This is a genomic window from Anaerostipes caccae L1-92 (assembly GCF_014467075.1).
In the GTDB taxonomy this organism is placed as follows: domain Bacteria; phylum Bacillota; class Clostridia; order Lachnospirales; family Lachnospiraceae; genus Anaerostipes; species Anaerostipes caccae.
Genome location: NZ_AP023027.1, coordinates 2,059,559 through 2,290,244, shown reverse-complemented (window position 1 = coordinate 2,290,244; position 230,686 = coordinate 2,059,559). Strand labels below are relative to the sequence as shown.

Sequence of the window (230,686 nt, the reverse complement as noted above, 5' to 3'; positions counted from 1 at the left end):
TAAGGGTTACTGGCATAAAGAAAAGCTTTTGCTGTCTGAGGGCACAGAGGTGACAGCCGGATTTTTTGATGATACACCGGCAGTCACACGGAAGAAAAATAAAAAAGGAACGGCTGTATATGTTGCCACCCAGGCCGATGCAGGATACAGCGCCAGGGGTAATCAACTGTATAAAGAGCTGCTGCGAAGAGAATTACATGGGATTGCCCCGGACATCTCCATTGCTTATACAAATAAGCGGCATAAAGAGCTGGACGGACATATTTTGAAAGCCGGGAAGAAAGGAATGGTCATCATTGCAAATTATGTGGAAAAAGACCGTGAAGCAGGATTTTTCATACGTGGAAAGAAACATGCCAGGGTATGGCTGAACAAAAATCCGGGAGTGATAAAAAGTATATACACGCGTACTGGAAAAGAGATTTTATTTACGGAAGGCGCAGGCGGATATTATTTTTCTTATGAATTTACAAAAGGGCAGCCTGAGATCTTCCATCTTGTATATGAATCATGAGGAAAGGAAGATTCAGGGAGTTTATGTCTTTTGTTGCGGAAGATAAGAAAATTGTAGTACACTTATGTAAATGAAATATTCAGTCAAAAGAAGTGGAGAGAGGGAGCGGAATGATTTTTCTGACGCCGAGACAGGCAGAAATCCTTCAGTATTTAACGAAAACGGGGGAATATGCCAGATGGAAGGAACTGGCTTTGAAATTCCGGGTCAGTGAACGGTCTATCCGGAATGACAGTGTCTGTATCAGGGATTACTGCCGGGAGAAAGGATATCTGTTTGAAAGAAATTCAAAGAAAGGAATCCGCATCGTGGCCAGAGTGGATGAGGCGGATCAGATTTCCGGAGAGGCTGTGCTTTCACGGGAAGAGAGGATCTATACTATTTTGTTTGAATTGTTCTGGCAGCCGGGCTTTGTTACAATTGAGCAGCTGGCATCAAAGCTTGAGGTGAGTAAAAATACGGCGGTCAGTGACATTGCAGGTTTGGAGGAGATGCTGAAAAGATATTCTTTTGAGCTGTACCGGAAGCCTAATAAAGGGATAAAGCTTTTGGGAGAAGAGCATGATATCAGGAATGGTTTCTGGCACGTTTACTATGAAATTAATCAGTCACCGAGAAAAGAATGGTATCTGAAACCGCTGAGAAGGATCGGGGAAGAATATCAGGTCAGGAGGATACTTTGTCTGGCGGAGTCTTCTATGGGCATTACATATTCGGATGTTTCTCGGGAAGAGGCAGAGATCTGCCTTGCTTTCTGTCTGAAAAGAATCAGCCTTGGTTTCTGCATAGAGGGTGGAGACTTTCAGCAAGAAGGACCTGAGGAGAGGATCCTTAAGATGCTGTTTCCGGACCGGATGCAGATCGGAACACCGGATCTTTTTTATATGGGCAAGATTTTAAAAAGCGGGAAACTCTTGATGGATATTAACCATAATGATTTTGAAAATGTGGAGTTGGAATACCGGCTTTTTGCAGTTACCATTATACAGGAATGCGAAAATGAACTGAAGGTCCCGCTGTCCAAAGACGAATTCTTAATGAAGGGGCTGGCTGTGCATCTGAAAATAGCTATGTACCGGCTGAGAAATCAGCTTGTGATAGATAACCCTCTGATGGTTGATATTCAGTATCGTATTCCGTTTATTTATGAGATGGTAAAAAAAATTATTATAAAAAATCAGAGGAATTATCAGATTGTATTTCCGGAGAGTGAAATTGCATATTTAGCTGCCTATATCGGGGCGGCGTTTGAGAAATCCATGCAGGGGGCATTTGTCCCGGAAGTCATTGTTATATGCGGCTGGGGAACTGGCACATCGTCACTTTTAAAAGCAAGACTTTCCCTGCAGTTTCCTGAGATAAAGATCAAAGCAGTCATCGGAAAAAATCAGCTGGATTTTTATGATCTGGAGCAGGTGGATCTGATCATATCCACAATTCCTCTGAAAGAGAAAAAGATCAAGTCGGTCATTGTCAATCCGCTGCTGGACTTGAAAGATATGCAGAAGATCAAGGATAATATTTATCAGATCTCTTATGAAAAAGAGTGCAGATATCTGATGAGAAGGCTGCAGGATAAAAAACAGGAAGAAAGAGAGACCCTTGCCGGTTTTATTGGACAGGACCTGCTTTTCTTTGAAGAGGCGGCAGGAAAGGGATGGAGACAGATTATTAAAAAAATGGGAAAGCATCTTGAGTGCAGAGGCTGTATATCTGAACAATATACAGAAGATGCCATAGCTTCTGTGGATGAATGGGGCCCCTACATGGTTTTTATTCCAGGAATTGCTTTCGTCCATGCAGGACCGGAACATGTCCGTATACCAGGCGCGGCACTTACTGTGCTGGACCAGGAAATTCCTTTTGGGGAAGAGGGGAATACTTATGTAAAGTGTATTGTTATGTTTGCTGTGGAAGACGAGGGAAACCGTCTGCTCACTGATCTGGTATCTATTCTGGAGCGGGGAGACAATGTCAGAAAATTACTGGAAGCAGAGGCTGCAGATGATCTGCAGATGATTTACTAGGCAGGAAGCCCATGACCCGGGTTTCCTGCACTTTTTAATTTCTTTGTTATTTAGTTGACAAATTATCTGAATATAATACAATAGTAGGGAGAAAAAACAAAGGAAGATAAAAAAATGCGAGTGATTTCAGGAAAAGCCAGGAGTTTAAGGCTTAAAACAGTGGAAGGAATGGACACGAGACCGACGCAGGACCGCATTAAGGAAACGCTGTTTAATATGATCCAGCATGAAATTGCGGGAGCAGAGTTTCTGGACCTGTTCGCAGGCAGCGGAGCCATCGGAATCGAGGCTCTGAGCAGGGGATGTAAGCATGCTGTATTTGTGGAAAAAAACAAAAAAGCGGCTGCCTGTATTCGGGACAATCTGATACATACAAAACTTATAAACGACGCTCAGGTCCTGGAGACAGATGTCATAAGTGCATTGAGGAAGCTTGGATCAGAGAGCAGGAAGTTTGACTATATTTTTATGGACCCTCCTTATAACAAAGGAATGGAGAGAGCAGTGCTTGCCGAACTGGATCATTTGGATCTTTTAAAGGAGAACACCCTGGTCATTGCGGAATCCAGCTTACAGACAGAGATTCAGGATGAGTTGTTTGAGCATCTGAAGGTTCTGAAGATAAAGGAGTATAAAACCAACAAGCATACTTTTTTGCAGAAAGTGCAGGAGGGCTGAGAAATGAGCATTGCAGTGTATCCGGGAAGCTTTGACCCGGTAACTTATGGGCATTTGGATATTATTAAACGTTCTATCAGAGTTTTTGATAAACTGGTTATAGGGATTTTGCTGAACAGTGAAAAAAATCCTTTATTTTCAATGGAAGAAAGAGTGGAATTTCTCACGGAAGCCACAAAGGATATGGAGAATGTTGAAGTGAAATCTTTTTCCGGCCTGCTGGTGGACTTTGCACGTGAAAATAACGCGGATATTACGGTCCGCGGGCTCCGCGCTGTTACGGATTTCGAGTATGAACTGCAGATAGCCCAGATCAATAATAAGCTGGACTCCAATCTGGATACGATGTTTTTTACCACCAGTACGGAATACGCATACTTAAGCTCTACGATCGTGAGGGAGATCGCATCCTACCACGGAGATGTCAGTGAACTGGTGCCTCCGTATGTGGAACAGAAGCTGAAGCAAAAATTTAGAGAAAGAATAGAGGGAGAAGCATGAGTGAGAAATATTTGCATGAAATGATCGATGATATTGAAATTTTGATCGATGAGGCCAAGCCGGCAAGATTTAATCCGGGGAAGGTTGTCATCGACAGGGATGTGCTGATCACTGTCATTGAGGAATTGAGAAAACAGATTCCGGGAGAGGTTGAGCGCAGCCATAAGGTTATGATGAACAAAGACGCTATCCTGGAAGATGCCAGGATCAAGGCCCAGAATATCGTAGACCAGGCGGCCAGAGAAGCCGGAGAGCTGATCGATGAGAATGAGATCGTAGAGATGGCAAAAATGCGTGCAAAGGAGATGGAAGAAGCTGCTTTAAACCACGCAAATGATGTCATTCACAATGCCAATGAAGAGGCTGAACAGGTAAGATACGGCGCACTGCAGTACACATGCGATATTATGGAAGATGTCCAGGACTACATAACAAAAGTAAAAGAGGGTCAGCGAAGCCTTTTTGATCAGCTTTTATCAACCTTGGACAGTGATATAGAGTCAATCAGCACCAACTATGAGGAAATCCGGCAGCAGCTTGACGGGGCTTCCCGGACGAAGGTGAGAACAGCCGAAGATTTCGTTTCACAGGAAGAGGAATAGCATGCCGCTGCTTATGCATGCAAAGATCATCTTAAATATAAAATAGCTTTTCATAGACAGCTGTGATTTTTGGCAGACGCTCTTGACCTGTGCCAGGCTGCACAGGCCGCCGAAAGAGCTGACGGCAAGGATTGCGGCTGCTTTTTGTCTGAAGCCCAGGGACAGAAAACTCACATGGGAGATCCCTGTTGTGATCTCGAGCATTCCGATGACCGGTGCCGTGATATAGGAGGGCAGTATGCCGCTTTGAAGAAGAGAAGATACGATGGAAAATACCATGATAAAAATACCGATGGTAAAAATCGTCTTCAAACTGTCAAAAACAATCTCGTCAAAGGATTTGATCGCCGCAGTCCTCGGGTGTTCCTGATGCACGTGTAAAAATCCTGTGCCTCTGAATTTCCATAAGATGAAGATAAAGTACAGGAGATTGGGCATATAAAGACAGAAAAAATAAAGGGGTACACTAAGGGTCCCTTTTAAGATCAGGGTCAGCGTAAAGCCGATGGAAAACATCGGGCTTACATTGTTGCAGAGCACAAGAAGGGATTCCCCTTCTTTTTTTGTATAGGAACCTGAAAGCACCAGATCGCTGATGATCTTGCCGCCCAGAGGATAGCCGCACAGGAAGCCCATAAGGATTGTATATGCCAGATCCTTGTTCAGCCATGGAAATAGTTTAAACAGAGGATAAAACAGATAGGAAATATAGTGGACCGTCTGGTATTTCATCATAAGGTTTGTCAGAAGAAAAAACGGCAGGAGCGTGGGCACGATGGTTCCGGACCAGAGAAGCAGGCCGTTTTTGGCGCCTGCTACGCACTGTTCCGGAAATAAAAATAGAAGGAACGCAGTTAAAATCAAACAAAACTGATAAAAGTATTTACCCATAGAAAAACCCCCTGTCCTCTTAAGCCTATGAGGCGGACGGTTATATTATGATTTGTTCTTCTTTTACCTGGGTCTTAAACTTTGACCGGAGCATCATTTGATAGAGGGCATCTGCTTTTTGTTCTGTCTGAAGCATCTGTAACTGGACCTTGGTAAGCGGGTCGTCAAGCGGTCTTAAATGCCGGACCATCGGCCAGGTTTTTTTCTTTTTTATTTCCCGGATCAGAGAGGAAGCCTCTTTTTTAAAGCCGAGGATCTGAAAATACAGGGGCTGTTCTGAGCGGGTATAGCTGTCCTTCATCTCCTGCTTCATGCCGAGGAGGATGTGCAGGAGTCCCCGGCTGATACGGCTCCAGGTCAGGCTTTTATTTTTGACGGCTTCGATCTGACAGGAAAATGGCCGGCCCGGAACGGCCATACGGATCAGGCGGTCACTCAGATCCTTTGAAATGTCCCAATAGTCCTCAAAGGAATCTTCCATGCAGAGTTTATAAGACAGCAAATCAGAAAAATCATCAAGCAGGATGGGAAAACAGCGCCGGTAATCTTCCCGCAGAATCGGGTGCAGATTTTTCGGAATGCTCTCCAGACACTTGCTAAGGCCGTCAAAAACAGCCAGCTGTGACCGAATGGCGGAGGCAGAACTGATGCTGCCCGTCAGATCAAGACTCCGGTGGCTGCTCTGTTTCCTCGGGATACAGAACGGATGGATGCTGCTGTTTCTGCGTTTCAGCGCCATCAAATATTCGAGTCCCAGAAGGTTGTTTGGCTCTCTTAGGATATCGGCGTCACTCTTGGAACAGCCAAGTGAGAGAAACGCTTTTTCTCTCGCTTTAGGATAGGAAATGCCGGTCTTTAAATATAACTTAATCTGTTCCGTGAGGTCATCCTCTCTGTCCGACAGAAAGCTTCCGAGGGAGATCAGACGGCTCAGAGAACCGCATTCGCTCCCAAAAGAGAGAATGTCGATCACACCGAGACCTTCCAGGAGGGAGACACTGCCGTCTGCAAAATACGGGGCGCTGCCGGAGGAAAACCAGAGCGGCAGTTCCAGCACCAGGTCAGCTCCGTTCATGAGGGCCATTCTGGCTCTTGTTTTTTTTTCGATGACGGCCGGGCCGCCGCGCTGTACATAATTTCCGCTCATCAGTGCAATGATATAATCAGCCCCTAAAATGCGCTTTGTCTCTTCGATATGATAAAGATGTCCGTTGTGAAACGGGTTATACTCACAGATAATTGCCGCAGTTTTCATTGCTGCTCTCCTTTCTTTTGTGAAATCATTATAACAAAGAACTTAAAAAAGGTAAAATTGCACAAAAAAGAGGAAATAAAAGGCTGAAACTTGCTATTAAAAATAAAAGATAGTAAAATGAAAACATTATGAGATGAGATGTACTAGGAAAAGTACAACAAGGCATATTGTATACAACAAACGAATATTGTATAATTTCCATGAGAAGAATTCATCTTTGTAGAAAGTTGGAAGGAGCAACGTAATGAGTTTTATTGATGTGATTAAAGAACGAGCTAAAAGTGAGAAAAAAAAGATTGTTTTGCCTGAGACCGGAGATCCCCGTACTCTTGAGGCTGCAGACACAGTGCTGAGAGAAGGGATCGCCGACATTATTCTTGTGGGAAACGAGGAGGAAATTTTAAGCCGCGCAGAGGGACTGGATCTTTCCAAGGCCTGTTTTGTAGATCCTAACAACTGCGAAAGACTCAATACATACATTGAATCTTTGTGCGAAGCCAGAAAGAGCAAGGGACTGCTCCCGGAGGATGCAAAAGAAATCCTGCTTTCTAATCCGCTGTTTTTCGGAGCGACTATGGTGCGTGCCGGAGATGCGGACGGCATGGTTGCGGGGGCAGTGAATTCATCCGCCAACGTTCTGCGGTCTGCCCTTCAGGTTGTCAAGACGGCTCCGGGGACAAGGATCGTTTCTGCCTTCTTCCTGATGGTAGTGCCGGATTGTGAACTCGGCGCCAACGGTACTTTTGTATTTGCAGACTGCGGACTGAATCAGAATCCCAATTCAGAACAGCTGGCAGCCATTGCCGGAAGTTCTGCGCAGACATTTAAACAGCTGGTGGGAGAAGAACCAAGGGTTGCAATGCTTTCCCATTCCACAGTGGGAAGCGCAAAACACGACGATGTGACAAAGGTTGTGGAAGCAACGGCGATCGCAAAAAGAGATTATCCGGACACACTGATCTGCGGAGAACTGCAGCTGGATGCGGCGATCGTTCCTGAGGTGGCGGCATCGAAGGCACCCAGAAGTGAAGTGGCAGGAAAAGCCAATGTACTCGTCTTCCCGGATCTGGATGCAGGAAATATCGGATACAAATTAGTCCAGAGACTGGCAAAAGCGGAAGCCTACGGCCCGGTTACCCAGGGGATTGCAAAGCCGGTCAATGACTTGTCCCGCGGATGCAAGGCGGAAGATATCGTCGGAGTTGTGGCAATCACGGCAGTGCAGGCACAGCTTACGGAGAATAATTAGAGGTTAAAAGATTAGAATATATAGGAGAATGAAGATGAAAGTTTTAGTTATTAATTGCGGAAGTTCCTCCCTCAAATACCAGCTGATCGATTCGGACACAGAAGATGTACTGGCAAAAGGTCTCTGTGAGAGGATCGGGATCGACGGAGCCCTGACCCATGAGCCTGCCGGAAAAGACAAGATCAAGACCACTCCTGCCATGCCGGACCACAAGACGGCCATCGGCATTGTGCTTGAACAGCTGACAGACAAAGAAAACGGCGTGATCACATCTTTAGACGAAATCAGTGCCGTGGGACACAGAGTCGTACACGGAGGAGAGAAGTTCACAAAATCCTGCATTATCACAGAGGATGTGTTAAAAGAGATCGAGGCGTGCAACGTATTCGCACCGCTCCATAACCCTGCGGCTCTGATCGGAATTGAGGCCTGCAGGGAACTCATGAAGGACAAACCTATGGCTGCTGTATTTGATACCGCATTCCATCAGACGATGCCGGAAAAGGCATTTCTCTATGGAATCCCGAGAAAGTATTACGATGAAGACGGAATCCGCCGCTATGGATTCCACGGGACTTCCCATCAGTTTGTCTCCCGTGAGGCTGCCAAGATGCTTGGAAAAGACATCAAAGATATCAATATTATTGTGTGCCATTTAGGAAACGGTGCCAGCGTCACAGCAGTCAAAGGCGGAGAGTCTGTGGATACTTCGATGGGACTGACACCGCTGGAGGGCCTGATCATGGGTACCCGTTCCGGAGACCTGGACCCGGCGATTCTTGAGTTCATCGCGAACAAAGAAAATAAAACCGTGTCTGAAGTAGTCAATATCTTAAACAAAGAATCCGGAGTGCTCGGACTGTCCGGCGGTATTTCTTCCGATTTCAGAGATGTCAAAGCCGCAAGGGCAGAGGGCAACAAAGCGGCTGCGGCTGCGATGGACGCTTATGTATACCGTGTAGCGAAATATATCGGAGCCTACACTGTGGCTATGAACGGGGTGGATGCCATCGCTTTCACTGCGGGACTGGGAGAAAATGACGACGCCACGAGAGCAGCGATTGGAGAATATTTGGATTGTATCGGTGCAAAGATCGATGCTGAAAAGAACGATGTGCACGGAAAAGCAGCGGTCATTTCAACGGATGATTCCAGAGTCAAAGTGCTCTGCATTCCGACCAACGAGGAAGTGATGATCGCAAGGGATACGGTAGCCCTTGTAAAATAAAATTACTTGACAAACAAATATCGCGTTTGTATAATAGACAAGTATGAAATTTTAGGAGATAGTATGCTGATTCAGTTATCAAAATTGTTATCAATGCCGGATCATGAAGAGACGGTGGAATGTTCCCTGGATATGGAGAAGCTTGTCCTCAGAAGAGAAAGTTATCCGATCCTGGAGAAGCCTTCTTTTCCGGTCATTTTAAAAAATGAAGGGAAGAGGACGGTTTCGGTCTCATTTCAGACAAGCATCACAGTCGGGATGCCCTGCGGCCGGTGTCTCACCGAGGTTCCGGAAAAGATCAGGCTCAGTGTCTTACGGACATTGGATTTTGATGACATAGAAGAAACTTGTAAGGATCAAGTATCTTTCGTAGATGGAAGCAGCCTCAATGTGGATAAGCTTATTCTTGAAGAAGTGATTCCCCTGCTGCCAACAAAGGTGTTATGCAGTGAAGACTGCAGAGGACTTTGTCCAGTGTGCGGAACGAATCTGAACAAGGAAGAGTGTGGCTGTGACCGGGCGGTTAAAGATCCACGGATGGCAGCTATCCAGGATATTTTTAAGAATTTTAAGGAGGTGTAATACCAATGTCAATCTGTCCAAAGAATAAATCTTCAAAAGCGAGAAGAGATAAACGTAGAGCAAACTGGAAAATGACTGCACCAGCTTTAGTAAAGTGCAGCAAGTGCGGTGAATTAATGATGCCTCACAGAGTGTGCAAAGCCTGCGGATCTTATAATAAAAGAGAAATCGTAAATGCTCAGTAAGAGTTGACAACAGCAGCATATGTTGTCATGAATTGCCATGCGTTTAGACTTTATGAGTTTAAGCGGATGGCATTTCTTTTCATCTGGTGATTTTGTATCAAGGAGGTTGCAAATGGAAAAGATAGTTAAAGTAGCGCTGGATGCCATGGGAGGGGACAATGCTCCCGGAGAGATCGTAAAAGGCGCGGTGGATGCGGTCAACGAGAACAGCAATATTAAAGTTTACCTTGTAGGAAAATCCCCGAGGATCCACGAGGAATTAAAGAAATACCGCTATAAGAGCGAGCAGATCGAAGTGATCAATGCAGAAGAAGAAATTTCTTGTGATGAATCACCGGTAGAGGCGATTCGTAAGAAGAAAGATTCTTCCATGGTAGTCGGGATGAAGATGGTAAAAGACCAGACTGCAGATGCATTTGTATCGGCCGGAAGTTCAGGGGCGATCCTCGTGGGAGGACAGTTCGTGGTGGGCAGGATCAAAGGGGTGAAGCGTGCTCCTCTGGCCGCTTTGATGCCGACTACAAAAGGTGTTTCCCTGATCATTGACAGCGGAGCCAATATGGATGCAAAACCGGAATACCTTCTGGAATTTGCGAAGATGGGTTCTATTTATATGGAAGATGTGGTAGGCATTAAAAATCCGAAAGTTGCCATCGTAAATGTAGGTGTGGAAGAGGCAAAGGGAAATGCGCTTGTCAAAGATACATTTCCTCTTTTGAAGGAATGTGAGGAGATCAACTTTACCGGAAGCATCGAGGCCAGGGAAATTCATTCCGGTCAGGCAGATGTGGTTGTCTGCGATGCCTTTGTGGGAAATGTGATCCTGAAGTTATCAGAAGGCCTGTCCTCAACGCTGATGTCAATCGTAAAAGACGGCATGATGCAGAGTATGAGAGGAAAGATCGGAGGCCTGCTCGTGAAGCCGTCACTGAAAAAGACCCTGAAACGCTTTGACGCGTCGGAGCACGGCGGAGCTCCTCTTCTCGGTCTGAACGGCCTGGTCGTGAAGATGCACGGAAGTTCCAAGGCAAAAGAGACGAAGAACGCGATCATCCAGTGTATTGCTTTTTCAGAGGCCAAAATCAATGAAAAGATCAAAGAACAGATTGTAAAGGAAAAATAAAAGGTATGAATCAATCAAATCAGGAAGATTTTCAGAAAAAAATCAAGATTCGTTTTCATGACAAGAAATTGCTGACAACTGCACTGACCCACAGTTCCTATGCAAATGAGCGGAAACTTTCCCGGGGGAAAGACAATGAACGGCTGGAGTTTTTGGGAGACGCAGTGCTGGAACTGATCATGAGTGACTATTTGTTTCACACATACAAAGACGAACCGGAGGGAAAACTGACCAAAATGAGAGCCAGCCTTGTCTGCGAGCCTACTCTGGCATTCTGTGCCAAGGATCTCTCTCTGGGCGATTATCTGCTGCTGAGCAAAGGGGAAGACCTGACCGGAGGAAGGGAGAGAGATTCCATTTTATCGGATGCGTTTGAGGCAGTGATCGGAGCCGTATATCTGGATCAGGGATTCGAGGAAGCCAGAAAGTTTGTGGAAACATATCTGCTCCAGGATGTAGATGAAAAAGTATTGTTTTATGACGCCAAGACTTCGCTTCAGGAACTTGTACAGAGTTTTTCCAAGCAGCCGCTTACTTATGAACTGATAAAGGAAGACGGGCCGGACCACCAGAAGACTTTCACGGTGGAGGCCAGGCTCGGGGAAAAAGTCATTGGGACAGGAACCGGAAGAAGCAAGAAAAGTGCGGAGCAGACGGCAGCCTATGAGGCAATGAAGCATAAGGACGGGATATTGAGGTAGCTATGTATCTGAAAAGCATTGAAGTGAATGGATTTAAATCCTTCGCCAACAAAATGATTTTTAAATTTGACAGCGGCATTACGGGAATCGTTGGTCCCAACGGAAGCGGAAAGAGCAATGTGGCGGATGCGGTCCGGTGGGTGCTCGGAGAACAGAGCGCAAAACAGCTCCGGGGCGCCAAGATGGAAGACGTGATTTTTTCCGGCACGGAGATGAGAAAGCCGATGGGTTCTGCTTACGTTGCCATCACTATGGACAACAGTGATCACAGCCTGCCGATCGGGTTTGAAGAGGTCACAGTGGCCAGGAGAGTCTACCGTTCCGGTGAAAGCGAATATCTGATGAACGGCAGTCCGTGCAGGCGAAAAGATATCGTGGAATTGTTTTTTGATACAGGAATAGGCAAAGAGGGCTATTCTATTATCGGACAGGGACAGATCGACCAGATTTTGAGCGGTAAGCCGGAGGACCGGAGAGAGCTGTTTGATGAGGCTGCCGGCATCGTAAAATATAAAAAGAATAAACTTGAGACAGAAAAATCTCTGGAGGCAGAACGGGAGAATTTAAACCGGGTAACGGATATTCTTACGGAACTGGAACGGCAGGTCGGCCCGCTGAAGACACAGTCTGAGAAGGCAAGGGAATATCTCTCATACAGGGACCGGCTGAAGGAATATGACACATCCATGTTCCTCATGGAAAACGGCCGGCTGTCCGATGAGATTGAGAGTCTGGATGAGAAGATCCGGATCGCCCAGGGAGAAGTGGATGACGCGGACAGGCGCCTGGAACAGACGAAAGCCGAATATGAGAAACAGGACCGGTATTTAAACGAGCTGAAACACGAGATCGAGACCGGGACGGAAGAGCTTTCTATAGCCAAAGTAGACAAAGAGAAACAGGAAGGCCAGATCAAGGTCTTAAAAGAACAGATGAACACGGAGCGGATGAGAGAGACGCATCTGTCGTCTGATATCCGCCGGCTTACCGGAGAAAAAGAGGACAAGCGCTCACAGCTTTCTGAACTTCAAAAAGAGGGCAGGGAGATCGAAGAGGCGGTTTTGAAAGCCCGGGAAGATACTGTGGAAAGAGAAAGCCAAGTCGCATTTCTCCAGAAGGATATTCAGGATACGGAGAAAGAACTTGAGAAGCTTCGCAGAAATCAGCAGAGTTTTGCCAACAATCAGATGAATCTCTCCAACAGGCTGCAGCATGTGGAGACTGTGAGAGAGCAGCTGGATGTGCGGATTCGCCATTTGATCTCGCAGGCAGAAAACTCCGGGCACCACAGGGCAGAGCAGGAGAAGAGAAAAGAACAGGAAGAATTTAAGAGGCTTGAGCTGGCGGAAGAAAAAAAACAGATCCTTAAGGAGTTGGAGACAGAGCAGGAGTTCTGCGGCAGACTGGGAAATGAGAGAAGATCCGTCCAGGAGGAGCTCACCCTGAAAAAGGAAGGCTTTCACAGGAGCCAGTCCAGTTATGAGACGTTAAGGAACATGGCGGAGCGCTATGAGGGATATGGATTCGGCATCAAGAGGGTGATGGAGCAGAAAGGGAGATATCCGGGCATCATCGGTGCCGTAGCAGATATCATGAAAGTCAGGAAAAAATATGAGCTTGCTGTGGAGACTGCCCTCGGAGGAGCCATTCAGAATGTAGTCACCGATACCCAGCAGACAGCAAAAGAAATGATCGAATTTCTGAAAAAAAACCGATATGGCAGGGTGACATTCCTTCCGCTCAGCGCAGTCAAACAGAGGGGCGGATTTCCAAGGCCTGAGGCAGTGCATGAGAAGGGAGTGATCGGCACCTGTGACTGTCTCGCAAGCTATGAAGACAGATTTTCAGAATTGTTCCAGTCACTTCTCGGCCGTGTACTCGTCGTGGAATCCATCGACGACGGGATACGGATCGCAGCAAAATACAAACACTCTTTCCGCATTGTAACGCTTGACGGGGATGCACTGAACCCCGGAGGTTCTATGTCCGGAGGTGCCTATAAGAATAAGAGCAATCTTCTCGGAAGAAACCGTGAAATAAAAGAACTTGAGCAAAAGCTGTTAAAGGACAGAGATGAAATTCTGCGTATCTCCAAAGTGCTTGAAGAAAAGACAGAGCAGTACGGGCAGGCGGAAGAGAAGATCAGCCGTTTAAAAGGCAGGATTCAGGAAAATACACTTCGGGAAAACACCGTGGTGATGACAATGAAATCCATTGACAAACAAATTCACGAGGAAGCAGAGAGGGAGCAGGAATACTTAGATCAGGCCCAAGCCCTGCGCCGGGAATACCGGTCCATGGATGGGGATGTGACATCTTTATCTGACAAAAAACAGGTGCTGGAGGAAGCAAATCAGACGGAAGAACAAAAGATTCACAGTCTTTCCAGACATCTGGAGGAAGCCAGACGCACGGCGGAAGAAAAGGCCAGGGAAGTTTCCGAGGCACATATGAAAGCCGGCCAGCTGAAGCAGCGCCAGGATTTCATCATGAGCAGCGGAGAACGGCTTCGCCTGGAGCTTTCAAAGATCGAAGAGGATCTTGAGGCACTTGGCAGGCAGACCGGTACTGTCGATTCGTCCATCGGAGACATTGAGCGGCAGATAGAAATATGCAGAGAGGCAGTTCATTCAAAGAGTCTCTGGATCGAAGAAGAAAAAAAGAATCTCTCTCATAAGCAGAAGAAGCTTTCAGAGACTGAGGAAAAGTATAAGGAAAGTCTGAAAGTCAGAGAAGAACTTATGCAGAGAGTCAACGGCTTCGACAAAGAAGTGCTGAGGCTTACATCTGCAAGGGAGAAGCTGGAGGAAAAACAGCAGGAACTTTTGGAATACATGTGGGAGAACTATGAACTTACATATCATCAGGCAAAGTCGGCGGCAGGTGAGGAGCCTCGGGAAAGCCTTACAGAATTAAAGAAGAAAATTGCTGAGATCAAGACACAGATCAGGGAACTGGGGCCGGTGAATGTCAACGCAATAGAGGACTACAGGGATGTTTTGGAGAGATATGAATTTTTGAAAAAACAGCACGAAGATATCGTAAAGGCTGAGGCACATCTGGCAGGGCTGATTGATGAACTGGAAGCTGCCATGAGGAATCAGTTCAGAGAGAAGTTTAAAGATATTCAGGAAATGTTCCAGAAGGTGTTCCAGGAACTTTTCGGGGGAGGATATGCAAGGCTCGAACTCACCGACGACGATGTGCTGGAGTCAGGTATCCGGATCATTGCACAGCCGCCGGGGAAAAAACTGCAGAATATGATGCAGCTTTCCGGAGGAGAAAAAGCTCTGACAGCTATTTCCCTTCTGTTTGCGATTCAAAATCTGAAACCTTCGCCGTTTTGTCTGCTGGATGAAATAGAGGCTGCACTGGATGATTCCAATGTAGCAAGATTTGCACAATACCTGCATAAGCTTACAAAAGAAACACAATTTATTGTAATTACCCACAGACGTGGTACAATGACAGCAGCGGATATTTTATATGGGATCACCATGCAGGAGAAAGGTATCTCCACGCTGGTGTCCGTGAGTCTGATCGAAAACGATCTGGACGAATAAAGCTGAGATGGGAAGGAGATTTGAAATGGCAGAAAAGAAAGGATTCTTCAGCAGACTGGCTGCGGGACTTACAAAGACCAGAGATAATATCGCCTCAGGCTTTGACTCTATTTTTAAAGGGTTTTCCAGCATTGACGATGATTTTTATGAAGAATTGGAAGAGATCATGATCATGAGCGACATGGGAATTGATACGACCATGAGCATCATTGAAAATCTGAAAAAGAAAGTAAAAGAAGAGAAGATCAAAGAGCCGGAAGAGTGCCGGCAGGTTCTCATTGATTCCATTAAGGAGCAGATGAAGCTGGGTGAAGAGGCATATGATTTTAAAGATAAAAAGAGCGTTGTGCTGGTCATCGGCGTCAATGGTGTAGGCAAGACTACATCGGTGGGCAAAATGGCATCCCTGCTGAAAGGCGAGGGGAAGAAGGTCATGATGGCGGCGGCGGATACATTCCGCGCGGGTGCTATTGAACAGCTGAAAGAGTGGGCAGGACGCGCCGGTGTAGATATCATCAGCCAGGCAGAAGGGGCGGACCCGGCAGCCGTTGTATACGATGCGGTTTCCGCTGCGAAAGCCAGGAATGTCGATGTGCTTTTGTGTGACACGGCCGGAAGGCTTCACAATAAAAAGAACCTGATGGATGAACTTAAGAAGATCAACCGCATTGTTGAGCGGGAGTATCCGGAAGCGTATAAGGAGACACTCATCGTACTGGACGGCACGACAGGGCAGAATGCTCTTGCACAGGCAAAACAGTTTAAAGAGGCCACAGACATCTCCGGTATTATTCTGACAAAGCTGGATGGTACAGCAAAGGGAGGCATCGCCATAGCAATCCAGGCAGAACTGGGAATTCCGGTAAAATATATCGGAATCGGTGAACAGGTGGATGACCTTCAGCCGTTTGATCCGGATATGTTTGTAAACGCACTGTTTGATAGAGGAGATGAGTAGATGTTAACATTAAACAAATTCGAAAAAGCGTATGACAAAGTACAGGAGATTGTTCTGCCCACAAAACTGATCAAAAGCGATTATTTTTCTGAGCAGACAGGCAACTTCGTTTATTTGAAGCCGGAAAACATGCAGCTGACCGGTGCCTATAAGATCCGGGGGGCATATTACAAGATCAGCACACTGAATGAAGAAGAAAAATCAAAAGGGCTGATCACCGCATCTGCCGGAAACCACGCGCAGGGAGTGGCGCTGGCTGCAAAGAGACAGGGAGTGAAGGCTACCATCGTTATGCCGACCACGACTCCGCTTTTGAAAGTCAACCGCACGAAAGACTTAGGCGCAAAAGTGGTCCTTTGCGGAGATGTCTATGATGAAGCGTGTGAACATGCGCTGAAGCTTGCACAGGAGAAAGGATTTACATTTGTGCATCCTTTTGATGATCTGGCGGTTGCAACGGGGCAGGGCACCATCGCGATGGATATCTTCAAGGAACTGCCCACTGTGGATTATATTTTAGTTCCGATCGGCGGAGGCGGACTGGCTACCGGAGTTTCTACTCTGGCAAAGCTGTTAAATCCAAAGATCAAAGTCATCGGTGTTGAGCCTGCGGGGGCGGCCTGCATGAAGGCTTCACTGGAGGCCGGAAAAGTTGTATCCTGCGAACATGTAAATACCATCGCTGACGGTACGGCTGTTCAGACCCCGGGGAAAAAGATCTTTCCTTACATACAAAATAACATCGACGACATTATTACGGTAGAAGATGAAGAACTGATTCCGTGCTTTCTGGATCTTTTGGAAAACCATAAGATGCTTGCAGAGAACTCAGGCCTTCTGACCATTGCGGCGCTGAAGCATCTGAAAGCAGAAGGAAAGAAAGTGGTTCCGATCATCAGCGGCGGGAATATGGATGTTATCACAATTGCATCTTTAGTACAGCACGGTCTGATCATCAGGGACAGGATTTTTACGGTTTCCGTATTTCTTCCGGACAAGCCGGGAGAGCTCACAAGAGTTTCAAAAGTCATTTCTCAGGCTCAGGGCAACATTGTAAAATTGGAACACAACCAGTTTGTAAGTATTAATAGAAACAGTGCAGTGGAGCTTACGATCACGATGGAAGCTTTCGGCACGGAGCACAAGAACAAAATCATAAAAGCGCTTCAGGACACCGGTTACAAACCGGAGATCAGAAGCTCAAAAAGTGTATTTTAGCAGTTTTTACAAAGGAAAAAAGAAGTTATCAAAAAAACAGTTTTTGCAGAAGACAGAAACTGTTTTTTTTGCACTTTTTAGCGCATTACAGTGTAACAAAATGTGCAAAATTAAGGTTAACAAAATTAACAAAAAAAGGACGGAAAAAGTGTATTAAATTTTGTACAATTTGTTGTATAAAGTCCCCTTTTTATGTTATAATAGGTTTATGAAACAGATGTCAGCAATTTGATCTTGTAAAGGACAGCATCGGTTACGTTCTTAGCTATTCAGAATTTGATTTTACGTAGATTAGGAAGTGTGATTTTGACCATTTGCAAGGACAAAATGGTGAAATTTGCACTTTTTTTATTAGCTTGTACATATAATACTTAGTATGTATTTGAAGGAGGAGGATTTATCCCATGGAAACAAACATTAGCAAAGAGGACTTATATTTATTTCAGACGGGAAAAGCGCAGAAAGCATATTTAATGTTTGGATGCCATTACTTGAAAGAAGCGGATGCCCACGAGTTTGTGGTATGGGCACCAAATGCCAAGTCTGTCAGTCTGGTCGGAGACTTTAATCAGTGGAATCCGCTTTCACATCCGATGAAGCAGACAGAACCGGGGATTTACTCGATCCAGGTAGAAGGACTGGAAAAAGGGGATTTATATAAATACTACGTGGAAGGCATGGACGGCAAATGCAGATATAAGAGTGATCCATTCGCATTCTATTCAGAGATGAGACCGGATACGGCATCTGTTGTGTGGGATGAGCTGGACGGTTTCTCGTGGAGGGACAAGCGCTATTTAAGCCGCAGAAAGAAAAAACAGGATGTCAGCCAGCCGATGTCTGTTTACGAGATGCACCTGGGCACATGGAAGATGCCGAAAGAGGAAGAGAGGGAGTTTTATAATTACCGTGAGATTGCAGACATGCTTGTTCCGTATCTGCAGAAGATGGGGTATACCCATGTAGAACTGATGCCGGTGACAGAATACCCGTATGATCTTTCCTGGGGGTATCAGGTAACCGGATATTATTCAGTGACTTCCCGCTACGGCACACCGGAAGATTTTATGTATTTTATAGATAAGCTCCACCGGGCAGATATCGGTGTGATCTTAGACTGGGTGCCTGCACATTTTCCGAGGGATGAACACGGACTTGCACTGTTTGACGGGTCCCATATTTATGACCACGCAGATCCGAGAAAAGGAAGCCAGCCGGACTGGGGCACACTGCTGTTTAACTATGGAAAACCGGAAGTGCAGAGTTTCCTGATCTCCAGCGCCGTATTTTTTGCGGAGAAATATCACATCGACGGTATCCGGATCGATGCGGTCAGTGCCATGCTGTATCTGGATTTCGGCAAAAAGCCGGGAGAGTTTGTGCCAAATGAAGACGGCACCAATATCAATTACGAAGCCGTGGATTTCCTGAAAAATTTAAACCGCACGATGCGTTCTAACTTTGAAGGATTTATCACTGTGGCGGAAGAGTCTACCGCTTTTCCGAAAGTCACAAGCGCTGTTGACGATGAAGAAGGACTTGGATTTACATATAAGTGGAACATGGGATACATGCATGATTCCCTCTATTACATGGAACTGGATTCCCTGTTCCGGAAAGAAAACCATGGAGCCATTGTATTCTCTATGGACTATGCGTACAGTGAAAATTATATCCTGCCATACTCACACGATGAAGTTGTGCACGGTAAAGGTTCCATGATCAACAAAATGTTCGGAGAATACGAGCAGAAGTTTGGGTCACTGAAAACACTGTATGGATTTATGTTTGCTCATCCGGGAAAGAAACTGCTGTTCATGGGCGACGACTTTGCGCAGTTTGTAGAGTGGAGAGACAAGGAAGAGTTAGACTGGTTCCTGATCGATGAATATGAGACACATAAAACCATGAACGATTATGTGGCGAAGTTAAACGAACTTTACTGCAGCGAACCGGCTCTGTACGAACTGGACAACAAACCGGAAGGATTTGAATGGCTGCTGCAGAGAGATGCAGATCACAGCATTGTAGCATTCATCAGAAAATCTAAAAAGCGCAGAGGAAAACCTCAGGAGCAGATTGTATGTATCTTTAACTTTACTCCGGTAGAGTGGGATAAGTACCATATCCCGATGCCGAAAGACGGAAAGCTTACAAAGATTCTGGATACCGGGGAGAAGGCTTACGGAGGATCCGGAGAGGTCAGCCAGAAGTCGGCGAAAGTCCGGAAAAAGAAGATCAAAGGAAAGAGAAACGCCTACGAGCATTATGCGGTCATCACCTTAAAACCGCTCAGTGCTGTTATGTATAGATATACGCTGGAGGACACTCCGGCCAAGAAGAAGGCGGAACCAAAGAAGACAGCAGCAAAGAAGCCGTCACCGAAAGCAGCCGGGACTGCAAAAGCTGAAGCTGTAAAGACACCGGTGAAAAAAGAAGTTTCTGTAGTTACAGAACCGGCATCGGCAGCAGAGACAACCCTGAAGACAGCAGAAGTTCAGGCGAAAAAGGAGACTCCAAAAGCCGCCGGACCGGCAGCAGGGAAGAAAGCTGAAAAACCGGAAGCAAAAAAAGAACAGACAACAAAAGATATACAAAAACCTAAAAAGAAGGAGGCCGAAAAAGAAACAAAGCAGCAGACCGAAGATTCTACTAAAAAGAAAACAGCAGCGAAGAGTGCAGATAAAAAAGAAGAAACAAAATAGGCATTGTGAGAAGGAGGAAAACTATGATTACAAAAAAAGAGTGTGTAGCAATGTTGCTGGCAGGCGGCCAGGGAAGCCGATTATTCGCGTTGACCCAGAAGAAGGCGAAGCCTGCTGTTCCCTACGGCGGTAAATATAAGATTATAGATTTCCCGTTATCCAACTGTGCGAATTCAGGAATCGACACCGTGGGTGTCCTGACTCAGTATGAACCCCTGGAGCTTAATTCCTATATCGGAACCGGAGGGTTCTGGGATTTAGACAATATGAACGGAGGAGCCTTTGTTCTTCCGCCGTATGTGAGAGGCGAACAGGGAAACTGGTACCGCGGAACTGCCGATGCCATTTATCAGAATATCAATTTCATTGACAATTATGATCCGGACCACATCATTGTATTGTCCGGTGACCAGATCTGCTGTATGGATTATCAGAAGATGCTGAATTACCATAAGAAGAAAGGCGCTGACTGTACGATCTCTGTGCTGGAAGTTACACTGGAGGAAGCGAAGCGTTTTGGGATCATGAACACCGATGAGGACAACAGGATCGAGGAGTTCGAAGAAAAACCGGCTCACCCTAAGAGCACGAAAGCATCTATGGGTATTTACGTGTTCAAATGGAAACTGATCCGCCAGTACCTGATCGATGATGCAAATGATCCGGATTCAGAACACGATTTCGGCAAAAACATCATTCCGAGAATGCTGGAAGAAGGAAAGAAAATGTATGCATACAGCTTTGACGGATACTGGAGAGATGTGGGAACGATTTCAAGCCTGTGGGAGGCTAACATGGAGCTTCTGGAGGAGAATCCTCAGCTGAATTTAAACGATGACAAGCTGAAAGTCTACACGAGAACTTACGGACTTCCGCCTCATTACATAGCAGAAGGTGCCAGTGTGAAAAAGAGCATCATCGCAGACGGCTCTTTCATCGAGGGGACCGTGGAAAACTGTGTCATTCATTCCGGCGTAAAGATCGGAAAGGGAGCCGTGGTGAAGAACAGTGTCATTATGAAAGATTCCATCGTCCGGGAGAACAGTGAGATCAACAAGGCGATCATTGACGAGGAAGTTGTTGTGGAAGAGGGAAGCAAAGTCGGAGAAGGCAATGAAGTTACTGTCATCGGCTATCACAGTGTGGTGCTTGAGGATGCTGTCGTTGAGGATGGTGCAATGATCTATCCGGAATCTATTTTACACTAGGGAGGTAGAAACTATGGAAAATCAAATGCTTGGACTTATAAATGCAGGAGAAGAAAACAGAAGGCTTCAGGATTTGGTGCGCACCCGAAGCTTATCGGCACTCCCGGTAGGCGGAAGATACCGGACCATAGATTTCCTCCTGAGCAATATGGTCAACTCTGCCATTAAAAATGTCGGAATCATGACAAGATACAATTACAGCTCTCTGATGGATCATGTTGGTTCCGGGAAAGACTGGGGACTCAACAGGAAACGCGGAGGACTTTATACCTTCCCTCCGTATATTTCAGGAAGCGGAAGATCCGGAGAATATGCCAGTGTCATGGATGGGCTGAGGGGAACTTTGGGATTTTTAAAGAAGGCTTCCGAGCCGTATATTCTTCTTGGACGTTCTTATGTGATATTTAATTCTGATTTTAACGACATGCTGGAAAAACACATCGACAGCGGCGCGGATATCTCCATGATGTATTTTGACAACAGTGATGACGCCACGAACTGTGATTATGACGGTGTATACCTGAAACCGGATGAGTCCGGACGCATTACAGATATGTGCTATTCGGAGACAAAGCACCGCTACGGCAAGAAGAGCATGGATGTGTATATTATGAAACGGGAACTCCTGATCGACTTTATCCAGGAGGCAGTATCCCACAACAGAAAACATTTCTTCTTCGACGTACTTATTCCGAATTTTGACCGCCTGTATATTCAGGGATACGAATACAAAGGATATGTAGGCTGCATCACATCTGTGGAGGCTTACTACAATATCAATATGGACTTATTGAAACAAGATGTTCAAAAAGAACTGTTTTTTGGTAAGAATAAAGTGTATACTAGGACGAGTGACAGTGCGCCTGCCCGCTATGGCATCGAGGCGAATATCAGCAACAGTCTGATCAGCAGCGGCTGTGAAGTCGACGGAACCGTAGAAAATTCTATTATCTTCCGCGGATGCCAGATTGAGAAAGGCGCAGTGATCAGAAATTCCATCGTTATGGCGGAAGGATTTATAGGAAAGGGTGCGGACATCAATCATACGATTATGGACCGGCATGTAAAGATCTATTCTAACGCACATTTATCCGGATCCAGACAGCATCCGGTGTTCATACCGAAGGGAGCCAGCGTCAATGAATAAAAGGAATGAGTGTATGATGAACGTACTGATGGTTGCAGCGGAATGTGCTCCCTTTGTGAAGCTGGGCGGCCTTGCCGATGTCATCGGTACTCTGCCCAAGGAGCTCAACAAGCTTCATGCGGATACCAGAGTCATGATGCCGTTCCACCGCCAGATCAAGGATAAGTATGCTGCACAGACAAAGCATATGGCAGATTTTTATATACATTTTGCCGGAAGAGACGTATATGTAGGCGTTGAGGGCTTATTTTTCAACGATGTCACGTATTACTTTATTGACAATGAAGAGTACTTCGGCGATGCGGTTTACCGGGGCGGGGACGCAGAAGGAGAGCAGTACGCATATTTCTGCCGTGCTGTAATCGAAGCTGCCGGAAGGATCGGATTCCTTCCGGATGTGCTTCACTGCAATGACTGGCAGACCGGGCTGATCCCGCTTCTCCTGAAGACTCAGTACAGCCATTGGGAGATCGGGCGTGCCAGGACGATCTTTACAATTCACAACATGATGTATCAGGGTGAGTATGCCTTTGAGGCTTTTCACCACTGGCTGGGCATCGATCCGAGGTATGATACACCGGAATTTATGCATAACTATGAGTGTGCAAGCTTTATGAAAGCAGCCCTCGTATTCGCAGACCGGATCAGTACGGTAAGTCCCACTTATGCACAGGAGATCAAGACTCCTGAGTTTTCATACAGGCTGGAAGGTATTTTGAATGCCAGGGCCTGGGATACATGGGGAATCGTAAACGGCATCAATACAGAAGAATTCGATCCGGAGACAGACCCGTACCTGCAGTATCATTTTAATAAAGATGATCTGACAGGAAAGAAAAAGAATAAAGAAAAACTGATCAGTGATCTGGGACTGAGCATTTCTCCCGGCGTGCCGATCATCGGCATGGTCAGCCGCCTTACCGCACAGAAGGGACTTGATTTAGTCAAGTATATCCTGGATGAGCTGATGTGTACGGAAGATATTGCTTTCGTCGTATTGGGAACAGGCGACCATGATTATGAAGAATTTTTCCGCTTTATGGAGAATAAGTATAAGGGAAGAGTATGCTCATATATCGCATACAACAATGCGGTGGCTCATCAGATCTATGCTGCCAGCGACTTGTTCCTTATGCCTTCTAAATTTGAACCGTGCGGCATCTCACAGATGATCGCACTTCGATACGGAACTCTGCCGATCGTGCGGGAGACCGGAGGGCTTTGTGACACGGTCCAGAGCTACAATGAATTTGAAGAGACAGGAAACGGATTTTCTTTCAGAAATTACAATGCACACGAGATGCTTTCAGTCATTCGTTACGCATTGAATACGCTGCGCAGTCCAAAGCGCAGGAAAGGCTTGATCCAAAGGGCGATGGAGTCTGACAACAGTTTTGCGTCATCAGCCAAAAAATATCTAGAATTATACCAGAGCATTCTTTAGACAACTGGTGAAAGGAGCAACAGAGGATGAAAATTGTAAACAATAACAGTAAGGTGAAGGAGATCATCAGCAATGTTGAGAACAAGCTGAACAACAACTTCGGAACAACATTGGAGGAGGCAACCAGAGATGAGCTTTATAAGGCGGGAGCTGGCTGCATCCGGGATGATATCATGCATCTTTGGACCAAGAGCCGTAAAAAGACAGAGGATCTGGGACTGAAAAAATTATACTATATGTCTGCGGAATTCCTAATGGGAAGAGCATACAGCAACAACCTGATCAATTCCGGGGTTTTCAGGGACTATAAAGAGGCCTTCGAAAAAATGGGCATTGACTTTGACGATATTTTGGATGAAGAGAGCGATCCGGGGCTTGGTAACGGAGGACTTGGACGTCTGGCCGCATGCTTCCTGGATTCTTTGTCCACCTTAAATCTGCCGGCGATCGGATGCGGCATCCGTTATGAATACGGGCTGTTCCAGCAGAAGATCATCGACGGAAGTCAGGTAGAGGTAGAAGACGACTGGCTGAGAGACGGTTTCGTGTGGGAAGTAGAACGCCCGGAACTGACGATGGAAGTCCGCTTTAACGGAGAGATCAGGGAAAACTGGACAGAGGACGGCTTAAAGATCGAGCACTATAATTATCACACAGTGCTGGCAGTACCGTACGATGTGCCGGTTATGGGATATAAGACCAATGCCCCGGCTACATTGAGACTCTGGAGTGCAAAGAGCAAGCAGAACTTTGACCTTCATTCTTTTAATGAGGGAAGATATGAGAAGGCTTCTGCGGATTCAGAGTTTGCGGAAGTAATCTCAAAGGTTCTCTATCCTGCGGATGACCATATGCAGGGAAAACTGCTCAGATTAAAGCAGTTTTATTTCCTGACATCTGCCACTATGCAGCTTATGGTAAAACACCACAAGGGAAAAAGAGGAGATCTCCATACTCTTCCTGAGTATGCGGCTGTCCAGATCAACGATACTCACCCGACCCTTGCAATCCCTGAATTAATGAGAATTCTCATGGATGAAGAAGGCTTCGGATGGGAAGAAGCAGAGGACATCGTAAGCCAGATCTTTAACTATACGAACCATACGATCATGGCCGAGGCTTTGGAGTGCTGGGATGAAAACATGTTTAAGCTTCTTCTGCCGAGAATTTATCAGATCATCTGTGTTATGAACCAGAAGTACTGTGAGCGTCTGAGAACTTATTATCCGAATGATGAGGCCAAGATTGCTTATATGGCGATCATCGGAAATAACCAGATCCGCATGGCAAACCTTTGTGTTGCCGTCTGCCACAGGGTGAACGGAGTTTCCCAGCTTCACGGAGACATATTAAAGACGAATCTGTTCCACGATTCATACAATATTTATCCTCAAAAATTCCTTGCAATTACCAACGGCATTACACACAGAAGATGGCTTGCTCTGGCAAATCCGGAACTGTGTGATCTGATTCAGGATAATGTCAGGGGAGACCTGCTCGGTGACTACCGTCTGTTTGAAAAGATCATGCCGATGGCTGACGACGCGGAATTCTGCAGGAAATATGATGCTATTAAACAGCGCAATAAGAGAAGGCTTGCCAAGTATCTGAAACAGAAACAGGGAATAGAGATTAATCCGGATTCTCTGATCGATGTGCAGTGCAAACGGCTTCATGAGTACAAGAGACAGCTGCTAAAATGCCTGCATATTATTTATCTGTACAAACAGGTGAAGAAAAATCCTGATTTCTTAAGCAAGCCGATCACCTTTATTTTCGGGGCAAAAGCGGCTCCGGGATATCAGAGGGCAAAGGAGATCATCCGTCTGATCAACTCCATCGGAGACATGGTCAACAATGATCCTGCGACGAAGGATAAGATGCAGGTTGTATTTGTAGAAAACTACTCGGTGTCTGTGGCTGAAGTGCTGATACCGGCGGCTGACATCAGCGAACAGCTTTCAACGGCCGGACTGGAAGCATCAGGAACCGGAAACATGAAGTTTATGATGAACGGTGCGCTGACTCTTGGAACTATGGACGGAGCTAATGTGGAAATTTTTGAGCAGGTAGGCAAAGAAAATATCTTTATTTTTGGGGCCACTGTGGATGAGATCAATTCCATGAAACAGTACCGGACGTACAATCCGGGAACCATTTTTGAACAAAACCCAATGATCCGTGAGGTGTGCAACTGTCTGATCGCGGGAGAACTTCCGAGATACGGAAAGAGAAAATATTCTGATATTTATCAGTCTCTGCTGTTTGGAGAACATAATATTCCGGATCAGTATTTTGTCCTGTATGATCTGCCTTCTTATGTGGAAGAATTTGAGAAGGTATACGACATGTATATCAATCACCACGATGAATGGGTGAAGAAAGCGGTGATCAATACCGCTAAATCCGGATTTTTCTCTTCCGACAGAACGATTGAAGAGTACAATGAAAAAATCTGGAATTTACCAACATACAAATAGGCAAGGTGAGAGAACATGATCCATAATGCATCAATTGAGCAGTACAGAGAACCTGTTGGGGCTGTCACAAAAGGCGAAGAGGTAAAACTTCGCCTTTTTGCCTTGGAGGGAACAGCTGTCACTGTGGAACTGGTCTTATATTCGGAAGATTACCATAAGACCTTTTCAATGAGAGAGAAAAAGGGTTTCTATGAATGTATCATAGAGATGCCGGAAAAAGCGTGTATCCTGTGGTATTATTTCAGGATCACAGAGGGAAATTACACGTACTATTACGGAGCAAGGCCGGGACGGACCTGCGGGGAAGGGATTCGGGTAGAAGAAGATGTCCGGGGCTTTCAGATAACGGTTTACGAAAGAGGGTTTGAGACGCCTAGATGGCTTTCAAAAGGCATTATGTATCAGATATTCCCGGACCGGTTCTGCCGGGGAGACAGGCAGAATACCGTGCGGGGGGAAGCATACCACAGAAAAATGGGCCGTGATATTTATGTGCACAAAAGCTGGGAGGAACGCCCGCTTTTCGGACCTATGGAGGGAAAAGAATTCTATGATCCCTGTGATTTCTTCGGGGGAGATCTGGAAGGCATCAAGAAGCGGCTGGATGAACTGAAAAAGCTTGGGGTTACATGCATTTATCTGAATCCGATCGTCGAGTCAAGCTCCAATCACCGCTACAATACGGGAGATTATAAAAAGGTAGATCCGTTCCTTGGGGACAACGAAGACTTCAGAGAATTATGCGAGGTTGCCAGGAGAAAAGGAATCCATATTATTCTGGACGGGGTTTTCTCCCACACAGGAGCAGACAGCCTGTATTTCAATAAAAATGGGAATTACAAAAGTGTAGGCGCATACCAGAGCCAGGATTCACCGTATTATGACTGGTATTCTTTTGACAGCAGGGGCGATTACAAGAGCTGGTGGGGCTTTCGGAGTCTGCCGGAAGTCAATGAGCTGGATGAGCGCTTTCTGTCTTATATTATCACGGGAAGGAATTCTGTGTTAAAGCACTGGTTTAACCTGGGGGCATCGGGATTCCGGCTGGATGTGGCGGATGAGCTTCCGGATGAATTTATTTTCCTGATGCGTAAAACGATGAAAAAAATGTTTAAGAACTATGCCCTGATCGGGGAAGTGTGGGAAGATGTGACCACCAAGGAAAGTTACGGGGTCAAGAGAAAATATGCTCTCGGCAGGGGGCTTGACAGCACTATGAATTATCCGTTTAAGGTAAACTGTGTCAACTTTTTGCTTGGAAATGAAGATGCGTATGCTATGCAGCAGTTTTTGCTGGGGCAGCAGTGCAATTATCCAAAGCCGTTTTATTACAGCGTAATGAATCTGCTCTCGTCCCACGACATCCCAAGAATCCGGACGACACTGGCTTCAGGCATGAATGAAATGCTGCCGTCCAGGGAAAACCAGATCGACTATGTAGTCACATCAGAAAATGACCGCAGGGGAGCCGTGCTCTCCAGGCTGGCATTCGCGATTCAGTTTTTCATTCCGGGAATTCCTTCGATTTATTATGGGGATGAATATGGGATGAACGGCCTGATGGACCCGTTTAACCGGGGGCCTTATTTTAAACATGATACGAAAATTTATGAAGAATTGAAGACGGTTTCGGTGTTCAGGAGCAGGGAAAAAATCCTTCAGACAGGATACGCGCTGTATATCGGCGCATCAAAAAATGTTCTGGCTATCCTTCGCTTTGCCGCTGGGAATAAAGATATATTCGGAGAACCGTGCGGACAGGGGGCCTATCTTCTGCTTGTAAATCCGGGAGATGAGGAAGAAGAGATAGAATTTGACATCGCGGATCACAAGGAAGGGGTGCCTGAGGAAGAACACAGGCGTCTCATCAAGATGCTTGGCAACACCCGTGTCCACACAAAGATACAAAAATCAGACTATAAGATCATGCGTCTGTCATGATTCTGTCAGCAGCTCTTCGTCTGCATGATCCATGACAGAGAATGCAACATTTGTCCCGTGATCAGCGATCCGTTCAAGGGATGAAAGCATATCAGAAAATAACAGACCGGCCCGGGGCTCACAGATGCCCTGGGCCATTCTGTTCAGATGGCGTTTTTGATAGCGGCGTTCCATGGCGTCTATGGCCTGTTCATGTTTATAAAAGTCGGGGATCATCTCTTTTTTGTGCTCTTTAAAGATCACCACGGCGTCTTTCAGGAGGGCAGATACAGCGTTGTACATATTGACAAGCTCGCGCTTCGCATCTTTGCTCAGACGGGAATTGTGGTCAGCCGCTGAGCGGGCACTATCGGCGAAATTTTCGGCAAGGTCGCCGATGCGTTCGATGTCGCCGACGGCATAGAACATGCTGCCGAGGATCTCGCGGTCACCTACGGGCAGTTCCTGAAGATTGGAATTGACGAGAAAGTCGGTGATTTTCTGGCTCAGACTGTCGATCTCCTCCTCTCTCTGGTAAATCTCTCCCAAATGTTTTGTACTGCAGTTTAAAAATGCGTGGAAAGCCAGTTCCAGATTCTTGTTCGCAAGCTCTGCCATACGGGAAATTTCCTGCCGGACCTGAGGAATTGCGGAGATCGGAGATCGGTACTCACCGATGAAGTTAAGATCGGAGCGGGCAGGCTTTGCTTCGTCTCCGGGGACAATCTTTTCTGCCAGTTTGACAATCAGCCCTGTACTCGGAAACATGATCAGGACTTCGAAGATTTTGAAAAATGTATGAGCGTTGGCAACGCTGCGGCCTACATTGCCCCTTGATATATGTAAGATCGTCTCGGTGATCGGGCCGAGGAATAAGCTGAGCATTGTAAAAATTGCGGCGCTTCCGAAGACGTTAAATAAAAAGTGAATCACTGCCGCTCGTTTTGCGTTTTTCTTGCCGCTTAAACTGGCAAGGAGTGCAGATACACAGGAACCCATGTTACAGCCCAGAATGATGAAAAAACAGATGGAGAGTCCCAGCAGTCCCTGGGAGGCCATCAAAAGTACAATGCTGACCGTTACAGAAGAACTCTGGAGTACGGCGGTGATAACAAAGCCGATCAATACAGCAGCAAAATGGTTGTCCAGTCCGGAAAGGGCCTGCATGACAGCAGGTGAGTCCTTGAGGAATGACATTGTTGATGACATGGTGGTAAGGCCGGTGAAAAGCACACCGAATCCCAGGACAACTTCCCCTGCCTTTTTAATCCTAGGGTTTTGTACAAACATGACCATGATCACGCCGGACATTAAAAAAACAGGTGCTGCATCTGAGAGATTAAATGCTACCAGCTGGGAAGTCACAGTTGTTCCGATGTTGGCACCGAGAATCACGCCCGCTGCCTGTGACAGATTCATAAGGCCTGCGTTTACGAAGCTTACGACCATAACCGTGGAGGCACTGGACGACTGAATGATGGCTGTGAAGAAGATTCCTACCAGCATCCCCGAAAATCGGTTGGTCGTGAAAAACTCCAGGATCCCTCTCAGCCTGGCACCGGCGGCTTTCTCAAGACCGTCACTCATCAATTTCATTCCGTACAAAAATAGTCCCAGGCCGCCGGCCATCGGTAATAGAAAAGAACTCATTGCTGCCTCCTTGGTTTATATAAAATTTAACATAGATTTTACAAATACATTACTTCTATTTTACTTTAAAATAAGCAAAGAGACAAGAAAAACAGATTGTCATTTTTCATTGTACAAGGTATAATGAACCAAATATAAGGAGGAAGTTTATGAAGCATTATGATTATATTTTAGTGGGCGGAGGACTTTTTAACGGAGTCGTGGCCAGAGAAGCAGGAAAACAGGGGAAATCGTGTCTGGTTGTGGAAAAAAGAGACGCCCTGGGAGGAAATATCATGTGCAGAGATGTGGAAGGAATCCTGGTCCATGAGTATGGAGCACACATTTTCCACACGAGCAATGAGGAAGTATGGAAGTATGTGACCTCGCTGGCAGAATTCAACCATTATATCAACTGTCCGGTAGCCAACTATCACGGTGAGACATATAATCTTCCTTTTAATATGAATACCTTCAGCAAGATGTGGGGAATTACATTTCCCGCTGAGGCAAAAGAGATCATAGAATCCCAGAAACAGAAGGTGGAGGGAGAGCCTTCAAATCTGGAAGAACAGGCCATCAGTCTGGTGGGCACAGACATATATGAGAAACTCATCAAAGGGTATACGGAAAAACAGTGGGGAAGAGACTGTAAGGACCTGCCCGCATCGATCATCAAGAGAATTCCTGTCCGGTACATCTACGACAACAATTATTTTAATGATCCGCATCAGGGAATACCGAAAGAAGGATACAACAAGCTGATTGGGAAGCTGTATGAAGGCTGTGACGTGATGCTCTCCACAGATTATCTGGAAAAGAGAGAGGAACTGGAATGCATGGGGGACAAGGTCATCTACACCGGAACGATCGATTCTTACTATGGATATTGTTTTGGAAAACTGGCCTACCGCAGTCTCAGATTTGAACACGAACTGCTGGAAGAAGAAAATCATCAGGGCGTGGCAGTCATGAACTATACGGACCGGGAGACGCCGTACACGAGAAAGATCGAACACAAGCACTTTGCATTCGGAAAACAGGAAAAAACCGTAGTCACGAAAGAATATCCGGCAGAGTGGGAAGACGGGATGGAACCTTACTACCCGGTCAACGATGAGGAAAACAACCGGTTGTTTGAAAAATACCGCGAGCTGTCCAAAAAGGAAGAAAAAGTTTTGTTCGGAGGAAGACTCGGGGAGTACAAATACTACGATATGGATAAAGTCATCGAGTCTGCTCTGCGGTTTACGAAGGATACACTGCATCTGTGATACTTTTGTGTATATTCTGCCGGGATTAACAGAGAAAATTAAAAAAGGCCGTTTGGAATTTTTTTCAGAATTCTGAACGGTCATTTTTTTGTCCAAGGGGGTTTGCACGATTTTTTAAATCTTGTTATAATAAACTCTATATGCCATGAAATGAAAAAGAATGGAGAATACCAATGCAGATATATAATAACGAAGCACAGAAACAGTATTCCTACATGGAAGAAATGAAAGAGTGGGTAAAGGCACAGGAGGAACGCCTTGGAAGGCCTCTTACCTGTCATATCACCACCTTTGGCTGCCAGATGAATGAGAAAGATTCAGAAAAACTTCTGGGAGTGTTGGAGACCATCGGTTACCGGCAGACAGATACAGAATATGCGGACCTGGTGCTCTTTAATACGTGTACCGTGAGGGAGAATGCAAATACGAAACTTTACGGTCACCTGGGTCATGTAAAGAAAGCAAAAGAACAGAATCCTGAAATGATCATCGGCCTCTGCGGCTGTATGATGCAGGAAGAACAGGTCGTGGAAAAGATCAGGAAAAGCTATCCGTTTGTGGATCTTATATTCGGGACCCACAACATTTTTAAGCTGGCGGAGCTCCTGAAAGCAAGGGCAGATTCCGGAGGAATGATCGTGGATATCTGGAAGGACACGGATCAGATCGTCGAGGACCTCCCGAGCGACCGGAAGTTTTCTTTTAAATGCGGCGTCAATATCATGTTTGGGTGCAATAACTTCTGCAGTTACTGTATCGTCCCCTATGTGCGGGGCCGGGAGCGCAGCCGGAAGCCGGAGGACATCATAAGGGAGATTGAAGGCCTGGTACAGGAAGGAGTCCGGGAAGTGATGCTGCTCGGGCAAAATGTAAATTCCTACGGGAAAAATCTCGATGAGCCGGTGAGCTTTGCGCAGCTTTTACAGAAGATCGAGCAGATCGAAGGGCTTGCCCGCATCCGGTTTATGACGCCTCATCCCAAAGATCTCTCTGATGAACTGATCGAAGTGATGGCTTCTTCGAAGAAGATATGCCGTCACATGCATCTGCCGGTACAGTCCGGAAGCAGCAGAATCTTAAAGAAAATGAACCGGCATTACACAAAAGAAAGCTATCTTGCGCTGGCGGAGAAGATCAAAGAGAAAATTCCGGGGATCGCGATGACCACAGACATTATTGTAGGATTTCCCGGGGAGACGGAAGAAGACTTTGAAGAGACACTGGATGTGGTAAGGAAAGTGAAGTTTGACAGTGCTTATACGTTTGTCTATTCCAAGAGGACGGGGACACCGGCGGCCTCCATGGAAGATCAGGTGGAGCCGGAGGTGGTGAAAAAAAGGTTCAGCCGGCTTCTTGAGGTGATCAAAGAAAGCTCCAAGGACAACAGGAAGGACGGAATCGGGAAAGAGGAGGAGGTCCTTGTAGAAGAGAAAAATACCCACGAGGACGGCATGGTCACCGGCCGGCTTTCCAACAACATATTAGTACATTTTAAAGGGGACGAGAGCCTCATCGGACAGCTCGTCCGGGTAAAGATTACCGAAGAAAAAGGCTTTTATTATATGGGAGAACAGGTAAATGGCTAAATTAACTCCAATGATGGAACAATATATGGCGATCAAAGAACAGAATCAGGACTGCATTCTGTTTTACAGGCTGGGAGATTTTTATGAGATGTTCTTTGACGATGCACTGACGGCTTCCAGGGAACTGGAGATCACACTGACCGGAAAAAACTGCGGCATGGAAGAACGGGCCCCCATGTGCGGAGTCCCGTTCCATGCGGTGGATTCCTATCTCAATAAACTGGTGGAGAAGGGATATAAAGTTGCGATCTGTGAGCAGGTGGAGGACCCGAAACAGACGAAAGGGATCGTAAAGAGAGAGGTCATCAGGATCGTGACTCCGGGAACAAATATTTCCCAGCAGAGTCTGGAAGACGAGAAGAACAATTATCTCATGTGTATTTTCTGCAGCGACGACAGTTTCGGACTGTCTGTGGTGGATGTGACCACGGGAGATTTTCGTACCACATCCATGGATGAACTCCACAAAGTTGTGGATGAGATCTTTAAGTTCGCCCCTGCCGAGATCATATGCAATGACGCATTTATGATCAGCGGTGTGGACATAGAATTTATAAAAGATAAGCTGGGCGTCTCTGTTTCCAATATTGACCATTATTATTTTGACGAAGAACAGGGGGAGGCCGCCATCAAATCCCAGTTCCATGTGGGTAATTTAAACGGTCTGGGCCTTTCAGACCATCCTATGGGAAAGATTGCCACAGGAGCGCTTCTTTTATATCTGCATGAGACTCAGAAAAATGCGTTAAATCATCTGATGTCCGTCTCTCCGTATGAGACAAGTGAATATATGATCATCGACAGTTCCAGCCGGAGGAATCTGGAACTGTGCGAGACGCTGAGGGACAAAAAGAAGAAAGGTTCCCTTCTGGGCGTGCTGGATAAGACGAAAACGGCCATGGGAGCCAGGCTTCTGCGCAGTATGATCGAGCAGCCTCTGATCGACCGAGTAAAGATCGAGGAGAGGTATGATGCGCTGACGTCACTTACCAAACAGGCCATTGCCCGGGAAGAGATCAGGGAATACCTGAATCCGGTCTATGATCTGGAGCGTCTGATGACAAAGGTCAGCTATCAAACAATAAATCCAAGAGATATGATCGCCCTGAAAGTATCACTCCAGTGGCTTCCGCCGATTAAGACGATTCTTGAAGAATGCGGTGACAGCCTGCTGTCCGGCCTCAGAGAAGATTTGGATACGCTGGAGGACGTGGCAGGACTTTTGGAGGATGCCATACTGGAGGAGCCTCCGATCGCAGTCAAAGAAGGGGGCATTATCAAGGATGGTTTTTCTGAACAGATCGATCAGTTAAAGCGCGCCAAGACAGACGGCAAACAGTGGCTGATGCAGCTGGAAGAACGGGAGAGGCGCGCTACCGGAATCAAAACCCTGAAGGTCAAATTCAATAAGGTGTTCGGATATTATCTGGATGTGACCAATTCCTACAAAGACAAGGTGCCGGAACATTACATAAGGAAACAGACGCTCACCAACTCTGAGAGATATACAACGGAGGAGCTGAACAAGCTGGCAGACACGATTCTCGGGGCTGAGGACAGGCTGTGTGCGCTGGAATATGAGACCTTTGCGTCTATCAGGGAAACTCTGGCAGGAGAAATGGAGCGGATCAAGAAAACCGCGGGAGTCATCGCATATCTGGACGTACTCTGCTCCCTTGCCTGTGTGGCAGAACAGAACGGTTATGTGAGACCGAAACTGAACACAAAGGGCCTGATCGATATCAAAGAGGGCCGGCATCCTGTGGTAGAGCAGATGATGTCCAATGATATGTTTATTTCCAATGACACGTATCTGGACAGTAAACGGCACCGGGTTTCCATCATCACCGGGCCCAATATGGCAGGTAAATCGACTTACATGAGACAGTCGGCGCTGATCGTTCTCATGGCCCAGATAGGCTCCTTTGTGCCGGCCCAAAAAGCCAACATCGGCATTGTGGACAGGATCTTTACCCGGGTGGGTGCCTCTGACGATCTTGCCAGCGGACAGAGTACCTTTATGGTGGAGATGAGCGAGGTGGCGAATATTTTAAGGAATGCCACCAAGGACAGCCTGCTGATTTTGGATGAGATCGGCCGGGGCACCAGCACTTATGACGGTCTGAGCATTGCATGGGCCGTGGTGGAGTACATCAGCAATCCTAAGCTTTTAGGTGCCAAGACTCTGTTTGCCACCCATTACCATGAACTCACGGAGCTGGAGGGCAAAATCGGCAGTGTCAATAACTACTGCATCGCCGTAAAAGAACAGGGTGACAACATTGTATTTTTAAGAAAGATTGTGAAAGGCGGAGCAGATAAAAGCTACGGCATTCAGGTCGCCAAACTTGCAGGAGTGCCGGATATGGTCATTCAGAGGGCAAAAGAGATCGTGTCGGAGTTAAGCGACAGTGATATTGTTTCCCAGGCACAGAAAATTCAGGTGAGCAGTGAGCCCCAGCAGCTTTCCCTGTTTGCAAATGACAGTGAGCCGATGATGGAGCACCCGTTTATGGCGGAGATTCGGAAAAAGGATCTGTCTTCCATGACACCGCTGGAAGCGTTAAACTATTTGTATATTCTGCAGAACAGGCTTAGAGAAGAGGAATAGTTATGGCAGAAATTCAGTTATTGGATCAGAAGACAATCGACAATATTGCGGCCGGGGAAGTGATCGAGAGGCCGGCTTCCGTGGTCAAGGAGCTGGTGGAAAATGCCATCGATGCAAAAGCCACAGCGGTTACCGTTGAGATCAGAGACGGCGGCATGACTCTTATGAGGGTGACGGACAACGGGTGCGGTATTCCGAAAGAGGAAGTGAGGACAGCGTTTCTGCGCCACGCGACGAGCAAGATACGCACCGTGGAGGACCTGGTATCCGTCTCATCCCTGGGATTCCGCGGAGAGGCACTCTCAAGCATCAGCGCGGTCGGACAGGTGGAAGTCATCACCAAAACCGCGGGGGCTTTTTCCGGAGTTTCTTATAAGATTTTTGGCGGAGAAGAACAGGGACTTGATGAGATCGGCGCTCCGGACGGGACGACATTTCTTGTGCGCAATCTGTTTTACAATACGCCGGCCAGACGGAAATTTCTGAAAAGTCCGGTGACCGAGGCGGGATACGTAGAACAGATTATGGTGCATATGGCATTGAGCCACCCGGATATTGCGTTTAAATTTATTCATAACAGCAAGAATAAGATGTATACGTCGGGAAATGGAAATGTAAAAGATATCATTTACCATTTATATGGCAGAGATGTGGCGGGAGCTCTCCTGCCGATTTCGTTAAAGGGGCCGACGGTCAGTGTGGACGGGTATGTGGGAAAACCATTTATCTCCCGCGGGAACCGGAATTATGAGAGTTATTTTATAAACGGCAGGTATATTAAGAGCAAAATTATCTATAAAGCCATTGAGGATGGGTATAAAACGTTCACCATGGCCCACAAGTATCCGTTCGTATGCCTGAACATAGAAGTGGAGCCGGAACTTCTGGACGTCAATGTACATCCGACAAAGATGGAGATCCGTTTCCGCAACGAAAAAGAACTGTATGAGCTTTTGGCGTCGGGCATTAAGGAGACGCTGTCTCACAGAGAGATGATACCGAAAGCAGAGCTCGGAAAGCAGAAGAAAGAAGCAAAGCCTGTGCTTCCGGAAAAAATGCCGGAGCCCTTTGAACAGGTGAGAAGAGAAGAGCGTCACGAGGAGAAAGCAGCAGAATATACTGCTCCCGAAATTCCGGCCGGACCACAGGGGACTCTGAAGAAATATGCTGCGAAACCAGAGGCAAAGAAGTCTGTTTTTGCCGGAGTCAATTATAGAAACGATGACGGGAAAGAAGATTTACAGCAGATGACACTCAATGAAACCTCTCTTCTGGATGAGGAGGCAAAGCCGGACCGGAAAGTGATTGGACAGCTTTTTAAGACTTACTGGCTGATCGAGTACGAAGACCAGCTGTTTATCATGGACCAGCATGCGGCACATGAGAAAGTGAATTATGAAAAGCTCATGAAGAGCTTCAGAGAAAAAAAGATTTACAGCCAGGGAGTGGAGCCGCCCTACGTGGTAACGCTGTCTATGGCAGAGGCAAAAGTGCTCGAAGAGACAAAAGACATCTTTCAGGAACTCGGATTTACGATCGAGGCGTTCGGAGGCAATGAGTTCTGTATCCGGCAGGTGCCCGCAAATTTATACGGCCTGAAAGAGAAAGAACTGTTTATGGAGCTTTTGGACTCTCTCACCGCGGATGGGGTGAAAAAAGATCCGGAGATGATCACGGATAAGATCGCTTCCATGGCATGCAAAATGTCGGCGAAAGGAAACCAGAGAATGTCTCTTCCGGAGGTGAGAAATCTTTTAGACCTACTGATGGAGTGTGAAAATCCGTATACATGTCCCCATGGGCGGCCGACGATGATCAAGATGAGCAAGTATGAAATAGAGAAAAAATTCAAGAGAATAATATGAGTTTTTTATCACTATTGTTGGTTTGCAGGGAAAGGATGGGATTATGAACGATCAAGATTTGCTGGCTCTGGCGAAACGGGCCCGGGAGTTTGCTTATGCGCCCTATTCCGGGTTTTTGGTTGGCGCGGCTCTTTTGTGTAAGGACGGGACCGTCTTTACCGGGTGTAATGTGGAGAATGCCTCTTACGGCGCGGCGATTTGTGCGGAGCGCAATGCCGTGAGTACAGCCGTGGCTGCGGGATACAGGGAGTTTGAATCCATCGCCATTGCGGCAGAGGGAGACGGATGTGTTTATCCGTGCGGCATTTGTCTGCAGGTGCTGAACGAATTTTCGAAGGATCTGCGGGTGATCTGTCAGGACGGAGATGACTTCCGGAGTTTCCCACTGAAAGAACTTCTGCCGAAAGGATTTGACAGCCTATGAAGCCGATGATCATATTGACCGGGCCCACGGCAGCGGGGAAGACAGAGCTGTCCATCAAACTGGCAGAGGCAGTCGGCGGAGAGATCATTTCCGCCGATTCCATGCAGGTCTACAAAAAAATGAACATTGGGACTGCAAAGATCATGCCGGAGGAGATGGATGGAATCCCGCATTATCTGGTAGATGAATTGGAACCGGATGAGGAGTTTCATGTAGTCCGGTTTCAGCAGATGGCGAAACGGGCGGCAGAGAAGATTTATGAAAAAGGGAAGATTCCAATCGTCGTCGGCGGAACCGGTTTTTATATTCAGGCTCTTTTATATGATATAGATTTTTCAGAAGAGGATGCAGACCGGGGATACAGAGACAGACTGAAGAAGCTGGCAGAGGAAAAAGGAAATGGATATCTCCACCGGATGCTTGCGGAAGTTGACCCGGAATCCGCACAGGCTGTCCATGAAAATAACATAAAAAGGGTGATCCGGGCATTGGAGTTTTACGAAAAGACGGGAACCAAGATTTCCATGCACAATGAACAGGAGAGAACCAAGGAATCCCGTTATAATTTTGTCTATTTTGTCCTGACTCATGAGCGGAAGATTCTGTATGACAGAATCAACCAGCGGGTTGACCGGATGATAGAGGCAGGGCTGATCGATGAGGTCAGACAGCTTGCCTGTGAGGGGTATACAAAAGACATGGTATCCATGCAGGGGATCGGTTATAAAGAAGTTTTTGATTATCTGGAGGGGAAACAGGACCTTGCAGAGACCGCAGAGCGCATCAAAAAAGATACGAGGCACTTTGCAAAGCGGCAGCTCACGTGGTTTCGTCGGGAAAAGGAAGTCACGATGATCAACAGGCAGGATTACCGAATGGAAGATGAAATTCTGGCATTTATGCTGGAAAAAATCAGAGAGAAAGGCATATGGGATGGATCAGTTAAAAGAATACTATAAAGAACTAGGTGTGTCCGGAGAAGTATATGACTATGCAAAGAACATTGAGTCATCGCTTTCCGAGAGATTTGCAGAATTTGATGCAGTGGCAGAATTTAATCAGCTGAAAGTGCTGAAGGCTATGAAGAAGAACCGCATTTCAGAGGCACATCTCGGAGGAACCACGGGATACGGATATGATGATATCGGGAGAGAGGCGATCGAGGGAGTTTACGCGGATATCTTTCAAACTGAGGATGCCCTGGTACGCCCGCAGATTACCTGCGGCACCCACGCTTTAGGACTGGCACTGAGCGCAAATTTAAGACCGGGCGATGAAGTCATGTCTCCGGTCGGAAAGCCTTATGACACATTGGAAGAAGTGATCGGCATACGGCCTTCCAAAGGCTCTCTGGCTGAGTATGGAATCACCTATGCCCAGGCGGACCTGAAGCAGGACGGCTCTTTTGACTATGATGCCATAAAAAAAGCCATAAACGAAAGGACGAAACTGGTCACGATCCAGAGGTCCAAAGGCTATGCCACCCGGCCGACACTTTCTGTCGGGAGGATCGGGGAACTGATCTCATTCGTAAAGGATATAAAGCCGTCAGTCATTGTCATGGTGGACAACTGCTATGGAGAATTTGTCGAGGAGACAGAGCCGTCCCAGGCAGGAGCAGACTTAGTCGTTGGCTCGCTCATCAAAAATCCGGGAGGAGGGCTGGCACCGATCGGAGGTTATATCTGCGGAAAGAAGGAGTTGATCGAGCAGTGTGCATACAGACTGACGACACCCGGACTCGGAAAAGAAGTTGGGGCATCTCTGGGAGTCAACCGCCAGTTCCTGCAGGGATTGTTTCTCGCGCCCACAGTGGTGAACAGCGCCCTGAAAGGAGCCGTATTTGCGGCCAACCTGTATGAAAGTCTCGGGTTTAAAGTGGTCCCTGACGGAAAGGAGAGCCGTCACGACATCATTCAGGCGGTAGAGTTCAATGACCCTGAAAAGCTGAAAGCTTTCTGTCAGGGAATCCAGGCGGCTTCTCCGGTGGACAGCTATGTAACTCCGGAGCCGTGGGATATGCCGGGCTATGACAGCCAGGTCATTATGGCAGCAGGGGCATTTGTCTCAGGCTCCTCCATCGAACTCAGTGCAGACGGCCCGATGAAGCCTCCGTATGCAGCCTATTTCCAGGGGGGACTTACCTATCCCCATGCCAAGTACGGGATTACAATGTCTCTTCAGCGGATGGCGGAAAAAGGGCTTGTGCGGCTGTGATGTCGGATGCCGGTTTTTTGTGTCGGGGGAATAAGAAAAACTTAAGGAAACCGTCATAGTTCCTGGGTATACAAGAAAAAGATCTTATGGTAAGATTTATTAATGAGAAATGTTTTTTTGCGTATTCCTTTGAGGAAAGGAATCTATGGAAAAGAGACATTACACAATCAAAGAGCTTCCGGAGTCTGAGCGCCCTTATGAAAAATGCGAGCGGCTGGGACCGGAGGCGCTGACAGATGCGGAGCTTTTAGCTGCCGTTTTAAGAAGCGGTGCGAAGGACAAAAGAGCCACGGCTCTGGCTGTGGAGATCTTAGGCCTGCATCCATATTATGAGGGGCTTCTGGGTATCTGTCATGTTACAATGAATGAACTGATGAGGATCAGAGGCATCGGCAGGGTAAAGGCAGTACAGATTCTTTGTATTGCAGAGCTTTCCATGAGGCTGTCCTCTCAGAAAGTACATAAGAAGATCAGTTTTCATACTCCAAAGTCCATTGCGGATTATTATATGGAAAAAATGCGTCACTTGAACAGGGAAGAAATGATTTTAATTCTTTTTAATGGGAAGAATAAAGTCATCAAAGAACTGAAGGTATCCGTAGGTACGGTCAATCAGACAGTGGCGTCACCCAGGGAAGTATTCCTGGAAGCATTGAAGTATGAAGCGGTCTATTTAATTTTGCTGCACAATCACCCTTCCGGGGACCCCACTCCCAGCAGGCAGGATGTATCTGTCACGAAACGGATAAAAGAAGCAGGAGAACTGCTCGGCATTTATCTGTCCGACCATATCATCATCGGAGACCGTTCTTACGTAAGTTTTAAAGAACAACAATTACTATAGCCCGATGGGCGGTATGGAATGGAGTGCTTATGAAGAAGGGACTGATTGGAATCGAGCTGGGCTCTAAGAATCTGAGAATCTATTCGAAAGAAAAAGACCAGATTCTAAGGCTTAAAAATGTCATTGCCCTGACAGAAGATTCGGAGACAGCAGCGGTAGGAAACGAAGCGTTTTCAATGTATGAGAAAGAGCCGCATCAGATACAGATTATTACACCGATGGTCCACGGGGTGATCGGCGATTATACGAATATGCGCAGGCTTCTTGCCCAGATCCTCAGACGTTATCTGAGGAAGTTAAAAAAATATGAATTTTACATGGCTGTGCCGTCAGATATCACCGGTGTGGAACGCAGAGCATTTTATGATTTGATGCTTGAGTCATTCCGGTCGGTAAAAGAGGTCAGGCTATGTCCAAAACCGATGGCGGATGCAGTTGGACTGGGCATTGATGTAGGGGCTCCCTGCGGCAACATGGTGATCAATATGGGAGCCGATACGACCGAGATCTCTGTAATCTCCCTCGGGGGCATCGTGAGAAGCCGCCTGGTAAAGCAGGGAGGCAGTCAGATCGACCAGTGGATGATCTCAAAGCTAAAGAGAAACCACAATATTGAGATCGGGATGAAGAGCGCGGAGCGGTTAAAGCTTTTGTATGCCAGAAGGGAAGAAGAAGGGAAACCTGCCTATGTAAAAGGCAGAGACCTTGTCAGCGGGCTGCCAAAGAAGATCCAGGTTCCGGGAGATCTGGCTGAAGAAAAGGTAAGAAGTTATGTCAACGACATTATTATCGAAGCCAAAGCCATGCTGGAAGTGATTCCTCCGGAACTGGCATCGGATATCATGGTGGAGGGCATTTATCTGTCAGGGGGAAGTTCCTCCTTTCAAAAGATTCCGGAGTGGATGGAGGATGCCATCGGCATTCATATCCGCACCGGGGAACAGCCGGAGGAGAGTGTTGTCCGCGGCTTGAAGACGATGATGAACAAAGATTACAAATACCAGTGAGGAAAGTGAAATGAAATTTCAGAAGAAAAATATGCGTTCGAGGCATTACCTGTTCATTTTTGCAGGGGTGTGCTTTTTGTTAATCGGGATCAGTGTTTTTGCAGGGGGTGTGCTGTCTCCGGTCAAAGCATTGGCCACAGGAATTTTAAGTCCTATGCAGAAAGGGATTAATTCCATCGGGAACGGTATTTTTTCCTGGAATGAAAATATTAAAACCAAAGAACAGCTGAAAGAAGATAACAAAGTCCTTCAGGAGAAGATCGATTCCCTGAAGATGCAGAACCGGATTCTGTCTCAGGATCAGGTAGAGCTTGAGCGTCTTCAGGATCTTTTGAAGCTCAAAGCAAAATATAAAAAATACAGTACGGTCGGGGCCAGAGTCATCAGCAAGGGTTCCGGCAACTGGTTTGAAATCTTTGCCATCGACAAAGGCAGCAAAGACGGCATTAAGAAAAACATGAATGTGATTGCAGACAATGGGCTGGTAGGCATCGTATACGATGTGTCTGATCATTATGCAAAGGTGCGGACGATCATCAATGATACCAGCATGGTCAGCGCCATGTTTTTGAAGACAAAGGATTCCTGCATCGTCAGGGGAAGTCTGAGCACGATGTCTGACGGCTACCTGGAAGTCGTATATATTGATAAGAACGCAAAGGTCAAAGAAGGCGATGAGCTGGTGACCTCATATTTGAGTTCTAAATTTGTGGAAGGAATCTCCATTGGTAAAGTATCCGATATCAAGCTGGATTCCACAAAGCTTACAAAGACCGCAAAGGTCACACCGATCGTGGATTTCAAGCACTTAAAGGAAGTCCTTGTGATCACGGACCTGAAAGAAAATGTTAATCTGGATGAAAAGACAAAAGAATAGGCAGGTGGGATGATGAGACTGAAACGGACTTTATTTTATATTCTATCTGTAATCTTTTGTTTCCTTCTGCAGACATCGGTGTTTCAGTTTTTAAAACTTGCCGATGTCATGCCGAACGTTCTGCTGATCCTGACGGTGACCCTGGGACTGATCAGGGGAAAGAAAGCAGGGATCGGCATCGGATTTTCCTGCGGTCTGCTGATCGATATATTTTTCGGTGACGTTCTCGGGCAGTATGCCCTTCTTTATCTGCTCATCGGCTATATCAACGGATGTTTCAACTCTTTTTTTTATGAAGACGACGTCCTTCTGCCGTTCGGGCTTTTAGTCATCAATACCCTGGCTTACAGCTTTGCGATCTTTTTCTTTTTCTTTGCACTGAGAGGAAGATTTGCATTTTTCAGTTACTTAAAAGATATTATGATACCGGAAGCGGTCTATACGGGGCTGATCGCGCTGCCTCTGTATAAACTTCTTCTGTTCATCGACGTACGCATCAGTGATTCAGAAAAAAGGAGCATGTTCTAGTGTTTAGAAAGTTACAAAACCGGGTTGAAAAATTATTGGCAAACAGGCTTCTGGCAATGGCTGTTTTATTTGCAGTTCTCTTTCTTGTACTGGTCTGCCGGCTGTTTGTCATTCAGATCGTTCAGGGGCAGTCACATAAAGAAGACTTCACCTACAAAGTAGAAAAGACCGTCAAGACTTCCGGTACGAGAGGAAATATCTATGACTGCAACGGAAAACTTCTGGCATATAACAAAATGGTTTATACGGTCAATTTTCAGAATGACAATAAGTTTAAAACGCTGGCTCAGGAAAATAAGACTTCTGAGAACTATGAAAAAAATAAGGTGATTTATGAAGTGATCAAGATCCTGGAAAAAAACAAAGATTCCTTCAAGAGCGATATTCCGATCGAGATCACAGGAAACGGCACATTCCGCTTTACGGAGAAAGGCTCCAGACTGGAACGGTTCAAGAGGGAAGCATTCGGCATCGGGACAGATACGAAGGGGCTTTCCAAGGAACGTTTAAAGCTCCGTCAGCAGCAGCTGAATGCCAGTGCGGAGGAAGTGTTTGAGTACTTAAGAAACGGGACTATGGGAAGTCCCGGGGTCGGGAAAATGTTTGACATCGATGAGAAGTATTCAGACAAAGATGCTTTAAAGATCATGTCTGTCCGATACAGCGCCTACTTAAGCCGCTATTCTCAGTATATGAAGGTGACCTTTGCCACGGAGGTGAGCAGCAGGAGTATCGCGGAGATCGAAGAACGCTCCAATGAGCTTACGGGCATCGACGTGAGCACCAAGTCCATCCGGGTTTATAAAAACAGTGAAGCCATGTCTCATGTGATCGGTTATACCGGTACCATCAATACCGAGGAGCTTGATGACTATAATAAAGGAAAAAAGGAAAGCGACAAAGATTATTATGCGATGGACGATGCGGTCGGAAAGGCAGGCATTGAAAAAGAGCTGGAGTCTTATCTGCACGGCAGCAGCGGCAGCCAGAGCATGATCGTTAACAATATAGGAAAGATCGTAAAAACGACTAAGACAGAAAAGGCAGGAACAGGAAATAACGTAGTCCTGTCGATCGACAGCGATCTTCAGGAATATGCATATAACTTGCTGGAGAGAAGAATCACAGGCATCGTTCTGTCTAAACTCACCACCTCTGATTCCAAGGGTGACAGAAGCAATATAAGGATTCCGATCAAAGATGTCTACTATTCACTGATTGGAAACAGTATTGTAGACATCACGGACCTGAACGGAGAGCGTGCAAATTCTTACGAAAAGAGCATGTATAAAAAGATTCAGAGCCTCAAAAAGGACAGTATTAAAACGATTCGGAAGAATCTTACGGGCAGTACAAAGGCTTACAAAGACGAGAGTGAGGAAAAGCAGAATTATGCTGACTATGTGTATAAGATGCTTTCCAGGAAAAAAGTTCTCTTAACCGGCTCTATTGACACGAAGGACAAGACATATCTCAGATGGAAAGATGAAAAGATCGGCCTGGGTGAGTTCCTCAAATATGCCATCAATAAAGAATGGATCGATATTTCCATGCTGGATCTGCCGTCCAAATACAGTGATACAGAACAGATCTTTGACGCGCTTGTGTCCTATGTGGAAGAACAGCTTGAAAAGGATGATGAATTTGATCTGACGGTTTGCGAACAGAAGATCGGAACCGGTGAACTCAGCGGAAGGTCTGTTTGTCTACTTTTGTACGAGCAGGGGGTACTGAATAAGAAAAAAGACGCAGGGACCTATCAGAGCCTGAAGAGCGGTTCCCTGGATGCCTACTCCTTTATACGCCAGAAGCTTTCAAAAAGAGAGATTACACCGGCCCAGCTCGGACTGGATCCATGTTCCGGCTCCATTGTGATCACAGATCCCGACACGGGAAAAGTGAAAGCCATGGTCAGCTATCCGGGATATGACAGCAATAAGCTGTCCAACGGAATCGACAACGACTACTACCGGCAGCTGGCCAATTCCACGGCGACGCCTCTTTACAATCAGGTGCTGAACCACAGAACGGCTCCGGGGTCCACTTTCAAGCCTTTGTCTGCGATCACCGCCCTGAATGAGGGAACAATTTCCACTGGCACTCAGATACAGTGTACCGGCGTGTTTGACAAGATCAGTCCTGCGGCCCACTGCTGGATTTATCCCAACGGAAAGCACGGCTACAATAATGTGGCCGGGGCATTAGAAGTCTCTTGTAATTGCTTCTTTTATGAGGTAGGATATGACTTAGGCATGACAGGGTCATCATACAGCAGCAAGAAAGGCCTGGAGGCTTTGAAAAAATATGCGACCAAGGTAGGACTGAATAAAAAGTCCGGCATAGAGCTGAGCGAGATGGCTCCGCATATTTCAGATGAGACCTCTGTGCGTTCTGCCATCGGACAGGGAACAAACAGCTTCACGCCGAGCCAGATTTCCAACTACGTGACGACGCTGTCAAATAAGGGAACTGTCTACGACCTGAGTATCTTAGATAAAGTTACCACATCGGGCGGAAAGACAGTGAAAAAATACGGTGTCAAGAAGAAGAGCAAACTCACGCTGAATGATGACTCTTACTGGGATGCGGTCTGGTCCGGCATGCGCAGGGTTGTTTCCGGAAAGAAAGGCGCTGTGACCAGTATATTTAAAGGGCTCAATGTGAAAGTGGCGGGCAAGACAGGAACCGCCCAGGAAGATAAGAAACGGCCGAATCATGCGCTGTTCATATCTTTCGGTCCCTATGAGGATCCTGAGATCACGGTCACCGCGGTCATCCCTTATGGATATACGTCATCCAATGCGGCAGCCGCGGCGAAGGATGTCTATAAGTATTATTTTGCAAATGATAAAGAGAAGGCGAAATTAAGGAAGGACAAGAAAGTAATTTCTGCGGCCGGTTCAGTATCCGATTAAGAGAGGTGAATATATATGAAAGAACCAGTATTGTTAAAGGGAAACAATTTTGGTTTGACGATTGTCCTGGATGACAAGATAGAATTTGAAGAACTGCTTACCATTATTGCGAAAAAGTTTGTGGAGGCCGCAAAGTTCTTCAACACCAAGACCCAGGTTGTGTTAAAGATCGAAGGAAGGGTGTTGAGTGTGGAGGAAACCGAACGGGTTCTGGAGACAATCTCAGAAAACAGCTCCCTTTCTATTGCTTATGTAATGGAAGGGGACCAGGTTTTGGAAACGAAATTTAAAAAGGTGATCGAAGAACGGTCAATCAGGCTGAAAGAGTCCCAGAACGAATCCCGGTTAAAAAGCGGAGGAGTCTCCTTCGGACAATTTTATCAGGGGACTTTGAGATCCGGACAGAGTCTGGAATCCGATGCCAGTGTGGTAGTCATCGGGGATGTGAATCCCGGAGCCACCGTGAAGGCAAAAGGCAATATCGTCGTACTGGGATGTGTAAAAGGCTATGTGTTTGCAGGAGTGGACGGGAATGACAAAGCTTTCATCGCTGCCCTGGAGATGAAGCCGATGCAGATTCGGATCGGCAGTTATATTGCGAGATCATCCGATCAGGAATCTGCAAAGAAGCGGCTGTTTGGAAAAAAAGCAAAGCAGGGTGACGAGGAAGCCAAGATTGCATTTGTAGAGGATGAAAATATTTACATAGAACCTATATCAAAATCACTTCTGAATGAAATTACAGCTTAAAACAATGGAGGAAGAAAACAATGAGTGAAGTAATCGTAATCACATCAGGAAAAGGCGGCGTTGGGAAAACAACCACGACGGCCAACGTAGGAACCGGTCTGGCAAAAGAAGGGAAAAAGGTTGTACTGATCGACACGGACATCGGACTCAGGAATCTGGATGTGGTCATGGGGCTGGAAAACAGGATTGTCTATAATCTTGTCGATGTGGTAGAGGGAAACTGCAGGATCAAACAGGCGATGATCAAGGACAAAAAATATCCTGATCTTTATCTTCTGCCTTCTGCACAGACAAGGGATAAATCTTCTGTGAGTCCAGAGCAGATGAAAAAAGTTGTGGATGAGCTGAAAGAAGAGTTTGACTATATCCTTCTGGACTGCCCCGCAGGGATTGAACAGGGATTCCAGAATGCCATCGCAGGAGCAGACCGTGCACTGATCGTGACGACCCCGGAGGTATCTGCGATCCGTGATGCAGACCGGATTATAGGGCTTTTGGAGGCAAATGAGATACATAAGATCGACCTGGTCATCAACAGGATCCGTATGGATATGGTAAAAAGAGGGGACATGCTTTCCAAGGATGATGTGCTGGATATCCTGGCTATTGAGCTGATCGGAGTTGTGCCGGATGATGAGAACATTGTCGTCTCCACAAACCAGGGAGAACCTCTTGTGGGCAGTGACAGTATAGCAGGAAAGGCTTATACAAATATCTGTAAGAGAGTTATGGGACAAGAAGTACCGTTTTTGGATTTGGATACCAAATCATTCTTCGAGAAACTTGCCGGTATCTTCAAAAAATAGGGAAGGGGTAGAAGAATGGGTTTGTTTGACAGCTTTTTTAAAAAGAAAAATTCGGCGGATGAAGCCAAAGACCGGTTAAAGCTCCTGCTTGTTTCTGACCGTTCCAATTGCTCTCCGGAAACGATGGAACTGATTAAAAATGACATTATCAAAGTGATTTCAAAATATATGGAGATCGATGCCCAGGGACTGGACATCCAGATCACCCAAAACGACGAGGAACACACAGGACCGGCTCTGTTTGCGAATATCCCGATCCGGGAAATGAAAAAGAAAAAATAGACATGGAGTGATAAAATGCTTAGAAACTACCGACTGCAAAACTACAATATAAAGCTGGTTCTCAATGTATTGGTGCTGGCCACATTAGGAATTATTTTTATCCACAGCGCAAATCCGTCTTTTGTGATGAAACAGGGCTTGGGTCTGATCCTTTGTTTTGCTGTCATGGCAGTAGTTTCACTGATCGATTATCAGACGTGGCTTCGGAGTTCCAATCTGCTCTATATCATCAATCTTTTGCTGCTGATCGGCGTTAAGCTGTTCGGAAAAGACGTAAACGGGGCAAAGCGCTGGTTTTCACTGGGCCCCCTGGGTACGCTTCAGCCGTCAGAACTCAGCAAGATCGTGATGATCATAGTCATCGCAGATTTCGTAGTCCGCCATGAGGATGATCTGAACGAACCGAAAGTATTGGGCAAACTTGCGCTTTTATGTGCACCGCCGCTGTATCTGATTTTAAAACAGCCCAATCTGTCCACGACACTGGATATCGTTTTTATCATTCTTGCCATCGTCTTTGTGGGAGGATTAAGCTCAAAGCTGATCCTTAGAGTTTTGATCATAGGGATTCCCCTTTTTGCAGTGTTTATATGGTATGTCCAGACACCGGGACAGATTCTTTTAGAGTCTCATCAGGTAGCGCGGATTATGTCCTTTTTAAACCCGGCAGCCTATGCGGATTCTACGGCACTCCAGACAGCCAATTCTGTCATGGCCATCGGGTCCGGCGGTTTGTTCGGGAAGGGATTCGGGTCGAATACGATCTCGGATGTCTCCGCCAGCGATGTAAATCTGGTCTCAGAACGCCAGACAGACTTTATATTTTCTGTGGTGGGAGAAGAGTTCGGATTTTTAGGATGTCTTGTTGTGATCGGACTCCTGGTTCTTTTAGTAGCCCAGTGCCTGAATGTGGCCCGGAAAGCCGATAATGGAGCAGCCAAAATGGTAGCTGTGGGCGTGTCTGCCTATATGGGATTCCAGTCTTTTATCAACATTGGAGTCGCCACGGGAACTCTGCCCAATACAGGACTTCCGCTGCCGTTTATCAGCTATGGCCTGAGTTCACTCTTGTCGGCATCCATTGCCATCGGCCTGCTGCTGAATATCTATCTTCAACGCAAAAAATATTAGGAGGAACCTTTATGAATGTAGGATTAGTTGCGCACGATGCGAAAAAAATGCTGATGCAGAACCTCTGCATTGCTTATCAGGATATTTTGAGGCGGCATACGCTGTACGCCACAGCCACCACGGGAAAGGTGATTGAGGAAGTGACAAACTTAACGATTCACAAGCTTCAGGTGGGACATTTCGGCGGCATGCATCAGATCGGAGCGCTGATCGAAAACAATGAAATGGATCTTCTGATCTTTCTGCAGGATCCGGACAACAAGCAGAGGACACAGGGCTTCTATGACGTACTGAACCTTTGTGACAAACATAACATCCCATGTGCCACCAATCTGCCGACGGCAGAGGCTCTGATCATGGCCCTGGACCGGGGGGATCTGGACTGGAGAGAGATGTATACTCAATAGGCTGTCACATGGCAGTCTTTCTTTTCATTTCTCAGGGCATTTACTTGAAATCAGGAGGACAGAATGAAAAAACGAATTTTATGTATATGTATGACGGCAGTACTGCTCATTTCTCTGACCGGGTGCAGCGCGGCGGATACACTGACGCAGCTTTCCGTTACTTATGAAAAACATCTGGAGAAGAATCAGGATGAGCTTAGGACGGAGACTCTGGGGGATAACTGGAAGTCGAAAGGAGCCTATGTAGGCGTTATATCCAGGGAGGATGCCGATACAGAGCAGTATTCCGGAGTGAAAGAAGCGCTGCTCGTCAACAATACGACAAATCAGGTGGTCGCTGCGCAGAAGGTATTTGACAAGGCCTACCCTGCGAGTATTACAAAAATCATGACGGCCCTTCTGGTGTTGGAAAACTGCAGGCTCGACGATGTTGTAACCATTGATAAAGATATCACCTTCGATGACCCGGCAGCGGTGAGCCTGCATCTGAAAAAAGGTGACAAGATCACAGTAGAAGCCCTTTTAAACGGACTGATCGTCATGTCGGCCAATGATACTGCCATCGCTCTCGGAAGAAAGGTTGCAGGCAGTGACAAAAAGTTTGTGGCAATGATGAATAAACGGGCTCGTGAACTTGGAGCTACCAATACAAATTTTGAGAATCCAAACGGCCTGCATTTGAAGAATCATTATACGACTGCGTATGACCTGTACCTGATCTTCCAGGAACTGGTGAAACATAATGAATTTTTATCCATTGCAGGAAAGGCGAGCAGTTATATAGAATATACAAACCAAAAAAACAAACTCCAGGCATTTGATATGGCAGCGACCAATCAGTACCTGCTGGGCAATTATAATCTTCCTCACAAAGTGTTTATGCTGGGAGGAAAGACGGGGACGACAACAGAAGCAGGTTCCTGTCTGATCATTCTCACAAAAAACGAGGAGGGTGAAGAATTCATTTCTGTCATTTTAAAAGCTTCCAGCAAACAAACTCTATATCACACGATGACAGAAGTATTGAAAAAGGAAAATTAAGAAGATGGAACTCTACAACACTTACTCGGCACATTTGAAAAAGAGATTCGGGGAGAAAGTATATAAGCTCCCGGTCAATCTTCCTGTGACCTGTCCGAACCGGATGGAAGGCAGAGGCTGCAGTTTCTGTGCCGGAGTCGGGACCGGCTTTGAAGCCATGTCTGAAACAGTGCCTGTAAAGGATCAGCTGAACAGGACAAAAGCTTATATCGGCAAACGGTATGGGGCAAAAAAGTTTTTAGCCTATTTTCAGAATTACACGAATACATTTCTGCCTATTGGGGAATTTCGTAACTATGTGCTGGAAGCACTGGAGGAAGAAGATATTGTGGGAATTTCAATATCCACAAGACCTGACTGTATCCGAAAAGATTATCTGGAGTTTTTAAATGAGATACAACAGGAGCGGGGAGCCGCCGTGACCATAGAATTTGGACTTCAGACGGTCAATTACCATACATTGAAGAAAATGAACAGGGGCCATACTCTGGCAGAGTATTTAAATGCGGTTCTCCTCACGGCCCCCTTCGGGTTTGAGATCTGTACCCATGTCATTCTAAATCTGCCCGGAGACACAGTAGAAGATGCAGTGGAGACAGCCAGGGTGATTTCTGCCCTGCCCGTGTCTGTGGTCAAGGCCCATTCTCTTTATATTCCGAAGAACTCCGTATTGTATGAAGAATACAGGGATGGTAAAATATCATTATGCACAAAAGAAGAATATATCAACCGGCTGGCAGAGTTTGTGGCAGAACTTAGAAAAGATATTGTCATCGAGAGGCTTTTCAGCAGAGTACCCGAGGAAGATGCCGTATTTTCAAACTGGGGTGTCAGCTGGTGGAAATTAAAGGATCTGTTTGAGGAAACGATGAAACAAAAAGGATATGTCCAGGGATGCAGATGTAATTATTTAGACGGGGCAGCTTTGAGGCGCTGGAGGATATAGATGGCTAGGAAAAAATCGAGATGGAATATTGGGACTGTTGTTTTTCTTGTCCTGCTGATCTATGTTCTGATCAACGTAATGATCTTCATAGGCAAGGAAAAGCTGACAGTTTATAAAGTGACAGAAGATAAAATTTCATCGACATATTCCCTCACCGGAATCGCCCTGAGGAACGAGAAACTTTTGAAGGCCGAAGACGACGGTTATATTACATATTATACGGAAGAGGGGAAAAGGGTCAAAAAGTCCGGCATGCTTTATGTTTTGGACAAGAACGGAAAGGTCCAGAAAGAGTTTGCCAATCAGGTGGAAGAAATGAAGGGAAGAGGAGATATTCAGGAGAATACCAGGATCAAAAGCCGGCTTTCCGAGTTTAAATCTATCTACTCCGACAAAGATTTTGAAGATGTCTATGACTTGAAATATGATCTGAAAAATGCTGTGCTGGGCATCAATGAAAAATCTCTGAAGAAGGTCATGGAACAGGTCAAAGAACAGGTCGGGGATGCGTCGTTTTCTACCAGAAGGAGCAGTATCAGCGGCATTGCAAGCTTCTATTCGGACTCCTTCGACGGCAGGGAGGCAGGCCAGATAAAAGCGAGTGATTTTGAGAGAGAAAATTACAGGGTTACAAAACTGAATTCTACAGACAAAGTGAAAAAAGGGGACACCGTATGCAGGGTGACGAAGAGTGAAAAATGGACACTGGCGGTCCTTCTTGATAAGGAGCAGTATACCAGCCTAAAAGGCAGAAAGACTGTAACCGTGAAATTTGTGGATGATCAGATGAAAGCAGAGGCCGGCGTTGAGACCGAAAAAAAAGAAGACGGCTATTTTGCCTATCTGTCTCTGGATCAATATCTGATCCGCTACATCGGAGAACGGTATGTAGATATCGATCTGCTCCTGGATACGTATCAGGGACTTAAAATTCCGGATTCTGCGATCGTCTCAAAACAGTTTTATCAGGTTCCGGTCAAGTATATTACAAAAGGTAATAACGGAGCCGGCGAGGGGTTCAGTGTCAGAACCACGTCCAAGGACGGAAATGTCAAGGTGGAACAAAAAGAATTTAAGATTTATAAAAAGACAAAGAATTACTGTTATCTTGATCCGGAAGAGGTGGAGGAAGGCACTACCTTTGAGGCAATGGATGCCGGTGACCGCTTTACGGTAGGAGAAAAGAAGAGACTGAAAGGAGTCTACTGCACGAATCAGGGCTATGCTGATTTCCGTCCGGTACAGGTTATTGTAAATAAAGACGGCTATACCATAGTAGAGACAGATACGTTAAATGGCATCCGGCTGTATGATTTTGTCGTTCTCGACAGCAAAGCGATCAAAGAAAACCAAATCATATATTAAAGTTAGGAAGTGTGTGATATGTTAATCGACCAGTACAAATTAGTGAAAGAAAATGTAAAGGCTGCCTGTGAAAAGGCGGGGAGAGATCCAAAAGAGGTGACTGTGATCGCGGTCAGCAAGACAAAACCTCTGTCTATGATCGAGGAGCTGATGGACTGCGGGGTCATGGATTTCGGGGAAAACAAGGTCCAGGAAATCATGAAGAAATATGAGGAGATCAAGTCTCCGGTGCGCTGGCATATGATCGGCCATTTTCAGACAAATAAAGTAAAATATATAGTGGATAAGGTGGCGCTGGTCCACTCTGTGGATTCTGTAAAGCTGGCACGGCAGATCAGCAAAGAAGCCTTAAAGCATAAGATTCAGGTGCCGGTGCTGATCCAGGTGAACCTGGCAAGGGAAGAGACAAAATCCGGCTTTATGGAAGAAGAGCTCTTCGGTGCGCTGGAAGAAATTTCTAGGCTTCCGGGGGTTTTGGTGCAGGGACTCATGCAGATCGCACCATTCGTGGAAAATCCAGAAAATAACCGGGTATATTTCAGAAGGATGCGGCAATTATTTGTTGACATCAAAGAGAAAAACTTTGATAATATAGCTATGAACATCCTTTCCATGGGTATGACGAATGATTATCAGGTTGCGGTGGAAGAAGGCTCTACCATGGTGCGGGTAGGAACAGGTATTTTTGGGGAAAGAGACTACAACAAATAGTGGAGGATAAAGAGCATGGGTGCAGTGGATAAGCTGTTGAATTTTATGAAGCTTACGGAAGATGAAGAATATGATGAGTACGACGAATACGAAGAGGAGGAAGAAGAACCGGATACAGAACGGCGCTCATTCTTCCGGAAAAAAGATACGGTCAGAGAAGAGTCAAATGTGATTGAACCGATCACATACACGAGCAGAGAGACGAAAGATCCAAAACCCCGCCGCTTCGGCTCCGGGAAAGTGGTATCCATGAACGGTCACGGTGTAGAAGTTTACGTGATTAAGCCACAGGATTTTGCAGAGGCCCAGACGGCGGCAGATCTTCTGAAAGAAGGCAAGACAGTTGTCATCAATCTGGAAGGAGTTGAACTCACGGTTGCCCAGAGAAGCATCGACTTTGTGGGCGGAGCGACCTATGCGATTGACGGCTCCCTTCAGGCTGTTTCCAACAATATTTTTATTGCGGCACCGGACAGCATCGAGGTCAATGGAGATTTGAGAAGTGAGATCATGAATGAAAATATTATCTCACCTCAGTTAAAATAAGCCATGGACGAGCAGCTGTTTAAAAAGCGACTGGAGGAATTGGCTCAGACTGCATTTATGAATTCAGTGTATACCCATACACCGTTTCTGTCGGAGAGGGAACAGAGCCTCTTTCATGAGATGAGACAGGAACTTTCTTTTGCAGACGCATCACTTTATGGCGGCCATGAAGATTATGACCGCTGTATTGTTGTGTTCGGCTCAAAAGAGATGTTTGGATATGAAGGTGAGATTCCATTGGCGTGTGCCAAAATCTCGCCTCTTTTTAAGAAGTTTGCAGAAACGCTCACCCACAGGGATTACCTCGGTGCTCTCATGAATCTGGGGATCGAGAGAAACCAGATCGGCGATATTTTAATTTCGGACGGGGAGGCTTATGTTTTCTGTTTCAGACATATGGCTGAATTCCTGTGCCGGGAACTTACAAAGGTCAGGAATACACAGGTGGAAACCGTCGGTGTAGATTTTAAGGAAATTCATTACTGGCAGGAATATAGTACAAAAGATGGATTTGTGTCTTCACCAAGGCTGGATGCTCTTGTGGGGCTGGCTTTCGGGCTCTCGAGGAGCAAGGCTCTTTCTTTATTTCAGAGTCAGAAAGTATTCATCCGCGGGAAAATGGAGACAAGGAACAGTTACCAGGCAAAACCAGAAGACGTTATATCTGTCCGGGGATTCGGCAAATTCCGGTTTCAGGAACTGGGAAGAGAGACGAAGAAGGGCAGGTTTCACGTAAAGCTGCAAATTTATAAATAGGAGGATGCACATGATTACACCAATCGAGTTATTAGGTAAGGAACTGAAAAGAGGATTTGGCTATAAAGCTATTGAAGTCGATGAATTTCTGGAGGAAGTGGCCAGAGATTACGAGAAAGTCTACAAAGAAAATAACGAACTGAAAGAGAGAGTCTCAGCCCTTACAGAGAATCTCGACCATTACCGTGTCATCGAAGAGTCATTGAAAAAGGCACTGGTGCTTGCGGAGGAAACTTCCAAGGAGACGATCGCAAATGCCGATAAGGCGGCCAAAGCCATGGAAGAGCAGGCTGAGATGGAAGCCAGGGAGATCTTAGAAAAGGCCAGAAGAGAAGCCGAGGATTTTGCAAGGCAGGCGAGAGAGGCATTTGATAAAGAAAACCAGGAAAAGCTGGAAGAGATCGCTTCTCTGGAAAAACAGATCAACAAACTGACCGGGGATTATGTGTCATACAAATCCAGAATGATGCAGTTTATCAACGGGCAGCTGGATTATCTGAAAAATCCCGTATATGATCTGGAGATCACAAAGAAATCAAAAAAAGAAGAGACAGAGGCAGCGGCTGCTGAGGAGCCTGAATATGATGGAAGAGAGTAAGCTTAGCGTCAGGGAACAGGGGAAAAAAATATACGATATCTATTTCAGGGACTCTTTTGATGACCTGACAGAGGCACTCTCTGAGGCCGGACTGTTAAACAGAAAAGTGTGCATTGTGACAGAGAGCAATGTGGCGCCGCTCTATTTAAAAGAGTTGTATGACTTGCTAAACCCTGTCTGTACGAAAGTGACCACATTCAGCTTCAGTGCCGGAGAAGCCCACAAGCAGTTAAAGACCGTGGAACATTTATATGAGCAGCTGATCCGGAATCATTTTGACCGGAAGGACCTGATTGTGGCTCTGGGCGGCGGTGTGGCGGGAGACATGGCCGGGTTTGCCGCAGCGACTTATTTAAGAGGGATCGATTTCATTCAGATTCCGACGACTCTGCTTTCCCAGGTGGACAGCAGCATTGGCGGAAAGACCGGCGTGGATTTTATCCAGTATAAAAATATGATCGGAGCTTTTCACCAGCCGAAGCTTGTATATATTAATGTAAATACGCTGAAGAGTCTTCCGGACCGGGAGTATGTTTCCGGAATGGCAGAAGTGATCAAACATGGTCTGATCAAAGATCAGGCTTATTACTGCTGGATCAGAGACCATAAAGATCAGATCCTCTCGAAAGATCCGGATACAATGCTTGAGATGATCCGAAAAAGCTGTGATATCAAACGGCAGGTTGTGGAGGCAGATCCGAAAGAGCAGGGAGAGCGTGCTCTGTTAAACTTCGGACATACGCTGGGGCATGCAGTGGAGACACTGATGGATTTTTCACTGCTCCACGGAGAGTGTGTGGCGATCGGGTGCCGTCTCGCCCTGAAGATCTCCAGAAACCGCGGTATGATTTCTGAAAAAGAAACAGAGGAAATATGTGCGCTGTTTGATGCCTTTTCCCTGGATCAAAGGTTTGACAGGCTGACGCCGGAACGGATCATTGAGACAACAAAATCCGACAAGAAGATGGCAGGCGGACATATCCGTTTTATCCTTTTAAAAAGGATCGGGGAGGCCTGTATTGACCTCACGGTCAGCGACGAAGAAATGATGGAAGTATTAGAGGAAGAGCTGAGATGAAGCAGATAAAAGTGTTTGCCGCGATCGCAATTTTTCTGGCCGCAGACCAGATTTCAAAGGCAGCGGCGGTGATGTCCCTGAAAGGGAGAGAAGGAATTTCAATCCTGAAAGATATATTTGAACTTCAGTACGTGGAAAACAGGGGTGCGGCTTTTGGAATTCTTCAAAACCAGCAATGGCTGTTTTTTGTTATCACAGTGCTTGCTGTGGCACTGCTTACATTTGCTTATTCTAAGCTTCCGGATGAGAAAAAATACCGTCCGCTCCGCTTTTGCTATGTTTTTTTATGTGCCGGAGCCGTCGGCAATCTTATAGACAGAATTTTCAGGGGATATGTGGTGGACTTTTTCTACTTTAAGCCGATCAATTTCCCTGTGTTCAACGTAGCTGATATCTATGTGACAGTATCTATGGCAGTACTGTTTTTTCTCATTCTTGTTTATTATAAAGAAGACGATTTTGCATTTTTGGAAAAAAGGAAACAGGGCTGATGGAACAAGAGAGACAATTTACAGTTTCGCAGAAAGAGACCGGCAGCAGACTGGATGTCTGTCTGGCCGGAAGGTTCCCTGAATTTACAAGATCCTATTTACAGAAGCTTTGCAAAGATTCAGCGGTGCTGGTAGATGACGCTGAAAAAAAGAGCAATTATAAAGTCCGGGAAGGGGAACGGGTCATTTTGAAGGTTCCGAAGCCGACGGAGCTCTCCATTAAGCCTGAAAAAATGGATCTGGACATTGTCTATGAAGACCGGGACATTATTCTGATCAATAAACCCAAGAACATGGTCGTTCATCCGGCACCTGGCCACTATGAGGGCACTCTGGTCAACGGGCTGATGGAACACTGCAGGGATGAGCTGTCAGGGATCAACGGGGTACTGCGCCCCGGCATCGTCCACAGAATCGATAAGGATACCACAGGAATTCTCATCGTCTGCAAAAACGATATGGCCCACCAGTGTCTGGCAGAACAGCTGAAGGATCATACGATCACAAGGCGATATCACGCCATTGTCTGTCACAACATAAAAGAAGAATCAGGAACAGTGGATGCACCGATCGCAAGGAGCAGGAAAGACCGAAAAAAGATGGCCATAGACCGGGAGGCCGGCAGGAGAGCAGTCACTCATTACCGGGTGCTGGAACGCCTGAAAGAAGGTTTTACCTACATCGAATGCAGACTGGAGACGGGAAGGACCCATCAGATCCGGGTGCATATGGCATCCATCGGACATCCGCTTTTGGGTGATACCGTCTATGGTCCGAAAAAGTCTAAGTATTCCCTTGAAGGGCAGTGTCTTCACGCCAAAGTCCTCGGGTTTACCCATCCGAGGACGAAGGAATACATGGAGTTTGAGGTAGGGCTTCCTGCATACTTTGAAGAACTCTTAAAACGTTTAGGTTAAAGAAAGGAAATCAGCATGGAAATTGGATTTATCGGATGCGGAAACATGGCGAAGGCCATGATTTCGGGAATTCTTGCGGAAGGGACATTTACAAAAGACGAGATGATCGCTTCCGGGCCCTCTGAGGACAAAATGAATCAAATCTCAGAGCAGCTAGGCATAACAACAACGTCAGACAACATAAAAGCGGCGAAGAATTCAAGAATCATTGTTCTGTCCGTGAAACCGCAGATGTATGATAAGGTGATCCGGGAGATTCGGGACGAGGTCGGCAAAGACCAGATCGTTGTCACTATTGCGGCAGGACTTTCTATGGAGACTGTGGAGAGAAGCTTCGGAAAAGAAACAAAAATCATCCGCACCATGCCGAATACACCGGCTCTGGTAGGGGAAGGCATGACCGGCATGTGTATGAATCCATATGTTGAGGAGGAAGAAGCACGGGAAGTCCGGAAGATTTTTGAAAGTTTCGGGAAGGTAGAAATTGTGGATGAAAAGCTCATTGACGCGGTTGTCGGTGTCAGCGGAAGTTCACCGGCCTACGTCTATATGTTTATCGAGGCGCTGGCGGATGCTGCGGTGCTCGGAGGGATACCGAGAGAAAAAGCATATACCTTTGCTGCCCAGGCAGTGCTGGGCAGTGCAAAAATGGTTCTTGAGACAAAGGAACACCCCGGGAAATTAAAAGATGCGGTTTGTTCACCGGCGGGAACTACTATTGAGGCAGTCAGAGTACTGGAGCAAAAAGGACTCAGGAGCGCTGTCATAGAAGCAGCTAATGCAGCTGTGGAAGTGAGCAGAAATATGTAAATGATCCTTTACAGGGGATTTTTTCTGTGATATACTTATCAAGTTGACCGGTACTCAGATTTCGGACATCTCCGACCAAGTCTTAGTATCTGGCGGCTATTTCATATAATTTAAGGAGGAAACAAAATGATTTCATCAGAAAAGAAAAAACAGATCGTTGCAGAATTCGGAAGGGATGCCAATGACACCGGTTCACCGGAAGTGCAGATCGCGATCCTTACAGCAAGGATTGAAGAACTTCAGGAGCATTTTGATATGCACAAGAAGGATCACCATTCCAGAAGAGGTCTGTTAAAGATGGTAGGTAAGAGACGTAATCTTTTAGCATACTTAAAGAATAAGGATGTTGCTAGATACCGTGCGCTGATCGAGAGACTCGGACTGAGAAAATAGCAGAATTATGGGGACAGGAATTCAAATTCCTGTCTTCTTTTTTTCATTCAGTTGTGATACAATAAAAAAGTTGTGAAAGACGTATTCCGAGACTACTAAGGAGTCCACAGACTGTGCTGTGGACCGCTTAGTTGTTTCGGCGTCTTTTAAATATTGTTTTAAGGAGATTAAACATGGTAAAAAAATTTAGTATGGAACTTGCAGGCAGGACTTTGACCGTAGAAGTGGGGCGTGTGGCGGCACAGGCAAACGGTGCGGCATTTATGCACTACGGAGACACCGTTGTCCTCTCGACAGCTACGGCTTCCGATAAACCGAGAGACGGAATTGATTTCTTCCCGCTGAGTGTCGAATATGAAGAGAAACAGTATGCAGTGGGTAAAATTCCGGGAGGATTTTTAAAGAGAGAGGCAAGACCTTCTGAGAATGCGATTCTCACAGACCGTGTAATCGACCGTCCGATGCGTCCTCTGTTTCCGAAAGATTACAGAAACGACGTACTGCTGGACAACCTTGTTATGTCCGTAGACCCGGACTGCAGCCCGGAGCTTACCGCAATGCTCGGTTCAGCTATCGCGACATGCATTTCTGATATTCCTTTCGACGGACCTACCGCATCCACGATGGTCGGATTGATTGACGGAGAGTTTATCATCAATCCGACGGCGGCTCAGAAAGAAGTATCCGAGATGTCACTGACTGTGGCCTCTACGAGAGAAAAAGTTATCATGATTGAGGCTGGCGCCAATGAAGTGCCGGAAGATATAATGATTGAGGCGATCTTTAAAGCACATGAGGTAAATAAAGAGATTATTGCATTCATCGACACGATCGTTGCAGAATGCGGCAAAGAAAAGCATGAATATGAGCATCATGAAATCGATCAGGAGATGTATGAGGATATGGTTTCCTTTATTACACCGGAAGCCATGGAAGAAGCGGTCTTCACCGATGAAAAACAGGTGAGGGAAGAAAATATCCGCGGTATTGAAGATAAATTAGCAGAGCGCTATGCCGACAATGAAGAGTGGCTGTCTCAGATCGGGGAGGCTGTGTATACCTTCCAGAAGAAGACCGTGAGAAAAATGATCTTAAAAGATAAAAAGCGTCCGGACGGAAGGGATATCACGGAGATCCGTCATTTGGCGGCAGAGGTTGACTGTCTGCCGAGAGTCCACGGCTCTGCACTGTTCCAGAGAGGACAGACCCAGGTTATGACCGTGACCACTCTGGGCTCTCTTTCAGAAGCGCAGAGACTGGACGGCATGGATCAGGACGAGACGAGCAAGCGCTACATGCACCACTATAATTTTCCTTCCTATTCCGTAGGAGAGACCAGACCGAGCAGAGGTCCGGGACGAAGAGAGATCGGACATGGAGCGTTGGCAGAACGTGCACTGATACCGGTGCTTCCGACAGAAGAAGAGTTCCCGTATGCGATCCGTACCGTATCTGAGATCATGGAATCCAATGGTTCCACATCCCAGGGAAGCATCTGTGCATCTTCTCTGTCTCTGATGGCAGCAGGTGTGCCGGTCAAAGCGCCGGTAGCCGGTATTTCTGTAGGACTGGTGACAGGAGACAGCGACGATGATTATCTGATCCTCACCGACATCCAGGGTCTGGAAGACTTTTTCGGAGACATGGACTTTAAGGTGGCAGGAACCGATAAGGGAATCACAGCCATCCAGATGGATATCAAGATCCACGGACTTACAGACCAGATTATCCGTGAAGCGATCGCAAGGACAAAAGAAGCGAGAACCTATATTCTTCACGACGTTATGAATCCGGTCATCGGAGAAGCGAGAGACCATGTAGGAAAATATGCGCCTAAGATCTCCCAGTACACCATTGATCCTGAGAAGATTTCCGAAGTCATCGGCAAACAGGGCAAGACGATCAATGCTATTATTGATGAGACCGGCGTGAAAATTGATATTGATGAGTCCGGAAGAGTGGATATCTTAAGTGAAGATCAGGAAATGATTGATAAAGCGATTGGTATTATTAAATCTATCGTGGAACCGCTGAATGTGGGCGATATCTATGAGGGCGAGGTCGTGAGAATCATGCAGTTCGGTGCCTTTGTACAGGTTTCACCGAACAAAGACGGACTGATCCATATTTCCAAACTTGCAAAAGATCGCGTGGAGAAAGTGGAAGATGTGGTCAACATCGGGGACCGCGTAGCCGTCAAAGTACTGGAAATTGACAAGATGGGCAGAATCAACTTAAAACTGGAAGAAAAATTATCATAGGGAAGAATATGAGACGAAAAGCACAAGCGTTTGGCATCCTGGCAGTGTTTGCGACTGTGATGACTCTTACAGGATGTGCAGACAAAAAATCAGATAATGTAAAGCGGATCGGAATTCTGCAGCTGGTAGAACACGATGCGTTAAATGACGCCAGAAAAGGATTTGTTGACGGCCTGAAAGAAGACGGATACGTGGACGGCAAAAATATTGAGATTCAGTATAAAAACGCCCAGAATGATCAGTCCAACTGTCAGACCATCGCTTCCCAGTTTGTCGGGAACCGGAGTGATCTGGTGCTGGCCATTGCAACACCGGCTGCACAGGCCATGGCTACGGAGACGAAGGATATTCCGATCCTTGCCACGGCAGTGACAGACCACCAGGCTGCCAAGCTGGTAAAGGATAATAAAAAACCGGGTACAAATGTGTCGGGAACTTCTGACATGGCCCCGGTGAAAGAACAGATAGGGCTGATCAAAAAGCTGGTGCCGGAGGCAAAAAAGGCGGCGTTTCTCTATTGCTCTGCGGAAGCAAATTCTGTGCTTCAGGTAAAACAGGCCCGTTTGGCGGCTGAGGCACAGGGCTTTGAGACGATGGATGCCACAGTGTCGGAATCCAGTGAGATCCGGCAGGTTGTGGAGTCTTTAAAAGGCCGGGCAGACGTTATCTATGTGCCGACGGACAATATCATTTCCGCCAGCATGAATACTGTCAGCATGGTGGCCAATGAGGCTAAGATCCCGGTGATCGTTGGAGAGGAAGCTCTCTGTACAGGAGGCGGGCTTGCAACATACGGCATCAATTATTACCGGCTCGGAAAGCAGACCGCGAAACAGGCGGAAGAGATACTGGAAGGCAGGAAAAAGATTTCTGAACTGCCGGTAGGATATCAGGATCAGTATGATCTGATCATCAATGAAGACCAGGTGAAAAAACTGGGGATTCGGGTTCCGGATGAACTGAAAAAAACAGCCAAGTTCGTTAAAACACAGAATAAGAGCAAATAGAGAACTGCTCCGGGAGACCGGGGCAGTTTTTTGTTTCATAGGAAAGTTCTGCGACCTGCCCTATGAAACAAAAAACGCTCCGCGGGCTGTACACAGATGCGTAAGGAAATCATTTGACTGCATCAAATTGCATCTGGTACGCGAAGTTACCAAGCCCCTCAAAGATTGAGGGGTTGGAGAGTTCAAGCGGCTTGCCCACTTTGTTATCTGCTTGACAATGAGGAACGGCAGTGCTATAATTTAGCACATAAAAGCGTTGAAGTGATGACGCAACAACAAGGACGGAGGACAGAGTTATGAGATTAAAGAAGTTTATGGCAGTGGGGCTTGCAGCCGTGATGAGTGCAGCGGTACTCTCCGGATGCGGAGGAAGTGACAAGAAAGACGAGGCAAAAAAGGAACAAAAGAAGATCGGCGTTGTGCAGCTTACCGAGCACGCAGCTTTAGATGCGGCTTACAAAGGCTTTAAAGAAGGCCTTGAGGATGCCGGATATAAAGACGGAGATAAGATCAAGATTGAATATAAGAATGCTCAGAATGAGCAGTCAAATTGTCAGACCATCGCATCTCAGTTTGTCAATGACAAGTGTGATCTGGTTCTGGCGATTGCCACACCTGCGGCTCAGGCGATGGCGAATGAGTCAAAGGATATTCCGATTCTGGTGACAGCCGTAACAGATCCGGCTGCATCAAAACTTGTAAAGAGCAATGAGGAGCCAGGCAACAACGTTTCCGGAACTTCAGACCTGACACCAGTGAAAAAGCAGATGGAACTGTTAAAACAGATGCTTCCGAAAACAAAGAAAGTAGCTATGTTATACTGTTCAGCAGAAGCAAACTCAAAGATCCAGGTCGCTATGGCGAAGAAAGAAGCAAAGAAGTTAGGATTTGAGACCATGGATGCTACTGTATCCGAATCCAGCGAGATTCGTCAGGTAGTGGAATCCCTGAAAGGGAAAGCGGATGCCATCTATGCGCCGACAGACAATCTGATCGCAGCCGGAATGAATACCGTGTCTATGGTAGCCAACGAAGCCAAGATTCCTGTTATCGTGGGAGAAGAAGGTATGTGCACCGGCGGAGGCCTTGCTACATACGGAATCAACTACTACGAACTTGGAAAACAGACCGCTGCGCAGGCAGTCAAGATCTTAGAGGGCAAAGCAGAGACAAAGACAATGCCAATCGAATATCAGAGCAATGCTGACTTGATCATCAACAAAGATACCGTAAAGAAGCTGGGAATCAAGGTTCCGAAAGATTTAGAGAAAAAAGCCAAGATGGTGACAACGATCACAGAAAAGAAAAAATAAATCTACCGTAATAAATGATAGGTATATAAGCTGTCTTCTTTCATGGAGTGAAAGAAGACAGCTTTTTTCTTCCGGAGAATTAGTCCGCCTTTTAAGAAAGAAAATAGCAGTTATATACATGGACAGCTTTCTCAGAACTTCACTGGTGCAAAGTCTTAAATCGTGGTATAATAAATTCTCGTGGACAGTAAAGTAAGAAAAGGAGAAGAAGAATGGATTTAGCAGTAAACATGCAGAGTGCGATTGCCCAGGGTACACTGTGGGGAATCATGGCGCTTGGTGTCTATATTACATTCAGGATATTGGATATTCCGGATTTGTCCTGTGAAGGTACGTTTGCCCTTGGGGGATGCATCAGCGCAGTTATGATCGTAAAAGGAGTGAACCCTTTTGCATCTCTTGTCATCGCATTGGCGGCGGGAATGGCGGCAGGAGCAGTCACCGGATTTTTACATACGAAATTAAAAATCCCTGCGATTTTAGCCGGTATTCTGACAATGATCGCCCTGTATTCGGTCAATATCCGTATCATGGGACAGCCAAACACATCACTGCTGGGAGAGGATACCGTATTCACCCAGGCTATTGATGCACTGAAACTGGATCAGACGATGGCTACTCTGCTCGTTGGAGCAGTGATCAGTATTTTTGTGGTGCTGTGCATCTACTGGTTCTGCGGCACAGAGATCGGATGTGCCCTGAGGGCGACCGGAAACAATGAATATATGGTCAGGGCTTTGGGGGCTAATACGAATACATCAAAAGTCATCGGCCTTGTCATTTCCAACGGAATGATCTCCGTCTCAGGTGCTCTGGTCGGACAGAGCCAGGGATATGGTGATATTAAGATGGGGACCGGAGCCATTGTCATCGGTCTGGCATCCATCGTGATCGGAGAAGTAATCTTTGGAAAACGGTTTAATTTCATGTATATACTGGCTTCTGTCGTGTTTGGCTCTGTCATTTACCGCATGATCATTTCACTGGTGCTGTATATGGGACTCAGCACAGACGATATGAAGCTGTTTACGGCATTAGTCGTAGCGTTAGCTCTGGGTATCCCGGCGATCAAGTCCAGATACTCCCAGAAAAGAATTCCTGGAAAAGGAGGGAACACCGCATGTTAAACATCATCGATGTGCACAAGACATTTAATAAAGGCACGGTCAATGAAAAGAAGGCGCTGGACGGGATCGATCTTCACCTGAATCCGGGGGATTTTGTGACTGTGATCGGAGGCAACGGGGCAGGCAAGTCAACGATGCTGAACATGATCGCAGGCGTATATCCCATTGACCAGGGAACTATCCTTCTGGACGGCAAAGACATTTCGGACCTGCCGGAGCACAAACGGGCCTATATGCTTGGGCGTGTGTTCCAGGACCCTATGATGGGAACCGCAGCCGGCATGGAAATTCAGGAGAATATGGCCATGGCTCACCGCCGTGGGAAGAACCGCGGCCTGCGCTGGGGCATTACAAAGAGCGAGAAAAAGATGTATAAAGAAAAGCTGGCGATGCTGGACTTGGGACTGGAGGATCGTCTTACCTCAAAGGTAGGCCTTTTGTCCGGAGGACAGAGACAGGCCCTGACACTGCTAATGGCTACGCTGAACAAGCCGAGTCTTTTGCTCTTAGACGAGCACACGGCGGCTCTGGACCCGAAGACGGCGAAAAAGGTATTGGAACTTACGGAGAAGATCATCGCAAGAGACAGTCTGACCGCTATGATGGTAACTCATAACATGAAAGATGCCATACGCATCGGAAACCGTCTGATCATGATGAACAGCGGCAGGATCATCTATGATGTTTCAGGGGAAGAAAAGAAGAACCTGAAAGTCGCCGATCTTCTGCAGAAGTTTGAGGAAACCAGCGGAGAAGATTTTGCCAACGACAGAATGTTATTATCATAAGAGAAAGGAAGAACCATGAGCGATTACAAAATTGAGACAAAATGTATCCAATCCGGATGGGAGCCGAAAAAAGGGGAACCGAGGGTGGTGCCGGTCTATCAGAGCACTACATTTAAATATGACACAAGTGACCAGATGGGACGCCTTTTTGACCTGGAGGATGCGGGATATTTCTATACGAGACTCCAGAATCCTACCAACGACGCGGTGGCGGCAAAGATCTGTGATCTGGAAGGCGGAGTGGCGGCAATGCTCACTTCTTCCGGACAGGCGGCCAACTTTTATGCCATCATGAACATCGCGGAAGCGGGAGATCATATCATCTGTACAACGGCTCTGTATGGGGGGACCTATAATCTGTTTGCACATACCTTAAGGAAGATGGGTGTGGAAGCAACGTTTGTAGATCCGGAGGTCAGCGAAGAAGATTTAAATGCGGCGTTCAGAGACAATACAAAGGCCGTGTTCGGAGAGACGATCTCAAATCCTTCTTTAGTCGTTCTTGATTTTGAAAAGTTTGCAAAAGCGGCTCACGGACACGGAGTTCCACTGATTGTTGACAATACATTTGCGACACCGATCAACTGCCGCCCGTTTGAGTGGGGTGCCGATATCGTTACCCATTCCACAACAAAGTATATGGACGGCCATGCAGTATGTGTGGGAGGAGCCATCGTCGACAGCGGAAACTTTGACTGGGATGCACAGGGTGATAAGTTTGCATGCCTTACCCAGCCGGATGAAACGTACCATGGCGTGGTTTATACAGAAAAGTTTGGTAAAGGAGCCTATATTACAAAGGCAACGGTCCAGCTGATGCGGGATCTGGGTTCTATCCAGTCGCCTCAGAACGCATTTTACTTGAACATCGGTCTGGAGACTCTGCACTTAAGAGTGGCAAGGCACTGTGAGAATGCAAAGGCTGTTGCTGCATGGCTCAGGGACAACGATAAAGTCGCATGGGTACACTGTCCGATGCTGGAAGGTGATGAGGCTTATGAGAGAGCACAGAAATATATGCCAAACGGAGCCTGCGGAGTTATTACGTTTGGCCTGAAAGGCGGCCGTGAGGCATCCATCCAGATGATGGACAGCTTAAAGCTGGTAGCCATCGTAACACATGTGGCAGATTCCAGAAGCTGTGTGCTGCATCCTGCCAGTCATACCCACCGTCAGATGAATGACCAGGAACTTTTGGAGGCGGGAGTACAGCCGGACCTGATCCGTTTCAGCGTGGGAATCGAAAATGCTGAGGATATCATCGCAGACCTTGACCAGGCGCTGAGCCAGGTGAAATAAATACGAAATATATTATAGTGCCCGGAACTTTCTGAAAGGAATTTTCCGGGCATTATTTATATGTTTAATTTCTGAGAGACAGAAAGGCATACAGCATCTAAAAGTAATCGAAAGAACACATCAAAGAGACATAAATTTATTTGCCCGCATTGCCCAAAATAGATATGATATGCTTTCTTTGGACAAAGTAATAAGTTTTATTATAAAGGAGATTATATGGATATTTGGGCAAATACAGTATTGACAGATAAGGGGAGAGCATTACAGTTAAAACTTTTGCAGGGGCAGACATTGCAAATTAACAGAGCGGTAACAGGGGCGGGCAAGGTCCCGGAAGTGAATCTTCGCCAACAAACAAATGTTACAGAAGGGGGATATGAGATTAATTTGCAGCCTGTAAGAATAGAAGGGGAAAAATTAATTATTCCGGTGATGCTTGAAAATTTAGGACTGCAGCAAAGCTATAATTTGTGGCAGGTTGGATTCTATGCCGAAGATCCGGATGAAGGAGAAATTTTATTCTGTCTTGCTCAGGCATCTCATGAGAAATATATTCCTTCAGCGTTAGAAAGTCCCGGATTTTCTCTGTCATGGGATTTTTGTTTTCAGATTTCGGATACAACTCCAGTTGAAATATTATTGGATCCGAATGGTCTTGTGAATATTGAAGCTTATAGGATACATACAGCAGAAATCAATAAAATTACTGAAACTTTAAGTAATGTAGATTCTGTATTAGATCAAAAAGCAGACTGTACTGATATAGAGATCCAGGCAGAAAGGGTTGCTAATCTTGTATCTTTTGCTACGGCATGTCTTGAAGCTGATAAGATATTGACGCAGACGGCATCCAAGCTGAATTTAACAAGAGGCGCAGACAGATATGGAAATTTAGATTTTTATAATCAGGGAATCCGCTGTCTGAAAGACGGTTATATCATTGTTTCTGCACAAGTCCGCTGTAACAGTAACTTTAATGATGGGGATACAATCACAATAAGAGTGTATCGAAATGCAGTGGACAGCGGTTATTCTCAAAATCGGATGTCAGGTAACAGCTACAATGTAATTCATTTTTCTCCACTGGTTATTAAGGTTCTTGCAGGTGATACGATTTATCTCTATGCAGATAACGGATCGGGCAGCCGCGGCACTGTTTCCAATACTTTTACGAGGATGACAGTGCTGCATTTTTGTGTCTGATAAAAAAATAATAACAGGTATCAGATATTATGCAGTTGGGGATATTGAACTTATGGGGGTAAATATCAATGTGCGGACGTTTTTTTATTGATGAACAATCTATACGTAAGGCAGAAAATCTTGTAAAAATGATCGATCTGAGCCTGGCAGGCAGAAGAGAAATCTTTCCGTCACAAAAGGCGCCGGTTATCTTTAAACAGGGAGAAGAGTATGCAGAAGAACTTTTCAGCTGGGGATTTTCCCGCTTTGACAAAAAGGGGCTGATGATCAATGCACGGTCTGAGACCGCTTTGGAGCGGAAAATGTTCAGAAAAAGCCTGTTGGAGCGCCGATGCCTTATTCCGGCGGCAGGATTTTATGAATGGGACAGGGAGAAAAATAAAATTGCTTTTTTTAAAGAGACATCTCCGGTCATATTTATGGCCGGCTTTTACAAACCGGATCAAGACAGCAGCAGATTTGTCATATTGACAACCCAAGCAAACCGATCGGTCAGGGGGATACATGAACGGATGCCCATGATAATTGAAGAAAGACACATCGAGGATTGGTTCGGTAATGAGACGTTTGAACATCTGCTGCATATCGAACCTGAGAGCTTATCCCATGTAGCAGCGGAAGCAAAAAATTAGAAAATCCCAGGACACTGTTTGTCCTGGGATAAACTTTATTCTGAGATCTTAAGACCAGCTTTCTCGGCTAACTTCAGAACTGATTCCCTGGATACTTTCTTTCCTTTGTAATCAATGAGATCCTCCATCTCCCCGGTAAAGATGTCTGCCGGCTGATACTTCTTAAGCAGAATTGTATCCTCATCTACAAAAATCTCCAGGGGATCTTTATCTCCCACACCTAAATTTCTCCTCAGTTCGATTGGTAAGGTAATACGCCCCAATTCATCGAGTTTTCTCACAACACCTGTACATTTCATTTACGACTCCTCCTATGTATTTTGGTGCTTTTATTATAAAATATCTACGAAATATTTCCAATGGAAAATAATACAAGCAGGACAAAGGGCGGAAATACAGCAATAAATTATTGAAACTTCATAAATCAAAAAAACCGAAACACCGCATAAATACGATGTTCCGGCTGTATGACCCCAACGAGAATTGAACTCGTGATTCGACCTTGAGAGGGTCGCGTCTTAACCTCTTGACCATGGGGCCGTTTTGCTGTCACCTTTATCTATTATATAGGTTTTTTAGAAAAAGTAAAGACAAAATTTAAAATTCTTTGTATATTTTTTCAAACATAGAAGAATCGTAATGCTAAGGTGCTTTTTCCATTTTTAAATTTGTGCTATATTATACAGAAAGCAAAAGAAGAACAGACAGTATAGAAGAGGGTGCAGTGCGATGTTAAAAGAACAGCAGGCAATGCTGGAACTGGTTTTTAATTTAGTAAGAGGAAACACAGAACATATAAGCAAAGTAAATTTTATTCCGCAGAAGCCGTCATTTTACAGTATGCCTGAGTCAGGACAGAAGCTGCCCAGGTCGGTGCCTGAGGAGCAGGGGATCGATTCGGATCAGGTCAGGGGATTGATGGAAGACCTCTTGAGTCTTTCTAAAGTGGATATTCATCAGGTGATGATATTAAGACATGGATATGTAATCGGGGAATGTCATTACGCGCCGTATCCGGAAAATCTCTGGCATATTACCCATTCCCTGTGCAAGAGCATCACCGGAATGGCGATTGGCATGCTGATCGAAGAAGGCGGTTTAAGGCTTGATGATAAGATTCTGGGGATCTTCGACAAAAGTGTATTTTCTATCAGAGGATTTCAGCAGAGGAATCTTACAGTGGAACATCTGCTGACCATGACCAGCCGGGTGGCATTCAACGAAAAAGGTGCCGTGGCCTGTAATGACTGGGTACAGGGCTTTCTGGATTCGCCGGTAAACGGCCCGGCGGGCTTGGAATTTGAATATAACAGTATGAACACCTATATGCTGTCCGCTATTGTGACGGAAATAACCGGACAATCTCTGATGGAGTATTTGAAGCCCAGGCTGTTTGAACCCCTCGGCATAACCAGGATCTTTTGGGAGAGCTGTCCCAAAGGCATCACGAAAGGAGGATGGGGGTTATTTCTCTGTCCGGAAGATGCGGCAAAGATCGGACAGCTTTGTCTTCAAAAAGGAGTATGGAATGGGCGGCAGCTTATACCACGGAGATGGATTGATGAGGCGTCCACATGTCATGTGGAAACCCCGAAGCAGTTCGGGGAGTATGGCTACGGCTATCAAATGTGGATGGCAGGCCGTCCGGGGAGCTATGCCTTTAACGGCATGCTGGGACAGAATGTCATGGTATATCCTGATTTGGATATGGTCATTGTCACCAATGCGGGAAGCAATGAACTATTCCACACATCCCTGCTCCTAGACACAGTGGCCAAATATTTTGAAGGCGGGTTCACTCCCGGGGAAAAGTTAAAGAAAAACCGGCGGGCTTATGATAAACTCTTAAAATTTCAGAATAGGACAGGACTCTATGATACCAGATTTCCGGCGGTCTCTTACCGCGGGCTGAAAAAAATTCTCTGGAACGGAAGTGAATCCTATAAGAGAAGAAAACTGATTCTTGGAGTTAAAGGCAGGTTTTTTAAGCTGAAAAAGCAGCATGTAGGACTTTTTCCATTGATCATGCAGGTGTTTCACAACAACTATACGGACGGAATCAGCGAGGCAGGTTTTTTTACAAAAGACCGTAAATTTTATTTTTGTTTCCGGGAAGGAGAAAAACCTTATTGTCTGGAAGTGGGGTGGAAGGAAGCCAGGATCACGGAGATGGATATGCACGGAGAGTCTTATTTGGTAGCTGTAAAAGGACAGGCAGCTTTTGATGAGGACGGATATACCGTGCTGAAACTGAAAATTTCCTTTATCGAGGAGGCGTCGTCTCGTCTGCTTAAGATCCGCTTTATCGGTGAAAACATAGAAATGCTGTGGAATGAGTGTCCGGGAAAAGACCTTCTTATGACCGGACTTGATTCCGTAATGACCGGTGGGACCAGCAGTTTTCTCTTAGACAGTCTGATGGAAAAGGACACAATCGGTCTGATGGATCTTCTGATGGATCAGACGGTCTGCCCTAAAGTATTGGGAGAAGAAGACCATGAGGCAGGAGAGAGATTCCTTAGAGAGGTTCCAATTTCTTTTACTTTATAGTATGATAAAACATAATGTGTAATTTTTAAGAGGGAAAGAATCAGACTGACTGAAAAGAAGGAGTAAGATTTATGGAGTTTAAATTAGACGTGCATTCTCACACGATTGCCAGCGGACATGCATTTGGAACCGTCAGCGAGATGGCGGCTGCTGCAGCGGAGAGCGGTTTTGAACTGTTTGGGATCACGGAACATGCCAAAGGGATTCCGGGAACCTGTACAGACATTTATTTTAAAAACTTAAGAGTACTGCCGAGGCAGCTGTACGGCATCGAGATGATGTTTGGGTCAGAAATCAATATTATCGATTATAACGGAAGACTCAGCCTTGATAATGAATTGATGAAGGAATTTTTAGATATCAGAATTGCGGGAATCCATGAACTTTGTTATAAAATAGGAGATGAGGAACAGAATACTGCCGCATACTTAGGAGCTATGAAGCATCCTCTGGTGGATATCATAAGCCATCCCGACGACGGCAGGATTCCGATCAATTATGAAGCACTGGTTTTGGGTGCAAAAGAGACAAAAACACTGTTAGAGGTCAACAACAGTTCCCTTTGCCCCGAAAGCTTCCGGGTCAATGCCAGAGAAAACTATTTTGTGATGCTGGATCTGTGCAGGAAGCATAATGTTCCTGTGATTGTCAACAGCGATGCGCATACTCCATATGCGGTAGGTGACCTGAATGAAGCAAAAGCCCTGCTTTCAGAAGTTGATTTTCCGGAAGAACTGGTGGTGAACCGCTCTGTTAAGGCGTTTAAAGAAGCTCTGAGCAATAAAAGAAACTAAGAAGAAAACCCTGCGTAAATTTTTTTTGCGCAGGGTTTTTTATTTCATAAGAAAGTTCGTCCCATGGAATAAAAACGCTCTGCGGGTTGTACACAGATGCGTAAGGAAATCATTTGACAACTTTGTTCTTAGAAAAGTATTAATGCCAGAATGACCGTTATGATACCGGAAATCCCTATGGAGATGCCGCTCATGGCTCCTTCGATTTCACCCAGTTCCACTGCTTTGGAAGTTCCGACGGCATGGCTGCATGTTCCGATGGAGACACCGGCGGCAGCAGGATCTTTGACTTTAAACATTTTGATCAGCAGAGGGCTGATCACGGCTCCTAGAATTCCGGTGATAACAACTGCAGCCACCGTGATGGACGGAATGCCGGAAAGCTGACTGCTGATTTCTATGGCGATCGGGGTTGTGACGGATTTTGGAATCAGGGAGGCCGTCAGATGTTCATTGAAACCAAAGAGACGGCAGAGGACACAGACACTCAACATAGATGTCACAGAACCTACAAAACAGCTCACGAGGATTGGCAGCCAGTGCTTCTTCAGCAGATCAAATTCCCGGTAGATGGAGAGAGCTAATGATGCGGTGGCCGGAGCCAGGAACATGGAGATGACAGCACCTCCGCTGTTATAATCCTCAAGAGGTATGGAAAATATCTTCAAAAACAAAATGATGAATGCAATGGAGAGCAGAAGAGGATTCAGCGCAGAAACTTTTGTTTTTCTCTGCAGGATACGGAATCCTTCATAGACACAGAGAGAAAGCGCGATTGGAAACATTGGATTAGCAGTCAGTTCTTTCATAGTCATTTCCTTTCTTTTGCAGGGCGAAGATGAGCCTCATAGATAACGAAGTAGTAAAAAATGTGAGGACGGTTGTGACCAGGCAGATCAGGAGAAACGGTATGATCCGGCCCTGTAACAGCTGGTATTTTTCCATAATGCCGATTCCGGCGGGGAGAAAGAAAAAGGCCATGTGATGGAGAAGGAAATCGCAGATATCCTGGATCTGATGCTCTTTTACAATTTTTGAGAGCAGAAGGAGCAGGAGCAGGAACATGCTCATGATACTTCCCGGAAACGCAAACGGAAGCAGCTTAGCCAGCCCTTCCCCGGCCAGACAGACGAAGAAAAGGAAGCTCATTTGTAATAAGTGTCTCATGTTATTTATCCTTTCTAAGTAAGTAATATACGATATCTTTGCAGTACTGAAAGAGGTCACCGGGGTTGGAGCAGAAAGTCTCATCCGGACAAAACCTGGTATAACAGTTTTCCGGAACCGGCTTTAAAACTGCAGACCGGTCTACAAAGGCGGCCATGGATACAGGGATTACAATGTCTTCCAGAGGAAGATAACGGTAATCCTTTATATTTTTATGGTAGTGCTTCAGCTGGCCGTGTATCAGGGGACATTGAAGGTTTGCTTCTGCCCCGGAGATCTCAAGCCGATGTCCTGATTTCTTAAAAGAAAGTGGCACCGGAGTATTGAAAGGGAGAGAAAGGCGGACAGAAAAAGTATGTTCCGACAGGCTGTGTTCTTCCACTGAAAAATGGCCGCCGGCCAAAGGCTCAAAGATCAGCAGGGACTGGATCCGGGAAAGAGATAAGATGTCCTCTTTATTATGCTGCAAAATCATAGATTTTAATTCCGGATCCTTTGTTTTTATGTAGTCCTGATAAACTTTGATCAGCTGCCGTCCCGATATGCGGTCCGTTCTTTGAATCCCCAGGAATTCTTCCACTGATTTTTGTTTGAGATTTTTTAATGGGAGGAGGTGCCTGAAGGAACGGAGATTTTTATAAAGATCAATGCAGCGTTTGCTATCTAAGGAATATGGAAGACCAAACTCCTCACACTTTTTTTTCAAAAAGGGAAGATCAAAGGTCCCACCGTTATAAGTGACGATGACGTCATAAGAATCCGCACAGCTTAAAAATGAGGTGAGGATTTGTTTTTGTTCCAATCCGGATTCATTAAACCACTGCCTGGGCTCCCGGCCTTTCTCACAGCATCCGATGACGGAGAGGGCAGAAGTTTCCGGTGAAAGTCCCGTAGTCTCGATATCCAGATATAAAAGATTTTCTTTTGTTTCCATCGTCTCGTCTCCTTTCCAAAACTGCTGTCCTTCATTATAGTTCCTGTATGAATTTTTTTCAATCCCTAACCACAGGTGTGAGATTTATGTTATAATGACTTCAAAACGTCGCAAGGAGGATATGGAGTGATTTCATATATTAAGGGCATTTTAGTTTCCATGACGCCTGGGGGAGCGGTGGTAGAGAATAACGGCATAGGATATGATATCATGATGCCGGCCGGACAGGAGTTTCCGGGAGGCATCGGACAGGAAGTCAGGATCTATACCCACATGCATGTGAGGGAAGACGATATAAGCCTTTTCGGATTCCGGACAAAGGAGGAGCTGGAAGCGTTTGAACTTCTGATCGGAGTCAGCGGCATCGGTCCTAAGGTGGGACTATCCGTTTTGTCGACCCTGTCTGTCTATGAATTAAAGATTGCGGTGATGAGCGATGATTCCAAGACGATTTCAAAGACTCCGGGGCTTGGACCGAAGGGAGCCAAGAAACTGATTCTGGAACTCAGAGACAAACTGGACTTTGAAGAATTTGAGCAGGCTGAACCGATGGACTTTGCAGGAGATTTACCGGCAGAAGATTCTGTGGCTGTTACGGCACAGGGGCTTGTAAGCCTTGGCTACTCCAGGTCTGAAGCGATGATGGCCATTAAGAAAGTAGAAAATGCAGCAGAGTACAGCCCTGAGCAGTTACTGAAAAAGGCGCTGACAAAGCTGATATAGAGGAACATTATGTTGGATAGAATGATTTCCACGGAACTGGTGGAAGAAGACATTACAATAGAAAATAATCTAAGACCTCAGAACCTGGACGATTACATCGGACAGGAAAAGGTAAAGCAGAATCTGAGAATTTTCATCGAGGCGGCAAAGAGCAGAGGCGAGTCCCTGGACCATGTTCTTCTTTACGGACCGCCGGGACTTGGAAAGACTACGCTGGCGGGCATCGTCGCCAATGAGATGGAAGTACACTTAAAGGTCACAAGCGGACCTGCCATTGAAAAGCCCGGGGAAATAGCTGCGCTGCTTAACAATCTCCAGGAAGGGGACGTGCTGTTTATCGACGAGATCCACCGGCTGAACCGTCAGGTGGAAGAAGTGTTGTACCCTGCCATGGAAGATTTCGCCATCGATATCCTGGTGGGGAAAGGACAGGCCGCCAGGTCTATCCGGCTGGAACTTCCGAAATTTACTTTAGTGGGTGCCACGACCAGGGCAGGGATGCTGACGGCTCCGTTAAGAGACCGTTTTGGTGTCGTCAACCGGCTGAATTTTTATGAGACAGAGGAACTCATGACCATTGTCATTAATTCAGCGGCGGTGCTAGGCATTCCGATTGAAGAAGAAGGAGCGAGGGAGATTGCCAGAAGATCCAGGGGGACACCGAGGCTGGCCAACCGCCTTTTAAAGAGGGTCAGAGATTTCGCGGAAGTAAAGTACGATGGAGTCATTACAAAAGAAGTGGCGATGTCTGCCTTAAACCATTTGGAGGTAGATACCCTGGGACTCGACCAGATTGACCGGACTCTGCTCAAGACGATGATCGAGGTCTTTCACGGCAGTCCGGTAGGACTCGACACACTGGCTGCAGCCGTAGGTGAAGATTCCGGAACCATCGAGGATGTCTATGAGCCGTATTTGATTCAAAACGGACTGATCCAGAGGACGCCGAGAGGACGAATTGTCACCGGCGCTGCCTATCAGCATTTTGGACTGCCAATCCCGGAATAGGAGGGCTTACTTATGAAGAAAAACGTCGTAGAAGTAGTCATAGACGGAAAATTATATTATCTTGGCGGAGAAGAACCAGAAGAGTTTATGCACCAGATCGCATCTTATCTGAACGCAAAGATCCGCGACCTGAAAGCTTCGGAGCATTATCTGAAGCTGCCGCCGGACATGCAGAGTTTTCATCTGGCACTGAGTGTGGCCGATGAATATATGTGCATGAAAAATACACTGGAGAAAAGCCGGGAAGACATGGAATTACAGGATACGGAATTGTACCGTATGAAAAATGAACTGGTAGAACTCCAGATCAAGAATGAATCACTGGAAAAACAGCTGACAGAGTACCGGGAAAGGATTCGGGTACTGGAAGAGGCATCAGTTGCAAAAAAGGAACGGTAATCATATGAAGTCAACAGAAGTACTGGCCCCCGCAGGCTCTCCCGAGAGCCTGAAGGCTGCCGTCTTAAACGGAGCGGACGCCGTCTATCTGGGCGGGAGCTGCTATGGGGCGAGAGCTTATGCAGATAATTTTGATCAGAAACAGCTGTTGTGGGCTATAGATTATGCTCATCTTTTTGGCCGGAAGGTTTATCTGGCAGTCAATACCCTGATGAAGCAGGAGGAGATTTCGGGACTTGCAGGGTTTTTAGAACCTTATTATGAGAGGGGGCTGGACGCGGTCATTGTTCAGGACTTAGGAGCCGTGAGTGTAATCCGCCGCTGCTTTCCCGGCATGGAGATCCACGCCAGCACGCAGATGACCGTGACCGGCATCCATGGGGCGAGATTGGTAAAAGAGCTTGGAGGAAGCAGAGTCGTCCCTGCCAGAGAGCTTTCGCTTACAGAAATTCAAAAGATAAAAAAAGATACAGGGCTGGATATGGAGTGTTTTGTCCATGGAGCCCTTTGTTATTGTTATTCCGGACAATGCCTGATGAGCAGCTTGCTGGGAGGCAGGAGCGGCAACCGGGGACGCTGTGCCGGAACCTGCCGTCTGCCCTTTGATTTGTATGAGAACGGCACAAAGTTAAACCAAAGAGGACAGAATTACCTGCTCAGTCCAAAGGATCTCTGCACAATCAGGGAACTGCCTGAACTGATCGGACACGGCGTAGATTCACTGAAGATCGAGGGCAGGATGAAACAGCCGGAGTACGTGGGAACTGTCACGAGGATTTACAGAAAATATGTGGATCTGTATGAAAGCGGACAGCTGTATCAGGTAGATGAAGAAGATGAGAAGGAACTGCTGGAACTATTTAACCGGGGCGGATTTACGTCCGGCTACTATAAAAAGCATAACGGCAGGGATATGATGTCGTTATACAGGCCGAATCATCAGGGGATTTTCGTTGGGAAAGTCCAGTCTGTTCAGGGCCGGCATATTATGTTTCAGGCAGCAGAGGATCTGGGAAAAGGAGATGTGCTGGAGATTTCCCTGGAAAGAGGAGAAAAGGTGGAGCTTACCAGCCCGGATATCTGGAAAAAGGGGGACAAAGTCTGCTTAAACGGACAGAAGCTGAAACATTTGAAACCGGGCATGCGTATCTTCCGGACGAAGAACCAGTCCTTAAAGGACAGGGCGGCAGAGAGTCTGAAAAAGAAATCGAAAGAAAATATTAAGGGAAAAATTATAATTTCTCCTGGAAAGTGTGCTAAACTTTTGATAACTTCAGGAGAACTGGAAGTGGAGGTCCCGGGTGCCTTGGCAGAACCGGCCAGGAAACGTCCCCTCTCCAAAGAGGATATCATAAAGCAGATAACCAAAACCGGAGAGAGTGATTTTATCTTTACAGAGCTTGAGGCAGAAATCCATGGAGATATCTTTCTCCCGGTAGCGGCATTGAAGCAGCTGAGAAGAGATGCCTTTGAAAAACTTACAGAGGAGATCCTGAAAAAAAGCCGCAGGAAACCAGCCGCATATTTAATTCCTGATTTGCAGGTAAAACCAGAGATACATGGAATTGAAACTCCCGCTTTAACCGTTTCACTGGAAGACCGGTCGCTGCTTCCTGAAGTCCTCACATGGGACAGAGCAGAGAAGATCTATCTGTCTCTTTATGAAGCGGCGGAGGAACCGGAGATTTTATCACGGTGCAGAAGGGCAGGAAAGCAGGTCACGGTTATGCTGCCTCAGATTGTGAGGGAACCGGAGCTTCGGTTCTTGGAACAGTCCTGGGAGCTGCTGTCCGGTCCGGATGTGGATGAAATCTGCGTCCGCAGTTTAGAGGAACTCATATGGCTCAGAGAAAAGCAATGCAGGAAGAATGTACTGGCCGATTATATGGTCTATTGTTACAACCGGGAGGCATACCGGACGCTGAAACAGATATATGGACAGGATATCCGCATGACAATGCCTGCGGAACTGAATTTTGACGAACTGAGGGACCTGTCGTATACAGATGCAGATTTTCTGTTTTACGGACATCTGCCCCTCATGGTTTCGGCGCAGTGCCAGAGAAAAAACAGCACAGGCTGTGACCGGAAGAACTCCTGGATGACATTAAAAGACCGGTATGGAAAAGATTTTTATGTCAAAAATCAATGTAAAGGATGTTTTAATGAAATCTATAACGGAGAGCCTCTGTGGCTTGGATCTGAGATCCGAAAAGTCCGCAGGCTGGCCCCGGGGAATCTGCGCCTTCATTTCACGAAAGAGACAAGAGAGGAAGCTTCTGCAGTCTACAGGGCTTCCTGTGAAATACTTGAGGGAAAGCCGGCAGAGCTTCCATTCCCGAATTTTACAAAAGGACACTTTAAGAGAGGAATATTATAGGTGGTAATATGATTCAAATCATTGCAGTGGCTGCGAAATACCTGATACTGATCATGTGTCTGGTCTATACATTTTCTTGTTTTACCATGTTCCGGCCGAAAAATAAAAAACGGCAGGAGGCACTGCTTGACAATCAGGTCATTTATATGTTTATATTTTTGTTTCTGTGCAATCTGGTCTTGTTTTTAAAGACACTGGAACTGAAAGTTCTGATATTTTTTGCGGCACAGATCGTATTTTTTGAAATCGTCATGATCTTATATCCGAAAATTTATAAGAGGTCATCCAGGCTTCTGATCAACAATATGTGTTTTCTTTTGGGAACCGGATTTGTGATTCTCACAAGGCTTTCTTTTGAACTGGCCATGAAGCAGTTTGCCATTGTAGCCATCGGAGTGCTTGTCACAGGACTGATTCCCCTGATGATGCACAAACTGTCGTTCTGGAGTAAGCTGGGATGGGTCTATGCCATCGGCGGCTTTGCGCTGCTTTCCTCCGTATTTGTTTTCGGGGTCATGAAAAATGGTGCTTATAACTGGGTCCAGTTCGGAAGCCTGGCATTCCAGCCGTCTGAATTTGTCAAGATCATCTTTGTGTTTTTTGCTGCGGCTATGCTGAGCAAGGCAAAAGAATTCAGGGATCTGGTAAAGATCACGGTGATCGCAGGTCTCTATGTTCTGGTTCTTGTGGTGGAAAAGGATCTGGGAGGAGCGCTCCTCTATTTTATGATCTATCTGATGATGCTGTACGTTGCGACTGCCAAGCCGAGTTATCTTCTGGGCGGATTGGGGGCAGGAGCCTTTGCGGCAGTGATCGCCTATCATTTATTCTCTCATGTACAGGTCCGGGTAGCTGTTTGGCAGGACCCGTTTTCCATGATCGAGGGGAGAGGCGCACAGGTATGCCAGTCTCTGTTTGCCATCGGCACCGGCGGCTGGTTTGGGATGGGCCTTACCCAGGGAAGGCCGTTTGATATCCCGGTCCGGGAATCAGATTTTATTTTTTCCGTGATCAGTGAGGAATTCGGTGTGATCTTCGGGATCTGTCTGATCTTCGTACTGATCAGCTGTTTTATCTTGTTCATGGACATTTCCACCAGAAGCCGTACACTGTTCAACAAGCTGCTTTGTCTTGGCTTTGGTGTTTGTTTTATTTTTCAGGTGTTTTTAAGTATCGGCGGAGTGACCAAGTTCATACCGTCCACAGGTGTTACCATCCCTCTTGTAAGCTACGGGGGAACATCGGTGCTGAGTACTTTGATTATTTTAAGTGTCATTCAGGGACTGCACATGTTAGCAAATAGTGAGGAAGAAGAAAATGAGCTTATTCAAACGCAGAAAGAAAGCGGAAACGGAGATACCAAAGAAATCTCCCTCTCCAAAAACAGAACGAAGCGCGGGAAGAAAGAAAAAGCACGCCAATAGACAGATCCTTCAGATTACATATATCTTTGTGGGACTGTTTCTTGTGCTGATCGGTTATATCATACATTTTGTCGTCAGAGACAGTCAGAATGTAATCACCGATTCCCATAATTTAAGACTTCAGGAATTAGAGAAATATGTGGTGAGAGGAAAAATCATCAGTGCAAACGGAAAAGTCCTGGCCCAGACCGTCAGCGATGGAGACAGCGAGACAAGGGATTATCCGTATGGACGGATGTTCGCCCATGTGGTAGGGTACAACGCCAAAGGAAAATCCGGCCTGGAATCCAAATGTAATTTTGATCTGCTGAAATCCAATGCAAATCTTTTATCCCAGATCGAGAGTAATCTGAAAGGGGAAAAGAGCATCGGGGACAATGTTTACACTACGCTTGATACAAGGGTACAAAAGGCAGCGTATGATGCGCTGAGCGGAGAAAAAGGAGCGGTGGTGGCCATGGACCCGGAAACCGGAAAAGTCATCGCCATGGTTTCAAAACCGGATTTCCGTCCGGCTCTGGTAAAGGAAAACTGGAAAGAACTGAATACGGATGAAGATGCACTTTTGATCAACAGGGCCACACAGGGGCTGTATCCTCCGGGGTCTACCTTTAAGGTGATCACTGCCCTGGAGTTTATGAGAGAACACAAAGATTATAAAAACTTTACCTATCACTGTACCGGATCTACGACTATCAACAATGTAAAAATCCGCTGCTATGGGGGAACCGCCCATGGAACTGTGGATCTGGAAGGAGCAGTGGAAAAATCGTGCAATACCGCTTTTGTCCATATGGCTTCCCAGCTGAATAAAGGTAAATTTGCTTCCCTCGCAGAGGATATGATGTTTAACTCCAGAATTCCGATTAACCTGGCAGCGGTATCCAGCCGGTTTACATTTGACGGAAGTTCCAAAGACAGTCAGGTTCCCCAGATCGCAATAGGACAGGGAAGTACACTGATTACGCCGCTTCAGAATGCGGCAGTCATGAGTACTATCGCCAATGACGGAGTCATGATGGAGCCCTATCTTGTGGACAAGGTGAAAAATGTAAACGGAGGGGTGATCAAAGAGACGAAGGCGAAAGAGACCGCCAGCCCGCTCAGCGCCGAAGAGTGTAAAAAACTCAGAAAAATGCTCAGGAAAGTTGTGACAAACGGAACGGGTACATCAGCCTACTCTTCAAGATATAAAGTCTATGGAAAAACCGGCTCTGCCGAGTATAACGATGATAAGGATTCACACGCATGGTTTATCGGCTGTGCGGAGCATAACGGCAGAAAGATCGTCGTAAGCGTGATCGTGGAAGGCGGCGGATCCGGAGGCCGCGTGGCAGCTCCGATTGCAAAAAATGTCTTTGACGCTTATTTCAGGTAAGGAATGGGAAAGCAAAATCCAATGTTGAAATGCATATCCATTAACGTTATAATAATTTCTAGAGAGACCCAAAATAGCGTTGAGGCAGGATGATTGGAGGCCGCGATGACAGAGGCAACAAGCTGTGGAGGTGTCGTAATTTACAGAGGGAAGATATTGCTGTTGTACAAAAGTTATAAGAACAGATATGACGGCTGGGTACTTCCGAAAGGTACAGTTGAAAAAGGGGAAACGCACGAACAAACCGCTTTGCGTGAAGTAAAAGAAGAGACAGATGCCAATGCCCGAATTATCAAATATGTCGGAAAGAGCGAGTATTCCTTTTACTCTTTCCATGAGCAGATCGTAAAAAGCGTTCACTGGTATTTGATGGAGGCAGAAGGGTATCATTCAAAACCGCAGAAAGAAGAGTTTTTCGTTGACTCTGGGTACTACAAATTTCACGAAGCCTACCACTTGTTAAAGTTCCCGAATGAAAAAGAGATTTTAAAGGAAGCATACGAAGAATACAAAAAGCTAAAATCCAAAAATCAATGGGGAATCAGGCAAAGAAGATGAAAAAAGAATTGTAGATGGGTAAATCCATTTACAGTTCTTTTTTTTGTAATAAATCGGCTTGTTCCTTATTAAACTGTAACATAAGAGGTGAAAGGTTTATTTTATGAAAAAAGCAGCAATTTTTATTCTTTCGTTACTGTTATGCATTTCATCCGGAACCATGGTGTGTGCCACAGAACCGGAAACATTGCTTACAGTGGCTCAGGACGGAGAAGGGCTTGACTTGACTGCAAAATCTGCAGTTGTGATGGAGGCGGGGAGCGGCACCATACTGTATCAAAAGGACAAAGACATGAAACTGCCTCCGGCCAGTGTGACAAAAGTCATGTCTCTTCTTTTGATCTTTGAAGAACTGGACAAAGGAAATCTTAAGTATTCAGATAAAGTGACAGTCAGCGAGCACGCGGCTTCGATGGGAGGGTCCCAGGTGTTCTTAGAACCTGGAGAAAGCCAGACGGTGGACACGATGCTTAAATGTATCGTGATCTCCAGTGCCAACGATGCGGTTGTATCCATGGCGGAACATATCGCGGGAAGCGAGGGCGCTTTTGTAAAGCGGATGAATGAAAAGGCGAAGCAGCTTGGCATGAAAAATACCACATTTAAAAACAGCTGCGGACTGGATATCAAAGGACATGAGACTTCAGCCTATGATATTGCCCTGATGTCAAGAGAACTGACGACAAAACACCCGGATATTTTTAAATATACAAAAATATGGATGGACAAATTTACCCATGAGACGAAAAAGGGAACGAAGGAATTCGGTCTGAGCAATACAAATAAACTGTTAAAGCAGTATAACGGATGTACCGGCCTGAAGACAGGAAGCACCAGCACCGCAAAGTTCTGTCTGAGTGCCACGGCTACGAGAAACGGGGTCAGTCTGATTGCTGTTGTCATGGCCAGCGACGATTCCAAGACAAGGGTGAAAGATGCCAGTGCTTTGCTGGACTATGGATTTTCTCACTGCCAGGTCATGGAGGACCACACGAAAGCAAAGGATATCGGAAAGATTGCGGTGACAAAAGGAAAGAAAGAGACCGTCTCCTATCAAGAGGATATTCCTGCGAAGATTGTCCTGGTGAAGGGCAGTAAAAATGATGTGAAGAAGCAGATCCGTATCGGCCAGGTGAAAGCCCCTGTGAAAAAGGGTCAGGTATTGGGATATATTATATATAAAAGAGGAGATGAAGTCCTTCTGAAAAAACCGGTAAAAGCCACAGAGAGCGTAGAGAAAATGAACTTCCTTACCAGTCTGACACGATTGGCTGAGCGATATTTTTAAGTGAAAGTTAACAAAAATAGTAGATTATCATTTCTTGATAAGTTATAATAAAATACCTCAGATATAAACATTCTATAAACAAATCTGAATAATATATAAAGTATAATTTCCGTTTATTTCATAAATAAGACACTTCTTTTCATCGGCATGGAAAAAGACAGAATTAAATTTCTTCAGCATTGACTTTATAATGAAATCATCAAGTAAACAAGTCACATGTTAGGAGGATTATTTATGAGCGAATCATGGTTGGGCCTTGAAGGCAAGACAGTCATCGTAACCGGCGGGGCATCCGGAATCGGGAAAGCAGTTGCCCAGGAATTTTTAAATGTCGGGTGCAATGTGGTTGTTTCCGACATGGCGCCGGAAGCGCCGGAGTTTGACACTGCAGCCGGCAGGTTCCATTACGTGAAGACCGACGTAACCAGTGCAGAAGATGTGGATGCTATGGTAAAAGAAGTGGTGGACACATTCGGAACCGTAGATGTACTGGTGAACAACGCAGGGATCAATATTCCGAGACTCCTGGTAGACCCGAAAGAGCCGAAAGGACAGTATGAACTGGACGAAGCAGTCTGGGATAAAGTGTGCGGCGTCAACTTAAAGGGAGTGTTCTTCTGTGCACAGGCAGTGGGCAGAATCCTTGTGGAAAAAGGAGAAGGGGTCATCATCAACATGTCTTCAGAGAGCGGACTGGAAGGCTCCGAGGGACAGAGCGTGTACGCGGCGACAAAGAACGCAGTGAATTCCCTGACCAGAAGCTGGGCAAAAGAATTAGGGAAACAGGGAGTGCGCGTAGTAGGCGTGGCACCGGGCATCATGGAAGCGACAGGATTAAGAACGTTAGCGTATGAATCAGCGCTGGCGTATACAAGAGGGATCACAGTGGATGATTTAAGAGCGGGTTACAGCAAGACATCCACAACACCGCTCGGAAGATCTGGAAAACTCTCCGAAGTGGCAGATATGTGTGTCTATCTGGCAAGCCAGAGATCTTCTTATGTACATGGTGTGACCATCAATGTAGCCGGCGGAAAAACAAGAGGTTAGGCTCCATACGGAGAAAAGGTGGTATTAGGTAAGCTTATGAAACTTTTTAATGATGAAAACAGAATGGCTGCTCTGTTGAGGAACGTGGAGGTACAGGATTCCTCCGACGTAGAACGCATTGCGGCGAAGCTCAGCGTTTCCACAAAGACTGTGCGGAACGATGTAAAAGAGCTGAACTGCCTGATGGGCGGATATGCAGTCATCAGCAATAAAAAAGGACAGTATAAGCTTATTGTATTCGATCAGAAGGGTTATGAGGAGATTCGAGATAAGATCTACGAACAGGAAGAATATTTTAATTCCCCTCAGACAAGGATGGCGTATATTTTCTGGCAGCTGATGGATGCCAAAAAGCCGTATCTGATCGATGACCTGTCGGAGGAGATGAAGGTAGGGAGAACGACAACCGTCGGAGATTTAAATCGTATCCGGGAACAGATAAAAAAGTATGATCTGACAGTGGAAGGAAAGGCAAACACAGGGCTCTCCCTTTGCGGGGAAGAGATTAAGATCCGCCTGTTTCTTCTGGAAAATGTCTATGAGCAGATTTATCTCAACTATCCGCTGGGCAGCCGGTTAAGGCAGCTTTTGTATGATATGCAGACAGAATATTCTCTGGATGCCTTGGGATTCGGACAATTTTTCAGGGCATTTGTAGTCATGATCGACCGCCTTGGGAACGGACATACGATTGAATCTCTGGACCACAGGTATCTGGAGCTTTATGACAGCAAAGTATACGAGATTGCGGACGAATTTGCGGACAAAGTGGAAGAGGCTGTTCCGTTCAAAATACCAAAACCAGAGAGGATCTTCCTCTGTCTGCCTATTGCAGGGATGAGGACTCCTGTTAATACGGAAGGGATAGAGAACTATATCCAGATTTCAGAAGAGGCGGCAGATCTGATTATTGAGATTTTAGACCGCATCCGGGATGAGATCGGTGTTACAGTGATCGTAAATGAACTGTTTGATGATTTTGTCTATCATGTATTTTTTATGATCAACCGGCTGAAATATGGATTTCATATCCGGAATGCTTTGGTGGAAGAAGTAAAAGATGAATACTCCGTTGCCTACACGATGGCCGGCATAGCCAAAGATGTCATCGAAACGAGGACCGGAGTCGAGGTGACGAAGGACGAGCTGGGGTTTCTGGCAATGTATTTCGGCGTGTTTCTTTTAGAACAGGCGCCGGAACAGAAGCAGTACAGAATTGCCATTGTATGCGGCTCAGGAAAGATCATCGGAAGACTGATCGCCAGCCAGCTGAAAAATATTTTTGAGGTGGAACCGGCTATCGATTATTATTTTAATGGAGATTTTGAGGCGGAAAAAGAAGATTCCTACGACTTGATTATTACGACAACAAATTTAAAGACAAAAGGGCCGACACCGATTATTGATATTGATGAGGTGTTCGACAAGAATCTGCTGAAAAGTAAAGTAGAAAGTGTAAAAAATATGGCGGAGATGGGAATACCGATTCGCCGGGGAATTGATTCAGTGTTCCTGAACATGCTGGACGAGGAACGGTTCTTTGTGCTTAGGCCGGAACTTGGCTATGAAGAGAATGTGGACATGATGACCGAAGAACTGTATAAACAGGGACTTGTGGACGAAGGCTTTGAGGAGAGAATCCGCATTCGGGAACAGGAATCGACAATGATATTTGAAAAAAATATTGCTTTTCCTCATACGACGAATAAACTGCAGAAGCTGACCCTTGCCTTCGGTGTATTTCCGGAAGAAGAGAAGGCAAAGGGAGAGGACGAAGTTCAGCTGGTGTTTTTGCTGGCCATCCCGGAAGAAATGAAAAATGATTCCGTGCTGATTCAGCTCTATGACAACATGCTGGCGATCGCCCATGAGCCAGACGTGGTGAAGAAGCTTCGGCAGATGAAGAGTTACAGGGAATTACTTCTGTATTTTGTGGAAGAGAACAATATTTTTAAATAAGGTTAAGGAGGATGCGTATGTCATACTATTTATTGATTGCAGGAGCGCTGCTGACGGCATTTATACTGCAGTTTCTGTTTTCAATGGTTCAGATGAAGGGCTTTAACGTCCACTACGGAAGAATGAGAAAAATCGGAAGAGTGGCAATCGGAAAAAGCAAAGGCGGTTTTCATGCCGGAGCTATGGTGATGTTTGCAATTGATAAACGTGGCATGATCAAAGAAGGATGTTTCATGCGGGGATTTACAATCTTTGCACGATTTAAGAAGTTTGATGATTTCAACGGAAAGAATGTGGGACTGATTACGAAAGAAGACTGCAAAGGCATGGAATATTCTTTGAGACGATCCGTTTTGAATGCAGCCTCCAACTACAACACGATCATGGACGGAGGCGAAGTAGTGGAGACGCCGGGACTCTTGACGAGAATTGCGGACATGCTTCTCGGCAAATCCAGAAAAGCCTGCAAATAGGAAGGAGAAATATATATGAACGTTATTGTAAAATTTGCGTCAGGATTTATGGGATTATTTGACACTGGTGCCCAGACTTTTATCGGATGGGTGTCAGGAATTGTACCGAAAGTATTACTGTTACTTATTTTAATGAACACCATCATCGCATTGGTTGGACAGGACAGGATCAACAAATTTGCGAAGGTGTGCTCTAAAAATGTTATTTTGGCTTATGGGGTGCTGCCATTTATCGCGGCATTCATGTTAGGTAACCCAATGGCGTTTTCTATGGGTAAATTCCTGCCGGAACGCCAGAAACCAAGCTACTATGCATCAGCAGCTTATCACTGCCACACAAACAGCGGTATTTTCCCGCATATCAACCCGGGTGAAATCTTCATCTACATGGGAATTGCAGCTGGAATCCAGAAACTCGGCTTAAACGAAACAGACCTTGCACTTCGTTATCTGTTAGTCGGTCTTGTCATGAACTTCTTTGCCGGATGGGTAACTGACTTTACGACAAAGATCGTTATGAAACAGCAGGGAATCGAACTGAGCAACGAGATTAAGTTAGAGGATCAATAAAGAGAGAAAAGGAGGATTCATCATGGCAGAATACAGAGCAATTAAAATTGAAAAAGGAAGCGGCGGATTCGGCGGACCTTTAACCGTAAAACCGGAAGAAGGAAAAGACGTTTTATTATTCATCACCGGAGGAGGAGCAGAACCTGATATCGTTCAGAAGATCGTAGACCTCACCGGATGCCGTGCGGTAAACGGATTTAAGACAACTGTACCGGAAAAGGAAATTTTCCTAGTCATCATCGACTGTGGAGGAACTCTTCGCTGCGGTATCTATCCTCAGAAAAGAATTCCTACCATCAATGTAAACCCGGTCGGAAAATCCGGACCGATGGCGAAGTACATCACAGAAGACATCTATGTATCCGGTGTCGGCATGAACCAGATCAGCGCAGCAGACGGATCTGCGGCTCCGATCAGATCAGAGGCGCCTAAGACAGAAGAAAGAGAATTCAAATACAGTGCAGACAAGAAAGTTTCCGAGCAGATGGGCGGAAACGGCGGAAAGAAATCCAGCTTCATCCAGAAGATTGGTATGGGCGCAGGGAAAGTCGTAGCGACATTCAACGCGGCTGCGAAAGAATCCGTCAACACCGTATTACATACGATTCTCCCGTTCATGGGATTCGTGTCACTGCTGATCGGTATTATCCAGGGCTCCGGTTTCGGAAACTGGTTTGCACAGATGTTAAAACCACTCTGCGGAAATATCGTGGGACTTGTGATCTTAGGACTGATCTGTTCTATCCCGTTCCTGTCCTGTCTGTTAGGGCCTGGAGCCGTTATCGCTCAGATCATCGGTACTCTGATCGGTGTGGAAATCGGAAAAGGAAACATTGCTCCAGGACTTGCACTGCCGGCATTGTTTGCCATCAACACACAGTGTGCCTGTGACTTTATTCCGGTAGGTCTGGGACTTGCAGAAGCAGATCCGGAAACAGTTGAAGTCGGTGTGCCTTCTGTGCTATACTCAAGGTTCATCATAGGTGTGCCGCGTGTGCTTGTAGCATTCGTAGCAAGTATCGGATTATACAAATAATTCAGTTTTAGCAGGAAAGGAAGAAGAACATGATTTATCAGACAACAATCAAAGGAATGGGAGATCAGGTAGAAGCATTTGTCGGAGAGGGGATCTTCGTAACATTTGGGGACAACGCTCCGGATACTTTAAAAGATTTCTGCTACTCTGTAGAAGTGACTCCGGTTCAGGGAGAGATCAAGCCGGGCAGTAAGCTTGTGATCGACGGACAGGAATACAAGATTACCATGGTTGGAGATGTTGCCAGAGAAAACCTGAACAACTTAGGCCACGTAACATACTCATTCAACGGAAGCGGGGAATGCCTTCCGGGAAGCATCTGTGTAGAAAAAACAGATGTGCCGACATTAAAAGTGGGAAGCACAATTTCTATCACAGAATAAATATTATGTTTCATAACAATGGACAATGGGGGACGGAAGCCCGTATGCGGCATCCGTCCCTCTTGTTTTTTTTCAAATTATTTAGTAAAATAGGGAAAGGTGTACCCGGACTGTCAAGAAAGGTACGGGAATGGCCTTTAAAAGAAACAGGACTTCCAAATACCGGGAAAGTGAGAGAGTATGTTGTTTATAATTTTAACTGCAGCTGTAATATTGGGGGCGGCTGTATGTTTTGCGAGTATGAATGAAAATCAAAACTTGTCGTTGGAAGAATATACGGTTGTTTCTGCAAAACTGCCGGAGGAATTTGACGGCTTTAAAATCGTGTTCCTGACAGACCTCCACTGCAATGAATTTGATTACCAGAATAAGGCGCTGATCGACATGATCGACGGCTGCAGTCCCGATGCCGTTTTTGTGGGCGGGGATATGCTTGTGAGCAGGGTGGACTCGTCTTATGAAGTCGCGCTGGATTTGATGAGAGAACTCTCCCGGAGATACCGTATCTATTATGCGGACGGGAACCATGAAATGAGGCTCAAGAGAAATGAGGAAGTCTATGGAGTGGCCTATAAAGAATACGTTCACCAGCTCAAAGAATGCGGAGTCGTTCATCTGTCCAACGAGAGTATCATGGTCGACAGCGGTATTTCTGCCATCTGTCTGACGGCTTATGATATGGAAGAAAAACAGTACCGCAAGTTTCATCCTGCTCCGCCTTCGCTGGAGGAGATGTCGGATGCGCTCGGAGATGCAGATCCGGAATTTTTTCAGGTACTTCTGGCCCACAATCCAAATTATTTCAGGCAGTATTCCAAGTGGGGGTGTGATCTGGTCTTATCCGGGCATTTTCATGGAGGGATGGTCAGACTTCCGAAGATCGGCGGTGTGATATCGCCTCAGTTTCAGCTGTTTCCAAAGTATGATGCGGGAGAATATCAGATCGGTACATCGATCATGATCTTAAGCCGCGGTTTGGGAAATCATTCAATTAAGATCAGGCTGTTTAACAGGCCTGAGGTATCGTGTATTACATTAAAGAAAAAGTAGGACATTTTAATATGGCAGCGATTGATATAAAATTAAATGTTTTTGAGGGACCCTTGGATCTTTTGCTCCATCTGATTGAGAAAAATAAGGTGGATATCTATGACATTCCTATCTCTGAGATCACGGAACAGTATCTTGCCTATATCCGTGAGATGGAGGAGGAAGATCTGGATGTGATGAGTGATTTTCTTGTGATGGCGGCGACACTGCTCAGGATCAAAGCCAAAATGCTTCTTCCGGCCAAAGAAGATGATGAGGAAGAAGGCGATCCGAGGGAGGAATTGGTTTTAAGGCTCCTGGAGTACAAAATATACAAGTACGCGTCCAAAGAACTGAAAGCCAGAGAGTACGAGGCGGAGAAGATCTTTTTTAAAGAAAGGGCCGTGCCGGAAGAGGTGCTCAGATACCGCCGTCCGGTTGACGTCCGGGAGATCACAAGGGATGTCACCATGGAGGATCTGAACAGGATTTTCCAATTTGTCATGCGCAAAAGGGAAGATAAGATCGATCCCATCAGGAGCAAGTTTGGAGAGATCAAACAGGAGGAAGTCCGGCTGGAAGATAAGATGGAAGAAGTGGAATATCTGATCTCTTCCAGGAGACGCATGTCATTCAGACAGCTGCTGGAAGGACAGATGACCAAAGAAAAAGTCGTCGTCACATTTCTTTCAGTTTTGGAACTGATGAAGGTTGGAAAGATACGGGCTGTCCAGGAAAAGATCGGACAGGAAATTATAATAGAGGTGTTGGAGAGGCATGAGACAGAAACAGGCAGTGATTGAGGCAATTTTATTTTCCATGGGAGAGAGCGTCTCGAAGAAACAGCTGATGGCAGCTCTGGATATCCCGGAGGATTTATTTTTTTACTTAATTGATCAGCTGAAAAGAAAATACAACAGAAAAGACAGCGGAATCCGGCTTCTTGAGCTGGACGGTTCTTACCAGCTGTGCACCAGGCCGGAATACTATGATCAATTAATTAAAATTGTAAACCAGCCGAAAAAACCGAAGCTTACCGATGTCATGATGGAGACTTTATCGATCATCGCATATAAGCAGCCGGTGACAAAACAAGAGATAGAAGCCATCCGAGGGGTCAAATGCGACCATCCGGTCAATAAGTTATTAGAGTATAACTTAATCCGGGAGGCCGGGCGTTTAGACGCCGTCGGACGACCGATATTATTCAGAACGACGGAAGAATTCTTGCGCTGTTTTGGAGTGGGATCCATAAAAGAGCTTCCTGAAATTGAACAGGATAAGGTAGAGGACTTTAAACAAGAAGCTCAGGAGGAAGTAAAATATGCATTAGAGGAACTGGAACAAAATTAAGGGAGGACAGCATATGGGAAAAATTACAGGAAACCAGCTTTTGGTAAAGGCATTGAAAGAAGAAGGCGTAGATACCGTCTTTGGGTATCCGGGGGCCTGCGTCATCGATATTTTTGATGAGTTATACAAAGATGACACGATCGACGTGATCCTTCCGAGACACGAACAGGGACTGATCCATGCGGCAGACGGGTATGCAAGGTCTACCGGTAAAGTGGGGGTCTGTCTTGCGACCAGCGGGCCGGGGGCGACAAACCTGGTGACGGGAATCGCTACGGCGAATTATGACAGTGTACCGCTTGTGTGCTTCACCGGGCAGGTGGCGCTTCCGCTGATCGGAAATGATACGTTCCAGGAAGTTGATATTGTGGGCGTGACAAGAAATGTCGCCAAATTTGTGATCGTTGTAAGGGACAGGGCAGATCTGGGACGTATTATCAAAGAAGCCTTTTATATCGCAAGGACCGGGAAACCGGGGCCGGTGCTGATCGATCTGCCAAAAGACGTGATGGGCACCTTCGGCAGTGAGGAGTATCCGGACAGCGTAAATATCAGAGGATACAAACCGAACACAAAAGTACATCACGGACAGGTGATGAGAGCCATGAAAGCTCTTCACAAGTCTAAAAAACCACTGTTTTTGATCGGCGGAGGAACAAAGATTGCCGGAGCCCACAAAGAGATGACAAAGCTTGCGGAAATATTGAAGGTACCTGTGGTGTCTACGATTATGGGACGCGGAGTACTGCCAACGGACCATCCGCTCTACTTTGGCAACATCGGCATGCACGGAAACTTTGCGGCAAATGAAGCTATTGCAAACTGTGATGTCCTGTTTTCCATCGGGACGAGATTCAATGACCGGATCACGGGAAAACTTGGTACGTTTGCGTCCAAGGCAAAGATCATACATATTGATATCGACACGGCGGCCATTTCTAAAAATGTAACCGTGGATATTCCGATCGTTGCAGATGCAAAGGAAGCGATTTTAGATATTCTGGAATTGGCACAAAAAGAACCGGCTCTGAATGTGGAGCGCTGGATCTCCATGATGGAGAGCTGGCAGAAATCCCATCCGATCAAGATGGAGGATGCCGAGGGAAATCTGACTCCTCAGATGATCATAGAGGCCATCAACAAAGACTTTAAAGAACCGATCGTTGTCACAGACGTAGGGCAGAATCAGATGTGGGCGACACAGTATGTAGAACTCCATGGAAACCGCCAGCTGCTGACATCAGGAGGGCTGGGTACGATGGGATACGGATTCCCGGCGGCCTTGGGTGCATGTATCGGAAATCCCGGAAGGGAAGTCGTATGCATCAGCGGAGACGGCGGAGCCCAGATGAACATCCAGGAAATGGCGACAGCAGTCGTGCAGGAACTTCCTGTGGTATTCTGTATTTTCAACAACGGATATCTGGGCATGGTGAGGCAGTGGCAGGATCTCTTCTATAATAGAAGGTTTGCAAGCACATGTCTGAAATACAGAAAGAGCTGCAAAGGCAACTGTACGCCGGAGAACCATCCGTGCCCTCCGTATACACCGGATTTCGTGAAACTTGCGGAGAGCTATGGAGCTCAGGGTATCCGTGTGACCAGGCCGGAAGAGATTGATGCGGCATTTGAGAAGGCAAAAGAAAAGACTGACGGACCGACATTGATCGAATTCATTATTGACAGCGAGCAGCTGGTATTCCCGATGATGAAGACAGGCGGTTCCATCAACGAAATGATTATGGATCGATAGGAGGTTTTTCTATGGAAAAAAGATGGTTATCCTTATATGTTGAAAACCGTGTGGGAGTGCTGGCGAGGATTGCGGGTCTGTTCTCAGGAAAATCCTACAATCTGCAGAGTCTCACGGTGGGAACGACAGAAGATGAGACGGTGTCCAGAATGACAATAAGCGTAGAAAGCGATGACGCCACCTTTGAGCAGATCAAAAAGCAGCTGAACCGCAGCGTGGAAGTGATCAAAGTCATGGATTACACAAACATGTCGATCCGCATGAAAGAGATTATGTTTATCAAGGTGAAAGGCTGCACCCAGAAGGACAGAAATGAAGTGTTCCAGATGGCACAGGTTTTCAAATTCCGTGTGAAGGATATGGGGAAAGACAGTATTTTGATCGAATCTGTGCGGACAGAAGCAAAGAACAATTCGATATTAAAAGTTTTTAAGAAGAGATTTTCCAGCATTGAGGTTGTGCGGGGCGGAAGCGTCGCGATCGATTCTATTAGTATGCAGGACAGATAAGAAGACATTTTCTACATGATTTCCGTTCGGCTCTTAGAATGCCTCACTCCAATCATGCAGAAAATGGATACAATATCTGCCGGAAGAGGCAGCATTAAAGCATAAGGCATCATTTTGCGACGGAAATAAAAAAATTATACGATTCAAAGGCTCAGGGGCAGACAGGCTCCTGAGCCTTTGCTTGTTTACAGCATACCTTATCACGCGAAGAGTATGAAATACGGTGTGTCCTGTGGGCATTCTTATTTTGTGAAAAAACTGTGAACATTTATTTGATGAGTTGACAGACAGAAAAATAATTGTTATATTACATATAGAACAAATAAACAACATATAACAGTGCGGGATTCCCGCACAGAAGATAGAATAGGAGGAATGACTTATGTTGATGCCAAGTATTTTTGGAGAAAATCTTTTTGACGGATGGATGGACCGGGCGTTTAAAAATGCATTTCCTGCTGACCGTTTTGGCTTTGGAGATTTTGAACGCGGCATGAAGACAGATATTAAAGATACTGAAGACGGATATGAATTAAGTATGGAACTTCCCGGTTTCAGCAAGGAGGACATTTCCGCCCAGCTGAGAGACGGTTATCTGACTATCAGTGCGGCAAAGAACGAAGTAAAAGACGAGAAAGACAAAGAGGGAAACTATATACGGAAAGAGCGTTATTCCGGACAGTGCAGCAGAAGTTTCTATGTCGGAAAAGAACTGAAACAGGAAGATATCAGGGCAAAGTTTGACAACGGTGAACTGGTGCTGAGGTTTCCGAAAGCCGAGGAAAGAAAAGAAGTACCGTCAGAGGAGTTCATTTCAATAGAAGGATAACGCTGAAAGATTTGACCGGGGTGCTGAAAAGGCATCCCGGTATTGTTATTTCATAGGAAAGCTCTACGATCTTTCCTATAAAATAACGCTCCGCGGGTTGTACACAGCAATATCATACAAGAAATTTCTTGCCGTACAGGTTACAATAGAGCCTGTCAAAAAATCTGTTCACAAATGGAGGAATCAAATGGATATTGCGAATGAAAAATGTGTGGTTGTCATCGACGGGGAGCTTCCTGCCGGGATTGCGGTAAATACAGGGGTGATCCTTGGTATGACCATGGGGAAACATATGCCGGGGGCTATAGGCACGGATGTCATGGACAGCGGAGGAAACGAACATATGGGGATCATAACTTTTCCCGTTCCTGTTTTAAAAGGCAGCCGGAAAGTATTAAAAGAACTAAGAGAAAAAGTGAACCAGCCCGAATTCAGCGAACTCATCGCTGCAGATTTTTCGGATCTGGCACAGAGCTGTATGATTTATGACGAGTTCGCGGAAAAGATGTCAAAGACGCCGGGGGAACAGCTCAATTACCTTGGAGTGGCTCTTTGCGGACCTAAAAAGATGGTGAATAAATTAACCGGGAGTCTGCCTCTTTTAAGGTAAAAACAAAAGAAAAAAGGAAACGTACACAGATGTTTTGATAAGTCTTCCTATATAGTTCTCCAATTCATGGGAACTCCGGTTATAAGATGGTCTTTCAGCCCATCTTTTTTTAGTTTCCTGAGAAAAAAGACAGAACATATTGTTAAAATTGTGACGATATTAAGTTGATTTTAGGGGATACAATGTCTAAAAATATATAAAAGTTTTCTAAATAAAAAAACGAACATATGGCTGTATTTAAAAAAGTACAATCTATACTGCATACAAAAGACCGAAACAAACGGCTTAAATACGCAGTTTTTAAGATGATATGAAGCCTGTAGCAAGGCCTGAAACAAATTTGTAATTGAAATGAAAAAGTGATTGTGATACTATTAACATATCGGCGGGGAACTGCCAAACACTATATAACACAGAATTATTATGGAGGAATTGATATGTCAAGAAAAGTAGTTATTGCAAGTGCTTGTCGTACAGCAGTAGGTAAGATGGGCGGAGCATTGAGCACAACTCCGGCTGCTGACTTAGGATCAATCGTTATCAAAGAAGCTCTGAACAGAGCCAATGTTAAGCCAGAGCAGGTAGATGAAGTATACATGGGATGTGTTATCCAGGCTGGTTTAGGACAGAACGTTGCTCGTCAGGCATCCATCAAGGCAGGTCTTCCGATCGAAGTTCCGGCAACAACGATCAACGTTGTATGCGGTTCCGGACTGAAAGCGGTAAACATGGCTGCAGACATGATCAGAAGCGGTGACGCTGACGTTGTCGTAGCAGGCGGATGCGAGAACATGTCAATGGCTCCATATGTATTAGATCAGGCGCGTTTCGGATACCGTATGAACAACGGCGTGTTGAAAGATTCTATGGTCAATGATGCATTATGGTGTGCATTCAACGACTATCACATGGGTATGACAGCAGAGAACATCTGTGACCAGTGGGGACTTACCCGTGAAGAATTAGATGAGTTTGCAGCAGCAAGCCAGCAGAAGGCAGTTGCAGCTCAGGAAGCCGGAAAGTTCGACGAAGAGATCGTGCCGGTAGAAGTAAAGAAGAAAAAAGAAACCATCATCGTGAATAAAGACGAAGGACCTCGTCCTGGAACAACAGCAGAGGGCATCTCAGGATTAAGACCGGCATTCAAGAAAGACGGAATGGTAACTGCAGCGAACTCTTCAGGAATCAATGACGGTGCGGCAGCAGTTGTCGTTATGAGTGAAGAAAAAGCAAAAGAATTAGGTGTTACACCGATGGCTACATGGGTTGCCGGAGCACTCGGCGGTGTAGATCCTAAGATCATGGGTATCGGACCGGTCGCTTCCACAAGAAAAGTTATGGAAAGAACAGGAATGAGCATCGATGACTTCGATCTGATCGAGGCAAACGAAGCATTCGCAGCTCAGTCTGTGGCAGTAGGAAAAGACTTAGGATTCGACTTAAGCAAATTAAATGTAAACGGCGGGGCAATCGCGATCGGACATCCGGTTGGAGCTTCAGGATGCCGTATCTTCGTAACTCTGCTTCACGCAATGAAAGACAGGGGAGCTAAGAAAGGTCTTGCAACACTTTGCATCGGCGGCGGTATGGGATGCTCTACCATCGTTGAAATGGACTAATTTAATTTGAAAGGAGAATGAATCCATGGAATTCATCACATATGAAACAGAAGGTTTTGTAGGAATCCTCACTATTAACCGTCCAAAAGCATTAAACGCGCTGAACAGCCAGGTGCTCGGAGAGATTGACGAAGTTTTGGATGCTGTTGATCTCGAAAATACAAGAGCCTTAATACTTACCGGAGCAGGAGACAAATCTTTCGTAGCCGGAGCAGACATCGCAGAGATGAGTACATTGACAAAGGCAGAGGGAGAAGCGTTCGGTAAAAAAGGAAATGACGTATTCCGCAAGTTAGAGACATTTCCTATCCCGACCATCGCTGCAGTGAATGGATTTGCACTGGGCGGAGGATGCGAGATCTCTATGAGCTGTGACATCCGTCTCTGTGCAGAAAATGCAGTGTTCGGACAGCCGGAAGTAGGTCTTGGGATCACTCCTGGATTCGGCGGAACGCAGAGGCTTGCCCGTCTCGTAGGCGCTGGAAAAGCAAAAGAAATGATCTACACTGCATTCAACATCAAGGCAGATGAAGCATACAGAATCGGACTCGTCAATGCGGTATATCCGCAGGCAGAGCTCTTAGACGCAGCAAAGAAGATGGCTGCAAAGATCGCAAAGAACGCTCCGATCGCAGTCCGCGCTTCAAAGAAAGCCATCAATGAAGGTCTGGATGTGGACATGGATCAGGCTATCGTCGTGGAAGAAAAAGCATTCGGAAGCTGCTTTGAGAGTGAAGACCAGAGAGCAGGCATGGAAGCATTCTTAAACAAGACGAAAGTCGACGGATTCAAAAATAAATAATCATTGGCAGGCAACAATTAGAGTTTAAATACAGGAGGAATCATAATGAAAGTTGGAGTTATCGGTGCTGGAACAATGGGCAGCGGAATTGCCCAGGCATTTGCGCAGACAGAAGGTTATGAAGTTTGCCTTTGCGACATCAATGAAGAGTTCGCAGCAAACGGAAAAGCAAGAATCGCAAAAGGATTTGAAAAAAGAGTTGCAAAAGGCAAAATGGACCAGGAAAAAGCGGATGCCATTTTAGCAAAGATCACAACAGGCGTAAAAGATATCTGCACTGACTGTGACCTTGTTGTGGAAGCAGCAATCGAAAACATGGAGATCAAAAAGCAGACATTCAAAGAATTACAGGATATCTGCAAACCGGAAGCAATCTTCGCTACCAATACATCTTCCCTTTCTATTACTGAAATCGGAGCAGGACTTGACCGCCCGATGATCGGTATGCATTTCTTCAATCCGGCTCCGGTTATGAAGCTTGTTGAAGTAATCGCAGGAATCAATACTCCTCAGGAGACCGTTGACAAAATCATCGAGATCTCTAAAGAAATCGGAAAAACACCGGTTCAGGTAGAAGAAGCAGCTGGTTTCGTTGTAAACAGAATCCTCATCCCGATGATCAACGAAGCAATCGGAATCTATGCAGACGGAGTGGCATCTGTGGAAGGTATCGACACAGCGATGAAATTAGGAGCTAATCACCCGATGGGACCGTTGGCGTTAGGTGACCTGATCGGATTAGATGTTTGCCTTGCTATCATGGAAGTACTTTACAACGAGTTTGGAGATACCAAATATCGTCCTCACCCATTGCTGAGAAAAATGGTACGCGGCGGTATGTTAGGTCAGAAGACCGGTAAAGGATTCTACGATTATAGTAAATAATTAAATGGAGGAATAAGAAATGGATTTCGCATTAAGTAAGAAACACGAAATGGCAAGAACTCTGTTCAAAGAGTTCGCCGAAAATGAAGTAAAGCCTCTTGCACAGGACGTGGATGAAACAGAACAGTTCCCGAAAGAAACTGCTCAGAAGATGGCTAAGAACGGTTTTCTTGGTATCCCGATCCCGAAAGAGTACGGCGGACAGGGCTGTGATCCTCTTACATACGTTATGTGTGTGGAAGAATTAGCAAAAGTTTGCGGTACTACAAGTGTTATCGTATCTGCACATACCTCTCTGTGCTGTGATCCGATCATGACTTACGGAACAGAAGAACAGAAGAAAAAATATCTTCCGGACCTTGCATCCGGTAAAAAATTAGGTGCATTCGGTCTTACAGAGCCGGGAGCCGGTACAGACGCTCAGGGTCAGCAGACAAAAGCTGTCTTAGACGGAGACGAGTGGGTATTAAACGGTTCCAAATGCTTCATCACAAACGGTAAAGAAGCAGACGTTTATATCGTGATTGCTGTTACAGGCATCATCGAAAAACGCGGAAGAAAATTAAAAGAGATTTCCGCATTTATCGTTGATAAAGGAACACCAGGCTTCTCCTTTGGAACAAAGGAAAAGAAAATGGGTATCCGCGGATCTTCTACTTATGAGCTGATCTTCGAAGACTGCCGCATTCCGAAAGAAAACTTATTAGGAAAACAGGGCAAGGGATTCGGAATCGCTATGCACACTCTGGACGGCGGACGTATCGGTATCGCTTCCCAGGCTCTCGGACTGGCAGAAGGTGCGCTGGAAGCAACCGTTGAATACGTAAAAGAGAGAAAACAGTTCGGACGTACAATCGGACAGTTCCAGAATACACAGTTCCAGTTAGCTGATATGGCTACTAAGGTTGAAGCTGCAAAACTGTTGGTTTATAAAGCAGCGATGGCAAAAGCTACACAGAAAGTATACAGTGTGGAAGCAGCTATGGCGAAGTTATATGCAGCAGAAGTGGCAATGGAAGTAACAACAAAAGCTGTTCAGTTACACGGTGGATATGGATATATCAGAGAATACGATGTAGAACGTATGATGCGCGATGCTAAGATCACTGAGATCTACGAAGGAACATCAGAAGTTCAGCGCATGGTTATTTCTGGAAATCTGTTAAAATAAGGGAGGTACTTTACTGTGAAAATCGTTGTATGTGTAAAACAGGTACCAGATACTAAAGGCGGAGTTAAATTTAACCCGGATGGTACTTTGGATAGAGGTGCGATGCTGACTATCATGAATCCAGATGATAAAGCTGGATTGGAAGCAGCATTGAAATTAAAAGATGAATATGATGCAGAAGTGACAGTTCTTACAATGGGACTTCCGAAAGCGGACGAAGTTTTACGTGAGGCTATGGCAATGGGTGCAGATAAGGGAGTCCTTGTCACAGACAGAGTTCTCGGAGGAGCAGATACATGGGCTACTTCTACAACGCTTGCAGGTGCGATCCGAAATCTTGACTACGACCTGATCATCACAGGACGTCAGGCAATCGATGGAGATACCGCACAGGTAGGTCCTCAGATTTCAGAGCATCTGGATATTCCGGTTATTTCTTACGCTCAGGATATCAAGATTGACGGAGACAATGTTGTTGTTGAACGTCAGTATGAAGACAGATATCATGTTGTAAAGGCAAAAATGCCTTGCCTGATCACAGCACTTTCTGAATTAAACGAGCCGCGTTACATGACACCGGGCGGAATCTTCGATGCATACGATGCAGAAGTTACTGTTTGGGGAAGAAAAGACTTAAAAGATGTCGATGATGCAAACATCGGACTTGCCGGATCACCTACAAAGATCGCGAAAGCATCTGATAAGGTTCGTAAGGGTGCAGGAGAAAAGGTAACCTTAGATCCTGAAGAATCCGTAGCATATATCATGGACAAATTAAAAGAAAAACATGTAATCTAATTTAAAAAGGAAAAGTGGTGAATAAAATGGGTTTAGAAGAATATAAAGGAGTTTATGTCTTTGCACAGCAGGTAGACAATGAATTAAGCGGCATCGCTTTTGAATTACTTGGAAAAGCCAAAGACCTTGCAAAAGATTTAGATACTGATGTAACAGCTGTATTAATTGGATCTGAAGTGAAAGACCTTGCAGATGAACTTGCAGCTTACGGTGCGGACAAGGTAATCGTCGTTGATGATCCTGAACTGAAAGAATACAGAACAGAGCCTTATACTCATGCACTTGCATCTGTGATCAATGAATACAAACCGGAAATCATGCTGGTTGGTGCGACAGCAATCGGCAGAGACTTAGGACCTCGTGTGTCTGCGAGAGTTGCAACAGGTCTTACTGCTGACTGTACAGTCCTTGAAATCGGTGATTTCCCATTAGTTGCAATCCCTGGAAGAGAGCAGAAACACAATCAGTTACTGATGACACGTCCTGCATTCGGTGGAAACACGATCGCTACTATTGCCTGCCCGGACAACCGTCCTCAGATGGCTACGGTACGTCCTGGTGTTATGCAGGCGATCGATAAGATCGAAGGTGCAAAAGCCGAGGTCATCGAATTCAATCCTGGATTCACACCGGACAACAAATATGTTGAGATCATGGAAGTTGTAAAATCTGTGACAGATGTGGTAGATATCATGGATGCCAACATCCTTGTATCCGGAGGACGTGGAGTAGGAAGTCCAGAAAACTTCAAGATCTTAGAAGATTTAGCAGAAGTTTTAGGCGGAGAAGTAAGCTGCTCCCGTGCAGTCGTAGATGCAGGATGGAAACCGAGAGATATTCAGGTTGGACAGACTGGTAAGACAGTACGTCCGAACGTATACTTTGCAATCGGTATTTCCGGAGCTATCCAGCACGTAGCAGGTATGGAAGAAGCAGACATCATTGTAGCAATCAACAAAGATGACACAGCGCCAATCTTTGACGTGGCTGACTACGGTATTGTCGGAGATTTAAATAAGATCGTTCCGATGCTGACAGAACAGTTAAAAGCTGTTGTAAAATAATCACAAACATCAATAAAACTCACAAAAGAGGTCCTGCATCCGTGCAGGGCCTCTTTTGCTACGGAAAGTAGCATAAAAAACTCATATGTAAACAACAGTTGCTTGTTGGGAAAAACTTTGACTGCTATACTTTCACCATCAAAACAGAGGAGGAACATAAAATGTTTTCAACAAAATTAAAAGACCTGCGCAGGCAGGCAAAGATGTCTCAGGAAAAGATGGCTGAAAAGCTTCGGGTATCCCGGCAGGCGGTGACAAAATGGGAAACCGGAGCGGGAGTGCCGGACATAGAGAATGTAAAAGCGATTGCGTCTCTGTTTGACATTTCCATTGATGAGCTGCTTGAAAGTGAAGAAAGAAGCAGACAAAAAGGTGACTATCTATATGACAGTACAACGGAATATGACATCGACTGCGGGAAAAATTACGATATTACTTTTTCGGGAGCAAAGAAAGTATCCCTCTGCGGATATAAAGGTGAGAAGATCCGGGTGCGCCTTGCGTCGGACCAGATTGAGGAGATTCAGTCCGTCTTTAAAGTCCGGATCGATGACGTAAGGAAAAAGATTGATATTGATGTCCGTCGGTTTGGAAACATGACGGAATCCAGGGCGAAAAAGGAACTGGATGTGTTCATCTGGATTCCGCAGCAGTATACTGGCGAGGCGGAGATTTCCGGGAATACTTCTGTGCTGGAACTTACGCGCATGGAGGCAAAGAATATCGAGTTTTCAGGAAAGACAGAGAGAGTACTTGTGCATGATGTGACAGGACATGTGGAGATCAACAGCAATGAAGATATGAACATTGTCTGTGCCGGGCTTTGCGGACGCCTGGATATCAATCAGCTTTCATCGACCTCGAGGCTTACAGTGCCCGAAAATATGGAGTTCTTTGCCGTAAAGAAAGGGATCGGCAATCATATTTACTACGAAAAAGAAGGCGGTACCGCAGAAGATTTTTCTGTGAAAGAGGAAGAAATTGATGACAGCACCAATATGATCGAGCTGAATGGTATGAAAAGCGAACTGATCATCGAAGCGGTCCCTGAACCAGAATTTGAGGTGTGAGATATGAACCAATATCAATACCGCCCAATTCGGTTTTACCTGATTGTCTTTGGACTTACATGGGCCTTCTGGACGGCAGCAGCAGTCTGTAAAGATAATCAGGCGGCAATGACATGGATGTTCCTGGGATTGTGTGTTCCGGCAGGAACGGCAGTACTGACGGTTCTCCTGTCCAAAAGTAAGGCGCTTAAATCGGACCTGAAGCGAAAGCTGATTGGATTTTACCGCGTACATCCTGTAAATCTGTTTTCTGCTTTTACCCTGTTTGTATGTATTGTTGCAGTTTCAATTCTTCTGTCTGTATTTTTTGGTCAGAGTCTGGATCAGTTTTCGTTTGCCGAGGGATTTTCTTTTTCCATAAAGGGCAGTTCAGCCCTTCTCACGATACTGCTTGCCTCTGTTATAGAGGAACTGGGGTGGAGAGGGTATGGGGAAGACGCCATCGCCCAGTACGGAAGCTGGTTTTGGGAATCTGTCCTGTTTGGTTTCATTTGGTCTGCCTGGCATATCCCACTGTTTTTCATCGAAGGGTCTTATCAGGCTGGACTTCTGCAGCTTGGTACCGGCTATGCAATAAATTTCTTTATCAGTGTAATCCCTCTGGGATTTATTACGACGTGGGTGTACGTAAAGAATAACCGGAGTATGATGGCGAGCATCTTTTTTCATATCGTCGTAAATTTCTCTCAGGAAAAAATCGCTATGACGCCCCAGACAAAGTGTATAGAGACCATTGTCATTACAGTGGCTGCAGTCGGGATCGTCCTTGCAAACAAAGAAATGTTTTTTGAAACAGATCATGTGGGCAGAATTCTTGAGATAGACAATGAAAATACTGCTGACCGATAAAAAACAGATCAGCAGTATGACAGACATGCGGGTAAACAGACAGGAATTATCTGGTCCTGCTTTCATTTTCAAGATAAGTGATTACCTCGGACAGATCACCGAGCACAGTGCCGGTAAACTCCTTGAGTTTATCTGAATAAGGAATTTTATCAGGAATCATCACGGCGGTCATTCCGGCCCTGAAGATAGATTCCAATCCCGCAGGGGAGTCTTCCAGCCCCAGGCATACGGACGGATCGAGTCTCAGTTCTTCACATGCTTTCAGGAAAATGTCAGGGTGTGGTTTGCTTCTTGGGACCATCTCCCCGGTTACCACGGCGTCAAAGAAATCCATGATCCCGCCCTGATGAAAGTAGCGGGTAACACGCTCCAGGTCACAGGATGTGGCAACGGCGATCTTGTAGCCGTTGTCTTTTAAAAACGGCAGAAGTTCAAGCAGACCGGGTTTAAATGGGACTCCGTGTTCATCAATCCATTCATTTACGTAATCTTTTCTTATTTGAAGTGCTTTTTCAAAAGGGAATTTATCTCCGAACAAAGACATAAAGTATTCCTGCATACCTTGAACAGAAAAGCCGAAAGTATGTGCCACCTGCTCCTCTGTGATGGGAAATCCATAAGTTTTTCCGGCCTTAAGCCATGCGGGGATAGCCAGGGTCTCCGTGTCCAGCATCAGCCCGTCCATATCAAAAATTACACCTTGAATCATGTTCGTGTGCCTCCTTGCAATTTTATTCTATTATCATTATAATTTGAAACAGAAGGATATTATATCAGCATATTAGGCGGATTTATAACAATCCTATGAAGGAGAGGGCGAATATATTGAGGCAAATTGAAACAGATCAGAATTTCAGAGAATTGAATCAGACTTTGGACCAGCGATTTCCCATATGGGCCAGCAGCGACAGCTTTTTCAGATATTATAATCGGTATTTTCGGTGTCACTGGCACCCTGAAATTGAATTCTCTGTCATCACAGAAGGGGAATGTATCTATGAGGCAGGGGACCGGGTTTATGAATTAAAAAAGGGAGACGGAATTTTTATCAATCAGAATGTACTTCATATGGCTGAGATGAAAGGAAAACTGGAGTGCAGATTCGGTGTTGTTAGGGCAGAAGCTTTTTTTCTGGGAGGAAGTACCGAAAGCCTGATCTACCGAAAGTTCATGGAACCGGTCATAAACAATCCGGAGATCTCTTGTGTGCCGTTTTACGGTGATATTCCATGGCAGAAACGGCTGATGCGACAGCTGGCAGAACTAATCCGCATATATGAGGAGAGACCGGAGGGATTTGAACTGATGATGACGTCGGGCTTTTCCCTGCTTTGGCTGGAGTTTGTCAAGGCTCTGGGGGAAGAAAAAGGGAATGCTGTCTCAATAAATAAAGATGCAGAGAGGATCAGAAAGGGAATTTCATATATACAAAGAAATTATACAAAGAAAATTACCCTGAAAGATATCGCTGAGATATGTCAGTCCTGCCAGAGTGAGTGCTGCAGGATGTTCAGAAATGTGGTGAAAGAAAGTCCGATTGAATATGTAAATACATACAGGATACGCAGGAGCCTGATTTTGATTGAGGAAGGAACGTACTCAATGACAGAGATTGCACAGAAAACGGGTTTTTCAGGAAGCAGCTATTTTACTGAGGTATTCAAGAAAAAAATGGGCTGTACACCGTCAAAGTATAAAGGAAGCAAAGAGATCTATAAACGCGTAAAAAATAATCATTGCATTAAAAATTAATTTTTCTTCTATATTATAGCAAAAATCATTGACAAAGTGTGAAAGAGAGCATACAATAGAATTAAGATAAGAATAGCTAACTGGGTCTTATCATACAATTGAATTATTCATCGGTAAAACTATTGAAAGATAGTGACACAAAGCCAAGGGTCTAAGGTCCTCCAAACGGGGATTATGACAGCCGGTTGCCACATTATATATTAATGTGTATGGATAATAATTATCTATCTTATATGATTATAAGCGCAACCGTCTGTAAAGAATTTTTTGCAGATGGTTTTTTTATTTGGAAGGGTTACTTCCGGATAGATGCTCCAAATTTCATAAAGCTGGATTAATTAATATTCTGCACAGAATCACATCAGAAATGATAAGTTAATTAATCAGTAATTTAATATTTAGTAAAACTATCGAAAGGTAGTGACACAAAGCCAAGGGTCTAAGATCTCTAAGAGATTACGATAGCCGGTTGCCGCATGAGGAAAGCTCATGTGTTATGAAATAAGCAGAGTGCTTTTTTCGTACCAGAGATCAGGATGGTCACTGGCTTGTGTCTATGAAATATAGGAGGCGCATGATCATGAAAAAAGCAATCAAAAAAGTTTTAGTAAGTGCATTGGCAGTTTTGCTTGTTGTCGGATTCACAGCTCCGGCCGCAGCAGCACCTGTGAAGGCAGCCAGCAGTAAAGTAACAGTCAAAACAAGTACATCCAAAAAAGTTAAAACAAAGACATATAAATTAAAGAAAAAAGTAAAACGCAAAAAAGTCACAACCAAAAAAACGAAAAAAACTTCTAAAAAAGTGATCACAAGCGTATCTAAAAAAGTAGAAGAGACAGTTCAGACGGATATTGTTGTAAAGACAACAAAAAAAGCAAAGAAAAAAACGGTCAAAACAACAACAACCATTAAGAAGGTCATCAAAACAACAAATCTTGCACAGGCAGGAAACGCAAATATCAGCCAGCTGAAGGGGATTGTCGATGACAAGGTAATCAGCGAATTCAACAGAGTGGGAATGGCCATCGAGACAAATCCAAATTCTTCTTTACTGAAAGGGGCAGACGGAGTCTTCAGTCCATCTCAGAAAAAAATCGTTGTAAAGAATAATGTCAACAGAGTTTTGATTCATGAGGTAGGACACTTCGTAGCATATGTAAACAACAGAGCTGATTCCACAGCAGAGTTCAGAGCGATCTATAATGCAGAAAAGAACAATTTTGCCGGCGACAACAGAGCATATGCGGTATCAAACAACAAAGAGTTCTTTGCAGAGGTATTTAAAGAGTATTCTATGAACAGAGCTTCTTTAAAGAGCCACTGCCCGAGAGCCTATGAATATGTCAAAAATGTCCTTGCAGAAATGTAAGGTGAAGGGGTTATAGAGATCCGTCCGGAGTTGTCCGGACGGATTTTTTCTAGTATAATGGTCAAAGAAAATTTAATAGAAAGTAGGATGAACATGCAGATACAGAGAGATGATATTATCATAAGAAAAGGGATTATCCATATTCTGGACAGCCACAACGGGTATCTTGGACTGTCCAACGACCTGCTGGATTTGGGACCGGACTTGATGGAATTTATCAGGGGCCATATATTTAAGATCCTGGAGAGTGATGACACAAAAAAATGCCAGTTTGACGGAAGCCTTTCACCGGTCTTAAGCCTTTTGGAATCGATGGATGAAAAGGAGGATGAAAGCTTTGTGGAAGCCAGCCGTGTACTGTCGGAGAGTCTTTTTGATATTATGTGCGACAGTGTGACAATTCCGGCGGCAGATCTGATCGTGGTCAGTTTCCAGTTATACAGTGTTGTACATCTGGCGCTTCTGAAAATGAATTATAAGGAGACTTACATACATAAAGAGGAAGAAAATGAAGTCAACGACATTGTAAAGCAGCGGGTGATGCCTATGGACGGGGCAAAGCTCACGGAGGCTGTAATTGTGGATCTTCTGGAGTATAAAGTCCAGCTGGTGGAGAAGAAGTTTGAGATGCTGACAGGCGACAAGATAAACTATATTTCTGAGCGCTTTCTCCAGTGCCACGCAGATATGGCTCCCAAAAAGAAATTCCAGATCTTAAACAAGGTGATCACGGATATCAATAACCGGTACGAGAATGAACCGCTGAGAAACCGGCTGGATGCCAGGAGTAAGCTGAGAGAAGAATTTGCGGAAAAAAATGAGTTTCGGGTCAACGAGATCGGCGACAGGATCTTTGGGGACAGCACGGAGAAGAAACAGGAGTTTGATGACCGCATCGAGAGATATGACCTGCAGTATGATACCTTTACGGTGGCCAAAGAAAATACCGTAAAGAAGCTGGAATATCAGATTCTTGAGACCGACGCGGGGATCGAGGTCAAGATCCCAATGGAAGAATATATTACAAAAGACAATGTAGAGATCCTGGAAGAACAGGGGGGAGGAAGCACGATCATCATTAAAAACATAGAACAGGTGAAGATAAAGTAGGTATCCTTTCGGTTTCTTGACAGACAGGAGAGAAAGGCATATAATAAGCAAAATTAATTTATTAGGGCGCTCTAAGCCGGACAGCCGGTTTAGGGCTTTTCTTACATCACCGCAGAAAGAAGAGGTACAAAAGTATGACACAGTTTTCAGAAAGAATCTTAAACACCCCCGCATCCTTTATCAGGGAAATATTAAAAGTTATCCAGCAGGATGACATCATCTCCTTTGCAGGAGGACTGCCTAATCCGGTTTCCTTTCCGAAGGAAGAACTTAAACAGTCTATGGAACGGGTTATAGACCAATTTGGTGACGAGGTTTTCCAGTATTCCAGCACGGAAGGCTACCGGCCGCTCAGGGAATGGGTGGCAGAGAGATACCGGGACGAATACGGGATGGATGTACAGGCAGACGATGTGCTGATTACGACAGGGTCGCAGCAGGCGTTGGATCTGATGGGAAAGGTGCTGATCAATCCCGGTGACGCGCTTGCGATCGAAGAACCCGGCTATTTGGGGGCGATTCAGGCGTTTACCGTATTTGAACCAGATTTCTGTCCGGTGCCTCTTCTGGACGACGGGATCGATCTGGACAGACTGGAGCAGATCCTGGAGGAGAGGAATGTAAAACTTTTATATACGGTTCCGAATTTTCAGAATCCAACCGGACTTACATATTCTGTGGAGAAAAGAAAAGCACTGTGTGCTCTTTTAAACCGTTATTCTGCCTATTTGATCGAGGATGATCCGTATGGACAGCTGAAGTTTGAGGGAGAAGTGCTTCCCTATATCGGATCGTTCGGCCTGAAAAAGAGTGTGCTCTTCGGGACGATCTCAAAGATTATCACACCGGGAATGAGACTTGGATGGATCTGCACGAAAGACAGAGAACTGATGCAGCATCTTGTGACCGCAAAGCAGGCAGCTGATCTGCACAGCAATATTTTTGCTCAGTATGCAGTGTACGATTATCTCATGAACCATGAATTAAATGAACACATCGGCAAAATCAAAACCCTTTATAAAGAGCAGAGCGATGCTATGCTTCAGGCGATGAAAGATTTCTTTCCGGACACTGTTACCTACACCATGCCGAAGGGAGGCATGTTTGTATGGGGATCTCTTCCGGAAGGCGAGTCATCCCTCGAATTGTTCGACCGTGCGATGAAAGAAAAGGTCGCTTTTGTGCCGGGAAATCCATTTTATGTGGATGATCAGAAGCCGGTGCCTACATTCCGCTTAAATTATACGAATTCAGAGCCGGAGGTGATCCGGGAGGGCATCCGCCGGCTCGGCAGACTGATGGAGAGCTATTAATCTGACTCGAATTTGATTTCATAGTGGATCACCAGAGTCAGAAAAGATCTCAAAAGGATGACAGCTCCAAGCATATAAAGTTCGTTCATGTTTTTCGTGATGACGGTCCTGAGTATTTCACCTCCCAGCTTAAACTCCAGGGCAAAAGCCAGAATTTTGGCCAATTCCAGCTTGATCTCCCTTCCCTCTGTGGTAAATCCTGCCCGGAGATACTGGAGAAAAGCTTTGATACAGCCAAAGACGATGACAAAGATCCCGAAAAGTTCCAGGAGGTGGATGCAGAGCATCACAGTTTCTGTTAAAAGATGATCAGGCATATTGCTGTACGCTTTCTGTGTTTTCATAACATAGCTTCATTTTATCGTCTGCATATTTGTAAGATTTCATTCAGATATAGTATGACATTTTCTACACGATTTCCGTTCAGCTCTTAGAATGCCTCACTCCAATCGTGTAGAAAATGGACATATTATTTGCTGGAGCAGGCTGCTTAGAAATCAAAGGTGCCACCTGCGATAGTTTTTCTCCACTATTTCCGTCACGCTTTGAAATGCGTTCCTCCAATAGTGCTAAAAAACTATCGTTGGACGGTTCCATGTGTTTGGTGGATACTTATCCAGTAGATATTACGTCCATTTTGACCAGTTTGGAGGCCTTGCATTCGAAGAGATGTTAGTTTTTCTTCTTTCAGAAAAGGCTCGGAGGTGGTGTGCAAAGCACAGTGAGGCCGCCCCCGCGCCAGCGAGTTCCGAACGGGCCACCGCAGAGACTTTACTGAAAGTTAGAAAATCTTACATCTCTGAGACAGCAAGCCGGAAAACTGGTCAAAATGTCATACCAAAGGGCACACTGTATTTCATACTCTTCGGGTGGCGCGCTCTGCGCGATAAGGTATACTGATTTCCCAACCTATAAAATTGATAATTGCATACAAACCGTGGGAAATAGCCATTTGAAGGTGTATTGGAGAAAAATGTGAGAAAATTGATGACGGTTGGGAAATATTTAGAGAAACGTTGATTTTATCAGGAAAACTGGCTATAATGAAATGGAAGAATGGCTTAAAAGCGTTGGATAAACAGTAACAAGAGTTGTATTGAAATAACATCATTCACCTCTATGTTTCCAGACAGAGTTCAGATAAACAGTAACAAGAGTTGTATTGAAATTTTCCATAAACGGCTCCCGCATCCGCAAGGACATCGATAAACAGTAACAGAAATAAGATATACCCTGATAGTTAGGCACAGAAAAGTAGTCAATGTTTAACTGCCAGGGTATTTTTCTGTATGTCATGACATTTTTACCAGTTCTGCGGCTTGCTGTCTCAGGAAGGTAAGATTTTCCAACTTTCAGCAAAGTCTCTCCAGCGGCCCGTTGGAAGGAACTTAATGAGCAGGAGCCGCAGGCGAAGTGCAAATTTGGTGAATCGAACCTCCCCTCCTTGCCTCTGAACCTTTTCTGAAAGAAGTAAACGAACCTTGCTTCTAATGCAATGCCTACGAACTGGTAAAAATGGACATAATGTCTGATGGATAAGTATTCTCTGAATAAAAAAAGCTATTCAACGATCGTTTGATAAGTATTTATCCAGTAGATATTACGTCCATTTTCTACACGATTTCCATTCGGCTCTTAGAATGTCTCACTACAATCATGTGGAAAATGTAATACCCTTCGGGTGGACGCGCTCCGCCCAATAAGGTATAATAAAACTACTATAATGAAAAGGCAGGACATGAAAATGAATCAAAGAAAAAACAGCGGTGCAGCTGTATTGCTGTATAATTTAGACGGTTCCGAGCGGGCAAGAAAGATAAAGTTTATCCTGGTCCGCATGGGTGTACGGATAAAAAATATAAAAAAAGAAGATTATCTGAAACCGATCGGGGCACTGGCAGGAGTTCCCGGCATCGAACCGGGCGGCAGCTGCTATGACGGTCCGGGATTCACAGAAGAGATGCTTGTCATGAAAGGCTTCACAGGCCGCCAGATTGATGAGATGATTATGAGTTTTCGAAAAGAGAAGCTTAAAAAGATAAATTTAAAGGCCGTTCTGACGGATACAAACCAGACTTGGGACTCTATGACTCTATATGAGAATCTCAGGGATGAACATGAAGAAATGTCCGGGCAGTGATCGAATCTGGGGAGTTATGCAATGAAAATCAGAAACTATTATAGGGATCTTGGGAAATCGACAGCGATTTTATCGGTTAAGCAGGGGCTGACATTAGTCATCCCCTTTTTAATCCTGGGTTCCTTTGCACTTTTATTTAAGAGTTTTCCATATCCGCCGTATCAGGAATTTATAACCGCTTTCCTGGGAGGGCGGATTTTGAATATTTTGGATGCAGTATATACGATTACGCTTGGTTCCCTTGCTCTGCTTCTCACTGTGACGATCAGCCTGTCTTTCGGCAGAATGTCGGAGTCCAATGAGGCATTTTACTATGCAGTTACGGCCTTGGTATCCTATATGGCCTTCTGCGGGGGTATCATGGAGAATGAAGAGTATATTTTCGGGCCGGAATGGGTTTTTACGGCTATGTGTATCACGATGCTGTCCTGTGCGCTGTTCCGGCTGAGTGTCAGGGCGGCAAGGAAGTTTGAGGCGATGCATACGGTGGGAGCAGAGTATTTGTTCAACTTATCCATCCTGAATCTGCTGCCGATCGTTATAATTACCCTTTTGTTCGCTGGAGCCGGCGTACTGCTGAGGGAGTGGACGGGAGCAAGCAATATCACAAATTTCGGTTCGTTTTTGTCTATGAAGGCATTTCGTCATTTGTCAGGGAACCTGTCAGGGGCCCTGCTGTATGTTTTCTTTTCTCATGTTCTCTGGTTTTTTGGAATCCATGGGACGAATACTCTGGATGCAGTGGCAAAGAGACTGTTTGAACCTGGAGTATCTGTCAATCAGACGCTGATCGCAGCGGGGAAAATGCCTACGGAGATCTACTCCAAGTCTTTTATGGATATTTTTGTGTTTATCGGCGGATGCGGGGCGGCTCTCTGTCTTATTACGGCACTCCTTATAGCGGCGAAAAAGAGTCATAATCGTAAGCTCGGTAAGGTCGCGGGGATTTCCGTCCTCTTTAATATCAGTGAGATCGCTATTTTTGGATTTCCGGTGATTTTTAATCCGGTTATGTTTGTGCCGTTTATTCTGACGCCTCTTGTGTTTGTGCTTACAAGTACTTTTGCGATGACGATGGGACTGGTGCCGTATGTGACCAGATCGGTAGAATGGACAGTACCCGTTATTTTCAGCGGCTATGAGGCAACGGGATCTGTAGCAGGAAGTGTTCTGCAGATTGTGAATCTGCTGATCGGCACATTGATCTATATTCCGTTTATCAGATACAGTGAAGAGAAGCAGACGAGAAATTTTAAAGAGGAAGTCCGGCAAATGACAGAGGATATGGATCAGGGAGATGAGTCAGGCCGCAGACCGATCCTCCTTTCCGATGATTACATCCACAGCTATGCCGCAAAAACTCTGGCATACGATCTGAAGAATGAACTGGAGAGAGGATGCCTTACCCTTCACTATCAGGTGCAGATGTCGGCTGACGGGGGCATCTATGGTGCGGAGGCCCTGCTTCGATGGAATCACCCGGTGGCAGGATATATTGCTCCGCCCCTGATTATCCAGCTGGCTTCAGAGAGCGGTCAGCTTCAGGCTTTGGGGAATTTTATCCTGGAAAAAGCCTGTACGGATATACAAAAAATGAACCGTGTGTCGGACCAGAGTCTGAGGGTTTCAGTCAACATCTCCCCGAGCCAGCTGGAGCAGAAGGACTGGAGCAGACATGTGCTGGATCTCTTGTCACACTATGACTTTGGGAAAAAACAGATGGTCTTTGAATTCACGGAACGGGTATTTTTGGACCACTCAGAAAAGGTGACCGGAGAACTGGAAAATATCAGGCGAAACGGCATCGAAATCAGCATGGACGATTTCGGCATGGGACATGGGTCTATGGTATATCTTCAGGACTATTTTTTCGAGGAAGTGAAGCTGGACGGCAGACTTGTCAGACAGCTTGTGGACAATGAGAGATCCAGAAATATTGTCTCCGGCATCGTGGATATGGCACAGACGCTGAAGTTTCATGTAGTCGCAGAATTTGTAGAGACAGAGGAACAGAGAGACTTGCTGAAAGAAATGGGATGCAAAGTCTTCCAGGGTTATTATTACGGCAGGCCGGTCCCGCCGGAGGAATTTATTAAGACTTATCTTTAACAGTCCGAAAAGGAGTGAGAGATGTGCAGCAGATGATTACAGTCCTGGACTTTGACGATCTGTACGATAAGGAAGAGTTTTATCAATCAGCTCCTCATCAGCGGATCAACCTGAGAGAAGTTCCGGGGACCAACGGATATTGTGAGGATACTGCGGCGGAGACGATCAGAGAGAGAATCAGGGCAGGAAAGCCATCTCATATTTATTTTCTCGGTTCGGGAAATTACCACTATGTCTCCTTTCTTCTGCAGAAAGAGATATGCAGGGATTTTACGCTGGTGCTGTTTGACTGCCACACGGATCTTCAGAAGCCGCTGTTTCCTGAACTTTTATCCTGCGGATGCTGGGTGCGGAGGGCCATGGATGAGATGGAACATCTGAAAAAAGTAATCCTGATCGGTACTTCGGCCGCATATCTGCGGGAGGTGGAGCCGAGATACAGAAATCACATGGCGGCAGTGCCGGAGGAAGAAGCTGTATCCCCGGATTTTGACTGGAAGACATGGCTTCAGAGAGAGATCCGGACGGATGTCTATCTGTCTTTGGACAAGGATGTGCTGAGCCTGAGCGAGCTGTCTACAAACTGGGACCAGGGCAGCATGACCACAGGGCAGGTATGCAGAATATGTACTATGATTGCGCAGGACAGAAACATCTTAGGGGCCGATATCTGCGGAGAATATCAGGGCGGCCTGTTGTCTGGCAGAAGAGAGATCATGCAGAGTGACCGTGTCAACAAAGAAGTTTTGGAATGTCTGGACGGGATGATGCCCCTTCCCGATGATCCTCAGAGGTAAAAAATCATTATTTACACAGAAAAGGGGATAGGTGCAATGAAGAGAAGGAAGATGATAAGGTGCTGTGCGGCGGTGCTTATCTGTATGCTGGTACTGTGCGGGTGCAGCAGCAAACATACGGTCATGAATGAAGAAGCAGATTCTGAAGATGTCACGACGATTACGTTTTTCGGAAACAAATATGAGCCTGAAAATGTCAAAGTGATCGAGGAGATTATTTCAGGCTTTATGAAGGAAAATCCTGATATCAGAGTATCATATGAGAGCCTGAAAGGGACACAATACTTTGAAGCCCTGGAAAAACGGATGGAAACAGGGAAGGGCGACGATGTTTTCATGGTCAATCATGATATCCTTCTGAAACTGAAGGCGAAAGGACAGGCTGCAGACCTGTCAGGCCTTCGCACGATTCCGGACTATACAGATCAAATGCTGACTCAGATGAAAGATGAAGGAAAGATCTATTGGGTTCCGACTACGGTATCTGCATTTGGGCTCTACTGCAATGAAGATCTTTTGAAAAAACATAAGCAAAAGACCCCGGGAAATTTAAAAGAATGGGAAAGTGTGTGTAGCTATTTTACGAAAAAGGGGATCACTCCGGTCATCTGCAACAATGATATCTCTTTAAAAACGCTGGCTGTCGGCAGAGGCTTCTATTCCGTCTATCAGCAAAATAACCAGAAACAGGTGTTTGAAAACCTGAATAATGGGAAAGAGAAGCTGAGCCGATATCTGACTCCGGGATTTGATCTGGCGCAGAGCCTGATCCAACAGGGGTATATAGATCCTGGCAAGTCTCTGAAGACTGAAAAAACTTCAGATGACCTTGAGGAATTTGCCAAAGGGAAATCTCCGTTTATGCTCACAGGCGCATGGGCAGCAGGAAGAGTAAAGACGATGAACCCGGATCTGAAATTCAGTGTCAGCCCTCTTCCTCTGCTGGAAAAAGGCTCGATGCTGGTCGTAAACGCAGACACGCGTTTAAGTGTGAATGCAGACAGCCGTCATGTAAAAGCTGCTGAAATGTTCGTGGAATACTTTACTCAGGCTGAAAATATCCAAAAATTTTCGGACCAGCAGTGCTCATTCAGCCCGCTGAAAGGGGGAAAACCGTCTTCCGTAGAAGAAATACGTCCCCTGCTGTCCTGCTATAAGGACGGTAAAACAGTGATCGGTACAGACAGTATGCTCAAACTGCCGATTTGGAACCTGACAGCGGAGGCATCGAAACAGATTCTTTCAGGAAAGCCGGTGAGATCCGTCATGAACCGTATGGACCGGCAGGCAGAAAAAGAGAGGAAAGTACAGTGATGAAAAAAAGAGACTCCGGAAATATAAAGAGGAAGATTGCTCTTGCCGCAGTTATCATTGGCATCATTTTAAGCTTTTTGACATTCTCTTTTGTAAGGGGAGTAAAAAAGCAGCTGTGGGAACAGTCCATCAGCACTATAAGAGAGAGTACTCAGCAAGGATTAAATACTCTGAAAGTACAGCTGCGCAATGAGTATGATTCTATGAGCATGATGACAGGCTATTTAAAGAAGTTTTCAAAGACGGAGAAGGGGAAACTGAGGGAGGCGCTGGAAAGCTATGCACGCGCGGATAAAGGAATCAGCCTGTATCTCCCCGACGGGAGCTGTTTTTCCACAGAAACAGAACCGGATGCGCACGTACAAAAAGTGCTGGATAAGACGACAAAAAGAAACGGTATCATTGAACCTCATATCAGCAGTGTGACCGGTGTCAATGTATTTCACCTGTTTGTGAGAGTGGAATTAAAGGACGGCACCGCGGGCTATTTGGTCAAAGAATATGAGGTGGAGAATATTGCCGACAGTTTCAGCCTGTCTTTTTATCATGATACCGGTTTTTCCTACGTGGTCCATAAGAACGGGGATGTCCTGATCCGGTCTCCTCATATAAACAGCAACAAAACGATGAAAAATCTCTTTGATATGCTGCCAAAAGCGCAAAACGATTCGGAGAGTCTTAAGCGCTTTGCCGATTCACTGAAACAGCAGAAGACGGGGTGGGCAGTTTTAAATTATCAGGGAAAGGATACGGTTTTTTGTTATGCTCCTCTGAAGCTTGAGACAGACTGGTATGTTATGTCTATTATTCCGAAGGACGTGGTGACTGCCCAGACCGGAGTAATTCTGAGACGTTCCATGGAATTGATCGGAAGTATCCTGGCAGGTATCTTTCTCTTAGTATTTTCTTATTACTGGTACGCAAATAAAACAAATAAAAAACTTTCAAACCAGGCAGATTACATAGGACATTTATATAATGCCGTTCCGGAAGGAATTGCACTTATATCTGTAGACAAACCATATCGGTTTCTGCAGCTGAACCGGCAGGGAATGCAGCTTTTGAAGTATACGGAAGGTGATGTTGAGGACACAGTTCTCGGTGAGCCGATAGAGAATCTGATTCATCCGGACGATTATGACAGGCTTGTGAAGATGATTGAAACTGCCGATACAGATGGCCGGAAAAGTACATTTGAGTTCCGCGTTCAAAGGGCGGGAGGAGAATATTTCTGGGTTTCCGGTATTCTGGAAAGAACATTTGATGAAAATGGAGAACCGGTTTTTGTTGCCGCCTTTCATGATGTTACAGAGGAAAAGCTGGCAGAACAGGAAGCAGAGAGGGAAATACTGCAGGAACGCATCACACTGGTAGGCGCAATTTCCAACGCCTATCCGGTGATTATCAGCATCAATCTGACAGAGGATACACTGAATTTTATTTACGTAAAACCGGGCCTGATGATTGGCCTGGGGCAGCAGAAATCTTACAGCAGACTGTTTCAGGACATGGCTCTGACGGTACACCCGGAACATGCTGATGAGTTTCGGCATCGTTTTGGAACGGAGTATCTTACAGAAACGCTGGGGCATGAAAAGGATGAGGTTTTCCTTGAAGTCAGGCAGAAACTCACAGACGGCAGATATCACTGGATCTCGACTCAGATTATCAATGTGGATAATCCATATTCAAATGATAAGCTGGCAATTCTTATTTCGCGGCGCACAGATGAACAGCGCTATGAGGAAGAACAGCAGCGCCAGGCCCTCCAGACTGCTTTGGACAATGCAAATGCGGCGAATAAAGCCAAGGGACAATTTTTATCCAACATGAGCCATGATATCCGTACGCCGATGAATGCCATCATAGGAATGTCGGCGATAGCATCGGCACACTTAGACGACCGTGAGCGGATCATGGAATGTCTTGGAAAGATCAATCTTTCAGGGAAGCATCTTTTAAGTCTGATCAATGATATTTTGGACATGTCTAAGATCGAGAGCGGAAAACTGTCTCTCAGGAAAGAACCGTTTAATTTGGCTGAGCTGATTACGGATACGGTCGAGCTGATCCGGCCGCAGGCGGATTCCAGAAGGATCAGAGTGAAGGTCCGGCTGAGATCTCTTAAAAATGAAAATGTAATCGGAGATCCTCTTCGTATCCGGCAGGTCTGCATTAATATTTTAAGCAATGCTGTCAAATATACGCCTGAAGGAGGAAAAATTGATATTCAGGTCCGGCAGGAGGACAGTGTCCGCAGAGAGTATCAAAATTTTATCTTCTGCTGTTCAGATACAGGAATCGGTATGGACAGGCAGTTTCTCAAAAAGCTGTTTCATCCTTTTGAGAGGGCATCGGATTCTACGAGCAGCAAAATGACCGGAACGGGTCTCGGAATGGCCATTACAAAAAATATCATAGACTTAATGAGCGGTGACATACAGGTAGAGAGCAGTCCCGGAAAGGGATCTGTCTTCACAGTGACTCTTCCGCTGAAACTGCAGGATGTGTCTCAGGATGAAACTCCGCCAAAATGGATTGGGATTCACAGCCTTGTGGTGGACGATGACAGGGAGATATGTGAGAACGCTGCACAGCTTCTTGAGAGCATGGGCCTCAGGGCCTCATTTGTCACTGACGGAGAGACAGCCGTCAAGTATGCTGCAGAGGCAAAGGATGCCTCTGACCCGGTTGAACTTGCACTCATCGACTGGAAAATGCCCGGGATGGACGGTGTGGAAACAGCCCGCCGCATCCGGAAGGAGACAGGACCGGATATCCCGGTGATCATTTTGACTGCCTATGACTGGACGGACATCGAAAGCGAGGCCAGGGCAGCAGGAGTCACAGCCTTTTTGTCCAAACCATTTTATTGTTCTAAGATCTGTTATCTGCTGAAAGAACTGGACGGTGACGCAGAACCTTTGGAGCAGAAACGTTTTGGTGATAAGCCCGATTATACCGGAAAGAGAATCCTGATTGCAGAGGATAACGACCTGAACAGAGAAATATCCAGAACTATGGTCACAGAAATGGGAATACAGGCGGAGGAAGCGGTTGACGGCGGGGAGGCTGTGAAGAAAGTCGCGCAGTCCCCGGAAGGTTATTATGATCTGATTCTAATGGATATCCAGATGCCTGTGATGAACGGTTATGAAGCATCCAGGGCAATTCGTGCACTGGACCGGGAAGATGTAACATCTCTGCCTATTATTGCAATGACCGCGGACGCGTTTGAAGAGGATGTGAGAAATGCAAAGCGGGCAGGCATGGACCGGCATTTTGCGAAACCGATCGACGTGAAAGCGTTTGAACAGATGCTGTATGAATACCTTCTGGGAAATCCTTAGGTTGTAACCCTATTCTTTTCTGCATATACATAGTGCAGACAAGAATAGAGGATGAAGCGGATGAACAAAACAAAAAGAAGCTTTTGGCTGGTTTGCACAGTATTTTTCCTTGGGCTCTTGGTCACAGCCGAGAGTTTGGCTGTTGAAAGGATTCTAAGGCGGAACGAAGCCATCGCAGAAGAAAAGGCATATCAGGAATACCGAAATACCGGATGTAAAAACGGAAGACCGGATCCGCTGATACAAGGGGAGATCAAGGGAGCCCCGGTGCCGGATGAATATATACCATTTGTAAATTATTCGGATTCCTGGAATGAGGCGAGGAATTTTGGCGGAGACAGGCACCACGAGGGCACGGATATTATGTCCGGTACGGTTTCAAAGAAGAGAGGGGAAATACCTGTGCTCAGTATGTCTGACGGAGTCGTTGAGCAGATTGGGTGGCTGAAGCTTGGGGGCTATCGTGTCGGTATCCGTTCTCCGAAGGGTGTTTATTTTTATTATGCGCATCTTTACAGTTATGCTCCCGGAATCAGACGGGGAACAAAGATCCGTGCGGGAGATGTGATCGGATATATGGGAGATTCAGGGTATGGAGAGAAAGAAGGAACCGTGGGAAAATTCCCGGTACATCTGCACCTTGGCATATATCGGAAAGACACAAAATATGGGGAATACAGTGTGAATCCTTATAAATTTCTGCAGGCAGTATTAAAAAGAAGAATGAAATAAATATTTCATAGGCTATGTCATTTTCTTTTGGTGAGCTTTCTGTTAAAATGTAGTAAAAGTATGTTTATTTTTATGGGGTTAGATCAAGGAAATAAAATTATCCGGAAAGGGGGGATCCGATTATGAGTGCCAAAAGAAATCAGAGAGTCCAGAGAGAAGATGTACTGACTTATTCTCCGGTTCTAAAGTATATGGTGATCTTTTTTACTGCTGCTATGTTTATAGTCTTGGTGGGAGGTATCTTTATATCCGCACAGAGGATGAAAAAAGATGCCAGAGCCGCGCATAAGAGCGTGGAGACTCAGGTTACCAACAGAGTGAATGAGTCTTTGAAACTGCTGGAATCACTGGCAGTACAGCCGGAATATTATGATCCCTCGCTCCCTCCTCTGAAAAAGGTTGAAAAGCTGGACAGAATTACAGAAAAGTATGGATATATGATGATCTGTTATGTAGACGCTGATATGAACGTTTACACGATAGGTGAGGAGCCGGCCAGCCTGGCCAGCAGGGATTACATGCAGCAGTTGTTTTCAACAGGGAAACCACAGGTGACAGACAGCTTTTTAGCCGGTGCAGACGGGGTCACGCTGAATTATACGGTGGCGTATCCGCTGAAAAAAGGGAATAAAATAACCGGATGCCTATTTTGTGCCATCTATTTTGACGATGTCGTGGATATCCTTAAGAAGGCCGTGGAGACCAGTGACGCTCAGGCAGTCCTGATCGGTTCCAAAGGACAGATCATGTCTTCTACGAGTAATCTGCAGTATGGAGAACCGTATATGGATTATGTGAGAGAAGCCCATAATATCGGTGTGACGGCAGACCAGCTGGAAACAGAACTGCTTGCCAAAACGCCGGGAACTTACTGGAGTTACAGAGACGGGAATCTATATTACACGATGTATAATAACATAGAAAATACCGATTGGGATATTCTTACTACCATCGACTTCTGGTCTATATACAGGACAATTATTTCAGGATTTTTAGTGATTGTAGCGCTGATGGCGGTACTCTGTTCTGTCATATTTTTCTTGGTGAAGCGTTTTATCAGCAAACAAAAAGAAGTGGTGGATATGCTCGTGCAGTCTATTCAGGAACTGGAGGAAAAGATCTACCAGGATGAGCGTCCGGATAATATGGATTTCAGGGAGATCATACGGCTTACCAGCAACGGCCTTTCCGACGGCCTTACCGGCGTTGTCACGAGAAGTGTATTTTTAAAGCAGGCTCAGGCCCAGCTTGATAAGATTCCAGGAGACAAAATCACTGTACTATGTTTTGTAGATTTGGATAATCTGAAGAAATTAAATGACACCTACGGACATAAAACGGGGGATACGGCATTAAAGAGTATAGGGTACATCCTGCGCGAATATGAAAAAAAATATGATGGTGTTGTGGGACGATATGGAGGAGATGAATTTGTAATGCTCCTTACAGATATCGACGATGAAGATGAGCTTAGAAGTGTATTGGAATCTCTTGTTCTCAGACTTCACTCAGATATCGGAACGAAGGGAGAGTCTCTGCCGATCCAATGCAGCGTAGGGGTGGCAGTGAGACAGCAGGGAAGCAGTTTGGAACAGATGATAGCCAATGCAGATGAGGCGCTGTATTTTGTAAAACAAAATGGCAAAGGATATTATAAAATTTATCAGGATTGAGGAAACGTATGAAAGTTATGAAAAAAAAGACGCTTCTGTTCTGCACCGTGACAGTTTTGTGTATCCTTATGCTTTCGGTGGGAACAGGAAGGATCATACAGGATCATTATTCCGGGCAGAGAAAAAAAGAAGTTAGCCGTCTTCTGAAAATGTATAAGGATAATTTGACACTGGTTATTCGGGATCAGCTGAATTATGCTGCAGAAACAGTGAAGGCGGAGCCGGATATTTTAAATCATGAAGCGTGGTTTCAGAGACGTGCCAAAAATCTTGCAGAGCAGGAGGGAGTAGAAAAGATCCTTTTATTTAAAGGGGATAAGGTTCTGAGTTCTTTTTCTGCGGATGGAAATGAGAAAGATAAAGGAAAAGATCTGAGGGACTTTTCATATATTTATACGATGGCTAAAGTTGTGAAAGAACCGGTGGTGGAAGGACCTGTTAAATTAAACAAAGATGGGGAAAAGGAAGTTTTTTTGTTTATCCAGCCTTTGCTGAAAGGACAAGTTTACGAGGGAGAAGTTGTGGCTGTCCTGGATAAAGAGTTTGTCATCCGCAGACTAAATTTAAAACGTCTGTGTGATCTGGGCTATGAGTATCACCTGTGGAAAGTGAACAGTCAGGACGGAAGCAAGGATGTAGTGGCCTATTCCGACAGGAATCTCGATTATTCCTACGCGTCTAAAATAGAGATTTATCTGCCGACCCGATGGACACTGAGCATTATGCCGAAAGACGGATGGATTTCAAAGAAAACGGAGACCGGCATCATGGGAACATCAGTTTTTCTCGGAGTGCTGCTGTCTGTATTATTTATGAGTGTGTTTGTCCTTGCACTTCGCGTCAGGTATTTTAAAAATCTCAGTATTTATGACGAAAAGACAGGACTGTATAACAGGGAGGGATTCGTTAGGGAAGTCCAGTGGTGGATGGTGTCTGAGCCCTGTGTTTTTTCCATGTTTTATTTTTCCATCGAGGAGTACAGCCGAGTGGAATTAATGGCAGGGTTTTTAAAAGAGAATGAATATTTGGCGAGTGTTCCGGCTGTTTTAGACGAATACATAAAAAGTCCTTATGTGTCGGGCCGGATCGCAGGGGGGAAATTTGCGGTAGCGGTAAAAGAAGAAATGACAGATGAGGAAAGACTGGATTTTGCCAAAGGTCTTTCTTTGAAACTTATGTGGAAGATCCGGATTCGCGGGGAGAAACTTTTTTTAAGTGCAAATTATCAGACTGCGGTTTACCCGAAGGACGGCAACAGCGCGGAGGATCTTTTAAATAAGCTGATCACAGACCACTATATGAGACTTTATGTGGAATCCCCCGCAGAAGACTTGACGGAAAAGTGCCGCCTGCTTGCTGCAGGAAGGACAGATGTGGAGTTCAGTGAGTATGCGGATTATCAGCTGACGGAACTTTCTAAAGCACTGAATCAGTACAGAAAAAGTGTGGAACAGATTGCCTACTTTGACCCGGTATATCATATAGGAAACCGAATGAAGTATTTAAAAGATGTGGATATGCTGATATCTTATGATGCCAAGAGGTATTTTAGAGTTTACAGTATGGATATTCGTTCTTTCAGCAAATACAATGAATTATTCAGCGTTTCAACGGGAGATGCCCTGCTGATGGAGATAACCAGGAGACTTGAACATATCTTCGGCAATAACTTATACAGGATTAACGGAGACGTTTTCATAGGAATTTCTTTTGAAGCGGATAAGGACAAAGATCATAAAGTCGGCAGGATCCGGAATGCCTTTCAGAGTCCGATTGTGGTAGAAGATTCCACCTTTACCCTGGATGTTCTGATCGGCATATGTGATTATCCTCTTCATGCAAAAACATCGGAAAAATTGCTGGAAAGCGTCCAGATGGCAGTCAATTATGCTAAAACTTCAGGAGCGGGTATGGCCAATAACGTCATTTTATACGATGATAAGCTGCTGGAAGTGCGCCGGGAAGAAGCGAGGATTGTCAGGCTGCTGGAAACGAGTCTTAAAGAAAAAACTCTGGAGGTGTGGTACCAGCCTCTTTATCATCTTAAAAGAGAACGGTTTACAGGTACAGAAGCACTGGTGAGGCTGCCCGACGGAAACGGCGGATATGTTCCGGCAGGACAGGTTATCGAGATTGCGGAGAAGAATGGTCTGGTCGGACAGGTAGGGGAGTACGTGATACACAGAGCCTGTACTTTCATGATGGAAAAGGGGAAAAAACTTGGGATTGAATCTATGGGAATCAACCTGTCAGTACAGCAGCTTCTTGTGGAAAATAGTGTTCCTTCAATCATAGGCCATATAAAAAAGACAGGTCTTGATCCGAAATGCATTACATTTGAGATTACAGAGACGGTCCTGATCCAGTCGATAGAACTTGCAAAAGGGATTTTAGATGAACTTTCGTCATACGGTGTCCGCATAGCTCTGGACGATTTCGGCATCGGATACAGCAGCCTGAATTATCTGCTGAATCTTCCGGTCAATGTCCTGAAGTTTGACCGGTCCATGACCAAGAAGAGTGTGGATTCGGAAAAACAATATGCATTGCTGAAAGCAATGATTCAAATGGCGGATATCAACCAAATGGATGTGGTGGCAGAGGGGGTAGAAACGGAAGAAGAATGGAAGATGCTGACTTCAACCAGTGCTTCTTATATTCAGGGATTCTATTATTCGAAACCTCTGCCGGAGGAAAAGCTGATGCAGTTTTTGAGGGATAATAATCATATAGAAAATGTGAAACAATGAGGGGATTGGCAGGTGAAGAACAGTGAAGTGGAATATTGCCGCTGAGGCTATTTCTTTTGTAATGCTGGGGATTATATGGGTATATTCAAGGAAAGGGAGTCATCTCCCTACATTAAAAAACAGAATTTTTCAGGGATGCCTCCTTGTTACAGCCGGGGCTATTTTGACAAATATCTTATCTACGATTATGATTTATCGTCTTGATGAGTTTCCAATGTGGATGACCTGGTCTGTGACAATGGTTTACTATGTTCTGACACCGCTGATGGGGTTCGCGTATTTCCTTTATACCGTTTCTATAGTCTATACAGAGAGGAAGGAACTGAGGAAGGTCATAGGCTTTGGAGTCATGCCTGCTCTGGTGTATGGTGTGCTCGTTCTGATCAATCCATTGACGAAAAATTTGTTTGACATCAGCCTGGTGCAGGGGTATGTGAGGGGACCTTGGATTGTGTCCACATATTTGATCTTTTATGCTTACTGTGCTGCCAGCATTGTGGTCACAGTACTGAATAAAAAAAGGATTGACAGAAATATATACCACATCCTTGCGGCCTTTCCGATTCTGGCAGTACTGGTTATTTTGGTTCAGCAGATGTATCCGAATGTGATTCTGTCCGGATCTGCGGCGACCTGTGCCCTGCTGATCATTTATCTGCACCTGCAGAATAAACAGATCTCGATGGATTATCTGACCAATGTGCCCAACCGGAAAGAACTTCTCAATATGCTGGGGCTGATGATCAAAAAGTCACCTGAGAAGCAGTTTGTGCTTGTCGTTGTCTCTCTTAGGGACTTCCGTCAGGTAAATAATACATGCGGGCAGCAGAAGGGTGATGAATTTCTGAAAAATGTCTGTGATTTTCTCTATGAGATCGGGCCGAAGAATCATGTATACCGCTTTAGCGGAGATGAATTTGCACTTTTGTTTACACACAGCGATGAAACAGAGATCAAAAAGTGTATTACGGATATCCGGCAGCGCATGGAAAAACCATGGCAGATAGGGGATTACCGTTTTCTGCTCTCTGTCGTGATGGGGATCATATGGCATTCCGGTGACGGGGAAACCCTGGAAGAGGTCATCAATGCCGTGGAATATGCGGTTTTTCGGGCGAAATCAGGGAAAAGCGGTGAGATCTGCTACTGCGACAAAGAAATGCTGGATGGACTGGAGCGAAGGCGAAAAGTCATCATGATCCTGAAAGAAAAAATCGCGGACTGCAGTTTTGAGATGTATTATCAGCCTATTTATTCCGTAGCCGACGGAGAATTCTGCTATGCTGAATCACTGATGCGGATACCGGAGTCTCCGATCGGTCCGATTTACCCGTCTGAGTTTATTCCGATCGCGGAGGAGACCGGACTGATCATTGACATAACTTATATCATGCTGGATAAAGTCTGCAGGTTTATCAGTAGGCTGTTAGAAAGAGGGATTCCGATTCAGGCAATTCATGTTAATTTTTCTGCTGTCCAGTTTTCACAGAACGATCTCATGGAGAAGGTTCTGGAGATCATCCGGCGGAACCATACTCCCATGTCTGCCATTAAGATTGAGTTTACAGAGAGTACTTTGGCGGAGAACACACAGGTCGTATCAAAGTTTGCTGTGGAGATGGAAAAGCACGGAATCAAAATGGGCCTGGATGACTTCGGAACAGGCTACTCCAACATAGCAACCGTCATCAATATTCCCTTTGGCACAGTCAAGCTGGACAAGAGTCTGGTATGGGGTTCTGTCGAGAACAAAAAGTCTGCGCTTACCGTGAAAAATCTGTCGCGTACATTTCAGGAGCTGGGAATGACCGTTATCGCAGAAGGAGTGGAGACTGAAGAACAGAGCCGTTTGATTGCCAATTTTGGAATTGACCAGATCCAGGGATTCTATTATGCAAAACCAATGCCTGAGGATCAGCTGGAGATGTTTATGATAAAACACTGGACACCTGCTGACTGAAAGAGAGCTGTGCTGCTAAAGTTTTAGCGGACAGCTCTCTTTTGCTGCATATATTTATTTCCATTCTTGGAATCGGACAGGCTTTGATAGCTTTCCGAGCAGCCGTATATCAGGTCCACAGTTTTCAGGAAGTTTCACAGAGACGATATGGCTGTTATCATATGTCTTAAAGAAATATTCTTTTCCGGTAAGGCTTATGCAGGCGGTGTACTGGGTATAGTCAGAGGTTCCTCTGTCGGTTACCACTGCACCTTTTGGGATAGAGACTCCTTCTAACAGATGAAAGCAGGTGTTTACTGCCTGCTCTCTGTTGTCCGGTATCGGAGTGTGACTCTTTAGGTAAGCAGTTCTGACAAATCTGGCCGGAGGTGTGAAATCACCGGGCAGTCCAAAAGTGCCGGCGCCTTGCCCGAAAGGTTTCAAAGGAAAAGCCCCCCAGTTTTGTTCTGTGTGCTGAGACGGACTCATATTCATGTAATTCCGGAGGTTTGCCATATGCCATGGGAAGTCAGGGCTGTTGGAGAAGACACCTATAGGATTTTCCATGATCTTAAGACCTTCTGAGGTTGTTTCGATCACCATACATTTTCCGGATGAGTCTGCCATAATCCAGTGGAGAGGAGCAATGATTTCTGTGACCGGATCTTTGACTCCTGTGATCCGGACGGCGCGCAGCAAAGAAGCCGCCTGACCAGTGGATGCACATTGGCTTAGAAGAAATTTCACAAGCTCGGTGGAAGCCACTGCGATCTGCCTGGAGCCAGAAGGCGCCGGGGGATCATATAAGGCATAACCTGGAAAATACAGCACAGCGGCTGCAAATCCCATTTCATTGACACCGTCCGCTAAAGTTACCGGAGAGAGATTTTGGCCGATTCCCATAAAACTATATTGATTTTTAATTCTGTGAGTATTCAGCAGATTTTTCCATTGATATCCTTTTGGTACGATATAAAATTCAGGGTCAAGGGGGTAGGAAAAATCCATCGTGCGGCCAAAATATACATCGCCCGCAGAATTCTGTGTTGTGAGTGCGGTACACATGGAGAACATCTCCTTAATCAGGCATTTAATTTTAGTATATGCTTCACACCAAAGAGTAGTATCCTGTTTTCGTCTGATGTATAATAAGACAGGGGAAGATAGGAGGAATGCATGAACAAGTTGTTTGAAGCTATGAAGTTAAAGAATTTAAAAATAAAGAACCGTATCTGTGTGCCGCCGATGGTGTGCTATAACTGGGTGGAGGAAGACGGCTATGCAGTTCAGAGAAATATTGATCATTACAGAGCCATTGCCAGGGGCGGTGCCGGCCTGATCATTCAGGAGGCTACCTGTGTGGATCCGGAAGGGAAACTTTCCAAAGATCAGCTGGGCATCTGGGAGGATGGACAGATCAATGGGCTGAAAGAGATCGCAGATGCGGTGCATGAAGAAGACTGTCCGATATTTTTGCAGATCCATCATGCAGGGGTGAACGGCTCCGGTGAGTACCTGCTTTGTCCGAGTGATTATGAGATGGATAAAGACGGAGAAAAAAGAATCGGTCATGAAATGACGAAAGAACAGATACAGAAGGTGCAGGATCAGTTTGTGAAAGCTGCAGTGAGAGCTTATCAGGCCGGCTATGACGGGGTGGAACTGCACGGGTGCCACAGTTATCTGATGTGTGAATTTTTCAATTCCAGGGTCAACAAAAGGACCGATGAATATGGACAGTATCCGGAGAGGTTTGCAGTGGAGATTCTGGAAAGGATCAAAGAGGCAGTGCCGAAGGAGTTTATTGTGGGAATCCGGCTGGGAGCCTTTGAACCTGCTCTTGCAGACGGTATCCGCCATGCCAAACTTCTGGAGGAACACGGGATTGATTTTTTGGATATTTCCTATGGATTTTCCGGGGAAGATGAGCCTGGTGCTCCAAAAGATTTTCCATACAAAGATGTGATCCATGCCGCGGGGGAGATCAAAAAGCATGTATCGGTTCCTGTTTTTGCGGTCAACAGCATAACGGATGCCCGGATGGCAGAAGACATTTTAGAGCGCACCGGTGTGGATATGGCGGATATCGGCAGGGGTGTGCTGGTCAACTATAACTGGGCCATCGATGCGAAAGAAGGAAGAGATACCGGCAGATGTCTGCACTGCAAAGAATGCCAGTGGGGGATCGATGCCGAAAAATGTGCAGGAAGGGTCCTGCTGAACAGAAAAAGAAATATGGGAGAATAAAAAAGATCCTTTCAGTGTGAATTTATTGGCACTGAAAGGATCTTTTTTATTCTGTATCCACGAGGATCATGTCCTCAACCATAAAGTCCGGCTTTTGATCGGTGATGAGTGTGACGCTGTCTGTCCCGGCAAAGGTGTACAAACGCTTCATGCCGAATTTTGAGTGGTCACATAAGATATAGCTTCGTCCGCAGCGGCTTAAAACACTCCTCTTGAGCGCGGCATCGTGTTCGTTTCGGGTTGTAAATCCGGCATATTCATCGAGGCCGCTTGTCCCGAGAAAGGCCAGGTCAAAATTTAAATTTGCAAGCTGTCCGCTTGTCTCGGAACTCATGATCGCAGAAGAACCAAAGTTAATGTAGCCGTTCGGGACATAGGTCCTGATATTTTTTTCCGCCAGGACCTGGAAGTTGTTGATTCCATTGGTCACGATGGTAATGTTGTGGCTTGTAATATATTCCGGTATGAAGGAAGTAGTAGAGCCTGCATCCAGATACACGCAGTCGTTGTCTTTGATCAGGGAGGCCGCATATTTTGACAGCGCCCGCTTGGTATCTACGCCTCGTTTGAAATTGAGGATATAGTCATCCTGCCAGTGGGCATTTTCATTGGTCTCATGAGCAACTGTGCTGGCGCCGCCCCAGAGTCTTTTAATCATATTCTGACTCTCCATTTTTACAAGGTCTCTCCTTATGGTGGTCTCGCTGACGGACAGCATAGAGGCCAGTTCCTGGACCGAAAGTGAGCCGGATTTGCTCAATATTTCTTCGATTTTTTCCCATCTTTTTTCTACTTTCATCTGTATTCTCCATTTTCTTCTGTTATTATTGCCATTTTATACTAATATTTGTTTGGATTTGAATATGTTATGCTTAAATTAACATCTCATGAACCAAGTATAATATCAAAAACAGGAAAAGTCAATTCAATTTGATGAAAAATGATCGAAAAAGTGATTGAAATATAAAAATAGTGATTAAAATGGTTGAAATGATAAAAAAATGAATGAAATATGGCGAATTATGATTGACAAATGAACTATAAAAGATTATATTTAGACTAAATAAACAAATGATGAAGGAATGGAGGCGTAATATGAACAATCAAGTGACACAGATCAATCTAGGTCAAATCAGGCTGGTTTTCGGCAGGGGGGCCGCCAAGAGAGCTGCACAGGAACTTTTGCTCATGAATGTAAAACATCCTCTGATTGTGACGGACCAATTTTTAGGGAAATGCAGTCTTTTCAATGCTCTGGCGGAAGTGCTTGAAAAGGAAAACGCTGCTTTAAAAGTGTTTGATGAGGTAACGCCGGACCCCGGAGGGAGTGTTGTCGACCGGGCAGTTGTCTGTCTGAAAGAAGAAGGCTGTGACAGCGTCATAGGATTTGGCGGAGGCAGCGTGATGGATGTGGCCAAGTGTGCGGCGGCGATGGCGGTGAATGAAGGAAAACTGATGGATTATGATCACGCGGAACCGGTGTATAAAGAGTTTACAAAAACAAGCCTTCCTCTGATCCAGATTCCCACTACATCGGGAACCGGGTCTGAGATGAGCCCCTACGCAGTGATCACGAATGAAGCACAGGGGAGAAAAGCAACCATCGGATCTCCGATGCTGATGAGCAGAGTGGCGCTGGCAGATCCGAATCTGGTTCAGGATCTTCCGAAGAGTGCGACGGCTTCCACCGGCATGGATGCACTGACACACTGCATCGAAAGTTATACCACCAAAAAATCCATGGAAATGCCGAATATGATCATGGACGCACTGGCACTCAGAGGCATCCGGTGTCTGTATAAATATCTGTATAAGGCTTATGAAGACGGCAGCAGAGAGGCAAGAGAAATGGTCATGTGGGGAAGCGTGATCGGAGGCATCGTACTTTCTCATGGCTCCGGGGCAAGCCATGGACTCGGAAACGTACTGGGAGGCGAATACCATGTGCCCCACGGAATTGCAGTGGGAATGCTGCTGCCCTCTGTCATGGAATTTAACATGGATGTCTGTGCTGACAGGTACCGGGAGATTGCCGGAGAACTGGGACTGAAAGATGAAAAAGAATTGATGAAAAAGATTTTGGAATTGAGAGAAAAATTAGAATTGCCGAGGCTGTCGGCTTATGTGAAGGAGCCGGGGGATATAAGGAGACTGGCTGAAATGGCAGTTTTGGATAAATGCACAAGAATCAACGGAAAAGAAGTGACGGCAGAAGATGCGGGAGCGATTTATAAAAAAGCATTGTAGGGAGGAATACCATGAGAAAAAGGGATATCATCAAACAAAAATTTGAGGAATTTGTCACTGCGCTGGAAAACTTTCAGCCGGAAAAGATCGGGGAGTTGGTGACGGAGGATGTGAGGGGACATTTTTCCAATGTGGGAGAGTCGGAGGGCAAAGATGAGCTGATAAAATCGCTCATGTGGAAAGGCAGGGAAATGAATGTCTCCCGCAGGAGGATCACAAATTTTGTTGTCAGGACAGAGGGGGACCGGGCTCAGCAGTCTGCATATGTCATGTCTTTGATCGGTTATGACAACGGATCATTTTTATTTCCCTTTGAGTTCGGCGGAAAGTATGTGGTCAGCTGGAGGGATCAGGACGGGGAGTGGAAGATAAAAGAAATCCGCTACGACATGGACTGGGAAAAGGGGAATACATACTTTGCTGAGGGTTGGTCGTTTATAGACTATAAAATTTATGCAGGCCATAAGCCGATGATCAGTAGCGAATACGACTCTCCATGGGCAGTCATTCCGGAAAATGACGAGGAACTGACGGAAGAAGAAAAAATCATAGAGAACATGTTCAAATATTCTTTCGGGCTGGATAACTGTGACTGGGCGCTGCATCACGATTCCTATACAGACGATATTATCTTCTATGCGGGCAGCAGTGTCATGGAGAGCGGTGCGGGGAATCTGATCAATAACTTTAAAAATACAAGCCATAAGGAACCGGCTCTTGAGCATGCAGTCAAGATTGTGGACATTCAGATAGACGGGGATGAGGCAGTGCTGTACGGATACCGGATCGAGCCTCACCGTCTCGGCTCCAAAAATCTGAACAGGGACACGCTGCATCAGAGCTTTTACAGTGCAAAATACAAAAACCTGTTAAGGAAGGCAGACGGACAGTGGAAGATGTATGAGATCCACTATCAAAGCGGAGTATTTTTTGATCTTGATGACGGAAAACACTATGTAGATCTTGTTTAAGAAAGAGGAGGGATGAAATATGGAAGAACTTCAGAGGACTGCGTTTGAGATCATTGCATCGGTGGGAGAGGCGAAAACTTATTACATGAATGCGGTCAAACTGGCAAAAGAGGGGAACATCACGGAGGCAAGAGAAACAATCGGGCAGGGAAATGAGGTGTTTGCAAAGGCGCATGAACATCATTTTTCCTGTATCCAGAGAGAAGCGGAAGGGGAACAGCTGCCGTTCTCGATTCTGTTTATTCACGCGGAAGACCAGCTGCTGTCCACAGAAATTATGAGGGACATGGCAGTGCAGTTGTCAGATGTATATGAAGAGCTGAACCGGTTAAAGGAGGAATAACAAATGAAAAACGAAAAAAAGTCAAATCCGATCATTGAAAAGATCATGAAAATCACAGAAAAACTCAGCGCGGAAGTCCATCTGCGGGCGGTGAGGGATGCCTTTTTGCTCACGATTCCGTTTTTGGTGCTGTCCGGGTTTATGACGTTCATCGCCTATGTCCTTTTGGCAGAGGGAAGCGCCGTCTACAATGCGCTGCCCGGAAATGTGTCCGCGGGACTGATCAGTATTTGCAGCAAGACCATCAACGGAGGACAGAATATACTGGCGCTTCTGATGGTGCTTTTGGTATCGTACAATCTTGCAAAGTACAAAAAATACCACAATCCGCTGATGGCGGCATTGATCAGCCTGGGTGCCCTGTTTATCATGATGCCGGATACCTTGTCCTATACACCTATTGGAACCAACGGGATGTTCGTATCGCTGATCACGGCACTGTTTGTCACAGAGGCATTTCTGGCTTTGAGCAAACAGGAGAAGTTAAAGCTGAAAATTTCGGGGAATGTACCTCCGGCCATAACAGAAAGTTTTAATTCTATGTTCGTCATTATCATCATAGAACTTGTGGTGGCGCTTCTGGCATTTGCCTGCTATGCAATTTCAGGCATGGGCGTTCATGATATGATCAACGCTGTCTTACAGAAACCTCTGGTGGGCGTTGCCACGACACTTCCTGCATTCTTATGCTACTTTGGCTTCGGACAGTGCCTGTGCTACTTCTTCGGTATTCATCCGGCCGGTGTCATCAACCCTATCGTAGAACCGGCTCTGCTGGTGGCGATCAATGAAAATAACCAGGCATGGCTGGCGGGAAAAGAAATTCCGCATATCATCACACTGCCGTTTCGGGATGTGTACGGAACCCTGGGAGGCATCGCCTGTACCCTGGGACTTTTGATCGCCATCTTCATTGTGAGCAAACGTTCCGATGTGAGGAGCATTGCAAAACTGAGCCTGCCGGTCAGTGTTTTCAATATCAATGAACCTGTTCTATTCGGACTTCCAATCGTGTTTAACCCGATTATGTTTGTGCCGTTCTGCTTTACCACAACGGTGATCTATATTGTTGCCTATGCGGCTACGGCCCTCGGGCTGGTGTCCAGGCTGGTCGTCTACACGACATGGTCCACTCCGATTTTCCTGTCCGGCTATATGGCCAGCGGCGGTGATTTCAGAAACGTGATTCTCCAGGTCATTTGTCTGGGAATCGCAGTGCTCATTTACCTGCCGTTTGTAAAACTTTTGGACCGTCAGCAGATCACTGCCGTGGAGGAGGAAGAGTTTACTGAGGATGATTTAACCTTGTAGAAAAAACAAATCCGGGAAAGGAGAAAACCGTATGAAAAATGTATTATTGGTATGCAGTTTCGGAATGTCCACCAGTTTTCTGACAAAAAAGATGAACGATCTGGCAAAAGAAAAGAAGGTGCCGCTCATCGTATATGCCAAGAGTGAAAATGCCATCGAGACAGAACTTGAAAAAGCAGACTGTATCCTGATCGGTCCTCAGATCGCATATCTGGAAGAACAGATCAAGAACAGAGTGGGAGGAAAAGTCCCGGTGGAATGTGTGGATGCCACGAATTTTGGGCGGATGAATGCGGCGGCTATCTTAAAACAGGCAATCCGTATGATTAAATCGCAGAAGCCAGGTGAAGAAGGAGAATAGAAATGGAAATTGCAACATATAATCTGGCGGGAATTCAGCTGACCGCAGGGGAAGGTGCCCTGTCCGGATTAAAAGAGGAAGCAGATCGTCTTCACATAAAGAAGCCTTTGATTGTTACCGATGAGGGCGTGAGGGCGGCAGGAATCATAGAGACAATGGCCGGGCATCTAAAAAAAGAAAAGATTGCCTATGAGATTTACGACGGAGTAAAAACAGATCCTCTTGACACGATGGTAAAAGACGGATTGTCTGTGTTCCGGGAGAGCAGGTGCGACGGGATCTTAAGTATCGGCGGCGGAAGCTCCATGGACGTCGGAAAGTGTATTTCTGTCATGTCTGTCCATCCGGGGGATATTCTTGACTATGCCAGGAGCACTCCGGAACACAAAGATTTTCAAAAAAGAGGCTGCCCTATCATCTCAGTCCCGACTACTTCGGGGACCGGGAGCGAAGTAAGCCAGTACGCAGTCATAACAAATGCTCTGACACACAGAAAAACTACGATTGCATCTCCGTATCTTTTAAGTGACAGTGCCATACTGGAGCCGGCGTTTGCCGGATCGATGCCGAAGGAAGTGACCGCTTATACCGGGATGGACGCGCTGGCACATGCAGTGGAGGCCTATACCTTCAGAACTGCGCTGGACGGAAACATTCCCGTTGTAGATGCTGTGGCTCTGGAAGCGATCAGGCTGATCGGTCAGAATCTCGTGAGAGCGTATGAAAACGGAAACGACCTGAAAGCAAGGGCCGGCATGCAGTGGGGTTCACTGCTGGCAGGTATCGCACTGAACATCGGCTCCGGCGAAACCCATGCCATCGGTTCCATGCTGGCAAAATATTATGGAGTATGCCACGGTATTTCCGTCGGAATCCCTCTTCCTTACTGTATGGAATATAACATGTCGTACGGATATGACCGGTTTTTTTCGATCGCGGAGGCGCTGGGGGCAGATACTTCCGGTCTTTCTGTAAAAGAGGGAGCCATGGCGGCGGTAAAAAAGGTAAAGGAACTGCAAAAACAGATCCGATTTCCGAAAATGACGGACTATATCCGTGACATGGAAGAAGTCAAAAATTTCAGTCAGGAATGTGCGGACAACAGCTGCTGTGTGAGCAATCGGCGGATGAACACTAAAGAGGCCATTGAACAGGTGTTCCGCATGTGTATGGAGGAAGAAACATGAAATATAAAGCATTATTTGAGCCGGTGAACATCGGCAGTGTCACACTGAAAAACCGTTTTGTAATGCCCGCAATGGACAGTTCCACGACAACGGCAGAACATAAATTTTCAAAACAGTCGATCGATTATCTCTCAGCCAGGGCCGAAGGGGGATTCGGACTGGTCATCGCAGAGTTCATGGCGGTGGACCCTTCCGGGTTTGCCACGCCGAATCAGGTTGGAATCTATGATGACTCTTTTATCCCAAATTTAAGAGAACTGACCGATGCCATCCATGCCAAAAACGGAAAATGCTGTGCACAGATCCACCACGCGGGTATCCAGACAAAGACAAGCTGTATCGGGATGCGGCCGCTTGCGGTTTCTGGAATTCCGTCTACAAAATATAAAGAACCTGTCCATGAGATGACTTCCAGAGAAGTATATGCCCTCATTGAAAAATTTGCAGATGCCGGGCTGCGTGCAAAGAAAGCAGGATTTGATTTCGTGGAAGTCCACGGGGCCCACGGCTACCTGATCGCCCAGTTTTTGTCGAAGGCTACAAATAAGCGGTGCGATGAATTCGGAGGCTCCTATGAAAACAGGGCACGGTTTGCATCCGAGGTGATCAAAAAGATCAAAGTCCGATGCGGCAGTGATTTTCCGGTGCTGTTCCGCATCAGCGCAGACGAGTTTATGAACGGGGGAAATAAAATTGAAGACGCGGTTGTCTATGCAAAACTTGCAGAAAAAGCAGGAGCAGATGCGATCCATATTTCCACCGGTTCTGCGGCAGGCGGAAATATTGTGACAACGTATTACACAGATCCGGGATTTAATGTGGAAAATGCGGCAAAAGTGAAGAAAGCCGTCCATGTTCCCGTAATCTGTGTGGGCAGGATCAATGACCCGGCTCTGGCCGAAGAAATCATCGAATCCGGGCAGGCAGACCTGATCTCACTGGGCAGACAGTCCATCTGCGACAGTGAATTCCCGAATAAAATCTATGAGGGCAGGGAGGAAGAAATATTCCACTGTACGGGGTGTATGCAGAGATGCTATTATTCTCCGGGATGCGATGAACTGGATCAGGGGATATCCTGCATGATCAATCCTTTCTCCGGAAAAGAAGGGCGCTGGACGATAAAAGAAGCGGAAGAAAAGAAAAAAATCGCAGTAGTCGGCGGAGGAGCTGCCGGACTTGAGGCAGCGTGGATTCTGGCGAAGAGAGGACACGAGATACGGGTCTATGAAAAAGGTGAAATGCTGGGCGGCCAGTACCGGGTGGCATGTGTGGCTCCTAAGAAACAGGATATGGGAAAGACCGTGCAGACGTATGAGGCGCTGTGCCGCCGATATGGAGTGAAAATTTATTTAAATACCGAAATCACAGAGGAAAATATAGAGGAACTTCATGCCGATGTGATCCTTCTCACAACCGGTGCCGTTCCGGTTATTCCTGCAATTTCCGGGCTTGATACAGAGAAGGTCCGGCTGGCCAATGATGTCTTAAGCGGGAAAACCGTGATCACAGACAAAAAGGTTTTAATGATCGGCGGAGGAATCGTAGGCTGTGAGTGTGCGGAGTTTTTACACCAGTACAATAACACTGTAGACATCGCAGACATGATCCCCGAGTTTGCGGAGGGGCTTAATAAATATCCAAGAGCAATCCTCTTGTCATCTCTGAGAGAACACGGATCTGCCTTCTATACGGAAACAAAAGTCACAGAAGTGCTGGAGGACGGAATCAAAGGCAAACGCCGGGAGGAAGACATCTGTCTCAGAGGATATGATGAGATCGTACTGGCAGTGGGCTCAAAGCCGAACCGTTCTCTGGAAGAATCGTTGAGAAAGACCGGGAAGGAAGTCCATATACTGGGAGATGCCGGGGAAGTGCGGGATGCAAAGTATGCTATTTTTGAAGCGGCCAAGCTGGCACTTTCACTGTGAAAAGGAGAAAAGGTTTATGAACAGATTACCAAAAGATTTTTTGTGGGGAGGAGCGGCCAGCGCCCATCAGTGTGAGGGCGCCTGGAACGTGGGAGGAAAGGGTATCAGTATCGCGGATGTGATGACTGCCGGCAGCAGAGACTGTCCCCGCAGGATCACGGACGGGATTATGATCGGGGAAATTTATCCGAATCACGAGGGGAATCAGTTTTATGACCGGTTTGAGGAGGACATCCGGCTGATGGCCGAGATGGGCCTTCGATGCTTTCGAACATCCATAGCGTGGACACGGATTTTTCCACGGGGAGATGAGGAAGAACCAAACGAAGAGGGCCTGCGGTTTTACGATAAAGTTTTTGCCGCTCTAAAAGCTTATGGAATAGAGCCTGTGGTGACGCTCTCTCATTTTGAGACGCCTTATACGCTCGTAAAGGAATACGGGGGCTGGAAAAACCGAAAACTAATCGGATTTTTTGAGCGGTATGCAGAGACGGTATTTGAAAGGTATCAAGATCAGGTCCGTTATTGGCTGACGTTCAATGAAATCAACCACTGTAAGCCCGATTCCGATCTGGGCATGTGGCTTGCAGGTGCGCTGAGAGTGGATAAAGATGAGCCAAAAGAACAGGTCTGTGCCCAGGCGGTCCATCACATGTTTGTGGCGGGTGCCCGGGCAGCGGCCCGCGGAAAAGAAATAAATCCGGATTTTAAGATCGGATGTATGATCGGCTATATCCCCTATTATCCGGCCTCCTGCAGTCCCAACGATGTGATGGCTGCAATAAAGAGGGAAGAGGAAGACTATTTTTTTGCGGATGTAATGGTAAAGGGAGAGTATCCGTATTATAAGAAAGCGCAGTATGAGCGTTTGGGCATTGTCCTGGAGACAGAGCCGGAGGATGCATTTTTTCTGAAAAAAGGGACCGCAGATTATATCGGCTTCAGCTACTATATGTCGAACGTATACAGTGACCGTATGGAAGATATCAAGGTCTCAGCAGGAGGAATCTTAAAGACGATGGAAAATCCATATCTGAAAGCGACCAAATGGGGATGGGCCGTAGATCCGCTGGGGCTGCGGATTTCCCTGAACCGGCTGTACGACAGGTATCAGATTCCTCTCATGATCGTGGAAAACGGATTCGGTGCATACGACAAGTTTGAGGAAGACGGAATGATCCACGATGACGACAGGATCGCATATCTGAAAGCACATATAGAAGCGATGAAGAAGGCAGTGCTGGAAGACGGCGTGGAGGTCATGGGGTATACACCGTGGGGACCTATTGACCTTGTCAGCGCATCCACCGGCGAGCTGGAAAAGCGATATGGATTCGTCTATGCGGACCGGGATGACCATGGAAACGGAGACTGGCACAGGGAAAAGAAAAAATCTTTCTATTGGTACCGGAAAGTGATCGAAAGCAATGGAGAAGAATTATGAATGAGGAAATCAGACAGATTGAAAGCGTGCGGCAGGAGTTTACGGAAAAAATAAAGAATAATGATTTTTCGGATCTGGAGAGGATTGTGTGCAGTGACGTTACGGCCGAAAGTTCTGTGACAGGCAGAGGTGAGGGAATCAAAGCAGTGGAAAAACTGTTTGCCTATCCGGGACCACAGCCGTTTTACACGAAAGCAAATGCAGAAAACTGCATTGTGCGGTATGAAAAAGACCGCGCACAGCAAAGTTTTCATCTCATCCTGCTGTATTTCGTTCATGACAGAAAAGGGCATTTCCATTTCATGCAGTATGGCGGAACGTTTGTGCTCTCCTGCCGGAAAACAGAAGGGCAGTGGAAGATCAGCAGGATCTTATTTGACCTGTGCTGGCAGGACGGAAATACTTACTGGACAAAGGACTGGAAGATGCCGGACTTTCATGAGCCGTGGAATTACAGACCTGTGATACAGAAAGAGGACAGTGTTATAAGGAGTGTTCCCTGCTGTGCATATGAGCGGACCGATGAAGAACAGATTAAGGAATGCCTGTATCACTTTGGATGGGTGACAGACTCGGAGGACTATGAGCTTCTCAGGGAGATTGCCGTTGCTGATCTAAAGATCATAGACGGTTACCATAACCAATATGTAGAGTCAGCGGATGAGTGGACTGAATTTTTAAAAGGGATCAACTATAAAGAGCCGAGGCTGCATCATACATACAGAGTCAGGGAGACTGCCATAGACGGAAACAGGGCAGAAGCAAAAATGTCCAGATTAGAGCCGAACCGGATTGGCTCCAAATCAATCGGGGAACACAATTACTTTATGGACTGGTTTACGATGGACTGTAATATAGAACTGATCAAAGACAGAGAGAAGTGGAAGATCCGGACGGTTGAATTTATCAAACACATCAATCCCGAACCGGTGATTTCCGGATGCTGATCATAGAGAAAAAATAGAGGAGGCCGCAGGGATGAAGGTTGAAAAAGTGCTGAGAGCAGCACCGGATGAATTTTTTGGAGTAATCGAACACTCACTGAGATATGAGATAGAAAAATACGGCGGGAAAGCCGAAGGAACCTATGAACTTTGCGAAGGCTTTTGCTATGATAAAAAGATACGGTACAAGAAGAAAGAATACCGGATGCAGACAGAACTGAAAGCGTTCAGGCCTCCTCACAGCTACCGGGTTTTGATGAAAAGTGATCTTGGAAATGCGTCGGTTTCCTATGAAATTTTACCAAACGGAGAGGATGAAATCAGAGTAATATACAGGGAAGATACCTGTGACGAAGATGGGAATATGAATACTTCCTTTGGAAGAGAGCTGTTTGGAAAAATGCAGGCAGGAAGAGTCAAACGCAGACTGTCCCGAATGGAAAAATACATCAGAAGTCAGAGAATGGATTAAGTGCAGGATGGGCATGGGATATCCTTGAAAACCGGAAAGGAATGGATTAAAATAGAATATGTAAAAATAAACAGCGCAAAGATAAAAACACAGTCCCGGCCGGTAGTCCGGGCGCAGAGATAAAAGCTGTCAGTAACCTGCCTCCTCGGTTGTCCATTCTTTGCTGCCAAAAGCGAGGAGTGTTTTTTATGCAAAAAATTGAGAACAGGCTGACAGTATATTTTGATGAACCCTTTTGGGTCGGAATTTATGAACGTGTTCTGGACGGTGAGTTGGAAGTGTCCAAAATAACGTTCGGGGCAGAACCAAAAGACTATGAAGTTCTGGCATTTCTTATGGAGCGTCATGGAGAACTTCGTTTCAGTCCTCCTGTGGATGTTTCGGTGAAAGAGGTGAAAAACCTGAATCCCAAACGGATGCAGAGGAGCCTTAGAAGGCACAGAGACGCAGGGATGGGAACAAAATCCCAGCAGGCGCTGGCTGCCCAGAGAGAAGAACAAAAAGCCGGAAGGAAAGAGCGCAGGAGAGATCTGCGGGAAGAACGGAAGCGGCAGCAGTTTTTGATAAAACAGGAGAAGAAGAAACAAAGACACAGAGGAAGATAGGAGATAAAATGAAAGAAATTCTGATGATGAAACTGGAAAGCTGTCCATACTGCCATCAGGCGCTGGATATGATGGAAGAACTCAAACGGGAACAGCCGGAGTATAAAAACATTCCTGTAAAAATGGTCAATGAGGATGAGGACACTGAACTTTCAGAGTCTCTCGACTACTGGTATGTTCCCACTTTTTATGTGGACGGAAAGAAACTTCATGAGGGGGTTCCCACAAAAGAAAAAATAAAGAAAGTTTTTGAAGGGGCATTAAAAGAATAAGCCCAGGAATTCCTTTTTTGACGGGTGCATATATTTAGAAAAAGACCGCAAAAAGGAATGAACTATGATATATGTAGTAAATGAAGGGGATACGATTGATTCTATCGCTGCCCAGTTTGGAGTTTCAAGGAGCAGGCTGATCTATGACAACCAGATTTATGCCGGACGCGTTGTGACCGGTCAGGCGCTGCTGATTCTGGAGCCTTCTGACGTCCATACGGTACAGGAAGGGGATACGCTGACATCGATTGCACAGCAGTACGGCACTTCGGTTTCTTCGATTGTCAGAAAAAATCCATATCTGCTGAACGAATCAAATCTGATGCCGGGAGATGTGCTGACGATCCGCTATCGGCAGGAGCAGCTGGGGAACCTCAATGTAACGGGATATGCATATCCATATATCAGCACGGAGATTTTAAGAGAGGTTCTCTTATATTTAGATGAACTTCTGATCTTTTCTTATGGCTTTACAACCGAAGGAACGCTCATACCGCCGGCGATGGAAGAACCTCTGATTGAACAGGCATTGGAGTTTGGGGTTGATCCTATGCTTGTGCTGACGCCGTTTGCGGAGACCGGGAGTTTTAACAATCAGCTGGTGAAGGCTGTATCGGAAGATCTTCAGATGCAGCAGGTTCTGATTGAGAATCTGGTTCAGACGGTTCAGGAAAAGCAGTATGCCGGAGTGGATGTGGATTTTGAATACATCCTTCCGGAGGACCGGGAGGGATATGCAGCCTTCGTAGGGAACTTAAGAGAGCGGATGAATCCCTTAGGATATAAGGTGTCTGTCGCTTTAGCGCCTAAAATTTCCGCAGATCAGCCGGGCCTGTTATATGAAGGAATGGACTACGGACTTTTGGGTGCTAATGCAGATTCCGTATTTTTAATGACGTATGAATGGGGCTATACGTTCGGGCCGCCAATGGCAGTTGCACCGATCAACAAGGTACAGCAGGTTTTGGATTACGCGGTAACAGAAATACCGCCGGAAAAAATATATATGGGAATCCCGAACTATGCCTATGACTGGCCGCTTCCCTACGAGAGAGGAACAACAAGGGCAAGGACGATCGGAAATGTGGAAGCAGTCGAGATCGCAGACGAGAACGGGGTGCAGATTCGGTTCGATGAAACTGCCATGAGTCCGTTTTTTAACTATACGTCAAATGGAACAGAACATGAAGTATGGTTTGAAGATGTCCGGAGCATTGATGTAAAAGTACGGACGGCGAAAGAATATGGTTTTACAGGTGTGGGATACTGGAATCTGATGAGGCCGTTTCGGGCCAACTGGCTGCTGCTGGACAGTTTATTTCAGTTAAACGACAGACCGTAGACGGGAGGAATCTTATGGGGAAACATATTGTAAGTATGATGCTGGCGGCACTGATCGGGCTTGGTGCATCCGTTCAGGAGATAAGAGAAAAGGAACCCGTCAAACCGGCATTTTCTAATAAAAGTATCAGAGGTTTTTCTTACGAAAAGGTTCCGAAGGCAGTGAAAGAAAAAATCAGCGGGGTTTCTTACAGGCCCAATCCGAACATCACATTTCAGGACCTTCGATATGTTAAGGTAAAATATTACGGTTATGACGGAAAGATCAGGAGCGGACAACTGCTTGTGAATAAGTCCATTGCCAAAGATACCGTGGAAATTTTTCAGGAGCTTTATGATATGCAGTACCCGATTGAGAGCATCCGCCTGATCGATGATTACGGAGCCGATGACACCAAATCTATGGAAGCCAATAACACCTCTGCCTTTAACTATCGGATTGTAGAAGGGACCAGTCATCTGTCAAAACACGCTTATGGCAGGGCGATTGACATTAATCCGAGAGTCAACCCCTTTGTAAAGAGGAATTCCATCACACCTGAAAACGGAAAGATCTATGCACAGAGAGATGTGAAAAAGTGTAAAGGAAAGTATAAGTATAACATGATTCACAGAAATGACCGGGTGTACCGGATTTTCAGGAAACACGGGTTTCAGTGGGGCGGTGACTGGATTACATATAAAGACTATCAGCACTTTGAAAAACGGTAAATGACAAGACACATGAAAAAACTCCGGTAAAGATTTATGACCGGAGTTTTTTGAACTTATAAAAGATTTTGATTTAATGTTTCTGCCAGACGGTTTCTGGCTTTGGTCACCATTTTGTCTGAAACTTTTTTTGCAGACAGGCACTGTTCCAGCTGTTCCATACGGGAGTCTACCCGTGAGAAAGTGGTTTTTTGATTTTTTTCGTGTTGTTCAAACGCATTTTTGATATCTTCAAATTGTTCACTGGCCAGATCTCTTGAAAGGTCGGCGTTTAAATATTTATCTGTCGTCTCGATCGCCCTCAGGCCCAGCCTGTATTCACTGTCACTGAGTCCTTCCGGTTTTATGTGGGCCGTGCCGCAGCCGCTTAAGGCAGCGGAAACTGCAAAAGCTAATATACCGGTCAAGAGATATCTTTTCATATGAAACCCTCACTTTTTGTATGAATCTAATAAAAAATCAGTAAATTTTTGTTTGAATCATACAATAACACAGATCTCATAACGTGTAAATATTTCCACTGTACTTTTTTGGATACATAAGATATAAAACCGATTTTGCTATAAATCCAGGGAAGAAAGAATTTCTTTCAGCTGGCCTGCAGACTTATTCAGCAGACTGGATTCTTCACTGTTTAAGTCAATCTCGATGACCTGTTCCGCACCGTTTTTGTTGACGATGGTCGGTACGCTCAGACAGAGATCGGACAGGCCGTATTCACCGCTGAGCAAACTGGAAACCGGAAGGATGGAATTTTTATTCCGGATAATGCTCTCTGCAATATGGCTGACTGCGATGGCGACGCCGTAATACGTAGCGCCTTTTTTTTCGATGATCTCATAGGCGCTGTTTTTCACATCGTCGAAAATTCTTTTCATGGACTTCTCGTGGTCAAAGTGCCCGCGCATTTCACAAAATTCGTTGATGCCGATCCCTGAGACATTGGTGTCGCTCCAGACCGCCAGTTCACTGTCTCCGTGCTCCCCGATGATAAATGCCTGAATGCTGCCGCTGTCTACTTCCAGATGTTCGCTGAGCAGGTATTGGAAACGTGCCGAATCCAGGACAGTTCCGGAGCCAAAGACCCGGTTTTTTGGAAATCCGGAAAGTTTTAAGGTCACATAAGTAAGAATATCAACCGGATTGGCAACAACCAATAAGATTCCTTCAGAGTTTCGTCTGGTGATCTCCGGAATAATGGATTTAAAAATGGATACATTCTTGTGTACCAGGTCGAGACGGGTTTCATCGGGCTTCTGATTTGCACCGGCGGTTATGATAATCAGCCCGCAGTCCGCGACATCATCATAGGAGCCTGCATATATCTTGGATGTATCTACATACGGGCGTCCATGGCTTAAATCCATCGCCTCACCCCGGGCTTTTTCTTCGTTTACATCGATTAAGACCAGCTCGGAAAACAGTCCCTGGTGCATCAGGCTGAATGCGGTGGATGCACCGACAAATCCGCAGCCGATGATGGCCGCTTTTCTATTATTAATCATAAAAAATCCTCCTTTGTATTAAGTAGTTTAACAAAGGAGGATAAAATATTCATCGAATTTTGATAAAGTGAGAAACTGTATCAAAAACTATTTGTTGGATCTTCTCCAGATTTGAGCTTTTTCTGCGTCTTTGATCAGCTGGTCTCTGAAGTCCGGATGAGCGATATTGATCAGGGCTTCCGCGCGCTGCCATGCAGAGAGTCCTTTCATGTTTGCCATTCCGTATTCGGTGACGATATAGTGTGCATTGGCACGGGTGTCTGTGACAATAGACCCGTTATGCAGGGTAGGAAGAATACGGGAATGCATCTGTCCGGCCTTGTCAGTGAAAGTGGAAGACAGGCATACAAAACTCTTTCCGCCGTTGGATAAGTAAGCTCCCATAACGAAGTCTAACTGACCGCCGGCACCGCTGATCTGTTTGATTCCTGAAGACTCAGCACTGATCTGTCCGTATAAATCCACATCTACGGCATTGTTGATAGAGATGAAATTGTCAATGGAAGAAACCCTTGCAATATCATTTGTATAGTTAACAGGAGCACTCATACATTCCGGATTGTCATTTAAGTAGTCATATAATTTTTTGGTCCCTGCTGCGAATGCATAAGTCTGACGGTAGCGGTCGATATTTTTTCTGGCACCGGTGATCTTTCCTGCTTTTGCAATGTCTACAAACGCATCCACATACATTTCAGTGTGAACGCCCAGGTCTTTAAGGTCAGATTCCGCGATCATGGAACCTACGGCATTCGGCATTCCGCCGATGCCAAGCTGGAGACATGCGCCGTTCGGGATCTGGTCTACGATGAGTTTTGCAACGGCTTTGTCCACGTCGGTGGCTGCTCCGCCTCCGCCCAGCTCTGCGATCGCAGGATTTTCGCCTTCGACGATCATATCAACTTTGGAAATATGTACACCCTCTTCAAATCCGCCTAAGCAGCGAGGCATATTTTCGTTGACTTCCACGATGACACAGTCGGCTTTTTCAAGCATTGCAGCCAGGTGGGATGCACTCGGCCCGAAGTTGAAGAATCCGTGTTCGTCCATCGGGGCAACCTGCATCATCGCAACATCCACGTGATCGATGTAATTGCGGTAGTATCCCGGCAGCTCGGAATAACGGATCGGTGCGTAGTAGGAAAAACCTTCCTTGATCCATTTTCTCTCCAGTCCGCCCATGTGCCAGGAATTCCATGTAAAGTGATCGGCAGGGGAGTCGATCTTAGTGATTTCCAGCGGCCACATGACGATTCCGCCCCGGATATTAATATTTTCCAATTCCGGCATTCTTTTTGCCAAAGCCTTGTCAAGGGCAGCCGGTGTGGTGACGCACCAGCCGTACTCCAGCCAATCGCCGGATTTCACAACTTTTACGGCCTCATCGGCTGTTTTAAGTTTCTTTTGGTATTCTTCCTTAAATGACATAAGTAATCCTCCTGTCTTTTATCTGTTAATTTATTAACATACCGTTCCATTGTACCATCCGCATAAAAGAAACACAAGTAAAATAATTTAAATTATGGGTGGCCTTTTTACAAGTTTTGTACTATAATTAGATACTAAGTTTAGGAGGACATTTATGGAACACAAAAAATTTACTTGGAAGCATTACACCCTGATCGCAGTCGGGATTGTTTTTGTGATCTACTGCTGTATCGCAGTGTATTTCAGCAAGAAGTTTACATATGGGACAAAGATCAATGGTGTCGATGTTTCCAACAAGACAGTTGACGAAGTTACAGACATTTTCAAAAAAAAGGCGGACGGCTATTCGCTGACCGTCAAAGAACGAAAAGGCAGAGAGGAAGTTTTAAAGAGCAGTGTGCTCAAGGTTTCCTTTGACGGTGAAGACCAGATCAGGAAGATTAAAGACGGACAGAGTTCTTTTCTGTGGATTAAAGGTGTTTTCGGGGGAGAGAAGTACAAAGATATTGATATGTTTGCTTATGACAAAGCCGCTTTTCAAAAGGCCTTTGGAAAGCTTGACTGCTTCAAAAAGAAAAATATCATCAAGATCCAAAATGCCAAACCGGTTTACAAAGACGGATCTTATCAGATCCAGAAAGAAGAGATCGGTACGGTCTTAAAGAAGGAAAAGACGGAAAAGCTCATAGAGAGTGCCGTGGAAGGCGGTGTCGCTGCGGTGGATCTGGACAAGGAGGGCGCCTATGATGCCCCGAAGTATACGAGCAAGAGCAAAGAGATCATTTCTCTGAAAGACAGGATGAACGATTCTCTGAAGGGAAGCATTACGTATAAGTTCGGGAAACAGACGGTAGTTCTCGATAAGGACGTATACCACAAGTGGTTTAAGATCAAAAATGACACAGATTTTACTGTTGATATGAAGAAAATGGAAAACTGGGTCATGAAGTTTGCATACAAATATAACACGATGGGGACCATGCGTACCGTCAAGACTCATGACGGACGAACCAAAAAGATTTTTGGAGGTCCTTACGGCTGGAGAATGAGCCGTGAAAAGGAAGAAGCCGCAGTCAAAAAAATGCTGAAAGAGGGCACCACCGAGACAAGAGAGCCATACTGGCGACAGAAGGCAAAAGTATACGACGGATATCAGGGAGACATCGGCGACACTTATATCGAGGTAGATATGGGACAGCAGGAAGTTTTCTACATTAAAAAGAAAAAGATTGTCTTTTCTTCATCCGTAGTCACAGGCAAGATGGAAGCTGGAAGAAAAACACCGGAATGTGTGGCATTTGTACTGTATAAACAGCGCAATGCGACATTGAGCGGTCAGGGTTATAACTCACCGGTATCTTACTGGATGCCGTTCAACGGCAACGTGGGACTTCACGATGCAAGCTGGAGGTCTTCTTTTGGAGGAAGCGAGTACATTTCCGGGGGATCACACGGATGTGTCAATATGCCGCCTTATGCAGCTGCATCACTTTACAATATGATCGATGCCGGAACACCGGTTATCTGCTATTACTAAAATGAAACCGAGAGAGCAGGATTTAGATAGTCTGGGCTCTCTCTTTTTGTTATTTCAATAGGAAAGGTCTGCGGCCTTTTTGTCCATGGAACAGGAGGAGATGAAAATGAGGGTCAGCATAACACAGTGGGTGCATGAAGAGCTGAGACGCTTTATCAGACAAGGAGACTTATGTATCGACGCAACGGTTGGAAACGGAGGTGACACTGAGTATTTGTGCGGACTGACAGACAGGGTGATCGGATTTGAAATACAGGAGGAAGCACTGCTCAATACAGGGAAAAGACTGGAGTTAAAAGGATACCATCCGGAGCTTATTTTGGACAGCCATGAAAATATGGACCGGTATGCAGAAAAAGGCACAGTGCAGGCGATCTTGTTTAATCTGGGCTATCTTCCAGGTGGGGACCACAGGATTGCCACGAGGCCGAACAGTACGATACAGGCTGTTAGAGTGGGACTTGAGCTTTTGAAACCGGGAGGAATTATCAGTGTTTGTGTGTATAGTGGAGGAGATACCGGCTTTGCGGAGAAAGAAGAAGTTCTTCAATACTTAAGGCAGCTGGATGACAGGAGATATATTGTTATTAAACAGGACTTCTATAATAAACAGAATCATCCTCCGCTTCCGGTACTTATTTTGAAACTGGGATTTTGATTTTCTGCGGTATTTGAAAGATGGAGGAATATTTTATGAAAAGAACTGAGGGAGAGAACGGTGCGTTCCATATAGACGGACAGGCGTTTTATGATGCGATCGTCAGCAGTACTGAAGATTATATCTATATCATAGATATGACAACCGATATGGCTCTGATTTCCGATAATATGCTGCAGGATTTTGATCTGCCGGGAAGGCTCGTACCCGGGCTTGTTCCCGTGTGGGGCAAACTGGTACATAACAAAGATAAAAAACGATATTTCGACTCTGTGGATGATATGCTCAGAGGGATGACGGATATACATAATGTAGAGTATCAGGTAAAAAACAGAGATAATGAATATGTATGGGTTGTATGCCGCGGACTGTTAAAGAGAGACCAGAATCAAAATCCGCTCTCCTTTGCAGGTGTGGTGACTCCGATCGGCAGCAAAGGAAAGATTGACCGCACCACAGGGCTGTTCACCCAGGAAAAGTGCAGGGAACGGATAGAATTTCTGCTGAACCAGGGAAGCGCCAGGGGAGGGCTTTTGCTGTTAGGGCTGGACGATTTTAAACAGATCAATAATCTGAAAGACCATACTTTTGGAGATCTGGTGCTTCGGCAGATGGCACAGAATATACAGCAGATGCTGCCTTCTAAGACTGAGATTTTCCGGTTCGACGGTGATGAATTTGCAGTTGTCTGTCCGGAAGCATCATTAGAGGAGATCGAAGAACTATACCGGTCTATTCATACATATGCCAACTGTGAACATGAGATTGACAGAATTTCTTATTTCTGTTCTGTTTCGGGAGGGATATCCATCATAGGAAAAGACGCGGATAACTATTTAGATCTGCTCAAATTTGCAGCAAGCGCTTTGGATGCATCCAAGAAGCGGGGAAAAAATACTTGTACTGTGTTTTCACCGGATCTTTTACAGTCAGAATTGAGATTAATGGAATTAAACAGGCAGCTTCAGCGCTGTGTAAGAGATGGAATGCAGGGGTTTACATTGGTTTACCAGCCGCTTGTCAGAGCTGACGGACTTGGACTTACCGGGGCTGAAGCCCTGCTCCGCTGGTCCTGTCCTGACACCGAAGATGCGGGCCCTGCTCAGTTTATACCTCTCCTTGAAAACAGCGGGCTGATGATAGAAGCAGGAAAATGGATTTTGGATCAGGCATTCTCTGTATGTAAACGATGGCTGCTTTACTGTCCTGATTTTATTATGCATATCAATGTCTCCTACCTTCAGTTTATAGATAAAGATTTTGTTCCGACAGTGGTGCTGCTGCTGGAAAAATATCATCTGGACGCGCAGCACATTGTACTGGAACTTACCGAGAGTTACTTTGTGACCGATATGCCGGCACTGAAAGAAACCTTCCAAAGACTCAGGCAGCTTCATATCCGGATCGCCATGGATGATTTCGGAACGGGATATTCCTCACTGGGAATGTTGTCCCAGACTCCCGCAGATATTGTAAAGATTGACAGGGTCTTTATTTCCTTTATTAATGACCGGGATCATGTATTTAATCATTCTTTTATCGGGGCGGTCATAAAGCTGTGCCACAGTGTAGGAATTGCTGTATGTGTGGAAGGAGTTGAGCATCCGGGAGAACTGGAAGCAGTGTGTTCTCTGGAAGCAGACAGTATACAGGGATTTTATATCTCAAAACCGATTCCGGCGGATCAGTTTGAGGAGAAATATTGGAAAAGGGACGGGAGGCAGTGAATATGACGTCGATAGACCAGACAGAAGACAAGTATGTAAAGCTTATTTACCGGCGCATTATTATCCTGGCTTCTGCGGCGCACTTTTCTTATATCGTTATATTTGCACTCACCGGTGTATATCCTCTTGCTGTATACAATATCGCAAGTGTGTGCTTTTATCTTGCTATGGGGCAGAGCGTGGAAAGAGGATACTACCGCATGGCGGTAACATGTGTGCACTTTGAGGTCTGTGTGTTTGCTGTGGTCTGTACATTGTCTGCGGGATGGGATATTGGAATTTCTCCTTACCTGATTGCCATGACTTCCCTGACTTATTTTTGCCCCTTCAAACATAAATATGTGCCTTATCTTTTCGCGGGATTTGAGATCTGCGTATTCCTTGCGCTGAGATTATATACTGGATTCGCCTGCCCTGATTTTTTGGCAGTTTCTGAAAAAGAGGCACTGTGGATCTCAATTTTCAGTATCTGTGCCTGTTTTACGATTATTTTATATGCGGCTGTTTCTTCGAAGCTGTCTGCCGCTGTCAGCCGGCAGGAACTGCAGGATGAAAACCGCAGCCTGTCGACGCTTGCGAACTATGACCAGCTCACCGGCCTGCTGAGCCGGCATGCTTTCCTAAAAAGGGCGGAACATTGTCAGGCATCCTCTGCAGTGCTGGTACTGAGCGATATTGATGATTTTAAGGTTGTCAACGACACATGGGGACATTCCTGCGGAGATAAGATTCTGAGTGAAACAGCAGAACTTATCCGTTCTTTCCTGGGAGGAAACGTGGATGTCTGCCGGTGGGGAGGAGAAGAGTTTGTCTTTCTTTTCCGGGACACGCCGCTGAATGATGTGCTCGTAAAGCTTCAGGAACTGTGTGATACGGTAGCCGGACATACTTTCTGCTGTGACGATAAAAAACTGCATATTACCATGACCTTCGGAGTCAGCCCTTCCGGAGAAGGAGCCTCACCCGAGGAGATCATTGCCCTGGCCGACAGACAGATGTACAAAGGCAAGACAGAAGGGAAGAACCGTGTCGTCTGCGGGAAACCATGAGACTGCGTGCGGTGCACGTCCGTCTGAAAGGCATGAATTACGGTGTGCCCTGTGGGTATATTTTGGTTTTACATTTCATATAGTATTAATTGTATGACATTTTGACCAGTTTTCCGGCTTGCTGTCTCAGAGATGTAAGATTTTCTAACTTTCATCAAAGTCTCTGCGACGGCCCGTTCGGAACTCGCTGACGCTCAGACAGCCTCACTGTGCTCTGCACACCGTCTCCGAGCCTTTGCTGAAAGAAGAAAAACTAACATCTCTTCGAATGCAATGCCTCCAAACTGGTCAAAATGGACATAATTTCTTCTGGAGAAGGCTAATGAATAAAAAAATCTTACATTGAATAGCCCAATTTATTCGAAGAATACCTTTCCAGCAGCCATTATGTCCATTTTTACATAATTGGAGTGAGGCATTCTAAGAGCCGAACGGAAATTATGTGGAAAATGTCATGACATTTTCTCCTTTATCCCAGCCGGTTTTTAACAGGCCCTTTACACGATAACGGAGAGAAATATCTTAGCTGGCTTGAAGGAGAGGAAATGGAATGAAGAAGATTTTCTGTGTAATATGGTCTCTGTTTTTGTGTCTGCAGCTCGGTTTTCACACGGTCCGGGCGGATGATACGTTAAAATTGTATGCAAAATCAGCCATTTTGATGGATGCGGGCAGCGGACGAGTCTTATTTGATAAATCCGGGAAATCCAAAATGCCGAATGCCAGCACCACAAAAATTTTAACATGCCTGTATATTATTAAACATTGTAATCTGGAAGAGGAAGCGACAGTTTCTAAAAATGCCGCTGCCCAGCCACAGGTCCATCTGGGAGCCAGGGCCGGGGAAAAATATAAAGTTAAGGACCTCCTTTACGGTCTGATGCTTGAGTCTTACAATGACTGTGCGGTGATCCTGGCGGAGCATGCAGCCGGATCAACCGAAAACTTTGCGAAAAAACTCAATGCAGAGGCACGATCCTATGGGGCAAAGTCGACCCATTTTGTCACACCTAACGGACTGGACCGCACCGACAAAAACGGGATTCATTCCACTACGGCATATGATCTGGCACTTATCATGAAACAGTGTATTAAAAACAAAGAGTTTTTGGAGATCACCAGAGCCAAAAGCCATTCTTTTCATGATGCATCCGGGAAGCGTTCTTTTACATGCAATAACCACAATGCCCTGCTTTCCATGATGGACGGCGCGGTTTCCGGAAAGACCGGATTCACTTCCAAAGCCGGGTACTGCTACGTGGGAGCCGTGAAGAAAAATGGCATGACCATGATCGCGGTCGTGCTGGCCTGCGGCTGGCCTCCCCATAAAACCTATAAATGGTCGGATGTCAGAACTTTGGTAGACTACGGTGCCAAAAATTATTCCTACCACAAGATTATCCCGGACTACAGCAAATTGACGGACTTGTATGTCAACGGAGGGATGGAGCACAAAGTTTCCATAGAGGCAAAGGGCGGAGGCATGACGCTGCTGCTGAAAAAGGGGGAGAAGGTCGATATTAAATGCCAGATCCCGAAGAGTCTTAACGCACCTGTAAAGAAAAAGGAACAGGTGGGGAAGATTGAATATGTGCTGAATGGCAGGGTGATCCGGGAGGAAAAAGTTTTTACGAAAGATTCTATCGACAAAAAGGATTACTGGTGGTATCTCGGAAAAACACTGGATGAGTTCTGCCTGTAAAAAATATCGAAGGAAAAGGTTGTTGAGATTCTGGATCAACTACCTTTTTTTCTAAACTGAAATATGATAAGATAACCGGAGAATAAACCAAGGAAAGGAGAATAAGACAATGTTATTTATAGAATATCCGAAATGTACAACCTGTAAAAGAGCGAAAAAATGGCTGGACGAGCATCAGGTTTCCTATGAGGACCGTCATATCGTGGAGGACAATCCGAAGGCAGAGGAATTAAAAAAATGGATTGCAAAGAGCGGACTTCCAATCAAGCGTTTTTTTAATACAAGCGGGATGAAATACAGGGATCTGGGACTGAAAGACCGTCTCCCGGAAATGACTGAGGAGGAGCAGATTGAGCTTCTGGCGACAGACGGAATGCTCGTAAAACGCCCTTTAGTCATAGGTGATGACTTTGTCCTGGTTGGATTTAAAGAGGAACAATGGGGCAATACTATCAAATGAAAAAGTATTTCACAGACAGAAAGGATATTGCGAATGGAACGAAAGAATACATGGCTTTCTTATACAGAAGAAGATATAGAAAAACTGGAATCTTTGGCGTCTGACTATAAAGAGTATCTCACCGGCGGAAAAACAGAGAGGGAATGTGTAAAAGAATCCGTGAAGCTGGCTCAGAGAGCGGGATATGAGGATTTAGAGCATTTCATAGCAGAAAATAAACAGCTGAAACCGGGGGATAAAGTTTACCGCACGTGGATGGACAAAACCATTGTCCTGTTCCAGATCGGGGAAAAACCGATGGAAGACGGACTGAATATTTTAGGGGCGCACATTGATTCCCCAAGGATGGATTTAAAACAGAACCCGCTGTATGAAGACACAGAGATGGTACTTCTGGACACCCATTACTACGGCGGTGTGAAGAAATATCAGTGGGTGACGCTGCCTTTGGCTCTCCACGGAGTTGTCATCAAAAAAGACGGAACTACGATTGAGATCAGCATTGGCGAGAAGGATACTGACCCTGTGGTAGGAGTGACGGATCTTCTGATTCATCTTTCCGCCCAGCAGCTGGAGAAGAAGGCCAAGGTCGTGATCGAGGGCGAAGACCTGAATGTACTGATCGGAAGCCGCCCGGTTAAAGGCGAGGAGAAGGATGCGGTTAAAAAAGAGATGCTCCGGATATTAGAGGAGGAATACGGGATTGAGGAAGAAGATTTCCTGTCAGCAGAGATCGAAGTTGTCCCGGCAGGACCTGCCAGAGATTTCGGATTAGACCGCAGTATGATCATGTCTTACGGACAGGATGACAGGGTTTGTGCCTATACATCCCTTGCGGCTATGCTGAATGTACAGGACGCCCGGAGGACGACCTGCTGCATCCTCGTGGACAAAGAAGAAATTGGAAGCGTTGGCGCTACGGGCATGCATTCCAGATTTTTTGAAAATACACTGGCCGAGATCATAGCACTGACAGGAGAATACAGTGAATTAAGACTCCGCAGAATCCTTCAGAACTCCCACATGCTCTCTTCCGATGTGAGCGCGGCCTTTGATCCGAATTATCCTCAGGTTATGGAAAAAAAGAATGCGGCTTACTTCGGAAAGGGGCTGGTCCTGAATAAATACACCGGCTCCAGAGGAAAATCCGGTTCCAACGACGCCAACCCTGAGTTCGTTGCGAAACTCCGCAGAATGTTCGATGAAAATCAGGTGGCATTCCAGACTGCGGAACTCGGAAAGGTGGATGAAGGCGGCGGGGGAACCATCGCTTATATTCCGGCTTCCTATGCCATGGACGTCATCGACTGTGGTGTAGCAGTGCTGAATATGCACGCTCCATGGGAGATCACAAGCAAATCCGATCTCTATGAAGTGGAAAAGGGATATGAAGTCTTCCTGCGGAACTGCTGAACATTATGCAGATAAAAAGAGAATCCTGTCAGTTATAAAAAAACTGTCAGGATTCTCTTTTGGTGTTTGAAAAGAAATTATTTTTTGCTCGGTATGATCTCGATCCAGTAGCCGTCGGGATCACTGATGAAATAAATCCCCATGTCAGGATTTTCGTAACAGATGCATCCCATCTCCTCATGGCGCTTGTGGAGGGCTTCCATATCGTCGGTCTCCAGTGCAAGATGATATTCCAGTTCTCCCAGATTATACGGTTCGGTGCGGTCCTTTAACCATGTGAGTTCCAGTGAGAAGCCTGTGGTCTGATCTCCCAGAAAAACGAGTTTAAAGCTCCCGTCGGATGCGTTTTTTTCACGGACAGGCTCCAGATCCAATGCTTTTTTATAGAAGTCAAGGCTTTTGTCCAAGTCCAGAACGTTGAAGTTAAAGTGATTAAATGCGATCATAATGTCCTCCTTGATATTTTACGATTTTCTTAAATTTATCATAACATACTTTTTGCTATTTACAAGTGTAAAAGAGAGCGGATATAATGGTAGAGTATTTAGGATAGACGAAAGGGGAAGTTATGAAGCAGCAAATCAGCAAGTTAAAGAAGTTGACAGCAGTCCTTCTGATGCTGTCTTTGCTTATCGGGACAGGAATCGGTCCGGCTAAGGCAAAGACCGTCAGCGCGGCACAGACAAAGTACTGGATCAAGGTAAATAAGCAGGCAAATGTGGCCACTGTATATAAGCTTACCAAAGGAAAGTATAAACCGATCAAGGCATTTTTGGTGTCCTGCGGGGGCTCCAATACACCGTCCGGAACCTTTTATACTCCGGCGAAATACCGCTGGCAGACATTGATGGGGCCGAGCTACGGACAGTATTGTACAAGGATTCACGGAGGAATTTTATTCCACTCTGTATGGTATTACAGCCACAGCAAGGCCAGTCAGTCCACCGTCCAGTTCAATAAGCTTGGAAAGACCGCATCACACGGATGTATCCGGCTGACAGTGGCGGATGCCAAGTGGATCTATGACAACTGTAAGCTGGGCACAAAAGTTACGATTTACAGCAGTAAGAATCCGGGACCGTTAGGAAAACCAAAAGGATTTAAAGTATCTACATCCAGAAAGATGTATTGGGACCCTACAGATCCGGATAAGAACAATCCGTACCGCAAGGTAAAACCGACCATCAAAGTTTCTTCCAAGAAGAAAAAAACAGTGGAGTACGGCAAATCTTACAGCGTGAAGTCTAATGTGACGGCGAAAGACAACGTGACAAAGAAAAGCCTTACAAAGAAAGTGAAGTATTCAGTCACCAAGTACAACGCAAAGAAGAAAAAGTACTATAAAGCCAAATTCAGTACAAAATCTTTAGGTACATACAAGATTAAGTATTCTGTAAAATCTGCCCTTGGAAAGAGCACAAGCAAGACGATCAAGGTGAAGGTTGTAGATACTCTGGCACCGGTGATTTCTAATGTGGCAAACAAAACAGTTGCGATCAATACGAAGAACGCTGTGTTTAAGACAACGGCCAAGATGAGAAGCGGCAAGAGCAGGACTTCTGCCATGACAGTCTCCATCACAAAACCGGGTGAGAAGAAGGCCACGACCATGTCTTACTCAAAAGCCAAATCTTACGTGTTTAACAAAGCCGGAACTTACACTGTGAAGTATACGGTGAAGAACAGCAATAAGCCTTACAGGGCGGCATCCAAGACAGTCAAAGTTACAGTCAAAGCTTATAAGAACGCTGAGATAAAGATAAATCCAGAGACGTTCACAATGACGGTGACGGACGATAAATTTGATGAAGCAAAGAATGCTTTGCAGCAGGAAATTTTAAAGGCTGTTTCTATTAAAGACAATGGAACATCCATCAATTCCAATAAAGCTAAAGTTGATCTGAATAAAATTCAAAACGCAGACGGCACATATGATGTGACCATCAGCTACAAAGGCATGAATGGAAAGACAGTTTCTAAAACAGTAAAGGTTACCGTCCAGAAAATACCGGCTGCGACAGAGACATCTGCCCCAACAGCCACAGTGAAAACAACAGAACAAAATTAGTGAAACCAGAATGGCTGCCCGCTTCATATCATTTGGAGCGGGCAGCTTTTTCTCATGATAGGACAGCAGAAATATTGACATCAAACGGGTATATGATAAAATGAATAAGTTAATATGTATATTTAGTTTATTTTATATATTGTATTTAGACAAGAGATACAGTTTAGGAGGATGAAAATTATGGCAGTACCTTATAATCATAAGGCAATCGAACAGAAGTGGAGGAAACACTGGGAGGAACAGCCGGTCAACGTAAATGACGGCAAAAAGCCGAAATACTATTGTCTGGACATGTTCCCGTATCCGTCAGGAAGCGGACTCCATGTGGGACACTGGAGAGGCTATGTGATCAGCGATGTGTGGAGCCGTTACAAAATGCTCAACGGATATTACGTGATCCACCCTATGGGATGGGATGCCTTTGGACTGCCGGCGGAAAACTATGCCATCAAGATGGGCGTGCATCCGAAAGAATCCACCGCAAAGAATATAGAAAATATCAAACGCCAGATCGGTGAGATCGCGGCGATCTATGACTGGGATATGGAAGTCAATACCACAGACCCTGAATTCTACAAATGGACCCAGTGGATATTTGTACAGATGTTTAAAAAGGGCCTGGCCTATGAAAAACAGATGCCGATCAACTGGTGCCCTTCCTGTAAGACAGGGCTTGCCAACGAAGAGGTTGTCAACGGCAAGTGTGAGCGCTGCGGTGCAGATGTGACAAAGAAAAATCTGAGACAATGGATGTTAAAGATCACAGAATATGCAGACCGTCTTCTGGGTGATCTGGATAAACTGGACTGGCCGGAAAAAGTGAAAAAAATGCAGGCAGAGTGGATCGGAAAAAGCCACGGCGCCGAGGTAGACTTTAAACTGGAAGACAGGGACGAGGCGATCACCGTCTATACCACAAGACCGGATACGCTTCACGGAGCGACCTTCATGGTATTGGCGCCGGAGCACAAACTGGCTGCAGAATTGGCTACGGATGAGACAAGAGCGGCAGTGGAGGATTATATTTACCAGGCATCCCTGAAATCTTCTGTGGACCGTCTTCAGGATAAGGAAAAGACTGGTGTGTTTACCGGAAGCTATGCAGTCAACCCGATCAACGGCAAAAAGGTTCCGATCTGGCTGTCCGACTATGTTCTTGCGGACTACGGAACAGGTGCTATTATGTGTGTTCCTGCCCATGATGACCGGGACTTTGAATTTGCCACGAAATTTGATATTCCGATCGTACAGGTCATTGCGAAAGACGGAAAAGAAATCGAAAATATGACAGAGGCATATACAGAGGCAGCCGGAACCATGATCAATTCCGGTGATTGGAATGGTATGGAATCTTCTGTGTTAAAAGAGGAAGCCCCTGCAATCATCGAGAAGATGGGAGTGGGCAAAAAGACGACCAACTATAAACTTAGAGACTGGGTATTCAGCCGTCAGCGCTACTGGGGAGAACCGATTCCGATCGTTCACTGTCCGAACTGCGGCGCCGTGCCGGTGCCGGAAGAAGAACTTCCTCTGACCCTTCCGGAAGTAGAAAAATACGAGCCTACGGGAACCGGAGAATCTCCGCTTGCAGACATTGACGAATGGGTCAACACAACCTGCCCGGTCTGCGGAAAACCGGCCAAGAGAGAGACAAATACCATGCCTCAGTGGGCGGGATCATCCTGGTATTTCCTGCGCTATATCGACAGCAAGAACAGTGAAGAACTGGTTTCCAAAGAAAAAGCGGACAAATACCTGCCGGTTGACATGTATATCGGCGGTGTGGAGCATGCAGTACTCCATCTTTTATATTCCAGATTTTACACGAAGTTCTTGTATGATATCGGTGCAGTAGACTTTGATGAACCGTTCCACAAGCTGTTCAACCAGGGTATGATCACCGGTAAAAACGGAATTAAGATGAGCAAGTCTAAAGGAAATGTAGTTTCACCGGATGATCTGGTAAGAGATTACGGATGTGATTCCCTCAGAATGTATGAACTCTTTGTGGGACCGCCGGAACTGGATGCGGAGTGGGACGAGAGAGGAATCGACGGTGTGCGCCGTTTCTTAAGCCGTTTCTACAACGTGGTTCTGGATCAGAAGGATAAGGATGTCAAAGAGACAAAGGATCTGCTGAAGGTGCGGAACCGCCTTGTATATGATGTGACAAGCAGGCTTGAGAAATTCAGCCTTAATACAGTGGTCAGCGGATTCATGGAGTATAATAATAAGCTCAATGATATGGCGAAAAAGGGCGGAGTGGACAAAAAGACTCTGGAAACCTTCATTGTGCTGCTGGCACCTTTCGCACCTCATATTTCTGAGGAACTCTGGAGGGAACTGGGCCATGAGGACAGTGTATTTGCACAGGAATGGCCGTCCTATGACGAAGTATATTTAAAAGACGATGAAGTTGAGATTGCCGTACAGATCAACGGAAAAGCGAGAACAACCATTACTATCGGAGCAGACGATGCAAAGGATGCAGTTATAGCAAAAGCAAAAGAAGCATTGGGTGACAAACTGAACGGAACCGTTGTAAAAGAGATCTATGTTCCGGGAAGAATCGTAAATATCGTGCAGAAATAAGAAAAGAGAATCCAGAAAATGGCGCAAGTGGAGACATTGCTTGCGCCATTTTTAGATTTGATGATAAAAGGAGAATCAGAACGTGATAAAAGCAGTATTTTTTGACATTGACGGCACTTTGCTCTCTAATACAACCGGTGAAATTCCGAAAAGCGCCAGAGAAGCCATAGACAGTATGAGAATGAATGGAGTCAAGGTCTTTACGGCCACCGGCAGACATATGTCAGAGATCAGAGATCTGCCGGTCGATGATATACGGTTTGACGGCTACATTACACTGAACGGGCAGCTCTGCCTGGACAGCAGAAAAGAACTGCTTTACGGAGAAGCAATCGGCGAGAGGGATGTTGAGCTGATGCTTGCTATGTTTGAGGAGAAGAAGGTGCCGGTAATGCTGGTTGAAAAAGACAGAATGTATATTAATTATATTGATGAGCTGGTGGAGAAGGCACAGGCAGCGATCAATACACCAGTTCCTGAAATCGGCACTTATTCCGGAGAGCCGATCTATCAATTTATTTTGTATTCAGAGGAAAGAATGGCAGAGGAAATCGTGGCGGGCCTTGATGGCTGCAAGATGACCAGATGGAATCCATATGGGGTCGATATCATATCAAAAAACGGGGGAAAAGTGGCCGGAATCAGGCAGATTCTACAGGATTGTGGGATTCGACAGAATGAAATCATGGCATTTGGAGATGGAGAAAATGATATGGATATGCTCCGATACGCAGGAATCGGGGTCGCGATGGGTAGTGCAGAGGAAGACGTCAAGGTTTGTGCGGATTACATAACAGATGATGTGGAGAAAGATGGAATTGAAAAGGCATGCAAATATTTTAAAATGATTTAATGGAATGAAATGGCGATAAAAGGTGTTTCGCTGTCTGTGGGGAATACAAAATGATCTCCTCTTGTTATAATAAGCATAAAAAGGAGGGGATGATCTTGGATCAGAAGAAAATCGGAGCGTTTATTGCCCTGCTGCGCAGGGAGCGCGGCATTACCCAGGCAGAACTGGGTGAAAGAATCGGAGTGACGAATAAAACAGTATCACGGTGGGAGAATGGAAATTACATGCCGGATATTGCGACGATGCTCAGTTTGTGTGAAGAATTTGAGATCAGCATCAACGAACTGCTGAGTGGACAGAGACTCGGCAGCGATGAGTTCCGGAAGAAGGCAGATGAAAATGTCGTTGATTCCCTGAAAAGAGAAAAGGCCATATGGAAGAAAAAAAAGCTGATCGATTTTTTGGAGGGCGGAGGAACCGGTATTTTAGTGTCCATTATTTTTTCACCGGACGGACCACGGAAGACAGCGGCTTTGATCGTCGGATTGGTTATGCTGTGTGTCGGCTGGTTTTTCAGAGCCAAATATGAGCGGTATATCCTTCAGGGAGGAAAAATCATAGGGTAGTTATGTTGACATACCTTGTGAATTCCACTATAATGAACAATGTTCAATATAGAAGGAGGGATGCTTTGAATAAAACAGTGACTTCCAGAGAAGCGATTCTGGCTGCCAGTCAAAAGCTTGTAATGGAAAAAGGACTTCAGGCAGTGAATATGAGAACTGTGGCATCCGTCTGCGGTGTAGCTGTTGGCTCTGTTTATAACTATTTTCCCTCAAAGGCAGAGCTATTGACTGCAACTGTGGAAAATGTTTGGAGAGAAATCTTCCATATGCCCGAAGGTTCTGTTCAGTTTCTGAATTTTGCGGACAGTGTTGCATGGGTGTATGAAAGGATACAAAAGGGTTCAAAACAATATCCTGGATTTTTTACTCTGCATTCTATGAGTTTTGCCGCAGGGGAGAAAGAAACGGGGCGGCTTAAGATGGAACAATATTTTGACCATATGAAGACTGAACTTTGCCGTGTGCTAAAGATGGATCAGTGTGTGAATCCAGAGGCCTTCAATGATAAACTGACACCCCAAAGTTTTGTCGATCTTGTTTTTACAAATATCACATTATCACTGCTGGAAGAGAAGAGGGATTGTTCCGCTCTTATAGAAATAATAAAACGTGTTATTTATTAATAACCTGCCGGGTTTGGCAGGTAAATTTACAGACTAAAGTGAACAAAGTTCATTATTGAGGAGGTATTATGAAGGTTAGAAAAAAACAGCTGCTTTTGGCAGCAGGTATCATATGGGGATTCGCGGGAATCAATATTTTGAGAATTGGAATTCTCGCATACCGTCAGAATTGGTCTGTACGAAACGCCCTGATTTCTTTGGCAGTGTTTGCTGTTTTCAGAGCTATGGTGTTTGGAAAACTTGTGAAGAAACATACGGCCCGAATCATGAATTATACAGAGGAAAAGCAGTTTATTCTGAAGTTTTTTGACGTAAAATCATTTTGTATCATGGCCTTTATGATGTCTTTTGGCATTGGTATCCGGATGTCCGGTATTTGGCCCGACTCATGGATTGCCGTATTTTATACCGGATTGGGGACAGCTTTGTTTCTTGCCGGAACAGGCTTTATCAGCCGTTATATAAAGGTTCACAGTCTGGGACGGCGATCAGCGGCAGCGGAAATGTAAGAAGGAGGAGAAGACAATGCAGGCAGTGATGGAAACAATTTTTGATATAATTTATCTTACCACAGTGATCTCACTTGGGATCATCATGATACGCAAAAGCCGGGGCAGAATGCAGTATAAAGTTTTCGGCATTATGGCTGTGATCCTCGGAGCAGGAGATTCTTTTCATCTGATTCCGAGAGCGGTCGCCCTATGTACTACTGGGCTGGAACATTATACACAGGCTTTGGGGATTGGAAAACTGGTAACTTCCATAACAATGACGATTTTTTATATTCTGCTCTATCATATATGGAGAATGCGCTATCATGTAACCGGTAAAAACATTTTGACAGCTGCTGTCTATTTTCTGGCTGCTCTTCGAATCGTTTTGTGCCTGATGCCTCAAAATCAATGGACCAGTGCAAATGCGCCCCTTCAGTGGGGAATCTACCGGAATCTACCGTTTGCGGCATTAGGATTGTTGATTATCATTTTATTTTATCAAAGGACAAGAAAAGGGAAAGACCGCCCATTTCGGTTCATGTGGCTTACCATTACTCTGAGCTTCGCTTTTTATATCCCGGTTGTTCTGTTTTCCGACCGGTTTCCGGCGGCAGGCATGCTGATGATACCAAAGACATGTGCCTATGTATGGACCGTGCTGATTGGCTTTTTGGATATGAAAAATTGATACCTTTCTTTGCTTATGCTACACTTATCATGACAGTTATTTGCTTATAAAAAGGAGCCGTTATGTATACATTTGAGAGCAGAGTAAGATATAGTGAGGTAGACGCGGAGGGAAAACTTCCGGTGCCGGGAATTATTGATTATTTTCAGGACTGCAGTGTATTCCAGTCGGAAGATCTGGGCGTGGGAGTGCAGTATCTGAAGTCTAAGAACAGGGCGTGGATTCTCAATTCCTGGCAGGTCGTGATTGAGCGTTTCCCGCTGGAAGGAGATTTGGTAAGGACCAGTACCTGGGCATCGGGGTTTGAGCGTCTGTTTGGCCTGAGAAATTTTACGATGAAAGATGAAAATGGTGCGATGCTGGCCTATGCCAACTCCTATTGGGTTTATATGGACTTAGAGACGGGCCGTCCGGTAAAAGCTTCACCGGAGGAAATCGCGGTATATGCTCCGGAGCCTGCGCTGCCCATGGAGTATGCGCCCAGAAAAATCAAACTTCCGAACAGCTGGGAGGAAAAGGAGGGCTTGAAAGTGCCCAAGTCCTGGATTGACAGCAATCATCATGTCAATAACAGCCAGTATGTGAGGCAGGCGTGGAATGAACTCCCTTTATATACAAACATACAGCAGGTGAGAGTTGAATACAAAAATTCTGCTAAACTGGGGGACTTAATGATACCGAGAATATCTGTGGAAGAGGAACGGATTGTGGCGGAATTGTGTGATGAGACAAGAAAGCCGTATGCAGTAGTTGAATTTAAAATCAAGAAATGAGGTTATCTGGTATTATGAAAAGTAATACCAGTTTTTCTTTTTACTAAGAAAGTTTTATAAGTATCGTTTCTGCATAAAAAATATTTTTCTTTTATCTAACTGTTTCAACAGGCACTTATACCTGATAAGAAAAAATGTCAGATTACGAGGAAAAGGAGCAATAGTCATGAAAAGAAAATTTTTAGTTTTCCTGTTGGTCATTGTATTTGGAACGGGACAGGCTATGGTTTTTGCCGAGTCCGGTGTACAGGAAGCAGCAGAGGTGGAAACAGAACCGACAGAAGATAGAAAGCCTGAAGCGGACATAGGAAATACAGAGGAAACAGAACCGACAACAGAAAAATCGGAGACCGAAACCAGTACCCAAGCAGGAGATTCGTCAAAAGACATGGAAGAAATTGGGGGGGGGGCTTAAGCAGATCTGAGAATACAGAAAATATCACAGAAACCTTCCTGGGTGCTGATGAGACGATCGTCCCTCTGGTGAATAAGGTTTCAGAAAAGTCTCTGAAAAAGACGAAAGAAGGGCAGACCATGCTGGATGTCAGCCTTGGGAATATCAGGATCAATCAGACAGGTGCATCAGGAGGAGGTCTTTCAGAGGCAGAGACAGAGCTGAATCCGAATGGTTATTATATTACAGGGAAAACGAAGTCGTACAATGTAGTTGTGGCAAAAGGGGTTAAAACGGATCTGATATTTGACAGTGTAGAGATTGAAAGCAATTCAACGACGCAGAGCTGCGTAATTGTCTCACATGCAGATGTAACGATTACACTGAAAGGTGTAAATATATGGGGCTGTAATTATGGAACGAGTCATGATACGAACGGAGGAGCTGTACTTGCCAAAAACGGAATGGACGGATTTTTAACCGTACAATGCGAATATGCAGATCAGGAAGGGCATCTTTGTGATGATAACTGCAGCACACTGATTGCAACAGGAAATGTAGTACATGCAGGTGCTATCGGGAGTACAATATCTAATGTCACAACAGCCAGTGAATGCGGATTTTGTAACTTTCGGGTCAAAGGGGGGAATCTTGAAGTCAGCGGAGGTACTCATGTAGCGGGAATCGGTTCTGCATGCAATTCACAAGTCTATGCTGGAGGATATACGAAGAATATTTATATTTCAGGAGGAAATATCAAAGCAACAGGGACTGAACGTGGACCTGGTATCGGGGGAGGATACGGAAGTGACTTCGACGGCCTTTATATCACCGGAGGAAAAGTTGAGGCACGGGGAGGCGCATCTGCTCCTGGGATTGGAACAAGCAGTGGGCAAGATGGAACGTATAAGCTGAAAAATGTACACATCAGCGGAGGAGACACGATTGTTATTGCCATAGGGGACAAAAGTACAAAAATGCCTGGAATTGGATCAGCCTACGGCAATGCAAATGTCAGCAACGTAACGGCAGAGCCTGACCCTGGATATCAGGGATATATTCAGGACGGCACGAGTCTTGAGGATTACAGCTTTATGGAGGGAACGCCATTTCATGAAAAGACCGATATCCGGGTAGGAAGATTCTACACGAAGGTTTACTTTGGACCGTTCCGGGATGTGAACGGAATTGAGGATGATACGAAAGAGCAGATCGGAGCTAACCATGTGATCAGCAAGAGCGGCGGGAAACCATTTACGGAGGAATTGCTTCATCATCTCACAAAGGTAACGGGGAAACAGGAAAACGGGACAAACTTTCCGCCGGAACAGCTGACGCTGGCAGATCTGTCAGAACTAGAAACCATTAATGCTGCAAAAACGAAAGGGGAAATCGGGGATTTTCCATTGACTTACACCACCCCTAACGGCACAAAGGCTACGGTGACAGTTTACTTACGAAATGACGGCGAGGATGCAGGGGGATTTGATAAAGAGAACATAAAAGAACAGATCGGAGCCAATGACTTTACAAAGGAAACGGGGGGCAGCCCGTTTACAGAAGAAGACATCAAGCATCTGGGAGAGGTAAAAGGAAAAGGTAAGGAAGGCAGCAATATTTCTCTCGACGATTTCTCTGTGGATCAGGAACAGTTTAAAAAGATCAATGAACACAAGACACAGGGGAAAGCCGGGGAGTTTGAGCTGACCTATTCTGATGCAAAGGGAAATAAAGTAACCGTCACGGTCACACTGGCCGGTGAGTACGATGCGATTACAGAAAACCCGGACACAGGTGAGATGATAAAGGGGAAACATATCATCAGCAAAACCGGCGGCGACGGTTTTACGAAAGAACAGCTGAAAGGGCTGTCCATGGTTAAAGCGGTGGACAAAGACGGGACGGAGATTCCGACAGAGGATCTTAGTTTTGCGGAGGAAGAGCAGATTGCAGCGATCAATGCGGCAAAGACCGCAGGGAAGACCGGCGATTTTCCTCTGACTTTCCGGACACCGGACAATACAACGGTCACGATCACCGTATTTCTGAGAGATGAGGGGACAGATGCTGCAAAGGAAGGACAGGATGATCCTTTTTCTGTGATCGGAGCGAACCATACGATACAGCCTACAAAGGGAGAGCCCTTTACGGAGGAACAGATCATCGACCTCTGCCAGGCAAAAGGAAAAGACAAGAACCTGGATAATGCAAAGATTCTGGTGGATGAAAGCCAGCTGGCAGTGATTAACAAAGCAAAGAAAGATGGAAAAACGGGAGTTTTTGACCTCACCTTTTCCCTTTCTGACGGAAATAAAGCCACAGTAAAGGTGACGCTGACCGGGGATCACAGAGTATCCTTTGATCCTGATGGAGGAGACTATCAGCCGGAAACACAGACAGTCAAAGGAGGCGACTGTGCGGAAGCTCCGAGGGATCCTGCAAAAGAGGGATATGTGTTTGAGGGATGGTATTATATAGATGAAGACGGAAACGAAGTGAAGTGGGATTTCAAGACTCCGGTTCACAGTGATGTAAAGTTAAAGGCGAAGTGGAAAGAAGCGGACAGGACGGAGACTACGGCGGTACCTACAACTGCGAAAAAGCCAAAACAGAAAAAGACCGTGCCGGAATGGGAGTATAAGAAAAGAGTGAGAAGGAAGCGCGTCAGCAGAACAGGAGATGAGAGACAGATTCTGTGCCTCATCGTTATGTTTGGGGCGGCATTGACCGGACTTGCAGCGGGGATAAGGAAAAAGAGAAGATAAAAGAAGATCCGGAAGCTTTGAATGTGATATCAATGCTTCCGGCTTTTTGCTTTATGAAAGCTGGCAAAAGAAGGCAGGAAAAGAGAGGAATAAATTTGACGCTTATAGTATGATTATTTTACAATTTATAATATCATGGAAACAGCCGGCACCTTCCTCATATTGAAGGTATACATCATACAAAAATGAAGAGAGGTATGAATAACAGATGTCAGATATCATTGTACAGGGACTTACCCAGAATAATTTAAAACATGTTTCATTCAGAATTCCAAAAGAAAAGATCACAGTCTTTACCGGAGTGTCCGGTTCCGGAAAATCCAGTATCGTCTTTGACACCATCGCAGCGGAGTCACAGAGGCAGATGAATGCCACCTACCCGGCGTTTGTGCGGTCGAGACTGCCCAAGCATCCAAAACCTGCTGCGGAGAGAATCGACAACTTGACAGCATCTGTTGTCATAGACCAGTCCCCGCTGGGCGGAAATGCACGCTCAACGGTAGGGACCATCAGCGGACTGTATTCCAGCCTGCGGCTTTTGTTCTCAAGAATAGGAAAACCATATGCGGGCACAGCTTCCTATTTTTCATTTAATGATCCAAACGGGATGTGCAAAACCTGTTCGGGCCTTGGAAAAGTTACAAAGGTGGATATCAAAGCTCTGATAGACCCTGAAAAGTCGTGGAACGAGGGCTGTATCAAAGATTCTCTTTACCGCCGCGGTTCCTGGTATTGGAGACAGTATGCCGGGTCCGGTCTGTTTGATCTTGACAAACCGATCAAAGATTATTCCAGAGAAGAGTACAATCTTCTCCTGTATGGCTCCAGAGACGGAAGAGGTGAACCGGAGAATCCGAAAATTACCGGGATCTATCATAAATATACGAAAACACTCCTGAATCGGGATATCAGCAATAAAAGCCGGCATACACAGGAAAAGTCTCAAAACCTGATCGCGGAGATGGAATGCAGTGACTGCCATGGAAAACGGCTGAATGATGCGGCATTAAGCTGTAAAATCAATGGATATTCTATCGCTGATATGTGTGAGATGGAGCTGCCCCAGCTGAAAGAAGCCCTGTCACAGATAACAGATCAGACAGTGGGAGTGCTGGTGCAGACGCTCATAGAAGGACTGGACAGAATGATTGAGATCGGACTTGAGTATCTTCATCTGAACAGGGAAACACCGTCACTATCCGGCGGGGAGGCACAGAGACTTAAACTGGTCCGTTATATGGGCAGCAGTCTGACCGGGCTGACTTATATTTTTGACGAGCCAAGTGCCGGGATGCATCCCCGTGACGTCTGCCGCATGAACAAACTGTTAAAGCAGCTTCGGGACAAGGGGAATACAGTTCTTGTGGTAGAGCATGACAAGGATGTGATCTCGATTGCTGACTATGTGATCGACGTGGGTCCTCAGGCGGGATCAAACGGCGGAGAAATTGTTTTTGCGGGAAGTTATGAAGATCTTTTAAACTCAGAGACCTTAACGGGAAAAGCTATGCGCCAGTCTCTTCCGGTCAAGCAGAAACCGCGGCTTTCTGCGGGCAGTTTTCCGGTTCGGGGAGCCTGTCTCCATAATTTAAAACACATAGATGTGGACATTCCTAAGGGTATTATGACCGTTGTGACCGGAGTGGCGGGTTCCGGAAAGAGTACTCTGATCTCCAAGGTATTTGCCGCTCAGTACGAGAACAGCGTTGTAATGGTTGATCAGGGCCCGATCACGGCGACCAACCGGTCTACTCCGGCCTCTTATCTGGGATTTTTCGACGCCGTCCGAAAACTGCTGGCAAAAGAAAACGGGAAACCGGACGGACTGTTCAGCTTTAATTCCACAGGAGCCTGTCCGGTGTGTGGCGGAAAGGGTGTCATCGTGACCGAACTGGCTTTCATGGACCCGATTATCACCGGGTGTGAAGCCTGCGGCGGAATGAGATATAACGAGGAGGCTCTTGCCTGCACCTATAAGGGAAGAAATATTGTGGAGCTGCTGGGGCTGACAGCTTCCCAGGCTATGGAGGTGTTTGAAGAAGCAAAAATACTGAAGAAGCTTCATGTGATGGAACAGGTGGGATTATCCTATCTGACATTGGGACAGCCGCTCAGTACGCTGTCCGGAGGAGAGCGCCAGAGAATCAAATTGGCAAAAAATCTTGGAAAAAAGGGCGGCATTATCATCATGGATGAGCCAACTACGGGACTGCACATGTCTGATATCCAGAAGCTGTTAAAGTTATTTGACATGCTTGTGTCCAGGGGAAATACCCTGGTGGTGATCGAGCACAATCTGGATGTGATGAAGCAGGCGGACTGGATCATAGATATCGGACCCGACGGAGGAAAACATGGCGGCGAAGTTGTATATGAAGGGACACTGGCGGATATGATAAAGAGTGCAAAAACACTTACGGCTGACAGCCTTCGCGCATCATGCACACAGGCAGACGGAGGAGAAGAAGAGTTTTAGATGAAAATGAACGAAAGCAGAGAATTAAAAGCAAACATAGACAGAATCCATACAACTGATTTAGGTGCAGAACGGATCAAAAGAAACCTTTCTCTGGACACAGATCATCCGGCTGAATGGTGCAAATCTAAAATTATATCTCCTGATGCTGTAATAACTAGAAACGGGAAAAATTGGTATGTAAAAGCAGACGGCTGTATTATAACGATCAATGCGCACAGTTACACGATTATCACGGCGCATATGGAAAAAAATTAAACGATTGACATGCAGTCTATCCGAACAGTACCTGAAAAGAGAGGAATCTTTTCTTCATATGAATTATAATGACGTAGTGAAGAGAGAGGTGAGAAATCATGGAATGGAATGAAAAACTGCAGATGATTATCGACTATATAGAACATCACCTTCAGCGGGTACAGGAACCGATTGATCCCGGTGAGATATCCAAAATCGCGGAGTGCTCCTTTGGATTTTTTCAAAAGGTATTTTCTTATATGAACGGCATCAGCTTTGCCGAGTATGTCCGTTCCAGAAAGCTTACTCTGGCAGGATATGATTTGAAAAGCACCGATCAAAGAGTCGTCGATGTAAGCTATCTGTACGGATATGATTCTCCGACTTCCTTTACAAGAGCGTTTCAGCAGTTCCATGGTGTTTCACCGAAAGAAGCCCGGATCAGCAAGACCAAACTTAAAGTTGTGCCTAAAATGCAGGTTTCAGTGAAACAGGAGTATACATGGAGGGTGGAACAGAAACCGGCTTTCCGGCTCATAGGTAAAAGTATCCGGTTTTTCTGTGACGACGAAGAAAAGCCGTCCAAAATATTGGAGTTTTGGAGTGAATGTCAGAGAAATGGTGTTTTTTCTTGCCTGATTTCCATGGATAAAGGAGAGCCGCCGGGGCTGTTTGGTCTTTTTCACAATGTGGAGGAAAGCCGAAACGAAATGCAATATTCCATCATGGCAGCGGCAGATGGGGAAGTGCCGGAAGGATACGGTGAATTTTTAATTCCGGAGACTTCATGGGCGGTGTTTGATTTAAGCGGCCCTGTGCCCCAGGCCATACACAGCGGGTGGAAGTATTTGGAGGAAGAATGGCTGGTGAAATATCCGTTCCGGCATGCAAAGTGCCCGGAACTGGAGTGGTACAGCAGCGGGAACTTTTATGATAAGAATTATCTGAGCCAGATATGGATACCGATCCTGGACGGAGAACAGTAAACAGACAAAAATGGGAGGACATATATATGGATTTTCCTTTCCGTATAGAGAAAAGGGATAGCTTTCGTGTTGTCGGAAGTTTGATTGAGACGACAAATAAAAAAGGCGGGGGAAGAAAAGATATCCCCATTTTTTGGTCTAAGTTTAAAGAAGATAACCTGGAAGCGTCATTGTTAGATTTGTCAGATCAGGAGCCGGGCGGACTGCTTGGCATCAATATTTACAACACTGATAAAACAGATTCCAGAAAATTTCATTATATGATCGCTGTCTCAAGCAGCAAAGATACAGAACATGGTTTTGCCGAATATACCGTACCGGCGATGACGTGGGCAGTGTTTCCATGTACGGTGGAAACCATAGGAAAAACAGAAGCACAGGCAATTACAAAATGGCTTCCAAAATCAAAATATAAACCGTTAAATAAAGGATATATTACCGGCAGAATGAAATCCGGGGCGCCGGACATCGAATTTTATGGTCAGGACGGACAAGTTGAAGTCTGGATTGCAGTGAAGGAAAAGACGAACTAGGGTAGGGAGGATCTCAATATGAGTCAAAAAGCTGAGTTTAAAGATTTTATTGTTACTGTTCCGGAAGAAAATCAGGATTTTGTCAGGAAACTTCATGAGAAATTAATGGAGCGGGGATGCAGAATTGACATAAAGACTGCCAGGAGCGGGTATGTGGTTTCTTACAGTTTTGATAAGAAAACCGCCGCAAATTATGTGTTTCGCAAAAAGGGTATGCTTGTCCGGATTTACGGAGCACATGTGAATCAGTACACAGAGGTTCTGGATACGTTTCCTGAAGAAATGGTACAGGCCGTTCTTTCTGCACCACCCTGTAAACGGATGAAAGATCCGGATTCCTGTAACCCAAGATGTTCTATGGGATATGATTTTTGGCTGAAGGGCGAGCACTGCCAGAAATGCCGCAGCAGCGCTTTTATGTTTTTGATTTGCCCGCAGAACCACACTTATATAGAAAAGCTGCTTCTGAGTGAGGTTCAGGCACGCAGGAACACACCGTAAAAATAAATTGCAAAACCCGTCCAAAAGAATATTTATATTGTTTTAGAGAGTTTATGGAAGCTTTTATGGCTTCTGTAAACTCTTTTATTTTATCTGTTCTAACGTTCTAACCAGCCGCAGCACATGATCAGCAGGGTTCAGTGAATATAACAGCCCATAGGATATACTGTATTCCCACTCTACGGGAATGGTCACTAACCCAGGATGAACATCCTGCCAGCATTCCAGGGATAACAGTATATTTCCGGTCTCGGCGCACCGGTTAAACACGGACATATCATAAAAATGCGGGGTGTCTTCTATCTGTATCTGAGGATGATGTTTCTTAAGATCATCTCTGATATGATCATTGGTATCGGAGTCACCGTGTTTTACCATCATGAGTCTTTCACCGTATAAATCCATGATTTTCAGCTTCTTTTTCTTCGCAAGACGGTGTTCCCTTGAGACTGCACACATCTTTTTATATCTTCCGAGAGGAAGCATATGACATTTATTCAGCCATATCTTAGAATCACAAACACCGATCAGGACATCAAATTTTTCTCCTAATTGTGATATTTCTGAGAGAATGCCATTGTGGTCATCGTCAAAAGGAACAAGATGCAGTTTATAACCAGGAAAATCTTCATTTACGCGGTACCACAAATCTATAAAGGGTTTTGCAGGGTTTAAAAGGGAGGTTCCCACATAGAATGTGCGGTCCGTACAGGACATGGCCTGTCTGGCATTGGCAATTGATTTTTTAGAAAAATCGAATAAAAACTTTGCGTCTTTATAGATGACCTCTCCGGCAGGCGTCAGACGAATCCCTGAGGGTGTCCGTTTTGTAAGCTTCAGGTCCAGATGGTTTTCCAGGGAATTGATCTGTTTCATAACGGCGGTAGGTGAGATGTACAGGATTTCTGCGGCTTTTGTAAAACTGCCGCAGTCAGCCACAGTTACAAAGGCTGTTAAGAGACTGTTATACATAGGGTGCCTCCATTCATTGTATAAACATATAGTTTATACTATCGTAACGTACTGGAGATTCCAGGTCAAGCTTATGGCAAATATAATGAAGGAAAGAAGGATTAGGAAAGTGAGGGAATACGATGGAAATGACAGAATCTATAAAAAAATACAAAGAAAAAATCTTTCAGGGACGTGAGTCTGAGCTTTTAGAAACAGACCCGGAATTTATGGAGCGTTTTGAGCATTTTGCCTTTGGTGAAGTAGTCAATGAGACCAAACTGGATGACAAGATTGGATTTATGGCAGTTTTGGCAGCACTTTTGGGCTGTCAGGGGGAAGAAGCGTTCAGAGAATTACTGCCTGCGGCTTTAAATATAGGGATTACACCCGTGGAAGTAAAAGAAATCGTATATCAGGCAGCTGCATATTTGGGAATGGGCAGAGTCCTTTCGTTTTTAAAGATTACCAATGAAGTGCTGACAGAAAAAGGGGTATCCCTTCCACTGGAAGGACAGGCAGTCAGCACGATGGAGAACCGCAGGGAGACAGGGACACGGGTACAAGTGGAGATCTTTGGGGAAGGAATGCGGGATTTTTGGCAGTCAGGGCCTCAGGAGAGCAGGCATATCAATCGTTGGCTGGCCGCAAACTGTTTTGGTGATTATTACACGAGAACCGGGCTTGACTACAAACAAAGGGAGATGATCACATTTTGTTTTCTGGCGGCACAGGGCGGATGTGAGCCTCAGCTTACCAGCCATGCGGCGGCTAATATGAAGATTGGAAATGACAAGGAGTTTTTAATCAGGATAATTTCTCAGTGTCTGCCGTATATTGGATATCCAAGGAGTTTGAACGCATTAAGCTGTGTGAATGCAGCGGCAGAGAAACAGGAAAAGGGGATGAATATCAATGAAGATAAGAGATAAAAAGGACTTTGACGAGATCAATGTATTTGGGCAGGGTGAGCCTAACGATGGATTTGCGCAGTATTTCAGCGGGGAATCTTTTTTAAATGTACTTAATAACTCCCAGGAACATGGGGGAATCTTTGCAGCCAATGTTACTTTTGAACCGGGATGCCGCAACAACTGGCATATCCACCATGCAGCGACCGGCGGCGGGCAGATGCTGATCTGTACCGCCGGTGAAGGGTGGTATCAGGAGGAAGGGAAGGAGGCGGTAAGTCTGACACCTGGAACCGTCATCAATATAAGGCCGGAAGTGAAACATTGGCACGGCGCAAAGAAAGATTCGTGGTTCAGCCACATAGCATTGGAGGTACCTGGAACTGACTGCAGGAATGAGTGGTGTGAGCCGGTTTCTGAAGAAGAGTACGGGAAATGTTCATAACTATGATTTGCTGATAGACAGTTCTATAGAAATTGAAAACTGTGGTGCGGCAGCAGTCTGTGAGTATGCAGAAACTACTGAAAATAAAAAATGATTTATGAAAGAATGGCGGCTGCTGTAAAAACAGCCGCTATTATAAGTGTAACATTAAAATCATCATTCATGAATTTAGTTGGTAAAACACGAATTTAATATTATATTTTACGGGTTTTTTACAAAATTTTTCTTGACTTGGAGTTAACTACAAGGAGTATTCTTTATATATGGGATACATAAAGAATGAACTCGATGTGAAAGATGTAAGGAGGATTTGTATGATTTATAAAGATTTTAAAGACAAGAAGCTGTCTGCCCTGGGGCTGGGTGCAATGCGCCTTCCAATTATGAATGGTGATTCAGATGGGCGGATTGATGAAGAGCAGACTGCAAAGATGGTAGATTATGCGCTGGACCATGGGATCAATTATTTTGATACTGCATATGGCTATCACGACGGGCAGTCTGAGATTGTCATGGGTAAGGTATTGGGCAGATACCCTCGGGAAAGCTATTATTTAGCCGATAAGTTTCCTGGGTATGATCTGTCAAATATGGATAAGGTGGAGAGCATTTTTGAAGAACAGCTGAAAAAATGCGGAACAGATTATTTTGATTTTTACCTGTTTCATAACGTATATGAAAAAAATATAGATCTCTATATGGACGAGAAATATGGCATTATGGAATATCTTAAAAAGCAGAAAGAAGCCGGAAGAATCAAGCATCTGGGATTTTCCTGCCATGGACGGTATGATACGTTAAAACGTTTTTTGGATACATACGGAGATGATCTGGAATTCTGCCAGATCCAGCTGAATTATCTGGACTGGAAACTTCAGGATGCAAAAGCCAAGGTGGAACTGCTCAATGAATATGAGATTCCGATTTGGGTTATGGAGCCGCTAAGAGGGGGAAAACTGGCATTACTTTCTGATGAAAACAGTGAGAAACTGAAGGTCTGCCGCCCGGATGAGGAGATTCCGGCATGGGGATTCCGGTTCTTACAGTCCATTCCGGGGGTGACCATGGTACTTTCAGGTATGTCCGATATGAAACAGCTGATGGAAAATACGGCTACATTTGCAGAGGAAAAACCGCTGACAGAGAAAGAAATGAAGGTTTTGATGGAAGTTACAGACAGTATGCTGGATATTCTTCCATGCACTGCCTGTCGTTACTGTACATCACACTGTCCCAAAAAACTGGATATCCCAACGCTGCTCTCCTTATACAATGAGAGCCGTTTCAACATGACAATTATTACACAGATGGCCGTAGGTGCCATGCCAAAGGATCAGCGTCCGGATGCATGCATCGGATGTAAAAGCTGTGAGGCAGTCTGTCCGCAGATGCTGAAAATATCTGAGGCGATGAAGGACTTTGCACAAAAGCTTGAACAGCCGGCAGGACTGTGAGAGACAGAAGAAGGAGAAATATTATGTTAGGAAATTTCAGTTATTCAAACCCGACGAAATTATATTTTGGAGAGGATTCTTTAAATTATTTAAATGAGGAACTTCCAAAGTACGGTAAAAATGTACAGCTTGCCTATGGAGGCGGTTCCATCAAGAAAAACGGGATCTATGATAAGGTGATGGAGATTCTCAAGGCAAACGGGAAAAATGTATTTGAAGACGGAGGTGTTATGCCCAATCCTACGGTAGAGAAGTTATACGAGGGCGTAAAGATTGCCAGAGAACATAAAGTAGACCTTATCCTGGCTGTTGGCGGCGGTTCTGTCTGTGATTATGCCAAAGCAGTGTCCATTTCCGTTCATTGTGAAGAAGATCCATGGGAGAAATACTATCTGCGCATGGAGGACGTGGACAATGAAATCATCCCGGTGGGTTGTGTCCTTACCATGGTCGGAACAGGTTCAGAGATGAACGGCGGGTCCGTCATCACCAATCATGAGACGAAGTTAAAGATCGGTCATGTTTTCGGGGAAAATGTATTTCCGAAGTTTTCGATCCTGAATCCCACATTTACATTTACTTTGCCGAAGTATCAGATGACAGCGGGATTTTTTGACATCATGTCTCATATTTTAGAGCAGTATTTCTCAGGAGAGGATGACAGTACCTCTGATTACATTATGGAAGGACTTTTAAAATCCCTGATCCACAGCTCACGGACTGCCATAAAAAATCCTGCCGACTATGAGGCCAGAAGCAATATTATGTGGATTGCCACATGGGCATTAAACACCCTTGTCGCAAAAGGGAAAACGACCGACTGGGAAGTGCATATGATCGGACAGTCCATCGGTGCATATACCAATGCCACCCATGGAATGACATTATCAGCCGTATCTTTGCCGTACTACCGTTTTCTTCTGCCTTACGGCCTTCAGAAGTTCAAACGCTATGCTGTAAATGTATGGGATGTGAACCCGGACGGCAAGACGGATGAAGAGACTGCAGAAGAAGGACTCTCCTGCATGGAATCCTATATGAAAGAGCTGGGTCTTGTCATGAACATCCGGGAACTCGGTGTGACAGAAGAGATGCTTCCAGGCATTGCAGACGGAACCTTTGTCATGGAAGGCGGATATAAGGTTCTGACACATGATGATATCATAACGATATTGAAAAAAAGTATGTGATTCAAATACCGTTTAAATGTTCTTTCAACAGGCTTAAAAATTTTTCGGCCGGTCTGGAGAAGATTTGATGTTTCTTCCAAATAATGCTCATTTCTTCTTCCAGCTTTGGTGCCAGGGGGCGGAAGCAAAGACTGCTGCAGGAGGTGTTGATGATCTTGTCAAGACCAACGGCGTATCCTAATCCTTCATCCACAAGCAGAGACGCATTATAGATGAGATTGTAGGTAGCAGCGATATTTAAATCCGTCATCTGGCATTGAAACCACTGTGTGAAACTGCCGCCCCGGTGCTCCTGCTGGGACAGGATCAATGGTTTGTCCCGCAGATCCCCGGGTGTAATCTCTTTTTTGGATGCAAGGGGGGAATCCCTGCGCATGAGTACACCCCACACATCTTTGTCGGGGAGCTTGAGGGCATTGTATTTTGTCAAATCAACAGTGCCGAAAACGACTCCAAAATCGAGCAGCCCTTTATCGAGTTGTTCCATCACAAATGCAGCATTGCCGCTGGAAACATGAAAATGGATTCCCGGACAGATCTTCTGCAGTTTTCCTGCAGTCTTTGCAATGAGGCGGACCCCATCGGTCTCGCCTGTTCCGATATAAATATCTCCCATAATAATGTCATCGGCCGAAGTGATCTCACATTCGGTCTTTTTAACCAGATCAAGAATCTCTTCTGCACGTTTCCTTAAAATCATGCCTTCTTCCGTAAGTGTTATTTTCCGTGATCCTTTCGTACCACGGATCAATAGCTGTTTTCCTAATTCTTTTTCCATGTTTTTAATCTGGGTGGAGAGAGTCGGCTGTGAAAGATGCAGCGATTCTGCCGCGCGCACAATGCTCTGCTCCTGTGCAATGGCCAGGAAGTAATGCAGTACCCGTAGTTCCATGTGTGACCTCCTTTATTTGATTTGTAATCAGCAGTCATGTTGATGGATTTAGTCTAACATGGATTTATATAGGTTTCAACTATTCAAATGTATTAATGATAAGTATTTGTTATGTAAAAATATCAGTATTATACTATAAGTAAAAAAATAAGGGAGAAAAGATGATATGAACAATCAAATGGAACTGGAAGATTTTATAAATTATGTGAACAGTGGAAAGGCAGTAACTGCCGGCTCAGAAATACATCAATATATGTGTATGCTTTCACAGGAAGCCCTGCGTCTGACTGCTGAAATGAACAGCAGTTATCACTCACCAGAAGAAATAAGAGAGATTTTCATGAAACTCACAGGAAAGCCAGTGGACGTCTCTTTCGGGATATTTCCGCCATTCTATACAGACTGCGGAAAGAATATCACGATCGGCAAAAATGTTTTTATTAACAGCGGCTGCAGGTTTCAGGACCAGGGGGGAATTACCATCGATGACGGGGCTCTGATCGGACATAATGTAGTCCTTGCTACGATTAACCATGAACTTCATCCTCAGAACCGAGGGGATATTTATACAAAGCCGATTCATATCGGAAAAAATGTATGGATCGGCGCAAACGCTGTAATACTTCCCGGTGTCACGGTTGGAGACGGTGCCGTAGTCGCAGCAGGCGCTGTTGCAGCAGAAGATGTTCCAGAAAATACGGTTGTCGGCGGAATTCCAGCCAAGACAATCAAGACCATTCATTCAGCCATAGAGAAAGGAAGGAGAAATCCGATTGAAAAAGGTTTATAAACTTTTACTTGCGGGAGTCTTTATTTTATCTTTAGCGGGCTGCAGCCGTGCGGGCCGGACGAAGGAGAGCACTTCCGGTCAGGAAAAGAAAGTCCTTATAGAACAGTATCTGAGGATAAAAAGCCAAAATGGTCAGAACATTATCGTCAGTCTGAATGGAAGTCCGGCGGCGCAGTCACTCTATAACCAGCTGCCCCTGTCTGTTCGGATAGAGAATTACAGCGACAACGAAAAGATTTTCTATCCGCCCAAAAAACTTGAAACTGAGGGTACACCGCCGGCAAAGGGACCGGCAGGAATCCTCGCTTATTATGCTCCTTGGGGAGACGTCGCAGTTTTTTACGGAGAATGCAGAGGTGCCAGCGGCCTGTATGAACTTGGGGAGACGGTGTCGGGCAGAGATCAGATTAAAAATCTAAAAGGTGAGGTAAAGATCGAAGCAATGACGAAATCAGACAGCAAATGAGCCGGCTGTTTTTGAGCGCATTGTTGTATTTTGATGGAAATTTCATCTGGTCTTACATAACAAGGAAAGACATTGAACAAGAACAGCCTGCCATTTTTCGGCATAAACTTATATTACATATTTAATACAAATATAGTTTCTCAAATGCGTGTAGAAAGGATTATAATATGAATATAAACAGTAACTGTAAAAACGAAAAACTTCAAAAGAATTGCTGTGACTGCTGTAATTGCAGATGCTGCCGAGGCCCGCAGGGAGAACCGGGTCCGCAGGGAGAACCAGGCCCACAGGGGATGCCAGGGCCGCAGGGAGAACCGGGTCCGCAGGGAGAACCGGGTCCGCAGGGAGAACCAGGCCCACAGGGGATGCCAGGGCCGCAGGGAGAACCGGGTCGGCAGGGAGAAGCGGGTCCACAGGGGATGCCAGGGCCGCAGGGAGAACCGGGTCCGCAGGGAGAAGCGGGTCCGCAGGGAGAACCGGGTCCACAGGGAGAATCAGGTCCGCAGGGAGAACCGGGTCCACAGGGAGAACCGGGTCCGCAGGGAGAATCAGGGCCGCAGGGAGAACAAGGTCCACAGGGAGAACCGGGTCCGCAGGGAGAACAAGGTCCACAGGGAGAACAAGGGCCGGAAGGCACCTTTAATCCGGGGGATGTCTTGTTTTATATTAATGGCAACGGCGGTCCCATACCTATCAGGTTTGGAGAGGATTTAAACTTTATATCTCCAAATCTGAATATATTTTTGCATGATTATCCAGCCACTGTCGAAATAGATGGTAAGGCAGTGGAAACTGCGTTCGGCGGTCTTTATTCCAACATGGTTCAATCATTTGATTTTTCTGTCAGTGACCAGGTGGAACAGGTACAATTTAACAATTATATGCCATCTTTTAATGTTGGAGCGGGCCAAAATGAAATACAAATTTATATGCCGGGCGAATATGAAATCAATTATATGATCCGTATCGATCCGGCTGAAACAGCAGGCCAGACAATTTCGGCGGGAGTGCGGCAAAACGGCAGATTTATTGACTCCACGCTGCAATACACTACAATTTCTGCAGATGATATCACAATCTTGCAGGGAAGCGTCATTGAATTCCTGGACGGCCAAATTGATTTGGCGTTTTATTCCACCGGAGCCGCAGGCTTTGATCTGACTTCATTGACAAATGCTACTCTTACAGTAGAACGATCATCTCCATTGCCATAAAAAAACAAAGGTCTTCAAAGAAGCCGGCTGTCATACAGCAGCCGGTTTCTTTCAATATTTGGATGTATTGAAAGGAGACATCCCTGATACCTTACTCTTCGTAAAAATAAAAGGGATATATTCTGTTCAGGCAAAAGCTGTCTGTGTCAGGACAATGCTGAAAAGGATAAAAAAAGAAAGTTCTAACACTAACACAGAAAATGGGACTATGTTATAATGAACTAAGATTTTTACCTTTTGAATTAGAGGATGGAAAGGAGTTTTCATGAAATTATTTATCGTCTGTCTTGTTTTTATAAATGTAATTACATTTTTTATATATGGGAGTGACAAGCAAAGGGCAAAAAAGAACAGATGGAGGATTCCGGAAAAGACATTGATTTTGCTGGCAGCAGCAGGGGGATCTGTGGGAGCCTGGCTGGCTATGCGGATGTTCCGGCATAAGACAAGAAAGCCGGTGTTTATGTATGGCATCCCGGTCATTCTTTTGTGTCAGATGGGACTTTACACATACTTTTTTATTTCCTAGGAAAGTTCTGTGACCTTCCCTAGGAAATAAAAAACGCTCCGCGGGCTGTACACAGATGCGTAAGGAAATTATTTGACTGCGTCAAATCGCATCTGGTACGCAAAGTTGTCAAGCCCCTCAAGGATTGAGGGGCCTAAGAGCTTTAGTGTGGGCTTGCCCACTTTGATCTAATTTATAAAATAACAGGAGGAAGGAGGACAAGAGGCGTTTGGATGAGTATTCTTCAAAAAGAATTTCTTACCGGAGGATGACCGTATGTGATATACCGGCAGTCGTTCGGATGAGAGTACAACAGCTGAAAGATGAAGGAGCACAGGCTGATTTTGAGCTGAAACCATATCTGACAGAGTTTTATGAGAGAAATTTAGAAACCGGACTGTATATTTCATGGCTTGCAGTGTGCGGTGAGGAAATCGTGGCTGCCAGCGGAATGTCATTTACAGAGAAACCTCCGTATTATAAAAATCCAACTGGAAAGATCGGTATTCTATCCAGTATGTATACAGTGGAAAAGCACAGAAGAAGAGGGATTGCACGGGTTCTATTAAAGAAAGTAATGGATGAAGCGAGAAATTATGGATGCGGTGTTGTTCATGTGACTGCATCGGATATGGGAGTTTTACTGTATAAAGACTTCGGGTTTCGGAAAAATAAGAATTTTATGCAGTATGAACTAAACTGACAGGAATACATAGACGGAGGATTGAGGACATGATGAAAGGCAGAATCCTGCTGCTGGAAGACGATGAGAGCCTGAGACGCGGCATATGCTTTAAATTAGAAAAAGAAGGATATGAGGTCCTGGCCTGTGCGGGGATTCAGGAAGGCATGAGACTATGGAATAACAGTGAGATTGATCTGGTCATCTGTGATATAACGCTGGAAGACGGAAGTGGATTGGATTTCTGCAGAGAAATACGCAGGATCAGCAATGTGCGTTTCATGTTCCTGACTGCCATGGATCAGGAGATCGACATTGTCATGGGATATGAGGCGGGGGCGGATGACTATGTGGTAAAACCATTCAGTCTTGCCGTTCTCATCTCGAAGATACACGCGGTATTTGCCCGGATGGATGTAAAAGAGGAAAAGATAGAATCCGGGAAAGTCTGTGTCCATAAGACAGAGATGAAGGTCATGGTATCGGGAGAAGAGAGAAGCCTTACCAAAAATGAATGGAAACTGCTGCTTTTGTTTATCTCCCATCCAAGGCAGGTGTTTTCCAAAGGCCAGCTTTTAGAGCAGATGTTTGACATGGACGGCGAGTTTGCCGATGAAAACACGGTAGCAGTCAACATCAGAAGGCTCAGGGAAAAGATTGAGCCAGATCCGTCCAAACCGGAGTATATTAAAAATATACGGGGGATCGGATATTTATGGGATAAGGAGTGTACCGGAAATTGATTGGAAAGAGGGAAAAGATCGGCTGGGTCAGATTTTCTGTCTGTACAGCAGCTATTTTCTTATGTATCTTTGGATATGGATTATTTTCAGAAAACAGAAAGCTGATCCGGGAAGAAAAGCAGCAGCTGGAAACGGCAGGAATGATGGAAGATGGAAAGACTCAGGAAGAGATATTGTATCATATCTTTCAGGGAGAAGAAGAAAAAGCACTGCAGAAAAAGGGAAGACAGGTTTATGCCAGGGCAGGTTTTGAAGAAGAGATGAAAGCAAGGTATCAAAGCCGCATGGTGCAGTACATCGTCCGTTCCGGAGGAGTTTTTTTAGGTGCGTACCTTTTGATCACAGCGGCTGCATATATCCGAATGAGAGAGGCCGTCAGAAGAAAAGAGCAGGAATTCGAACAATTCGGGAGCGTCATTGAACAATTTTATACAGGACATTATCAGGTCGCTTATCGTGAGGAAGAGGGGATGAAAAGCAGACTGTTCAGCAGGCTCAACTCCCTTGGAAAACGTTTGGAAGTGCAGGAGAAGAAAATCCAGGACGAAAAGGAAACCACAAAGTCCCTGGTAACTGACATATCCCATCAGCTGAAAACACCTGTGGCATCCCTGAAAATGTGTCTGGAGCTTTTAGCGGAAGAAGATCTGTCAAAGGAAGAGGAGAAAGAGTTTCTCGGACAGGCAGTGGGGCAGACCCAGCGCCTGGACAGTCTCACAAAAGCCCTTATTAATATTTCCAGAATGGAAACAGGCATGATCTCAGTGAAAAAGATTCAGGCACCTATCATGGATACCATCGCACAGGCGGTCAGCAGCGTGTATGTGAAGGCCCAGGAGAAGAATATCGAGATAGAAGTGGTGAAAAACAGCGATGAGGCTGCGGATATGGCAATCCCCCATGATCCCCACTGGACCAGAGAAGCGATTGCAAATATTTTGGAAAATGCAGTGAAGTACAGCGGAAGGGATACGTGTATCCAGATCCGCATGATGAAACGGACCAGTTTTTTGAGGATAGAAATTGAGGATCAGGGGATCGGAATTGACAGCAGAGACTATACCAAGATTTTTCAGCGGTTCTATCGGGGAACAGCGCCGCAGGTAAAAGAGGCGGATGGATCCGGAGTCGGTCTTTATCTTACCAGAAGTATCCTGGAGGCACAGGGAGGGTCTGTTTCTGTTTCTGCGGGGAAGCAGGGAAGTATTTTTACGATACATGTAAGTCTTACAGATTTGTAAGGCTTTTTCTTTTGGATTGAAAGATGAATGTAAGAGGAGGCATTTATCATAGACAGTAAGAACAGGAGGTATGAAAAAATGCAGAATACAGTTATTCTAGAGACAAAGGATTTATGTAAATATTATGGCAGCGGAGAAAATGAGGTGCGTGCTATCGACCACACATCCCTCCAAATCTATCAGGGTGAATTTGCTGCGATTGTAGGAAAGAGCGGTTCGGGAAAAAGTACACTTCTTCATATGCTTGGAGGACTGGACTGCCCTACAAAAGGAAAGATCCTGATCGGAGATAAGGACATCAGCTGTATGAAGGAAGAAGAGGTAGCTGTTTTCCGGAGAAGAAAGATCGGATTTATCTTTCAGTCCTTTAACTTGATTTCTTCCCTGAATGTGTGGGAAAACATCGTTCTTCCCATTGGGCTGGATGGAAGAAACGTGAATGAGGCATTCGTGAATGAGATTTTGTGTACACTGGGTATCGAAGAGAAGAAGCACAATCTTCCCAATACGCTTTCCGGCGGCCAGCAGCAGAGAGTTGCCATTGCCAGAGCGATTGCGTCAAAGCCTGATATCATACTGGCGGACGAACCGACCGGAAATCTGGACACAAAGACCGGGGATGAGGTAATTTCCCTCTTAAAAATGACGGCCAGGAAATATGGACAGACATTGGTTATGATTACCCATGATGAGGAGATTGCACAGATGGCTGACCGTATTATCCTGATCGAAGACGGCAAGGTGGTGGATTAAATGAAAGCAGTCACACAGTTGTCGAAAAAGAATTTAACGCAGACCAGAAGCAGAAGTATCCTCATCGGGATTTCCATTATGCTGACGACGGCTCTCTTAACGATCATCGGTTTAAGCTGCAATGGAATAATGAAAATGAACAGTCACAACAGCTCTGTCCTCTATGGAGATTTTCATGCCGCATTTACCGGAATCAGTGAAGAAAAGAAGCAGGAAATTTCCGTCAGAGGCGAGATTGAAAAGACAGGCTCCATGTCCTCTGTAGCCACGGTTGAGCTGGGGAAAGCCAGCGGCGTACTTTCCTACTATGACCAGAATGCCCGGGCAATGTCGAACTTAAAGATGACCGGCCAGAGCAGAATTCCCACCGGGGAAAATGAGATCATGGTTCAGAAATCATTTTTTAAGAAGCTGATGAAAAAGAAACCTAAGATAGGAGACACGGTCACAGTTCCTTACCGGATCAATGGGGAAGGAACCGTACTGAGAAAAAAATTCACAATTACCGGCTTTCTGCCTGACAGTGAAATGAATGATCTGAAGCAGGCATACGGGGCCGTAGTATCAAAAGAATTTTTTGAAAAGGCTGTCCCTGTGGAACAAAGATCCTATACGCTCTGTGTAAAGATGAAGAAGGCAGACAAAGTCACAGAAAACGGGCTGAAGGAAAGTATCAATCAGCTGGCAGAGAAACTTTCCATCCCTGAAAAAAATGTTTCTCTCAATACGATTTTTATTATGTGGGATACGGACCCGGGGGCAGAAACCGTGGCTGCGGGAGTATTTATTGCGGCGGTTGTCATCTTATTCAGCATCGTTGTGATCTACAATATTTTCTATGTCGGTATGATACAGAAAGTACAGGAATACGGGAAACTGCGGGCCATAGGAATGACGAAGAAGCAGATGAAACAGATGATCTTCCGGGAAGGCATGATATTGTCCGGCATCAGTATACCTGTTGGACTGATTGTGGGTTATTTTGGAACAGATCTGTTTTTTACGAAGATTGCCGGGTTCAGCAGTGTAAACGAGTCCATCAACGAAGCGATCGCAAATACTCAGCTGTTCAGCATACCTGTTTTGGCCGGAGCAGGGATCCTTTCGCTGATTACCGTCTGTCTTTCCGTGAAACGGCCGATGCAGATTGCAGCCAAAGTGTCTCCGGTGGAAGCGGTGCGGTATCAGGAAAACACCGGGAAAAAGAAACAGAAGAGGAAAGGATGCAGGCAGGTAAAGCTGATCGGTCTTACCAGGGCAAATTTGTCAAGCAACCGGAAACGGACATTGATGACCATCCTTACTATGGGGCTGAGCTGTGTAATGTTCGTCACCATCGCTAATCTGTGCGGCAATATGGATCCGGCCTATGAGGCTAAAAAAGATGTGAAAAAAGGGGACTTTTATCTGACACTGGATACGAAACTGGATGATAAAACCTATCCGGAGAAAAATCTGAACCGGGTCCAGGAACAGGGACTCATGAATGCTTCGGTAGTAGAGAAGATCAAAAAGATCGATGGTGTTACAAGAGTAGAAACTGGTAAATGGGCCGCAGTAAAAGTCCGTGGTAACGAAGAAGAAGGAACTTCAGTCATTCAGATCTTATCCAAAAAGGATTTTAATGCTTTTGTAAAAAGCGGATTAGAGCGCGGCAGTGCGGACTATGAGCAATTAGTAAAAGAAAGCGGAACCGTCTATCTTTGGGATCACTTCTTCGATGAAAATGGCTATCACATCGGAGACAAGATATCTATGGATCTGCTGGACGGAGAGAGAAAAGTGCCGCTTACTTTAAAAATCACCGGTTCTGCAAATGCACATTTGGAAGCCAGCTGGGCTATGACAGAGGAGACATTTAAGAAACTCCGCGTGAAAGGGAATCTGACCAGCGAAATTTATATTTCCTGCCTTCCGGAAAAAAAGACGGCAGTGGAAAAACAGCTGAGGAATCTGACAGGAGGCAGCGAGTTTTATGACCTGCTCTCTTACGATGATGCATACCGCACTGCGCAGCTTGGCATCGGGCTTCTCAGGGACTCTTTATATGCCCTGCTGTTTGTCATTGGGATCATTGGATTCATGAATATGGCCAATACACTGATCACAAGCATTGTTACCCGGAAAAAAGAACTGGGAATCCTGCAGGCATTGGGTATGACCAATCGGCAGCTGGCCAGAATGCTCCAGATGGAAGGGCTGATTTTTACGGCGGGGACTCTGCTGATATCGCTTACCTTTGGAAATGCCGCCGGATACATGCTGTTCCTGAAATGTAAGGATACCGGAATGATCGGTATCAATGACTATCATTTTCCTATGGCCGAGATCCTTGTGATGGCAGGCATTCTTCTGATGCTGCAGATTCTTTTGTCCGCATTTATGAGCAGAAAACTGCAGAAGGATTCTCTTGTTGAAAGGATCAGATACGAAGAATAATTTATGAAATAAAAAATTTCCGAATACTTTTTAAAAGTATCCGGAAATTTTTTTAAAGTATCATATTTCTCAGCATTTCAAGTCTCTGCTTTTCCTGACCGGTCATAGTTTCCGAGAGAGCGTCGATGATGATGCCGGTTTCTTCGTTGGTAAATGCGATGCCCTGTTCTGCCAGGCGGCTGGAGGCCGCCATAAGATCAGGCAGGATGTCTTCCAGGTTTTTGCCCCGGCATTGGTTCACGAGAAGTTCCATGATTTCTATTTTCTTTGGGTCGATGCTCTGGACCGCGCGGTTCATTTTCCATTGTTCATTCATGCGGGATACCTCACTTTTTCAGAATTTGATTGATTTGATTTAACAGGTCACTGTTGGGTGCATTTGCTGCTTCCTGCTTTTCAGGCTGAGACTGGGACATAAACAGCGGCATTAGTTTTGCCATCATGTCTGAATCGGCTGAAGAATTGCCGGGCGAAGCATTGGCATTTGGATTTGCCTGCAGAAAATCCTGATAGGACTGGTACATTTTTGCCATTTTCATCATCTGGAGTATCTGATCGATTTGTTTTGAGGTTTCCTTGGGGGCCCGCATTCTCATCGCGGTAAGCATCATTTCCAGAGAAGCATTGTTCTGGTCCAGTCCGCATGCGGAGAGAGTATCCTCATCGTCAAAGTCTTCCATGATGTTTTGCAGTTCATGGAGTTTGATGTAAAGAGCTGCAGATTTTTTCAGAGTGGGAGGGAGATAAGGGAGCGCGTCTTCCAGCATATTGGACGAGTCGTCACGGAAAAAGTGCTCCCAGTGGGTTTGTTTTTGATCCATTTTGTCACAACCTTAGGTTTCATTCTCATATCCTATATTATTAGGAGGTGAAGAAAATTATGAGTGAAATTTTTGTAGAAGAAGAAAATACCGTTTACGAACTGGATGAGGAATGTCTCAGAAGAAAAGGAGAAATGGGATTTTCAGGACAGAGAAATGGAATCATGAAAAAGCAGAGTATGGAAGGCGGAAGCATACTGATTTTGATCGCTGCCCTTTTATGCTGTTTTAAATAATAGATATTTCAGTGTCCGGAGGATCATTTCCGGACACTTTTTATTTTACGGCACGCAAAAAGGGCAGCAGGTTTGTTACCCGCTGCCCTTGGTTTATCAGGACATATCAGATTAGCATCCGCATCCGCAGCCACTGCCGCCGCCGAATCCGCCTCCGCAGCAGCACAGTAAGATGATGATCCAAAGGATAGAATCACATCCGCATCCGTCTCCTCCTCCGAATCCGCCGTCGCCTCCGCAGCAGCATAATAAGAGAATAAGAAGAAGACAGTTGTTTCCTCCGAATCCTGAATTGCATGATGTTCCGCAACCTGTTGCAGCTAAATCACTCATGTTGTTTCCTCCTTGATTATATTTACAGTTTATATTATTCGGTCTCTTCCAATGTGTGCCGAAAAAAGAAAATCTTTTTATTTGCCTGCTGCTTTTCTGGGGGAAAACGGGGTTTAAAGAATTGTAAACCAAATGTAACAAACGTAATGAGAAGGTATGTTATACTCTAACAATGAGATACAAGCAGGGGAAAGGAGAGAGTATGAGGTATTTTAAAAGATGGGCAGCATGGCTGATGTCGGCGGTTCTTTTGGGAACATCGGCTCCCGCTGCGGTCAGCGCGGCTTCCGGCAAAGACCAGGTGACAGAGATGAAAAAGCTGCTTTCCGGCAGACAGGAAGCAGGATATGAGGAGGGAGAAGCACTGGTCATGTACCGGACGACGGCATCAGGGCAAAAGGGCAGATCCGCTCCTTTTTCCTCCGGAATAAAGGTTAAGCAGGCCTGGAACTTTTCGGCGGATACCAAAAAGAAGACGAGGAGCGCTTCTCAGAATTCCGCAGTTTCCATTGCCAGAGTGACTTCACAAAAGAGCACGGAGGATCTGGTCAGACAGCTGAAGAAGGATCCGCAGGTGATTGCCGCACAGCCCAATTATAAGATTAGGATTTTGGGAGGCAGCGATCCCTATTTTGACTTTCAGTGGGCAAATAAAAACAGCGGTCAGAATGGAGGCAGTACAGGGAAGGATGTCGGCTATGATCAGTTTTATGACAAGACATCCGGGTCCAAAGGCAAAGAAACGGTTGTGGCGGTAGTTGACACAGGAATTGACCTTGAACATGAGGATCTCAGAGACAGGCTGTGGACAAACAGGTCAGATGTGCTCTACGGCAGACATGGCTATGATTTTGTCAACCATGATGCAGATCCTTCCGATGATTACGGTCACGGAACCCACTGTGCCGGTATTATTGCGGCTCAGGCAGGCAACGGCAGGGGCGTTGCGGGTATCAGCCAGAGCAGCGATGTTAAGCTGATGGCACTGAAGGTGCTGGACGAAGACGGAGACGGTGAATTATCTGACGTGATCGATGCCTATTATTACATCTATAAGCAGCAGATGGAAGGTGTCAATGTGGCGGCTATAAACAATTCCTGGGGAATCGATGAGGCTGACGAACAGGAATTGATGAAATATTTGATCGAACTTGTAGGAAAGAAAGGGGCGGTGACAGTCTGTGCCGCCGGAAACGACAGTGAGGACAATGAAGGGAACGCATCCATTCCGGCAGGCATTGACAGCGATTATGTGATATCGGTTGCGGCATCCAATGAGAAAGACGGACTGGCGTCCTATTCAAACTATGGGAAAGAGTCTGTACATATGGCCGCGCCGGGAAATCAGATTTTGTCTACGGTCAATGAAGACTGTTTTAATCCTTCGATTTACAGTGACGGGGAGAGAAATTCAAACTGCCAGTTTTATAAAAACTATAATGACGGTGATGTCTCAGAGATTAAGACAGAGGGATCAGGCAGCATCGGAAAAGGTACGGTGGCGGTTTCTGAGGACAGTGACTATTTTGGAAAAGAATCTGCCGGAAAGTCAGCGAAGATTTCAGTGAAGAATGCAGAGCCCGGAGATATCTATACGGTATATCTTCCTTATGACAGCGCCAAGGGCAGCACAGATTCCTATTTGAGCACGATGCTCAAGGCTTCCAGCAGTCTGGCAGTGGAAGACGGGGCCGGACTGGTCATGGCAAAGGACTATAAGCTGGATGAAGAAGGTCAGATCGAAGATCCTCTGACGTCGGAAGATGTCACCATAAACATGATAACGGGTACGATCCCTATGATGGCAGCCAACGGCGAGTCGGATGTATGGGGACATCTGTCCTATCCAACCCGCAGCACAACAAAGAATGAAAAGCGTGCGGTTGGTATTTCACTGGTAGTATTAGAGAAGCAGGATTTTACGATCCGTCTGGATGACACTGCAGTCAGCAAGGCAGGTGTATTAAGCCGGGATTTCGGGAAATACGATTTTTCCAGCGGGACATCCATGGCTGCCCCTCTGGTGAGCGGTGCGGTGGCAAACACTTCCTGGTACTATGGGAAGAAGGATGCACTCTCCAACAGGGAGACAGTCCTTGGAATGACAAGAACAGTGAAGGATCTGCCCGTGATTACCAGGGGAGTTCTGGACGGCAGGAAGCTGTCTGATCAGAATGCAATCCTCACCGGCGCAGCAGTTTCCGGGGGCAGAGTCGTTCTCTCAGGGAAAGGATTCGGAACTGGAGGTACTGTAAAGGTCAACGGTAAGGCAGAAAAGGCAGTATCCTGGAGTGATACAAAGATCGTTCTGGAAAACAGACAGTTAGTAAACCGGGTGGGCGAAGTCGAGATCCTGACCGGCAGCGGAAAATCTGTCACTGGTTCATTTTATTTTATAAAAGGTAAAAACGGGCCGAAAAAAGTCTTTTCAGCCGAGGATATTACAGACGGCGGGGGTGCAGTCTCCGACGGCAGGAAGATGTATTATCTGGACAAAGAGCTGAATCTTTATGTGATGGATGAGGAGGAACAGGAATTTTCCAGAATATCCTCTATGGCACGGGAGAAAGCATTTGCAGGCATAAAGAAGGGAGAACTGGACCGGTCAGATCTCAGTCTGGATTCAGCACCGGTCTACTGTGACAGGGCTGTCTATGCGATAGCCGAGGCGGATTTGGGATATGAGACAAAAAGATCTCTTGTGAGCTACTCATTTCAGACGAAATCGTGGTCGAGAGTTGACTCCTATGTGACGAAAACAGGCGGGGCCAAACTGGAGGGATCAGCTCTGACCGCCTACAATGGGAAGATTTATGTGATCGGAGGCCGGAATAAAAAGACCGGAGCTATGGAAAAGAGTGTCTTTTGTTACGACAAGGAGAAAAAACAGTGGTCCAAAGCCCCGGGACTTCCGGAAGGGCGCTGCCAGAGTGTGGCCGTCCAGTCGGGAAATCAGCTGATCCTTACCCTGGGCAGCAGCGGAAAGAAAGGGGAGATTCCAAAGAATCTTGTTTACAGCGATAAGAGCAGGAAATGGGTGAAAAAATCAGCTTCTCTGATACCAAAAAATAAGGGCGAAGAGATCTATACGGCCATTGTGGGCGTATGCAGAGATGGTCTGGCCTACGTGGGGCTTAATACAGACGGCTGCGGAAATGTGTTCCGGTATTCTGTTTCCAAAGATCGTTTTGAAGCCATGGACTATCAGGCAGCCTTTAAAGAAGATCTCATAGGAACCACTGTTGGCTCAAGGTTTCTCTTCATGCCTGTGACGGAGCAGGAAGATTTCGATTATAAAAATTTAAACAGGAAGAAGACATCGGTTCAGGCCAAAGCACAGAGCGATGTAGACGACGAGGATTATGACGACAGCTGTACGGTGTATTCTTATCCTGTAACTTCCGGGCTTGTGACGGTAAAAGCAAAAACTAAGCATGGAACTATCTCCGGAAAAGGAGGATACCTGCCGGGGCAGAAGGTAACGGTAAAGCCGAAGGCCGCAAAATATTACTGCTATAAGCCTTCCACTATGAAAGCAGCAGGCAAAAAGGTGAAAGGTAGCAGCTATTCCTTCCGCATCACGGGAAATGTAACCGTGTCCGCAGTATTTAAAAAGACTGTGGTGAAACTGAATAAGAAAAAACTGACTCTCAAAGCCGGAGATAAATACCGTCTCAAAGCAAAAGTAAAGACAGTTGGCAAAAAGAAGTCGGTTACATGGAAGACGAGTAAGAGCAAATACGCCACGGTTTCTAAAAAGGGCGTAGTAAAGGCGAAGAAGGCGGGCAGAGGAAAGACGGTTACGATCTATGCCAAGGCAAAGGATGGTTCCCGGTCCTATGCTAAAATCAAAGTAAAAATCCGATAACAATATAAAAAAGATCCCTGTGTTTCGCGCGATAAGGTATAATAAGAGACGCAGGGATTTTGTCTGTGCTTTTTCAAAAATTATGATCAGGAGGAATGTTTATGTTTAAAGACATATTACATAATGTACAAAAGCATCCGTCTCTTGTCCATTGTATGACAAACTATGTGACGGTCAATGATGTGGCCAATATTGTGCTGGCATCCGGCGGTTCGCCGATCATGGCGGATGACAAGGGTGAGGTGGAGGAGATCACGAGTATCTGTACCTCACTTGTGATCAATATCGGGACGCTGAACGCGAGGACCGTTGAGGCGATGGTGCTGGCAGGGAAGAAAGCCAATGAGCTGGGTCATCCGGTGATCCTTGATCCGGTGGGAGCAGGCGCATCCTCTATGAGAACGGAGACTGTTAAGAGACTGTTAAGAGAGGTTCGCTTCAGCGTGATCCGGGGAAATATTTCCGAGATCAAGACGGTATTTGAAGGCAGCGGTGCTACGCTTGGTGTGGACGCCAGCGAAGCAGATGCCGTGACGGAAGAAAACCTTTGGAAAGCAGCGGATATGGCAAAGTGTCTGTCTGCACAGACCGGTGCAGTCATTGTGATCACAGGAGCCATTGACATAGTAGCCGACGAGCACAAGGTTTTTGTTTTAAGAAACGGCAATCCGATGATGGCAAAGATCACCGGAACCGGATGTATGCTTGACGGAGTCGTCGCCGGATTTGTGGGGTCCAATCAGGACAGGGTTCTGGAAGCAGCAGCGGCAGCAGTGTGTGCCATGGGATACTGCGGGGAGAAGGCCAGGACAAAATGCGAAGGAACTTCTTCTCTGAGGATGCATCTGATCGACGCCATGAGCAGCCTGACGGCAGAGGAATTAGAAAGGGGTGCAAAGGTTGAGAGTAGAATCTGAGGCAATGACCCTCTATGCGGTGACAGATTCCGCATGGACAGGCGGGCAGACATTGATGGAACAGGTGAAAGATGCACTGGACGGAGGTATAACATTCCTCCAGCTCAGGGAGAAGGATTTGGAGTATGATGCGTTCTTACAGGAAGCAATAGAGATGGCAAAGCTGTCCAGGAAGTACGGGGTGCCGTTTGTTATCAATGACGAGGTGGAGATTGCCCTTAAATGCGGAGCAGACGGTGTTCATGTGGGGCAGGAGGATATGGCATGCCGGAATGCCAGAGATATTCTGGGGCCGGATAAGATCATAGGAGTATCGGTCCACAATGTAAAAGAGGCATTAAAGGCACAGGCCGACGGAGCAGATTATCTGGGCCTTGGAGCCGTGAAAGCCACGCCCACAAAGACCGATGCCAGGGTGGTGGAGTTCGAAGAGATAAAAAAGGTATGCGATGCAGTGAACATACCGGTCGTAGCCATCGGAGGGATCAAAAAGGATAACATGATGGAACTGAAAGGCAGCCATGTGGACGGGATCGCAGTGGTCTCTGCCATTTTCGGAGCCGAGAACATTAGAAAAGAGACGGAAGAATTGCGAAAGAAAGCAGAGGAGTTGAGAATACGATGAAGACAGTATTGACCATTGCGGGATCTGACTGCAGCGGCGGGGCAGGGATTCAGGCTGATCTAAAAACCATGGCCGCCCACGGTGTGTACGGCATGTCGGCCATTGCGGCGCTGACGGCACAAAACACCACAGGGGTTGCGGGAATCTATCATGTATCCAGAGATTTTCTGGAACAGCAGCTGGACTGTATTTTTACGGACATTTATCCGGATGCGGTGAAGATCGGTATGGTTTCGGAAAAAGAACTAATCGAGGGAATTGCCGGAAAACTGAAACAGTATGGTGCAAAAAATATTGTCCTGGACCCGGTTATGGTGTCTACCAGCGGCAGCAGGCTGTTAAGCGGGGATGCCATCGGGACCTTAAAGGAGGTGCTGTTTCCGCTGGCTGATATCATTACGCCCAATGTGCCGGAAGCGGAAGTGCTCTCTGGAGTCAGTATAAGGACAAAAGAGGATATGGAAGAAGCCGCGTCAAAGATCGGAGAATATTTTGACGGATATATCCTGATGAAAGGCGGACACTCGGTGGAAGATGCAAACGATTATCTTTTTTATCACGGAAAGAAAAAGATGTTCCGCGGCACGAGGGTGGAAAATGAAAATACCCATGGGACAGGCTGTACGCTCTCATCTGCTATTGCTTCCAATCTGGCAATGGGATGTGATATGGAGACGAGCATTCAGAATGGAAAAGAGTATATTACCGGCGCACTGCTTGACGGGCTGGACCTGGGAAAAGGCAGCGGTCCTTTGAATCATATGTATCGGTTGAAATAGATTTTTTATCTAAAACAGATCAAAAAACTGCTGCTTCATGACAAACGAATAAAGTCATGGAGCAGCAGTTTTTAAAGTCTACTCGTGATTCATGCACAATTTTGCGCGTTTGATATCAGGAACCGCAGTTAAAATAGGAAGCAGGATCGCTGCGACGACCAGGCCGGAGCATCCCTGTACCGCATTGGAAGGAACGCTTAAAAGTGCCGGTCCCACGCCCTCAGTGATATAAGAATGAATAAAATAGCCGGTTACCACAAAAAAGATATCTGCCAGCCCGCAGGGAATCATGGCAATGAGTTCTTTAACTCCGTGGTTTGTCAATATTTTGTAAAGGGTTGCTGCAGTCAATGCTACTAGGAATTTGACAATAAAAGTCGTGGGAGCATAGTAAGCATAGCCGGAGAAAATGTCGGCAAAGGCGGAGCCGATACCGGCGGCCAGGGAACCGTACTTTTTCCCTAAGATCACACCGCTCAAAATAACGAAGGCGTCCCCCAGATGGATATATCCGTGAGTGGCAGGGGTGGGAATCTGGATAACCATGGTTCCCACGCAGCAGAGTGCGGTAAACAGAGCAGTATATACAAGTTTTTTTGTTTGATTCATAACATCAGTCCTCCTCTTGCGAAATCATATCGATTATTTTCATTTATCTTAATACAATATGTGGCATCTTTTAAAATGCCAGTTATAATGTTTTTGATGGTGCCAGACTGTTTTTCTTTCCTAAAACATGATCTTATGATATAATCTCCTAAAAAGATTCAGGAGGAAAGTATGATTAATTTGTATGAAAAAGGTGCTTATTTAGTGAACGGCACCGAATTGGTAGATGAAGATAACACAGAAAAATTAGCACAGCTTACAGGGTCTGCACTGTCAAAAGAAGAAGCCAGACAGAATACCATTGCATATGGAATCCTCAGCGATCACAATACATCCGGAAACATGGACAAGCTGATGATTAAATTTGATACATTGACTTCCCACGATATTACATTTGTAGGGATCATACAGACGGCGAGAGCGTCAGGGATCGAGAAATTCTCGGTTCCTTATGTGCTCACTAACTGCCATAACAGCCTCTGTGCCGTGGGCGGGACGATCAACGAAGATGACCACATGTTTGGGCTGACTGCAGCAAAGCGCTACGGCGGCATGTATGTGCCTCCTCATCAGGCTGTCATCCACCAGTTTGCCAGGGAGATGCTGGCCGGAGGCGGGAAAATGATTCTCGGGTCCGACAGCCATACCCGCTACGGAGCACTGGGAACAATGGCCATGGGCGAGGGAGGACCGGAGCTGGTAAAACAGCTTCTGAACCGTACTTATGACATTAATATGCCTTCCGTGGTAGGTGTTTACCTCACCGGGAAACCTGAAAAAGGGGTAGGCCCTCAGGACGTGGCTCTGGCCATTATCGGAGCCGTGTTTGAATGCGGATATGTTAACAATAAGGTGATGGAGTTTGTAGGACCGGGTGTGGCAAACCTGTCTGCCGATTTCCGGATCGGCATCGACGTTATGACCACAGAGACTACCTGTCTTTCTTCTATATGGAAGACCGATGACACGATCAAAGAATTTTACGAGATACACGGAAGAGAAAAAGATTACAAAGAATTAAATCCGGGAGCAGTCGCATACTACGACGGAATGGTGGAAGTGGATCTGTCAAAGATCAAGCCGATGATCGCCATGCCGTTCCACCCGAGCAACACCTATACAATAGAAGAAGTCAATGCAAATCTTAAGGATGTCCTGGCAGAAGTTGAAAAACGTGCTTTGGTCAGCCTTGACGGAGCCGTAGACTACTCTCTTCAGGATAAGATCAAAGACGGAAAGCTGTATGTGGATCAGGGGATCATCGCTGGATGTGCAGGAGGCGGATATGAGAATATCTGTGAGGCAGCCAATATCTTAAAGGGTGCCAGCATCGGCTCCGATGAATTCACCCTGAGCGTTTACCCGGCAAGTACGCCTGTATTCATGGAACTTGTAAAGAACGGGGCAGTGGCAGACCTGATGGCTACAGGCGCAGTTGTGAAGACGGCCTTCTGCGGACCGTGTTTTGGAGCAGGGGATACACCGGCCAACAATGCGTTCAGTATCCGCCACTCTACAAGAAACTTCCCGAACAGAGAAGGCTCCAAGCTGCAGAGCGGACAGATCGCATCAGTTGCACTGATGGATGCAAGATCGATCGCAGCCACTGCGGCAAACAAAGGTTACCTGACTCCGGCGACAGACATTGATACAGACTTCAGCGTGCCGAAGTATTTCTTTGACAAGACGATCTACGAAAACCGTGTCTTTGACAGCAAAGGTGTGGCAGATCCTTCCGTGGAAGTACAGTTCGGGCCGAACATCAAGGACTGGCCGGAGATGTCTGCACTTCCGGAGAATCTGGTATTGAAGGTCGTGTCTGAGATCCATGACCCAGTGACAACCACGGATGAACTGATCCCGTCAGGGGAGACTTCTTCTTACCGCTCTAATCCACTCGGACTCGCAGAGTTTACACTGTCCAGGAAAGATCCGGCCTATGTGGGACTCGCAAAGGAGATCCAGAAAGCACAGAAAGCCATAGAGGCGGGGAACTGTCCTCTGGATGCCGTGGAAGAATTAAAATCTGTGATGGAAGCGGTTCATACGAAGTATCCGGAAGCCGGCGAAGGAAATATCGGCGTCGGAAGCACGATATTTGCAGTGAAGCCCGGTGACGGCTCTGCCAGAGAACAGGCGGCTTCCTGCCAGAAAGTCCTGGGAGGATGGGCGAATATCGCCAACGGATATGCAACAAAGCGCTACCGTTCCAATCTGATCAACTGGGGCATGTTGCCGCTTACGATCGAAGAAGGAGAACTTCCGTTTAAGAATAAAGACTTCTTATTCCTGCCTGGTATCAGAAAGGCAGTAGAGAACAAAGACAGCAGGATCAGGGCTTTTGTTGTGGAAGACGGAGGACTCAGGGAGTTTGCTCTGACTCTGGGGGAACTCACCGATGACGAAAGAGAGATCATCCTGAAGGGATGCCTGATCAATTACTATAAAGAGGAGAACTGAGGAGCAGTATAAATGGTCGGAACTATTTGGGCGCTGATACCGCCTGTCATTGCCATTGGACTGGCATTGATCACAAAAGAAGTTTACCTTTCCCTGATGGTGGGGATCGCCTCCGGGGCTTTGATGTTTGAACATTTTCAGCCTGTGGAAGCGATGAATACCATATTTGAAATCATGACCGGAAAGATCGGGAGCAACTGTGATATCCTGATCTTTCTCGTGATGCTCGGTATCCTGGTGGCCCTGATTACAAAATCAGGTGCCTCCAGGGCATACGGAAAATGGGCGCTGAAGGCAATCAAATCAAAGAGACAGGCTATGTTTGCAACCTCTCTTCTGGGGACGGTTATTTTTGTGGACGATTACTTTAACTGTCTGACAGTGGGAACCGTCATGAAGCCTATCACAGACAAATATAAGATCACCAGGGCAAAGCTTGCCTATGTGATCGATGCCACCGCGGCTCCTATCTGTATTATCGCACCGATTTCCAGCTGGGCCGCTGCGGTGGGATCTTCCCTGCCTTCGGGCAGCAATATCGACGGATTTTCCCTGTTCGTAAAGGCAATTCCGTTTAATTACTATGCACTGCTGACACTTGTATTCCTTATATTTTTAATGATCCTGAATGCTGATTTTTCTAAGATGAAGCGGTATGAGGAGGAGAAAGGGAATGAGACACACGATCAAAAGCATGAGGCAGATGTTCCGGTCGTCGGAAAAGGACAGGTAAAGGACCTGATCCTTCCGATTCTGTTTCTGATTGCTTCCTGTATTGGATTTATGCTTTATACCGGAGGATTTTTTGAGGGAAAAGATATTATAACGGCATTGTCCGAATGCAGCAGCGGAAGAAGTCTTGTATTGGGGTCCTTTTCAACGCTGATCTTTACATTTCTTCTGTATATTCCGAGGAAGGTCGTGGCCTTCGTGGATTTCTGCGGGAGTTTCAGCCAGGGATTTAAGTCGATGACATCGGCCATCATGATTCTTTGCCTGGCATGGACTCTTTCCGGCATATGCGGAGAAGAGTATTTAAGGATCGGACAGTTTGTCAGCGGGATTATCAGCGGAAATACATCCGCAGCGGCTGTGCTTCCGGCCCTGTTTTTCCTGGCTGCTCTGGGCCTGTCCTTTGCCACGGGAACTTCCTGGGGAACATTTGGAATTCTGATTCCTATCTCCGTAGCTGTCGTGGGGAATGATATTTCTGCGCTGACGCTGCTGGTGGGGTCTGTTTTGTCCGGAGCCGTATGCGGAGACCACATTTCTCCGATCTCCGATACAACGATTCTGGCCTCTGCGGGAGCCGGATGCCGCCATATTGACCATGTTGCAACACAAATGCCTTATGCGCTTATTGTGGCAGTCTGCGCTGTAGTCGGATACCTGACGGCGGGAGCGTTGAATAACGGATTTTTAGGCCTGGCGGTTGCGGCCGGAGCCCTGGCTGTGGCCATGGCTTCCATCGTGTGGAATCTAAAAAAGAAGGCTTAGAGGTGATAAGATGAGCAATTTGGCCACAAGAGCAATAGAAGAAATAGGAAAAGTGATCATCGGAAAAGATCATATCATAAGGCAGGTCATGACTGCGATCCTGGCCAACGGCCATATTCTGATCGAGGATATTCCGGGTGTGGGAAAGACTACGCTGGCGATTGCATTTTCTAAGGTTCTGGGTCTGGATTATCAGAGGATACAGTTTACGCCGGATGTGATGCCTGCGGATATTGCCGGGTTTTCTGTCTATAAGCAGGGCAGTGAATCCTTTGAATACCAAAAGGGGGCGGCCATCACCAACCTTCTCCTGGCAGATGAGATCAACCGGACTTCGCCCAAGACCCAGTCGGCTCTCCTTGAAGCCATGGAGGAAGGAAGAATCACCGTAGATGGGGTGACGAGAGAACTTCCCGATCCATATGTGGTCATTGCCACACAAAACCCTCTGGGAGCGGTGGGGACCCATTCACTCCCGGAGGCCCAGCTTGACCGGTTTATGATCCGGATTTCCATGGGATACCCGGACCGGGAGAGTGAGGTGGCGATGCTCAAACAGGAGAGAGTCAATGTTGCCATCGATTCTCTGGAAGAGATCATACAGGTGACGGATCTCATACTGATGAAACAGCAGGCGGAGCGGATATATGTCCACGAGGATCTGTACCGGTATATTGTCGATCTTGTATGTGCCACCAGAAATCATCCGGATCTTAGCATGGGGATCAGTCCCAGAGGAACTATCTCTCTTCTTCAGATGGCCAAGGCAAATGCATATCTCGATGACAGAGATTATATGGTACCGGATGATATTAAGCAGATTTTCTATGCCGCATCCGCCCACCGTGTCATGAAAAGCAAAGAGGCGAGGATCAAACGCAGGACGGTCAGGGAGATTCTTACGTCCATAGCCGAAGAGATCCCTGTCCCAGAGAGCAGATAAGGAGCATCCATGATCATTGGAATCATCATCCTAAGCGTGATTTATGTTATCTTATATCAAAATATCATCGGAGGATGCCTTCTGGCATCCTTATTTGTTTTGGTGTTATTTTCCTGGTGGAACGTGCGGAGGAAGACATCAAAGCTTAAGATTGAAGTGTCTCTTGACCGGAAAGCGGCTTCAAGGAAGGAAGAGATTCATTTAAAGGGAATCTTTGAAGGAATCCGGTGTCTGGATGCCGCAGAGTGCGAGGTGACTTACCAGGTGCGCTACTGGCTCATGGGCCGGAAAAAAGTCATAAAGGAGAGATTTGAGTATTCCGGGAAGGAGTCAGAGGGCTTTTTGATCCCGCTTAAATTTGACCACTGTGACGAGGTGCACATAACGGTAGCTAAAATAAAAATGCGGGATATGACGGGCCTGTTTTGGGCAGATAAATTTGTAAAAGTCAAAGCCGGGGTGCTTATCATGCCGGATGCGTATCCGCTGGGCCGGATGTCAGATCAGTCGGTGGAGGCAAAGACCATGGACCCGTATGAGTATGACGGCCTCAAGGAATACCGGCCCGGAGACAAAGGCTCCAGGATTCACTGGAAACTGCTCGCGGGAAAAAATCTGCTGATGGTGAAGGACACGGAGGAAGAAAGGGAAGAAAAGCTCTTAATTTTTCTAAGTCTTCCGGAGCGGGGAGAGGCATATGATGATTTTTTTGCTGTATTTTTCTCTGTCTCAAAGTTTTTTTTAGAGCAGGGAATGCCTCAGACAATTTACTGGGGGACAAAGGAATACTACCTGGAACGGTATCAGCAGTATGAAGAATTGTTTGGGGAGATGTTTGCCTCAGACTTCGACGGAAACTTTGAAAACAGGGAGTATGAGGGAATTCATATTTATATGAGAGAGACAGAGCCTGACCTGATTTATGTCGAAACAGAATCGGAGACGAATACAGTTGACAGGAGCGGGCTGGAACAGGGAATCTATGATCTGGAATTATTTTAAATCAGACTGCAAGGGGTCTTTTTATATGAAGGAAAAAATTCAACCATATATGAAATATATATTTCTGAGCATGATATTTCTTGGCTTGACAGACAGTGTGTTTGTCGGGTTTTTTACGAGAGCCTTTCAATATTATCTGCTTTGTGCCGGTGTGGCGATCCTGACAGTGCTCTGCGTTTTGTTAGAAAGGTATCCGAAAGCCGTCTTCGGCGCAGTCGGCTTTGCGGTAGCGGCTGCATTTTTTTTAAGGAGCGCTCTTGCCAATGGATTTCAGGTGATCAGCAACCGGATGGCCGATGCAGTAAATCAAGTGTTTGATATGGGATTTTATTATTACGTGGATATCCGGCCTGAGTATACGCGGCGGGACAGTATCCTCTTTATCCTGCTTTTATTCCTGCTGGGCAGTGTGGTATTTCATTATCTGACGAAGAAGACGAAGATCTTTGCGGCAGTGGTATCTGCCGTCGAAGCCTGTCTGCTGATCCTGACTCCGTACTCTATCACGGGACCGTTTCTGCTGTTTTTATGCGGATTGACTGGCTATGTCCTTTGGACACGCAAAAAGACATTCAGCGCATCGGTCATATCCGTATGCCTTCTTCTGGGGGCTGTCGCAGTATCCGGAACTGCCGGAGAGCCTGCAGAAAGCAATCCGGTGAAGGAGACGGCACTGGAACTTGTAAGGACGCTGTCACAGGGCAAAGATTATCAGGTGGCAGGAGGGATCGGAAGCGGCGATATCGGAAAGATCGGTTCCGTGGCACCCAGGGGAACGAAGCTGTTTCAAGTAAAGCTTTCAAAACCGGAGACGCTGTATCTGAAGGGATTCACAAGCGGTGTTTATGAAAAAGGAATGTGGAAAAAGGAAAAGAAAGACGCAAAGGTGATTCTGGGAGAGAACAGCCTGGATCTGCCCTACCAGTTTTTTGATCTGAAGATTCCTGAGCTCAGCCTTGAACTTTTAGATACCGGTCTTCAGAAAAAAACGGAAAATGCAGAGATCCGCTATCAGAAATTTACGGATGAATATTATCTTTGGCCTTATTTCAGCAGTATTTCTCCGGAAAAGGGGAGATACTACGGAGATTACAATATAAAAAGGAACGGAAAGAGGGAAAAGGAAACGCTTACATACTATCCTGTATCCTTAGACAATATCCTGAAGGCAGACGGGAGGATCACCGATGCCCTTCTGGACGGACAGACCGGGGATGTAACTTTGGAAAGGGAATATTTTGAGGCGATGGATTCCTACAATCAATATGTCAGGAGCCAATATTTGAAGGTTCCCGGAGATTTAAAGAAGAAGCTTACAAAGAAATTTCCGGAACTGCTGCAGGTGGTCTCCATGAGGAAAAAGACCGGGATGATTCAGACACTTTTGAGAGAGAACTATCAGTATACAAGCGACTCCGGAACTACCCCGGAGGGGAAAGATCCCATCTGGTATTTTCTGAATGAGAATAAAAAAGGCTACTGTACGCAGTATGCCTCCGCTGCGGTCATGATGTTCCGTTCTGCGGGGATTCCTTCCAGATATGTGGAGGGATATCGGATTGATGAAAGGAAGTTTAAGAGGGATCATACGGCCCAGGTTACGGATTTTTATGCTCACGCATGGCCCGAAATATACGTAGAGAATGTGGGGTGGGTTCCGGTGGAAGTGACCAATACCCGGAATCTGCTGTCCGAACAGGATCAGACAGAGAGGGATGCATCATACACAGAACACGGGAAGGATTCCTTTTTGAAAAAAAATCTGGTTCTTCAGAGCCTGGCTGCACTGCTCTTATCTTTTTTCGTAATTGTTACAATTGTTAAGATTACGGCAGAAATTATCCGGTACAGAAACTGGAGAAAGAGCACGAACAAGGAGAAAGTCATAGTTTATCAAAATTTAATAAATTCTCTGACAGAAGGCAAGAAGCTGGACGAAAAATATGTCCTGACTCTCGAAAAAGTGCGTAAAATCTCGGAAAAAGGCAGATTCAGCCAGCATGAAATCACTGACGAAGAACTAAGATATGTGAAGAGATTTGTCGATATATTAAAGAAAAAAATATAATTGTTACACAAATGTTAAAAAACTCTTGACAGTTTTATTACATATAAGCTACAATAGCAACAGTGAAAGAAATACATGAAACATTATTGTAGTATTTGTATTGATTGATTAGGAGAACACATGAAACGTTTGGTAGTAAAAGCAATGGTAGTCATAATGCTCACTGTAGTGGGATGTTCAGCGATCGGCGGAACAAGAGAGACAGAAGCTGCTTCCAATAAAGGGCAGAAAGTTGTGAATTATGCAAAACGCTTTGTCGGTAATAAATATAGATATGGCGGAACCAGTTTGACGAGAGGAGCCGACTGTTCCGGATATGTAATGTCTGTTTACAGAAAATTCGGAAAAAGACTTCCGCACTCTTCTTACGGAATGAGAAAAGTAGGAAAGAAAGTAAAAGGCGGAATCAAGAAGGCGAAGCCGGGAGACATCATCTGTTACAGCGGACACGTAGCAATTTATATGGGAAAAAATAAAATTGTCCACGCAAGCAACTCTGCACCGTATCCCAGAGGGGGAATCAAGATCTCCAAGAATGCAAAATACAGAAAGATCGTCGCAGTAAGAAGAATTTTTAAATAAGTATACATAAACATAAAACTGTTGTATTAGTATTTATACTACTGATACAGCAGTTTTTTTGTTTCGCCCTTGATCCGTGTGTGATCATTGCACTTTTATACCTTGTATGGTAAAATTAATTAATATATATATGGACAGAGTTGGTGCCGGGATAAGAATTTTTATTCCTGTCCAATGTGGAAAGCAGTAACAAAGGCGGTGCTGTGGATGGAGAAGATAAGGCGTGAGGTCCAGGAGGCCCTGGAGATGATTCCAGGCGGAGTGTGTGTGTATTTGTATAAAGAAGGTCGGATTTATCCGGTGTTCCGCAACTCCTCATTCTATGAAACATTAGGCTGTTTTGAGGAGTATACCGGGGAAATAAGCCGGGAGACGGCATTTCAGGGAATACACAGGGAAGACCTTCCGGAAGTGAAGGAAAAAGTAAACAGATTATTGCGTAAGGGCACGGCATTATCACATACCTGCCGTATTTTTAATGACAATCAGGGAAGATACCGGTGGGTCCATATCGATGGGTCCGCAGAGCACGGTGAAGATGGCAGCGTGCTCTTTTATGCTGTTTACAGAGATGTGAGTGAACAGATACAGCTGAAAGAGGAATTGGTCCGTTCCAATGAACAGATGCAGGATATTATAAATTTGATTCCCGGAGGCGTGGCGATCTACAAAGTATCTGATTTCTTTGAGACCGTATATTTTTCGGACGGTGTATCGGAGTTATCCGGATATTCAGCTTTAGAATACAGGGAGCTGATCAAAAGGGACGCTGTTGAGATGACCTGCCGTGAAGACAGAGAAATGATCATCTCCAAGGCAGGGGAAGTGGTTCAGACAAAAGGAACTTCAGAATTTGAATTCCGCAAAAAGCACCGGAATGGGCAGATTGTCTGGGTCCATGTACAAATGAAGTGGATTGGAGAAGAAGATGGGTGCCCGCTTGTGCTCTGTGTATTTCATAATATTACCGATCTTAAAGAAGCTCAGCTGGAGAAGGAACATCTGATTAACTCTATACCGGGAGGGATTGCCAGCTATCGGGTGGAAGGGGAACGATTCATACCCGAGTTTTATTCTGACGGTGTGATGATGATTTCAGGCCATACACGGATGGAATTTGAAGCAATGGTCCGGCGCAATGCATTTGATGTTATTTATGAGCCAGACAGGAAGAGAGTGCTGGAAGCCGCAAAAACTGCTCTTATAAGCGGGGAAGTGCTGGACGTCTCATATCGGATGTATCATAAAGATGGAAATCTGATCTGGATTCATTTAAATGGCCGGCGCATGGGGCCTTTGGCGGAGAAGATGAGATTTTATGCCGTGTTTACCGGAATGTCTGCTGAGGCCAGGCTGTTTCAGGAGATTGCTAATGAAACGGCCGACGGCATCTATGTGATTGACAGATCGAACTTTGAACTGCTCTATGCAAATGAATCTTTAAATCTTTTTATGGAAAAAAAGGAATGTACCGGTCAAAAATGTTTTAAAGTCCTCCACGGTAAAGACAGTCCTTGTGAATACTGCAACATTATACAATATGAACCCGGAAGCGAAGAACATGAGATAAAGATTCCCGGCTCAGACAGGGTGTACAGCGCCCGCTGCCACAAAACAGTTTGGAATGGAATTCCCGCCTATGTGCAGTATGTTAAGGATATCACACAGACGGTGAGAGAGCAGGAGAGGATCAGGAATCAGTATAAAGACCTGCTTCTGAAGCATTACCGGACTCCCGGTCCCGATGCACTGGTCGTGGGGCACTGCAATGTCACGAAGAGCAGGATTCTCGATATTTTAGATTATACCGGTTCGGATCTGATGGAAACCTTCAGTGACGACAGAGAATGTTTTTTTATGGGCCTTTCAAGTCTGGTGACGGATGAGAAAGAACGGAAAACATTCCGGGAGACATTTTTAAATGAGCCGTCTCTAAAGGCCTTTGAGCGGGGAGACTTAGAGCGGAAGCTTGAGTGCTTTGTCCGCCTGCCGAAGGATCAGAGGGGCAGATATGTACAATTTAATATGAATATGGTAGCAGCGCCTGACAGCGGAGATATCACAGGGATTCTGACGGTAACGGATATCACCGAGCGGAAGATTTCGGATCTGATCCTCAGGCAGCTGTCAGTGACAGGATGTGATTTTGTTGTCGATGTTGATCTGACCGCAGACCGTTATAAATTGCTTTCCTGCAGTGAGAATGCATTCTGTGTTCCGCCGCATAGGGGCAGACATTCCGAATGGACCGCCTATATGCTGCGGTCAAGGGTTGTCCCAAGAGACCGGGAGCAGTATAAGAACGGGCTGGAACCGGAAAAAATGATGAGCAGGCTTCAAAAAGACGGGCCGTATACATTTGCCTTTTGCATCTCGGATGATAAAGGGGATATCAGAACAAAAAACATGACAGTTTCAGCCGTCGATCTGAGACTTGGCAGGGTCTGCCTGTCCAGAAGCGATATCACAGACTCCATCCGGGAGCAGCAGGGACTGCTCCATATGATTGCGTATACATTTGAATTGGCTGCGTTCATTAATTTAAGCAGCAGAAGCCTGACATTATATACGAGGGAGAGCGTACTTGACAATTTACAGCCCCATTATGTAGAAAACTACGACAGGACAATTCTTAAATTTGTTGAGCACCACGGTACTTCAGAACATAAGGAAGAAGCACGGACACAGTTTAGGATTGAGACAATGACGGAGCGCCTCAGAGAGAAGCCTAACGGTTATGATTTTCTGTTCTCCTATGAAGGAGATAACGGGGAACGTTTTAAGCAGATCAATGTCCTGTGGGGAGACGTAAATCATAGGACACTCTGCCTGGTGAGGGCGGATGTGACGGAAATGCTGACTGCGGAGAGACAGGCGAAAAAACGGTTGGAACATGCGCTCGCATCGGCAGAAGAAGCCAATAAAGCAAAGAGTGATTTTCTCTCTGCTATGAGCCATGATATCCGGACCCCTATGAATGCGATTATGGGGATGACAACACTGGCATCCGCCTATCTTGGTGACGATGAACGGGTGGCCGGATATCTGGATAAGATAGAAGTGTCTTCAAGGCACCTGCTCAGCCTGATCAACGATATTCTGGATATGAGCAAAATTGAGAGGGCACAGATCACTTTGAATCTCTCGAAGGTATCTATTCCTAAACTGTTGGATCAGCTTTCTGTTATGATTTTATCTCAGGCAGAGGAAGCAGGCCTTACACTTAGCATACGGGCGGAAGGGGTGAATCATGAAGATTTTTATGGAGATCCTCTCCGCATCAATCAGATCCTTATTAATTTGCTGAGCAATGCTGTAAAATTTACAAATAAGGGAGGCATGGTGGAACTGCTGGCAGAAGAAGTTGAAACAGAAGGATCAGCCGGGCGTGTGAGTTACCATTTTACGGTCAGAGATACAGGGATCGGCATGCCGGAGGAGTTTGTTTCCAAAATCTTCGAGCCGTTCAGCCGCAGCGGAAATGCGGCGCATATTGAGGGGACAGGGCTTGGTCTCAGCATTACAAAAGGACTGATTGATCTGATGGGTGGAAAAATTTCTGTGGAAAGCTGGATCAATGAGGGATCTGTTTTTAGAGTGGAATTAGAGTTTGACCGGGCACAGGCAGAAAACAGTTCTTATATAAAGAATGCAGAGCCGTCATTCAGCCTTTCTTCCGGGAAAAGGGCATTTTCCGGCTGCTGTTTTCTGGTGGCCGAGGATAACGCCATTAATGCAGAAATACTTTGTGAACTGCTTGGACTTTGCGGAGCAGAAACTGTGCTCATGACGGATGGAGCTAAGGCGGTAAAGGCATTTCAGGATACAGAGCCGGAAACATATGATGCCATTCTCATGGACATCCAGATGCCTAAGATGAACGGATATGATGCCGCCCGCGCTATCAGAGGAATGGAGCGGGAGGATGCGGAGGAGATACCGATTATTGCCATGACGGCCAATGCTTTTAATGAGGATGTTCAGAACGCATTTCAGGCGGGGATGAATGCCCATATAGCAAAACCTATCGATTTAAATGTACTTATGAACACACTGCAGAAGGTTTTGGATGAATCAGGAAAGGAACTGGAAACTTCCGGAGAACAGAAACGGAGGAAATGAAAAGAAGAGTATTGGCGGTCATATTAAGCATAGCATGTTTGACTTCTATATTTACAGGGTGCAGTTTAAAGAAAAGCAATGAGAGCAAAAAGAAGACAGTAGTGACACTTGTCTATAATCAAAAGTTAAATAATTTTGAAAAATATGTGGAAAGTAAACTTCCTGATGTAGATCTGCAGTGGGAACATATGGCTTCCAGTCCGCTGAGCACTACGATCAAACGGCGGTTAAAAGCCGGACATGGCCCGGATTTGGTTGTCTCCACCCAGCCGGCAGATGAGGAGAGCTCAGCGGATGTGCTTCCTCTGGACGGATATGAATTCAGTGACCGTTATGAGAGCACTATGCTGAAAAATCTGACAGTAAATGAAAGGCTTTATTACCTGCCTATGCCGGGACAGTATAATTGCTATGTGATCAATAAGACCTTATTTGAGGAAGCAGGTCTTAGTCTGCCAAAAAATAATCGGGAGCTAGTATCGGATCTTGAATAATTCCGTAAGAAAAAGATTGGCCTGTCTGATACCGGACACGTTTTTGGCATTAGAGAAATGACAAATGAAAATATCGGAACCTTTCTTGCGGGCTGTATAACACCTGAGTTTTTGGGGAATGCAAAAGGGGTAAAGTGGCTGGCCGCCTATGAAAAAAAGGAAGGGAAGATGACGGGTACATGGGAAAAAGCATTTTCTTTGTTTGAACAGTTACAGAAAAAGGATCTGATGAACCTGGAGCCTCTGCGCAAGCAGGGCAACTTGATCAACAATACAATCTATATGGGCAGAGGGAAAATGATCGCAGCCTATGGAAGTTCGGCATTTCTTGAAGAGTGCCGGCAGATGAATGAAAAAGAAGTGAAAGCGGGGACTAGTAAAAAGTATGAATATGTAATGCTCCCTTTCCTGGGAGAAAAGAAAACAAAGAATTGGACGCTGACGCTTCCGGCAGGCTATGTTGGACTTAATTCAGCTCTGAAAAAGGAGGGTAATGAAGAAAAGATGGATGCCTGTCTTAAGGTAATGGATATTATTTCTACTCAAAAAGGGCAGGAAGCGCTCATGAAAGATTTAAGGCTTGATAACTCCTATTTAAAGCAATTTGACAGAAGTGACAGTAAAGCTCCTTCCGGACTTGAGAGCACAGTTAAGGACGGATACGTCTATTATGTAAAATTTCCGGGGAAAGTGGTGGAGTATCTGGGATTGCAGGGAACACAATATCTGAGTGGACAAAAAAGTGTAAAAGATGTTTTGGCGGCTGTGGATGATTACTATCTTAACGGATCAAAGGAGGCTGATCAGGACCTTACGGTTGTGGGTACCTCCCCGAAAGATTTTATTTATCAGAATTATAACACTCGGCTGAAGGAGACGATTCTTGGAAATCTCGTGGCCGACAGTATTGCCGATTATTCTGATGCTCCGATTGCCGTGGCAAATGGAGGGGGAATCCGGGCAAGCTTATACAAAGGCAATATTCTTGGAGATGATCTGAAGGCAGTATGTCCTTTTGATAACCAGATTCTTGTAGTAAAAATGACAGGTTCAGTGCTCAGGGAGATGCTGGAGCACAGTTTATCCGAAATTGACGGCAGCCGTGGAATTCCGGGAGGAAGATTCCTGCAGGTATCCGGTATCACATTCACTTATGACAGCGCCAAGCCGGTCGGACACAGACTTTTAGATGCAAAGCTGAAGGATGGGACAAACATCGAGAACAAGAAAGACTATACTGTGGCGATCACAGATTATATGGCAGGTTCCAAAGGATATTTAGAGGGCAACGGCGACGGATATACGATGCTCAATCTTTTCAGTGAAAAAGACCCGAAAGCAAAAGGTGTTACGCCGGTAAAACAAAATGTGGGTACTTACCGTGATGCTATGCAAAATTTTATTCAGAAACATGCGGATGCTTTGGAAGCTGTCAAAGCCGAGGGGCGTATTACAGACATCAATGACGATTAGGGAGGAAGTTTATGGCCAAAAAATCAAGCAGGCATATGGGAAGCAGTGCGCCGGCGTTCATTTTGATATTAATCTGTGCTTTCCTGATGTTCTTTATGCTGCAAAAATTCCAGAGCCGGACAGATGACACTGTTTCCAGTATCAGCAAAGCTTATCTGAGTGAGCTGAGCAGTCAGACGGTAGGTCATTTGAAGACGAGTCTGGACAGCCAGTTTGCCCAGATCGTCACGACTGTGGACAGTATCAATGAAGCTGACCTGAAAGACTTGAATTCGCTGCAGCGGTTTTTGAAAAAACAGATGAAGAACAATCGATTTTCCTATGTGGCCGTGCTGGACAGCGATGGTATGTGCTATACTCCTGATGATGTTTACTCAGCCATATCAAAGATCAACTCTTTAGATACGCTTTTAAGCGGAAAGGGAAGATTAATTTCTTCCAATGAAACGATTCTTGGAGACGACATGATCTTACTTGGAACTCCGGTTTCTGATATTAAATTCAGAGGGAAGCAGATTACCGCGGTTTTGGTCGGAATGGATACCCATATACTCAGTGAAAAACTGGTTCTTCACAAGGACAATACGAATTCTTATGCTGATGTCATATCGAAAAAGGGTGCATTTGTTATGCGTTCCGCCAAGGGAGCTTAGACCCGGGCAGGTGTGAATTATTTTGGAATGCTGGAGAACAGGGCCGTTCTTGACAAGGGATTCTCTCTCAAAAAAATGCAGGATCAGATTTCCGGCCGCAGAGAGGGAATGGCAGCGCTTTCGATTGACGGAGTACATGAATATGTCTATTACGGTCCTATTCCGGAAACCGAATGGACGGTATGCGTGACGATGCGTTCCGGAGGGGTAGATTCACAGATTGAATCTCTCAGTGGGTTTATGTCCCGCAGTACAGTGGCGGCTGTATTGTTTATAACGGCTCTCATTATGGGCTTTTCTCTGGTGTACATTCATCTGATCCGGCGCAACGCAGAGCTTCTGGCAGCAGAGAAAAACAGGGCGGAGGAGGCATTTAAACATGCGGAAAAGGCAAATCTGGCAAAGAGCGAATTCCTCTCAAGAATGTCTCATGAGATCAGGACACCAATGAATGGCATTATCGGCATGACGCTGATTGCCGGGCAAAATCTTCAAAATTCGGCGAAGATCAGCGACTGTCTGAAAAAGATCAGCCTTTCCTCAAAACATCTCCTGGCACTTATCAATGATGTTTTGGATATGTCAAAGATTGAAAGCGGTAAGATTGAGATCAAAAACGAAGTATTCGACTTTAAGGTTTTCATTGAATCTTTGACGACGGTTTACTATGCTCAGGCCGTGTCCAAAAAATTGAATTTTGACACGATTCTGATTGGAGAAGTGCGGGAAGAATTGATAGGAGATTCTTTGAGATTGAATCAGATTATTACAAATCTGCTTTCCAATGCTATTAAGTTTACACCGGAGGGCGGGAATGTGACGCTCAGAATTCAGGAATTAAGAGAAGAAGATGAGCTGGTTTGGTTCAGATTTCAGGTAGAGGACACCGGATGCGGCGTAGCACCGGAAAATATGGAAAAAATATTCAATGCTTTTGAACAGGAAACATCAGATGTGGCACAGAAATATGGAGGCACGGGTCTGGGACTGTCTATTTCCAGGCGTTTTGCCTCATTGATGGGCGGCAGTCTGATATTGAACAGTGAAGTTGGAAAAGGCAGTGTTTTTACGGCAGATATCCCATTTCAGATTTCAGAGAAGAAAAAAGCTCCGGCCGTTGATTATGGAAAACTGAGAGTTCTGGTCGCAGACGATGATATGGTCACTTGTGAGCATGTCTCACTGCTCCTTAACAATATGGGGATTCGTTCTGCATGGACGGATAATGGATATGATGCCGTATCACGTGTAGAACAGGCTCATAATAAAGGCGAGGATTTTGATGTGTGTTTTGTGGATTGGAAAATGCCGGGCTTGGATGGGCTGGAGACTACACGCCGTATACAAAACATTGTAGGAAATGAATGCACGTCTGTCGTACTGATCACTGCCTATGATCCGGGGGAGATTGAAGAGGCGGCGAAGGAAGCGGGAGCAGTCGGGGTTATCAGCAAACCTTTATTTGAAACGACGCTGTCGCAGGCATTTGAGTCGATAAGAATGACAGATCCGGCCAATCCGCCGCAGTCTAAGAGAGAAGCGCGGCACGACTTTACAGGCAGACATATATTAATTGCAGAAGATAATGAAATAAACAGGGAGATCGCGGTGGAACTGGTTGCCATGTCCGGTGCAGAAGTAACTGCAGTTGAGAACGGGGAAGAAGCACTGAACATCTTTAACGCTTCAGATCCGGGATTTTTTGATCTGATTCTTATGGATATACAGATGCCTGTCCTTGACGGTTATGAAGCTGCCCGCAAGATTCGTTCCCTGGAACGGCCGGACGCAGGGACTGTGCCAATCTTTGCTATGACGGCAAATGCGTTTGCTGAAGATATGGAGAAAAGCAGGCAGAGTGGTATGGATGACCATATCAATAAGCCGATCGATTTGAATGAATTGTTTGACAAGATGGCCAGCAGGCTTTCCTAAATATTGGGGAAACTTGACAGTGGAATGAGGAACGATTATAATTTTCAGTAATGAATGAACAGGAAAAGAAAAGGAGATATACATGAAAATAAGTCCAAAAGTCCGGGAATTTTTGTGCCTGACCGCACATCCAGAGGGCTGCCAAAAAAACGTTGAGAATCAGATTACATATGTAAAGAAGCACAGTGAAGTTAAGAACGGGCCAAAGAAAGTCCTGATCATCGGAGCGTCCACCGGATACGGACTGGCATCAAGGATCAACGCGGCATTCGGATGCGGTGCTGCTACGATCGGCGTCATGTTTGAGAGACAGGCTGCAGGAAAGAGGACTGCTACGGCGGGCTGGTATAATACAGCTGCATTTGAGCATGCGGCAGCCAATGAGGATCTGTATGCCAAGACAGTCAACGGCGATGCATTCTCAAAGGAAGTCAAAGATCAGGTGATCGATCTGATTAAGAAAGATCTGGGAAAAGTCGACGCCGTCATTTACAGTCTGGCAGCACCGAGAAGAACGGCCGAAGACGGCACCGTGTACCAGTCTGTGCTAAAGACGACAGGAGAAGATTTTACAAATAAGAATCTGAATCTGAAAGACAATACCATCGGAGAGAAAACCATCGAGGCTGCCACAGAGGAAGAAGTGGAAGCGACGGTGAAGGTGATGGGCGGAGAGGACTGGAAGGCATGGATTCGGGCCCTCACAGATGCCGATGCCATTGAAGAGGACGCTGTTACATTCGCCTATTCTTATATCGGACCGGAACTCACTTATCCCATTTATTTTGAGGGTACCATCGGCGCTGCAAAGAAACATCTGCACAAGACTGCAGGTGAGATCAGTGAAGAATTTAAAGAAAATGGAATCAGTGCATATATTTCGGTCAACAAGGGTCTCGTCACTCAGGCGAGTTCTGCAATTCCGATCGTTCCCCTGTATATGGCGGTGCTTTACAGTGTCATGAAGGAAAAAGGACTCCACGAAGGATGCATCGAACAGATTACCAGGCTGTTCGGAGAAAAGGCTGTGTTTGGACAGGCAGAGACAGACGGTCAGGGGCTGATCCGTCTGGATGACTGGGAGTTAAAGCCGGAAGTACAGGCAGAAGTGGAACGGCGCTGGGAGAAGATCAATACAGAAAATGTCAGGGAGTATGCCGATATTGAGGGATACTGGGAAGACTTTTACCAGATGTTTGGCTTTCATATGGACGGAGTGGATTATGAAAAAGATCTGGACCCTTCCGTGAATATCCCGAGTATACCGGACGCAGAATAATATATGAATGAAGTAATCATTACAAGGCTCGGAAGACATATTGTCAGCGCATGGCTTGAGGACGGAGAATTCGCGGAATTTTCCTCTGAACCGGCTGAGGAAGGCAGTCTGGTCGGAAATATTTACAAGGCCAGGGTGAAGAATATCGTAGGAAATATTCACGGAGCTTTTGTGGAGATCGACGAGGGCAGGCTCTGTTTTTATCCTCTGGACGAACGAAGAAAACCGGGAAAACTCAAAAACGAAGAAGAAATCCTCATTCAGGTAAAAAAAGACGGTACAGATAAGAAGGAGCCGTTAGCCACAGAGAACATTGAACTGACCGGAGAATATCTTGTGCTGTCCTCTGACAAGCCGTTTGTTGGCATATCAGGGAAAATTCGGGACAAAGAAAAAAAAGAAGACTTAAAGAGATTTGTCTCTGCTTTTGTCACCGGGGAGTATGGATTTATTGTGAGAACAGAGGCTGAAAATGCGGATCAAGACAAAATCGGGAGAGAAGCAGCAAGTCTGGCTGAGAGATATGTTCAGATCCGGGAGAAACAGCAGTATATGAAGCCATGCCGGCTTCTGGCCACAAATCAGAGTTTCTCATCCCGTTATGTGTTTGGACTTTCTCCTTCCCGGGCGGAACGTATCATCTCCGACGATGAGGTGATCTTAAGAGAGGCAGAGGAGAATGGATATCAGGTCCGCCGGATGGACAGACAGGATCAGTCTATCGAGAGAGGATACCGGCTTTCTCACGCACTTGAGGCAGTGTTTCATACGAGAGTGTGGCTCAGGTCGGGAGGGTTCCTGATCATCGAGCGCACAGAGGCCATGACAGTGGTCGATGTAAATACAGGAAAGTCGATCGGGCGTGGACAAAAGGAAGGCCATATCATAAAAATCAACCGGGAGGCGGCAAGGGAGACGGCCAGACAGATCAGGCTTCGGAACTTATCCGGGATCATTCTCGTGGATTTTATTGATATGAAAGAAAAAGAAGAAGAGGGCAGGCTCCTCTCCTATATGCAGACGATGCTGAACCGGGATTCCAAGAAAGCGGTGGCCGTAGACATGACGAAGCTTGGACTAATGGAGATTACGAGAAAAAAGATCAGGAGACCCCTAGAAAAAGAAGATTTTCTGTAAGATTATTGCTTGACATGGAAAAAATAAGTTGCTATACTGTAACAGTATGCCGCACAGCGAGGTATAAGAATCTGCAAGGATCACCAAAGCTGGCGAGTTTGATTATAGGAGGTGCCATAGATGTACGCCATTATTGCAACAGGAGGAAAACAGTATAAAGTAAGCGAAGGTGACGTGATCAAAGTTGAAAAACTTGACGCGGAAGTCGGAGCAAAGATTACTTTTGATCATGTTTTATTAGTTGGTGGGGATACTGTAAAGGTAGGAACACCGAACGTAGATGGTGCAAAGGTTGAAGCTTCAGTTGTAAGCGAAGGCAAAGACAAAAAAGTCATTGTTTACAAGTATAAGAGAAAAACCGGATACCATAAGAAGAATGGTCACAGACAGTTATTCACACAAGTGAAGATCGATAACATTGTTGGATAATAAAGGACCGAGAGGATGACACAGATTACATTCTACCGGGACCATAAAGGAAAGCCTGTGGGCTTTCAGGCGAAGGACCATGCCGGATATGCAGAGGAAGGACAGGATATTGTCTGTTCTGCGGTATCTGCACTGGTCATCAATTTCCTGAATTCTTTTGAACAGCTGACAGAGGATGCCGGCACATGCCGTACATCGGAAGATGATGCGGTGATCGAGTTCAGAGTTTCAGGTACATGTTCTGAAGAAGGACAGATTTTATTGGATTCTCTGGTTCTTGGGATAACCAACATTGAATCGGAGTATCGTCCATATATTCACGTAGTATTTGAGGAGGTGTAAGACAATGATGAAAATGAACCTTCAATTTTTCGCTCATAAAAAGGGAATGGGTTCCACAAAGAACGGAAGAGATTCTGAGTCTAAGAGATTAGGTGCGAAAAGAGCTGACGGACAATTTGTAAAAGCTGGAAATATTCTTTACCGCCAGAGAGGAACAAAGATCCATCCGGGAGTCAACGTAGGCCGCGGTGGTGATGATACTTTATTTGCATTGACAGATGGTATCGTTCGTTTCGAGAGAAAAGGCAGAGATAAGAAACAGTGTTCTGTACACCCAGTTGCATAATTGTCGACTTAAGTTTGTACAGGCAGACAGTTGAATGTTTAACGGCTTCAAATTTCACAATTTGGAGCCGTTTTTTTGAAAATCAGAAAGGAAAAGCCGATGTTTGCAGACAGAGCAAATATATATATCAGATCAGGAAAAGGCGGCAGCGGCCATGTGAGTTTCCGAAGAGAGCTCTATGTGCCCAACGGCGGTCCGGACGGCGGAGACGGAGGACGCGGCGGCGACGTGATCTTCGCTGTGGACGAAGGGATGAATACTCTGGCAGATTACCGTCATAAACGAAAATATAAGGCCGGAGACGGCGAAGAAGGCGGAAAGAGACGCTGCCATGGCGCAGACGGAGAGGACATTGTACTGAAGGTTCCGCCGGGAACGATCATAAAAGAGAAAGAAACAGGGAAAGTAATCCTTGATATGTCAAATAAAAAAGAACCGGTAGTGCTTTTAAAGGGAGGCCGCGGAGGAAAAGGCAATCAGCATTATGCCACGGCCGTGATGCAGGCACCTAAATATGCCCAGCCGGGAGGCAAATGCCAGGAACTCGAGGTGACCCTTGAACTAAAAGTAATTGCCGATGTGGGACTGGTAGGCTTTCCAAATGTGGGGAAATCCACGTTCTTATCAAGGGTCACCAATGCAAGGCCCAAGATTGCAAACTATCATTTTACAACACTGAATCCTAATCTGGGGGTCGTAGACCTGGCGGGAGGAAAAGGCTTTGTCATCGCCGATATTCCCGGAATCATAGAGGGAGCTTCTGAGGGAGTCGGCCTGGGATTTGAATTTCTCCGCCACATCGACAGGACGAAGGTCATGATTCACCTGGTGGATGCGGCTTCTGTGGAAGGCAGAGATCCGATTGCGGATATCCGGGCCATCAACGGCGAACTGGAAAAATATAATCCGGAGATCTTAAAGAGACCACAAGTCATTGCGGCCAATAAGATCGACGCTATGACCGAAGAAGACCGGGAAACCGTGCTGGATCTGCTGAAGGAAGAATTTGCAGAGAACGGCATTGAAGTATTTCCAATCTCGGCTGTTACCGGAGAGGGAGTCAAAGAGCTTTTGTGGCATGTGAGGAAGCTTTTAGATGAACTTCCGGAAGGCGCGATGGAATTCGAGCAGGAGTACGACCTTGACTTCGAGGAAGAAGAGGGCGGAATCAATGTGGCAAACCCGGAAGAAGGAGTCTTCACGGTGGAAGGCCCGAAGGTAGAGCGAATGCTCGGCTACACAAACCTGGAGTCAGAGCGGGGATTCGATTTCTTCCAGAAATTTTTGAAACGAAACGGAGTCCTTGAAGAGCTGGAAGCCATGGGAATTGAAGAAGGGGATACCGTAAAATTATATGATTTAGAGTTTGATTATTACAAGTAAGGAGAAGCAATGACGAGTAAACAGAGAGCTTATTTAAAAAGCCTGGCAATGAAGATAGATCCTGTCTTCAGGGTTGGAAAAGACAGCATATCCCCGGAACTGATCGAGGGGGTAAGAGAGGCCATAGATGCTAGGGAACTGATAAAGATCGCAGTTCTTCAAAACTGTATGGATGACCCGAAGGAAGTGGCGCAGACTTTAGCCGAGCGGACCAGATCAGAAGTGGTCCAGGTTATCGGAAAGAAGATCGTGTTATATAAAGAGTCCAGGGATCACAAGAAGATCCAGCTGCCGAAATAATATCATGGAAGGGGCTTTTCGGAGGGATTATGAAGAAAATAGGAATTCTTGGCGGGACATTCAACCCGATCCATCACGGACATCTGATCCTGGGGCAGACTGCCCTTGAGGATTTTGGGTTGGACAAGGTGCTGATCGTCCCGACCAAAAATCCGGCCTACAAAAAAATATCTAAAAATGTAGAGATCGAAGACCGTGTTAATATGGTCAGAATGGCCATAGAGAACCATCCCGGCTTTGAATTTTCTGACATTGAACTGGACAGGGAAGGATATACTTATACAGTAGATACACTGAGAAAGCTTACCAGACTGCATCCTGATGCGGAGTACTATTTTATCATGGGCGCAGATTCTCTGTATCAGATCGAATTGTGGAAAGATCCGGGACAGATCTTGTCAATGGCAACGATTTTGGTTGCATCCAGAAATGATTCCAGGAGTGCATTGGATGCACAGATTGAATACATTCAGGACAAGTATCAGGGACGTATTTATCATTTGGACAGTCCGGATTTGGAAATCTCATCGAATGAGATCAGAAAGAGGGCGTCCAGAGGACAGAGCATCCGCTATTTTGTACCGGAAAAAGTCAGACTTTATATAGAAAGAAATGATTTGTATGGAACTCAATGAAATAAAGAAAAAACTGTCGGGAAACCTGAAAGAGGGCCGTTATACACATACGCTCGGTGTGGCCTACACCGCATCTGCAATGGCAATGGCAATGGGAGCAGACATTCAGAAGGCATTCAGGGCAGGGCTGCTCCACGACTGTGCCAAAGGATATTCCATAGAACAGCAGATGAAATTCTGCGGTCAATATGGGATCATACTCACAAGAGAAATGAAAAAAAGTCCGCAGCTTCTTCATTCTGCACTGGCACCGTATATAGCAAGGGACTGCTACGGCAATGAGGATGCAGAGATTGCATCTGCGGTAGAATGTCATACAACCGGAAAGCCGGGAATGAGTCTTTTAGATAAGATTATATTTATTGCCGACTATATAGAGCCCGGCAGAAAAGACATACAGGGTCTTTCCGAGATCAGGCGGCTGGCATTCTCGGATATCGACCGATGTCTTCTTAAAATAATTGAAAATACCATGCAGTATCTGAAAAGCAGGGATCAGGCGATTGATCCAAGGACCACAGAGACTTATGAATACTACAAGGAGGGTGATCACACATGAATCAGTCTTTAGAAATGACAAAAATTGCGTATCAAGCGTTAGAAGAAAAGCTGGCCGAGGAGATCAAGGTCTTAGATATCCGCCAGATCTCCGTCATTGCCGATTATTTTATCATCGCCAACGGAAAAAATAAGAATCAGGTGCAGGCGATAGTCGACAATGTACAGGATGCTTTGCAGAAAGCAGGATATGAGATGAAACAGATGGAGGGATATCAAAATGGAACCTGGGTTTTGATTGACTTCGGTGATATTGTAATTCATATCTTTGATCAGGAAAACCGTTTGTTTTATGATCTTGAGAGAATCTGGAAGGACGGGGTGGAGGTCTCAATGGAGACCGGTGTCTAGCCCGCTGTTATAAAGAAAAAAATAGGTGAAGATTGCTGTCGCAATGGCTGAAATAATATGGCTGTGCGGCAGTTTTTTTCTTTTATAAAATTAAAAATTAAGAGACTTTTCTTTGGGTTATGATGTATAATAAAGGTAAATTAAAGGGGATTCTACAGGGAAGCATAGTATAATGGAGGGGATAGAATGAAGGGGATAAAAAAGCCGCTTATTATTTTGCTCGTCTTAATATTGTCAATACGTACAACAGGAGCCATAATGGCTGAGAATGGCGGAGCTGATCATATAATGCCTAAGGAGGAGGACTATATGTTCAGCGCAGGGGCGATTACTGGTCTGAGTACCGACTTTTTAAGCGGATTGACAGATGAGCAGAAACAGAATATTCATTTGGTGATTCCGGGTACGATCAACGGACAGACGGTAACATCGATTGCAAAAGATGCTTTTAAACTCAGTTATAATACAAAGTATTCAGGGTGCAGATTCGTAAGCCTGGATCTTTCAAATGCATCAGGGCTTACCAGTATTGGAGAGAATGCATTTTACGGAGCTTCCGGCATAAGCGGATCACTGAAAATACCTTCTAAGGTGACGGCGATCGGCAACAGTGCTTTTCGGGGATGTACCGGATTTACCGGAACACTTGTGCTCCTGGGAATTTAAAGACGATCGGAGATTACGCATTTTTTGATGTGGGACTTGGAGGAACTTTACAGATACCCGATCAAGTAACCTCCATCGGGTCAAATGCATTTAAGATCAGCGACAGCAGCCTCGTCGGTTTCTCAGGGAAGCTGACAATACCGGCAAGTGTTGAAAGTTTGGGTTCCGTTGCTTTTTCCGGAAATAAAAAGATAACATCGGTTGAATTTGAGGGGAACAAGCTGACTCAGATACCGGATTCTGTTTTCCGTTACTGCGGTCTGAACGGCGCGGTTGTGATACCGCCTTCTGTCCAAAAGATAGGAAGAAATGTATTTGATTCCACTAATTTAAAAACGATCTATCTGCCAAAAAGGACGGATGAAAGCAATACAGCGTTTATCAACTCGGGTACGTTCGGCACGTTCTCAAACAGCAAACTGACGGCAATCGTGTGTCATAAAGAGGATTTCAGTGTGGTTTGCAGTACATTAGGATCTCAGTTCAGCAAAAAGACAGGATATGAAATTTCTGTCAGTTTTGTAAACGGAGGAAGTGCTGAACCGATTGATCGGCTGTATAACCTTCCCTATAATTATACGAAAGATGATCAGGGAGTGTGGAGTGCAGACAGTACATACAGGTTTCCGCAGATACAGGGGAAAAAGTGGGGGCTCACAGAAAATGCAGTCAGCCCGGTGTCTGAAACGGATATTATAAAGCAGGAGAAACTGTATCCCATCAGTGCACTGGAAGATCCGGTCATTACCTTCGGAGACGGAATTGATAAAGTATATGACGGTGAACCGGCAGCGTTAAAAGTGACGGCGGAACACCCGATGGCAAAGCCCATAGGGAAGGCGAAAACAGGGGATGTAGTGTTTTATTATACATGGTCATGGGGAACGATCACATCATCTTCGGCAGTTTTAAAAGGCTTTGATGAGAATACTTATAATGTGACAGATGTCAGGGAACCAAGATTCCCTATTTCGTGCGGTGTTCGTGTTCAGGCGTGTCTTGTAAATGGCACGAAAGCAACTCCGTTCTATACAGTTGATCATGATTTTACGGTGCATTTGCGACAGGCTGAACCGGAAGTGAATCCTGTATATCCAAAAGGAATGACAAATATCTCGGAAGGTATGCCTCAGATTACTCTCTCAAAAGGAGATACCAAGGGTACTATAAGCTGGGACAAAGACCAGATCTTTGAGGTTGGAAAAAAAGAGTACCGATGGACCTTTGTGCCGGATAAAAATACGGACGGAAATTATAATTATGCCTCTAAATCTGGTACAGCAGTGCTGAATCTGGTGGATGGAAAAGTATTCAAAGCCACAGTGCATCAAGCAGAACACGGACACATCACTCCGGAAGGCGAGTTTGAGACTGCGCAGGGAAGCCTGACTGAGTTTCGAATTAAACCGGATGCGGGTTATCGGCTTAAATCTGTCAGCATGAATGGCCGAGATGTAACCGGAGAGATTGAAAATGATGTTTATACGCTTCATAATATTCAGTCAGACTATGAGATCAGTGCAGTATTTGCTCCACTGTCAGCGGCAGATATGAAGAAGATTGCAGATCAGCTGCCGCAGGCTGCCAGCGGAAAGCCTTTGAATGAGGAAGAAAAAATTTCGATTCTGGATGCGAAACAGCATTTTGATGCTCTGCCGGAAACATCACAGGAAGAAGTTCCGGAGGCATCGAAGAAAAAGCTGAGAGAAGCAATTTTAAGCCTGCCCCAGGTGCAGACCGAAGTGAGCGGCAACCTGCAGCTGAACGATCAGTCTCTGCTTCTGGATAATATGACTTCCGCGGATGTACAGAAGCTTTATCAAAATGACAGAAGCTTTAAAATTGAAGTAGTGGCCGCAGATACGAGACCGGATCGGGGAGAAGCAAAAGCGATAGAGGGACAGCTTCACGGAGCCACTATATATAAAAATATGGATATCCGAGTAATAAAGACCGTTGTGGAAAATAATAAAAAAACGATAGAGGACCTGTCAGTCTTGCGTTCTCCAATCCGTATTGTATTTGATATACCGGAAGAAATCAGAGCTCCTCAGTCAGGAGCCGAAAGAGAATTTTTTATCATAAGAGCACATAAGGCGGACGGAAAGATAACAGCAGAACTGCTGACGGATCAGGACGACAGCGACGCTACAGTTACAGTGGACAGTGATCAATACTCTGTCTATGCGATCGCCTATAAGGACAGTGGAATTTCAGGGAAGGATCCGCAAATACAGACACCAAAAGAAGAACGGTACGAGGTAGTGTTTGACAGCCGGGGCGGCAGCAGCGTGCCGAGTATAAAAAATATTAAATATGGTGATCACATTCAGGCTCCGCATACTCCGAACAGAAAAGGTTTTTCGTTTACAGGCTGGTATAAACAAAAGGAATGTAAAGATAAATGGAATTTTAATGAGGATATCATCACAGAAAACAGGGTCTTGTACGCGGGGTGGAAGGAGTCCGCAGATGTGGGAGGGTCACTGAGTGTTACGAATAACAGCAGCAAAAAATCAAAATTTCTGCCGAAAACAGAAGATTCTATGACTTTTAATAGTGCAGGGCGTATGGGAATAAGTATTGTTATAATGGCGCTGCTGTATAGAAAGAGAAGAAAACTTTAGATAATGAAAAAGAAGAAAAGCTGAATGCGGCTTTTCTTCTTTTTTGTATGTAAGACTGCGTAATGTATAACTGTCGGATCATGACATGCTGCGGTAAAGGCCGATAACCTTTCCTAATATAGAAACTTCATCTACAATGATCGGGTCCATAAAATCGTTTTCCGGCTGAAGGCGGTAATGCCCGTCTTCCTTGAAGAATCGTTTGACGGTGGCGGAATCTTCTATGAGGGCTACGACGATATCGTTATTCTCAGCGGAAGGAGTTTCCTCGACGATCACCATGTCACCGTCATAGATGCCGATGTTGATCATGCTGTCGCCTTTCACATGGAGAATAAAGGTGTTTTTGGAGCCAATAAACTCAGGAAGCATGGGAAAGTAGTCTTCAACGTTCTCAGTAGCGATGATCGGCTCTCCTGCAGTGACGGTTCCCACTATAGGAATGTTCACTACCTCGCGTCTCGTGAGCTGGAAGTCATCGTCTATGATCTCAATGGCTCTTGGCTTCGTCGGATCTCTTCGAATATAGCCCTTGCTCTCTAAAGACTCCAGATGGGAATGAACGGAAGATGTGGACTTCAGACTGACAGCGGCACAAATCTCACGGACTGCGGGCGGATATCCCTTTTCCAGTATCTGAGATTTTATATATTCTAAGATTTGTTCTTGTTTTGGGCTCAGCTTTTGTTTGCTCATAATGTGCCTCCTTTATTTTCTTGTTATTATCTTACCATATATTACAGATTGAAACAAGTGTTCCCGAACAAATTTTCGGAAAGACATTGACAAACGAACGCGCGTTCGTTATAATAGAACTATAAACAAATGTTCGATAGGAGGATGCGTTATGAAAACACTGAAGATAAAAGTTTTGATCACAGTCTTATTTATTGTTACGATTTTGGGTATCGCCGGTGCTGTTGTGGCGGAGAGCCGGCAGGTGGCGGGGGCTGCCGACGGCAGAGAGAAGTATTTTACCAGTATCCGGATTAAAAAAGGGGACAGTCTTTGGAGTATAGCAAAAAGCCGTATATCGGAGGAATACAGTTCTATTGGTGAGTATGTGGAAGAAGTATGCGAGACCAACCATATCTATGACGGGGAGATCAAAGAAGGTATGTACCTGGTTGTCCCATATTACAAATGATTCTGTGATGAGTATAAGATTATGAATTACTTTGGAAGCTGAATAAAAGGCCGGAACAACTCGGCATTGAGTTGTTCCGGCCTCCTGTAACAGATAAATTTCTTATCGTTTGCTCGGATATGTAGAAAAAGAGTTTACGATAGCGTTGTACACGGCTTTTCCATAAGTACCAGTATTGCTTTTCATTTTTTTTGCTTCTGTCTTGTTAGAGATGAAGCCGATTTCTGTAAGGCTGGAAGCAGTCTTTGTATTTCTCAGGACAGCCAGTCCAGTCCTGTTTTTAAGTCCACGGTTCGTAAAGCCTGTGGCAGGCCGTACATATCCATGAATCTTGTTTGACCAGTTGTAGCTGGTAAGACCTGAGGTTGACTTATAACCTTTGGAGTTATAGAGAGTCTCCGTCCCGTGGGCGGAAGGAGTCGCTGAGTTTATGTGGACACTGATAAAACGGTCAGCCCCTACATTGTTTGCCAGATCTGAGCGGTATGACAAAGATGGGTACCAGTCGGACAGCCGTGTGTAGTAGACTTTATATCCGGAATTCTTGTCAAAGTATGATTTGGCAGACTTGACGATTTTAAGTGTCAGATCCTTTTCCCTGAGCCCGTTTCCGGTAGCTCCGGAATCAGATCCTCCGTGGCCCGCATCCAACACGACGATACGGTTATATATCTTCTTCGGTGAATCATACTTTATATAGATATAGTCGGACGTCTGTGAGACTGCATAAGCCTTTATCACGTCTTTTCTCGGACGGATATAGATATTCGTATAGCCGCCGCTGTATGTGACCGTATAGGAACGGAAGTACTTGTCCGTTTTTATGTAGCGGTTGGAACTGGAGCTAAAGTGTGTCTTATAGTTGCCCTTTACCTTAATGATCAGCCTGCGGTTATCGTAATCGTCCGAGGTTGAGATGGCAGATGACGCAAGCCCTTTTGGCTTTTTTATCCTCACACTGTAGTTAGATGCAGAAGCAGTGATCCTTGTCCCGGGAGTGATACTTGAAGTACCAGAGGAAGAGGAGGCTCCTGAATTTGAACTGCCCCCTGTATTAGTGGAAGGCAGTTTCTTCGTTGTTATCAGGCCGCTTTTCTGTGAACCGCTCCATTTGTAACTGTGGCCTAAGTTCTTTGCACAGAACGCCCCTGGCACATAGATATAATTCTTTTTCTTTGCGTAAGAATATACTTTCCTTGCCGGAGTAGGCATCTTTGTCTTTTTCCCGTTTACATAGGCATACATGCTGTCGAGTGTCATGACAACAGATTTACTTCCACGTTTCAGCGTAACTTTTTTTGTTTTAGACGAATAGCTGTAAGACACCCCTAAGCTTTTCTGTTTTTTAAATAGCCAGTATGCTGAATACATAGAAGTGTTGGCCCGGGAGAATCCGGGGGCATAGGTTTTTACTGTTTTGCCGTTGACTTTTACATTTCGGCATTTCTTTTTCTGCTTTTTTCCTGCAATCTTTAGTGTATAATACTTGCCTGCTTTTGGTACAGAGGCTGCGTTTACGGTGGATGCAGGGATCGTAGCTGCTGTCAGCATCATAATTGATAAATAAGCGATAGATTTTTTTAAATTATTCATACTTTCCCGTCCTTTCGCGTAAATTGTAACATAATCGTAATAAAAATGCAATAATCATATAAAAAATCCCATAATATTTTGCTTTTTGGAGGACTCTCCAAAAGAAATATCATGGGATTCCGGATGAGGCTACGATCGTCGTCATTCAGTAATACTAAAAGGAAGCCAGGATTCCATCATAAAATGCCTTTCCGATCTTTGTATAATTGTTTTTCATGGAGGACGCCTCCGTAGGGTTGGATATGAACCCTACTTCTCCGAGAGTTGCCGCAGTTTTGGAATAAGTCAGGACAGCGACTCCGTTTACTCCGGGGACTCTTTGCTTTAAACCGCGGTCTGTAAAACCGGTGGCACTTCTGATTTTCTTATGTACATCACTGGCCAGGGCTTTGCCGGTCAGACTGCTGTACGGGGAAGGAGCTTTTCCGCCTTTTGGGTTATAGAGTGTTTCGGTACCTTTTGCTGAATAACTGATTTTGCCTACATCGTTGATATGAACACTGACAAAGCGGTCTGCACCTACGTTGTTTGCCATCTGATACCTCTCCGAAAGAGACGGATACCAGTCAGACAGTCTCGTATAGTAGACTTTATAATTGGCATTCCGATCAAAGTAATATTTCGTTTTCTGTACGATGGAGAGTGTCATGTTTTTTTCCTGAAGACCGTTTCCAATGGCTCCCGGATCGCTGCCACCATGTCCGGCATCTACGACAATAACCCTTGAGAACATAGATTTCGGGGCAGCATATTTCACATAGATATAATTAGAATCCTGTGTAATGCTGAATCCTTTGATAGAGCTTGTCTTCAGGTAGATCTTGGTCTTTCCTCCTGTGTAAGATACAGAATAGGTCAGGCTGTCTTTTATATTCCGGTTGGCAGAAGAGGAAAAATGGGTTTTATAATTGCCGTTGATATTTAAGATAAGCCGTTTGTTCCAATAATCATCTTCTGAAGTAACTGCTGAGGATGACAGGCCCGACGGTTTTTTTAAACGTATGGAATAATTGCCGCTGCCTGCGGTTATTTTTGTCTTCGGTGCCGTGGTCTGTGAGGCAGACGGTGCTTGGGCGGATGGTGTTCCGGATGAGGGAGAAGACGAAGAAGATGCCTTCATCACTCCGGACAAGAGCCGGTTGTTCCAGGTGTATGAGATGCCCAGCTTTCCGGCCACAGTCTGTCCGGGTACCATGATATAGTTTTTCTTTTTTTTCACATAACGGACTTTTCTGGGGGCAGCCGGAAGAGTGAATGATTTACCGTTTAAAGTAGCTTTCTTGCTGTTCAAAGTCATGACAACCGTCTTGCTGCCTCTTTTCAGAGTAATTTTTTTCGTTTTGCTTGTATATTTATATGAAGTACCAAGAGATTTGCACCTGCCAAAAATCCAGTAGGCAGAATACATAGAAGTAGATCCGTCCAGAAAGCCGGGCATGTTTGTTTTAATGACTGTGTTATTATATCTTGCGTTCAGAGCTTTCTTTGTGTAGGTTTTTTTGTTGTGTGTATATTGTACTTTAAATTTTGTCCCCGCGCTGATGGCAGAAGCAGGATGGATGCTTGAGGCAAGCATCAATGCTGACAGGCCAAAGCACAGAAGTGTTTTTCGATTCATATGGACTCCCCTTTTCCTTTTTTATTCTCTTTCTGCTATTATAATATATTTTTCTGTCTGAAACAACAGCGTAATCATTAATGGAAGATCATGGAACGGGAGTATCCGGTTTCGCCAATCAGCATTCGGCGTGCAAAGTTTAAAGGCCTTTGAAGTAGTGAGTGACATGGGAGACGAAGCGACCCTGTTTTCTTTGATCTGAAGATTTTAAAATATTGTCATAATTCTTGTTAAAACAGCAAAAAGGCCCAGAGAATCACATATTCAATGAAAAAACTATTTTCAATCTATATTAAAATATGGTATTCTATTATATAAGTTCGCTTCAGGAGGGAGTTGAAACCCCCTATATTATAGAAGAAGAACAATTAATGTAATAGCGACAGGAGAAGAAAATGAAAGTAGAGAACAGCTTTCGCCGGGGAGCTTTGGATTCCATTCCGATAGCGCTTGCGTATCTGGCAGTTTCTTTTGCTTTTGGAATCGCCGGGAGTGCCAAGGGTGTTCCTGTCTGGGCGGTAACGCTGATCTCTGCCACATGCCTTACATCAGCGGGCCAGTTTGCAGGACTGATTTCCATTACCGCAGGAGGATCTCTGATCGAGCTGGTTCTGTCTCAGGTTATCATCAACCTAAGATATTCTATTATGTCTATTGCGATTGGACAGAAGCTTGAATCAAGGACAAAACTTTGGAACAGATTTTTGATGGCATTTGGAGTCACCGACGAGATTTTTGCCATGGCCTGCGGCCGAAAAGGTGAGATAGGTCCAAAATATTTTTATGGACTCATGAGTTTCTCATGGCTCGCATGGACGTTAGGTACCTTCCTGGGAGCCACTGCAAGCGGGCTGCTGCCCCAGATGGTGATGAACGCGCTGGGGATTGCTATCTATGGAATGCTGACTGCGATCATTATTCCGCCGGCAAAGCATAATAAAAAAATAGTGGCAGTTATCATTGTGTCTGTATGTTTTAGTTTATTATTTCATTATGTAAAACTGTTTTCTTTCATTTCCAGTGGATTTTCCATTATTCTCTGCACGCTGATCGCAGCGGGGGCAGGGGCTGTATTGTTTCCGGTGAAGGAGGAAGAGGAATGAATCTTTGGAGATTATTTTTGTATATCATTGCAATGGCAGTGACTACATATCTTGTAAGAATGATTCCGCTGACGGTCTTCCAGAAAAAGATAACCAATCGTTTTTTTCGATCGTTTCTTTTCTATGTGCCATATGCTGTTTTGGCAGCCATGGTCATACCGGCAGTGTTTTCAGCTACAAAGAGTTTTGGATCATCCGTCACAGGTTTTGCGGCAGCGGTGATTCTCTCATACAGAGAAATGAACATCGTCACGGTAGCCTGTTTAAGCTGTGCGGCAGCTTTGGCAGCGGAGATGGTATCAGTGATATTATAAGGAAGAGGAGAAGACTATGAATTTTAATGTAGCAGTTATCAAAGGAGATGGGATCGGCCCTGAGATTGTAGACCAGGCTGTGAGAGTTCTGGATGCAGCGGCAGAGAAGTCGGGACATGAATTTACATATAAGCAGATTTTAATGGGAGGGGCATCCATTGACGCCTATGGAAAACCTCTCACAGAGGAGACACTGGAGACTGCCAGAAACAGTGATGCAGTCCTGATGGGGTCGATCGGAGGCAACACTACCACATCGCCGTGGTATCGGCTGCCTGCTGAGCTTCGTCCGGAGGCAGGGCTTCTTGCCCTGAGAAAGGGATTGGGGCTGTTTGCAAACATCCGTCCGGCTTATTTATATGAAGAGTTAAAGAAGGCATGTCCATTGAGAGACGAGATCATCGGCGACGGTTTTGACATGGTGATTATGAGAGAATTGACAGGCGGACTTTATTTTGGAGAGAGAAGCACCGAAGTGGTGGACGGCATCCGGGTAGCGAAAGATTCTCTCACATACAATGAAAATGAGATCAGAAGAATTGCAGTCAAAGCCTTTGATATCGCCCGCAAGCGAAAGAAACATGTTATCAGTGTTGACAAGGCCAACGTATTGGACTCTTCAAGACTCTGGAGACAGGTAGTGGAAGAGGTTGCAAAGGACTATGAGGATGTAACTTACGAGCACATGCTGGTTGACAACTGTGCCATGCAGCTGGTCAACGACCCAAAACAGTTTGATGTGATCCTGACAGAGAATATGTTTGGAGATATTTTATCAGACGAGGCCAGTATGATTACCGGGTCCATCGGGATGCTCTCATCGGCCAGCCTTGCAGAGGGCAAATTCGGATTATATGAGCCGAGCCATGGTTCTGCCCCTGACATCGCAGGAAAAGATATTGCCAACCCGATCGCTACAATCCTGTCGGCAGCCATGATGCTCAGATATTCGTTCGATCTGGACGCAGAGGCCGACATGATCGAAATGGCAGTGAAGAAAGTGCTGAAAGACGGATACCGCACCGTGGATATTATGTCCGACGGAATGGTCCAGGTGGGAACCAAAGCGATGGGAGATCTGATCATCGAGAGGATATAAGACAATATGATATAAAGTGCCATAGGCATATAAAAAGCCTCCGGAATCCCGGAGGCATAGATAATATTTAGGAGGAAGTGCGATATGAGTAATACTTATACAAATGGAGAGAATTTTGCTCCTCAGAGATCGTTGTTTAATGCATTGGGTTATACCAAAGAAGAGATGGAAAAGCCGCTAGTCGGTATCGTCAGCTCATACAATGAAATCGTGCCGGGACACATGAACCTGGATAAGATCGTAGAAGCAGTAAAAATGGGAGTCGCTATGGCAGGCGGAACCCCGGTCGTCTTTCCGGCGATTGCAGTCTGTGACGGAATTGCCATGGGGCATATCGGAATGAAATATTCTCTTGTGACAAGGGATCTGATCGCTGATTCCACAGAGGCAATGGCACTGGCCCATCAGTTTGACGCCTTGGTCATGGTCCCCAACTGCGACAAAAATGTTCCGGGACTCTTGATGGCAGCGGCACGCGTCAATGTACCCACAGTGTTCGTCAGTGGCGGACCAATGCTCGCAGGACGTGTAAAGGGACAGAAAACCAGTCTGTCCAGCATGTTTGAGGCGGTGGGCTCCTATGCTGCCGGTTCTATCTCCAAGGAAGAACTGGATGAATTTGAAAACAAGGCATGTCCGACCTGCGGTTCCTGTTCCGGCATGTACACGGCAAATTCTATGAACTGCCTGACAGAAGTGCTGGGCATGGGACTGAAAGGAAACGGAACCATTCCGGCAGTATATTCAGAGAGAATCAAGCTCGCGAAGCATGCAGGAATGAAAGTTATGGAGCTTCTTGAAAAAAATATCCGCCCGAGAGACATCATGACCGAAAAGGCATTTTTGAATGCACTGACTGTGGATATGGCACTGGGATGCAGCACCAACAGTATGCTCCATCTGCCGGCCATCGCCCATGAAGCAGGCGTAGAACTGAACCTGGAGCTGGCAAACGAGATCAGTGCGAAGACACCAAATCTCTGCCATCTGGCTCCGGCAGGCCATACTTATATAGAAGATTTAAATGAGGCTGGCGGCGTTTACGCAGTTATGAATGAACTAAATAAGAAAGAACTGTTACATACAGATCTGATCACCGCAACCGGAAAAACGGTGGCAGAGAATATTGAAGGGTGTGTCAACAGAGATCCGGAAGTCATCCGTCCGGTGGAGAATCCATACAGCGAGACCGGCGGAATCGCAGTGCTTAAAGGAAATCTTGCACCGGATTCCGGTGTCGTAAAACGTTCTGCCGTGGCTCCGGAAATGTTAAAGATGGAAGGGCCTGCAAGAGTGTTCGACTGTGAGGAAGATGCCATCAAAGCGATCAAAGGCGGAGAGATCAATGCCGGAGATGTGGTAGTCATCCGCTATGAGGGACCGAAAGGCGGACCGGGAATGAGAGAGATGCTCAATCCGACCTCAGCCATCATGGGCATGGGACTCGGCTCCAGTGTGGCGCTTATCACAGACGGACGTTTTTCAGGGGCTTCCAGAGGCGCATGCATCGGACACGTTTCTCCGGAGGCAGCGGTCGGCGGACCGATCGCCCTTGTGGAAGAAGGAGATATGATCTCCATCGACATTAATGCAAATACACTGAATGTAAAAGTGTCTGACGAAGAGATGCAGAGACGAAGAGAAAACTGGGTGCCGAGAGAGCCGAAGATCACAACAGGATATCTGGCAAGATATGCGTCTCTTGTGACTTCCGGAAACCGCGGTGCCATCTTAGAAATCAATCAGGACAAATAGAGAGGTATTCTTATGAAGCAATTGACGGGATCACAGATTGTTTTAGAGTGCTTGAAAGAGCAGGGGGTCGATACGGTTTTCGGCTATCCGGGCGGTGCCATCTTAAATATCTATGATGAATTATATAAGCAGCAGGACTGCTTTAACCATATTCTTACCGGACATGAGCAGGGCGCTTCCCATGCGGCGGACGGTTATGCCAGATCCACCGGAAAGGTAGGCGTGTGTTTTGCAACTTCCGGTCCGGGAGCGACGAATATTGTTACGGGGATTGCAACCGCATATATGGATTCTATCCCTATGGTGGCGATTACATGTAATGTAGGAGTCAATCTTCTCGGAAAGGACAGCTTCCAGGAAGTAGACATTACAGGGATCACGCTTCCCATCACAAAACATAACTTTATTGTCAAGAATGTAGAAGACCTTGCAGACACGATCCGAAGGGCATTTAGGATTGCCCAGACCGGAAGAAAAGGGCCGGTCCTCATCGACATTCCGAAGGATGTGACGGCAGCAGTCACGAATTATAAAGAACACAAGCCAAAAGAAATCAAAAGAAAGATTGATAATATCAAAGAAATGGATATCCGGCAGGCCATTGAACTGATCGAATCGTCCAAAAAACCGTTTATACTTGTGGGCGGTGGAGCCGTGCTCTCGGACGCATCGGAAGAACTCAGAGAATTTGTAGAAAAAGTCCACGCTCCGGTTGCCGATACACTGATGGGCAAAGGCGCCTTTGACGGGACAGATGCCCTGTATACCGGCATGCTCGGCATGCACGGGACCAAAACGTCCAATCTGGGAGTCTCGGCCTGTGATCTGCTGATCGCCATCGGAACCAGATTCAGCGACAGAGTATTGGGCAATCCGGATTCTTTCGCAAAGAATGCAAAGATCCTGCAGATCGATATCGATCCTGCGGAGATCAATAAAAATATTATGGCACATACCCATATCATCGGTGATATCAAGGCGGTACTCACGATGGTAAACCGCAGGCTCGGACAGCAGAACCACAATACCTGGGTAAAGAATGTCATGGTGGATAAAGTAAATTATCCTTTGACCTATGACAAATCGAAGCTTTCCGGTCCTCAAATCGTAGAGGCGATCTACAATCGAACAAAAGGGGATGCGGTGATTGTTACCGAAGTGGGACAGCACCAGATGTGGGCAGCCCAATTCTATCAATATAAAAAGCCGAGGACATTCCTGACATCGGGGGGGCTTGGAACTATGGGATACGGTCTGGGAGCCAGCATAGGAGCAAAAGTGGGCAGCCCTGAAAAGACCGTTATTAATATCGCAGGAGACGGATGTTTCCGTATGAATTTAAATGAACTTGCAACGGCGACCAGATATAATATTCCGATCATTGAAGTGATCATCAACAACAGTGTGCTCGGAATGGTACGCCAGTGGCAGAATCTGTTTTATTCAGAGCATTATTCTTACACGACCTTCGAGGATCCGGTGGACTTTGTGAAGGTTGCGGAAGGTATGGGTGCGCTGGCGAAACGGGTGACGACTCTTGAAGAGTTCGAGTTTGCGTTCGAGGAGGCACTCGAAGCAGGAAGACCGGTTGTTCTGGACTGTCATGTGGATCTGGACGACAAAGTCTGGCCGATGGTGAATCCGGGAGCCGCAATCCAGGAAGCGTATACAAAAGAAGACTTGGAAAAAACAACAAAGTAAATTTGGAGGATTATGAAAATGGCAAGAGTGTATAACTTTTCAGCAGGTCCGGCAGTGCTGCCGGAAGAAGTGTTAAAGGAAGCAGCAGAGGAGATGCTGGACTACAAAGGCTGCGGCATGTCTGTAATGGAGATGAGCCACAGATCTAAAATGTTCTCTGACATCATCGAGACGGCGGAAGCTGACTTGAGAGAATTGATGAACATTCCTGACAACTATAAAGTATTGTTTTTGCAGGGAGGAGCTTCTTCACAGTTTTCTGCAATCCCGATGAACCTGATGAAAAACAAAGAGGCAGACTTCATTATTACGGGACAGTGGGCAAAGAAAGCATATAAGGAAGCCAGCCGATATGGAAAAGCAAACATCATCGCTTCATCTGAAGACAAGACTTTTACATATATTCCGGATTGCTCTGATCTGAACATTTCTGAAAATGCAGATTACGTGTATGTATGCTATAACAATACGATTT

General features: G+C 45.6%; 209 protein-coding genes, 1 tRNA gene, 2 pseudogenes and 2 riboswitches (2 of these 214 cut by a window edge). Of the genes and pseudogenes, 187 read left to right on the top strand and 25 right to left on the bottom strand.

All coding sequences use genetic code 11. The features are described 5' to 3' along the window. The 5 genes and pseudogenes from ANCC_RS11170 to ANCC_RS11150 all read left to right on the top strand — a co-directional run. Positions 1-514: the end of a beta-galactosidase gene (locus ANCC_RS11170; RefSeq protein ID WP_006565862.1), read on the top strand. Its footprint begins 1,658 nt before the window's first position; the window shows 514 of its 2,172 coding nt (coding positions 1,659-2,172); its start codon lies beyond the left edge, outside the window; the stop codon is at positions 512-514. Positions 515-624: 110 nt separating this feature from the next. Then, positions 625-2,541, top strand: coding sequence for a BglG family transcription antiterminator (locus ANCC_RS11165; RefSeq protein ID WP_156340470.1), 1,917 nt, complete (start codon positions 625-627; stop codon positions 2,539-2,541). A 105-nt stretch (positions 2,542-2,646) separates the two neighbouring features. Next, positions 2,647-3,219 (top strand): annotated as a pseudogene (rsmD, locus tag ANCC_RS11160) (16S rRNA (guanine(966)-N(2))-methyltransferase RsmD); the annotation flags it as partial. A 3-nt stretch (positions 3,220-3,222) separates the two neighbouring features. Continuing rightward, entirely contained in the window at positions 3,223-3,720 is a 498-nt protein-coding gene (gene coaD / locus ANCC_RS11155) for a pantetheine-phosphate adenylyltransferase (protein ID WP_006565858.1), read from the top strand. After that, entirely contained in the window at positions 3,717-4,322 is a 606-nt protein-coding gene (locus tag ANCC_RS11150) for a hypothetical protein (RefSeq protein WP_006565857.1), read from the top strand. Before coaD ends, ANCC_RS11150 begins: the two co-directional genes overlap by 4 nt. On the opposite strand, the gene ANCC_RS11145 is transcribed toward ANCC_RS11150, so the two are convergent. Both ANCC_RS11145 and ANCC_RS11140 read right to left on the bottom strand, forming a co-directional pair. Further along, complete coding sequence (locus ANCC_RS11145) at positions 4,305-5,213, bottom strand: hypothetical protein (protein WP_006565856.1); 909 nt, start codon at positions 5,211-5,213, stop codon at positions 4,305-4,307. The two genes, ANCC_RS11150 and ANCC_RS11145, sit on opposite strands and share 18 nt — an antisense overlap. Positions 5,214-5,253: 40 nt before the next feature. Then, positions 5,254-6,468 (bottom strand): tRNA(Met) cytidine acetate ligase, encoded by a 1,215-nt coding sequence (locus ANCC_RS11140; RefSeq protein WP_006565855.1) that lies wholly within the window; start codon positions 6,466-6,468, stop codon positions 5,254-5,256. Positions 6,469-6,712: 244 nt separating this feature from the next. Here ANCC_RS11140 and pta point away from each other — a divergent pair, with 244 nt between their 5' ends. The 15 genes from pta (at position 6,713) to ANCC_RS11065 (ending at position 28,200) form a co-directional block, all read left to right on the top strand. Continuing rightward, positions 6,713-7,717, top strand: a complete 1,005-nt coding sequence (gene pta, locus ANCC_RS11135; RefSeq protein ID WP_006565854.1) for a phosphate acetyltransferase — start codon at positions 6,713-6,715, stop codon at positions 7,715-7,717. 34 nt (positions 7,718-7,751) lie between these two features. Then, complete coding sequence (locus tag ANCC_RS11130) at positions 7,752-8,945, top strand: acetate/propionate family kinase (protein WP_039946194.1); 1,194 nt, start codon at positions 7,752-7,754, stop codon at positions 8,943-8,945. Positions 8,946-9,008: 63 nt separating this feature from the next. Further along, positions 9,009-9,527, top strand: a complete 519-nt coding sequence (locus tag ANCC_RS11125) for a YceD family protein (protein WP_006565852.1) — start codon at positions 9,009-9,011, stop codon at positions 9,525-9,527. Positions 9,528-9,532: 5 nt separating this feature from the next. Further along, complete coding sequence (rpmF, locus tag ANCC_RS11120) at positions 9,533-9,712, top strand: 50S ribosomal protein L32 (RefSeq protein WP_006565851.1); 180 nt, start codon at positions 9,533-9,535, stop codon at positions 9,710-9,712. A 112-nt stretch (positions 9,713-9,824) separates the two neighbouring features. Further along, entirely contained in the window at positions 9,825-10,835 is a 1,011-nt protein-coding gene (gene plsX / locus ANCC_RS11115; RefSeq protein ID WP_006565850.1) for a phosphate acyltransferase PlsX, read from the top strand. A gap of 5 nt (positions 10,836-10,840) precedes the next feature. Beyond that, a complete protein-coding gene (rnc, locus tag ANCC_RS11110; protein ID WP_006565849.1) occupies positions 10,841-11,536 on the top strand; it encodes a ribonuclease III in 696 nt (231 codons plus the stop codon). Between the two features lie 2 nt (positions 11,537-11,538). Next, positions 11,539-15,099 (top strand): chromosome segregation protein SMC, encoded by a 3,561-nt coding sequence (gene smc, locus ANCC_RS11105; protein ID WP_006565848.1) that lies wholly within the window; start codon positions 11,539-11,541, stop codon positions 15,097-15,099. Between the two features lie 25 nt (positions 15,100-15,124). Next, the gene (gene ftsY, locus ANCC_RS11100) at positions 15,125-16,057 is read left to right on the top strand and encodes a signal recognition particle-docking protein FtsY (protein ID WP_009290489.1); all 933 of its coding nucleotides are present in this window, start codon (positions 15,125-15,127) and stop codon (positions 16,055-16,057) included. Beyond that, entirely contained in the window at positions 16,058-17,275 is a 1,218-nt protein-coding gene (gene ilvA / locus ANCC_RS11095; RefSeq protein WP_006565846.1) for a threonine ammonia-lyase, read from the top strand. It abuts the gene before it with no gap. A 404-nt stretch (positions 17,276-17,679) separates the two neighbouring features. Beyond that, complete coding sequence (glgB, locus tag ANCC_RS11090; RefSeq protein ID WP_006565844.1) at positions 17,680-19,980, top strand: 1,4-alpha-glucan branching protein GlgB; 2,301 nt, start codon at positions 17,680-17,682, stop codon at positions 19,978-19,980. A gap of 23 nt (positions 19,981-20,003) precedes the next feature. Next, the gene (locus ANCC_RS11085; RefSeq protein ID WP_006565843.1) at positions 20,004-21,188 is read left to right on the top strand and encodes a glucose-1-phosphate adenylyltransferase; all 1,185 of its coding nucleotides are present in this window, start codon (positions 20,004-20,006) and stop codon (positions 21,186-21,188) included. A 13-nt stretch (positions 21,189-21,201) separates the two neighbouring features. Then, on the top strand, positions 21,202-22,335 hold the full coding sequence (gene glgD, locus ANCC_RS11080; RefSeq protein WP_006565842.1) for a glucose-1-phosphate adenylyltransferase subunit GlgD: 1,134 nt from the start codon (positions 21,202-21,204) through the stop codon (positions 22,333-22,335). Continuing rightward, positions 22,328-23,779 carry a glycogen synthase GlgA gene (gene glgA / locus ANCC_RS11075; protein WP_006565841.1) on the top strand — a complete coding sequence of 484 codons (1,452 nt, stop codon included), beginning with the start codon at positions 22,328-22,330 and terminating at the stop codon, positions 23,777-23,779. The genes glgD and glgA overlap by 8 nt, the downstream gene beginning before the upstream one ends. 26 nt (positions 23,780-23,805) lie before the next feature. Then, on the top strand, positions 23,806-26,259 hold the full coding sequence (locus ANCC_RS11070) for a glycogen/starch/alpha-glucan phosphorylase (protein WP_006565840.1): 2,454 nt from the start codon (positions 23,806-23,808) through the stop codon (positions 26,257-26,259). 15 nt (positions 26,260-26,274) lie between these two features. Further along, a complete protein-coding gene (locus ANCC_RS11065; RefSeq protein WP_006565839.1) occupies positions 26,275-28,200 on the top strand; it encodes a glycoside hydrolase family 13 protein in 1,926 nt (641 codons plus the stop codon). On the opposite strand, the gene ANCC_RS11060 is transcribed toward ANCC_RS11065, so the two are convergent. Then, positions 28,195-29,829 carry a Na/Pi cotransporter family protein gene (locus tag ANCC_RS11060; protein ID WP_039946190.1) on the bottom strand — a complete coding sequence of 545 codons (1,635 nt, stop codon included), beginning with the start codon at positions 29,827-29,829 and terminating at the stop codon, positions 28,195-28,197. The genes ANCC_RS11065 and ANCC_RS11060 overlap by 6 nt on opposite strands. A gap of 149 nt (positions 29,830-29,978) precedes the next feature. On the opposite strand from ANCC_RS11060, the gene glf reads away from it, so the two are divergent. The 37 genes from glf (at position 29,979) to ANCC_RS10875 (ending at position 68,614) form a co-directional block, all read left to right on the top strand. After that, entirely contained in the window at positions 29,979-31,082 is a 1,104-nt protein-coding gene (gene glf / locus ANCC_RS11055) for a UDP-galactopyranose mutase (RefSeq protein WP_009290497.1), read from the top strand. A 173-nt stretch (positions 31,083-31,255) separates the two neighbouring features. After that, positions 31,256-32,668, top strand: a complete 1,413-nt coding sequence (gene miaB / locus ANCC_RS11050) for a tRNA (N6-isopentenyl adenosine(37)-C2)-methylthiotransferase MiaB (protein ID WP_006565835.1) — start codon at positions 31,256-31,258, stop codon at positions 32,666-32,668. Next, positions 32,661-35,279, top strand: coding sequence for a DNA mismatch repair protein MutS (mutS, locus tag ANCC_RS11045; RefSeq protein ID WP_006565834.1), 2,619 nt, complete (start codon positions 32,661-32,663; stop codon positions 35,277-35,279). The genes miaB and mutS overlap by 8 nt, the downstream gene beginning before the upstream one ends. Positions 35,280-35,281: 2 nt before the next feature. Then, on the top strand, positions 35,282-37,144 hold the full coding sequence (mutL, locus tag ANCC_RS11040; RefSeq protein WP_006565833.1) for a DNA mismatch repair endonuclease MutL: 1,863 nt from the start codon (positions 35,282-35,284) through the stop codon (positions 37,142-37,144). Positions 37,145-37,187: 43 nt separating this feature from the next. Continuing rightward, a complete protein-coding gene (cdd, locus tag ANCC_RS11035) occupies positions 37,188-37,568 on the top strand; it encodes a cytidine deaminase (protein WP_129700777.1) in 381 nt (126 codons plus the stop codon). Further along, positions 37,565-38,527 carry a tRNA (adenosine(37)-N6)-dimethylallyltransferase MiaA gene (gene miaA, locus ANCC_RS11030; RefSeq protein WP_006565831.1) on the top strand — a complete coding sequence of 321 codons (963 nt, stop codon included), beginning with the start codon at positions 37,565-37,567 and terminating at the stop codon, positions 38,525-38,527. Before cdd ends, miaA begins: the two co-directional genes overlap by 4 nt. After that, positions 38,502-39,785 (top strand): methionine gamma-lyase family protein, encoded by a 1,284-nt coding sequence (locus tag ANCC_RS11025; protein WP_006565830.1) that lies wholly within the window; start codon positions 38,502-38,504, stop codon positions 39,783-39,785. The genes miaA and ANCC_RS11025 overlap by 26 nt, the downstream gene beginning before the upstream one ends. A 145-nt stretch (positions 39,786-39,930) precedes the next feature. Continuing rightward, positions 39,931-40,629 carry a RadC family protein gene (gene radC / locus ANCC_RS11020; protein WP_006565829.1) on the top strand — a complete coding sequence of 233 codons (699 nt, stop codon included), beginning with the start codon at positions 39,931-39,933 and terminating at the stop codon, positions 40,627-40,629. 29 nt (positions 40,630-40,658) lie between these two features. After that, positions 40,659-41,636, top strand: a complete 978-nt coding sequence (locus ANCC_RS11015) for a rod shape-determining protein (RefSeq protein WP_006565828.1) — start codon at positions 40,659-40,661, stop codon at positions 41,634-41,636. A 10-nt stretch (positions 41,637-41,646) separates the two neighbouring features. After that, positions 41,647-42,513: a rod shape-determining protein MreC gene (gene mreC / locus ANCC_RS11010; RefSeq protein WP_006565827.1), complete on the top strand. Its 867-nt coding sequence runs from the start codon at positions 41,647-41,649 to the stop codon at positions 42,511-42,513. Positions 42,514-42,525: 12 nt separating this feature from the next. After that, positions 42,526-43,041, top strand: a complete 516-nt coding sequence (gene mreD / locus ANCC_RS11005) for a rod shape-determining protein MreD (RefSeq protein WP_022261000.1) — start codon at positions 42,526-42,528, stop codon at positions 43,039-43,041. Further along, positions 43,041-45,956, top strand: coding sequence for a penicillin-binding transpeptidase domain-containing protein (locus ANCC_RS11000; protein WP_006565825.1), 2,916 nt, complete (start codon positions 43,041-43,043; stop codon positions 45,954-45,956). Before mreD ends, ANCC_RS11000 begins: the two co-directional genes overlap by 1 nt. A 15-nt stretch (positions 45,957-45,971) precedes the next feature. Further along, positions 45,972-46,706: a septum site-determining protein MinC gene (minC, locus tag ANCC_RS10995; RefSeq protein WP_006565824.1), complete on the top strand. Its 735-nt coding sequence runs from the start codon at positions 45,972-45,974 to the stop codon at positions 46,704-46,706. A 20-nt stretch (positions 46,707-46,726) separates the two neighbouring features. Further along, positions 46,727-47,512, top strand: coding sequence for a septum site-determining protein MinD (gene minD / locus ANCC_RS10990; protein WP_006565823.1), 786 nt, complete (start codon positions 46,727-46,729; stop codon positions 47,510-47,512). Positions 47,513-47,527: 15 nt separating this feature from the next. Continuing rightward, positions 47,528-47,794: a cell division topological specificity factor MinE gene (gene minE / locus ANCC_RS10985; RefSeq protein WP_006565822.1), complete on the top strand. Its 267-nt coding sequence runs from the start codon at positions 47,528-47,530 to the stop codon at positions 47,792-47,794. Between the two features lie 15 nt (positions 47,795-47,809). Further along, a complete protein-coding gene (locus ANCC_RS10980; protein WP_006565821.1) occupies positions 47,810-48,925 on the top strand; it encodes an FtsW/RodA/SpoVE family cell cycle protein in 1,116 nt (371 codons plus the stop codon). A gap of 11 nt (positions 48,926-48,936) precedes the next feature. After that, positions 48,937-49,332: a methylglyoxal synthase gene (locus tag ANCC_RS10975; RefSeq protein WP_006565820.1), complete on the top strand. Its 396-nt coding sequence runs from the start codon at positions 48,937-48,939 to the stop codon at positions 49,330-49,332. 63 nt (positions 49,333-49,395) lie between these two features. Continuing rightward, positions 49,396-50,373 carry a D-alanyl-D-alanine carboxypeptidase family protein gene (locus tag ANCC_RS10970; protein WP_233441523.1) on the top strand — a complete coding sequence of 326 codons (978 nt, stop codon included), beginning with the start codon at positions 49,396-49,398 and terminating at the stop codon, positions 50,371-50,373. A gap of 4 nt (positions 50,374-50,377) precedes the next feature. After that, a complete protein-coding gene (gene mnmL / locus ANCC_RS10965) occupies positions 50,378-51,319 on the top strand; it encodes a tRNA modification radical SAM protein MnmL/YtqA (RefSeq protein ID WP_006565818.1) in 942 nt (313 codons plus the stop codon). Continuing rightward, complete coding sequence (locus ANCC_RS10960; protein ID WP_006565817.1) at positions 51,320-52,684, top strand: biotin/lipoyl attachment domain-containing protein; 1,365 nt, start codon at positions 51,320-51,322, stop codon at positions 52,682-52,684. Between the two features lie 18 nt (positions 52,685-52,702). Further along, the gene (locus ANCC_RS10955) at positions 52,703-53,395 is read left to right on the top strand and encodes a YggS family pyridoxal phosphate-dependent enzyme (protein WP_006565816.1); all 693 of its coding nucleotides are present in this window, start codon (positions 52,703-52,705) and stop codon (positions 53,393-53,395) included. A 15-nt stretch (positions 53,396-53,410) separates the two neighbouring features. Then, the gene (locus ANCC_RS10950) at positions 53,411-53,941 is read left to right on the top strand and encodes a cell division protein SepF (protein WP_006565815.1); all 531 of its coding nucleotides are present in this window, start codon (positions 53,411-53,413) and stop codon (positions 53,939-53,941) included. A gap of 3 nt (positions 53,942-53,944) precedes the next feature. Next, positions 53,945-54,697 (top strand): YlmH family RNA-binding protein, encoded by a 753-nt coding sequence (locus ANCC_RS10945; protein ID WP_006565814.1) that lies wholly within the window; start codon positions 53,945-53,947, stop codon positions 54,695-54,697. Between the two features lie 10 nt (positions 54,698-54,707). Continuing rightward, entirely contained in the window at positions 54,708-55,295 is a 588-nt protein-coding gene (locus ANCC_RS10940; protein ID WP_039946186.1) for a DivIVA domain-containing protein, read from the top strand. Continuing rightward, complete coding sequence (gene aroB / locus ANCC_RS10935; RefSeq protein WP_039946216.1) at positions 55,282-56,373, top strand: 3-dehydroquinate synthase; 1,092 nt, start codon at positions 55,282-55,284, stop codon at positions 56,371-56,373. The genes ANCC_RS10940 and aroB overlap by 14 nt, the downstream gene beginning before the upstream one ends. Then, positions 56,370-56,864 carry a signal peptidase II gene (lspA, locus tag ANCC_RS10930; RefSeq protein ID WP_006565811.1) on the top strand — a complete coding sequence of 165 codons (495 nt, stop codon included), beginning with the start codon at positions 56,370-56,372 and terminating at the stop codon, positions 56,862-56,864. Before aroB ends, lspA begins: the two co-directional genes overlap by 4 nt. Next, positions 56,864-57,781 carry an RluA family pseudouridine synthase gene (locus ANCC_RS10925; RefSeq protein ID WP_006565810.1) on the top strand — a complete coding sequence of 306 codons (918 nt, stop codon included), beginning with the start codon at positions 56,864-56,866 and terminating at the stop codon, positions 57,779-57,781. Before lspA ends, ANCC_RS10925 begins: the two co-directional genes overlap by 1 nt. Positions 57,782-57,796: 15 nt before the next feature. Further along, the gene (gene proC / locus ANCC_RS10920) at positions 57,797-58,591 is read left to right on the top strand and encodes a pyrroline-5-carboxylate reductase (RefSeq protein ID WP_006565809.1); all 795 of its coding nucleotides are present in this window, start codon (positions 57,797-57,799) and stop codon (positions 58,589-58,591) included. A gap of 126 nt (positions 58,592-58,717) precedes the next feature. Then, positions 58,718-58,984 (top strand): 30S ribosomal protein S15, encoded by a 267-nt coding sequence (rpsO, locus tag ANCC_RS10915; RefSeq protein WP_006565808.1) that lies wholly within the window; start codon positions 58,718-58,720, stop codon positions 58,982-58,984. Positions 58,985-59,157: 173 nt separating this feature from the next. Next, positions 59,158-61,245, top strand: coding sequence for a polyribonucleotide nucleotidyltransferase (locus ANCC_RS10910; protein WP_009290523.1), 2,088 nt, complete (start codon positions 59,158-59,160; stop codon positions 61,243-61,245). A gap of 8 nt (positions 61,246-61,253) precedes the next feature. Next, on the top strand, positions 61,254-62,252 hold the full coding sequence (locus tag ANCC_RS10905) for an ABC transporter substrate-binding protein (protein ID WP_156340474.1): 999 nt from the start codon (positions 61,254-61,256) through the stop codon (positions 62,250-62,252). Between the two features lie 296 nt (positions 62,253-62,548). After that, positions 62,549-63,565, top strand: a complete 1,017-nt coding sequence (locus ANCC_RS10900; protein WP_006565804.1) for an ABC transporter substrate-binding protein — start codon at positions 62,549-62,551, stop codon at positions 63,563-63,565. A 212-nt stretch (positions 63,566-63,777) separates the two neighbouring features. Next, positions 63,778-64,692, top strand: a complete 915-nt coding sequence (locus tag ANCC_RS10895; protein WP_006565803.1) for an ABC transporter permease — start codon at positions 63,778-63,780, stop codon at positions 64,690-64,692. Next, positions 64,686-65,480 carry an ABC transporter ATP-binding protein gene (locus ANCC_RS10890; protein WP_006565802.1) on the top strand — a complete coding sequence of 265 codons (795 nt, stop codon included), beginning with the start codon at positions 64,686-64,688 and terminating at the stop codon, positions 65,478-65,480. Before ANCC_RS10895 ends, ANCC_RS10890 begins: the two co-directional genes overlap by 7 nt. Before the next feature lie 15 nt (positions 65,481-65,495). Next, positions 65,496-66,779 carry an O-acetylhomoserine aminocarboxypropyltransferase/cysteine synthase family protein gene (locus tag ANCC_RS10885; protein ID WP_006565801.1) on the top strand — a complete coding sequence of 428 codons (1,284 nt, stop codon included), beginning with the start codon at positions 65,496-65,498 and terminating at the stop codon, positions 66,777-66,779. 216 nt (positions 66,780-66,995) lie between these two features. After that, complete coding sequence (locus ANCC_RS17670; protein ID WP_233458299.1) at positions 66,996-67,982, top strand: hypothetical protein; 987 nt, start codon at positions 66,996-66,998, stop codon at positions 67,980-67,982. Positions 67,983-68,050: 68 nt separating this feature from the next. Then, positions 68,051-68,614 carry an SOS response-associated peptidase gene (locus ANCC_RS10875; protein WP_006565798.1) on the top strand — a complete coding sequence of 188 codons (564 nt, stop codon included), beginning with the start codon at positions 68,051-68,053 and terminating at the stop codon, positions 68,612-68,614. A 35-nt stretch (positions 68,615-68,649) separates the two neighbouring features. On the opposite strand, the gene ANCC_RS10870 is transcribed toward ANCC_RS10875, so the two are convergent. Beyond that, positions 68,650-68,913, bottom strand: coding sequence for an AbrB/MazE/SpoVT family DNA-binding domain-containing protein (locus ANCC_RS10870; RefSeq protein ID WP_006565797.1), 264 nt, complete (start codon positions 68,911-68,913; stop codon positions 68,650-68,652). Between the two features lie 169 nt (positions 68,914-69,082). After that, positions 69,083-69,154, bottom strand: a tRNA-Glu gene (locus tag ANCC_RS10865). Between the two features lie 189 nt (positions 69,155-69,343). Between ANCC_RS10865 and ANCC_RS10860 the strand changes: the two genes are divergently transcribed. Further along, positions 69,344-71,164 (top strand): serine hydrolase domain-containing protein, encoded by a 1,821-nt coding sequence (locus ANCC_RS10860; RefSeq protein WP_006565796.1) that lies wholly within the window; start codon positions 69,344-69,346, stop codon positions 71,162-71,164. A 71-nt stretch (positions 71,165-71,235) separates the two neighbouring features. Next, positions 71,236-71,958, top strand: coding sequence for a phosphatase (locus ANCC_RS10855; protein WP_006565795.1), 723 nt, complete (start codon positions 71,236-71,238; stop codon positions 71,956-71,958). Positions 71,959-72,086: 128 nt separating this feature from the next. Here ANCC_RS10855 and ANCC_RS10850 read toward each other — a convergent pair whose 3' ends face one another. The 3 genes from ANCC_RS10850 to ANCC_RS10840 are packed head-to-tail and all read right to left on the bottom strand — an operon-like array spanning position 72,087 to position 74,059. Further along, entirely contained in the window at positions 72,087-72,767 is a 681-nt protein-coding gene (locus ANCC_RS10850; RefSeq protein ID WP_006565794.1) for an LrgB family protein, read from the bottom strand. Continuing rightward, positions 72,748-73,125 (bottom strand): CidA/LrgA family protein, encoded by a 378-nt coding sequence (locus tag ANCC_RS10845; protein WP_006565793.1) that lies wholly within the window; start codon positions 73,123-73,125, stop codon positions 72,748-72,750. The genes ANCC_RS10850 and ANCC_RS10845 overlap by 20 nt, the downstream gene beginning before the upstream one ends. Before the next feature lies 1 nt (position 73,126). After that, a complete protein-coding gene (locus ANCC_RS10840) occupies positions 73,127-74,059 on the bottom strand; it encodes a ribonuclease H-like domain-containing protein (RefSeq protein ID WP_006565792.1) in 933 nt (310 codons plus the stop codon). Between the two features lie 126 nt (positions 74,060-74,185). Between ANCC_RS10840 and ruvA the strand changes: the two genes are divergently transcribed. From ruvA to ANCC_RS10695, 29 genes are all read left to right on the top strand, one after another. Further along, positions 74,186-74,782 (top strand): Holliday junction branch migration protein RuvA, encoded by a 597-nt coding sequence (gene ruvA / locus ANCC_RS10835; protein ID WP_009290538.1) that lies wholly within the window; start codon positions 74,186-74,188, stop codon positions 74,780-74,782. A gap of 9 nt (positions 74,783-74,791) precedes the next feature. Beyond that, positions 74,792-75,790 carry a Holliday junction branch migration DNA helicase RuvB gene (gene ruvB / locus ANCC_RS10830; RefSeq protein WP_006565790.1) on the top strand — a complete coding sequence of 333 codons (999 nt, stop codon included), beginning with the start codon at positions 74,792-74,794 and terminating at the stop codon, positions 75,788-75,790. 12 nt (positions 75,791-75,802) lie between these two features. Then, positions 75,803-76,189: a cell division protein ZapA gene (locus ANCC_RS10825; protein ID WP_006565789.1), complete on the top strand. Its 387-nt coding sequence runs from the start codon at positions 75,803-75,805 to the stop codon at positions 76,187-76,189. 4 nt (positions 76,190-76,193) lie between these two features. Next, a complete protein-coding gene (locus ANCC_RS10820; protein ID WP_006565788.1) occupies positions 76,194-78,569 on the top strand; it encodes a U32 family peptidase in 2,376 nt (791 codons plus the stop codon). An 8-nt stretch (positions 78,570-78,577) separates the two neighbouring features. Next, positions 78,578-79,993, top strand: coding sequence for an FtsW/RodA/SpoVE family cell cycle protein (locus ANCC_RS10815; protein ID WP_006565787.1), 1,416 nt, complete (start codon positions 78,578-78,580; stop codon positions 79,991-79,993). Further along, positions 79,887-81,371, top strand: a complete 1,485-nt coding sequence (locus tag ANCC_RS10810) for a peptidoglycan D,D-transpeptidase FtsI family protein (RefSeq protein WP_233458300.1) — start codon at positions 79,887-79,889, stop codon at positions 81,369-81,371. The genes ANCC_RS10815 and ANCC_RS10810 overlap by 107 nt, the downstream gene beginning before the upstream one ends. A 105-nt stretch (positions 81,372-81,476) precedes the next feature. Continuing rightward, entirely contained in the window at positions 81,477-81,929 is a 453-nt protein-coding gene (locus ANCC_RS10805; RefSeq protein ID WP_006565785.1) for an NUDIX hydrolase, read from the top strand. Between the two features lie 103 nt (positions 81,930-82,032). Continuing rightward, the gene (locus ANCC_RS10800; RefSeq protein ID WP_006565784.1) at positions 82,033-83,217 is read left to right on the top strand and encodes a D-alanyl-D-alanine carboxypeptidase family protein; all 1,185 of its coding nucleotides are present in this window, start codon (positions 82,033-82,035) and stop codon (positions 83,215-83,217) included. Between the two features lie 234 nt (positions 83,218-83,451). Next, positions 83,452-84,267 carry an SDR family oxidoreductase gene (locus ANCC_RS10795; protein ID WP_009290544.1) on the top strand — a complete coding sequence of 272 codons (816 nt, stop codon included), beginning with the start codon at positions 83,452-83,454 and terminating at the stop codon, positions 84,265-84,267. 36 nt (positions 84,268-84,303) lie between these two features. Next, positions 84,304-86,226 carry a BglG family transcription antiterminator gene (locus tag ANCC_RS10790; protein ID WP_006565782.1) on the top strand — a complete coding sequence of 641 codons (1,923 nt, stop codon included), beginning with the start codon at positions 84,304-84,306 and terminating at the stop codon, positions 86,224-86,226. 17 nt (positions 86,227-86,243) lie between these two features. After that, the gene (locus ANCC_RS10785; protein ID WP_009290546.1) at positions 86,244-86,699 is read left to right on the top strand and encodes a transcriptional regulator GutM; all 456 of its coding nucleotides are present in this window, start codon (positions 86,244-86,246) and stop codon (positions 86,697-86,699) included. A 15-nt stretch (positions 86,700-86,714) separates the two neighbouring features. Continuing rightward, positions 86,715-87,269: a PTS glucitol/sorbitol transporter subunit IIC gene (gene srlA / locus ANCC_RS10780; RefSeq protein WP_006565780.1), complete on the top strand. Its 555-nt coding sequence runs from the start codon at positions 86,715-86,717 to the stop codon at positions 87,267-87,269. 22 nt (positions 87,270-87,291) lie between these two features. Continuing rightward, the gene (gene srlE, locus ANCC_RS10775) at positions 87,292-88,305 is read left to right on the top strand and encodes a PTS glucitol/sorbitol transporter subunit IIB (RefSeq protein ID WP_006565779.1); all 1,014 of its coding nucleotides are present in this window, start codon (positions 87,292-87,294) and stop codon (positions 88,303-88,305) included. A 29-nt stretch (positions 88,306-88,334) separates the two neighbouring features. Next, positions 88,335-88,688 carry a PTS glucitol/sorbitol transporter subunit IIA gene (locus ANCC_RS10770; protein ID WP_006565778.1) on the top strand — a complete coding sequence of 118 codons (354 nt, stop codon included), beginning with the start codon at positions 88,335-88,337 and terminating at the stop codon, positions 88,686-88,688. 180 nt (positions 88,689-88,868) lie between these two features. After that, entirely contained in the window at positions 88,869-89,738 is an 870-nt protein-coding gene (locus ANCC_RS10765; protein WP_006565776.1) for a metallophosphoesterase, read from the top strand. 11 nt (positions 89,739-89,749) lie between these two features. Beyond that, positions 89,750-90,520, top strand: a complete 771-nt coding sequence (locus tag ANCC_RS10760) for a segregation and condensation protein A (protein ID WP_009290548.1) — start codon at positions 89,750-89,752, stop codon at positions 90,518-90,520. Next, positions 90,495-91,070: an SMC-Scp complex subunit ScpB gene (gene scpB, locus ANCC_RS10755; RefSeq protein ID WP_006565774.1), complete on the top strand. Its 576-nt coding sequence runs from the start codon at positions 90,495-90,497 to the stop codon at positions 91,068-91,070. Before ANCC_RS10760 ends, scpB begins: the two co-directional genes overlap by 26 nt. A gap of 13 nt (positions 91,071-91,083) precedes the next feature. Beyond that, on the top strand, positions 91,084-92,823 hold the full coding sequence (gene ilvB, locus ANCC_RS10750) for a biosynthetic-type acetolactate synthase large subunit (protein WP_006565773.1): 1,740 nt from the start codon (positions 91,084-91,086) through the stop codon (positions 92,821-92,823). Between the two features lie 11 nt (positions 92,824-92,834). Further along, positions 92,835-93,332 (top strand): acetolactate synthase small subunit, encoded by a 498-nt coding sequence (gene ilvN / locus ANCC_RS10745; protein WP_006565772.1) that lies wholly within the window; start codon positions 92,835-92,837, stop codon positions 93,330-93,332. A gap of 382 nt (positions 93,333-93,714) precedes the next feature. Continuing rightward, positions 93,715-94,161 carry an Hsp20/alpha crystallin family protein gene (locus ANCC_RS10740; protein WP_006565770.1) on the top strand — a complete coding sequence of 149 codons (447 nt, stop codon included), beginning with the start codon at positions 93,715-93,717 and terminating at the stop codon, positions 94,159-94,161. Positions 94,162-94,348: 187 nt separating this feature from the next. Then, on the top strand, positions 94,349-94,771 hold the full coding sequence (locus ANCC_RS10735) for a DUF2000 domain-containing protein (RefSeq protein ID WP_009290552.1): 423 nt from the start codon (positions 94,349-94,351) through the stop codon (positions 94,769-94,771). A gap of 437 nt (positions 94,772-95,208) precedes the next feature. Next, positions 95,209-96,390 (top strand): acetyl-CoA C-acetyltransferase, encoded by a 1,182-nt coding sequence (locus tag ANCC_RS10730; protein WP_006565767.1) that lies wholly within the window; start codon positions 95,209-95,211, stop codon positions 96,388-96,390. A 25-nt stretch (positions 96,391-96,415) separates the two neighbouring features. Continuing rightward, positions 96,416-97,192, top strand: a complete 777-nt coding sequence (locus ANCC_RS10725; RefSeq protein WP_006565766.1) for an enoyl-CoA hydratase-related protein — start codon at positions 96,416-96,418, stop codon at positions 97,190-97,192. Between the two features lie 45 nt (positions 97,193-97,237). Then, positions 97,238-98,077, top strand: a complete 840-nt coding sequence (locus tag ANCC_RS10720) for a 3-hydroxybutyryl-CoA dehydrogenase (RefSeq protein ID WP_006565765.1) — start codon at positions 97,238-97,240, stop codon at positions 98,075-98,077. Positions 98,078-98,096: 19 nt separating this feature from the next. Next, positions 98,097-99,248, top strand: a complete 1,152-nt coding sequence (locus tag ANCC_RS10715) for an acyl-CoA dehydrogenase (protein WP_006565764.1) — start codon at positions 98,097-98,099, stop codon at positions 99,246-99,248. Positions 99,249-99,263: 15 nt separating this feature from the next. Next, a complete protein-coding gene (locus ANCC_RS10710; RefSeq protein ID WP_006565763.1) occupies positions 99,264-100,046 on the top strand; it encodes an electron transfer flavoprotein subunit beta/FixA family protein in 783 nt (260 codons plus the stop codon). Positions 100,047-100,072: 26 nt separating this feature from the next. Next, the gene (locus ANCC_RS10705) at positions 100,073-101,110 is read left to right on the top strand and encodes an electron transfer flavoprotein subunit alpha/FixB family protein (protein ID WP_006565762.1); all 1,038 of its coding nucleotides are present in this window, start codon (positions 100,073-100,075) and stop codon (positions 101,108-101,110) included. 161 nt (positions 101,111-101,271) lie between these two features. Further along, a complete protein-coding gene (locus ANCC_RS10700; protein ID WP_039946183.1) occupies positions 101,272-102,180 on the top strand; it encodes a helix-turn-helix transcriptional regulator in 909 nt (302 codons plus the stop codon). 3 nt (positions 102,181-102,183) lie between these two features. Then, positions 102,184-103,029 carry a CPBP family intramembrane glutamic endopeptidase gene (locus ANCC_RS10695; RefSeq protein WP_006565760.1) on the top strand — a complete coding sequence of 282 codons (846 nt, stop codon included), beginning with the start codon at positions 102,184-102,186 and terminating at the stop codon, positions 103,027-103,029. Between the two features lie 46 nt (positions 103,030-103,075). On the opposite strand, the gene ANCC_RS10690 is transcribed toward ANCC_RS10695, so the two are convergent. Beyond that, positions 103,076-103,738 carry an HAD family hydrolase gene (locus tag ANCC_RS10690; protein ID WP_006565759.1) on the bottom strand — a complete coding sequence of 221 codons (663 nt, stop codon included), beginning with the start codon at positions 103,736-103,738 and terminating at the stop codon, positions 103,076-103,078. A gap of 116 nt (positions 103,739-103,854) precedes the next feature. Here ANCC_RS10690 and ANCC_RS10685 point away from each other — a divergent pair, with 116 nt between their 5' ends. From ANCC_RS10685 to ANCC_RS10670, 4 genes are all read left to right on the top strand, one after another. Then, entirely contained in the window at positions 103,855-104,781 is a 927-nt protein-coding gene (locus ANCC_RS10685; protein WP_165353863.1) for an AraC family transcriptional regulator, read from the top strand. Between the two features lie 102 nt (positions 104,782-104,883). Further along, positions 104,884-104,974: riboswitch (cyclic di-GMP riboswitch) on the top strand. A 197-nt stretch (positions 104,975-105,171) separates the two neighbouring features. Continuing rightward, positions 105,172-105,258: riboswitch (cyclic di-GMP riboswitch) on the top strand. Between the two features lie 103 nt (positions 105,259-105,361). After that, positions 105,362-106,150, top strand: a complete 789-nt coding sequence (locus ANCC_RS10680) for an anthrax toxin lethal factor-related metalloendopeptidase (protein ID WP_247881545.1) — start codon at positions 105,362-105,364, stop codon at positions 106,148-106,150. A 93-nt stretch (positions 106,151-106,243) separates the two neighbouring features. Further along, positions 106,244-107,260 carry a nucleoid-associated protein gene (locus tag ANCC_RS10675; RefSeq protein WP_233458301.1) on the top strand — a complete coding sequence of 339 codons (1,017 nt, stop codon included), beginning with the start codon at positions 106,244-106,246 and terminating at the stop codon, positions 107,258-107,260. Positions 107,261-107,394: 134 nt separating this feature from the next. Further along, complete coding sequence (locus ANCC_RS10670) at positions 107,395-108,573, top strand: aminotransferase-like domain-containing protein (RefSeq protein ID WP_006565753.1); 1,179 nt, start codon at positions 107,395-107,397, stop codon at positions 108,571-108,573. On the opposite strand, the gene ANCC_RS10665 is transcribed toward ANCC_RS10670, so the two are convergent. Further along, a complete protein-coding gene (locus ANCC_RS10665) occupies positions 108,570-108,917 on the bottom strand; it encodes a DUF1622 domain-containing protein (RefSeq protein ID WP_006565752.1) in 348 nt (115 codons plus the stop codon). The genes ANCC_RS10670 and ANCC_RS10665 overlap by 4 nt on opposite strands. Positions 108,918-110,317: 1,400 nt before the next feature. Between ANCC_RS10665 and ANCC_RS10660 the strand changes: the two genes are divergently transcribed. The 9 genes from ANCC_RS10660 to ANCC_RS10620 all read left to right on the top strand — a co-directional run bounded on the left by ANCC_RS10660 (position 110,318) and on the right by ANCC_RS10620 (position 125,398). Further along, positions 110,318-110,713 carry a DUF3783 domain-containing protein gene (locus ANCC_RS10660; RefSeq protein WP_009289400.1) on the top strand — a complete coding sequence of 132 codons (396 nt, stop codon included), beginning with the start codon at positions 110,318-110,320 and terminating at the stop codon, positions 110,711-110,713. Between the two features lie 21 nt (positions 110,714-110,734). Continuing rightward, entirely contained in the window at positions 110,735-112,822 is a 2,088-nt protein-coding gene (locus ANCC_RS10655) for an EAL domain-containing protein (protein ID WP_006566605.1), read from the top strand. A gap of 32 nt (positions 112,823-112,854) precedes the next feature. Continuing rightward, positions 112,855-113,619, top strand: coding sequence for an arginase family protein (locus ANCC_RS10650; RefSeq protein ID WP_006566606.1), 765 nt, complete (start codon positions 112,855-112,857; stop codon positions 113,617-113,619). A gap of 36 nt (positions 113,620-113,655) precedes the next feature. Further along, on the top strand, positions 113,656-114,933 hold the full coding sequence (locus ANCC_RS10645) for an ABC transporter substrate-binding protein (protein WP_039946533.1): 1,278 nt from the start codon (positions 113,656-113,658) through the stop codon (positions 114,931-114,933). Then, a complete protein-coding gene (locus ANCC_RS10640) occupies positions 114,933-118,283 on the top strand; it encodes a response regulator (RefSeq protein WP_006566608.1) in 3,351 nt (1,116 codons plus the stop codon). Before ANCC_RS10645 ends, ANCC_RS10640 begins: the two co-directional genes overlap by 1 nt. A 60-nt stretch (positions 118,284-118,343) precedes the next feature. After that, positions 118,344-119,015 carry a M23 family metallopeptidase gene (locus ANCC_RS10635; RefSeq protein WP_156340478.1) on the top strand — a complete coding sequence of 224 codons (672 nt, stop codon included), beginning with the start codon at positions 118,344-118,346 and terminating at the stop codon, positions 119,013-119,015. Between the two features lie 122 nt (positions 119,016-119,137). Then, on the top strand, positions 119,138-120,688 hold the full coding sequence (locus ANCC_RS10630; RefSeq protein ID WP_006566610.1) for a sensor domain-containing diguanylate cyclase: 1,551 nt from the start codon (positions 119,138-119,140) through the stop codon (positions 120,686-120,688). Positions 120,689-120,696: 8 nt separating this feature from the next. Then, positions 120,697-123,438: a bifunctional diguanylate cyclase/phosphodiesterase gene (locus tag ANCC_RS10625; RefSeq protein ID WP_156340480.1), complete on the top strand. Its 2,742-nt coding sequence runs from the start codon at positions 120,697-120,699 to the stop codon at positions 123,436-123,438. Between the two features lie 22 nt (positions 123,439-123,460). Beyond that, the gene (locus tag ANCC_RS10620; protein ID WP_006566612.1) at positions 123,461-125,398 is read left to right on the top strand and encodes a GGDEF and EAL domain-containing protein; all 1,938 of its coding nucleotides are present in this window, start codon (positions 123,461-123,463) and stop codon (positions 125,396-125,398) included. A 54-nt stretch (positions 125,399-125,452) separates the two neighbouring features. Here ANCC_RS10620 and ANCC_RS10615 read toward each other — a convergent pair whose 3' ends face one another. Further along, a complete protein-coding gene (locus ANCC_RS10615) occupies positions 125,453-126,442 on the bottom strand; it encodes a linear amide C-N hydrolase (RefSeq protein ID WP_039946536.1) in 990 nt (329 codons plus the stop codon). Between the two features lie 111 nt (positions 126,443-126,553). Between ANCC_RS10615 and ANCC_RS10610 the strand changes: the two genes are divergently transcribed. Beyond that, entirely contained in the window at positions 126,554-127,624 is a 1,071-nt protein-coding gene (locus tag ANCC_RS10610) for an oxidoreductase (protein ID WP_006566614.1), read from the top strand. A gap of 46 nt (positions 127,625-127,670) precedes the next feature. On the opposite strand, the gene ANCC_RS10605 is transcribed toward ANCC_RS10610, so the two are convergent. Beyond that, positions 127,671-128,423: a DeoR/GlpR family DNA-binding transcription regulator gene (locus ANCC_RS10605; protein WP_006566615.1), complete on the bottom strand. Its 753-nt coding sequence runs from the start codon at positions 128,421-128,423 to the stop codon at positions 127,671-127,673. Between the two features lie 296 nt (positions 128,424-128,719). On the opposite strand from ANCC_RS10605, the gene ANCC_RS10600 reads away from it, so the two are divergent. The 14 genes from ANCC_RS10600 to ANCC_RS10535 all read left to right on the top strand — a co-directional run bounded on the left by ANCC_RS10600 (position 128,720) and on the right by ANCC_RS10535 (position 141,764). Beyond that, positions 128,720-129,871 carry an iron-containing alcohol dehydrogenase gene (locus tag ANCC_RS10600; protein ID WP_050754283.1) on the top strand — a complete coding sequence of 384 codons (1,152 nt, stop codon included), beginning with the start codon at positions 128,720-128,722 and terminating at the stop codon, positions 129,869-129,871. Positions 129,872-129,882: 11 nt separating this feature from the next. Next, positions 129,883-130,842 (top strand): nuclear transport factor 2 family protein, encoded by a 960-nt coding sequence (locus ANCC_RS10595; protein ID WP_006566617.1) that lies wholly within the window; start codon positions 129,883-129,885, stop codon positions 130,840-130,842. A gap of 19 nt (positions 130,843-130,861) precedes the next feature. After that, the gene (locus tag ANCC_RS10590; protein WP_006566618.1) at positions 130,862-131,185 is read left to right on the top strand and encodes a PTS sugar transporter subunit IIA; all 324 of its coding nucleotides are present in this window, start codon (positions 130,862-130,864) and stop codon (positions 131,183-131,185) included. Between the two features lie 3 nt (positions 131,186-131,188). Then, complete coding sequence (locus ANCC_RS10585; protein ID WP_006566619.1) at positions 131,189-132,496, top strand: PTS sugar transporter subunit IIC; 1,308 nt, start codon at positions 131,189-131,191, stop codon at positions 132,494-132,496. Positions 132,497-132,527: 31 nt separating this feature from the next. After that, a complete protein-coding gene (locus ANCC_RS10580; RefSeq protein WP_006566620.1) occupies positions 132,528-132,857 on the top strand; it encodes a PTS sugar transporter subunit IIB in 330 nt (109 codons plus the stop codon). Between the two features lie 2 nt (positions 132,858-132,859). Continuing rightward, the gene (locus ANCC_RS10575; RefSeq protein WP_006566621.1) at positions 132,860-134,044 is read left to right on the top strand and encodes an iron-containing alcohol dehydrogenase; all 1,185 of its coding nucleotides are present in this window, start codon (positions 132,860-132,862) and stop codon (positions 134,042-134,044) included. Continuing rightward, entirely contained in the window at positions 134,041-135,975 is a 1,935-nt protein-coding gene (locus ANCC_RS10570) for an oxidoreductase (RefSeq protein WP_006566622.1), read from the top strand. The genes ANCC_RS10575 and ANCC_RS10570 overlap by 4 nt, the downstream gene beginning before the upstream one ends. A gap of 16 nt (positions 135,976-135,991) precedes the next feature. Then, positions 135,992-137,419, top strand: coding sequence for a 6-phospho-beta-glucosidase (locus tag ANCC_RS10565; RefSeq protein WP_006566623.1), 1,428 nt, complete (start codon positions 135,992-135,994; stop codon positions 137,417-137,419). After that, entirely contained in the window at positions 137,416-138,366 is a 951-nt protein-coding gene (locus ANCC_RS10560; RefSeq protein WP_006566624.1) for a nuclear transport factor 2 family protein, read from the top strand. The genes ANCC_RS10565 and ANCC_RS10560 overlap by 4 nt, the downstream gene beginning before the upstream one ends. Before the next feature lie 31 nt (positions 138,367-138,397). After that, positions 138,398-138,835, top strand: coding sequence for a DUF3284 domain-containing protein (locus ANCC_RS10555; protein WP_006566625.1), 438 nt, complete (start codon positions 138,398-138,400; stop codon positions 138,833-138,835). Between the two features lie 188 nt (positions 138,836-139,023). Beyond that, positions 139,024-139,440 (top strand): YjdF family protein, encoded by a 417-nt coding sequence (locus tag ANCC_RS10550; protein ID WP_006566627.1) that lies wholly within the window; start codon positions 139,024-139,026, stop codon positions 139,438-139,440. An 8-nt stretch (positions 139,441-139,448) separates the two neighbouring features. Further along, positions 139,449-139,712: a thioredoxin family protein gene (locus ANCC_RS10545; RefSeq protein ID WP_006566628.1), complete on the top strand. Its 264-nt coding sequence runs from the start codon at positions 139,449-139,451 to the stop codon at positions 139,710-139,712. A 64-nt stretch (positions 139,713-139,776) separates the two neighbouring features. Continuing rightward, the gene (locus tag ANCC_RS10540; RefSeq protein WP_054335060.1) at positions 139,777-141,054 is read left to right on the top strand and encodes a glycoside hydrolase family 18 protein; all 1,278 of its coding nucleotides are present in this window, start codon (positions 139,777-139,779) and stop codon (positions 141,052-141,054) included. Between the two features lie 14 nt (positions 141,055-141,068). Next, the gene (locus tag ANCC_RS10535; RefSeq protein ID WP_006566631.1) at positions 141,069-141,764 is read left to right on the top strand and encodes a M15 family metallopeptidase; all 696 of its coding nucleotides are present in this window, start codon (positions 141,069-141,071) and stop codon (positions 141,762-141,764) included. 56 nt (positions 141,765-141,820) lie between these two features. On the opposite strand, the gene ANCC_RS10530 is transcribed toward ANCC_RS10535, so the two are convergent. From ANCC_RS10530 to ANCC_RS10520, 3 genes are all read right to left on the bottom strand, one after another. Then, positions 141,821-142,186 carry a hypothetical protein gene (locus ANCC_RS10530; RefSeq protein WP_006566632.1) on the bottom strand — a complete coding sequence of 122 codons (366 nt, stop codon included), beginning with the start codon at positions 142,184-142,186 and terminating at the stop codon, positions 141,821-141,823. A 138-nt stretch (positions 142,187-142,324) separates the two neighbouring features. Beyond that, on the bottom strand, positions 142,325-143,269 hold the full coding sequence (locus ANCC_RS10525; protein ID WP_006566633.1) for an L-lactate dehydrogenase: 945 nt from the start codon (positions 143,267-143,269) through the stop codon (positions 142,325-142,327). An 87-nt stretch (positions 143,270-143,356) separates the two neighbouring features. Beyond that, complete coding sequence (locus ANCC_RS10520; protein WP_006566634.1) at positions 143,357-144,697, bottom strand: butyryl-CoA:acetate CoA-transferase; 1,341 nt, start codon at positions 144,695-144,697, stop codon at positions 143,357-143,359. 154 nt (positions 144,698-144,851) lie between these two features. Between ANCC_RS10520 and ANCC_RS10515 the strand changes: the two genes are divergently transcribed. From ANCC_RS10515 to ANCC_RS10485, 7 genes are all read left to right on the top strand, one after another. Next, positions 144,852-146,234, top strand: a complete 1,383-nt coding sequence (locus ANCC_RS10515; RefSeq protein WP_006566635.1) for a L,D-transpeptidase family protein — start codon at positions 144,852-144,854, stop codon at positions 146,232-146,234. Between the two features lie 106 nt (positions 146,235-146,340). Continuing rightward, entirely contained in the window at positions 146,341-146,892 is a 552-nt protein-coding gene (gene mnmM / locus ANCC_RS10510; RefSeq protein WP_009289420.1) for a tRNA 5-(aminomethyl)-2-thiouridylate-methyltransferase MnmM, read from the top strand. A 35-nt stretch (positions 146,893-146,927) separates the two neighbouring features. Continuing rightward, on the top strand, positions 146,928-148,619 hold the full coding sequence (locus ANCC_RS10505; RefSeq protein WP_039946538.1) for a bifunctional diguanylate cyclase/phosphodiesterase: 1,692 nt from the start codon (positions 146,928-146,930) through the stop codon (positions 148,617-148,619). Further along, complete coding sequence (locus tag ANCC_RS10500; RefSeq protein WP_233458302.1) at positions 148,595-149,668, top strand: GGDEF domain-containing protein; 1,074 nt, start codon at positions 148,595-148,597, stop codon at positions 149,666-149,668. Before ANCC_RS10505 ends, ANCC_RS10500 begins: the two co-directional genes overlap by 25 nt. Before the next feature lie 550 nt (positions 149,669-150,218). After that, positions 150,219-151,370, top strand: a complete 1,152-nt coding sequence (locus tag ANCC_RS10495; protein WP_006566640.1) for a D-alanyl-D-alanine carboxypeptidase family protein — start codon at positions 150,219-150,221, stop codon at positions 151,368-151,370. 109 nt (positions 151,371-151,479) lie between these two features. Next, on the top strand, positions 151,480-151,830 hold the full coding sequence (locus ANCC_RS10490) for an arsenate reductase family protein (RefSeq protein ID WP_006566641.1): 351 nt from the start codon (positions 151,480-151,482) through the stop codon (positions 151,828-151,830). A 33-nt stretch (positions 151,831-151,863) separates the two neighbouring features. After that, positions 151,864-153,243 (top strand): aminopeptidase, encoded by a 1,380-nt coding sequence (locus tag ANCC_RS10485; RefSeq protein ID WP_006566642.1) that lies wholly within the window; start codon positions 151,864-151,866, stop codon positions 153,241-153,243. A gap of 77 nt (positions 153,244-153,320) precedes the next feature. Here ANCC_RS10485 and ANCC_RS10480 read toward each other — a convergent pair whose 3' ends face one another. Further along, the gene (locus tag ANCC_RS10480) at positions 153,321-153,689 is read right to left on the bottom strand and encodes a VOC family protein (RefSeq protein WP_006566643.1); all 369 of its coding nucleotides are present in this window, start codon (positions 153,687-153,689) and stop codon (positions 153,321-153,323) included. Positions 153,690-153,811: 122 nt separating this feature from the next. Here ANCC_RS10480 and ANCC_RS10475 point away from each other — a divergent pair, with 122 nt between their 5' ends. From ANCC_RS10475 to ANCC_RS10405, 15 genes are all read left to right on the top strand, one after another. Beyond that, positions 153,812-155,311 carry a L,D-transpeptidase gene (locus ANCC_RS10475; RefSeq protein WP_006566644.1) on the top strand — a complete coding sequence of 500 codons (1,500 nt, stop codon included), beginning with the start codon at positions 153,812-153,814 and terminating at the stop codon, positions 155,309-155,311. 180 nt (positions 155,312-155,491) lie between these two features. Further along, positions 155,492-157,903 (top strand): leucine--tRNA ligase, encoded by a 2,412-nt coding sequence (gene leuS / locus ANCC_RS10470; protein WP_039946539.1) that lies wholly within the window; start codon positions 155,492-155,494, stop codon positions 157,901-157,903. Positions 157,904-157,985: 82 nt separating this feature from the next. Further along, on the top strand, positions 157,986-158,756 hold the full coding sequence (locus tag ANCC_RS10465) for a Cof-type HAD-IIB family hydrolase (protein ID WP_182483077.1): 771 nt from the start codon (positions 157,986-157,988) through the stop codon (positions 158,754-158,756). A gap of 89 nt (positions 158,757-158,845) precedes the next feature. Next, on the top strand, positions 158,846-159,322 hold the full coding sequence (locus ANCC_RS10460) for a helix-turn-helix domain-containing protein (RefSeq protein WP_390609880.1): 477 nt from the start codon (positions 158,846-158,848) through the stop codon (positions 159,320-159,322). A 65-nt stretch (positions 159,323-159,387) separates the two neighbouring features. Next, the gene (locus ANCC_RS10455) at positions 159,388-159,945 is read left to right on the top strand and encodes a TetR/AcrR family transcriptional regulator (protein ID WP_182483078.1); all 558 of its coding nucleotides are present in this window, start codon (positions 159,388-159,390) and stop codon (positions 159,943-159,945) included. 68 nt (positions 159,946-160,013) lie between these two features. Then, positions 160,014-160,454, top strand: coding sequence for a hypothetical protein (locus ANCC_RS10450; RefSeq protein ID WP_006566649.1), 441 nt, complete (start codon positions 160,014-160,016; stop codon positions 160,452-160,454). A gap of 16 nt (positions 160,455-160,470) precedes the next feature. Next, entirely contained in the window at positions 160,471-161,127 is a 657-nt protein-coding gene (locus ANCC_RS10445) for a hypothetical protein (RefSeq protein WP_006566650.1), read from the top strand. A gap of 62 nt (positions 161,128-161,189) precedes the next feature. Beyond that, complete coding sequence (locus tag ANCC_RS10440; RefSeq protein ID WP_006566651.1) at positions 161,190-161,900, top strand: acyl-[acyl-carrier-protein] thioesterase; 711 nt, start codon at positions 161,190-161,192, stop codon at positions 161,898-161,900. Between the two features lie 166 nt (positions 161,901-162,066). Continuing rightward, positions 162,067-162,315, top strand: a complete 249-nt coding sequence (locus ANCC_RS10435; RefSeq protein ID WP_182483079.1) for a hypothetical protein — start codon at positions 162,067-162,069, stop codon at positions 162,313-162,315. 68 nt (positions 162,316-162,383) lie between these two features. Then, complete coding sequence (locus tag ANCC_RS17825; protein ID WP_282187610.1) at positions 162,384-165,059, top strand: InlB B-repeat-containing protein; 2,676 nt, start codon at positions 162,384-162,386, stop codon at positions 165,057-165,059. Between the two features lie 208 nt (positions 165,060-165,267). Further along, positions 165,268-167,535, top strand: a complete 2,268-nt coding sequence (locus tag ANCC_RS10425) for an ATP-binding cassette domain-containing protein (protein WP_006566655.1) — start codon at positions 165,268-165,270, stop codon at positions 167,533-167,535. Beyond that, positions 167,536-167,793 carry a DUF3781 domain-containing protein gene (locus ANCC_RS10420; protein ID WP_006566656.1) on the top strand — a complete coding sequence of 86 codons (258 nt, stop codon included), beginning with the start codon at positions 167,536-167,538 and terminating at the stop codon, positions 167,791-167,793. Between the two features lie 98 nt (positions 167,794-167,891). Then, positions 167,892-168,758 carry an AraC family transcriptional regulator gene (locus tag ANCC_RS10415; RefSeq protein ID WP_006566657.1) on the top strand — a complete coding sequence of 289 codons (867 nt, stop codon included), beginning with the start codon at positions 167,892-167,894 and terminating at the stop codon, positions 168,756-168,758. 26 nt (positions 168,759-168,784) lie between these two features. Beyond that, complete coding sequence (locus ANCC_RS10410) at positions 168,785-169,291, top strand: GyrI-like domain-containing protein (RefSeq protein ID WP_039946540.1); 507 nt, start codon at positions 168,785-168,787, stop codon at positions 169,289-169,291. 18 nt (positions 169,292-169,309) lie between these two features. Further along, the gene (locus ANCC_RS10405) at positions 169,310-169,792 is read left to right on the top strand and encodes a hypothetical protein (RefSeq protein WP_006566659.1); all 483 of its coding nucleotides are present in this window, start codon (positions 169,310-169,312) and stop codon (positions 169,790-169,792) included. Between the two features lie 84 nt (positions 169,793-169,876). Here the strand turns inward: ANCC_RS10405 and ANCC_RS10400 are convergent, their stop codons facing one another. Continuing rightward, positions 169,877-170,764, bottom strand: a complete 888-nt coding sequence (locus tag ANCC_RS10400; RefSeq protein WP_006566660.1) for a LysR family transcriptional regulator — start codon at positions 170,762-170,764, stop codon at positions 169,877-169,879. A gap of 122 nt (positions 170,765-170,886) precedes the next feature. On the opposite strand from ANCC_RS10400, the gene ANCC_RS10395 reads away from it, so the two are divergent. From ANCC_RS10395 to ANCC_RS10380, 4 genes are all read left to right on the top strand, one after another. Next, positions 170,887-171,675, top strand: coding sequence for a carboxymuconolactone decarboxylase family protein (locus ANCC_RS10395; protein WP_006566661.1), 789 nt, complete (start codon positions 170,887-170,889; stop codon positions 171,673-171,675). Further along, positions 171,659-172,099, top strand: coding sequence for a cupin domain-containing protein (locus tag ANCC_RS10390; protein WP_006566662.1), 441 nt, complete (start codon positions 171,659-171,661; stop codon positions 172,097-172,099). The genes ANCC_RS10395 and ANCC_RS10390 overlap by 17 nt, the downstream gene beginning before the upstream one ends. Before the next feature lie 314 nt (positions 172,100-172,413). Then, complete coding sequence (locus ANCC_RS10385) at positions 172,414-173,553, top strand: aldo/keto reductase (protein WP_039946667.1); 1,140 nt, start codon at positions 172,414-172,416, stop codon at positions 173,551-173,553. Positions 173,554-173,576: 23 nt separating this feature from the next. Further along, positions 173,577-174,743, top strand: coding sequence for an iron-containing alcohol dehydrogenase (locus tag ANCC_RS10380; protein ID WP_006566664.1), 1,167 nt, complete (start codon positions 173,577-173,579; stop codon positions 174,741-174,743). 1 nt (position 174,744) lies between these two features. Here the strand turns inward: ANCC_RS10380 and ANCC_RS10375 are convergent, their stop codons facing one another. Then, complete coding sequence (locus ANCC_RS10375) at positions 174,745-175,635, bottom strand: LysR family transcriptional regulator (RefSeq protein ID WP_156340494.1); 891 nt, start codon at positions 175,633-175,635, stop codon at positions 174,745-174,747. A gap of 166 nt (positions 175,636-175,801) precedes the next feature. On the opposite strand from ANCC_RS10375, the gene ANCC_RS10370 reads away from it, so the two are divergent. From ANCC_RS10370 to ANCC_RS10330, 10 genes are all read left to right on the top strand, one after another. Further along, the gene (locus ANCC_RS10370) at positions 175,802-176,425 is read left to right on the top strand and encodes a DapH/DapD/GlmU-related protein (protein ID WP_006566667.1); all 624 of its coding nucleotides are present in this window, start codon (positions 175,802-175,804) and stop codon (positions 176,423-176,425) included. Further along, a complete protein-coding gene (locus ANCC_RS10365) occupies positions 176,409-176,891 on the top strand; it encodes a cyclophilin-like fold protein (RefSeq protein WP_006566668.1) in 483 nt (160 codons plus the stop codon). The genes ANCC_RS10370 and ANCC_RS10365 overlap by 17 nt, the downstream gene beginning before the upstream one ends. A 216-nt stretch (positions 176,892-177,107) precedes the next feature. After that, positions 177,108-177,605, top strand: a complete 498-nt coding sequence (locus ANCC_RS17655) for a hypothetical protein (protein WP_233458317.1) — start codon at positions 177,108-177,110, stop codon at positions 177,603-177,605. Next, positions 177,548-178,105 carry a collagen-like protein gene (locus ANCC_RS17650; protein WP_233458303.1) on the top strand — a complete coding sequence of 186 codons (558 nt, stop codon included), beginning with the start codon at positions 177,548-177,550 and terminating at the stop codon, positions 178,103-178,105. The genes ANCC_RS17655 and ANCC_RS17650 overlap by 58 nt, the downstream gene beginning before the upstream one ends. A 265-nt stretch (positions 178,106-178,370) precedes the next feature. After that, a complete protein-coding gene (locus tag ANCC_RS10355; RefSeq protein ID WP_006566672.1) occupies positions 178,371-178,634 on the top strand; it encodes a DUF1294 domain-containing protein in 264 nt (87 codons plus the stop codon). A 208-nt stretch (positions 178,635-178,842) separates the two neighbouring features. Next, positions 178,843-179,316 (top strand): GNAT family N-acetyltransferase, encoded by a 474-nt coding sequence (locus ANCC_RS10350; RefSeq protein ID WP_317134382.1) that lies wholly within the window; start codon positions 178,843-178,845, stop codon positions 179,314-179,316. A 29-nt stretch (positions 179,317-179,345) separates the two neighbouring features. Beyond that, positions 179,346-180,038 carry a response regulator transcription factor gene (locus tag ANCC_RS10345; protein ID WP_006566674.1) on the top strand — a complete coding sequence of 231 codons (693 nt, stop codon included), beginning with the start codon at positions 179,346-179,348 and terminating at the stop codon, positions 180,036-180,038. After that, positions 180,035-181,279, top strand: a complete 1,245-nt coding sequence (locus ANCC_RS10340; RefSeq protein ID WP_006566675.1) for a sensor histidine kinase — start codon at positions 180,035-180,037, stop codon at positions 181,277-181,279. The genes ANCC_RS10345 and ANCC_RS10340 overlap by 4 nt, the downstream gene beginning before the upstream one ends. A gap of 78 nt (positions 181,280-181,357) precedes the next feature. Continuing rightward, the gene (locus ANCC_RS10335; protein ID WP_006566676.1) at positions 181,358-182,032 is read left to right on the top strand and encodes an ABC transporter ATP-binding protein; all 675 of its coding nucleotides are present in this window, start codon (positions 181,358-181,360) and stop codon (positions 182,030-182,032) included. Next, positions 182,033-184,471: an ABC transporter permease gene (locus tag ANCC_RS10330; protein WP_006566677.1), complete on the top strand. Its 2,439-nt coding sequence runs from the start codon at positions 182,033-182,035 to the stop codon at positions 184,469-184,471. Positions 184,472-184,523: 52 nt separating this feature from the next. On the opposite strand, the gene ANCC_RS10325 is transcribed toward ANCC_RS10330, so the two are convergent. Beyond that, positions 184,524-184,787, bottom strand: coding sequence for a hypothetical protein (locus tag ANCC_RS10325; protein WP_006566678.1), 264 nt, complete (start codon positions 184,785-184,787; stop codon positions 184,524-184,526). A gap of 10 nt (positions 184,788-184,797) precedes the next feature. After that, complete coding sequence (locus ANCC_RS10320; protein ID WP_006566679.1) at positions 184,798-185,292, bottom strand: hypothetical protein; 495 nt, start codon at positions 185,290-185,292, stop codon at positions 184,798-184,800. A 59-nt stretch (positions 185,293-185,351) separates the two neighbouring features. Here ANCC_RS10320 and ANCC_RS10315 point away from each other — a divergent pair, with 59 nt between their 5' ends. Continuing rightward, positions 185,352-185,528: a hypothetical protein gene (locus ANCC_RS10315; protein ID WP_006566680.1), complete on the top strand. Its 177-nt coding sequence runs from the start codon at positions 185,352-185,354 to the stop codon at positions 185,526-185,528. Positions 185,529-185,639: 111 nt separating this feature from the next. Here the strand turns inward: ANCC_RS10315 and ANCC_RS10310 are convergent, their stop codons facing one another. Next, positions 185,640-185,861 (bottom strand): hypothetical protein, encoded by a 222-nt coding sequence (locus ANCC_RS10310; protein WP_006566681.1) that lies wholly within the window; start codon positions 185,859-185,861, stop codon positions 185,640-185,642. Between the two features lie 202 nt (positions 185,862-186,063). Between ANCC_RS10310 and ANCC_RS10305 the strand changes: the two genes are divergently transcribed. The 4 genes from ANCC_RS10305 (at position 186,064) to thiD (ending at position 192,050) form a co-directional block, all read left to right on the top strand. Further along, positions 186,064-189,729 (top strand): S8 family serine peptidase, encoded by a 3,666-nt coding sequence (locus tag ANCC_RS10305; RefSeq protein ID WP_022260784.1) that lies wholly within the window; start codon positions 186,064-186,066, stop codon positions 189,727-189,729. Between the two features lie 95 nt (positions 189,730-189,824). Further along, positions 189,825-190,646 carry a hydroxyethylthiazole kinase gene (gene thiM, locus ANCC_RS10300; protein WP_006566683.1) on the top strand — a complete coding sequence of 274 codons (822 nt, stop codon included), beginning with the start codon at positions 189,825-189,827 and terminating at the stop codon, positions 190,644-190,646. A 4-nt stretch (positions 190,647-190,650) separates the two neighbouring features. Beyond that, positions 190,651-191,271 carry a thiamine phosphate synthase gene (gene thiE, locus ANCC_RS10295; RefSeq protein WP_006566684.1) on the top strand — a complete coding sequence of 207 codons (621 nt, stop codon included), beginning with the start codon at positions 190,651-190,653 and terminating at the stop codon, positions 191,269-191,271. Next, the gene (gene thiD, locus ANCC_RS10290) at positions 191,268-192,050 is read left to right on the top strand and encodes a bifunctional hydroxymethylpyrimidine kinase/phosphomethylpyrimidine kinase (protein WP_006566685.1); all 783 of its coding nucleotides are present in this window, start codon (positions 191,268-191,270) and stop codon (positions 192,048-192,050) included. Before thiE ends, thiD begins: the two co-directional genes overlap by 4 nt. 78 nt (positions 192,051-192,128) lie before the next feature. On the opposite strand, the gene ANCC_RS10285 is transcribed toward thiD, so the two are convergent. Further along, entirely contained in the window at positions 192,129-192,659 is a 531-nt protein-coding gene (locus tag ANCC_RS10285; protein WP_006566686.1) for an ECF transporter S component, read from the bottom strand. A 171-nt stretch (positions 192,660-192,830) separates the two neighbouring features. Here ANCC_RS10285 and ANCC_RS10280 point away from each other — a divergent pair, with 171 nt between their 5' ends. From ANCC_RS10280 to ANCC_RS10170, 23 genes and pseudogenes are all read left to right on the top strand, one after another. Further along, positions 192,831-195,119 carry a hydratase gene (locus ANCC_RS10280; RefSeq protein ID WP_006566687.1) on the top strand — a complete coding sequence of 763 codons (2,289 nt, stop codon included), beginning with the start codon at positions 192,831-192,833 and terminating at the stop codon, positions 195,117-195,119. Between the two features lie 12 nt (positions 195,120-195,131). Then, positions 195,132-196,616, top strand: coding sequence for a Na+/H+ antiporter NhaC family protein (locus ANCC_RS10275; RefSeq protein ID WP_006566688.1), 1,485 nt, complete (start codon positions 195,132-195,134; stop codon positions 196,614-196,616). Positions 196,617-196,626: 10 nt separating this feature from the next. Further along, positions 196,627-197,559, top strand: coding sequence for an AAA family ATPase (locus tag ANCC_RS10270; protein ID WP_006566689.1), 933 nt, complete (start codon positions 196,627-196,629; stop codon positions 197,557-197,559). A gap of 9 nt (positions 197,560-197,568) precedes the next feature. After that, positions 197,569-198,561, top strand: a complete 993-nt coding sequence (locus ANCC_RS10265) for a DUF58 domain-containing protein (RefSeq protein WP_006566690.1) — start codon at positions 197,569-197,571, stop codon at positions 198,559-198,561. Between the two features lie 25 nt (positions 198,562-198,586). Beyond that, positions 198,587-200,629: a transglutaminase-like domain-containing protein gene (locus tag ANCC_RS10260; RefSeq protein WP_182483081.1), complete on the top strand. Its 2,043-nt coding sequence runs from the start codon at positions 198,587-198,589 to the stop codon at positions 200,627-200,629. A 120-nt stretch (positions 200,630-200,749) separates the two neighbouring features. Further along, positions 200,750-201,211 carry a C40 family peptidase gene (locus ANCC_RS10255; RefSeq protein ID WP_006566692.1) on the top strand — a complete coding sequence of 154 codons (462 nt, stop codon included), beginning with the start codon at positions 200,750-200,752 and terminating at the stop codon, positions 201,209-201,211. Between the two features lie 207 nt (positions 201,212-201,418). Beyond that, complete coding sequence (locus tag ANCC_RS10250) at positions 201,419-205,333, top strand: PAS domain-containing hybrid sensor histidine kinase/response regulator (protein WP_022260779.1); 3,915 nt, start codon at positions 201,419-201,421, stop codon at positions 205,331-205,333. Continuing rightward, positions 205,330-205,827, top strand: coding sequence for an ABC transporter substrate-binding protein (locus ANCC_RS10245; RefSeq protein ID WP_006566694.1), 498 nt, complete (start codon positions 205,330-205,332; stop codon positions 205,825-205,827). Before ANCC_RS10250 ends, ANCC_RS10245 begins: the two co-directional genes overlap by 4 nt. A gap of 57 nt (positions 205,828-205,884) precedes the next feature. Then, entirely contained in the window at positions 205,885-207,300 is a 1,416-nt protein-coding gene (locus ANCC_RS10240) for a 5'-nucleotidase C-terminal domain-containing protein (protein ID WP_006566695.1), read from the top strand. A gap of 11 nt (positions 207,301-207,311) precedes the next feature. Further along, a complete protein-coding gene (locus ANCC_RS10235; RefSeq protein ID WP_006566696.1) occupies positions 207,312-207,953 on the top strand; it encodes a hypothetical protein in 642 nt (213 codons plus the stop codon). 27 nt (positions 207,954-207,980) lie between these two features. Next, a complete protein-coding gene (locus tag ANCC_RS10230) occupies positions 207,981-209,888 on the top strand; it encodes a response regulator (RefSeq protein WP_006566697.1) in 1,908 nt (635 codons plus the stop codon). Positions 209,889-209,970: 82 nt separating this feature from the next. Beyond that, positions 209,971-211,167, top strand: coding sequence for an enoyl-ACP reductase FabV (gene fabV / locus ANCC_RS10225; protein WP_006566698.1), 1,197 nt, complete (start codon positions 209,971-209,973; stop codon positions 211,165-211,167). Between the two features lie 3 nt (positions 211,168-211,170). Next, positions 211,171-212,304: a ribonuclease E/G gene (locus ANCC_RS10220; protein ID WP_006566699.1), complete on the top strand. Its 1,134-nt coding sequence runs from the start codon at positions 211,171-211,173 to the stop codon at positions 212,302-212,304. Positions 212,305-212,424: 120 nt separating this feature from the next. Then, positions 212,425-212,733: a 50S ribosomal protein L21 gene (gene rplU, locus ANCC_RS10215; protein ID WP_006566700.1), complete on the top strand. Its 309-nt coding sequence runs from the start codon at positions 212,425-212,427 to the stop codon at positions 212,731-212,733. 15 nt (positions 212,734-212,748) lie between these two features. After that, entirely contained in the window at positions 212,749-213,075 is a 327-nt protein-coding gene (locus ANCC_RS10210) for a ribosomal-processing cysteine protease Prp (RefSeq protein ID WP_006566701.1), read from the top strand. 4 nt (positions 213,076-213,079) lie between these two features. Next, entirely contained in the window at positions 213,080-213,361 is a 282-nt protein-coding gene (rpmA, locus tag ANCC_RS10205; protein ID WP_006566702.1) for a 50S ribosomal protein L27, read from the top strand. 99 nt (positions 213,362-213,460) lie between these two features. Further along, positions 213,461-214,744, top strand: coding sequence for a GTPase ObgE (gene obgE / locus ANCC_RS10200; RefSeq protein ID WP_006566703.1), 1,284 nt, complete (start codon positions 213,461-213,463; stop codon positions 214,742-214,744). A 9-nt stretch (positions 214,745-214,753) separates the two neighbouring features. Further along, positions 214,754-215,044, top strand: coding sequence for a ribosome assembly RNA-binding protein YhbY (gene yhbY, locus ANCC_RS10195; protein WP_006566704.1), 291 nt, complete (start codon positions 214,754-214,756; stop codon positions 215,042-215,044). Positions 215,045-215,073: 29 nt separating this feature from the next. Further along, complete coding sequence (gene nadD / locus ANCC_RS10190; protein WP_006566705.1) at positions 215,074-215,679, top strand: nicotinate-nucleotide adenylyltransferase; 606 nt, start codon at positions 215,074-215,076, stop codon at positions 215,677-215,679. Next, entirely contained in the window at positions 215,666-216,238 is a 573-nt protein-coding gene (gene yqeK / locus ANCC_RS10185) for a bis(5'-nucleosyl)-tetraphosphatase (symmetrical) YqeK (protein WP_006566706.1), read from the top strand. Before nadD ends, yqeK begins: the two co-directional genes overlap by 14 nt. Further along, on the top strand, positions 216,235-216,588 hold the full coding sequence (gene rsfS, locus ANCC_RS10180; protein WP_006566707.1) for a ribosome silencing factor: 354 nt from the start codon (positions 216,235-216,237) through the stop codon (positions 216,586-216,588). Before yqeK ends, rsfS begins: the two co-directional genes overlap by 4 nt. Positions 216,589-216,774: 186 nt before the next feature. Continuing rightward, a pseudogene (locus tag ANCC_RS18070) lies at positions 216,775-217,583 on the top strand (leucine-rich repeat domain-containing protein); the annotation flags it as partial. Between the two features lie 489 nt (positions 217,584-218,072). Beyond that, positions 218,073-219,881 (top strand): InlB B-repeat-containing protein, encoded by a 1,809-nt coding sequence (locus ANCC_RS10170; protein ID WP_353307738.1) that lies wholly within the window; start codon positions 218,073-218,075, stop codon positions 219,879-219,881. A gap of 78 nt (positions 219,882-219,959) precedes the next feature. On the opposite strand, the gene lexA is transcribed toward ANCC_RS10170, so the two are convergent. Continuing rightward, positions 219,960-220,577: a transcriptional repressor LexA gene (gene lexA, locus ANCC_RS10165; RefSeq protein WP_006566711.1), complete on the bottom strand. Its 618-nt coding sequence runs from the start codon at positions 220,575-220,577 to the stop codon at positions 219,960-219,962. Positions 220,578-220,728: 151 nt separating this feature from the next. On the opposite strand from lexA, the gene ANCC_RS10160 reads away from it, so the two are divergent. Next, complete coding sequence (locus tag ANCC_RS10160; RefSeq protein WP_006566712.1) at positions 220,729-221,028, top strand: LysM peptidoglycan-binding domain-containing protein; 300 nt, start codon at positions 220,729-220,731, stop codon at positions 221,026-221,028. Between the two features lie 102 nt (positions 221,029-221,130). Here ANCC_RS10160 and ANCC_RS10155 read toward each other — a convergent pair whose 3' ends face one another. Both ANCC_RS10155 and ANCC_RS10150 read right to left on the bottom strand, forming a co-directional pair. Next, complete coding sequence (locus ANCC_RS10155) at positions 221,131-222,621, bottom strand: N-acetylmuramoyl-L-alanine amidase (RefSeq protein WP_006566713.1); 1,491 nt, start codon at positions 222,619-222,621, stop codon at positions 221,131-221,133. Between the two features lie 154 nt (positions 222,622-222,775). Further along, positions 222,776-224,239, bottom strand: coding sequence for an N-acetylmuramoyl-L-alanine amidase (locus ANCC_RS10150; RefSeq protein ID WP_022260776.1), 1,464 nt, complete (start codon positions 224,237-224,239; stop codon positions 222,776-222,778). A gap of 395 nt (positions 224,240-224,634) precedes the next feature. On the opposite strand from ANCC_RS10150, the gene ANCC_RS10145 reads away from it, so the two are divergent. The 6 genes from ANCC_RS10145 to serC all read left to right on the top strand — a co-directional run. Then, positions 224,635-225,342 carry an AzlC family ABC transporter permease gene (locus tag ANCC_RS10145; protein ID WP_006566716.1) on the top strand — a complete coding sequence of 236 codons (708 nt, stop codon included), beginning with the start codon at positions 224,635-224,637 and terminating at the stop codon, positions 225,340-225,342. Further along, entirely contained in the window at positions 225,339-225,656 is a 318-nt protein-coding gene (locus tag ANCC_RS10140) for an AzlD domain-containing protein (protein ID WP_006566717.1), read from the top strand. The genes ANCC_RS10145 and ANCC_RS10140 overlap by 4 nt, the downstream gene beginning before the upstream one ends. A gap of 16 nt (positions 225,657-225,672) precedes the next feature. Continuing rightward, positions 225,673-226,755: a 3-isopropylmalate dehydrogenase gene (gene leuB / locus ANCC_RS10135; RefSeq protein WP_006566718.1), complete on the top strand. Its 1,083-nt coding sequence runs from the start codon at positions 225,673-225,675 to the stop codon at positions 226,753-226,755. An 84-nt stretch (positions 226,756-226,839) separates the two neighbouring features. Next, a complete protein-coding gene (gene ilvD, locus ANCC_RS10130; RefSeq protein ID WP_006566719.1) occupies positions 226,840-228,510 on the top strand; it encodes a dihydroxy-acid dehydratase in 1,671 nt (556 codons plus the stop codon). A 12-nt stretch (positions 228,511-228,522) separates the two neighbouring features. Then, on the top strand, positions 228,523-230,211 hold the full coding sequence (ilvB, locus tag ANCC_RS10125) for a biosynthetic-type acetolactate synthase large subunit (protein WP_006566720.1): 1,689 nt from the start codon (positions 228,523-228,525) through the stop codon (positions 230,209-230,211). 18 nt (positions 230,212-230,229) lie between these two features. Continuing rightward, positions 230,230-230,686, top strand: the 5' end (the start) of a protein-coding gene (gene serC, locus ANCC_RS10120) for a 3-phosphoserine/phosphohydroxythreonine transaminase (protein WP_022260775.1). It continues 626 nt past the right edge of the window; only the first 457 of its 1,083 coding nucleotides appear in the window; the start codon lies at positions 230,230-230,232; its stop codon lies beyond the right edge, outside the window.

What these genes read in the sequence shown, in the direction of transcription:
- thiE (WP_006566684.1), top strand. Translation starts at nt 190,651, where the DNA reads ATGACCCTCTATGCGGTGACAGATTCCGCATGGACAGGCGGGCAGACA.
- ANCC_RS17670 (WP_233458299.1), top strand. Translation starts at nt 66,996, where the DNA reads ATGGATATTTGGGCAAATACAGTATTGACAGATAAGGGGAGAGCATTA.
- obgE (WP_006566703.1), top strand. Translation starts at nt 213,461, where the DNA reads ATGTTTGCAGACAGAGCAAATATATATATCAGATCAGGAAAAGGCGGC.
- mreD (WP_022261000.1), top strand. Translation starts at nt 42,526, where the DNA reads ATGAGACTGAAACGGACTTTATTTTATATTCTATCTGTAATCTTTTGT.
- ANCC_RS11065 (WP_006565839.1), top strand. Translation starts at nt 26,275, where the DNA reads ATGATCCATAATGCATCAATTGAGCAGTACAGAGAACCTGTTGGGGCT.
- ANCC_RS10540 (WP_054335060.1), top strand. Translation starts at nt 139,777, where the DNA reads ATGATATATGTAGTAAATGAAGGGGATACGATTGATTCTATCGCTGCC.
- ANCC_RS10785 (WP_009290546.1), top strand. Translation starts at nt 86,244, where the DNA reads ATGTCATACTATTTATTGATTGCAGGAGCGCTGCTGACGGCATTTATA.
- ANCC_RS10905 (WP_156340474.1), top strand. Translation starts at nt 61,254, where the DNA reads ATGAGACGAAAAGCACAAGCGTTTGGCATCCTGGCAGTGTTTGCGACT.
- ANCC_RS10895 (WP_006565803.1), top strand. Translation starts at nt 63,778, where the DNA reads ATGGATTTAGCAGTAAACATGCAGAGTGCGATTGCCCAGGGTACACTG.
- minC (WP_006565824.1), top strand. Translation starts at nt 45,972, where the DNA reads ATGAAAGAACCAGTATTGTTAAAGGGAAACAATTTTGGTTTGACGATT.
- ANCC_RS10615 (WP_039946536.1), bottom strand. Translation starts at nt 126,442, where the DNA reads ATGTGTACCGCACTCACAACACAGAATTCTGCGGGCGATGTATATTTT.
- ANCC_RS10585 (WP_006566619.1), top strand. Translation starts at nt 131,189, where the DNA reads ATGAAAAACGAAAAAAAGTCAAATCCGATCATTGAAAAGATCATGAAA.
- ANCC_RS10650 (WP_006566606.1), top strand. Translation starts at nt 112,855, where the DNA reads ATGATTACAGTCCTGGACTTTGACGATCTGTACGATAAGGAAGAGTTT.
- ANCC_RS10555 (WP_006566625.1), top strand. Translation starts at nt 138,398, where the DNA reads ATGAAGGTTGAAAAAGTGCTGAGAGCAGCACCGGATGAATTTTTTGGA.
- fabV (WP_006566698.1), top strand. Translation starts at nt 209,971, where the DNA reads ATGAAAATAAGTCCAAAAGTCCGGGAATTTTTGTGCCTGACCGCACAT.
- ANCC_RS10795 (WP_009290544.1), top strand. Translation starts at nt 83,452, where the DNA reads ATGAGCGAATCATGGTTGGGCCTTGAAGGCAAGACAGTCATCGTAACC.
- ANCC_RS10390 (WP_006566662.1), top strand. Translation starts at nt 171,659, where the DNA reads ATGAAGATAAGAGATAAAAAGGACTTTGACGAGATCAATGTATTTGGG.
- ANCC_RS11060 (WP_039946190.1), bottom strand. Translation starts at nt 29,829, where the DNA reads ATGAGTTCTTTTCTATTACCGATGGCCGGCGGCCTGGGACTATTTTTG.
- ANCC_RS10700 (WP_039946183.1), top strand. Translation starts at nt 101,272, where the DNA reads ATGTTTTCAACAAAATTAAAAGACCTGCGCAGGCAGGCAAAGATGTCT.
- rpmF (WP_006565851.1), top strand. Translation starts at nt 9,533, where the DNA reads ATGTCAATCTGTCCAAAGAATAAATCTTCAAAAGCGAGAAGAGATAAA.
- ANCC_RS10495 (WP_006566640.1), top strand. Translation starts at nt 150,219, where the DNA reads ATGAAGAAGATTTTCTGTGTAATATGGTCTCTGTTTTTGTGTCTGCAG.
- mutS (WP_006565834.1), top strand. Translation starts at nt 32,661, where the DNA reads ATGGCTAAATTAACTCCAATGATGGAACAATATATGGCGATCAAAGAA.
- ANCC_RS10515 (WP_006566635.1), top strand. Translation starts at nt 144,852, where the DNA reads ATGGAACACAAAAAATTTACTTGGAAGCATTACACCCTGATCGCAGTC.
- glgB (WP_006565844.1), top strand. Translation starts at nt 17,680, where the DNA reads ATGGAAACAAACATTAGCAAAGAGGACTTATATTTATTTCAGACGGGA.
- ANCC_RS10410 (WP_039946540.1), top strand. Translation starts at nt 168,785, where the DNA reads ATGGATTTTCCTTTCCGTATAGAGAAAAGGGATAGCTTTCGTGTTGTC.
- ANCC_RS10170 (WP_353307738.1), top strand. Translation starts at nt 218,073, where the DNA reads ATGGCAAAGCCCATAGGGAAGGCGAAAACAGGGGATGTAGTGTTTTAT.
- ANCC_RS10425 (WP_006566655.1), top strand. Translation starts at nt 165,268, where the DNA reads ATGTCAGATATCATTGTACAGGGACTTACCCAGAATAATTTAAAACAT.
- mnmM (WP_009289420.1), top strand. Translation starts at nt 146,341, where the DNA reads ATGAGGGTCAGCATAACACAGTGGGTGCATGAAGAGCTGAGACGCTTT.
- ANCC_RS10630 (WP_006566610.1), top strand. Translation starts at nt 119,138, where the DNA reads ATGAGTGCCAAAAGAAATCAGAGAGTCCAGAGAGAAGATGTACTGACT.
- ANCC_RS10435 (WP_182483079.1), top strand. Translation starts at nt 162,067, where the DNA reads ATGAAAAGAAAATTTTTAGTTTTCCTGTTGGTCATTGTATTTGGAACG.
- minD (WP_006565823.1), top strand. Translation starts at nt 46,727, where the DNA reads ATGAGTGAAGTAATCGTAATCACATCAGGAAAAGGCGGCGTTGGGAAA.
- miaA (WP_006565831.1), top strand. Translation starts at nt 37,565, where the DNA reads ATGAAGCCGATGATCATATTGACCGGGCCCACGGCAGCGGGGAAGACA.
- ANCC_RS10265 (WP_006566690.1), top strand. Translation starts at nt 197,569, where the DNA reads ATGATCATTGGAATCATCATCCTAAGCGTGATTTATGTTATCTTATAT.
- ANCC_RS10960 (WP_006565817.1), top strand. Translation starts at nt 51,320, where the DNA reads ATGGCTAGGAAAAAATCGAGATGGAATATTGGGACTGTTGTTTTTCTT.
- ANCC_RS10600 (WP_050754283.1), top strand. Translation starts at nt 128,720, where the DNA reads ATGAACAATCAAGTGACACAGATCAATCTAGGTCAAATCAGGCTGGTT.
- ANCC_RS10480 (WP_006566643.1), bottom strand. Translation starts at nt 153,689, where the DNA reads ATGATCGCATTTAATCACTTTAACTTCAACGTTCTGGACTTGGACAAA.
- ANCC_RS11015 (WP_006565828.1), top strand. Translation starts at nt 40,659, where the DNA reads ATGAAGAAGGGACTGATTGGAATCGAGCTGGGCTCTAAGAATCTGAGA.
- ANCC_RS11025 (WP_006565830.1), top strand. Translation starts at nt 38,502, where the DNA reads ATGGATCAGTTAAAAGAATACTATAAAGAACTAGGTGTGTCCGGAGAA.
- ANCC_RS10150 (WP_022260776.1), bottom strand. Translation starts at nt 224,239, where the DNA reads ATGAATCGAAAAACACTTCTGTGCTTTGGCCTGTCAGCATTGATGCTT.
- ANCC_RS10690 (WP_006565759.1), bottom strand. Translation starts at nt 103,738, where the DNA reads ATGATTCAAGGTGTAATTTTTGATATGGACGGGCTGATGCTGGACACG.
- ANCC_RS10910 (WP_009290523.1), top strand. Translation starts at nt 59,158, where the DNA reads ATGGTAAAAAAATTTAGTATGGAACTTGCAGGCAGGACTTTGACCGTA.
- ANCC_RS10270 (WP_006566689.1), top strand. Translation starts at nt 196,627, where the DNA reads ATGAGCAATTTGGCCACAAGAGCAATAGAAGAAATAGGAAAAGTGATC.
- ANCC_RS10670 (WP_006565753.1), top strand. Translation starts at nt 107,395, where the DNA reads ATGACACAGTTTTCAGAAAGAATCTTAAACACCCCCGCATCCTTTATC.
- ANCC_RS10740 (WP_006565770.1), top strand. Translation starts at nt 93,715, where the DNA reads ATGTTGATGCCAAGTATTTTTGGAGAAAATCTTTTTGACGGATGGATG.
- ANCC_RS10415 (WP_006566657.1), top strand. Translation starts at nt 167,892, where the DNA reads ATGGAATGGAATGAAAAACTGCAGATGATTATCGACTATATAGAACAT.
- ANCC_RS10735 (WP_009290552.1), top strand. Translation starts at nt 94,349, where the DNA reads ATGGATATTGCGAATGAAAAATGTGTGGTTGTCATCGACGGGGAGCTT.
- ANCC_RS10955 (WP_006565816.1), top strand. Translation starts at nt 52,703, where the DNA reads ATGTTAATCGACCAGTACAAATTAGTGAAAGAAAATGTAAAGGCTGCC.
- ANCC_RS10925 (WP_006565810.1), top strand. Translation starts at nt 56,864, where the DNA reads ATGGAACAAGAGAGACAATTTACAGTTTCGCAGAAAGAGACCGGCAGC.
- ANCC_RS10310 (WP_006566681.1), bottom strand. Translation starts at nt 185,861, where the DNA reads ATGAGTGATTTAGCTGCAACAGGTTGCGGAACATCATGCAATTCAGGA.
- ANCC_RS10475 (WP_006566644.1), top strand. Translation starts at nt 153,812, where the DNA reads ATGAAGCAGCAAATCAGCAAGTTAAAGAAGTTGACAGCAGTCCTTCTG.
- ilvN (WP_006565772.1), top strand. Translation starts at nt 92,835, where the DNA reads ATGGAAAAAAGATGGTTATCCTTATATGTTGAAAACCGTGTGGGAGTG.
- ANCC_RS10805 (WP_006565785.1), top strand. Translation starts at nt 81,477, where the DNA reads ATGACAGAGGCAACAAGCTGTGGAGGTGTCGTAATTTACAGAGGGAAG.
- ANCC_RS10210 (WP_006566701.1), top strand. Translation starts at nt 212,749, where the DNA reads ATGACACAGATTACATTCTACCGGGACCATAAAGGAAAGCCTGTGGGC.
- ilvD (WP_006566719.1), top strand. Translation starts at nt 226,840, where the DNA reads ATGAGTAATACTTATACAAATGGAGAGAATTTTGCTCCTCAGAGATCG.
- pta (WP_006565854.1), top strand. Translation starts at nt 6,713, where the DNA reads ATGAGTTTTATTGATGTGATTAAAGAACGAGCTAAAAGTGAGAAAAAA.
- ANCC_RS10980 (WP_006565821.1), top strand. Translation starts at nt 47,810, where the DNA reads ATGCTTAGAAACTACCGACTGCAAAACTACAATATAAAGCTGGTTCTC.
- leuS (WP_039946539.1), top strand. Translation starts at nt 155,492, where the DNA reads ATGGCAGTACCTTATAATCATAAGGCAATCGAACAGAAGTGGAGGAAA.
- ilvA (WP_006565846.1), top strand. Translation starts at nt 16,058, where the DNA reads ATGTTAACATTAAACAAATTCGAAAAAGCGTATGACAAAGTACAGGAG.
- glf (WP_009290497.1), top strand. Translation starts at nt 29,979, where the DNA reads ATGAAGCATTATGATTATATTTTAGTGGGCGGAGGACTTTTTAACGGA.
- ANCC_RS10460 (WP_390609880.1), top strand. Translation starts at nt 158,846, where the DNA reads ATGATCTTGGATCAGAAGAAAATCGGAGCGTTTATTGCCCTGCTGCGC.
- ANCC_RS10625 (WP_156340480.1), top strand. Translation starts at nt 120,697, where the DNA reads ATGAAAGTTATGAAAAAAAAGACGCTTCTGTTCTGCACCGTGACAGTT.
- ANCC_RS10355 (WP_006566672.1), top strand. Translation starts at nt 178,371, where the DNA reads ATGAAATTATTTATCGTCTGTCTTGTTTTTATAAATGTAATTACATTT.
- lexA (WP_006566711.1), bottom strand. Translation starts at nt 220,577, where the DNA reads ATGAGCAAACAAAAGCTGAGCCCAAAACAAGAACAAATCTTAGAATAT.
- ANCC_RS10590 (WP_006566618.1), top strand. Translation starts at nt 130,862, where the DNA reads ATGGAAGAACTTCAGAGGACTGCGTTTGAGATCATTGCATCGGTGGGA.
- ANCC_RS11165 (WP_156340470.1), top strand. Translation starts at nt 625, where the DNA reads ATGATTTTTCTGACGCCGAGACAGGCAGAAATCCTTCAGTATTTAACG.
- ANCC_RS10660 (WP_009289400.1), top strand. Translation starts at nt 110,318, where the DNA reads ATGAATCAAAGAAAAAACAGCGGTGCAGCTGTATTGCTGTATAATTTA.
- ANCC_RS11130 (WP_039946194.1), top strand. Translation starts at nt 7,752, where the DNA reads ATGAAAGTTTTAGTTATTAATTGCGGAAGTTCCTCCCTCAAATACCAG.
- ANCC_RS10485 (WP_006566642.1), top strand. Translation starts at nt 151,864, where the DNA reads ATGGAACGAAAGAATACATGGCTTTCTTATACAGAAGAAGATATAGAA.
- coaD (WP_006565858.1), top strand. Translation starts at nt 3,223, where the DNA reads ATGAGCATTGCAGTGTATCCGGGAAGCTTTGACCCGGTAACTTATGGG.
- ANCC_RS10605 (WP_006566615.1), bottom strand. Translation starts at nt 128,423, where the DNA reads ATGAAAGTAGAAAAAAGATGGGAAAAAATCGAAGAAATATTGAGCAAA.
- ANCC_RS10720 (WP_006565765.1), top strand. Translation starts at nt 97,238, where the DNA reads ATGAAAGTTGGAGTTATCGGTGCTGGAACAATGGGCAGCGGAATTGCC.
- ANCC_RS10900 (WP_006565804.1), top strand. Translation starts at nt 62,549, where the DNA reads ATGAGATTAAAGAAGTTTATGGCAGTGGGGCTTGCAGCCGTGATGAGT.
- ANCC_RS10305 (WP_022260784.1), top strand. Translation starts at nt 186,064, where the DNA reads ATGAGGTATTTTAAAAGATGGGCAGCATGGCTGATGTCGGCGGTTCTT.
- ANCC_RS10400 (WP_006566660.1), bottom strand. Translation starts at nt 170,764, where the DNA reads ATGTATAACAGTCTCTTAACAGCCTTTGTAACTGTGGCTGACTGCGGC.
- ilvB (WP_006566720.1), top strand. Translation starts at nt 228,523, where the DNA reads ATGAAGCAATTGACGGGATCACAGATTGTTTTAGAGTGCTTGAAAGAG.
- ANCC_RS10565 (WP_006566623.1), top strand. Translation starts at nt 135,992, where the DNA reads ATGAACAGATTACCAAAAGATTTTTTGTGGGGAGGAGCGGCCAGCGCC.
- ANCC_RS10440 (WP_006566651.1), top strand. Translation starts at nt 161,190, where the DNA reads ATGTATACATTTGAGAGCAGAGTAAGATATAGTGAGGTAGACGCGGAG.
- ANCC_RS10635 (WP_156340478.1), top strand. Translation starts at nt 118,344, where the DNA reads ATGAACAAAACAAAAAGAAGCTTTTGGCTGGTTTGCACAGTATTTTTC.
- ANCC_RS10285 (WP_006566686.1), bottom strand. Translation starts at nt 192,659, where the DNA reads ATGAATCAAACAAAAAAACTTGTATATACTGCTCTGTTTACCGCACTC.
- ANCC_RS10570 (WP_006566622.1), top strand. Translation starts at nt 134,041, where the DNA reads ATGAAATATAAAGCATTATTTGAGCCGGTGAACATCGGCAGTGTCACA.
- ANCC_RS11070 (WP_006565840.1), top strand. Translation starts at nt 23,806, where the DNA reads ATGAAAATTGTAAACAATAACAGTAAGGTGAAGGAGATCATCAGCAAT.
- ANCC_RS10725 (WP_006565766.1), top strand. Translation starts at nt 96,416, where the DNA reads ATGGAATTCATCACATATGAAACAGAAGGTTTTGTAGGAATCCTCACT.
- ANCC_RS10235 (WP_006566696.1), top strand. Translation starts at nt 207,312, where the DNA reads ATGGCCAAAAAATCAAGCAGGCATATGGGAAGCAGTGCGCCGGCGTTC.
- ruvB (WP_006565790.1), top strand. Translation starts at nt 74,792, where the DNA reads ATGTTGGATAGAATGATTTCCACGGAACTGGTGGAAGAAGACATTACA.
- ANCC_RS10970 (WP_233441523.1), top strand. Translation starts at nt 49,396, where the DNA reads ATGAAAAAACGAATTTTATGTATATGTATGACGGCAGTACTGCTCATT.
- ANCC_RS10375 (WP_156340494.1), bottom strand. Translation starts at nt 175,635, where the DNA reads ATGGAACTACGGGTACTGCATTACTTCCTGGCCATTGCACAGGAGCAG.
- ANCC_RS10335 (WP_006566676.1), top strand. Translation starts at nt 181,358, where the DNA reads ATGCAGAATACAGTTATTCTAGAGACAAAGGATTTATGTAAATATTAT.
- ANCC_RS10160 (WP_006566712.1), top strand. Translation starts at nt 220,729, where the DNA reads ATGAAAACACTGAAGATAAAAGTTTTGATCACAGTCTTATTTATTGTT.
- ANCC_RS10580 (WP_006566620.1), top strand. Translation starts at nt 132,528, where the DNA reads ATGAAAAATGTATTATTGGTATGCAGTTTCGGAATGTCCACCAGTTTT.
- ANCC_RS10665 (WP_006565752.1), bottom strand. Translation starts at nt 108,917, where the DNA reads ATGAAAACACAGAAAGCGTACAGCAATATGCCTGATCATCTTTTAACA.
- ANCC_RS10890 (WP_006565802.1), top strand. Translation starts at nt 64,686, where the DNA reads ATGTTAAACATCATCGATGTGCACAAGACATTTAATAAAGGCACGGTC.
- ANCC_RS10840 (WP_006565792.1), bottom strand. Translation starts at nt 74,059, where the DNA reads ATGGAAACAAAAGAAAATCTTTTATATCTGGATATCGAGACTACGGGA.
- ANCC_RS10765 (WP_006565776.1), top strand. Translation starts at nt 88,869, where the DNA reads ATGTTGTTTATAATTTTAACTGCAGCTGTAATATTGGGGGCGGCTGTA.
- ANCC_RS10330 (WP_006566677.1), top strand. Translation starts at nt 182,033, where the DNA reads ATGAAAGCAGTCACACAGTTGTCGAAAAAGAATTTAACGCAGACCAGA.
- ANCC_RS10250 (WP_022260779.1), top strand. Translation starts at nt 201,419, where the DNA reads ATGGAGAAGATAAGGCGTGAGGTCCAGGAGGCCCTGGAGATGATTCCA.
- ANCC_RS10230 (WP_006566697.1), top strand. Translation starts at nt 207,981, where the DNA reads ATGCTGGAGAACAGGGCCGTTCTTGACAAGGGATTCTCTCTCAAAAAA.
- ANCC_RS10845 (WP_006565793.1), bottom strand. Translation starts at nt 73,125, where the DNA reads ATGAGACACTTATTACAAATGAGCTTCCTTTTCTTCGTCTGTCTGGCC.
- yqeK (WP_006566706.1), top strand. Translation starts at nt 215,666, where the DNA reads ATGGAACTCAATGAAATAAAGAAAAAACTGTCGGGAAACCTGAAAGAG.
- ANCC_RS10790 (WP_006565782.1), top strand. Translation starts at nt 84,304, where the DNA reads ATGAAACTTTTTAATGATGAAAACAGAATGGCTGCTCTGTTGAGGAAC.
- ANCC_RS10325 (WP_006566678.1), bottom strand. Translation starts at nt 184,787, where the DNA reads ATGAATGAACAATGGAAAATGAACCGCGCGGTCCAGAGCATCGACCCA.
- ANCC_RS11140 (WP_006565855.1), bottom strand. Translation starts at nt 6,468, where the DNA reads ATGAAAACTGCGGCAATTATCTGTGAGTATAACCCGTTTCACAACGGA.
- ANCC_RS10380 (WP_006566664.1), top strand. Translation starts at nt 173,577, where the DNA reads ATGTTAGGAAATTTCAGTTATTCAAACCCGACGAAATTATATTTTGGA.
- ANCC_RS10220 (WP_006566699.1), top strand. Translation starts at nt 211,171, where the DNA reads ATGAATGAAGTAATCATTACAAGGCTCGGAAGACATATTGTCAGCGCA.
- ANCC_RS10610 (WP_006566614.1), top strand. Translation starts at nt 126,554, where the DNA reads ATGAACAAGTTGTTTGAAGCTATGAAGTTAAAGAATTTAAAAATAAAG.
- ANCC_RS11125 (WP_006565852.1), top strand. Translation starts at nt 9,009, where the DNA reads ATGCTGATTCAGTTATCAAAATTGTTATCAATGCCGGATCATGAAGAG.
- ANCC_RS10255 (WP_006566692.1), top strand. Translation starts at nt 200,750, where the DNA reads ATGAAACGTTTGGTAGTAAAAGCAATGGTAGTCATAATGCTCACTGTA.
- ANCC_RS10505 (WP_039946538.1), top strand. Translation starts at nt 146,928, where the DNA reads ATGAAAAGAACTGAGGGAGAGAACGGTGCGTTCCATATAGACGGACAG.
- scpB (WP_006565774.1), top strand. Translation starts at nt 90,495, where the DNA reads ATGAGACAGAAACAGGCAGTGATTGAGGCAATTTTATTTTCCATGGGA.
- ANCC_RS10275 (WP_006566688.1), top strand. Translation starts at nt 195,132, where the DNA reads ATGGTCGGAACTATTTGGGCGCTGATACCGCCTGTCATTGCCATTGGA.
- ANCC_RS10550 (WP_006566627.1), top strand. Translation starts at nt 139,024, where the DNA reads ATGCAAAAAATTGAGAACAGGCTGACAGTATATTTTGATGAACCCTTT.
- ANCC_RS10445 (WP_006566650.1), top strand. Translation starts at nt 160,471, where the DNA reads ATGCAGGCAGTGATGGAAACAATTTTTGATATAATTTATCTTACCACA.
- ANCC_RS10825 (WP_006565789.1), top strand. Translation starts at nt 75,803, where the DNA reads ATGAAGAAAAACGTCGTAGAAGTAGTCATAGACGGAAAATTATATTAT.
- ANCC_RS10850 (WP_006565794.1), bottom strand. Translation starts at nt 72,767, where the DNA reads ATGAAAGAACTGACTGCTAATCCAATGTTTCCAATCGCGCTTTCTCTC.
- radC (WP_006565829.1), top strand. Translation starts at nt 39,931, where the DNA reads ATGGAAAAGAGACATTACACAATCAAAGAGCTTCCGGAGTCTGAGCGC.
- ANCC_RS10815 (WP_006565787.1), top strand. Translation starts at nt 78,578, where the DNA reads ATGATTCAAATCATTGCAGTGGCTGCGAAATACCTGATACTGATCATG.
- rpsO (WP_006565808.1), top strand. Translation starts at nt 58,718, where the DNA reads ATGATTTCATCAGAAAAGAAAAAACAGATCGTTGCAGAATTCGGAAGG.
- ANCC_RS10645 (WP_039946533.1), top strand. Translation starts at nt 113,656, where the DNA reads ATGAAGAGAAGGAAGATGATAAGGTGCTGTGCGGCGGTGCTTATCTGT.
- smc (WP_006565848.1), top strand. Translation starts at nt 11,539, where the DNA reads ATGTATCTGAAAAGCATTGAAGTGAATGGATTTAAATCCTTCGCCAAC.
- ANCC_RS10680 (WP_247881545.1), top strand. Translation starts at nt 105,362, where the DNA reads ATGAAAAAAGCAATCAAAAAAGTTTTAGTAAGTGCATTGGCAGTTTTG.
- ANCC_RS10820 (WP_006565788.1), top strand. Translation starts at nt 76,194, where the DNA reads ATGAAGTCAACAGAAGTACTGGCCCCCGCAGGCTCTCCCGAGAGCCTG.
- ANCC_RS10640 (WP_006566608.1), top strand. Translation starts at nt 114,933, where the DNA reads ATGAAAAAAAGAGACTCCGGAAATATAAAGAGGAAGATTGCTCTTGCC.
- ftsY (WP_009290489.1), top strand. Translation starts at nt 15,125, where the DNA reads ATGGCAGAAAAGAAAGGATTCTTCAGCAGACTGGCTGCGGGACTTACA.
- rplU (WP_006566700.1), top strand. Translation starts at nt 212,425, where the DNA reads ATGTACGCCATTATTGCAACAGGAGGAAAACAGTATAAAGTAAGCGAA.
- ANCC_RS11150 (WP_006565857.1), top strand. Translation starts at nt 3,717, where the DNA reads ATGAGTGAGAAATATTTGCATGAAATGATCGATGATATTGAAATTTTG.
- ANCC_RS10975 (WP_006565820.1), top strand. Translation starts at nt 48,937, where the DNA reads ATGAATGTAGGATTAGTTGCGCACGATGCGAAAAAAATGCTGATGCAG.
- ANCC_RS10595 (WP_006566617.1), top strand. Translation starts at nt 129,883, where the DNA reads ATGAGAAAAAGGGATATCATCAAACAAAAATTTGAGGAATTTGTCACT.
- ANCC_RS10870 (WP_006565797.1), bottom strand. Translation starts at nt 68,913, where the DNA reads ATGAAATGTACAGGTGTTGTGAGAAAACTCGATGAATTGGGGCGTATT.
- ANCC_RS10405 (WP_006566659.1), top strand. Translation starts at nt 169,310, where the DNA reads ATGAGTCAAAAAGCTGAGTTTAAAGATTTTATTGTTACTGTTCCGGAA.
- ANCC_RS10490 (WP_006566641.1), top strand. Translation starts at nt 151,480, where the DNA reads ATGTTATTTATAGAATATCCGAAATGTACAACCTGTAAAAGAGCGAAA.
- ANCC_RS10875 (WP_006565798.1), top strand. Translation starts at nt 68,051, where the DNA reads ATGTGCGGACGTTTTTTTATTGATGAACAATCTATACGTAAGGCAGAA.
- ANCC_RS10940 (WP_039946186.1), top strand. Translation starts at nt 54,708, where the DNA reads ATGATTACACCAATCGAGTTATTAGGTAAGGAACTGAAAAGAGGATTT.
- ANCC_RS10885 (WP_006565801.1), top strand. Translation starts at nt 65,496, where the DNA reads ATGAGCGATTACAAAATTGAGACAAAATGTATCCAATCCGGATGGGAG.
- ANCC_RS10140 (WP_006566717.1), top strand. Translation starts at nt 225,339, where the DNA reads ATGAATCTTTGGAGATTATTTTTGTATATCATTGCAATGGCAGTGACT.
- ANCC_RS10145 (WP_006566716.1), top strand. Translation starts at nt 224,635, where the DNA reads ATGAAAGTAGAGAACAGCTTTCGCCGGGGAGCTTTGGATTCCATTCCG.
- srlA (WP_006565780.1), top strand. Translation starts at nt 86,715, where the DNA reads ATGAACGTTATTGTAAAATTTGCGTCAGGATTTATGGGATTATTTGAC.
- ANCC_RS10705 (WP_006565762.1), top strand. Translation starts at nt 100,073, where the DNA reads ATGGGTTTAGAAGAATATAAAGGAGTTTATGTCTTTGCACAGCAGGTA.
- ANCC_RS10315 (WP_006566680.1), top strand. Translation starts at nt 185,352, where the DNA reads ATGAGTGAAATTTTTGTAGAAGAAGAAAATACCGTTTACGAACTGGAT.
- ANCC_RS10240 (WP_006566695.1), top strand. Translation starts at nt 205,885, where the DNA reads ATGACAAATGAAAATATCGGAACCTTTCTTGCGGGCTGTATAACACCT.
- miaB (WP_006565835.1), top strand. Translation starts at nt 31,256, where the DNA reads ATGCAGATATATAATAACGAAGCACAGAAACAGTATTCCTACATGGAA.
- ANCC_RS10245 (WP_006566694.1), top strand. Translation starts at nt 205,330, where the DNA reads ATGAAAAGAAGAGTATTGGCGGTCATATTAAGCATAGCATGTTTGACT.
- ANCC_RS11085 (WP_006565843.1), top strand. Translation starts at nt 20,004, where the DNA reads ATGATTACAAAAAAAGAGTGTGTAGCAATGTTGCTGGCAGGCGGCCAG.
- ANCC_RS10155 (WP_006566713.1), bottom strand. Translation starts at nt 222,621, where the DNA reads ATGAATAATTTAAAAAAATCTATCGCTTATTTATCAATTATGATGCTG.
- ANCC_RS10760 (WP_009290548.1), top strand. Translation starts at nt 89,750, where the DNA reads ATGGCAGCGATTGATATAAAATTAAATGTTTTTGAGGGACCCTTGGAT.
- mutL (WP_006565833.1), top strand. Translation starts at nt 35,282, where the DNA reads ATGGCAGAAATTCAGTTATTGGATCAGAAGACAATCGACAATATTGCG.
- ANCC_RS10950 (WP_006565815.1), top strand. Translation starts at nt 53,411, where the DNA reads ATGGGTGCAGTGGATAAGCTGTTGAATTTTATGAAGCTTACGGAAGAT.
- glgD (WP_006565842.1), top strand. Translation starts at nt 21,202, where the DNA reads ATGGAAAATCAAATGCTTGGACTTATAAATGCAGGAGAAGAAAACAGA.
- ANCC_RS10695 (WP_006565760.1), top strand. Translation starts at nt 102,184, where the DNA reads ATGAACCAATATCAATACCGCCCAATTCGGTTTTACCTGATTGTCTTT.
- ANCC_RS10530 (WP_006566632.1), bottom strand. Translation starts at nt 142,186, where the DNA reads ATGAAAAGATATCTCTTGACCGGTATATTAGCTTTTGCAGTTTCCGCT.
- lspA (WP_006565811.1), top strand. Translation starts at nt 56,370, where the DNA reads ATGAAGCAGATAAAAGTGTTTGCCGCGATCGCAATTTTTCTGGCCGCA.
- ANCC_RS10385 (WP_039946667.1), top strand. Translation starts at nt 172,414, where the DNA reads ATGATTTATAAAGATTTTAAAGACAAGAAGCTGTCTGCCCTGGGGCTG.
- nadD (WP_006566705.1), top strand. Translation starts at nt 215,074, where the DNA reads ATGAAGAAAATAGGAATTCTTGGCGGGACATTCAACCCGATCCATCAC.
- ANCC_RS10575 (WP_006566621.1), top strand. Translation starts at nt 132,860, where the DNA reads ATGGAAATTGCAACATATAATCTGGCGGGAATTCAGCTGACCGCAGGG.
- yhbY (WP_006566704.1), top strand. Translation starts at nt 214,754, where the DNA reads ATGACGAGTAAACAGAGAGCTTATTTAAAAAGCCTGGCAATGAAGATA.
- ANCC_RS10655 (WP_006566605.1), top strand. Translation starts at nt 110,735, where the DNA reads ATGAAAATCAGAAACTATTATAGGGATCTTGGGAAATCGACAGCGATT.
- ANCC_RS10450 (WP_006566649.1), top strand. Translation starts at nt 160,014, where the DNA reads ATGAAGGTTAGAAAAAAACAGCTGCTTTTGGCAGCAGGTATCATATGG.
- ANCC_RS10560 (WP_006566624.1), top strand. Translation starts at nt 137,416, where the DNA reads ATGAATGAGGAAATCAGACAGATTGAAAGCGTGCGGCAGGAGTTTACG.
- ANCC_RS10730 (WP_006565767.1), top strand. Translation starts at nt 95,209, where the DNA reads ATGTCAAGAAAAGTAGTTATTGCAAGTGCTTGTCGTACAGCAGTAGGT.
- ANCC_RS10280 (WP_006566687.1), top strand. Translation starts at nt 192,831, where the DNA reads ATGATTAATTTGTATGAAAAAGGTGCTTATTTAGTGAACGGCACCGAA.
- thiM (WP_006566683.1), top strand. Translation starts at nt 189,825, where the DNA reads ATGTTTATGTTTAAAGACATATTACATAATGTACAAAAGCATCCGTCT.
- srlE (WP_006565779.1), top strand. Translation starts at nt 87,292, where the DNA reads ATGGCAGAATACAGAGCAATTAAAATTGAAAAAGGAAGCGGCGGATTC.
- cdd (WP_129700777.1), top strand. Translation starts at nt 37,188, where the DNA reads ATGAACGATCAAGATTTGCTGGCTCTGGCGAAACGGGCCCGGGAGTTT.
- proC (WP_006565809.1), top strand. Translation starts at nt 57,797, where the DNA reads ATGGAAATTGGATTTATCGGATGCGGAAACATGGCGAAGGCCATGATT.
- rnc (WP_006565849.1), top strand. Translation starts at nt 10,841, where the DNA reads ATGAATCAATCAAATCAGGAAGATTTTCAGAAAAAAATCAAGATTCGT.
- ANCC_RS10810 (WP_233458300.1), top strand. Translation starts at nt 79,887, where the DNA reads ATGAGCTTATTCAAACGCAGAAAGAAAGCGGAAACGGAGATACCAAAG.
- leuB (WP_006566718.1), top strand. Translation starts at nt 225,673, where the DNA reads ATGAATTTTAATGTAGCAGTTATCAAAGGAGATGGGATCGGCCCTGAG.
- thiD (WP_006566685.1), top strand. Translation starts at nt 191,268, where the DNA reads ATGAAGACAGTATTGACCATTGCGGGATCTGACTGCAGCGGCGGGGCA.
- ANCC_RS10535 (WP_006566631.1), top strand. Translation starts at nt 141,069, where the DNA reads ATGGGGAAACATATTGTAAGTATGATGCTGGCGGCACTGATCGGGCTT.
- ANCC_RS10675 (WP_233458301.1), top strand. Translation starts at nt 106,244, where the DNA reads ATGCAGATACAGAGAGATGATATTATCATAAGAAAAGGGATTATCCAT.
- ANCC_RS10855 (WP_006565795.1), top strand. Translation starts at nt 71,236, where the DNA reads ATGGAGTTTAAATTAGACGTGCATTCTCACACGATTGCCAGCGGACAT.
- ANCC_RS10370 (WP_006566667.1), top strand. Translation starts at nt 175,802, where the DNA reads ATGAACAATCAAATGGAACTGGAAGATTTTATAAATTATGTGAACAGT.
- ANCC_RS10545 (WP_006566628.1), top strand. Translation starts at nt 139,449, where the DNA reads ATGAAAGAAATTCTGATGATGAAACTGGAAAGCTGTCCATACTGCCAT.
- ANCC_RS10395 (WP_006566661.1), top strand. Translation starts at nt 170,887, where the DNA reads ATGGAAATGACAGAATCTATAAAAAAATACAAAGAAAAAATCTTTCAG.
- aroB (WP_039946216.1), top strand. Translation starts at nt 55,282, where the DNA reads ATGGAAGAGAGTAAGCTTAGCGTCAGGGAACAGGGGAAAAAAATATAC.
- ANCC_RS10420 (WP_006566656.1), top strand. Translation starts at nt 167,536, where the DNA reads ATGAAAATGAACGAAAGCAGAGAATTAAAAGCAAACATAGACAGAATC.
- ANCC_RS10770 (WP_006565778.1), top strand. Translation starts at nt 88,335, where the DNA reads ATGATTTATCAGACAACAATCAAAGGAATGGGAGATCAGGTAGAAGCA.
- ANCC_RS10525 (WP_006566633.1), bottom strand. Translation starts at nt 143,269, where the DNA reads ATGATTAATAATAGAAAAGCGGCCATCATCGGCTGCGGATTTGTCGGT.
- rpmA (WP_006566702.1), top strand. Translation starts at nt 213,080, where the DNA reads ATGATGAAAATGAACCTTCAATTTTTCGCTCATAAAAAGGGAATGGGT.
- minE (WP_006565822.1), top strand. Translation starts at nt 47,528, where the DNA reads ATGGGTTTGTTTGACAGCTTTTTTAAAAAGAAAAATTCGGCGGATGAA.
- ANCC_RS10345 (WP_006566674.1), top strand. Translation starts at nt 179,346, where the DNA reads ATGATGAAAGGCAGAATCCTGCTGCTGGAAGACGATGAGAGCCTGAGA.
- ANCC_RS10320 (WP_006566679.1), bottom strand. Translation starts at nt 185,292, where the DNA reads ATGGATCAAAAACAAACCCACTGGGAGCACTTTTTCCGTGACGACTCG.
- ilvB (WP_006565773.1), top strand. Translation starts at nt 91,084, where the DNA reads ATGGGAAAAATTACAGGAAACCAGCTTTTGGTAAAGGCATTGAAAGAA.
- ANCC_RS10260 (WP_182483081.1), top strand. Translation starts at nt 198,587, where the DNA reads ATGAAGGAAAAAATTCAACCATATATGAAATATATATTTCTGAGCATG.
- rsfS (WP_006566707.1), top strand. Translation starts at nt 216,235, where the DNA reads ATGAATCAGTCTTTAGAAATGACAAAAATTGCGTATCAAGCGTTAGAA.
- plsX (WP_006565850.1), top strand. Translation starts at nt 9,825, where the DNA reads ATGGAAAAGATAGTTAAAGTAGCGCTGGATGCCATGGGAGGGGACAAT.
- ANCC_RS10800 (WP_006565784.1), top strand. Translation starts at nt 82,033, where the DNA reads ATGAAAAAAGCAGCAATTTTTATTCTTTCGTTACTGTTATGCATTTCA.
- ANCC_RS10520 (WP_006566634.1), bottom strand. Translation starts at nt 144,697, where the DNA reads ATGTCATTTAAGGAAGAATACCAAAAGAAACTTAAAACAGCCGATGAG.
- ANCC_RS10715 (WP_006565764.1), top strand. Translation starts at nt 98,097, where the DNA reads ATGGATTTCGCATTAAGTAAGAAACACGAAATGGCAAGAACTCTGTTC.
- ANCC_RS10945 (WP_006565814.1), top strand. Translation starts at nt 53,945, where the DNA reads ATGGACGAGCAGCTGTTTAAAAAGCGACTGGAGGAATTGGCTCAGACT.
- glgA (WP_006565841.1), top strand. Translation starts at nt 22,328, where the DNA reads ATGAATAAAAGGAATGAGTGTATGATGAACGTACTGATGGTTGCAGCG.
- mnmL (WP_006565818.1), top strand. Translation starts at nt 50,378, where the DNA reads ATGGAACTCTACAACACTTACTCGGCACATTTGAAAAAGAGATTCGGG.
- mreC (WP_006565827.1), top strand. Translation starts at nt 41,647, where the DNA reads ATGAAATTTCAGAAGAAAAATATGCGTTCGAGGCATTACCTGTTCATT.
- ANCC_RS11145 (WP_006565856.1), bottom strand. Translation starts at nt 5,213, where the DNA reads ATGGGTAAATACTTTTATCAGTTTTGTTTGATTTTAACTGCGTTCCTT.
- ANCC_RS10860 (WP_006565796.1), top strand. Translation starts at nt 69,344, where the DNA reads ATGTTAAAAGAACAGCAGGCAATGCTGGAACTGGTTTTTAATTTAGTA.